Origin of the sequence: Exiguobacterium sp. PHA03, from assembly GCF_041945985.1 — a bacterium.
Classification (GTDB): domain Bacteria; phylum Bacillota; class Bacilli; order Exiguobacteriales; family Exiguobacteriaceae; genus Exiguobacterium_A.
Genome location: NZ_JAUTYQ010000002.1, coordinates 1 through 230,686 on the forward strand (window position 1 = coordinate 1; position 230,686 = coordinate 230,686).

General features: G+C 47.2%; 230 protein-coding genes, 7 tRNA genes and 2 riboswitches (1 of these 239 cut by a window edge). Of the genes, 158 read left to right on the top strand and 79 right to left on the bottom strand.

Annotated features, from left to right (window positions below):
• The first annotated feature begins 11 nt into the window (after positions 1–11).
• From Q7C19_RS11115 to Q7C19_RS11195, 17 genes are all read left to right on the top strand, one after another.
• A tRNA-Asn gene (locus Q7C19_RS11115) sits at positions 12–86 on the top strand.
• A gap of 2 nt (positions 87–88) precedes the next feature.
• Positions 89–163, top strand: a tRNA-Glu gene (locus Q7C19_RS11120).
• 13 nt (positions 164–176) lie between these two features.
• Positions 177–249: transfer RNA gene (locus Q7C19_RS11125), tRNA-Thr, on the top strand.
• Positions 250–287: 38 nt separating this feature from the next.
• Positions 288–371, top strand: a tRNA-Tyr gene (locus Q7C19_RS11130).
• 4 nt (positions 372–375) lie between these two features.
• A tRNA-Lys gene (locus Q7C19_RS11135) sits at positions 376–448 on the top strand.
• A 6-nt stretch (positions 449–454) separates the two neighbouring features.
• Positions 455–526: transfer RNA gene (locus Q7C19_RS11140), tRNA-Gly, on the top strand.
• 9 nt (positions 527–535) lie between these two features.
• A tRNA-Ala gene (locus Q7C19_RS11145) sits at positions 536–611 on the top strand.
• A gap of 211 nt (positions 612–822) precedes the next feature.
• Positions 823–1,731: an arginase gene (gene rocF, locus Q7C19_RS11150; RefSeq protein ID WP_029343103.1), complete on the top strand. Its 909-nt coding sequence runs from the start codon at positions 823–825 to the stop codon at positions 1,729–1,731.
• A gap of 124 nt (positions 1,732–1,855) precedes the next feature.
• Positions 1,856–2,419: an RNA polymerase sigma factor SigW gene (gene sigW / locus Q7C19_RS11155; protein WP_056064595.1), complete on the top strand. Its 564-nt coding sequence runs from the start codon at positions 1,856–1,858 to the stop codon at positions 2,417–2,419.
• A 16-nt stretch (positions 2,420–2,435) separates the two neighbouring features.
• Complete coding sequence (locus tag Q7C19_RS11160; protein WP_308102266.1) at positions 2,436–3,056, top strand: anti-sigma factor; 621 nt, start codon at positions 2,436–2,438, stop codon at positions 3,054–3,056.
• A gap of 79 nt (positions 3,057–3,135) precedes the next feature.
• Positions 3,136–3,996, top strand: a complete 861-nt coding sequence (gene cdaA / locus Q7C19_RS11165) for a diadenylate cyclase CdaA (protein WP_056064589.1) — start codon at positions 3,136–3,138, stop codon at positions 3,994–3,996.
• Positions 3,996–5,282, top strand: coding sequence for a CdaR family protein (locus Q7C19_RS11170; protein ID WP_056064586.1), 1,287 nt, complete (start codon positions 3,996–3,998; stop codon positions 5,280–5,282). Before cdaA ends, Q7C19_RS11170 begins: the two co-directional genes overlap by 1 nt.
• 29 nt (positions 5,283–5,311) lie before the next feature.
• The gene (glmM, locus tag Q7C19_RS11175; RefSeq protein WP_029343107.1) at positions 5,312–6,667 is read left to right on the top strand and encodes a phosphoglucosamine mutase; all 1,356 of its coding nucleotides are present in this window, start codon (positions 5,312–5,314) and stop codon (positions 6,665–6,667) included.
• 411 nt (positions 6,668–7,078) lie between these two features.
• The gene (gene glmS / locus Q7C19_RS11180) at positions 7,079–8,875 is read left to right on the top strand and encodes a glutamine--fructose-6-phosphate transaminase (isomerizing) (protein WP_056064583.1); all 1,797 of its coding nucleotides are present in this window, start codon (positions 7,079–7,081) and stop codon (positions 8,873–8,875) included.
• Positions 8,876–8,950: 75 nt separating this feature from the next.
• Entirely contained in the window at positions 8,951–9,517 is a 567-nt protein-coding gene (locus Q7C19_RS11185) for a hypothetical protein (RefSeq protein ID WP_375092156.1), read from the top strand.
• 23 nt (positions 9,518–9,540) lie between these two features.
• Entirely contained in the window at positions 9,541–10,308 is a 768-nt protein-coding gene (locus tag Q7C19_RS11190) for an alpha/beta hydrolase (RefSeq protein ID WP_375092157.1), read from the top strand.
• 38 nt (positions 10,309–10,346) lie between these two features.
• Positions 10,347–10,946, top strand: a complete 600-nt coding sequence (locus Q7C19_RS11195) for a short chain dehydrogenase (RefSeq protein ID WP_375092158.1) — start codon at positions 10,347–10,349, stop codon at positions 10,944–10,946.
• A gap of 39 nt (positions 10,947–10,985) precedes the next feature.
• On the opposite strand, the gene Q7C19_RS11200 is transcribed toward Q7C19_RS11195, so the two are convergent.
• Entirely contained in the window at positions 10,986–11,159 is a 174-nt protein-coding gene (locus tag Q7C19_RS11200) for a hypothetical protein (protein WP_156357224.1), read from the bottom strand.
• A gap of 129 nt (positions 11,160–11,288) precedes the next feature.
• On the opposite strand from Q7C19_RS11200, the gene Q7C19_RS11205 reads away from it, so the two are divergent.
• From Q7C19_RS11205 to Q7C19_RS11220, 4 genes are all read left to right on the top strand, one after another.
• Positions 11,289–11,849, top strand: a complete 561-nt coding sequence (locus tag Q7C19_RS11205; protein WP_375092159.1) for an isochorismatase family protein — start codon at positions 11,289–11,291, stop codon at positions 11,847–11,849.
• A gap of 13 nt (positions 11,850–11,862) precedes the next feature.
• Positions 11,863–12,345, top strand: coding sequence for a GNAT family N-acetyltransferase (locus tag Q7C19_RS11210; RefSeq protein WP_375092160.1), 483 nt, complete (start codon positions 11,863–11,865; stop codon positions 12,343–12,345).
• Positions 12,342–13,235, top strand: coding sequence for a phosphotransferase family protein (locus Q7C19_RS11215; protein ID WP_375092161.1), 894 nt, complete (start codon positions 12,342–12,344; stop codon positions 13,233–13,235). The genes Q7C19_RS11210 and Q7C19_RS11215 overlap by 4 nt, the downstream gene beginning before the upstream one ends.
• Positions 13,236–13,299: 64 nt before the next feature.
• On the top strand, positions 13,300–14,292 hold the full coding sequence (locus Q7C19_RS11220) for an NAD(P)/FAD-dependent oxidoreductase (RefSeq protein WP_290748493.1): 993 nt from the start codon (positions 13,300–13,302) through the stop codon (positions 14,290–14,292).
• A 61-nt stretch (positions 14,293–14,353) separates the two neighbouring features.
• Here Q7C19_RS11220 and Q7C19_RS11225 read toward each other — a convergent pair whose 3' ends face one another.
• Entirely contained in the window at positions 14,354–14,686 is a 333-nt protein-coding gene (locus Q7C19_RS11225; RefSeq protein ID WP_375092162.1) for a winged helix-turn-helix transcriptional regulator, read from the bottom strand.
• Positions 14,687–14,808: 122 nt separating this feature from the next.
• Here Q7C19_RS11225 and Q7C19_RS11230 point away from each other — a divergent pair, with 122 nt between their 5' ends.
• The 10 genes from Q7C19_RS11230 (at position 14,809) to Q7C19_RS11275 (ending at position 22,039) form a co-directional block, all read left to right on the top strand.
• The gene (locus Q7C19_RS11230) at positions 14,809–15,663 is read left to right on the top strand and encodes an SDR family oxidoreductase (protein ID WP_035411591.1); all 855 of its coding nucleotides are present in this window, start codon (positions 14,809–14,811) and stop codon (positions 15,661–15,663) included.
• Between the two features lie 74 nt (positions 15,664–15,737).
• A complete protein-coding gene (locus Q7C19_RS11235; protein ID WP_290748483.1) occupies positions 15,738–16,592 on the top strand; it encodes a PPK2 family polyphosphate kinase in 855 nt (284 codons plus the stop codon).
• 194 nt (positions 16,593–16,786) lie between these two features.
• On the top strand, positions 16,787–17,212 hold the full coding sequence (locus tag Q7C19_RS11240) for a DMT family transporter (RefSeq protein ID WP_035411585.1): 426 nt from the start codon (positions 16,787–16,789) through the stop codon (positions 17,210–17,212).
• 12 nt (positions 17,213–17,224) lie between these two features.
• On the top strand, positions 17,225–17,887 hold the full coding sequence (locus Q7C19_RS11245) for a Crp/Fnr family transcriptional regulator (protein WP_056064548.1): 663 nt from the start codon (positions 17,225–17,227) through the stop codon (positions 17,885–17,887).
• A 12-nt stretch (positions 17,888–17,899) separates the two neighbouring features.
• On the top strand, positions 17,900–18,370 hold the full coding sequence (locus tag Q7C19_RS11250) for a DMT family transporter (protein WP_290748479.1): 471 nt from the start codon (positions 17,900–17,902) through the stop codon (positions 18,368–18,370).
• A 2-nt stretch (positions 18,371–18,372) separates the two neighbouring features.
• Positions 18,373–19,074 carry a YjjG family noncanonical pyrimidine nucleotidase gene (locus Q7C19_RS11255; RefSeq protein ID WP_290748476.1) on the top strand — a complete coding sequence of 234 codons (702 nt, stop codon included), beginning with the start codon at positions 18,373–18,375 and terminating at the stop codon, positions 19,072–19,074.
• A 107-nt stretch (positions 19,075–19,181) separates the two neighbouring features.
• A complete protein-coding gene (locus Q7C19_RS11260; RefSeq protein WP_375092163.1) occupies positions 19,182–19,619 on the top strand; it encodes a GNAT family N-acetyltransferase in 438 nt (145 codons plus the stop codon).
• Between the two features lie 87 nt (positions 19,620–19,706).
• Positions 19,707–20,189 carry a GNAT family N-acetyltransferase gene (locus Q7C19_RS11265; RefSeq protein ID WP_375092164.1) on the top strand — a complete coding sequence of 161 codons (483 nt, stop codon included), beginning with the start codon at positions 19,707–19,709 and terminating at the stop codon, positions 20,187–20,189.
• 97 nt (positions 20,190–20,286) lie between these two features.
• A complete protein-coding gene (locus tag Q7C19_RS11270; RefSeq protein ID WP_375092165.1) occupies positions 20,287–21,354 on the top strand; it encodes a YcjF family protein in 1,068 nt (355 codons plus the stop codon).
• 40 nt (positions 21,355–21,394) lie between these two features.
• Positions 21,395–22,039 carry a peroxiredoxin-like family protein gene (locus Q7C19_RS11275; protein WP_375092166.1) on the top strand — a complete coding sequence of 215 codons (645 nt, stop codon included), beginning with the start codon at positions 21,395–21,397 and terminating at the stop codon, positions 22,037–22,039.
• Between the two features lie 75 nt (positions 22,040–22,114).
• Here Q7C19_RS11275 and Q7C19_RS11280 read toward each other — a convergent pair whose 3' ends face one another.
• Positions 22,115–23,233: a glycosyltransferase family 4 protein gene (locus Q7C19_RS11280; RefSeq protein ID WP_308102256.1), complete on the bottom strand. Its 1,119-nt coding sequence runs from the start codon at positions 23,231–23,233 to the stop codon at positions 22,115–22,117.
• Between the two features lie 193 nt (positions 23,234–23,426).
• Between Q7C19_RS11280 and ypfJ the strand changes: the two genes are divergently transcribed.
• Together ypfJ and Q7C19_RS11290 are read left to right on the top strand one after the other, a co-directional pair.
• Positions 23,427–24,269 carry a KPN_02809 family neutral zinc metallopeptidase gene (gene ypfJ, locus Q7C19_RS11285; RefSeq protein WP_056064528.1) on the top strand — a complete coding sequence of 281 codons (843 nt, stop codon included), beginning with the start codon at positions 23,427–23,429 and terminating at the stop codon, positions 24,267–24,269.
• 74 nt (positions 24,270–24,343) lie between these two features.
• Positions 24,344–24,520, top strand: a complete 177-nt coding sequence (locus tag Q7C19_RS11290) for a hypothetical protein (RefSeq protein ID WP_375092167.1) — start codon at positions 24,344–24,346, stop codon at positions 24,518–24,520.
• Between the two features lie 272 nt (positions 24,521–24,792).
• Here the strand turns inward: Q7C19_RS11290 and Q7C19_RS11295 are convergent, their stop codons facing one another.
• Entirely contained in the window at positions 24,793–25,161 is a 369-nt protein-coding gene (locus tag Q7C19_RS11295; protein WP_035411560.1) for a nuclear transport factor 2 family protein, read from the bottom strand.
• Positions 25,162–25,183: 22 nt separating this feature from the next.
• On the bottom strand, positions 25,184–25,666 hold the full coding sequence (locus Q7C19_RS11300; RefSeq protein WP_375092168.1) for an Rrf2 family transcriptional regulator: 483 nt from the start codon (positions 25,664–25,666) through the stop codon (positions 25,184–25,186).
• Positions 25,667–25,874: 208 nt separating this feature from the next.
• On the opposite strand from Q7C19_RS11300, the gene cydD reads away from it, so the two are divergent.
• The 3 genes from cydD (at position 25,875) to Q7C19_RS11315 (ending at position 30,074) form a co-directional block, all read left to right on the top strand.
• Positions 25,875–27,605: a thiol reductant ABC exporter subunit CydD gene (cydD, locus tag Q7C19_RS11305; protein WP_290748453.1), complete on the top strand. Its 1,731-nt coding sequence runs from the start codon at positions 25,875–25,877 to the stop codon at positions 27,603–27,605.
• Positions 27,602–29,311, top strand: a complete 1,710-nt coding sequence (cydC, locus tag Q7C19_RS11310; RefSeq protein WP_290748450.1) for a thiol reductant ABC exporter subunit CydC — start codon at positions 27,602–27,604, stop codon at positions 29,309–29,311. Before cydD ends, cydC begins: the two co-directional genes overlap by 4 nt.
• A gap of 124 nt (positions 29,312–29,435) precedes the next feature.
• Positions 29,436–30,074, top strand: a complete 639-nt coding sequence (locus tag Q7C19_RS11315) for a cyclase (protein WP_375092169.1) — start codon at positions 29,436–29,438, stop codon at positions 30,072–30,074.
• A gap of 38 nt (positions 30,075–30,112) precedes the next feature.
• Here the strand turns inward: Q7C19_RS11315 and kynB are convergent, their stop codons facing one another.
• The 4 genes from kynB to kynU are packed head-to-tail and all read right to left on the bottom strand — an operon-like array spanning position 30,113 to position 34,280.
• Positions 30,113–30,736, bottom strand: a complete 624-nt coding sequence (gene kynB, locus Q7C19_RS11320) for an arylformamidase (RefSeq protein WP_375092170.1) — start codon at positions 30,734–30,736, stop codon at positions 30,113–30,115.
• A gap of 13 nt (positions 30,737–30,749) precedes the next feature.
• Complete coding sequence (gene kynA, locus Q7C19_RS11325; RefSeq protein ID WP_056064509.1) at positions 30,750–31,589, bottom strand: tryptophan 2,3-dioxygenase; 840 nt, start codon at positions 31,587–31,589, stop codon at positions 30,750–30,752.
• Between the two features lie 23 nt (positions 31,590–31,612).
• Positions 31,613–32,992 carry an amino acid permease gene (locus Q7C19_RS11330; protein ID WP_035411537.1) on the bottom strand — a complete coding sequence of 460 codons (1,380 nt, stop codon included), beginning with the start codon at positions 32,990–32,992 and terminating at the stop codon, positions 31,613–31,615.
• A 10-nt stretch (positions 32,993–33,002) separates the two neighbouring features.
• Entirely contained in the window at positions 33,003–34,280 is a 1,278-nt protein-coding gene (kynU, locus tag Q7C19_RS11335) for a kynureninase (protein WP_375092171.1), read from the bottom strand.
• Between the two features lie 108 nt (positions 34,281–34,388).
• Between kynU and Q7C19_RS11340 the strand changes: the two genes are divergently transcribed.
• The 3 genes from Q7C19_RS11340 to Q7C19_RS11350 all read left to right on the top strand — a co-directional run bounded on the left by Q7C19_RS11340 (position 34,389) and on the right by Q7C19_RS11350 (position 35,887).
• The gene (locus Q7C19_RS11340; RefSeq protein ID WP_290748437.1) at positions 34,389–35,018 is read left to right on the top strand and encodes a TetR/AcrR family transcriptional regulator; all 630 of its coding nucleotides are present in this window, start codon (positions 34,389–34,391) and stop codon (positions 35,016–35,018) included.
• A gap of 49 nt (positions 35,019–35,067) precedes the next feature.
• Positions 35,068–35,520: a DUF4385 domain-containing protein gene (locus Q7C19_RS11345; protein ID WP_075642788.1), complete on the top strand. Its 453-nt coding sequence runs from the start codon at positions 35,068–35,070 to the stop codon at positions 35,518–35,520.
• 67 nt (positions 35,521–35,587) lie between these two features.
• Positions 35,588–35,887, top strand: a complete 300-nt coding sequence (locus Q7C19_RS11350; protein ID WP_035411525.1) for a hypothetical protein — start codon at positions 35,588–35,590, stop codon at positions 35,885–35,887.
• A gap of 79 nt (positions 35,888–35,966) precedes the next feature.
• Here Q7C19_RS11350 and Q7C19_RS11355 read toward each other — a convergent pair whose 3' ends face one another.
• From Q7C19_RS11355 to Q7C19_RS11365, 3 genes are all read right to left on the bottom strand, one after another.
• Complete coding sequence (locus tag Q7C19_RS11355; protein ID WP_290748430.1) at positions 35,967–37,163, bottom strand: MFS transporter; 1,197 nt, start codon at positions 37,161–37,163, stop codon at positions 35,967–35,969.
• 149 nt (positions 37,164–37,312) lie between these two features.
• On the bottom strand, positions 37,313–38,353 hold the full coding sequence (locus tag Q7C19_RS11360; protein ID WP_375092172.1) for an acyltransferase family protein: 1,041 nt from the start codon (positions 38,351–38,353) through the stop codon (positions 37,313–37,315).
• A 17-nt stretch (positions 38,354–38,370) separates the two neighbouring features.
• The gene (locus Q7C19_RS11365) at positions 38,371–40,116 is read right to left on the bottom strand and encodes a CDP-glycerol glycerophosphotransferase family protein (protein WP_375092173.1); all 1,746 of its coding nucleotides are present in this window, start codon (positions 40,114–40,116) and stop codon (positions 38,371–38,373) included.
• 316 nt (positions 40,117–40,432) lie between these two features.
• Between Q7C19_RS11365 and Q7C19_RS11370 the strand changes: the two genes are divergently transcribed.
• Genes Q7C19_RS11370 through Q7C19_RS11380 form a run of 3 tightly spaced genes read left to right on the top strand, consistent with a single transcriptional unit; the run spans position 40,433 to position 43,402 of the window.
• Complete coding sequence (locus Q7C19_RS11370; protein WP_050677332.1) at positions 40,433–41,146, top strand: IspD/TarI family cytidylyltransferase; 714 nt, start codon at positions 40,433–40,435, stop codon at positions 41,144–41,146.
• A complete protein-coding gene (locus tag Q7C19_RS11375; protein ID WP_290748420.1) occupies positions 41,143–42,168 on the top strand; it encodes a ribitol-5-phosphate dehydrogenase in 1,026 nt (341 codons plus the stop codon). Before Q7C19_RS11370 ends, Q7C19_RS11375 begins: the two co-directional genes overlap by 4 nt.
• A 31-nt stretch (positions 42,169–42,199) precedes the next feature.
• Positions 42,200–43,402, top strand: coding sequence for a CDP-glycerol--glycerophosphate glycerophosphotransferase (locus Q7C19_RS11380; protein ID WP_035411510.1), 1,203 nt, complete (start codon positions 42,200–42,202; stop codon positions 43,400–43,402).
• A 119-nt stretch (positions 43,403–43,521) separates the two neighbouring features.
• Here Q7C19_RS11380 and Q7C19_RS11385 read toward each other — a convergent pair whose 3' ends face one another.
• The 4 genes from Q7C19_RS11385 to Q7C19_RS11400 form a co-directional block, all read right to left on the bottom strand.
• Complete coding sequence (locus Q7C19_RS11385) at positions 43,522–44,079, bottom strand: nitroreductase family protein (RefSeq protein ID WP_035411506.1); 558 nt, start codon at positions 44,077–44,079, stop codon at positions 43,522–43,524.
• 123 nt (positions 44,080–44,202) lie between these two features.
• Positions 44,203–44,754 carry a hypothetical protein gene (locus Q7C19_RS11390; protein WP_035411503.1) on the bottom strand — a complete coding sequence of 184 codons (552 nt, stop codon included), beginning with the start codon at positions 44,752–44,754 and terminating at the stop codon, positions 44,203–44,205.
• Positions 44,755–44,884: 130 nt separating this feature from the next.
• The gene (locus tag Q7C19_RS11395; RefSeq protein ID WP_290748413.1) at positions 44,885–46,576 is read right to left on the bottom strand and encodes a DHA2 family efflux MFS transporter permease subunit; all 1,692 of its coding nucleotides are present in this window, start codon (positions 46,574–46,576) and stop codon (positions 44,885–44,887) included.
• Between the two features lie 12 nt (positions 46,577–46,588).
• Complete coding sequence (locus Q7C19_RS11400; RefSeq protein WP_056064483.1) at positions 46,589–47,245, bottom strand: HlyD family secretion protein; 657 nt, start codon at positions 47,243–47,245, stop codon at positions 46,589–46,591.
• A 192-nt stretch (positions 47,246–47,437) separates the two neighbouring features.
• Here Q7C19_RS11400 and Q7C19_RS11405 point away from each other — a divergent pair, with 192 nt between their 5' ends.
• Positions 47,438–48,043 (top strand): TetR/AcrR family transcriptional regulator, encoded by a 606-nt coding sequence (locus Q7C19_RS11405; protein ID WP_290748409.1) that lies wholly within the window; start codon positions 47,438–47,440, stop codon positions 48,041–48,043.
• A gap of 41 nt (positions 48,044–48,084) precedes the next feature.
• Here the strand turns inward: Q7C19_RS11405 and Q7C19_RS11410 are convergent, their stop codons facing one another.
• Positions 48,085–49,176: a diguanylate cyclase gene (locus tag Q7C19_RS11410; RefSeq protein ID WP_290748406.1), complete on the bottom strand. Its 1,092-nt coding sequence runs from the start codon at positions 49,174–49,176 to the stop codon at positions 48,085–48,087.
• A gap of 137 nt (positions 49,177–49,313) precedes the next feature.
• Positions 49,314–49,769 (bottom strand): MarR family winged helix-turn-helix transcriptional regulator, encoded by a 456-nt coding sequence (locus Q7C19_RS11415; RefSeq protein ID WP_290748404.1) that lies wholly within the window; start codon positions 49,767–49,769, stop codon positions 49,314–49,316.
• Between the two features lie 165 nt (positions 49,770–49,934).
• Positions 49,935–50,123: riboswitch (Lysine riboswitch) on the top strand.
• 131 nt (positions 50,124–50,254) lie between these two features.
• On the opposite strand from Q7C19_RS11415, the gene Q7C19_RS11420 reads away from it, so the two are divergent.
• The 6 genes from Q7C19_RS11420 (at position 50,255) to bcaP (Q7C19_RS11445) (ending at position 58,323) form a co-directional block, all read left to right on the top strand.
• Positions 50,255–51,736 carry an amino acid permease gene (locus Q7C19_RS11420; protein ID WP_375092174.1) on the top strand — a complete coding sequence of 494 codons (1,482 nt, stop codon included), beginning with the start codon at positions 50,255–50,257 and terminating at the stop codon, positions 51,734–51,736.
• 540 nt (positions 51,737–52,276) lie between these two features.
• Entirely contained in the window at positions 52,277–54,037 is a 1,761-nt protein-coding gene (locus Q7C19_RS11425; RefSeq protein ID WP_375092175.1) for a solute:sodium symporter family transporter, read from the top strand.
• A gap of 60 nt (positions 54,038–54,097) precedes the next feature.
• Complete coding sequence (locus Q7C19_RS11430) at positions 54,098–54,280, top strand: hypothetical protein (RefSeq protein ID WP_035411695.1); 183 nt, start codon at positions 54,098–54,100, stop codon at positions 54,278–54,280.
• A gap of 69 nt (positions 54,281–54,349) precedes the next feature.
• Entirely contained in the window at positions 54,350–55,297 is a 948-nt protein-coding gene (gene msrA, locus Q7C19_RS11435) for a peptide-methionine (S)-S-oxide reductase MsrA (protein ID WP_035411485.1), read from the top strand.
• Positions 55,298–55,365: 68 nt separating this feature from the next.
• The gene (locus Q7C19_RS11440; protein ID WP_290774563.1) at positions 55,366–56,661 is read left to right on the top strand and encodes a DUF2252 domain-containing protein; all 1,296 of its coding nucleotides are present in this window, start codon (positions 55,366–55,368) and stop codon (positions 56,659–56,661) included.
• Between the two features lie 225 nt (positions 56,662–56,886).
• A complete protein-coding gene (bcaP, locus tag Q7C19_RS11445; RefSeq protein WP_035411480.1) occupies positions 56,887–58,323 on the top strand; it encodes a branched-chain amino acid transporter BcaP in 1,437 nt (478 codons plus the stop codon).
• Positions 58,324–58,370: 47 nt separating this feature from the next.
• Here the strand turns inward: bcaP (Q7C19_RS11445) and Q7C19_RS11450 are convergent, their stop codons facing one another.
• Entirely contained in the window at positions 58,371–60,032 is a 1,662-nt protein-coding gene (locus Q7C19_RS11450) for a glycerol-3-phosphate dehydrogenase/oxidase (RefSeq protein ID WP_375092176.1), read from the bottom strand.
• Positions 60,033–60,065: 33 nt separating this feature from the next.
• The gene (locus Q7C19_RS11455) at positions 60,066–61,034 is read right to left on the bottom strand and encodes a Gfo/Idh/MocA family oxidoreductase (protein WP_035411475.1); all 969 of its coding nucleotides are present in this window, start codon (positions 61,032–61,034) and stop codon (positions 60,066–60,068) included.
• A gap of 57 nt (positions 61,035–61,091) precedes the next feature.
• Between Q7C19_RS11455 and Q7C19_RS11460 the strand changes: the two genes are divergently transcribed.
• The 3 genes from Q7C19_RS11460 (at position 61,092) to Q7C19_RS11470 (ending at position 62,855) form a co-directional block, all read left to right on the top strand.
• Positions 61,092–61,358: a DUF5327 family protein gene (locus tag Q7C19_RS11460; protein ID WP_035411472.1), complete on the top strand. Its 267-nt coding sequence runs from the start codon at positions 61,092–61,094 to the stop codon at positions 61,356–61,358.
• Between the two features lie 60 nt (positions 61,359–61,418).
• A complete protein-coding gene (locus Q7C19_RS11465; protein ID WP_035411468.1) occupies positions 61,419–62,069 on the top strand; it encodes an SDR family NAD(P)-dependent oxidoreductase in 651 nt (216 codons plus the stop codon).
• 75 nt (positions 62,070–62,144) lie between these two features.
• The gene (locus Q7C19_RS11470) at positions 62,145–62,855 is read left to right on the top strand and encodes a thermonuclease family protein (protein WP_035411464.1); all 711 of its coding nucleotides are present in this window, start codon (positions 62,145–62,147) and stop codon (positions 62,853–62,855) included.
• A gap of 41 nt (positions 62,856–62,896) precedes the next feature.
• Here the strand turns inward: Q7C19_RS11470 and Q7C19_RS11475 are convergent, their stop codons facing one another.
• The 4 genes from Q7C19_RS11475 to Q7C19_RS11490 all read right to left on the bottom strand — a co-directional run bounded on the left by Q7C19_RS11475 (position 62,897) and on the right by Q7C19_RS11490 (position 67,329).
• On the bottom strand, positions 62,897–63,871 hold the full coding sequence (locus Q7C19_RS11475; RefSeq protein WP_375092177.1) for a cation diffusion facilitator family transporter: 975 nt from the start codon (positions 63,869–63,871) through the stop codon (positions 62,897–62,899).
• 32 nt (positions 63,872–63,903) lie between these two features.
• Positions 63,904–64,689, bottom strand: coding sequence for a glucose 1-dehydrogenase (locus tag Q7C19_RS11480; protein WP_035411459.1), 786 nt, complete (start codon positions 64,687–64,689; stop codon positions 63,904–63,906).
• A gap of 18 nt (positions 64,690–64,707) precedes the next feature.
• On the bottom strand, positions 64,708–65,559 hold the full coding sequence (locus Q7C19_RS11485) for a GRP family sugar transporter (RefSeq protein WP_197026242.1): 852 nt from the start codon (positions 65,557–65,559) through the stop codon (positions 64,708–64,710).
• A 141-nt stretch (positions 65,560–65,700) separates the two neighbouring features.
• The gene (locus tag Q7C19_RS11490; protein ID WP_035411453.1) at positions 65,701–67,329 is read right to left on the bottom strand and encodes an ABC1 kinase family protein; all 1,629 of its coding nucleotides are present in this window, start codon (positions 67,327–67,329) and stop codon (positions 65,701–65,703) included.
• A gap of 165 nt (positions 67,330–67,494) precedes the next feature.
• Between Q7C19_RS11490 and Q7C19_RS11495 the strand changes: the two genes are divergently transcribed.
• Together Q7C19_RS11495 and Q7C19_RS11500 are read left to right on the top strand one after the other, a co-directional pair.
• The gene (locus tag Q7C19_RS11495; protein WP_023466752.1) at positions 67,495–68,100 is read left to right on the top strand and encodes a trimeric intracellular cation channel family protein; all 606 of its coding nucleotides are present in this window, start codon (positions 67,495–67,497) and stop codon (positions 68,098–68,100) included.
• Positions 68,101–68,102: 2 nt separating this feature from the next.
• Positions 68,103–68,471 (top strand): DUF423 domain-containing protein, encoded by a 369-nt coding sequence (locus Q7C19_RS11500; RefSeq protein ID WP_375092178.1) that lies wholly within the window; start codon positions 68,103–68,105, stop codon positions 68,469–68,471.
• 96 nt (positions 68,472–68,567) lie between these two features.
• Here the strand turns inward: Q7C19_RS11500 and Q7C19_RS11505 are convergent, their stop codons facing one another.
• Positions 68,568–68,717 (bottom strand): hypothetical protein, encoded by a 150-nt coding sequence (locus Q7C19_RS11505; RefSeq protein ID WP_023466754.1) that lies wholly within the window; start codon positions 68,715–68,717, stop codon positions 68,568–68,570.
• Positions 68,718–68,809: 92 nt separating this feature from the next.
• A complete protein-coding gene (gene hemQ / locus Q7C19_RS11510) occupies positions 68,810–69,586 on the bottom strand; it encodes a hydrogen peroxide-dependent heme synthase (protein ID WP_035411450.1) in 777 nt (258 codons plus the stop codon).
• Between the two features lie 345 nt (positions 69,587–69,931).
• On the opposite strand from hemQ, the gene pta reads away from it, so the two are divergent.
• From pta to Q7C19_RS11570, 12 genes are all read left to right on the top strand, one after another.
• Positions 69,932–70,918, top strand: a complete 987-nt coding sequence (pta, locus tag Q7C19_RS11515) for a phosphate acetyltransferase (RefSeq protein ID WP_056064431.1) — start codon at positions 69,932–69,934, stop codon at positions 70,916–70,918.
• A gap of 70 nt (positions 70,919–70,988) precedes the next feature.
• Positions 70,989–71,088, top strand: a riboswitch (purine riboswitch).
• A gap of 76 nt (positions 71,089–71,164) precedes the next feature.
• Positions 71,165–71,749 carry a xanthine phosphoribosyltransferase gene (locus Q7C19_RS11520; protein ID WP_035411444.1) on the top strand — a complete coding sequence of 195 codons (585 nt, stop codon included), beginning with the start codon at positions 71,165–71,167 and terminating at the stop codon, positions 71,747–71,749.
• The gene (locus Q7C19_RS11525; protein WP_375092179.1) at positions 71,746–73,047 is read left to right on the top strand and encodes a nucleobase:cation symporter-2 family protein; all 1,302 of its coding nucleotides are present in this window, start codon (positions 71,746–71,748) and stop codon (positions 73,045–73,047) included. Before Q7C19_RS11520 ends, Q7C19_RS11525 begins: the two co-directional genes overlap by 4 nt.
• 220 nt (positions 73,048–73,267) lie before the next feature.
• Entirely contained in the window at positions 73,268–74,644 is a 1,377-nt protein-coding gene (locus tag Q7C19_RS11530; RefSeq protein ID WP_290756162.1) for an amino acid permease, read from the top strand.
• A gap of 120 nt (positions 74,645–74,764) precedes the next feature.
• Entirely contained in the window at positions 74,765–75,064 is a 300-nt protein-coding gene (locus Q7C19_RS11535; protein ID WP_035411426.1) for a rhodanese-like domain-containing protein, read from the top strand.
• A gap of 154 nt (positions 75,065–75,218) precedes the next feature.
• Positions 75,219–77,198: a methyl-accepting chemotaxis protein gene (locus Q7C19_RS11540; protein WP_375092180.1), complete on the top strand. Its 1,980-nt coding sequence runs from the start codon at positions 75,219–75,221 to the stop codon at positions 77,196–77,198.
• 169 nt (positions 77,199–77,367) lie between these two features.
• Positions 77,368–78,555, top strand: a complete 1,188-nt coding sequence (locus Q7C19_RS11545) for a DUF2157 domain-containing protein (protein WP_375092181.1) — start codon at positions 77,368–77,370, stop codon at positions 78,553–78,555.
• Positions 78,552–78,995, top strand: a complete 444-nt coding sequence (locus tag Q7C19_RS11550) for a GDYXXLXY domain-containing protein (protein WP_035411417.1) — start codon at positions 78,552–78,554, stop codon at positions 78,993–78,995. Before Q7C19_RS11545 ends, Q7C19_RS11550 begins: the two co-directional genes overlap by 4 nt.
• Positions 78,996–79,368: 373 nt before the next feature.
• Positions 79,369–80,226: an SAM hydrolase/SAM-dependent halogenase family protein gene (locus tag Q7C19_RS11555; protein ID WP_375092182.1), complete on the top strand. Its 858-nt coding sequence runs from the start codon at positions 79,369–79,371 to the stop codon at positions 80,224–80,226.
• Positions 80,223–80,774, top strand: coding sequence for an ECF-type riboflavin transporter substrate-binding protein (locus Q7C19_RS11560; RefSeq protein ID WP_056064409.1), 552 nt, complete (start codon positions 80,223–80,225; stop codon positions 80,772–80,774). The genes Q7C19_RS11555 and Q7C19_RS11560 overlap by 4 nt, the downstream gene beginning before the upstream one ends.
• A 70-nt stretch (positions 80,775–80,844) precedes the next feature.
• Complete coding sequence (locus Q7C19_RS11565) at positions 80,845–82,548, top strand: energy-coupling factor transporter ATPase (protein ID WP_035411408.1); 1,704 nt, start codon at positions 80,845–80,847, stop codon at positions 82,546–82,548.
• Positions 82,539–83,363 (top strand): energy-coupling factor transporter transmembrane component T family protein, encoded by an 825-nt coding sequence (locus Q7C19_RS11570; protein ID WP_056064403.1) that lies wholly within the window; start codon positions 82,539–82,541, stop codon positions 83,361–83,363. The genes Q7C19_RS11565 and Q7C19_RS11570 overlap by 10 nt, the downstream gene beginning before the upstream one ends.
• Positions 83,364–83,424: 61 nt before the next feature.
• On the opposite strand, the gene Q7C19_RS11575 is transcribed toward Q7C19_RS11570, so the two are convergent.
• The 4 genes from Q7C19_RS11575 to folE2 all read right to left on the bottom strand — a co-directional run bounded on the left by Q7C19_RS11575 (position 83,425) and on the right by folE2 (position 88,816).
• Positions 83,425–85,218 (bottom strand): carbon starvation CstA family protein, encoded by a 1,794-nt coding sequence (locus Q7C19_RS11575; protein ID WP_035411402.1) that lies wholly within the window; start codon positions 85,216–85,218, stop codon positions 83,425–83,427.
• Between the two features lie 140 nt (positions 85,219–85,358).
• Entirely contained in the window at positions 85,359–86,054 is a 696-nt protein-coding gene (locus tag Q7C19_RS11580) for a LytR/AlgR family response regulator transcription factor (protein ID WP_035411399.1), read from the bottom strand.
• A complete protein-coding gene (locus tag Q7C19_RS11585) occupies positions 86,035–87,801 on the bottom strand; it encodes a LytS/YhcK type 5TM receptor domain-containing protein (RefSeq protein WP_375092183.1) in 1,767 nt (588 codons plus the stop codon). The genes Q7C19_RS11580 and Q7C19_RS11585 overlap by 20 nt, the downstream gene beginning before the upstream one ends.
• A 109-nt stretch (positions 87,802–87,910) precedes the next feature.
• A complete protein-coding gene (gene folE2, locus Q7C19_RS11590; protein ID WP_035411393.1) occupies positions 87,911–88,816 on the bottom strand; it encodes a GTP cyclohydrolase FolE2 in 906 nt (301 codons plus the stop codon).
• A gap of 325 nt (positions 88,817–89,141) precedes the next feature.
• Between folE2 and Q7C19_RS11595 the strand changes: the two genes are divergently transcribed.
• The 8 genes from Q7C19_RS11595 to Q7C19_RS11630 all read left to right on the top strand — a co-directional run bounded on the left by Q7C19_RS11595 (position 89,142) and on the right by Q7C19_RS11630 (position 95,984).
• Positions 89,142–89,999: a TerC family protein gene (locus tag Q7C19_RS11595; RefSeq protein ID WP_035411391.1), complete on the top strand. Its 858-nt coding sequence runs from the start codon at positions 89,142–89,144 to the stop codon at positions 89,997–89,999.
• Between the two features lie 164 nt (positions 90,000–90,163).
• Positions 90,164–90,928 (top strand): TerC family protein, encoded by a 765-nt coding sequence (locus Q7C19_RS11600; protein ID WP_029343196.1) that lies wholly within the window; start codon positions 90,164–90,166, stop codon positions 90,926–90,928.
• 51 nt (positions 90,929–90,979) lie between these two features.
• A complete protein-coding gene (locus tag Q7C19_RS11605) occupies positions 90,980–92,113 on the top strand; it encodes a YfbR-like 5'-deoxynucleotidase (protein ID WP_290748306.1) in 1,134 nt (377 codons plus the stop codon).
• Complete coding sequence (locus tag Q7C19_RS11610) at positions 92,110–93,312, top strand: multidrug effflux MFS transporter (protein ID WP_375092184.1); 1,203 nt, start codon at positions 92,110–92,112, stop codon at positions 93,310–93,312. Before Q7C19_RS11605 ends, Q7C19_RS11610 begins: the two co-directional genes overlap by 4 nt.
• A 151-nt stretch (positions 93,313–93,463) precedes the next feature.
• Positions 93,464–93,691, top strand: a complete 228-nt coding sequence (locus Q7C19_RS11615) for a hypothetical protein (protein WP_035411379.1) — start codon at positions 93,464–93,466, stop codon at positions 93,689–93,691.
• A complete protein-coding gene (locus Q7C19_RS11620) occupies positions 93,681–94,202 on the top strand; it encodes an NfeD family membrane protein (protein ID WP_035411376.1) in 522 nt (173 codons plus the stop codon). Before Q7C19_RS11615 ends, Q7C19_RS11620 begins: the two co-directional genes overlap by 11 nt.
• Positions 94,199–95,719, top strand: coding sequence for a flotillin lipid rafts scaffold protein FloT (locus Q7C19_RS11625; protein ID WP_029343201.1), 1,521 nt, complete (start codon positions 94,199–94,201; stop codon positions 95,717–95,719). Before Q7C19_RS11620 ends, Q7C19_RS11625 begins: the two co-directional genes overlap by 4 nt.
• A 49-nt stretch (positions 95,720–95,768) precedes the next feature.
• On the top strand, positions 95,769–95,984 hold the full coding sequence (locus Q7C19_RS11630; RefSeq protein ID WP_313489404.1) for a hypothetical protein: 216 nt from the start codon (positions 95,769–95,771) through the stop codon (positions 95,982–95,984).
• A gap of 274 nt (positions 95,985–96,258) precedes the next feature.
• Here Q7C19_RS11630 and Q7C19_RS11635 read toward each other — a convergent pair whose 3' ends face one another.
• Positions 96,259–97,107 carry a DegV family protein gene (locus tag Q7C19_RS11635; RefSeq protein ID WP_035411370.1) on the bottom strand — a complete coding sequence of 283 codons (849 nt, stop codon included), beginning with the start codon at positions 97,105–97,107 and terminating at the stop codon, positions 96,259–96,261.
• Between the two features lie 16 nt (positions 97,108–97,123).
• Positions 97,124–97,945 carry an octanoyl-[GcvH]:protein N-octanoyltransferase gene (gene lipL, locus Q7C19_RS11640; protein WP_290748296.1) on the bottom strand — a complete coding sequence of 274 codons (822 nt, stop codon included), beginning with the start codon at positions 97,943–97,945 and terminating at the stop codon, positions 97,124–97,126.
• A 145-nt stretch (positions 97,946–98,090) separates the two neighbouring features.
• Here lipL and Q7C19_RS11645 point away from each other — a divergent pair, with 145 nt between their 5' ends.
• The 3 genes from Q7C19_RS11645 (at position 98,091) to Q7C19_RS11655 (ending at position 101,553) form a co-directional block, all read left to right on the top strand.
• The gene (locus tag Q7C19_RS11645; RefSeq protein ID WP_375092185.1) at positions 98,091–99,398 is read left to right on the top strand and encodes an HD domain-containing protein; all 1,308 of its coding nucleotides are present in this window, start codon (positions 98,091–98,093) and stop codon (positions 99,396–99,398) included.
• Positions 99,395–100,252: a phosphotransferase family protein gene (locus Q7C19_RS11650; protein ID WP_081780423.1), complete on the top strand. Its 858-nt coding sequence runs from the start codon at positions 99,395–99,397 to the stop codon at positions 100,250–100,252. The genes Q7C19_RS11645 and Q7C19_RS11650 overlap by 4 nt, the downstream gene beginning before the upstream one ends.
• Positions 100,253–100,374: 122 nt before the next feature.
• Complete coding sequence (locus Q7C19_RS11655; protein WP_035411361.1) at positions 100,375–101,553, top strand: NupC/NupG family nucleoside CNT transporter; 1,179 nt, start codon at positions 100,375–100,377, stop codon at positions 101,551–101,553.
• 55 nt (positions 101,554–101,608) lie between these two features.
• Here the strand turns inward: Q7C19_RS11655 and Q7C19_RS11660 are convergent, their stop codons facing one another.
• Both Q7C19_RS11660 and Q7C19_RS11665 read right to left on the bottom strand, forming a co-directional pair.
• A complete protein-coding gene (locus Q7C19_RS11660; RefSeq protein ID WP_375092186.1) occupies positions 101,609–102,253 on the bottom strand; it encodes an NAD(P)-dependent oxidoreductase in 645 nt (214 codons plus the stop codon).
• Positions 102,254–102,325: 72 nt separating this feature from the next.
• On the bottom strand, positions 102,326–102,511 hold the full coding sequence (locus Q7C19_RS11665) for a 2-hydroxymuconate tautomerase (protein WP_023466792.1): 186 nt from the start codon (positions 102,509–102,511) through the stop codon (positions 102,326–102,328).
• A gap of 169 nt (positions 102,512–102,680) precedes the next feature.
• Here Q7C19_RS11665 and Q7C19_RS11670 point away from each other — a divergent pair, with 169 nt between their 5' ends.
• Both Q7C19_RS11670 and Q7C19_RS11675 read left to right on the top strand, forming a co-directional pair.
• The gene (locus tag Q7C19_RS11670; RefSeq protein ID WP_035411354.1) at positions 102,681–103,205 is read left to right on the top strand and encodes a hypothetical protein; all 525 of its coding nucleotides are present in this window, start codon (positions 102,681–102,683) and stop codon (positions 103,203–103,205) included.
• 65 nt (positions 103,206–103,270) lie between these two features.
• Positions 103,271–103,765 carry a YwhD family protein gene (locus tag Q7C19_RS11675; RefSeq protein WP_023466794.1) on the top strand — a complete coding sequence of 165 codons (495 nt, stop codon included), beginning with the start codon at positions 103,271–103,273 and terminating at the stop codon, positions 103,763–103,765.
• A gap of 35 nt (positions 103,766–103,800) precedes the next feature.
• Here Q7C19_RS11675 and Q7C19_RS11680 read toward each other — a convergent pair whose 3' ends face one another.
• The gene (locus Q7C19_RS11680; protein WP_290748279.1) at positions 103,801–104,646 is read right to left on the bottom strand and encodes a metallophosphoesterase; all 846 of its coding nucleotides are present in this window, start codon (positions 104,644–104,646) and stop codon (positions 103,801–103,803) included.
• A gap of 90 nt (positions 104,647–104,736) precedes the next feature.
• The gene (locus tag Q7C19_RS11685; protein ID WP_290748276.1) at positions 104,737–106,293 is read right to left on the bottom strand and encodes a BCCT family transporter; all 1,557 of its coding nucleotides are present in this window, start codon (positions 106,291–106,293) and stop codon (positions 104,737–104,739) included.
• 378 nt (positions 106,294–106,671) lie between these two features.
• Here Q7C19_RS11685 and Q7C19_RS11690 point away from each other — a divergent pair, with 378 nt between their 5' ends.
• The 5 genes from Q7C19_RS11690 (at position 106,672) to Q7C19_RS11710 (ending at position 111,208) form a co-directional block, all read left to right on the top strand.
• The gene (locus Q7C19_RS11690) at positions 106,672–107,343 is read left to right on the top strand and encodes an NAD(P)H-dependent oxidoreductase (protein ID WP_290748274.1); all 672 of its coding nucleotides are present in this window, start codon (positions 106,672–106,674) and stop codon (positions 107,341–107,343) included.
• Positions 107,344–107,487: 144 nt separating this feature from the next.
• Entirely contained in the window at positions 107,488–108,330 is an 843-nt protein-coding gene (speE, locus tag Q7C19_RS11695; protein WP_023466799.1) for a polyamine aminopropyltransferase, read from the top strand.
• Positions 108,331–108,444: 114 nt separating this feature from the next.
• The gene (gene speB, locus Q7C19_RS11700; protein ID WP_290773770.1) at positions 108,445–109,317 is read left to right on the top strand and encodes an agmatinase; all 873 of its coding nucleotides are present in this window, start codon (positions 108,445–108,447) and stop codon (positions 109,315–109,317) included.
• A 525-nt stretch (positions 109,318–109,842) separates the two neighbouring features.
• Positions 109,843–110,631, top strand: a complete 789-nt coding sequence (locus Q7C19_RS11705) for a DUF4397 domain-containing protein (RefSeq protein ID WP_035411338.1) — start codon at positions 109,843–109,845, stop codon at positions 110,629–110,631.
• Positions 110,603–111,208: a class F sortase gene (locus Q7C19_RS11710; protein ID WP_056064053.1), complete on the top strand. Its 606-nt coding sequence runs from the start codon at positions 110,603–110,605 to the stop codon at positions 111,206–111,208. Before Q7C19_RS11705 ends, Q7C19_RS11710 begins: the two co-directional genes overlap by 29 nt.
• Positions 111,209–111,261: 53 nt before the next feature.
• Here the strand turns inward: Q7C19_RS11710 and Q7C19_RS11715 are convergent, their stop codons facing one another.
• The 9 genes from Q7C19_RS11715 to Q7C19_RS11755 all read right to left on the bottom strand — a co-directional run bounded on the left by Q7C19_RS11715 (position 111,262) and on the right by Q7C19_RS11755 (position 120,996).
• Complete coding sequence (locus Q7C19_RS11715; protein WP_056064050.1) at positions 111,262–112,563, bottom strand: globin-coupled sensor protein; 1,302 nt, start codon at positions 112,561–112,563, stop codon at positions 111,262–111,264.
• A gap of 170 nt (positions 112,564–112,733) precedes the next feature.
• Positions 112,734–112,958: a hypothetical protein gene (locus Q7C19_RS11720; protein WP_035411332.1), complete on the bottom strand. Its 225-nt coding sequence runs from the start codon at positions 112,956–112,958 to the stop codon at positions 112,734–112,736.
• 86 nt (positions 112,959–113,044) lie between these two features.
• A complete protein-coding gene (locus Q7C19_RS11725; protein WP_023466808.1) occupies positions 113,045–113,251 on the bottom strand; it encodes a heavy-metal-associated domain-containing protein in 207 nt (68 codons plus the stop codon).
• Positions 113,248–115,377 (bottom strand): heavy metal translocating P-type ATPase, encoded by a 2,130-nt coding sequence (locus tag Q7C19_RS11730; protein WP_375092187.1) that lies wholly within the window; start codon positions 115,375–115,377, stop codon positions 113,248–113,250. The genes Q7C19_RS11725 and Q7C19_RS11730 overlap by 4 nt, the downstream gene beginning before the upstream one ends.
• 13 nt (positions 115,378–115,390) lie before the next feature.
• Positions 115,391–115,687, bottom strand: a complete 297-nt coding sequence (locus Q7C19_RS11735) for a metal-sensitive transcriptional regulator (protein WP_375092188.1) — start codon at positions 115,685–115,687, stop codon at positions 115,391–115,393.
• A 119-nt stretch (positions 115,688–115,806) separates the two neighbouring features.
• Positions 115,807–117,342, bottom strand: coding sequence for a DHA2 family efflux MFS transporter permease subunit (locus tag Q7C19_RS11740; protein WP_308102224.1), 1,536 nt, complete (start codon positions 117,340–117,342; stop codon positions 115,807–115,809).
• A 259-nt stretch (positions 117,343–117,601) separates the two neighbouring features.
• Positions 117,602–117,928: a bacillithiol system redox-active protein YtxJ gene (gene ytxJ, locus Q7C19_RS11745; RefSeq protein ID WP_035411320.1), complete on the bottom strand. Its 327-nt coding sequence runs from the start codon at positions 117,926–117,928 to the stop codon at positions 117,602–117,604.
• A gap of 6 nt (positions 117,929–117,934) precedes the next feature.
• Positions 117,935–119,563, bottom strand: coding sequence for an acetolactate synthase large subunit (locus tag Q7C19_RS11750; protein WP_375092189.1), 1,629 nt, complete (start codon positions 119,561–119,563; stop codon positions 117,935–117,937).
• Positions 119,560–120,996, bottom strand: a complete 1,437-nt coding sequence (locus Q7C19_RS11755; RefSeq protein ID WP_375092190.1) for an NAD-dependent succinate-semialdehyde dehydrogenase — start codon at positions 120,994–120,996, stop codon at positions 119,560–119,562. Before Q7C19_RS11755 ends, Q7C19_RS11750 begins: the two co-directional genes overlap by 4 nt.
• 349 nt (positions 120,997–121,345) lie before the next feature.
• On the opposite strand from Q7C19_RS11755, the gene Q7C19_RS11760 reads away from it, so the two are divergent.
• From Q7C19_RS11760 to Q7C19_RS11805, 10 genes are all read left to right on the top strand, one after another.
• Entirely contained in the window at positions 121,346–123,046 is a 1,701-nt protein-coding gene (locus tag Q7C19_RS11760) for a glycoside hydrolase family 13 protein (RefSeq protein WP_056064035.1), read from the top strand.
• A 108-nt stretch (positions 123,047–123,154) separates the two neighbouring features.
• Positions 123,155–123,577, top strand: a complete 423-nt coding sequence (locus Q7C19_RS11765) for a YwiB family protein (RefSeq protein ID WP_231496909.1) — start codon at positions 123,155–123,157, stop codon at positions 123,575–123,577.
• Entirely contained in the window at positions 123,567–123,986 is a 420-nt protein-coding gene (locus Q7C19_RS11770) for a hypothetical protein (protein ID WP_050677289.1), read from the top strand. The genes Q7C19_RS11765 and Q7C19_RS11770 overlap by 11 nt, the downstream gene beginning before the upstream one ends.
• 55 nt (positions 123,987–124,041) lie before the next feature.
• A complete protein-coding gene (locus tag Q7C19_RS11775; protein ID WP_313489430.1) occupies positions 124,042–124,479 on the top strand; it encodes an NUDIX hydrolase in 438 nt (145 codons plus the stop codon).
• Between the two features lie 268 nt (positions 124,480–124,747).
• On the top strand, positions 124,748–126,883 hold the full coding sequence (locus Q7C19_RS11780) for a (Fe-S)-binding protein (protein ID WP_375092191.1): 2,136 nt from the start codon (positions 124,748–124,750) through the stop codon (positions 126,881–126,883).
• A gap of 154 nt (positions 126,884–127,037) precedes the next feature.
• Positions 127,038–127,406, top strand: coding sequence for a MerR family transcriptional regulator (locus tag Q7C19_RS11785; protein WP_035411297.1), 369 nt, complete (start codon positions 127,038–127,040; stop codon positions 127,404–127,406).
• Between the two features lie 36 nt (positions 127,407–127,442).
• Positions 127,443–128,765 (top strand): hemolysin family protein, encoded by a 1,323-nt coding sequence (locus Q7C19_RS11790; protein ID WP_056064026.1) that lies wholly within the window; start codon positions 127,443–127,445, stop codon positions 128,763–128,765.
• A 178-nt stretch (positions 128,766–128,943) separates the two neighbouring features.
• On the top strand, positions 128,944–130,620 hold the full coding sequence (locus Q7C19_RS11795) for a LytS/YhcK type 5TM receptor domain-containing protein (RefSeq protein WP_375092192.1): 1,677 nt from the start codon (positions 128,944–128,946) through the stop codon (positions 130,618–130,620).
• An 89-nt stretch (positions 130,621–130,709) separates the two neighbouring features.
• Positions 130,710–131,741, top strand: a complete 1,032-nt coding sequence (locus Q7C19_RS11800) for an aldose epimerase family protein (protein ID WP_035411287.1) — start codon at positions 130,710–130,712, stop codon at positions 131,739–131,741.
• A gap of 70 nt (positions 131,742–131,811) precedes the next feature.
• Positions 131,812–132,666, top strand: coding sequence for a DegV family protein (locus tag Q7C19_RS11805; RefSeq protein WP_035411284.1), 855 nt, complete (start codon positions 131,812–131,814; stop codon positions 132,664–132,666).
• A 48-nt stretch (positions 132,667–132,714) separates the two neighbouring features.
• Here the strand turns inward: Q7C19_RS11805 and crcB (Q7C19_RS11810) are convergent, their stop codons facing one another.
• Both crcB (Q7C19_RS11810) and crcB (Q7C19_RS11815) read right to left on the bottom strand, forming a co-directional pair.
• Entirely contained in the window at positions 132,715–133,065 is a 351-nt protein-coding gene (gene crcB / locus Q7C19_RS11810) for a fluoride efflux transporter CrcB (RefSeq protein WP_035411282.1), read from the bottom strand.
• Positions 133,066–133,464 (bottom strand): fluoride efflux transporter CrcB, encoded by a 399-nt coding sequence (gene crcB, locus Q7C19_RS11815; protein ID WP_035411280.1) that lies wholly within the window; start codon positions 133,462–133,464, stop codon positions 133,066–133,068.
• Positions 133,465–133,618: 154 nt separating this feature from the next.
• On the opposite strand from crcB (Q7C19_RS11815), the gene Q7C19_RS11820 reads away from it, so the two are divergent.
• The 3 genes from Q7C19_RS11820 to Q7C19_RS11830 all read left to right on the top strand — a co-directional run bounded on the left by Q7C19_RS11820 (position 133,619) and on the right by Q7C19_RS11830 (position 136,888).
• Positions 133,619–135,088: a methyl-accepting chemotaxis protein gene (locus Q7C19_RS11820; protein WP_375092193.1), complete on the top strand. Its 1,470-nt coding sequence runs from the start codon at positions 133,619–133,621 to the stop codon at positions 135,086–135,088.
• 112 nt (positions 135,089–135,200) lie between these two features.
• Complete coding sequence (locus Q7C19_RS11825; RefSeq protein ID WP_375092194.1) at positions 135,201–136,136, top strand: NADP-dependent oxidoreductase; 936 nt, start codon at positions 135,201–135,203, stop codon at positions 136,134–136,136.
• Between the two features lie 167 nt (positions 136,137–136,303).
• A complete protein-coding gene (locus tag Q7C19_RS11830) occupies positions 136,304–136,888 on the top strand; it encodes a DUF4352 domain-containing protein (protein WP_375092195.1) in 585 nt (194 codons plus the stop codon).
• 51 nt (positions 136,889–136,939) lie between these two features.
• Here the strand turns inward: Q7C19_RS11830 and Q7C19_RS11835 are convergent, their stop codons facing one another.
• Positions 136,940–137,722 (bottom strand): nucleotidyltransferase domain-containing protein, encoded by a 783-nt coding sequence (locus tag Q7C19_RS11835; RefSeq protein ID WP_375092196.1) that lies wholly within the window; start codon positions 137,720–137,722, stop codon positions 136,940–136,942.
• Positions 137,723–137,826: 104 nt separating this feature from the next.
• Positions 137,827–138,177, bottom strand: a complete 351-nt coding sequence (locus Q7C19_RS11840; protein ID WP_035411270.1) for a winged helix-turn-helix transcriptional regulator — start codon at positions 138,175–138,177, stop codon at positions 137,827–137,829.
• Between the two features lie 121 nt (positions 138,178–138,298).
• Here Q7C19_RS11840 and Q7C19_RS11845 point away from each other — a divergent pair, with 121 nt between their 5' ends.
• Positions 138,299–139,147 carry a VOC family protein gene (locus Q7C19_RS11845; protein ID WP_035411267.1) on the top strand — a complete coding sequence of 283 codons (849 nt, stop codon included), beginning with the start codon at positions 138,299–138,301 and terminating at the stop codon, positions 139,145–139,147.
• Between the two features lie 48 nt (positions 139,148–139,195).
• On the opposite strand, the gene Q7C19_RS11850 is transcribed toward Q7C19_RS11845, so the two are convergent.
• The gene (locus Q7C19_RS11850) at positions 139,196–139,981 is read right to left on the bottom strand and encodes an NUDIX domain-containing protein (RefSeq protein WP_290785987.1); all 786 of its coding nucleotides are present in this window, start codon (positions 139,979–139,981) and stop codon (positions 139,196–139,198) included.
• A 272-nt stretch (positions 139,982–140,253) separates the two neighbouring features.
• On the opposite strand from Q7C19_RS11850, the gene Q7C19_RS11855 reads away from it, so the two are divergent.
• From Q7C19_RS11855 to Q7C19_RS11865, 3 genes are all read left to right on the top strand, one after another.
• Entirely contained in the window at positions 140,254–140,835 is a 582-nt protein-coding gene (locus Q7C19_RS11855) for a DedA family protein (protein WP_375092271.1), read from the top strand.
• Between the two features lie 273 nt (positions 140,836–141,108).
• Positions 141,109–142,476, top strand: coding sequence for a PepSY-associated TM helix domain-containing protein (locus Q7C19_RS11860; RefSeq protein ID WP_056064001.1), 1,368 nt, complete (start codon positions 141,109–141,111; stop codon positions 142,474–142,476).
• Positions 142,469–142,954 (top strand): FixH family protein, encoded by a 486-nt coding sequence (locus tag Q7C19_RS11865; protein ID WP_375092197.1) that lies wholly within the window; start codon positions 142,469–142,471, stop codon positions 142,952–142,954. Before Q7C19_RS11860 ends, Q7C19_RS11865 begins: the two co-directional genes overlap by 8 nt.
• Positions 142,955–143,011: 57 nt before the next feature.
• Here Q7C19_RS11865 and Q7C19_RS11870 read toward each other — a convergent pair whose 3' ends face one another.
• Positions 143,012–144,016: a hypothetical protein gene (locus Q7C19_RS11870; RefSeq protein WP_375092198.1), complete on the bottom strand. Its 1,005-nt coding sequence runs from the start codon at positions 144,014–144,016 to the stop codon at positions 143,012–143,014.
• A 247-nt stretch (positions 144,017–144,263) separates the two neighbouring features.
• Between Q7C19_RS11870 and Q7C19_RS11875 the strand changes: the two genes are divergently transcribed.
• The 3 genes from Q7C19_RS11875 (at position 144,264) to Q7C19_RS11885 (ending at position 147,208) form a co-directional block, all read left to right on the top strand.
• Complete coding sequence (locus Q7C19_RS11875) at positions 144,264–145,634, top strand: copper amine oxidase (RefSeq protein WP_375092199.1); 1,371 nt, start codon at positions 144,264–144,266, stop codon at positions 145,632–145,634.
• 63 nt (positions 145,635–145,697) lie between these two features.
• Positions 145,698–146,225, top strand: coding sequence for a copper resistance CopC family protein (locus Q7C19_RS11880; RefSeq protein ID WP_375092200.1), 528 nt, complete (start codon positions 145,698–145,700; stop codon positions 146,223–146,225).
• 47 nt (positions 146,226–146,272) lie between these two features.
• Positions 146,273–147,208 (top strand): copper resistance D family protein, encoded by a 936-nt coding sequence (locus Q7C19_RS11885; RefSeq protein ID WP_375092201.1) that lies wholly within the window; start codon positions 146,273–146,275, stop codon positions 147,206–147,208.
• Between the two features lie 51 nt (positions 147,209–147,259).
• On the opposite strand, the gene Q7C19_RS11890 is transcribed toward Q7C19_RS11885, so the two are convergent.
• The 3 genes from Q7C19_RS11890 to Q7C19_RS11900 all read right to left on the bottom strand — a co-directional run bounded on the left by Q7C19_RS11890 (position 147,260) and on the right by Q7C19_RS11900 (position 149,487).
• Entirely contained in the window at positions 147,260–149,053 is a 1,794-nt protein-coding gene (locus Q7C19_RS11890) for an acyltransferase family protein (protein ID WP_375092202.1), read from the bottom strand.
• Positions 149,054–149,190: 137 nt separating this feature from the next.
• Complete coding sequence (locus tag Q7C19_RS11895) at positions 149,191–149,352, bottom strand: ATP-binding protein (RefSeq protein ID WP_375092272.1); 162 nt, start codon at positions 149,350–149,352, stop codon at positions 149,191–149,193.
• A complete protein-coding gene (locus Q7C19_RS11900) occupies positions 149,353–149,487 on the bottom strand; it encodes a hypothetical protein (RefSeq protein WP_255344371.1) in 135 nt (44 codons plus the stop codon).
• Between the two features lie 165 nt (positions 149,488–149,652).
• Between Q7C19_RS11900 and Q7C19_RS11905 the strand changes: the two genes are divergently transcribed.
• The 3 genes from Q7C19_RS11905 to Q7C19_RS11915 are packed head-to-tail and all read left to right on the top strand — an operon-like array spanning position 149,653 to position 152,081.
• On the top strand, positions 149,653–150,696 hold the full coding sequence (locus Q7C19_RS11905) for a bifunctional transcriptional activator/DNA repair enzyme AdaA (RefSeq protein ID WP_375092203.1): 1,044 nt from the start codon (positions 149,653–149,655) through the stop codon (positions 150,694–150,696).
• Entirely contained in the window at positions 150,693–151,739 is a 1,047-nt protein-coding gene (locus Q7C19_RS11910) for a DNA alkylation repair protein (RefSeq protein WP_375092204.1), read from the top strand. The genes Q7C19_RS11905 and Q7C19_RS11910 overlap by 4 nt, the downstream gene beginning before the upstream one ends.
• A complete protein-coding gene (locus Q7C19_RS11915) occupies positions 151,740–152,081 on the top strand; it encodes a GNAT family N-acetyltransferase (RefSeq protein ID WP_308102198.1) in 342 nt (113 codons plus the stop codon).
• 37 nt (positions 152,082–152,118) lie between these two features.
• Here the strand turns inward: Q7C19_RS11915 and Q7C19_RS11920 are convergent, their stop codons facing one another.
• Positions 152,119–152,697, bottom strand: a complete 579-nt coding sequence (locus tag Q7C19_RS11920) for an AAA family ATPase (protein ID WP_308102197.1) — start codon at positions 152,695–152,697, stop codon at positions 152,119–152,121.
• Positions 152,698–152,829: 132 nt separating this feature from the next.
• On the opposite strand from Q7C19_RS11920, the gene Q7C19_RS11925 reads away from it, so the two are divergent.
• Entirely contained in the window at positions 152,830–153,357 is a 528-nt protein-coding gene (locus Q7C19_RS11925; protein WP_052019130.1) for an NUMOD4 domain-containing protein, read from the top strand.
• Between the two features lie 47 nt (positions 153,358–153,404).
• Here the strand turns inward: Q7C19_RS11925 and Q7C19_RS11930 are convergent, their stop codons facing one another.
• From Q7C19_RS11930 to Q7C19_RS11955, 6 genes are all read right to left on the bottom strand, one after another.
• Positions 153,405–155,054, bottom strand: a complete 1,650-nt coding sequence (locus Q7C19_RS11930; RefSeq protein ID WP_375092205.1) for a methyl-accepting chemotaxis protein — start codon at positions 155,052–155,054, stop codon at positions 153,405–153,407.
• 87 nt (positions 155,055–155,141) lie between these two features.
• Positions 155,142–155,318 (bottom strand): hypothetical protein, encoded by a 177-nt coding sequence (locus tag Q7C19_RS11935; RefSeq protein WP_023466867.1) that lies wholly within the window; start codon positions 155,316–155,318, stop codon positions 155,142–155,144.
• Between the two features lie 143 nt (positions 155,319–155,461).
• Positions 155,462–155,866, bottom strand: coding sequence for an NUDIX hydrolase (locus tag Q7C19_RS11940; RefSeq protein WP_056063969.1), 405 nt, complete (start codon positions 155,864–155,866; stop codon positions 155,462–155,464).
• Positions 155,863–156,513 carry a Type 1 glutamine amidotransferase-like domain-containing protein gene (locus Q7C19_RS11945; protein WP_375092206.1) on the bottom strand — a complete coding sequence of 217 codons (651 nt, stop codon included), beginning with the start codon at positions 156,511–156,513 and terminating at the stop codon, positions 155,863–155,865. The genes Q7C19_RS11940 and Q7C19_RS11945 overlap by 4 nt, the downstream gene beginning before the upstream one ends.
• A 48-nt stretch (positions 156,514–156,561) precedes the next feature.
• Positions 156,562–157,560, bottom strand: a complete 999-nt coding sequence (locus Q7C19_RS11950; RefSeq protein WP_375092207.1) for an ABC transporter permease — start codon at positions 157,558–157,560, stop codon at positions 156,562–156,564.
• Positions 157,553–158,233, bottom strand: coding sequence for an ABC transporter ATP-binding protein (locus Q7C19_RS11955; RefSeq protein ID WP_375092208.1), 681 nt, complete (start codon positions 158,231–158,233; stop codon positions 157,553–157,555). The genes Q7C19_RS11950 and Q7C19_RS11955 overlap by 8 nt, the downstream gene beginning before the upstream one ends.
• A gap of 149 nt (positions 158,234–158,382) precedes the next feature.
• On the opposite strand from Q7C19_RS11955, the gene Q7C19_RS11960 reads away from it, so the two are divergent.
• The gene (locus Q7C19_RS11960; protein WP_375092209.1) at positions 158,383–158,820 is read left to right on the top strand and encodes a hypothetical protein; all 438 of its coding nucleotides are present in this window, start codon (positions 158,383–158,385) and stop codon (positions 158,818–158,820) included.
• On the top strand, positions 158,817–159,173 hold the full coding sequence (locus Q7C19_RS11965) for a hypothetical protein (RefSeq protein WP_375092210.1): 357 nt from the start codon (positions 158,817–158,819) through the stop codon (positions 159,171–159,173). The genes Q7C19_RS11960 and Q7C19_RS11965 overlap by 4 nt, the downstream gene beginning before the upstream one ends.
• A 48-nt stretch (positions 159,174–159,221) precedes the next feature.
• Here Q7C19_RS11965 and Q7C19_RS11970 read toward each other — a convergent pair whose 3' ends face one another.
• Positions 159,222–159,611, bottom strand: coding sequence for a RidA family protein (locus Q7C19_RS11970; RefSeq protein ID WP_375092211.1), 390 nt, complete (start codon positions 159,609–159,611; stop codon positions 159,222–159,224).
• An 89-nt stretch (positions 159,612–159,700) separates the two neighbouring features.
• Between Q7C19_RS11970 and Q7C19_RS11975 the strand changes: the two genes are divergently transcribed.
• Genes Q7C19_RS11975 through Q7C19_RS11985 form a run of 3 tightly spaced genes read left to right on the top strand, consistent with a single transcriptional unit; the run spans position 159,701 to position 162,885 of the window.
• Complete coding sequence (locus Q7C19_RS11975) at positions 159,701–160,024, top strand: pyrophosphohydrolase domain-containing protein (RefSeq protein WP_375092212.1); 324 nt, start codon at positions 159,701–159,703, stop codon at positions 160,022–160,024.
• Positions 160,021–162,333: a DEAD/DEAH box helicase family protein gene (locus Q7C19_RS11980; protein ID WP_375092213.1), complete on the top strand. Its 2,313-nt coding sequence runs from the start codon at positions 160,021–160,023 to the stop codon at positions 162,331–162,333. The genes Q7C19_RS11975 and Q7C19_RS11980 overlap by 4 nt, the downstream gene beginning before the upstream one ends.
• Before the next feature lie 54 nt (positions 162,334–162,387).
• Positions 162,388–162,885 (top strand): type II toxin-antitoxin system HicB family antitoxin, encoded by a 498-nt coding sequence (locus Q7C19_RS11985; RefSeq protein ID WP_375092214.1) that lies wholly within the window; start codon positions 162,388–162,390, stop codon positions 162,883–162,885.
• 194 nt (positions 162,886–163,079) lie between these two features.
• Here the strand turns inward: Q7C19_RS11985 and Q7C19_RS11990 are convergent, their stop codons facing one another.
• Positions 163,080–164,912, bottom strand: a complete 1,833-nt coding sequence (locus Q7C19_RS11990; protein WP_375092215.1) for a DUF262 domain-containing protein — start codon at positions 164,910–164,912, stop codon at positions 163,080–163,082.
• Position 164,913: 1 nt separating this feature from the next.
• Entirely contained in the window at positions 164,914–166,224 is a 1,311-nt protein-coding gene (locus tag Q7C19_RS11995; RefSeq protein WP_375092216.1) for a DUF262 domain-containing protein, read from the bottom strand.
• Positions 166,225–166,352: 128 nt separating this feature from the next.
• Between Q7C19_RS11995 and Q7C19_RS12000 the strand changes: the two genes are divergently transcribed.
• Entirely contained in the window at positions 166,353–166,577 is a 225-nt protein-coding gene (locus tag Q7C19_RS12000) for a hypothetical protein (protein ID WP_375092217.1), read from the top strand.
• Between the two features lie 70 nt (positions 166,578–166,647).
• On the opposite strand, the gene Q7C19_RS12005 is transcribed toward Q7C19_RS12000, so the two are convergent.
• Together Q7C19_RS12005 and Q7C19_RS12010 are read right to left on the bottom strand one after the other, a co-directional pair.
• Entirely contained in the window at positions 166,648–167,283 is a 636-nt protein-coding gene (locus Q7C19_RS12005) for a DUF3885 domain-containing protein (protein ID WP_375092218.1), read from the bottom strand.
• 88 nt (positions 167,284–167,371) lie between these two features.
• Positions 167,372–167,794, bottom strand: a complete 423-nt coding sequence (locus Q7C19_RS12010; RefSeq protein WP_375092219.1) for a VOC family protein — start codon at positions 167,792–167,794, stop codon at positions 167,372–167,374.
• Positions 167,795–168,001: 207 nt separating this feature from the next.
• Between Q7C19_RS12010 and Q7C19_RS12015 the strand changes: the two genes are divergently transcribed.
• The 10 genes from Q7C19_RS12015 to Q7C19_RS12060 all read left to right on the top strand — a co-directional run bounded on the left by Q7C19_RS12015 (position 168,002) and on the right by Q7C19_RS12060 (position 176,620).
• Positions 168,002–169,015 carry a LacI family DNA-binding transcriptional regulator gene (locus Q7C19_RS12015; RefSeq protein ID WP_375092220.1) on the top strand — a complete coding sequence of 338 codons (1,014 nt, stop codon included), beginning with the start codon at positions 168,002–168,004 and terminating at the stop codon, positions 169,013–169,015.
• 189 nt (positions 169,016–169,204) lie between these two features.
• On the top strand, positions 169,205–170,512 hold the full coding sequence (locus Q7C19_RS12020; RefSeq protein ID WP_375092221.1) for an ABC transporter substrate-binding protein: 1,308 nt from the start codon (positions 169,205–169,207) through the stop codon (positions 170,510–170,512).
• A gap of 58 nt (positions 170,513–170,570) precedes the next feature.
• Positions 170,571–171,467 carry a carbohydrate ABC transporter permease gene (locus Q7C19_RS12025; protein WP_035411191.1) on the top strand — a complete coding sequence of 299 codons (897 nt, stop codon included), beginning with the start codon at positions 170,571–170,573 and terminating at the stop codon, positions 171,465–171,467.
• A gap of 3 nt (positions 171,468–171,470) precedes the next feature.
• Positions 171,471–172,394 carry a carbohydrate ABC transporter permease gene (locus tag Q7C19_RS12030; protein WP_290774496.1) on the top strand — a complete coding sequence of 308 codons (924 nt, stop codon included), beginning with the start codon at positions 171,471–171,473 and terminating at the stop codon, positions 172,392–172,394.
• A gap of 22 nt (positions 172,395–172,416) precedes the next feature.
• Complete coding sequence (locus Q7C19_RS12035) at positions 172,417–173,763, top strand: GH1 family beta-glucosidase (protein ID WP_035411188.1); 1,347 nt, start codon at positions 172,417–172,419, stop codon at positions 173,761–173,763.
• Positions 173,764–173,930: 167 nt separating this feature from the next.
• The gene (locus tag Q7C19_RS12040) at positions 173,931–174,404 is read left to right on the top strand and encodes a hypothetical protein (protein WP_375092222.1); all 474 of its coding nucleotides are present in this window, start codon (positions 173,931–173,933) and stop codon (positions 174,402–174,404) included.
• A gap of 114 nt (positions 174,405–174,518) precedes the next feature.
• Positions 174,519–175,037 (top strand): RNA polymerase sigma factor SigV, encoded by a 519-nt coding sequence (locus Q7C19_RS12045; protein ID WP_375092223.1) that lies wholly within the window; start codon positions 174,519–174,521, stop codon positions 175,035–175,037.
• Positions 175,021–175,875, top strand: a complete 855-nt coding sequence (rsiV, locus tag Q7C19_RS12050) for an anti-sigma-V factor RsiV (RefSeq protein ID WP_375092224.1) — start codon at positions 175,021–175,023, stop codon at positions 175,873–175,875. The genes Q7C19_RS12045 and rsiV overlap by 17 nt, the downstream gene beginning before the upstream one ends.
• A gap of 114 nt (positions 175,876–175,989) precedes the next feature.
• A complete protein-coding gene (locus Q7C19_RS12055) occupies positions 175,990–176,286 on the top strand; it encodes an excalibur calcium-binding domain-containing protein (RefSeq protein WP_294744539.1) in 297 nt (98 codons plus the stop codon).
• Complete coding sequence (locus tag Q7C19_RS12060) at positions 176,276–176,620, top strand: hypothetical protein (RefSeq protein ID WP_375092225.1); 345 nt, start codon at positions 176,276–176,278, stop codon at positions 176,618–176,620. The genes Q7C19_RS12055 and Q7C19_RS12060 overlap by 11 nt, the downstream gene beginning before the upstream one ends.
• Before the next feature lie 77 nt (positions 176,621–176,697).
• On the opposite strand, the gene Q7C19_RS12065 is transcribed toward Q7C19_RS12060, so the two are convergent.
• Complete coding sequence (locus Q7C19_RS12065) at positions 176,698–177,021, bottom strand: thioredoxin family protein (protein ID WP_023466923.1); 324 nt, start codon at positions 177,019–177,021, stop codon at positions 176,698–176,700.
• 299 nt (positions 177,022–177,320) lie between these two features.
• Between Q7C19_RS12065 and Q7C19_RS12070 the strand changes: the two genes are divergently transcribed.
• On the top strand, positions 177,321–178,190 hold the full coding sequence (locus Q7C19_RS12070) for a cation diffusion facilitator family transporter (RefSeq protein ID WP_053452503.1): 870 nt from the start codon (positions 177,321–177,323) through the stop codon (positions 178,188–178,190).
• A gap of 45 nt (positions 178,191–178,235) precedes the next feature.
• Here Q7C19_RS12070 and Q7C19_RS12075 read toward each other — a convergent pair whose 3' ends face one another.
• Entirely contained in the window at positions 178,236–178,577 is a 342-nt protein-coding gene (locus Q7C19_RS12075) for an ASCH domain-containing protein (RefSeq protein ID WP_375092226.1), read from the bottom strand.
• A gap of 155 nt (positions 178,578–178,732) precedes the next feature.
• On the opposite strand from Q7C19_RS12075, the gene Q7C19_RS12080 reads away from it, so the two are divergent.
• From Q7C19_RS12080 to Q7C19_RS12105, 6 genes are all read left to right on the top strand, one after another.
• Positions 178,733–179,218, top strand: a complete 486-nt coding sequence (locus tag Q7C19_RS12080) for a MarR family winged helix-turn-helix transcriptional regulator (protein ID WP_329469956.1) — start codon at positions 178,733–178,735, stop codon at positions 179,216–179,218.
• Positions 179,211–180,935 carry an ABC transporter ATP-binding protein gene (locus Q7C19_RS12085; RefSeq protein ID WP_375092227.1) on the top strand — a complete coding sequence of 575 codons (1,725 nt, stop codon included), beginning with the start codon at positions 179,211–179,213 and terminating at the stop codon, positions 180,933–180,935. Before Q7C19_RS12080 ends, Q7C19_RS12085 begins: the two co-directional genes overlap by 8 nt.
• On the top strand, positions 180,932–182,788 hold the full coding sequence (locus Q7C19_RS12090; RefSeq protein WP_375092228.1) for an ABC transporter ATP-binding protein: 1,857 nt from the start codon (positions 180,932–180,934) through the stop codon (positions 182,786–182,788). The genes Q7C19_RS12085 and Q7C19_RS12090 overlap by 4 nt, the downstream gene beginning before the upstream one ends.
• Before the next feature lie 216 nt (positions 182,789–183,004).
• The gene (locus Q7C19_RS12095; RefSeq protein ID WP_056063872.1) at positions 183,005–184,828 is read left to right on the top strand and encodes a mechanosensitive ion channel; all 1,824 of its coding nucleotides are present in this window, start codon (positions 183,005–183,007) and stop codon (positions 184,826–184,828) included.
• A 217-nt stretch (positions 184,829–185,045) separates the two neighbouring features.
• Positions 185,046–186,431 carry a branched-chain amino acid transporter BcaP gene (gene bcaP / locus Q7C19_RS12100; protein WP_375092229.1) on the top strand — a complete coding sequence of 462 codons (1,386 nt, stop codon included), beginning with the start codon at positions 185,046–185,048 and terminating at the stop codon, positions 186,429–186,431.
• Between the two features lie 90 nt (positions 186,432–186,521).
• Complete coding sequence (locus Q7C19_RS12105) at positions 186,522–187,301, top strand: GNAT family N-acetyltransferase (RefSeq protein ID WP_313489691.1); 780 nt, start codon at positions 186,522–186,524, stop codon at positions 187,299–187,301.
• An 18-nt stretch (positions 187,302–187,319) separates the two neighbouring features.
• Here Q7C19_RS12105 and Q7C19_RS12110 read toward each other — a convergent pair whose 3' ends face one another.
• Positions 187,320–187,766, bottom strand: a complete 447-nt coding sequence (locus Q7C19_RS12110; RefSeq protein ID WP_035411156.1) for an NUDIX hydrolase — start codon at positions 187,764–187,766, stop codon at positions 187,320–187,322.
• Complete coding sequence (locus Q7C19_RS12115) at positions 187,763–188,857, bottom strand: nitric oxide synthase oxygenase (RefSeq protein WP_375092230.1); 1,095 nt, start codon at positions 188,855–188,857, stop codon at positions 187,763–187,765. The genes Q7C19_RS12110 and Q7C19_RS12115 overlap by 4 nt, the downstream gene beginning before the upstream one ends.
• Before the next feature lie 187 nt (positions 188,858–189,044).
• Here Q7C19_RS12115 and Q7C19_RS12120 point away from each other — a divergent pair, with 187 nt between their 5' ends.
• The 5 genes from Q7C19_RS12120 to Q7C19_RS12140 all read left to right on the top strand — a co-directional run bounded on the left by Q7C19_RS12120 (position 189,045) and on the right by Q7C19_RS12140 (position 198,708).
• Entirely contained in the window at positions 189,045–189,902 is an 858-nt protein-coding gene (locus Q7C19_RS12120; RefSeq protein ID WP_035411153.1) for a YihY/virulence factor BrkB family protein, read from the top strand.
• Positions 189,903–190,109: 207 nt separating this feature from the next.
• On the top strand, positions 190,110–191,210 hold the full coding sequence (gene msrB / locus Q7C19_RS12125; RefSeq protein ID WP_375092231.1) for a peptide-methionine (R)-S-oxide reductase MsrB: 1,101 nt from the start codon (positions 190,110–190,112) through the stop codon (positions 191,208–191,210).
• 144 nt (positions 191,211–191,354) lie between these two features.
• Positions 191,355–194,255, top strand: a complete 2,901-nt coding sequence (locus Q7C19_RS12130; RefSeq protein WP_375092232.1) for a S8 family peptidase — start codon at positions 191,355–191,357, stop codon at positions 194,253–194,255.
• Positions 194,256–194,400: 145 nt separating this feature from the next.
• On the top strand, positions 194,401–196,971 hold the full coding sequence (locus tag Q7C19_RS12135; protein WP_290748058.1) for a HAMP domain-containing sensor histidine kinase: 2,571 nt from the start codon (positions 194,401–194,403) through the stop codon (positions 196,969–196,971).
• A gap of 198 nt (positions 196,972–197,169) precedes the next feature.
• The gene (locus Q7C19_RS12140) at positions 197,170–198,708 is read left to right on the top strand and encodes a diguanylate cyclase domain-containing protein (protein WP_375092233.1); all 1,539 of its coding nucleotides are present in this window, start codon (positions 197,170–197,172) and stop codon (positions 198,706–198,708) included.
• Between the two features lie 76 nt (positions 198,709–198,784).
• Here the strand turns inward: Q7C19_RS12140 and Q7C19_RS12145 are convergent, their stop codons facing one another.
• Positions 198,785–199,423: a FusB/FusC family EF-G-binding protein gene (locus Q7C19_RS12145; RefSeq protein ID WP_035411141.1), complete on the bottom strand. Its 639-nt coding sequence runs from the start codon at positions 199,421–199,423 to the stop codon at positions 198,785–198,787.
• A gap of 123 nt (positions 199,424–199,546) precedes the next feature.
• On the opposite strand from Q7C19_RS12145, the gene Q7C19_RS12150 reads away from it, so the two are divergent.
• From Q7C19_RS12150 to Q7C19_RS12160, 3 genes are all read left to right on the top strand, one after another.
• The gene (locus tag Q7C19_RS12150; RefSeq protein WP_035411138.1) at positions 199,547–200,281 is read left to right on the top strand and encodes a hypothetical protein; all 735 of its coding nucleotides are present in this window, start codon (positions 199,547–199,549) and stop codon (positions 200,279–200,281) included.
• Between the two features lie 64 nt (positions 200,282–200,345).
• Positions 200,346–200,795: a general stress protein gene (locus Q7C19_RS12155; RefSeq protein ID WP_035411135.1), complete on the top strand. Its 450-nt coding sequence runs from the start codon at positions 200,346–200,348 to the stop codon at positions 200,793–200,795.
• Positions 200,796–200,823: 28 nt separating this feature from the next.
• Positions 200,824–201,273 (top strand): universal stress protein, encoded by a 450-nt coding sequence (locus Q7C19_RS12160; protein WP_056063846.1) that lies wholly within the window; start codon positions 200,824–200,826, stop codon positions 201,271–201,273.
• Positions 201,274–201,313: 40 nt separating this feature from the next.
• Here the strand turns inward: Q7C19_RS12160 and Q7C19_RS12165 are convergent, their stop codons facing one another.
• Entirely contained in the window at positions 201,314–201,505 is a 192-nt protein-coding gene (locus Q7C19_RS12165; protein WP_035411129.1) for a hypothetical protein, read from the bottom strand.
• Positions 201,506–201,639: 134 nt separating this feature from the next.
• Between Q7C19_RS12165 and Q7C19_RS12170 the strand changes: the two genes are divergently transcribed.
• The 15 genes from Q7C19_RS12170 (at position 201,640) to Q7C19_RS12240 (ending at position 220,737) form a co-directional block, all read left to right on the top strand.
• Complete coding sequence (locus Q7C19_RS12170; RefSeq protein ID WP_035411126.1) at positions 201,640–202,083, top strand: MarR family winged helix-turn-helix transcriptional regulator; 444 nt, start codon at positions 201,640–201,642, stop codon at positions 202,081–202,083.
• 31 nt (positions 202,084–202,114) lie between these two features.
• Positions 202,115–204,781: an MMPL family transporter gene (locus Q7C19_RS12175; protein WP_375092234.1), complete on the top strand. Its 2,667-nt coding sequence runs from the start codon at positions 202,115–202,117 to the stop codon at positions 204,779–204,781.
• A gap of 84 nt (positions 204,782–204,865) precedes the next feature.
• Positions 204,866–205,714, top strand: coding sequence for an MBL fold metallo-hydrolase (locus tag Q7C19_RS12180; protein WP_375092235.1), 849 nt, complete (start codon positions 204,866–204,868; stop codon positions 205,712–205,714).
• Between the two features lie 313 nt (positions 205,715–206,027).
• The gene (locus Q7C19_RS12185) at positions 206,028–206,732 is read left to right on the top strand and encodes a hypothetical protein (protein WP_375092236.1); all 705 of its coding nucleotides are present in this window, start codon (positions 206,028–206,030) and stop codon (positions 206,730–206,732) included.
• Between the two features lie 111 nt (positions 206,733–206,843).
• Positions 206,844–208,004, top strand: coding sequence for an ROK family transcriptional regulator (locus Q7C19_RS12190; RefSeq protein WP_056063838.1), 1,161 nt, complete (start codon positions 206,844–206,846; stop codon positions 208,002–208,004).
• A 222-nt stretch (positions 208,005–208,226) separates the two neighbouring features.
• Entirely contained in the window at positions 208,227–208,709 is a 483-nt protein-coding gene (locus Q7C19_RS12195) for a hypothetical protein (RefSeq protein ID WP_035411111.1), read from the top strand.
• A gap of 29 nt (positions 208,710–208,738) precedes the next feature.
• A complete protein-coding gene (locus Q7C19_RS12200) occupies positions 208,739–210,049 on the top strand; it encodes an ABC transporter substrate-binding protein (RefSeq protein ID WP_056063835.1) in 1,311 nt (436 codons plus the stop codon).
• Between the two features lie 72 nt (positions 210,050–210,121).
• Entirely contained in the window at positions 210,122–211,084 is a 963-nt protein-coding gene (locus Q7C19_RS12205) for a carbohydrate ABC transporter permease (protein WP_035411105.1), read from the top strand.
• Between the two features lie 13 nt (positions 211,085–211,097).
• Positions 211,098–211,883: a carbohydrate ABC transporter permease gene (locus tag Q7C19_RS12210; protein WP_035411101.1), complete on the top strand. Its 786-nt coding sequence runs from the start codon at positions 211,098–211,100 to the stop codon at positions 211,881–211,883.
• A 25-nt stretch (positions 211,884–211,908) separates the two neighbouring features.
• On the top strand, positions 211,909–213,903 hold the full coding sequence (locus Q7C19_RS12215) for a beta-galactosidase (protein ID WP_375092237.1): 1,995 nt from the start codon (positions 211,909–211,911) through the stop codon (positions 213,901–213,903).
• Between the two features lie 14 nt (positions 213,904–213,917).
• Positions 213,918–216,041: an alpha-galactosidase gene (locus tag Q7C19_RS12220; protein ID WP_375092238.1), complete on the top strand. Its 2,124-nt coding sequence runs from the start codon at positions 213,918–213,920 to the stop codon at positions 216,039–216,041.
• A complete protein-coding gene (locus tag Q7C19_RS12225; protein ID WP_290786126.1) occupies positions 216,038–217,210 on the top strand; it encodes a galactokinase in 1,173 nt (390 codons plus the stop codon). Before Q7C19_RS12220 ends, Q7C19_RS12225 begins: the two co-directional genes overlap by 4 nt.
• Positions 217,211–218,209: a UDP-glucose 4-epimerase GalE gene (gene galE / locus Q7C19_RS12230; protein ID WP_375092239.1), complete on the top strand. Its 999-nt coding sequence runs from the start codon at positions 217,211–217,213 to the stop codon at positions 218,207–218,209.
• Positions 218,210–218,239: 30 nt separating this feature from the next.
• Entirely contained in the window at positions 218,240–219,736 is a 1,497-nt protein-coding gene (locus Q7C19_RS12235; protein ID WP_375092240.1) for a UDP-glucose--hexose-1-phosphate uridylyltransferase, read from the top strand.
• Entirely contained in the window at positions 219,733–220,737 is a 1,005-nt protein-coding gene (locus Q7C19_RS12240; RefSeq protein WP_375092241.1) for an aldose epimerase family protein, read from the top strand. The genes Q7C19_RS12235 and Q7C19_RS12240 overlap by 4 nt, the downstream gene beginning before the upstream one ends.
• Before the next feature lie 80 nt (positions 220,738–220,817).
• Here Q7C19_RS12240 and Q7C19_RS12245 read toward each other — a convergent pair whose 3' ends face one another.
• The 7 genes from Q7C19_RS12245 to Q7C19_RS12275 form a co-directional block, all read right to left on the bottom strand.
• Positions 220,818–221,318 carry a methylated-DNA--[protein]-cysteine S-methyltransferase gene (locus tag Q7C19_RS12245; protein WP_375092242.1) on the bottom strand — a complete coding sequence of 167 codons (501 nt, stop codon included), beginning with the start codon at positions 221,316–221,318 and terminating at the stop codon, positions 220,818–220,820.
• A gap of 78 nt (positions 221,319–221,396) precedes the next feature.
• Positions 221,397–222,794 carry a dihydrolipoyl dehydrogenase family protein gene (locus tag Q7C19_RS12250; protein WP_375092243.1) on the bottom strand — a complete coding sequence of 466 codons (1,398 nt, stop codon included), beginning with the start codon at positions 222,792–222,794 and terminating at the stop codon, positions 221,397–221,399.
• Between the two features lies 1 nt (position 222,795).
• Positions 222,796–224,016 carry a dihydrolipoamide acetyltransferase family protein gene (locus Q7C19_RS12255; protein ID WP_375092244.1) on the bottom strand — a complete coding sequence of 407 codons (1,221 nt, stop codon included), beginning with the start codon at positions 224,014–224,016 and terminating at the stop codon, positions 222,796–222,798.
• 13 nt (positions 224,017–224,029) lie between these two features.
• Positions 224,030–225,028: an alpha-ketoacid dehydrogenase subunit beta gene (locus Q7C19_RS12260; RefSeq protein WP_375092245.1), complete on the bottom strand. Its 999-nt coding sequence runs from the start codon at positions 225,026–225,028 to the stop codon at positions 224,030–224,032.
• 1 nt (position 225,029) lies between these two features.
• Entirely contained in the window at positions 225,030–226,079 is a 1,050-nt protein-coding gene (gene pdhA, locus Q7C19_RS12265) for a pyruvate dehydrogenase (acetyl-transferring) E1 component subunit alpha (RefSeq protein ID WP_375092246.1), read from the bottom strand.
• Positions 226,080–226,092: 13 nt separating this feature from the next.
• Positions 226,093–227,235 (bottom strand): Glu/Leu/Phe/Val family dehydrogenase, encoded by a 1,143-nt coding sequence (locus Q7C19_RS12270; protein WP_290786148.1) that lies wholly within the window; start codon positions 227,233–227,235, stop codon positions 226,093–226,095.
• 37 nt (positions 227,236–227,272) lie between these two features.
• Positions 227,273–227,674, bottom strand: a complete 402-nt coding sequence (locus tag Q7C19_RS12275) for a thioesterase family protein (RefSeq protein ID WP_375092247.1) — start codon at positions 227,672–227,674, stop codon at positions 227,273–227,275.
• Between the two features lie 331 nt (positions 227,675–228,005).
• Between Q7C19_RS12275 and Q7C19_RS12280 the strand changes: the two genes are divergently transcribed.
• The 4 genes in view from Q7C19_RS12280 to paaC are tightly spaced (at most 18 nt apart) and all read left to right on the top strand, a layout consistent with a single transcriptional unit that may run on beyond the window.
• On the top strand, positions 228,006–229,283 hold the full coding sequence (locus Q7C19_RS12280) for a phenylacetate--CoA ligase family protein (protein WP_375092248.1): 1,278 nt from the start codon (positions 228,006–228,008) through the stop codon (positions 229,281–229,283).
• Between the two features lie 18 nt (positions 229,284–229,301).
• Entirely contained in the window at positions 229,302–230,273 is a 972-nt protein-coding gene (paaA, locus tag Q7C19_RS12285; RefSeq protein ID WP_035411059.1) for a 1,2-phenylacetyl-CoA epoxidase subunit PaaA, read from the top strand.
• Between the two features lie 14 nt (positions 230,274–230,287).
• Positions 230,288–230,632, top strand: a complete 345-nt coding sequence (gene paaB / locus Q7C19_RS12290) for a 1,2-phenylacetyl-CoA epoxidase subunit PaaB (protein WP_023466991.1) — start codon at positions 230,288–230,290, stop codon at positions 230,630–230,632.
• Positions 230,629–230,686 carry the beginning of a 1,2-phenylacetyl-CoA epoxidase subunit PaaC gene (gene paaC / locus Q7C19_RS12295; protein ID WP_375092249.1) on the top strand. 728 nt of this gene lie beyond the right edge of the window, so 58 of the gene's 786 nt are visible here — the first part of the coding sequence; its start codon is at positions 230,629–230,631; its stop codon lies off the right edge, out of view. Before paaB ends, paaC begins: the two co-directional genes overlap by 4 nt.

The following is a 230,686-nucleotide window of genomic DNA, read 5'->3' on the forward strand; positions in this document are numbered from 1 at the left end:
AATTCATTTATTCCGCAATAGCTCAGTGGTAGAGCAACCGGCTGTTAACCGGTAGGTCGTAGGTTCAAATCCTACTTGCGGAGCCAATGGCCCGTTGGTCAAGCGGTTAAGACACCGCCCTTTCACGGCGGTAACACGGGTTCGAATCCCGTACGGGTCACCATTATACTTTTTGTGCCGGTGTAGCTCAGCTGGTAGAGCAACTGACTTGTAATCAGTAGGTCGCGGGTTCGACTCCTGTTGCCGGCACTGTTTTTTCTCAATCGTATAAGTTTCCTAGACAAACTGGGGGGGTAGCGAAGTGGCTAAACGCGGCGGACTGTAAATCCGCTCCCTCGGGTTCGGCGGTTCGAATCCGCCCCCCCCCACCATGTCGAGCCATTAGCTCAGTTGGTAGAGCATCTGACTTTTAATCAGAGGGTCGCAGGTTCGAATCCTGCATGGCTCATTTCTTGCGGAAGTAGTTCAGTGGTAGAATACGACCTTGCCAAGGTCGGGGTCGCGGGTTCGAATCCCGTCTTCCGCTTTTTCTTTCGGGGCCTTAGCTCAGCTGGGAGAGCGCCTGCCTTGCACGCAGGAGGTCAGCGGTTCGATCCCGCTAGGCTCCACCAATTTTATTTAAAGATCTTAAGCGAGTTTCGTTCGTCTTAAGTTTTTTTTATATGAAATGCCAAGCATAACCAGAGTACGTACGCAAGAACACCGTGATTCCCTTCACGGTGTTTTTTTGTATATTCATGCGTTTTTTTGTTGAGTTGAACCACCTATTTGTTACCGCTTACAATACATGTAGAAGTGACTATGACATAGGGGGAATATCGAATGAATATCGCGTATATCAGCGTACCGTACCGTTATGGACAAGGAAAGCCGGGCACTGAACACGGACCTGCTGCTGTCGAAAAAGCCGGTTTGTTAGCGACACTTGAAGCACGGGGACAAGAAGCAGTACGCTACGGGGAAGCGGCTGTTTTATCCGAGGATGCGGTCCGAGAAGAAGATCCGAAGCTAAAGCGTCTTGAAGGCGTCGTCCACACGACGAATGACTTGCATCTGATTGTTCGCGATGCGTTATCAGAGCAACGCTTTCCGTTGTTAGTTGGTGGTGATCACAGCATGGCGATCGGAACGATTGCGGGGTTACGTCAGACTGTACCACGTCTTGGCGTCATCTGGTTCGATGCACACGGTGACTTGAATACACCGGAAACATCACCGTCTGGCAACATCCACGGTATGCCGCTCGCTGTAGCCCTTGGGGAAGGACATCAGCGTTTAACGGAAGTAGGAGGAACAGATGTTAAGCTGCAACCGGAACATCTCGTCTTCATCGGATTACGTGACGTTGATCCAGGCGAACAAGAACTGATTGATCGTCTTGGTATTCGTGTCTACGATATGGAAGCGATCCGAACTCGGGGGATGGACGCGATCATGGAAGAAGCGATTGCCTATTTGAAGGAAACAACGGATGCATTCTATCTTAGTTTCGATATGGACGGTCTTGATCCATCGCTTGTCGTCGGTACAGGAACACGTGTTGCTGATGGCATTTTCTTAGACGATGCGAAGACGGTGCTCAAGCATTGCGCAACGGCAGAAGACTTCATTGCAGCTGAATTTGTTGAAGTGAATCCTTTGCTTGAAGAAGGAAACGGAACCGCGGAACTTGCGAATGAACTGATCGGAGATTTACTTTTGGCAATGGAAACACATCGCTTAGTAAAATAATGGATAGAACTTGAACTCTTTTCATCGGGGTTCAAGTTTTTTTGTTACAATTTAAAAGGAGATGAAACATTTATCGGTCGACTTCGTATAAGAGATTGACCGCATAGAGCGGGGGGTATTCAAAGTGGAAGAAACGACACTACGCTTAATTGAGCGAGTGAAACAGGGAGACCGTGATGCTTTTGCGGCACTTGTTGATCTATATAAGGAAGGTGCCTTTCTTGTGGCTTTCCGGGTCTTGCGCGATCGAATGGAAGCGGAGGATGCGACACAAGAAGCCTTCATCCGTGTATTTACGAAGATCGATTCGTATAATGCACAATGGAAGTTCCGGACTTGGTTATACCGAATCGTTACGAACGTATCGATTGACCGATTACGGAAAAAGAAACCTGACTATTCTCTTGATGCTGAGATGTCAGGTACTGAAGGACTGACATTGTATTCACAACTCGAAAGCAAGGACACCTTGCCGGAGGACCAAGTGGTCGATAACGAGCAACGAAGTGAAGTCGGGGATGCGATTGCAGCTTTACCAGAAAAATACCGCGTCCCACTCGTCCTGAAATATATAGAGGATCTTTCACTAAAGGAAATCAGTGAAATGATCGAATTACCTGTCGCTACTGTCAAAACTAGAATTCATCGTGGACGGGAAGCGCTGAAGAAGCATTTTGCCAAACGATGAGAAGGAGGAACTCACCATGTCACGAGAGCATGTACATGAACGGATTCAGGATTATTTAGATCAAAACCAACCACCTGAGGAATTCGAGCGATTGGAAGCAGAGTTACGGGAAGCGGACGCGATGGACGAGTTCGAAGAGTATCGACTCCTTGATGCTCGACTGCGTCAACTTCCAGCGCCCAAATTATCGGCAGATTTTACATCCCGCGTGCTGGCACAATTGCCCGACCAGGTGGATACGCCGAGCGCTGCTTTACTGCACCAACCGCAACCGTCCCGTTTTGGAGGGAAGATGAAGCAATACCCATTGCTCGCGGCGGCGGCTGTTTTCTTACTTTTGTCGATCGGTAGCCTTGGTGGTTATATGGCACAGGAAGAACATGACTTATCTTATACAAATGCACCAGGCATCGTCGCTCAAAATGGTGAGGTCGTCGTGCCAAAAGGCGTCACGGTCGATCAAGATCTCTATGTCGAAGGCGGGAACGTCCGAATCGAAGGGAAAGTTAATGGCGACGTCATGACCGTTGATGGGAAAGCTTACACGGCGAGTGCCGGTAGCGTGACCGGAGAAATCAAGGAAATTGATCAATTATTCGAACGCGTTTGGTACGGAATCAAACGTCTATTTCAATAATCAGATGGGACGAGTCGAACTCGTCCCTTTGTGCTATAATGGAAACTGTTTAAATCAGATGAGTTAGGGGGCACGGTTGGTGAATTACTTCAGCTGGCAACCACTTCAATTTCAATTGTTGAAACTGGGAGAAAACGTACATTGGTACGATTATATTAATGATGTGATTGATATCGCGGTTGTGACGTTCGTTATTTACCGTCTCATGATCATCGTCAAAGGAACAAAAGCGGTCCAGCTCATTAAAGGGATTTCGGTCATTTTGATCAGTTGGTTCCTGAGTGGCTTTTTTGGACTCAAAACACTTCAATTCTTACTCAATCAAATTATCACCTATGGGTTACTGGGGATCATCATCATCTTCCAACCCGAACTCCGGCGTGGACTGGAACACTTAGGACGAACGAGTAAATTCTTCTCACGTAGTGCGATCAGTGATGAAGATGAACAAGTTCGAATCGTCGATGCGCTCGTATCGTCTGCCCAGTACATGTCAAAACGCCGTATTGGAGCACTCGTGACGATTGAACGTGAGACAGGACTGAGTGAATACGTAGAGACGGGCATTCCGCTTGGTTCACAAATCACGAGTCAGTTGCTGATCAACTTATTCATTCCGAATACACCATTACATGATGGCGCCGTCATCGTCCAGCAAGGCAAGTTAGCAGCTGCCGCTTGTTACTTACCGTTGTCAGAAAGTGCACATATCTCAAAAGAGCTTGGAACACGTCACCGCGCTGCAATCGGTGTCAGTGAAGTAACGGATAGTGTTACGCTCGTCGTCTCGGAAGAAACGGGTGGTGTCTCACTCGCCATCAATGGACGTCTGTACCGGGAACTCGATGAAGAATCCTTACGGACGAAGTTGCTTGAGACGATCGTTAAGGTCGAACAGACGAATACTTCCTTCTTGAACTGGATGGGGGCGAAAAAATAATGTTCGAAAAATGGTTCAATGAACGATGGTTTTTACGCATTGTTGCGGTCGTCTTAGCCGTCATGTTGTATTTGATGGTGGCAGGTTCGAATACGACAGGAAAGAGTGACGCCGCTAGTCTGTTGCCGATCGCAGGTCAAGGTTCGACGAAATTTGACGTGCCGGTCACGGTCCAGTATGATGAATCGCAGTGGGTCGCCTATAATATTCCAAATACGATGGAGGTAACCGTTAAAGGTCCATCGAGTAGCTTGACGATGCTTCGGCTTGTTCAGGATTTTGGGTTATCGATTGATTTAAAAGGACTTGACCCTGGCTATCATCGTGTCCGTGTCACAGCAACTGGCTTCGGAAAAGATGTCGAGGTGACGCCAAAGCAGGAGACGATTGAAGTCTTCCTAGATAAGAAGATTACAAAGGAAGTACCGGTACAAGTCGCCTTACTCAATAAAAACAAAATCGCTGAAGGATATGTCGCTGGGGAAGCGCAACCGAATCAACAAACCGTTGAAGTTACGGGAGGCGCAGAGAAGTTACAGGCGATTTCAGCGATCCAAGTACCGATCGATGTAACTGGTCGGGCAGAGACGTTTAAAGAGACGTTCAATGCCAAAGCGACCGATGCGAACGGGAATACGATCAATGCATCTTACCAACCGGAACAACTAGAAATCACAGTACCGATCTATAAGGAAAGTAAGACGGTACCGATCAATGTGCAGACAAAAGATGACGTCAAAAAAGGATATACCGTCGTCAAGATCGTTCCCGTTACGACGGAAGCTCGTCTATATGGAACAAAAGAAGAGTTAGAGCGTATCGGTTCCGTTGATACGGAAGCGGTCTCGCTCAAAGGATTGACGAAGACGACAGAAAAAACCGTCAAACTTGTTGAACCGGAAAATGCGACAGCGATGGATCCGACACAGGTCACCGTCAATATCGTTGTCGAAAAGGAAAATGCGAAGTCGACGACGGAAACCGTCGAGGATCGGGCAGAGAAAACGATTCCCGGTGTGACGGTCACGTTAAATGGGTTTGATGAATCGAAGTATACGATTGATTACAACCAAACGATTGATGTCGTTGTCCGTGGGAAAGAATCTGATTTAGCATCGATCGATGCGACGGATATCAAAGCGGTCATCGATGTGACGGGACTAAAAGAAGGAACGCACGGATTGCCGATTTCGTATCAGACGTCAAAAGCCTTTGATGTCCTGCGTCCGGATAATATGGATGTCACGCTAAAAGCTGTTCCGCGGACATCCGTTCCGACCAATTAAAACAAATTAGTGAAATGAGGAAATAACACATGGGTAAGTATTTTGGAACTGACGGCGTACGCGGCGTCGCAAACGTAGAATTGACACCGGAACTAGCATATCGCCTCGGTCGAACAGGTGGTTACGTGTTGACGAAACACGAAAGCACACGACCAAAAGTCTTGATTGGACGCGATACACGTGTTTCTGGTCAAATGCTTGAGAACGCACTCATCGCTGGTCTTTTATCAATCGGTGCAGAAGTCATGCGTCTTGGTGTCATCTCGACACCGGGTGTCGCGTATCTGACAAAAACGATGGATGCCACAGCGGGAGTCATGATTTCTGCATCGCACAATCCAGTTGAAGATAACGGAATCAAGTTCTTCGGTTCAGATGGCTTCAAGCTCGATGACGCAACTGAGCTTGAAATCGAAGCATTGCTCGATGAAGCAGAAGATACATTACCACGTCCAGCTGGAAAAGAACTCGGTTTCGTTCACGATTACTACGAAGGTGCACAAAAATATCTTCATATGCTTCGCCAGACATCGGATGAAGATTTCTCAGGCATCCATGTCGCGATCGACGGCGCACACGGTGCGACGTCAAGCCTCGCGCCACGTCTATTCGGTGACTTGGAAGCAGAAGTATCGACGATCGGTACAACTCCGAACGGACTCAACATCAATGATGGTGTCGGTTCGACACACCCAGAACATCTCGCTGCCTTCGTTAAGGAAAAAGGCGCAGATGTTGGTTTATCGTTTGATGGAGACGGCGACCGCTTGATTGCAGTCGATGAGAACGGTGATATCGTCGATGGCGATAAAATCATGTTCATTTGCGGAAAATACTTGAATGAACTTGGTCGTCTGAAAGACAACACGATCGTTGCGACGGTCATGAGTAACCTCGGCTTCCATAAAACTGTTGAAGAAAACGGGATGACGGCACTTCAGACAGCAGTCGGTGACCGTTATGTCGTCGAAGAAATGCGTAAGAACGACTACACACTCGGTGGTGAACAGTCGGGGCATATCATCTTCATGGATTACTCAACGACAGGGGACGGCATGTTGTCAGGCGTCCAGTTGTTGCAAATCATGAAAGCGACAGGGAAAAAGTTATCGGAACTCGCAGCTGAGATGCCGATCTTCCCACAACGTCTCGTTAACATCCGTGTCTCAGACAAAAATGGTGCAATGAGCGGTCCTGCCGTGCAAGCGATCATTGCAGAAGTCGAAGCAGAGATGGCAGGCAACGGACGTATTCTCGTTCGTGCGTCAGGAACAGAACCACTCGTTCGTGTCATGGCAGAAGCCCCGACACAAGAAGCGTGTGATGCATACGTCGAGCGGATCGCGAACGTCGTTCGTGAGAACTACGCGTTACAAGAAAACTAAGCAGCCCGAAGCAGAGCGATTGCTCTGCTTCTTTTTTACAATTATTTTAGAAAAACAAATTGATATTTTTACAAAAAATAGGGATTATGCGTATTGAATAGAAAAATATCGGGAATAGTTACAAATACGTTACCTTTCTTGCTTTTTCAGATTAAAGTTCGTATGATGGTGAAGTCGGACAGAAACGGGGTCGGACAGAAACAAGAAGCGCCAGGGCTTTCTCCGTAGGACGAAAGCTGACGAGGTGGAGGTTTATCGAATGATTCGGCGGATGCCTCCCGGTACCAGATCCATACCGTAAATCGTTCTGAAATCGTCCAAGTGATTGGGCGGACAAACAGACCGATCGGGATCCTCTCAACAAGAGCCGTTTCCTCTTCAGGGAAATACTTGTAAATGGAGAGATGTAACATGTGCGGAATCGTAGGTATGATTGGACAGGTCAACACGAAAGAAATTTTATTAAAAGGTCTCGAGAAGCTCGAGTACCGCGGCTATGACTCGGCAGGTCTTGCGTTCGTCAACGACGGCGTCCAAGTCCACAAAGAAGTAGGCCGGATTGCTGCGCTACGCGAAGTCGTTCCTGCAGATGCAGACGGCACAGTCGGAATCGGACACACACGCTGGGCGACACACGGTGTCCCAAGCGTACCAAACGCGCACCCGCACCAAAGTGCGTCAACACGTTTCACACTCGTGCACAACGGTGTCATCGAGAACGATGAGCAGTTGAAAGCAGAATTGAATGTCGATCTCCTCAGCGACACGGATACAGAAGTCATCGTTCAGATGATCGAAAAGAACTTCAACGAGACAGGTGATGTCGCGGAAGCATTCCGTCAAACACTCCGCGTCTTGCACGGTTCGTATGCCCTCGCATTGATCGATGCTGAAAATCCAGACGTTTTGTACATTGCGAAAAACAAATCACCACTTCTCGTTGGTCTCGGTGACGGGACGTTCAACGTCGTCGCATCAGACGCAATGGCAATGTTACAAGTAACGGATCAATTCGTTGAGCTGCATGACGGTGAGATGATCATCTTGACGCGTGATAGCGTTACGATTCAAGATCTCGACGGTAACGTTCAAGAGCGTGAAGCATATACGGCTGAAATCGATGCATCAGATATCGAAAAAGGAACGTATGCGCACTACATGCTCAAAGAGATGGATGAGCAACCAGCTGTCATCCGCAACATCGTTCAACAATATCAAAATGAAGCAGGCGACATCACACTCGACCAATCGGTCCGTGATCTCGTACTCGGTCGTGACCGTGTCTACATCATCGGTTGCGGAACAAGCTATCATGCTGGTTTGATTGGGAAACAGTTGATTGAACAAATCGCAGGCATCCCGACAGAAGTGCACATCTCTTCTGAGTTCGGATACAACATGCCATTATTGACAGAGAAACCACTCTTCCTCTTCCTTTCACAATCAGGTGAAACAGCGGATAGCCGTGCGGTTCTCGTTGAAGCGAAGAAACTTGGTCACCCGGCACTGACGATCACGAACGTTCCAGGATCAACATTGTCACGTGAGGCGAACGCAACATTATTGCTCCACGCGGGTCCAGAAATCGCCGTTGCTTCAACAAAAGCGTATACAGCTCAAATCGCTGTCCTCGCTGTTCTTGCGTTTGACCTCGCTCAAGCGAAAGGGGTTGCTGTCAACTTCGATCTCATGAAGGAACTCGGTAAAATCTCAAGTGCGATGGAATCGGTCATGTCTCAAAAAGATCGTTTCCAAGAAATCGCGACAGAGTACTTGTCTGAATCACGTAACGCGTTCTTCATCGGTCGCGGACAAGATGCATACGTCGGGATGGAAGGTGCATTGAAACTCAAAGAGATCTCGTATATTCAAGCAGAAGGATATGCGGGTGGCGAGCTCAAGCACGGTCCGATCGCTTTGATCGAAGATAACACACCGGTCATCGCACTCGTGACACAACCACACGTTCACCTCAACAACCGTGGGAACGTCAAGGAAGTCGTCGCGCGTGGTGCAAACGCGTGTGTCATCGCAGCAGAAGGTCTTGAATTGCCGACGGATGCCTTCGTCATCCCAGCAGTCGAGCCACTCTTGTCACCGCTCTTGTCTGTCTTGCCACTTCAATTGATTTCATACTACGCGGCACTCGGTCGCGACTGTGACGTCGATAAGCCACGTAACTTGGCGAAGTCGGTAACGGTTGAATAAGAAAATAAATCGACTCCAAACGATTGGCGCGAAAGTGTCTGCCGTTTGGGGTTTTTTATATAGGAGGACAACAAGATGAATCGCTGGATCGCCGCATTTCCTAAACGATATGAACAGGACGTCCGAATCGTCCAAGCGTGTCTACCGTTTGCTTGGACGCGTTTATCACCCGGGGCGATCGAAGTAAATACAGAGCACGACCAGATACAGATTCCGACTCGCTTATATGTACCAGAGATCGACTCGGAGCGGATTAAACAACTGACGTCGACTCAACAAACGATGTTATTTTGCCTTTACACCCGTCACCATGATGGTCACATCCGTGAACGTTATCTCCGTCAGTTACTCAAAACAAATCAACAAGATGAATGGATACCCATCTATATTCTTGAACTTGCTAGTGAATACGTCCGTGAAATCGTCGACATCATCGTACCCGTGATCGAGCAATGGGATCCGGAAGTGAAGCGGCGATTTGTTGAGGATGATCCGGCATACATGAAGCGAATCGAAGACAGGATGATCAGTTACTGGAATGCTTATTATCGGTCAAGTGGCGAACGACGATCCGAAGCGGACTACCCAGGCTTTCGGATTATAGAATCTTTACGGGAGGATGCTTCGGTAGATGAAGTGTGAAGAGATAAAAAGGAGATGCGCGCATGATCACAAAATCAAAGGATCTGTACTTAGAAGGACCCGGACCTGCTGTTTTGCTGTTACATAGCTTTACCGGGAGTGCGAACGAGATGCGAGGGCTCGCTCGTTTTTTACATGCAGCCGGGTATACCTGTTACGCGCCAAATTATGCCGGGCACGGCGAATCGCCGGAGCGTTTGTTTGCGACGACGATCGAAGACGTCTGGCAGTCCGCGCAAGACGGATGCGCCTTTTTACATGAGCAAGGGCACAAAGACTTCTTTTTGATTAGGCAATCACTCGGTGGAGTGATGGCACTTCGACTGGCAGAACAGTCAGGATGTGCCGGACTCATCTTACTCTCGACGCCAGTTCTTGAGCGGACGATTGCGGGACTCGAACATAGAGTCCGCCGTTATACGGAACGGTATTTTCAATTTGACGATCGTTCGCAAGAGTGGATTGCAGACTTTGTCGACTGTCATTTTCCACGCCCGGAAAAAGACTTACGGGCACTGCAACAGTTCATTCTCGACACAGGAGTCGTCTTGCCGAAGATCACACAGCCCATCGCTCTATTCCTTGGCGCCTTAGATGATGCGGTCTATCATGCCAGTCTCGAGCGAATCGAAACGACGGTGCCGAGCCGAGATCAGAAAAAGGTTCTTCTTCCGAACAGTAAACATTTACTGACGCTCGATCGGGACAAACAGCGTTTGTTCGAAGAGATCCTCGTCTTCTTGAAGACCCATCCGGTAGATTCCTTGAAACCATCATCTGCTGTGCAGTAGGCTAGATAGGTAAGCGATACGTGAAAGGGGAAGGGATCATGCGAATTTTAGTAGTAGGAGCAAGCGGAACGATTGGACAGGCAGTCGTCGAACGGCTGAGTGAGCGGCATGACATCATTCGTGCCGGACGAAGCGGAGCGGATGTGCAAGTCGACATCACATCAGAGGAAAGCATTCGGGCGATGTATGAAACAGTCGGTTCTGTTGATGCTGTTATCAGTGCCACAGGTGGCGCTCATTTTGGTCCATTGACGGACTTAACACCGGAGCTTAATCAAATCGGAATCGACAGTAAACTAAAAGGTCAGGTTAATCTGGTCCTACTTGGTTTACAGTCAGTACGAGACGGAGGAAGCTTTACGCTGACGACTGGCATCATGATGGACGATCCGATTCGCCAAGGCGCATCTGCTGCGCTTGCGAACGGTGGAGTCAAAGCGTTCGTTCATGCAGCAGCGATCGAGATGCCACGAGGTATTCGGATCAACAGTGTCAGCCCGAACGTACTGATCGAGTCGCTTGAAAAGTACGGACCCTTCTTCCGTGGTTTTGAAGCCGTTCCGGCGTTACGTGTCGCGACGGCGTTTGAGAAAAGTGTCGAAGGGGCACAGACGGGGCAAAATTACGAAGTCTATTAACTAAAAAAAGCAGATAGCGAAAAATCGCTATCTGCTTTTTTAGAATCCGGATATGACATAACGTTCGATTCCAAATAGTAATAGAGTGATCCCGAGACAAATGAGTAAGTTGCGTACGAACCAGCGACCTGTCATCGTCCGGTTCATGATCAGTTTCTCCAGTGTCAGATTGACGAGAAGCACACATAAGAAGATGACGCCAAACCAAATCATCCAGACACATCCTTTCTTTCTTCTTAACGAATCCAATAGCTAAAAAGTTTCGTGTCTGTCAGGAGCAGGAAATCATTCAGATGAGCGGGAAGGAAACAAGCAGTCGATTTTACAAGGAGGAACATGACGATGAAACAAGCGGTCCTAGTGATTGATTTTCAACAGGAACTCGTCGACGGAAACACCGAAGAACGTCCGGTATACTTAAAAGAACAAGTCGCGCATGTCATCGAAGCAGTCGTACTTGAAGCAGACGAACGGAACATCCCGGTCGTCTTTATTCGGGATCTAGATGTCGCTGGCGGAACAGGACCCGGTTTTGCAGTCCATGATTCGATTCCCGTTCCAGCGTCCAGTGTCACGTTCGATAAAGCGGCGACGAATGCGTTCCATGGTACTCCCTTGCTTGATCATCTACGCCAAGCATCGATTGAACATCTGATTGTCTTAGGCTGTAAGACGGAGCACTGCATCGATACCGCGGTGCGCAGCGCGACGGTGCATGGCTTTGATGTCACACTCGTCGCAGATAGGCATACAACAAACGGCTCCGATGTACTGACGCCGGAGCAAATGATCGCCCACCACAATCAAATCTTGCACGGTCATTATAACGTTGAGCACTTTGCGATCGTTCGTCCGTCAACGGACGACGTCTTCACCCCAACCCACAATGACTACCGGACATGAAGAGGAGAATAAGATGATTGAATTACGAAAAATGACAGCGTCTGACTACGATCGATACGCAATGCTCGTTCAAGACGAACGTGTCATGCGTTACATCACGGAACAGGCATTAACAGATACGGAAACGAAACAACGCTTTGAGCGAATCCTTGAACAACAGCAGCACGACCGACTCGGATCGTATCTGATTTATACCGAAGAGACATGGATTGGAATCGGGCACATGACCCGGAGTCAAACGCAACCGTTCGAAGCAGAGCTCGGTTACATGCTACTACCCGATCAGTGGGGACGCGGATACGGCACAGCCATTGCAGAGCGTCTCTTACAGTTAGCGACAGAAGAAGAGCTACAGGTCGTCACGGCGACGATTGATCCAGCACATGAAGCGTCGCGCCGTATTTTGATCGGATTAGGTTTTGAATCGACCTATGTTGGACCGATTGACGGTCTACCAGGTGAAACGCTACAGAAAATAGTGGGAACGACGGAATGACGCGAGACGAATGGCTTGAACATTTTCAACTCGACGTCGCAGCATGCGCGACTGTCGACGAATCGTATAGTTCTGAAGTCGATCGTCTCGTCCTAACGGATGGTCAGGTCGTCTTCTTGAAGCGCCCGTATACGGCTGAAAAGTGGTACCGGGAACGTGGCTGGATTCATGCACTAGAAGAATTTGTACCCGTGCCGCACATCTTAGCTGAAGCAGCTCCCGGGCAGACGACCGGGGCGTTCGTACTTGCTGCCTTAGCGGGACAGGCACCGATCTCGATGAATAAAAAATTGGCGTACGAAATTGGTCGAACGCTCGCAATGCTGCATACGTGTACAGGAGAAGATTACGGCGAGTATACGGAAGATGGATTTTATGCCTATCCGGTTCAGGACTGGCGACGCTTCCGGAATGAAAAACTCGATGGATTCATGCCGTTCATCACGACCGAACTCGATCCCAGTTTTTTAGAGAACATCCAAACAGAGTTAGTCAGACGAGAACAGTCGTTACCGGAGCCTTCACGTCCCGTTGCCACACATTGTGACTTCCGCCTAGCAAATTTACTGACGGTAGGTGATCAAGTCACAGGGGTGATCGATTTCGAGACGACCCGCTACGGGGCCGTCGAGATGGACTTCACGAAGATCGTCCGTAATCTCAATACGTTCGGTTCCATTTACGTCACGGCATTTCAAGAAGGATACGCGACATTACACCCAGACGTGCCGATTGAGACGTATCTCGCATACTATCGTTTGTGGGAAGCACTCACGGCCGTCGGCTGGTGCATCAAACGTGGACAAGAAGAGCACCAGATGTTCTTTGAGGAGAACATCATGCTCATCGAGCAGGAATTACAGATGACGAGCATATCGGACGGATATTGATTCACCCATGTCTTGGAAGAAACCTCTATACTTAGAGAAATGAGGAATATGAGGGGGAAGCGAGATGACAGGGAAACGAATCGGAATCATCGGTGGTGGACTCGCCGGAATCTTTGCGGCACGTCAATTGCAGGCAGCAGGACATGCTGTTGAAATCATCGAAAAAAGCCAGAGCGTCGGGGGGCGAATGGCGACTCGTCGGATTGATGAAGGAACAGCGGATCATGGTGCCGTCTTCTTCACGGTTCGGACGGAAGAGTTAGGACGCGAAGTCGACGACTGGCTTGAGAAAGGGTGGGTTCGTAAATGGTTCGGAACGGATTTTCCACGCTATGTCGCGACGGACGGCATGAATCAACTCGTACAAGCGATTGGTCGAGGGATTCCCGTCCAGTTGAATGAACAGGTCACGCATATTACGGCAATGGAGGACGAACTCGTCACACAAGCGACGGATCATCAAGGTGCGTATGATGCGTTACTTGTGACGGCGCCTGTACCGCAAGCATATGAACTGTTGCAGGCTTCTGATCTGGCGCTCGGAGAGGACGATCATGAGCAGTTACGCCAAGTGACGTTCGAGCCGACATTCGTGGGTCTGTTTGAAATCAAAGAGCGACTGACGATCGGGGAAGTCGGCCTACAAGACGAACAACTCGTCGATGGGATGTTAAAACTCGTCAATAATGCCGAGAAACAGATTTCGAAGACGACACTCCTGAGCGTCTATATGACAGCTCGCTTCAGTGAAGACTGGTACGAGCGCCCAGAAGAAGAGACACTCGCGGAAGTCGAGCGTCTGTTACAACAGCAACTCGGACCAGTGACGATTATCTCCCGCCAGCTCAAGCGTTGGCGTTACGCTCAGGCACGCGCAGTTTACCGGACACCGCATTTGAAACTGTCGTCACATCCACTTTGGCTTGCTGGTGATGCGTTCCTTGAAGCCGATGATGCATCAGGGCGGACGCGCGTCGAGAGTGCTGTCATCTCCGGATTACGCGTCGCAGAGGCGATTGATACCCACTTACGTCAGACGGTGACAGCGACGGAATGAACGACAACATGCACTTCTTTTCTGAATCGAGAAGAAGCGCATGTTTTTTTGTTACTCACGATTATTCCCCCTGGAAGTGTTGCTCACTCCAAGCTGCCATTTGGTCAAGAATCGGTAAAAAACTATGTCCGGCATCCGTTAGAGAATATTCAACACGAGGGGGAACTTCGCCAAAGACGTGCCGTTGAATCAAACCATCTGCTTCGAGCTCACGTAGCTGACGTGTCAAAGTTCCCTTAGAGATACCTGTTAATTGTTGCAGTTCATGAAAACGATGTGTCCCGTGTGTCAGGTGCCACAGCAAGATGATCTTCCATTTGCCAGCGACCATCTGTTGGACCCGAGTGACTGGACAGGCAGTGCGTTGATTGGTCGTTGTATCGAATACAGCCACATTCATCCTCTCCCATTGGTTCGTTTTGAGGGACCTAGTTTCAGATAAGTGCCTACTTTTTTTAGTGTATCACCTAGCGTATCATGAAGAACAACATCAAACTTCAAAGGAGTGGTTTCATCATGAAATGGTTAATTACAGGAGCAACCGGAAAATTAGGCGCGCGGATCGTGCAACACCTCAGTGAACAAGTCGGCAACGAACATGTAGCAGTTAGTGTCCGCGACGTCGAAAAAGCAACAGAGCTTGCAGCACAAGGAATCGATGTCCGATACGGAGACTTTGATCAGCCCGAAACACTCGGACAAGCGTTTCAAGGAATCGATCGATTGTTGATCATTTCGACGGACGGTGAAGAGGCGACTCGGATCCGGCAACACCAAGCCGCTGTCACGGCAGCAAAAGAGGCAGGCGTCAAGCTGATCGGCTATACGAGCATCGCCAATGCGGCACACAGTACAAACGGACTTGCTCGAACGCATCGTGTCACAGAGGAAGCGATTCAAGCGACAGGTATCCCGTATGTCTTTTTCCGTAACAACTGGTATCTCGAAAATGAACTCGGAACGATTGACGCCGTCGCGCAAGGCGCAGACTGGTTAACGGCAGCAGGCGAAGGGAAAGTCGGATGGGCGTTACAAGATGAGTATGCGCTAGCAATTGCGACGGGACTGACGCTTGAGCATCCAAACCCCATCTATGAACTATCGGGTCCGTTGCATACACAAGCAGAACTCGCGACTGCAGTCGGAACAGTGCTTAACCGATCGGTCGCTTTAGATGAAGTGGATGAAGCGACATATGGTGAGCGGATGCAAGCAGCTGGCTTACCTGACTTCTTGATTCCAATGCTGACTGGTATCCAGGCAGATATCGCAGCCGGGACTCTGGCAGTAGAAAGTACTGATTTTGAAGCATTACTTGGTCGTCCCGTGACGACGCTGGAAGAGGGAGTCCGTCTCCTTTTGAAAAGATAAGTTCATCTGAACGTTTTCAGGATGAATGAGTAGGGTAAATCCCCTTTAGAAGCAATTAAAGGAGGAGCCCTACCATGAAACTGTCATCCTATCGTGTTAAGGAAGGCGAGCAAGTCTCGTTTTCGAATTACCCGACATCAGAAGAACATAAAATTTCGGAAGCAGAATTGCGAGAGAAACGGATTCCAAAAAGTGTTGAGACGTTACAAGAGTTACATTGGCGTTTGCATGCTGAAGAGAAAAATGGCGTCCTCGTCATCCTGCAAGCAATTGATGCAGCGGGGAAGGACGAGGCGATCAGCTATATCTTTTCTAACTTGAACGCACAAGGACTCCGAACGATTTCCGTCAAAAAACCGTCGGATACGGAGCAAAAACATGACTACCTATGGCGGATCCACGAAGGACTACCAGAAAAAGGGGAAGTCGGCATCTTAAATCGCTCCTATTATGAGGAAGTCATTGCCCCACGAATCCATGATTTGCTCGAGGAGGAAGAAAAGCCGGATGAGGGTGACGTGTGGCAGATGCGCTATCGTCAAATTAATGACTTTGAACGCTATCTCGTCGAGAATGGCTTCCGAGTCGTCAAGTTCTTGTTTCATGTCTCAAAAGAGGAGCAACGGCAACGGCTGTTGACTCGTCTGAAAGATCCAACGAAAAACTTCGAATTCTCGTTTAATGACATTGAGGAACGCAAGCACTGGGACGAATACCATGAGATTTTTGCTGAGCTCGTCTCAGCGACATCGACATCACATGCACCATGGTATATCTTACCGGCAGATGACGAATGGTATTCCCGTTATATCGTCACCGAAGTCATGAATGACGTCCTGAAGGAAATTGATCCGCAATATCCAAAGCTATCAGAAGAGGATCAGGAACAGCTGGATGAAGCGATTAAACGACTGGAAGAAGAAGCATAAACTATTTAAATACACCAAATGCGATTGTTCTCAGCAAGAGAACAATCGCTTTTTTAATACACTTAGAGTTGTATGAAATTCTATTTACTCATCATGATTTCTGAACTTCTGAACATCTCGGGACAAATGTCCTGTTCAAATCAGAAGGACTCTCGTTAAATGAGAGTATCATGGAAGAAGAGAGGAGTATGCATATGCGTGGTATCTTATTTGCGATTGCTGGTGGCTTTTTCTTAACGCTTCAAAGTGTCGCCAATGCCCGGATCAGTCAAACGATCGGGACGTGGCAAGCAGCGACGATCACTCAGATGACCGGGTTCATCGTTGCGATCCTCTTAGCGGTCGTCTTACGGGATCGTAGTTTTTCAGCGATGCGCCGTGTCAAACCGCTTTATCTAGCAGGAGGTGCCTTTGCGGCGATCATATTATTCAGCAACATGACGGCGGTCCACCGGATGGGTGTGACCTTGACGATTTCGCTCTTTTTATTAGCGCAATTAGCGCTGGCACTCTGGATTGACGGAAGAGGCTGGTTCGGCGTCATGAAACGCCGACTGCGGGGGCCGCAGATCATCGGCATCTTGATGATGGTTGCAGGCATCTTCATCTTAAAGAGCTAAGGAGGAGAAGAAGTGACGGACATTGTGAGCTATTTGGAACGGTATCAGTTAACGCATGTCTTTGATGTATCGCTACGCAAGGCGATGCACATCCAGACGTTCGCACCGGGTGAGGCTTTATGCCGACAAGGCGATGTTGCGCATGAACTGTACCTGCTCGTCGAAGGGAAATTGAAGATTACGCATATGTCGGCAACGGGGAAACGTCTCGTGTTGTCCTTCAAGCATCCGTTTGATCTCGTCGGCGATATTGAGTTCGTCCGAAAGATTGATTTGATGAACACGGTCGAGGCAGTGACACCAGTAACCGTCTTACGCATCGCCTATGCGGATTTGGAAGAGGCACGTGTACATCATTCTGCTTTTCTATTATTTTTACTCGAGACGATCACGAAAAAGTTTGAATTAAAATCGCATACGCTCAGCTTCAATCTGCTGTATCCGGTAGAAGTTCGGCTAGCCAGTTATTTGCTGTCGATGACACCTGATACGGATGCTTTTGCGAGTAAGGAACTGGTCGATGCGGCAGATTTGATCGGGACGAGCTACCGTCATGTCAACCGTGTCTTACGTCAGTTCGTCGACGATGGGTTGATTCGCAGAACGCAGCATACGATTGAGATCATTGATCGAGACGGATTGATGGAGCGCGTTGGAGAAAGCATTTACGAATGAAAGAGGTGCGACATGGTTACGGGAATCATCCTTGCTCTTTGTGGGGGCATGCTCGTTTGTATTCAAAATACGTTTAACGCAAAAGTCAAAGAACATGTCGGTGCTTGGGCGACGACGACGCTAGTCCTTGGACTCGGGTTCCTCGCTTCACTGACGATTGGTTTGATCGTCGAAGGGTCACAATTGTTTGCACTCGAACAGGCGCAAACTTGGTTTTGGTTCAGTGGGATCATCGGTGTCGGTGTCGTCCTCTGTGTGACGCAAGGAGTTCAACAACTCGGACCAAGTCGAGCGATTTCGATCGTCATGGTGTCGCAAATCTTATTTGCCTTGCTGTGGGACACGCTCGGCTGGTTTGGTTTACAGACCGTTCCGTTTACGTGGACGAAAGCACTTGGTGTCCTATTGATTGGTGGCGGCGTTCTGTTATTTCAACTGGGCGGGAAAACAACGACTGCACAACGCTTACGAAAAGGAGCTTGAATATGTTTTACACGACAGTATTATTCGATATTGACCATACACTACTTGATTTTGAATCGACGGAACGGATTGCCTTTCGCCATCTGCTCGAGCAACAAGATCTAACGTGGACGATTGAGCGAGAAGCGCGCTACAAGGAAATCAATCACGCGCTCTGGAGAGCACTCGAACGGGGTGAAGTGACACGTGAGGAAGTCATTCACTCGCGATTCGTGACGTTCTTTGCGGAAGAAGGACGAGAAGTCAACGGACGAGAAGTTGACGAAACGTATCGCGGATACCTCGCGCAAGGGACGGAATTGATTCCGGGTGCGACTGCCCTGTTAGAGCAACTAGAAGGGAACGTCGAGATGTACGTCGTCACGAACGGTATTTCGAAGACGCAACGCGCACGGCTCGAGGGGGCTGGATTAACGGACTTCTTTGAAGCGATTTTCGTTTCAGAAGAGACGGGTTTTCAAAAGCCGATGGCAGGATTTTTCGATCATGTGTTTGCGCGGATTCCACAATTCGACCCGGCGCGAACGATCATTATCGGAGATTCCTTGTCAGCTGATATTGCAGGTGGCAATCAAGCTGGTATCGCAACATGTTGGTTTAATCCAGAAGGAAAGCCGGCAACGGATATCAAGCCCACGTTTACGATTACCTCTTTAGCCGAACTACCTGCAGTGCTTGAAAACGCAGCAGTCCTTCAACAATGAATCAAATCAGTCGATAGGAAAGAGAAGGAAAGGGGGCGATCACCGTGCAACGATGTGATCAACAGACGCTGGAGGCAACTCCCGTCTAATTAAAAGGGGAAATGAACATGATTCAACTCGTACCGGTAACAGCAGAAAATTGGGAAGCTTGTTGTGAGCTGACGCTGACAGCAGAACAGCAGGACTTCATGGAAGCGAATGTCTATTCGATCGCGCAAGCGAAGTTCGAACCAAGCCTTGTCCTTCGGGCGATTATGATGGACGATACGGTTGTTGGTTTTGTGATGTACAACACGGAACTAGAAGAACTCGACGGTTACTGGATATACCGCATCATGGTTGATCAGGCGCAGCAAGGGAACGGTATCGGGCGATTAGCGATGCAAGCCCTGATTGAAGAGATGCGAATGTTACCTGCAGCGAAACGAATCGTCGTCGGCTATCGACCGGATAATCAGGCGGCGCACAGTCTGTATGCGAGTCTCGGCTTCATCGACCACGGGGACCGATTCGGTCGGGAAATGGCAGTACGATTAGAAGTATAAAACTTGATGAACCGTCGATTAAACAGGAGTCTCCTGACATGCTGTCGAACTAGAATCAGCATGTGAGCAACAAAGGAGTCTGATGAGATGAAAGTACGTCAAATGACAGCGGACGATTACGAAGAAGTCGTCCGGATTTACGAACAAGGGATAAAGACGGAGAACGCGACGTTTCGCACGGAAGCATTATCGTACGAAGAATGGACGGGACATCACCATGAACACAGTCGTCTCGTTGCGATCGAAGGCGAGCAACTGCTCGGATGGGTCGCATTAAGTCCATTTTCTTCGATTCCAGCATACGCTGGTGTCGCTGAAATCAGTCTTTATATCGCGGAAGAAGCACGCGGTAAAGGTGTCGGCACACGCTTGATGGAAGACGTCATTAAAGCAAGTGAAGCAGCCGGCATCTGGACCCTGCAATCGCAAGTCTTTCCGGAAAATCAAGCGAGTCTCCGCCTTCATGAACGTTTTAATTTTCGGGAAGTCGGTCGCCGGGAGCGAATTGGTCGGCTCGGAGGCAGATGGCGCGACACGGTATTGCTCGAGCGACGAAGCACATACCTTTAAAAGCAGGCAAGTGGACGCAATGTTCCCTTGCCTTCTTTGTGTTGAAAGCAAGGGATAACGGGAAAAGACAGACAGCAAAAGAAGGGGAGGGATCACGATGGATGATTTTTTTGGTGAAGGACTTGAGACCAATCAACAAAAGCGGAAACGCAAACTAGAGGAAATTTTTGATCAGTCGTTTGAATCGGAGCGCCGAGATTTTAATCAATCGTTGGAGCAGGACGTGACAGTTGCTTTGATCGGAGACGTCAATGCGGGAAAATCCTCGACCTTGAACGCAATTCTTGGTCGTGAAGTGGCAACGGTCGGAGCACGCCCAGGTGAAACGGTCCGCATCGATCAAGTAAGGCAACATCCGGAAGATAAAGTCATCTTCGTCGATACACCGGGACTAAATGATGCCAATACACAGAACTCGGAAGCGACATGGACGTATTATCAAAGTGCCGATGTCATCCTTTATTTTTTAAATGCGGCAGGTACTGTCTTGTCTGAGACAGAGACGAAGAATTTCCAGAAAATCTATCAACATAACCAAAATGTCTTGATCGTTGTCACGAAGATGGATGCGACGGATGATGTCGACACGATCGTTCGCCATATTGCAGAAAAACTACCAGGACCAAAAATCATTCCCGTATCAGCACGAGAAGGAACGAATATTGATCGGCTCCGCCGGGAGGTCCTCGATATCTTAAAAAAGTTCGACAAGGATAATGTGTTCGTTCGCCAGATGGATTCGACCGTTCGCGGGAAGATCGCCAACAATTGGATCGTGGGTGCCGGAACAGCTGCTGGTGCGATCGGTGCTGTCCCGTTTCCAGGAGCTGATATCATTCCGTTGACTTCAATTCAAATCGGTTTGATGCTCAAGTTATCAAATCTGTATGAACGACAGTTATCCAAGGAGAGTGCAAAAGAATTGCTTGTCGTGACGATCGTCGGAAACTCCGGAAAAACGGCTTTTCGGCAAATAGCGAAACTGGTTCCGGGATATGGTGCCGTCATTGCCGCAGGAGTCGCTTCGACCGCCACCCTTGCACTCGGATACGGAACGAAATATGTCTATGAGAATAAGCTCGAATTAACACCGGAACAACTAATGGGGTTCGTCAAACGATTCCGAAAGAAGGCGGAGGAGTCGTCAGAAGAGACAAACGAGTAATCTCCTTGCTATTCCATACAGCAATGAAGGGGGAGAACGTATGACACGCTTACTTGAAGAAATCAAACAGTATCAATCGGAATTTCGACAAAAGGCACCTGCTGAGAAACAACGCCTGATGGCGGAAGCGACAGCAGAACTAACTGCTTCTGGAGTCGCACAAGGTCTAGATGTCGGTGACACAATCCCACACTTTACGTTACCAGATGTATCCGGCAAACCTGTGGCGATCGAGACATTACTCGAGCAAGGTCCTGTCATCTTGACGTTCTACCGGGGTGGCTGGTGTCCGTACTGCAATCTCGAGCTTCGCGCTTACGAACGGGAGATCGAACGGATTCGCGCACTTGGTGCAACCGTTGTTGCAATCAGTCCGGAGACGCCTGATTTTGCTGAACAAACAGCGGATAAGAATGGCTTGAGTTTCCCTGTCTTAAGTGACGTTGATTTACATGTATCCCGTCAGTTCGACCTCGTGTTTGACTTACCGGATTATCTAATTGAGATTTACAAGGCATCAGGACTCGATGTTGCGAAGCATAACGGAAATGATGACTGGCAACTTCCTAAACCGGCAACGTTCATCATTGAGACAAGTGGTGTGATTCGTTTCGTAGAAGTGCCATCGGATTATACGAAACGCGTTGATCCAGAGCAGATCATTCCAAAACTTGATCAGAATTAAAAGCATGAAGATTAATTCAAACGGTCTAGCTTCTCTCTACTTGTTGGGAGAAGTCAGACCGTTTGAAGTTTCCCTTTATTTTGTATCAAGAAGTACTCGTCTCAGCCATTCTTGAAATTTGAGATCAGTCTGTTGCCAATCCATTGCCCGTGCAAAATGATGAGCGGAGATGCGAATGGCTTCGTACTCCTCTGGATCTCGGAAGCAAGCTCGCATTTCGGCAGCGAGTGCACCAGGTGTTTTGTTTTTAGCCATGTAGCCTGTCATACCGTACTGAACGGCGTCTCGGACACCAGGAGCATCGTATACGATGGATGGTGTTCCGACCGCCGCCGCTTCAATAATAGAAAAACCTACGCCTTCCCGTATGGAAGGGAAAAGGAGAGCGGTGGCACGACTCATCATGCGGCGCGTTTCTGTTTCAGTGACTGAATCGTAATATGTGATAGCATCCTTCACTTCTTTAGGAAGGGGAAGTGTAAGGTATTGCAAAAGATGAGAGCTGTTACGAATACCAATCAGCCAGAGGCGTGTCTCAGGAAACTCACGTTGGACCATGAGGAATGCCCCAATCGTATCTTGAAGTTCTTTTTCGTTCAGACGGTTGATATATAGAAAGGTTGGAACATGTTCTTTTAACTCCCATTCCTGTTCAGACCACGGGGAAAAGGAAAGTCCTGGCGGCAACATCGTGATATGACTGTTAGTAAAACCAGCACTTTGTAGTTCATCTACAACAGAGGGGCTGACAGTCAAGGCATGACTATCTTTATACCAGCTTAACCGTCGAGTCTCTGTCCATTCGCCAAGCTTTGAAAAAGGAAAAACAAGTGTCGTCGACCAACGCTCACGAATCAATTGATAAAGAAATAAAGTTCGTTTATGACGTGGAACATAAAGTGGTGTGAAGAAATGAAACCCATTCAAATGATCCAGAACTAAATCAATCGTTTTAGCATAAGACCAGTAATAATAAAGTGCATATGGAATAAGAGAAGCTGTCGTACCATAACGGAGGTAAGTGATACCATCTCGATACTCCGTCGGTGATCCGCCCTTGAATGAGACAGACAAATGGGTAACTCGGTAGGTAGTACTGACACGCCGCAACATTTCATGAATAAAAGTTTCAGCTTCTCCGGCTTGTGGATGTCGAGCATCACGCCAAGATAAAAAAAGTAGATGAGGTTTCATGTCGTACCTCCTTTGCGTAGAAAAAATTTGATCCGAAAGATCGGTTCTGCTACTAATCTTCTCTACAGTAGAAGGATATTCCTAGAAAATGCATCAAATCAATAGACTTCTGTTTCATCCATGATGTCCTGAAGCGTTACGTATAAAAGCTTTTGGGTAAAGAACAATAACGAAACGGGTAGGAGGAAAGCGCATGAAATGGAAGGGAAGAGAACGGAGTTCGAACGTCGAGGACCGGCGGGGAATGGGTGGGAAAGGAATCGCCGGTATCGGCGGTGGTGTCGGGATCATCCTGCTGATCGTCATCACTTTGATGGGCGGTAATCCAACTGAACTACTCGGAGACTTAACCGGTGGGGATCAGCAAAATACGACGTATGAGGAAACAGCGCAGGAAAAAGAAGCAGCGGACTTCGTCTCCGTCGTCTTGGCCGATACGGAACGAGTCTGGACGAAAGAATTTAAAGAAGATGGTAAGACCTATAAAAAACCGACACTCGTCTTATATACGGATCAAGTTAGTTCGGCTTGCGGACAAGCAGGGAAGTCCGTCGGTCCCTTTTACTGTCCCGGTGATCAGAAATTATACATTGATTTAAGCTTTTATGATGAACTGCAGACGAAATACGGAGCACCGGGCGATTTTGCGATGGCGTATGTCATTGCGCATGAAGTAGGGCATCATGTCCAGACGTTACTTGGAAAATCGGATGAGATCATGCCACTTCGAAAGCAAATGAGTGAGGAGAAGTTCAATAAATACCTCGTTCGATTCGAGCTACAGGCAGATTATTATGCCGGCGTATGGGCGCATCACGCGCAAGGAGAAAACTTGCTCGAAGAAGGCGATCTTGAAGAAGCGTTGACAGCAGCCAATGCTGTTGGGGACGATACGTTACAAGAGAAAGGACAAGGATATGTCGTACCGGAAAGTTTCACTCACGGCACATCGGCGCAACGAGAGCGTTGGTTCCAAAAAGGCTTTGATAACGGCACGATCGAAGGTGGAGACACATTCAAAGCGAAGAATCTATAAAACGAAGTAAAGACATACCTTTTGAAACATTTTCCAGTCGTTTCCGTAAAGAAGAGATAAGGATTCAAAGGGGAGTGTCGAAGTTGAAGCACATCAGTCTATTTTTGTTGCTGTATACGGCTGTCGTCGTATTGACGTACATCGTGTCACGATTTGCGCCAAACTTGTTGGTCTACATGGTCTATATTGCGATTGCGTCGTTACTCGTCATCACGGGCTATTTATTGAAACGGCTTGTACTGAAACGTTAAATACCAAAAAGGGGCTGACTCACATGTCGTCCTCTACAAAGATAAGGGTGGCAGAATGATGATCTGCCACCCTTATTTCGTAAAAAAAAGAATGACACGTCACACGTCACTCCTACAGGAAAAAGCGCATTATGCGCTGCCAGAGACAAATAAGACCCGCTTTCCTGCTTGAATGAAGCAGGAAAACTGGCTTGTGTCTCGCCTGAGGAAAGGACGTGAAAAGACGCGTCATTCTTTTTTGAGTCAGCCTCTTTCGCTATTTAAAAGCAATCTTATGAACGGAACATCGTCGGATCATCTGGAACGTTCTCCAGGTAAGTGATCCGTCCGTTTTCATTAAGACGTGCGATATCTTTTCCGTCTTGCGTGAAGACGCTACCGTCTGCCCGTTTTCCGCAAACTGCCCAGCGTGTTTCATACGTTCCTGGTGTTGTTTCTTCCCAGCCGGCGTACATGTGCTTAATATCCTGATTCGCCGTGAACACATGACGGACGAATTGTTTCCAGGCGTCGATGCCGTGCTTTGGTTGTCCGTTCAGAACGAACGTGATGTCTGTCGTAAACAAGGAAACGAGATCCTCGAACGCTTGTGCGTCCGTGCGTGACGCGTCGAATAAGTCGAAATAACGATTCAATACCATAGTAAAAACCTCTTTCTGTTCATTAAAGTGTCATCATCCGGTCTGTGATTAACGCATGCAACCGTTCTAAATGTTCCGGTGGACAGGAGGTATCGATTGCTTGACGGATCGAGCCGATTGATTCGCACTTCAACGTCGATTGCCAAGCATCTTCTGCCTCTGTCATCAGATTCGAGAGCAGACCGATCTCCTGTTCCTGAATCCCCATCAAATCTTCAAAGACACCACTTGACGCGTACAATGTCTGTTTGCCCTCAATGGCTTGATAGACATCGAAGATTTGAATTTCTTCTGCCGGACGTCGCAAGCGAAAGCCCCCTTTGACACCAGGTACGGAATACAACAGATCCGCCTGAACGAGTTTTCGTAAGAGCTTTTGGAAATAGGTCGGTGAAGCACCGAGTTGCTGACTAATGAACTCACCGGACAAAACGGCGCGCTCCGGCAGGAAGGTTAAGAGCAACATCGCATAAACGGATTGCTCGACTCCTGTTTTCATTTGCATAGAAAGACTCCTTTCGTTAAACGTGGATAATGTATATCCATAATAGTTCGATGATGAAAAATTGTCGAATGATATGCTCTCACAAAACCGTCACACCTTTTCGACAGCATCTGCATGGCATCCCCGTTCCGGATTCGGTATACTAAATGTACGATATGTGAAAATATTCACTAAAAGTCGTTCACACTTTGTGAAAGGACGTTTGTATATGAATCCATTAAAAGGAATCGTCCAGATTCCACGTAGTATTCTCATTCAATTCATCATTGCGGCTTTCTTAATGGGGGTCGCGGTCGTCGGTCAGTCATACGGCATCGTGTTGACGGTCGATCGCATTTTCCTAAAAGAACAACCGTTTGAAGCTGTCATTCCGTTACTACTCACCGTTCTCGGTATGTTGTTGCTCCGAGTCGCCGTGACGTATTGGAACGGTCGTCTTGGTACGACGTTATCGGCACACATGAAGCAGGCGCTTCGGGAAGCACTCGTTGCGAAATATACGAGTCGCTCAGTCGAGATGATGCTACAAGGGCAAGCGGGACAGAAGGTCAGTGTCTTGCTCGATGCAGTAGACGAGATGGACAGCTACTATAGTCAATATTTGCCGAAAGTCGTCCAGACGACGATCGTTCCCTTGATGGTCTTGATTGCGGCATTCAGCTATGACTGGATCACGGGTCTTGTCATGATGATCACGGCGCCGTTCATTCCGTTGTTTTACATCATCATCGGCATCATGACGCAAAAGCGGGCCGATGCTCAACTCGAGAAGATGACGGCATTCTCAGGAACGTTCCTCGATACGTTACAAGGACTGACGACGTTGAAGTTATTCGGTCGCGCGAAACGACAGCGTGACGTCATCGAAAAAAGCAGTCTCGATTTCCGAGATGCGACATTAACGGTCTTGAAGCTCGCCTTCTTGTCGTCATTGATGCTTGAGTTCATCTCGATGCTCAGCATGGGAATGATTGCACTTGAAGTTAGTCTGCGTTTGATTCTGTTTCAAAGCATCACCTTTATCCCAGCGTTCTTGATGCTCGTGTTGGCACCAGAATACTATCTTGCCTTAAAAGAGATGGGGGCTGCTTTCCACACGGGACGCGGTAGTGTGGCAGCAGCGAAACAGATCGCAGCCGAATTGACGGCAGACGATCGTCCTGTTGCATTCGGTCAATCGGAACTCACGATGAATCGTCCACCACAAATCGTCTTGGATGAAGTCGGCTTTACGTACCAAGAAGGACGTTTTGCCTTGCAAGATATCGGGCTTACGATTGAGCCGTATCAAAAGGTAGCGTTAATCGGTCGCAGTGGGGCCGGTAAATCGACCGTCTTGCAGTTGATTGCCGGACTCGCGGATCCACAAGAAGGACGGATTCTACTCGACGGAACCGAGCGCGGTCAGGTGGAGGAAACAAGCTGGTTTCGTCAGTTGAGCTACATTTCTCAACATCCGTATCTGTATGCCGGAACACTGGCAGAAAACATCGCGATTGGTGAGCTTCGTCAAGCGACGCCGGAAGAGACTTTCGAAGCGGCGCAGGCGGCAGGGCTCGAGGAGTTGATTGCGACGTTGCCTGAAGGGATCGACACGGTGATCGGAGAAGGTGGACGCGGTCTATCGGGTGGCGAAAAACAGCGTGTTGCGTTAGCACGAGCGTTCTTGAAACGCCCGAACGTCGTCGTCTTTGATGAACCGACGACTGGACTTGATGTCAAAACGGAGCGACTGCTCCAACAAGCGATTGAGCAACTCGGACAATCGGCAACGGTCATCACTGTCGCGCACCGTTTGCATACGATTGAACGATCGGATCAAATCGTCGTTCTCGACGGCGGACGAATCGTCGATCGTGGCACCCATGATGAATTGCTTGGTCGCGATTCGGAATATGCGCGGATGCGTAGCGTCCAGAGAGGGGAGGAAACACGATGAAGGAATTATTAGGAGTCTTTCGGTTGATGGTGCATCAAAAACGCGATATCGCCTGGTCGATCTTCTTCGGTGTCCTCGCCGGTGTGACAGCGGTCGGTTTATTCGCAGCAAGTGGTTACCTGATTTCAAAGGCAGCCTTGTTGCCACCGATCCAGACACTCGCCGTCTTGATCGCCCTGCAAAAAGTGTCGAGTCTGACGCGCGCCGTCAGTCGGTATGCGGAACGTTACTATTCGCACCGGGCGACGTTTACGATTCTTAGTGACATCCGAACGTCATTTTACCGTCGTCTCGAGCCGCTTGCGCCAGGGATTTTTGGTAAGTACCGCAGTGGTGACTTACTTGCGCGGATCGTCGGGGATGTCGAGAGTCTACAAAATACGTTCTTACGTGTCCTCTATCCACCGATCGTGTTACTGCTCGTTTTCTTCTGTACGATTTTTTTCGTCAGTTTCTTCTCATGGACGATTGCCGGGATTCTGTTGCTTGGTTTAATTCTGACCGGTTTCTTGATTCCGGGATGGTTCGCGTATCGTGAACAACGCTTCGCCCGTTCAGTCCGTGTTCGACGTGGTGACTTGTCGACAGAAGTGACAGAGTTATTCCAAGGCTATCGTGATTTGAAGATTTACCAACAGCTCGATCAAAAGGAACAGGACTTGAATGCCGTCGCGAAACGGTATGTCGAGGAAGAGAAACGTAATGGTTTACACGCTGTCTCGAACCTGGCCTTAAATACGATGGTGACGTTGATCATCTCTTGGCTTGTCCTCGGTGTGGGTGCCTATCTCGTCGCAAGCGGACAACTCGAGGGAGTTTTCCTCGCTTTACTCGTCATGACATCGCTGACCGTCTTTGAAAATGCGGCACCGATGGCGATCTTACCCGGCTTTTTTGAAGATAGCCGCCATGCTGCGAAACGACTCGATGAAGTCGTGACTGAGCAAGAGGAGCCGACGTACGCTCCGTTCGTCCTCGATCAGGCACCATCCTTTGAAACGAATGCGCTGACGTTTACGTTTCCTGATGCACCCCGTCCAGTCTTACGTGACGTCACTGTCTCGATTCCGGCTGGTAAGAAGACGGCGATCGTCGGAGCGAGTGGTTCCGGGAAATCAACGTTACTTCAATTGATGTTACGGATGTATCCGACGGACGGATTAACGATTGCTGGACAGGACAGTCAGACGGTTGATCCGGAAGGACTCTGGCAGCACGCGAATGTCGTCCTGCAACAAAATCACTACTTTTATGGAACACTTCGTGATAATCTACTTCTCGCAAACGAAGCAACGACGGACGAAGCGATGCGACAAGCACTCGATGATGTCGGATTAACGACATTCGAGTTGAGTGATCGTGTGTTTGAAAAAGGAGAGAACTTATCCGGAGGAGAAAAACAGCGGCTAGCGATTGCCCGCGTGCTCTTGCGAGAAGCATCGCTTTACTTGCTTGACGAACCGACGTCATCCGTTGATGCTTTGACGGAACAGATGATTCTCAAGCGACTGTTTGCGCGAGCAACGGATGCGACACTTGTCCTCGTCAGCCACCGCTTAGCAGGTCTTGAAGCGATGGATCAAATCATCGTCATGGATCAGGGTCACGTCATCGAAGTCGGAACGTATGCCGAATTGATGACACGACAAGGGGCGTTTTATGAGTTAAAACAAGTCGAGCAGTCGGTGTTTGCTCCGATTGGATAAAAAGTATGAAAGGCAATGAATCAAGTAAGGTTCATTGCCTTTTTTATTTAGCTTGGAAGAACTGAAAAGACATGACAGTCCACCTCTGAAATGGTAAAGTCTAGAAAAAACGTGGAGGGGTTTCATGGATATCAAACAATCATCCATCGTCGTCGATCAGACGACCGTTTCATATGATCATTTTCAAATGGGATCCAAACAGGTCTGCTTCTTGATTTCGGGAGCATCGTACGTATACGACCATCCATACTTTTACTACAGTCGAATGGCATTACTCGCGCGAGGCATCGATGTCATCTGCATTCACTATGTGACAGAAGATCTATTTTCAATGTCAGACGCTGAATCAAATGCCTGCATGACGCGCCGGGTTGACGCTGTCGTCTCGGAAGTGCTGGCAAAGCATCCATACGAAAACGTTCAGTTTATCGCAAAATCGTTAGGCACGATTCCGCTTGCTGCGTTACTTGCTAAGCCGAGTCTACAGACAGCACGCTTCGTTTTCTTAACACCCGTCCTAAATGAAGTGGTTGAACAAATCGCCACATCGACGCAAGTTGGACTGATCGTCATTGGCACGGCCGATAAGTTTTATGATGAGGCAGCACTTGAAACGTGTCGGACATCACAATTAATGATCGATGTTATCGAAGGAGCGAATCATTCACTCGATCAAGGATTTGAGGTCGATTCGTCACTTGCAGTTCTCAGACATGTCATTCGTCAGATCGAAGCCAGTCTATTCGAACCGCTACATCAGTAAAAAATCCGTCCAGCAGAGAGGCTGCTGGACGGATTTTTTTAGTATGGACGAAGTAAGGCGCGAACGGGACTACCATCGCCGTCGACGAGCGGGAGCGGGACGGCATTCAAGTGGTAATCACCAGGCGTGATCGCATCGAGGACGAGTCCTTCGAGGATATGGATTCCATGCTGTGCCAGTGCGTGATGGGCTGCCATTTCCTTGCTATCAATCGCATCGACGCTTGGTAAGTCAAGACCAATCAGCAAAATCCCGAGTTCTCCGAGACGTTCAGCAAGACTTGGTGTCAACACAGGAATCGTCTCTGGGAAAGTCGATTTGTCGATCCAACCATCCGTTTTGATGATCAAGCGCTGGACGTCATTTAGCTCAAAGCCATCTAAATCAGCGGCTGTGATTTCTGTACGCCCTGGTAAGTAAATGACACGCGCATGTCCGATATAGAGGTCTGGATCCAGGTCGATGATTTTTTGTCCAGCATCATCAAAATGAAACGGCGCGTCGACATGGGTACCGGTATGCAAACTCATCGTAACTTTGCCGACGTTAACGGAACCGGTGTCTGCCTTATTCCATGTCAATGTGGCTTCAAACGGTGTATCCCCCGGCCACGTCGTGACGTGACGATCAAGTGGTTGTGAAACATCAATCCATCGTGTCATCGTTTCATCCTCCTCATAATGTCGTGCGGACCGACCACAGTTCCGGGAAGAACCGGTGGTCGAGCACACGCCGTAGATAACTGACACCAGACGAACCGCCCGTTCCTGGTTTTTGTCCGATGATCCGTTCGACGGTACTCATATGGTTAAAGCGCCACATCTGTTGCTGGCTTCCGATATCCAGTAGTTTTTCACCGAGTTCATACAGATCCCAGTATTGCTCGACATCTCGATAGACGCTTGCCCAAGCGGCCTCGACACTTGCATTCGGCGTCCAGTCTTCCGTGACATCACGCTCAAGGACGGACGCGTCGATCGGTAGTCCATGACGCGCCATCGCGCGAATCGTTTCATCGTAGATGCTTGGTGTCTTCAAGTCTTCGAGCATCATCGGATAGAGTGTTTCATCATGTGCATAGACTTTTAGCATCTGCTCATTCTTGAAACCGAGCGCGAATTCGATTTGACGGTTTTGATACGACTGAAAACCGGACGAATGACCGAGCGCGTCACGGAATTCCAGATATTCGGCAGGGGTCAAGGTCGACAAGACATTCCACGACTGGATCAACTGGTGCTGAATCTTTGAAATCCGTGCGAGCATCTTAAACGATGATTCGAGATCATCGTTTGCAACGGCTTGCGTCGCTGCACGCATCTCATGCAGGATCAGCTTCATCCATAGCTCGCTCGTTTGATGAATGATGATGAACAGCATCTCGTCATGATGCCCCGATAAGCGATGTTGACTCGTAAGCAATGGATCCAGTTGCAAATAATCCCCATAGGACATATCTTTCTTAAAATCCGTTTGAATCGATGCTTCAATAGACGTAGGATCTGTCTTTGTCATTCCCATTCATCCCCTTTATCGAGTTAATTCAGTTTTCGTTTTTCAGCGGTCTTCAGTTGTTCTGGATGCGCCCGTTTCCAGAAGAAATAGGCGATAGATAAGAACACTAACCACGGTATACCAAACTTCAAGACGATTTGGAAATCTGTGAACCATGTCGTCAGGACGAGTGCGAATAACAACAATGCACCGAGGGCCGTCAGATACGGATAGCCCATCATCCGAACCGGTAACGTCCGTCCACCTTCACGTTCCCAGGCTTTACGGAAGTAGAGGTGGGAGATGAAAATCATGAACCATGTGAAGATCGCCCCGAACATCGAAATCCCCATCATGAACGGATAAGAGACGCTCGACTGACTGCTGATGATCGCAGCGAGAAAAATGCCGAGTGTTGATAAGGCGAGTGCGAAGAGCGGTACACCTTTTCGATTTAAACGACCAAATACTTTTGGCGCATATGTTGCCTTGGATAATGAATACATCATCCGTGTCGAAGCATACAGCTGACTGTTCATCGCGGAGAGCGCTGCCGTCAGGATGATGAAGTTCATGATACCGCCTGCATATGGAATCGATAGCATCTCCATTACTTTGACGAACGGACTTTGATCGACGCCGCCTGCTTGTTGCCACGGGACAATCATCAACATTAAAGCAATCGTGACGACATAAAACGTCGAGAGACGGAAAACCGTCGCTTTTAATGCTTTCGGTACGGCAACGTCCGGGTCCTTTGCTTCACCGGCAGTGACAGCAATCAATTCCGTTCCGAGGAAACTGAACAGGGAGATGAAGATCGCAATCCAGAGACCCGAGAAGCCGAATGGCATGAAGCCACCATCATTCGTGAAGTTTTGTGGACCAATCTCAGGGCTCGGACTACCGATGACCAAGTAAGCACCAAGCAGGATGAACAGTAAGATGGCACTAATCTTAATGACCGAGAACCAGTACTCAAAGGTTGCGAACGTATTGACTGTCGTAGCATTGATGTAAATCAACGCGGCAGCGAATACGAGAATCCAGACGACCCCAGGAACGTCCGGGAACCAGTATTTCATATAGATGGCGATCGCACTAACTTCAACGCCGATTGCGAGAACGTTTGCGATCCAGTACGAATAGCGGACGAGAAAACCCGCGTACGGACTAATGTATCGTTCAGCAATCGTACCGAACGAGCCAGATGTCGGATGGGCGACCGTCATTTCAGCCAGACAGCCCATTAAAAGTAGGACGATGAAGGCGCCGACTGCGTAACTGATCAAAACGCTCGGTCCAGCAAGACCGATTGCAAGCCCACTTCCGAGGAAGAGACCGGTACCGATCGCGCAGCCCATTGCAATCATCGTGAGTTGGCGTGTCTTGAGTTCACGCCGTAGTTCAGTAGGTTGTTCCATGGTGTACTCCTTAAGCAACGACTTCGCGTTCATTCGCGAAACGTTCGTATTCTTTATCTTCCATGATTCGTTTAAGTGTCGCGACGACGTCATAGACATCGGTAAACGTGTTGTAGAGCGCGACGGGTGCTAGACGGACGATGTTCGGTGCCCGGAAATCGGGGATGATCCGATTTTCCTTGAGTGCTTTACAGATCCGCGCCGCTTCCGGGTGCTCGAGGCTGAGATGCGCCCCACGGCGTTTATCGTCAATTGGATTTCCGATGACGAAACCGTACGGTATGAGTTCCTGCTCGACAAGGTCCATCATGTACTGCGTCAGGGCGAGTGACTTCGTTCGGACGGCTTCAATACCGACTTCGTCAAACATCTCTAACGCACCGATTTGTGGGGCGAGACTTAAGACGTGTGGTGTTCCAATCTGGAAGGCACCTGCGTGCTCGGCCGGTGTCATCGTGTGATCCATGTCAAACTGCTTGTCCTTGCGCGAACCGAACCAGCCCGTCAGCCCAGGCAACGTTCCGAAATGACGTTCGTGGACGAATAATCCACCGACTGTTCCAGGACCGCCGTTCAAGTGCTTGTAATTACACCAGTAAGCAAAGTCGACGCCCCAGTCATGGAAAGCGTGCGGAACGGCTCCGACGGAGTGACAGCCATCAAAACCAATCAAGATACCGCGGTCGTGTGCCGCTTTCGTTAAACGCTCCATATCAAGAATCTGTCCGCTTCGGTACAGCACGGCAGGCAAGACAATCAAAGCGATATCGTCTGTCATCGCGGCAATGATATCGTCCTCCTCTAAAAAGCGACTATCATGACTTGGTACTTGGACGAGATGTGTCTCCGGATCCAGTCCGCGTAAACGAAGCTGACTTTGTAAAGCATAGATGTCCGACGGGAACGTCAGCGCATCCGCTAAAATCTTATCTCGTCCTTCTGTTGGTTGGAAGAATGTCGCGACGAGTTGATGTAGATTGACGGTCGTCGAACCGGTGACCATGACTTCTTCCGCTTGTGCGCCGACAAGCGGAGCGTTGAGGGCAGCGAGACGTTCTGATAATTCGAACCAAGGATGACGTCCTTTCATCCAGCCGTCGATTCCGAGTTCTTTCCAGTCTGATAGCGACTCGAGCAACGTCTTCTCGGCACGCTTCGATAATAAACCGAGCGAGTTTCCGTCCATATAGATACTACCCGGTTGCAGATAAAACTCATCACGATAGGCGGCGAGTGCATCTTGCTCGTCCCGAGCAACGGCATCCGTCCGTTTTGCTTGTAATGTCATACGTCATCCTCCTCAAATGAATACTCAATCAATTTTGACAAAAGCGTAGCAAACAAATTGACATTGTGTCAATATTATCGAATAGAGAAAACAAAAGGAGTGAAGGACATGTCATCTTCTCAACCAGAAAAAATCGATAAACGACATCTGCGCACAGTGCGGACACGCGAAAAACTGTTGAGTGCGGCACGTGACGTCTTCTTAGAACAAGGGTTTCAAACGTCAACGATTTCACAAGTGATCAAACAAGCTGGCGTCGGCTACGGAACAGCCTACGTGCATTTTGAAGGGAAAGATGAGTTGCTCGTCGTCCTGATGGAAGATGTCATGAGTCGCTTCCATGCGATTGCGGAACGAACATTTGAACCGACGACGTCGCTAGAGGCAAAGGAACGTATCGTGACGCAAGCTACGGATTTCTTACGTCTCGCGGAAGAAGAACGAGCGATGCTACGGATCGTTGAGCAAGCAATCGGCGTCTCTTACATCGTCCGTGCGAAATGGAAAGCGATTCGAGAACGCTTCATCGATCGGATCAGTCAGGACATTCAATATGCGCAGGAGACAGGACTCGCGCGACAAGATGTCGATCCGAAGCTCGTCGCCCGTGGCTGGTTCTTCGCGAACGAGATGTATTTATTCGAAGTCGTCCGTGAAGAAGCAACAGCGACGATTGAAGAGATCGCACACGTCTTAGCGACGATTTATACGCAAGGACTCTACCGGATCGAGGATTGATGAACGGACAGGAAGGGAACGTTTCAAAGTAGAAGGGAGCGTGACCGGGATGCCATTTGATTACGATCTCGATTTCAAGACGACGGATTTTCGCAAGGAGCCGGAAAAATACCGGGTTGGACGCGGGGAGCAAGGGGTCTTGCTCGTCGAACCCTATAAAAGTGAGATTTTGCCACATTGGCGTTTTAAGACGCCGGACATCGCGAAGGAATCCTCTGAGAAAATTTATGAGATGTATTTAGCTTATAAAGAAGACGGGGACTTCGTCGGCATGGATATGGCGCGGAAGTTCATTCAGATGGGGCATACGCGTGCGCGACGTTACGCGAACTACAAGGGTGGGCGCAAATATAAAGATAAAGAGACCAAAGAATTACACACACGCGAAATCGACGAAGAAAAAGCAAAATCCGCGGCCATCTTCCAAGAAAAATGGGATTTGATTCGGGCGGACGAAGAATACCTTGAACTCAAACGTGCGCATCAAAAGCAGTACGGATAAGTCATTTCAAAATAAAGGGAATCCATTCAAACCATGCGATACTGAAAAGAAAACGGGAGGCATGAGGATGAACCGTTGGTGGATTCCGCTGTATCCGATCGGTCTATTTTTACTGGTCGATCACTTTTTCTATGATATTTCATTGATATGGCTTATCATGCTTGGTATTGTGAGCATCCTTTTAAGTATCCGTCCGAAGCGACCATCCTTTTCGTCATATCGTCCATTAATGATTGGGACGTTTTTGATCGGCTGTGGTCTGATGCCATGGTTGACGCTGGATTTTACAGGAGTCGTCTTCGTCTTCTTGTTAACAGAAATCGCTGCAAAACTGCTCGTGTCAGTAACGGAGGAACAATTCGTATGACGAACGAATAGGGATAAAGGAAATAGCCTCGATTACTCTGTCCAATAGGATAGAGCGATCGAGGCTATTTTTGATTCGTTTAAGAACTCTGTTCGACCTTGGCAATTAATCGTGCTTGACGTTTTTGCCAGATGAATGATCCGATGAACGTCACGACGAGGAAGATCAGACCAAGTGCGAATGGATAGAAAATGTTGACGTCATACAGTACACCGGCAAGCGTCGGTCCGAGCACGTTCCCGATGCTCATATAGGCATTGTTCATTCCCATAGCAAAGCCTTGCTCATTACCAGCGAGCTTTGAAATCATCGTATTCAAGACGGGGCGTAAAATCGATGTCGCAAGGAAGATGACGAGGGTAATCGCAAAGAATCCACCGTAACTTGATGTCAATAATGACAACAGGAAGCCGAGTGCTGCGATGAACAGGAACAGGTTCAGGACCTTTCCTTCGCCTAAATTACGGGATAACTTATCGACGATGAAGATTTGAGCAATGACGCTGATGATTCCAGTTGACGTCACCATGATCGCGATGTCCTTCGGTGAAGCACCGAATTGATCATCAACGAACAGACCGAGTACCGATTCGTATGCCATGAGACCAAAGCTCATGACGAGTGTAATGACGAGCGGTACGAAGTACGGTTTTTTAAACGATGTCCCCAGTTTCTTAAGCATCGACCCTTCATCTGGTGCCATCGCTGTTGCATCGTGTTGTTCGCTTTCTTGAAGTAACAGGACGCTGAATAAGACAGCTGCACCCGAGACGATCGCTGAGATGAGCAACGGCAATTTTAAGTCATACTCGGCAAGGAATCCACCGATTCCTGGACCGATGACGATCCCGAGTGACATCGCAGCTGAAACATAGCTGTTTCCTTTTGCACGTTGATCCATCGTCGTGATGTCCGCAACGTAAGCAAAAATCGCTGGAATCAGGAGTGCGGCACCGGCACCACCGATTGCGCGCGAGATGTAGAGAACCGTGACAGAGTTTGAGAAATAGAAGACAAACATCGAGAGCGTCAAGCCGATCAATCCATAGATGATCATCTTACGACGACCATATTGATCTGCCCATTTACCAGCAATCGGTGACATGACGAGCTGTGCTCCGGCAAAGATGGCAATCATTAATCCAGCCGCCGTTCCACCTTGTCCAATCGACGCTAAGTAAGCGGGTAGAATCGGAATGATGATCCCGAAGCTCCCGACCGCAATAAACATATTGATCATGAGAACCGTTAATTTTTTTCGTTGATCCGCGTGCAAGGGGACCCCTTCTTTCGACCCGCTTTTTGTAAGCGGTTATTTGTTTCACCTTCATTATCTTAGATTCAAGCTAAAGCGTCTGTCAACGTAGACGAGTCGATGATTTGAAAAAGACTCTATCCTTCAAGAAGGATAGAGCCAATTCAAACTTATTGCTCTTTTTTGAATAACCATTTGACGTTCGGTGACAGCAACGGTCGGAAAATCGTCACGATGGGTCGACTCGACAGCAACCAGACGAATCCGGTAGCGAGTAAGAAAGAAAGTCCAATCAATAACAGTGGTGACTCTGTAATGGCTGGTGGAACCGAATCTCGGAACAAACGAACGATGAACGAGTGGATCAAATAGATCGCGAGCGTCTGAATTCCGATCTGGTCGAACCGTTCACCGAACGACCGATGCGGTACGAGCAGGAGAACGGAGAAGATCATGATAGTGCTGATGGCGTAAAGAAACAGTTGGATTGCCACTCCCTTGAGAAGCGGGACTTCGAATTCACCATACGTATCGCGGTAAAAGAGCCAGACCGTGTCAAACCCATTTTTTGTCCAGAGAATCATGAAGACGGCAATCAAGAGTGAGATGATCAGTCCGGTCAACCGCCCGATCGGTGCTGTCATCTGTTTTCGCCAGCCGGTATCAGTTAACCAGCCACGCTCCTTGACGAGATACCCCATCAAGAAGAACGGATAAAAGCTGACGACTTTTTGTAATGATAGGAAGTTCGTGATCGAATCTGGATTGGCGTTGATCAATAAGGCGAATAAGACACTGACGATCAGCGGAAAACGCATCGCTAGAAAAGCCGGTGTGACGGTCTGCCAAATGATAATGCCGAGCAAATACCAAAGTGTCCAGTTCGGAACGAGTGGATGAAGTAATCCATCGAGCATTTCCCGTAAGGAGTCATCCTGCGTGTAAGATAAATAAATTTCGTGAATCGACTGCCAGAGAAAATAGAGAACGACGAACGCGATGATTCGTTGTGGTCGCGCTTGTTTGAAGAAATAGCCACTCATGAAGATGAAGGCTGGCATATGCAACAGGTAAATGACGTTATATGCCATCTTGACGACATCATTTCCTGGTAAGTCACGGAACGTCTCGATCAAGTGACCAAAGACAACCGTGAAAATGAGTAGCACTTTATAGTTTCCAAGCCAATGATCGTACATAGGAGCGGTCACTGGTTTGATAGCAGTGGTCATTTTTTTTCACCAAGCAGAATTTGATCGACGAACCGGGCACTCGATTTCCCGTCCTGATGCTCGAAGAAGTACTCCGCGAATGCTTTGACGTTGTGCATTTCGAAGTCTTGATTTTTAATTCGCTCAATCAACTCTTCTGATGTCTTGACGATCGGACCAGGTACGAATTCCTCGAAATCATAGTAAAAATCGCGTTTCGAGATATAGTCTTCAAGATCGTACGCGAAGAACAACATAGGTCGATTCAATAGAGAGAACTCGAAACACGTCGATGAGTAATCCGTGATTAAAATGTCTGAGACGAACAGCAATTCATTGATTTCACGATGATCCGTCAAATCAAGGAAGAAGTCGGCATAGACTTCAGGAATCTCCATCCGACGACGGATGAACGGGTGGAGTTTTAGGACAAAGACATACTCCTCATGAAGTGCTTCATACAACGCATCGAGATCCAGCTGATCAAAATCATAATAGGCACTCTTCGCACCATTTCCTCGGAATGTCGGAGCAAACATGATGACTTTCTTTTGTTTGAAGATTGGATATTCCTCATAAATACGTGCTTTCGCTTCCTCGATGAACGGTTGATCGAAGAACATATCCGTCCGAGGAATACCGGTCGCGATAACTTGGTCTTCCCGTAAACCAAAACCTTCTGCGTAATGACGGGCGACATTATGAGAGCTAACGATCGCTTTCGTGTAGTTCCGGTGACTGAGCGAGTTCGCACTTGGACCACCTGGTTTTCCGAGGCGACTGTAACCGAACGTCTTGAAGGCGCCAACGGCATGCCAGACTTGAACGAGGTCACTACCTTTACGAATATTCAACGGATAGATCATCGGATAGAAATCATCGACAAGAATCGTCTTTGCTGTCGCTAAGTGATACGGCAGCGCAAACTTATCACGCCAATCACGGCGAGACTGGAGATTCGGTTTGAAGAACGTCTTCACGTCGAGATTGAGATTGCGCCGCTCGACTTCATCCAAGATATAGGCGAAGTTACCACTAATATCGCTTCGTGAGTCGGAAGCGAGGATGACTTTATTCTCTTGGATCGGTTGGGTCCATTTCGTGACGTTATAAATCGCCTTGAACGTAAAACGGCGGAACTTGAACGCCCGCTTTTTCATGTTTTTCTTCCATTTCTTATACCGATCGATGACTTGAACTAAACGTTTCGATTCGCCTTTTTTCAGGGAATGGAAACCTAAAGAGTTGCTGTATTGTGAATACTGCACGACAAGTTCGTATTCAAGTAAGATCAACGCGTTACTATGTTTCGTATCAACGCGGTAAGCGATAGGAATGAGTGAACGTGTATCACCAAAAGGCGCTTCATGTAAGATCGTCTTTCCTTGCACGATGGCGAAAAAAGCATCAAAATAACCCATCGGCAACGGACGACCCGTTGTTGTAATGTGGTTCAAATTTAATTCGCCTGTAAAGGACTCTTCCGTCCAGTCTCCTTCAAATGGAAATCGGCAGATGAACGTCCGTTTATTTCGTTTGTTCCGAAAAACGATGGCACGTTCGAGTGGTACCGATACTTCAACAGGTTCAGACTGAATATAGTCGTCGACCGGTTCCTCGGAATCAGTTTGATGCAATATAGAATTTTCAAATAATGTTTGTTCGGCGTGCAAAAAATCAGTCAATCCGCTTAAACGTGCTTCGAAACGAAACGTCGTTCCGGCTAATTCCAAGTAGGTGACCTCGGCATGTAAAGTAGGCATAAGTGTCTCTTCTGTCAAAACCATCTCTCCTCGCTCGAATAATTACATTACATTTACACAATAACGATAAAATTTTAAAATGCAGTTGAACATAGTATAGTGAAACTAGAAATCACCACTCATTATATCGTGAGACATTAAAATTAATAGGGATTTCTTTATTTTTTTGTGTTTTTGTAAAATAACAGTTTAATACAGACTGGATCATTACAGATACCCTGAACGATAGGGAGAGAAAACCGACATACGATTATTTCATAAGGGAGGGAAGCAGGTCGTCTCGTGCGGAATAGGTAACGAGACACTGCGTCAGAAGATGATTTATGCAGCCATTTTAGCTGGAGGAAAAGGAACACGAATGGGGAATGTCGATCGCCCGAAACAATTCTTATCGATCGGAGAACGTCCGATCATCGTCCATACAGTAGAAAAATTTTTGTTACATGAAGATTTTGACCGCATCATCATCGTCACACCGACTGCTTGGATTAACTATACACGCGATATTTTGGAAAAATACATCGGAAAAGATGACCGTCTTGTCATTACACCGGGTGGACAAGATCGAAATGAATCAATCATGGCAGCGGTGAACTGGATTGAAGAGAAAAACGGTCTATCTGAAGAAGACATCATCGTCACACACGACGCCGTCCGTCCGTTCCTGACGCACCGCATCATCAAGGAAAACATTGAAGCGGCGCAAGAATTCGGTTCATGTGATACGGTCATTTCTGCAATTGATACGATCGTCGCGTCAACGAACGGCAAAACGATCACGGATATTCCAGTACGGGATCAAATGTACCAAGGACAAACGCCACAAAGCTTCCAAATCACGAAGTTAAAATCGCATTATGAGTCGCTTTCAACGGAAGAACGGGCGATTTTGACGGATGCGTGTAAGATTCTTCTTCTGAAAGGAGAAGATGTGGCGCTCGTCACAGGAGAACTGTTCAACATTAAAGTGACGACACCATATGACCTACGGATCGCAAATGCTATCTTGAAGGAGCGGATTCATCAATGATTAATCAAGTCTATCAACTCGTCGCCCCGCGTCAGATCGAAGTGACGTATGATGAGCGGTCTTTGAATACCGATCGTGTCGTCGTACGTCCAACATATTTATCGATTTGTCACGCCGATCAACGCTATTTCACAGGTAGTCGTAGTGCGGAAGTATTGGCGAAAAAATTACCGATGGCGATGATTCATGAGGGAATCGGAAAAGTCGTCCATGATCCAAGCGGTACATTCAAGAAGGGAACACTCGTCGCGATGGTACCGAATACACCGACGGAAGATGATGATATCATCGGTGAAAACTATCTGCGCACGAGTCGTTTTCGTTCGAGTGGATATGACGGCTATATGCAAGACTATGTGTTCTTGAAAGCGGATCGCCTTGTTGAGGTACCGGTCGATCTTGATCCTGAGGTCGCGGCATTCACTGAACTTGTCAGTGTATCGGTCCATGCCTTGACTCGCTTTGAAAAGATTGCGCACCCGCGCCGTGAGACGTTCGGTGTCTGGGGAGATGGAAATCTTGGTTTCATCACGGCACTTTTGTTGCGTAAATTATATCCGGAAGCAAAACTATTCGTCTTCGGTAAAACCCAGTCGAAGCTCGACTACTTCTCGTTTGCGGACGAGACATATCACATCGACCAGATTCCAGCTGATGTCTCCTTCAACCACGGTTTTGAATGCGTCGGTGGAATCGGTAGCCAATATGCGATCAATCAGATGATCGATTACATTATTCCAGAAGGCACGATGGCTTTGCTCGGTGTGTCAGAAGATGCCGTCGCGATCAACACGCGGATGATTCTTGAAAAAGGACTGCGTGTCTACGGATCAAGTCGAAGTACACCGGCTGATTTCGCACGGACGATGGAATTGTATCAAACTCATCCGGACATTCCAGCCTATCTATCGAATCTGGTTTCGGGCGTATTCCAAATCCGACAAATCGAAGATATTCATAAAGCGTTTGAAAACGATTTAACGAATCGCTTCGGAAAGACGGTCATGGAATGGTGCATGTGATGATATGCGCTGAAAAAGAGGAGAATCGTCTATGAAACAAAAAATTCGGTTATTGCAACGACGGACGGTCCACTATTTGCTTGCTATGACATATTGGTTGACGAAGCGACTGCCGATCCAATCAAAGAAAGTCGTTTTTGCGACCTATCGTTCCGATCGTCTCGTCGATAACTTTCGTGCCGTCTACGATGAACTAGAGCGACGCGATTTAGGATATGAATACGTTTTTTTGTTGAAACGATTTCCTCAATCGTTGGTGGGACAAATTCAATACGTCTTCCACATGATGCGAGCGACGTATGAATTAGCGACTGCCCGTTATTTCATCATCGATGATTATTATTATCCTGTATATGTCTCGTCCTTACGGAAAGGAACAGAAGTCATTCAGCTGTGGCATGCTTGTGGAGCCTTTAAAAAGTTCGGCTATAGTGTGCTTGATAAATCCTATTCGCCGGATGATGATTATTTGAAGATGGTCCAGATTCACCGGAACTATAGCAAGGTCTATGTTTCCGGTGAAGCATGTATCGCACCATATGCGGATGCTTTCGGAATGACGCAGGAACGGATCTACCCATTAGGGGTTCCACGGACGGATCAACTACTGAACACAGCACGCCAAGCCCGTGTGCGAGAAAAGTTGTATGACCGATATCCAGAATGGCGCAAGAAACGAATCATCTTACTCGCGCCGACGTTCCGAGGAAATGGACAAACAACGGCACATTACGATCAAGAGCTCGATTTTGAGAAGTTTCGTCGTGAGCTTGGACCGGATACAGTCCTCTTGCTTCGCATGCATCCGTTTGTTCTTAATCCACCAATCGTACCGGACGCGTATTCGGATCAAATCATTAACATGACAGACTATCCGGATATCAATGATCTGATGCAGATTGCGGATATTCTGATCACGGATTATTCATCTGTCATCTTCGAGTTTGCCTTGTTGCAGAAGCCAATGATTTTCCTTGTTAACGATTTGCAGTCGTACAAAGCAGAACGCGATTTCTATTTCCCGTATGAATCCTTCGTACCGGGACCGATTGTCTCGACGTTCGAAGACGTCATCGCTTGGATTAAACGCGGGCAATTCGATACGCAGAAGATCGAGACGTTCGCGAATCAGTTCTTTACGTATCAGGACGGGGAAGCAACCAAACGAATTGTCGATCATTTGTTATATGACACGATTCCGGAAGCACCTGTCTATACGAAAACGCCGGTATGAACACAAAAAAACGTTCCGATTGCGTCTCCATTTGGGGAGAGAGACGTCATCGGAACGTTTTTATTTTGAATTGGGGCTTGATTGGCGCGAGCAGGGGTAGCTCGCAGAATGCGCACCTCTTAAAAGTGCGTCAACTTGTCCTTCAGGGACGTTCTCGGTTTGACAGGTGGAACGAGGGCTGGCCAGCCGATTTGAATGACGCCGAGAACCCGTTCATTTTCTGAAGCGTGAACGATTGAAGCATATTCTGGTGTAAACCAATGTTTTCCGCTCTTCCAGCAGCAACCAAGGCCGCGCTCTGTCGCCACCAACTGTAGATTTTGAATCATGGCAGCTGTTGCGAGTGTATCCTCTAGCTGTTGATCCGGTGTCCCTTGTACCTGACAAAGTACTGTTAAGTAAACCGGGACTTCCCGTAATTTTTGTTCAGCCTGTTGACGTTGTTCAGATGTTTTCGTCTCGAATTGACCACGCGCTGTCAGTAACTCCATCAAAGCATCGACGTACCGAGTTTGTCCCTCTTCGATTGCGAGAACAAAACGCCAAGGTTCTCGTAATTTATGATTCGGGGCATACATCGCCGTTTCGAGTAATGCCTCTACTAATTCGACTGGAACTGGTTGTTCCGTATAAGACCGGATGGACCGGCGTGTTTCAATCACTTGTTGGACATGCATCCGTTTCATCTCCTCACTGAGTACTTTTTCACTATAGATGATAACGATTATCATTGTCAATGTTATTTGTCAGAAAACAAAAAGACGATTCCTAAGAAGAAATCATCTTTCGTTGAATTTGTATTAAGAGGCTTTTCGTTCCTCTTCTTGAGCAACAGTCGTTAGTTTCTTTTTCATGAGACGAATCCGGTACAACGCAAATAAATAATGGGCGAAATAAATCGTAAATCCCAGGAAAAGCGTTAATGCTACATGAATCTGAACGCCAGGAACAGCATGAAGCTGAATGAAGAGCAAGACAGCCATTGCCATCGTATAGAGCACCATTTCCACCGATTGTGGCATGACGCGTTGACGTTTTAGGAAAAAGGAACGCATGAGTGGTAGGACGACGAGACTGACGAGACGATCGACCAGACCGATGACGAGCACACTGATCACCATCGCTAAACCATTTTCAAAAGTGATTAATCGTGGAAAAACAAGATATGTGACGAGTAATAGTGGTCCAACTAACAAAAAGATTGAAATCGAGGCACGTGCAAAGACGAAGAGCCCGTTGACACTTGTTAAAAAGGCGCGAAAAATCTTTTGCGACCAAGGCGATGGTCGACCGACTTGCCAAGCAAAACAACAAGCAAAGATAAACGCATAAAATTGCAGAAAGGCAACCATAAAGCATCTCCTTTAGATATGAAACTCATTGTCCCTAGTGTATCGATTTTAAGAGAGAAGTGCAAAGAAGAACTTTTCACGAAGTATAGCAAAAGACCAGCTGATATGACATCAACTGGTCCTTCATGAATCAATCCAGATTTGGTTCTTTTTTTCCGTGCAAGAAGAAGGACAGAATCAATGCGAGCGCAGATAAAACGGTCGCAATCCAGAACGCGTCAGTGATCCCTTGGATCGTTGCTTGTTTTGTCAGCATCGTAAACCAACTCGTTGAAGCAGCTTGTGAGCTACCCAGCTGTTGTCCAAGATCGTTTAAATGTTGCGAAAGCGTCGGGTCGAGCGTCGTGAACTGATTCGCATCGTCTGCCAAGTGAGCCGTCGTTTGACGGGTCATGACGGTGACGAGAATTGCCGTTCCGATGGAGCCGGCGACTTGACGAAGTGTGTTTTGGGTTGCGTTTCCGTGCGGGATCATCTTCATCGGTAAAGCGTTCATACCGGCAGTCATGATCGGCATCATGATGAATGCCATACCGAATGACCGAAGCATGTAGATGCCCATGATGGAATAATACGACGTATCCATGTTTAATTGCGTCAATTCCCATGTCCCGTACGTCATCAACGTCAAACCGAAGATAGCGAGCGGTCGAATACCGAAGCGGTCAAATAAACGACCGGCAATCGGTCCGGTGATTCCCATGATTAGTGATCCGGGCAAAAGGAGAAGACCTGAATCGACCGGTGAAAAACCACGAATGCTTTGAAGGTAAATCGGTAAAAGCAACATCCCACCGAACAACGCCATCGTGACGATGACATTGATGAAGAGGGTAAATGAAAATTCCGGAACCTTCAAGACGCGAATGTTTAACATCGGATCTTCCATCGACAGCTCACGCATTGCAAAAGCAGCGATTCCGATTAAACCGATGACGATCGAGCTGATGACGATCGGACTATCCCAGCCGTCATTCCCGGCTTCACTAAATCCATAAAGGAGACTGCCAAACCCAATCGTACTGAATAAGACACCAAGTGCATCAAAAGAAGGTTTCGAGAGTGGCTGTGTCAGTCGGAACCAAGCCGTACCAAGTAGCAATGTCACTAATCCAAAGAACGACATCGCATAAAACATGACGTGCCAATCATAGTTTTGGATGACATATCCCGTGATCGTTGGTCCGACTGCTGGAGCGAGAATCATCGCGATTCCGAGCATTCCCATGGCAGCGCCACGCTTATGCGGTGGGAACAATGTCATGAAGACATTTGATCCTAGTGGCATTAAGATACCAGCACCTGCCGCCTGAACGACACGCCCGATCATCATGACCGGGAAGTTCATCGCCATCGAACAGATGATTGATCCAAAGAAAAAGAGTGTCATCGAAGCGAGGAACAACTGGCGGAACGTATAACTGCGCATTAAAAAAGCACTGATCGGAATCAAGATCCCGTTGACGAGCATGAAACCTGTCGTCAACCACTGGGCAGTGGACGTCGACACGTTGAAGTCATTGATTAGAACCGGTAACGCGACATTAATCAACGTTTGGTTCAAAATAGCAATGAACATACCAATCAGTAAGACCGTCAGTACTTTCGGAATACTGACGTTTTCAGTCGATACTTGTTTTGAAGGTGCTGCGACTGGTGGTGTCACGGTCATCGTCGGTTCCGTCTCGAGGGACTCCTCAAGTGTCGGTCCGTCAGTGGCCAGTGCGATGTCGGATTGACGATTCCGGCGGGCGATCCAGTTGACGCCGATGATGATCAGAATCGTGAACGCACTATATCCGAACAAGAAGGTAGTAGACATGAACGTCCCTCCTTAATCCTTATGAATGCGGACGGTCACATTCATACCAGGTCGAATGTCGAGTGATTTTTCTTGCGAGAGTGATACTTTAACTGGAATGACTTGTGCGACTTTCGTGTAGTTCGCATTTCCGTTTGAAGAAGGCATCATCGAGAACGTCGAAGCTGTCGTCATTCCGATCTGTTCCACTTCACCAGAAAGTGTCGTGTCAGGATAGCTGTCGACATACACGTCAACGGTTTGTCCGACTTTGATTTCATCGATTTCTGTTTCTTCGATGTTCGCTGTGACCCAAAGGTCGTTTAAGTCAAAACCATAGGCAAGTGGTGTACCGGCTGCGACGAAGCCGTTCTTTGTCGCCATCGACTGAACGATCGTTGCCTTCGCAGGCATCGAAACAGAAAGATCTGTTGGTTTTTGTCCAGCTTGCGCAGTCATGATGTGACCAAGTGTTGCACCGCTGTCGAGCGATTCGCCTGTTTTAGCAGACCAGTCCGTTAATTTACCAGCGCTTGGGCTAGCAATCGTTATCATTTTGCCATCGATTTTCGCATTGTCTGTTTTGACATAGCTTGTTGCTTGATCGTAATAGTAGTATCCGACGACCCCACCACCGATCAAAACGATGAGTGTAACGATATTAATGATTAATAATTTTTTCATACTCATGGGTGTGTTAGCATCCTTTCTTGTGTACAATCGATTCAAAAAAAGTACTCCTCTGGGGGGAGGAGTAATTAATATAGTTAATTATATGGATAGTTAGATAACAAACAACCAACAATTTCCGACAAAATGTTGGAAAAATAAATGATAACGGATTCATTTTTAAAAAGATGATGGAAAAGGAGTGAAATGCACATGAAAGAGAGCCGTGATCCACGACCAAAACGGTCACGTGACCGTATTACGATGGAATTGTTTCGTTTACTGAAGACAAATAGCTTTTCGAGCATCACCGTCAAGATGCTGACGGATGGGGCGGGTGTGAACCGCTCGACCTTTTATGCGCACTACACAGATAAATATGATTTGCTTGACCAAATCGTTGAGGAACAGATGATGGCGCTCGAACAAGCGATTCGGATTACAGGTACAGGCACTGTATTTCCGACAGTCGAACAGGTCAGTCGTTATTTTGCTCGTTTGTTCATTCACATTGAAGAAAACGAATTGTTTTACCAGACGATGCTCGTTCAAGGTCCTATCAAAACGTTCATCTCACGTTTTCTTGATACGTTGAAAGAAAATTATCGCCTCGTCTTTCGATCTCAAGTCGCAGAAGATGCGACTTTCGTCGATCGGGACTTGTTACTGAACTATGTCATTGGTGGACAGTTAGGATTATTGATTTCCTGGTTGCGAAACGGTCGACCATATTCATCCGCATATATGGCGGAGCAATTGAGCCGGATGATCGTCTTTGGAACGGTTGAAAGCATCGGTTTTCCGAAAGAAACGGAATAAGGTCATAGAAAAAGACACTCCCGCTAGGAAGTGTCTCGTATTCAAGCTTGTCGGAAGGCAAGTTCCTTCGTATAAATCGTACTTCGGTTTCGTCCGCTTTCTTTTGAGTAATACAACGCTTTATCTGCTTGTTGTAATGCTTCAAGAGACGTATGGGAACCACTAGAATGTGCAATCCCAAGCGAAATCGTGATTTGCAGATCAGGTACGTCTGCCGTCGGGAACAGGTTGCGTGCGACCGTCATCCGAGCCAACTCTGCGATTTTTTGAGCTTCTTTAGCTGTAGTGCTTGGTAAAATGATCAAAAACTCTTCACCACCGTACCGTCCGACGAGGTCATCCGGTCGTGTTAAGGAAGCGAGTGTCATGCCGAGTTGACGTAGGACATCATCCCCGGCGTCATGACCATATGTATCATTGACGTGCTTGAAGAAGTCGATATCAATCAAGACAAGTGAATACCCTTGATCCGTTGAACCGACAAGTGACAGTGAATCATCGAGACGGCGCCGATTGGCAAGTCCAGTCAAAGCATCCGTCATCGCTAGTTTTTGTTGATACTGAATGTTTTCGAAGTGACGGCGTAATTCCGTCAGCAGTCGAAAAGCAACAAAGCCAGCCAATAGATTAAAGAAGATATAAGCGATTGAAATTTTAAAGAATGTCGACCAGCTGTTTGTCAGGATATAGATGGCAGGTAACGAATAGAGAACACCAATTGACACCAATAATTGAAAATGGCGTGTCGAGACATGAACGAATCGACGTACGATTCCGATCGTCGTAATGATTAAGACGATAATCAGTGTGGACAGATAAAAACCCTCCATTTGATCGACGGGTGTCAAAAAGTAACGTGTCCCGATGATCATTATACCGGCGACGATGGCGCTCGGGAAACCACCGAATAGCATAGCGATCGCGACTGGGATGATTCGTAAATCCACACGGGCGACATCAATCTGAATGCCATTGAATATCAACAAAACTGCAATCAGACCACAGACACTTCCCAATATGAGGCGTGTACTCCAGCTGGAATTCAGCGAAATACGTGGTCGATTCCGAAATGGCAAGAATAAGAGAGTAATCGTCGTGAACAGTAGACAAAAGTTAATGATGAATTGATTCATGATGGACAACAAATCCTCCCAACTCCCCCAGCTAACAGATTTCCATATATATACTCCAGTATACTCATCTAGGTAACGGTTAGACAGAGGTAAATGTTTAGATAAAACATAAAAAACGGTAGAAAATCTACCGTTTTTTATGAAGACGAAGTGAGCGTATCCTCATCCATCGTCAGTAAAATCTTATCGAAGACGCGAATCATCGTTTCCAGTTCTTCTTCTGTTAAAGTTCCGAAGCGATCTTGTAAATAGTTTCTTCGGACGACCTCGAGTTCCCGAAAAGCACGCTCTCCGTCATCCGTCAAAGCGAGGACAATCGAGCGACGATCTTCCGTCGAACGCGTCCGTGTGACATATCCTTGTTTATAGAGCTTATCCGTTAAAGCAGTGACTTGACTCGTCGCCAGCTCAAATTGTTCCGCAAGAAGTGTCGGACGCTGGGGACCGTTTTCTGAAAGACTCCGTAAGATGAAAAATTCGCTTCGGGTTGCTGTTCCTTCAAATAGTCGATTAAGTTCACGTCGCAGGGTACGAAGAATGACACGCATTTGTTCCTCGAGTCGGTAAGTCAGCAAATCACGTTCCTGTGGCATGCAAGCAGCATCCTTTCTCTCAGTGGACTTCTATCATTTAGTGTACTAAACATATCGGATTTTTACCATCTACTACCCCAGATTCAAAAAAGGCAATTGACAATTTCGTGGCGGTTTGTGTAATATGGCGTAGTAATAACTAATTTAATTCAGTTCTCACTCAACCAGTGGGATGGAGGTTGCAGTTCTTAAGAGTACGGTTACGGATGTCGTCAAGCGACAAATGAAGTGACCTGAAAGGAAGAATTGCCGAAATCAATCATCGCTTTGAAGATGATCGATTGGGATTAGATCGAATAGGTCTAATACTGTCACAAGTCGGGTATCACTTACTTGTGGAGAGCTATCTTTCACGACGGTAGAATGAGGCGCATTCATTTTATTATGTTGCGTTCTCATCTTCCATCTGGAAGATGAGGGCGCTTTTTGTTTTTTCATTCAAAAAGTGTCCTCTCAAAAAATCTAAACAGAGAGAAGCGAACGAAATGAACAAACTAGATGTGAAACAAACAACAGATTCGACAGCCGAAGGATTAAAACGTGGATTACAAGCCCGTCATATGTCGATGATCGCCATCGGTGGGGCAATCGGAACAGGACTTTTCATCGCGTCCGGTGCTTCCGTTGCAGCAGCAGGACCAGGTGGTGCACTCCTATCGTATGCAATCGTTGGTCTGATGGTCTACTTCTTAATGACAAGTCTTGGCGAAATGGCGGCGTATATGCCTGTCGCCGGATCCTTCTCGACATACGGGACAAAATTCGTCGATCCCTCATTCGGCTTTGCCCTCGGCTGGAACTACTGGTACAACTGGGCAGTCACGATCGCAGTTGAGCTCGTTGCAGCACAAATCGTTATGACGTATTGGTTCCCGGACGTTCCTGGATTTTACTTCAGTGCCTTATTCCTTTTACTCATGATCGGCTTGAACTACTTCTCCGTTAAAGGTTTTGGGGAAGCGGAGTATTGGTTCGCCATGATTAAAGTCGTCACTGTCATCGTCTTCTTAGTCGTCGGTGTTGCGATGATTTTCGGTGTCTTTACATCGGAGCCACCAGTTGGCTTTAAAAACTTTGCCCTCGGGGATGCGCCGTTCGTCGGTGGTATTCCTGCCGTCATCGGAATCATCCTCGTTGCTGGATTCAGTTTCCAAGGAACAGAACTAGTCGGAATTGCCGCAGGTGAATCGGAAAATCCGAAAAAAAACGTTCCAAAAGCAGTCAAACAAGTCTTCTGGCGCATTTTACTCTTCTACATCCTTGCGATTTTCGTCATCGGGATGCTCATTCCGTATACGAGCCCGAACTTGGTTTCCAATGACATCACGGACATTGCCGTTAGTCCGTTTACGCTCGTCTTTGAAAAAGCAGGTCTTGCGTTCTCGGCAGCACTCATGAACGCCGTCATCTTGACATCTGTTCTATCTGCCGGTAACTCAGGTATGTATGCTTCCACACGGATGCTGTATACACTTGCTCGTCAAGGAGATGCACCAAAGTTCTTTGCAAAAGTGTCGAAAAATGGGGTACCGCGTAACGCCTTGCTTGCAACAGGAGCAATCGGTGCGCTCTGTTTCTTAACATCGATGTTTGGTGGACAAGTCTACCTGTGGTTACTCAATGCTTCAGGTATGACAGGATTCATCGCATGGCTCGGAATTGCGATCAGTCACTATCGTTTCCGTAAAGGATTCCTTGCACAAGGTCATTCGTTGAAAGATTTACCTTACGTTGCACCAGCGTTCCCGTTCGGTCCGCTGTTTGCATTCGGTCTTTGTTTCCTTGTCATCGTTGGTCAAAACTATGCCGCATTCCTCGCGGATCAAATTGATTGGGTCGGAATTGCCGCAACGTATGTTGGTATTCCATTATTCCTTGCCTTCTGGTTAGGACATAAATTCAAAAACCGGACGTCAATCGTTCGTTATGACGAGATGGACTTCCCGGAACATCCACGTCAATCATAATGTGTGAACCACCTTCTAATGAAGGTGATTGAGATTGAAGACAAAGTGCAATTTTTCTCTGATGAGTCTGATGAGAAAGATTGCGCTTTTTTGTTCGTTTCGAATCGTTTTCCTGGGACAAGCATCGCGTCGCTTCGCTGCAGGGTCGCTCTTGCTTGTTTTTTCCTAGGAAGCGATGTCGAGTGAACAAAACGCTTCTTTGATTCTCCTTCCGGGTATAAAGAAGAATGACACGTTACACGCCACTCCTACAGGAAAAAGCACAATTTTGCGCTGTCAGAGACAAACAAGACCAGTTTTCCTGCTTGAATGAAGCGGGAAAACTGGCTTGTGTCTCGCCTGAGGAAAGGGCGAGAAGACGAGTCATTTTTGAGTCAGTCCATTTTCTGCAATCGGAACCACCTTCTATAAATGAAGGTGGTTTTTTGTTCCTAAAAAAGAAAACGTTTTCTAAAATATAGTTTTGAAAAAGTATAAAAAAGGAATCAATGAATACATATTTGAGAATAGGAATTTTGAAAAAGAGAGGGAGGGAGATACATGACTACATCTGAATTATTTTTTACATTAGGTTCTGCAGCATTTTTCATGTTGCTCGTTGCTTACATATCGTACCGGTTGACGCGCGGGAAAACACAAGGTGTTGATGAGTACTTCTTAGCAGGTCGAGGGCTAAGTGGCGTGTTCATTGCCGGCTCGTTACTGCTGACCAATTTATCAGCAGAGCAGTTGATTGGGCTCAATGGGCAATCCTTTATGGGGAACATGTCAAGTATGGCATGGGAAGTCACAGCGGGCTTTGCTGCGATCATCATGGCCATCTATCTACTTCCGAAGTTTCTTGGACTTGGTATCTCGACGTTACCGGAATACTTAAGTCACCGTTATGATGAGACGGTTCGTCGGATGACAGTTTTACTCTTTTTACTCGGATATATGTGTGTCACGATCCCTTCAATGCTGTACTCAGGTGGGATTGCTGTCTTGCAGTTGTTCGATGTCCCTGAGTTGTTCGGCCTCAGCTATACGCAGTCCCTCTGGTTAGTCGTTTGGGTCGTCGGGATCATCGGAGCGATTTATGCGATTTTTGGAGGACTACGTGCGGTGGCTGTCTCCGATACGTTGAATGGGATCGGACTCGTCTTCGTTGGATTCTTAGTTCCAGTACTTGGCTTTATTGCGCTTGGTGACGGGAATCTCCTTCAAGGGGTGAAGACGATTGCAACTGTGCAACCGGAGAAGCTGAACGCAATCGGAAGCTCAACCGATGCCGTTCCGTTCTTCTCGATATTTACGGGAATCTTATTCGCAAATTTATTCTATTGGTCACTAAATCAATATGTCATTCAGCGTGTGCTCGGCGCAAAGGATTTAAAAGAAGGTCAAAAAGGAGTCTTAATGACAGGATTTTTGAAGTTGTTAGTTCCAGTCTTCATGCTGATTCCTGGAATCATTGCTTATCACTTGTATGGAAATACACTGACGAGCGGTGATTTATCATATCCTCGACTGATTACAGAATTGCTGCCAGTCTCGATGATGGGATTTTTCTTAGCTGTCTTACTCGGAGCCGTCTTCAGTTCGTTTAACTCGCTTTTAAACAGTATTGCAACACTTTTCGTACTGGATGTCTATCAGCCAGTGTTTGCGAAAGAGGCAAGTGATGAACATCTGATTCGCGTTAGTAAATGGTTTGGAACGATCGTTGCCTTGATTTCTTTCATCATTGCGCCGTTCTTAATGTATGCACCGGACGGCTTATGGAGTTTAATCCGACAATTCACAGGATTTTTCAACATTCCGATTCTTGTTATCGTATTAATGGGGATTTTCATGAAACGAATCCCGGCGATTGCAGCGAAAATCGTCATCATCTTTCACGTGTTCGCATATTACTTATTCGTCTTCGGTTTCAAACAACTGTTCGGTTGGGATCATGGCATTAGCTATATTCATGGGTACGGTATTCTACTCGTGATTGAAGTATTGTTCATGGTATTCATGGGGTATCGTTATCCAGCAGTCCAGTCAAAAAAGGTCAATCGACTACACTCTGTCGAGCTCATTCCATGGAAATTCGCGATTCCAGTCTCAATCCTATTATGTACATCTATCGTTTGGACGTACGTTTTGTTCTCAAAGATCGGACTAGCTTCGACAGTAGGCATCGTATCAACTTGGTTTTGGCCGGTTACGTTGGGGCTTGCTATTGCAACGATCATATTATGGCGTGTGTCGCTAAATGCTTGGGAAGCGAAGTACCGGACCTATCTCGAAGAAGAGTATCGTCAAGCTGAATAATCCTCTCGCAGAAGGTATGACATATCGGGTAAGATGAAAGAAAAACAGGAGGCGATCTTCGTGAATTACTGGTACCACTTTAAGCGTGCCTTCTTACCGATCGCATTATTGCTTGTGACGCTTGCCTTGTACCAAATGATTTATCGTTTGAATAACATCTGGTACTCGCTTGGAGGACTTCTTCTTGTCTTCGCGGCAATTTACTTCGTCATGCGTCGCCTAAAAACGAATCCAGAGGATTGAATGAGCAGGAAAGTCGAGTCCATTCTCTGAACGCGGTAAAATAGAGACATACAGAGGAGGGGAAGATAGATGGCAAAAGCAATATTTGCAGGTGGTTGTTTCTGGTGCATGGTCAAGCCATTCCATAAATATGATGGGGTAGAGCAGGTCATTTCAGGATATACCGGTGGTCATACAGAGAACCCGACTTATAAAGAGGTCTGTTCGGAAACGACAGGTCACTTGGAGGCGGTTGAAGTCACGTACGATCCGTCCGTCATTACGTATGAAGAATTACTCGATATCTTCTGGCGTCAAATCGACCCGACAGATGGCGGTGGTCAATTCAATGACCGTGGTGAATCATATCAGCCGGCTATTTTTTATGTCGATGAAGCGCAGCGTGAAGCAGCTGAACGTTCGAAAGCAGAGCTTGACGCATCAGGACGTTTCTCGCGTCCGGTCGCGGTAGAAATTCGTCCGGAAAAGCCGTTTTGGCCAGCAGAAGAATATCACCAAGATTATTATAAAAAGAACCCATTCCGCTACCAGATGTATAGCGTCGGCTCCGGTCGTGCGAAATTCATTAAGGAAGCGTGGAAGGATCATGGTAAGGAAAAAGAATTGAAAGAGCGTCTGACACCGATTCAGTATAAAGTCACACAAGAAAACGGGACAGAACCCGCTTTTCGTAACGAATACTGGGATGAAGAACGTCCAGGTCTTTATGTCGATATCGTCGATGGTACACCACTCTTCACATCAAAAGATAAATTCCAGTCAAACTGTGGTTGGCCGAGCTTCGCTAAACCGATCTCAGAAGACAAGATGGAAGTCGAACTCGACACGAGTCATGGGATGACGCGGACGGAAGTACGTTCTGCGAATGCAGATAGTCATCTTGGTCACATTTTCGATGATGGTCCGACAGAGCTTGGTGGTCTACGCTATTGTATCAACTCAGCAGCGTTACGATTTATTCCGGTAGAAGAGCTTGATTCGGCAGGATACGGGGAATATAAAAAACATTTCGAGTAACATGTAGGGAGCAGTCAAACGATTTCGTTTTGACTGCTCTTTTTTTCAAATGGAAAGGAGAGGATCAGATGTTTCAGTCCGTGTATGAAGAGATTCGACAGATGACGATTGCAAAGGTACTTGATTTCTATGATCATGAAATCCGTCAGCTCGATGAGAAAGCACGTCAGGAAAAGTACGACAAGATGAGTTTGAGTCCATTTCGTTTTTTTCGGGGGAGTTCGCATCTTTTTTATTACGATGTGACCCGGATTCCGCTTGGTTTTGACACACCTCGTGATAAGCCAACTTGGATCCAAGGTGATCTTCACTTTGAGAACTTCGGTGTCCATGGCAATGCAAAAGGAGAAATCATCTACGACGTCAACGACTTTGATGAAGGATACTTAGGATCGTATTTATACGATTTGATTCGCATGGCAGTCTCTGTGCGATTATTCGCTGAAGAGGCAGGATATGATTCAGTCCCTGCAATTCGTAATTATGTTCTTGAATACTTACATGATTTAAAAAAGTATGCACTTGGAAAAGATCCAAGTGATGTTTGTTTTACACGGGATAATACAAAAGGACCAATCAAGAAGTTAATCAAAAAAGCAGAAAAAAAACGTGAAGAATTAATGGGGGAGCGAACGGAACTGGTAGATGGCGTGAGACGATTTTGTACACTCCCGGATATGGAAGTAGTAGATGATGCGACACGAGCAGCAATTGAGTCTGCCTGGCCTTCCTACATCGAGACAATCGACACCGAGGATCGCCGTGAGGAATCGTTCTATACGATCAAGGATATCGTTCGTAAGCTAGACAGCGGGACAGCATCCATTGGTCTCGAGCGCTATTACATCTTGATTGAGGGCGAAGGGGGAGAAGAAGATTTGATTCTTGAGATGAAACAAGCGCAAACGTCTGTCCCTTCGTTATTCCTGCCCGTTTATCGTCCAGAAGCAGAAACCGTTCATCAAGGGAGACGGGTCATCACGTCGCAAAAGGCGATGCAGGCACATGAAGATCCATATCTTGGTTATCTGACGATTGAAAAAAAGGAATATTATGTACGCGAGCGCTCACCGTACAAGAAAAAACTAAAGGCGAAGCATATAAAAAGTCAGGAAGATCTTGAGAACGTGTTATGTATTCAAGGTCAAATTACCGCGAAAATCCATGCGCGGGCAGATCAAGATGCGGGAATTCAAGAAAAAATATTAACCCATCATGCGGATGTTGAAATCATTCGAGCTATCGGTGTTTCCGATACCGCTTTTTTGGAGCAGATCGAGCGTTGGTCAGAAGCTTATGTCATGCGAACAAAGCTGGATTACCAAGTGTTTTTAGAATGGACGAAGACGTGGAAAACGACTTAAAACCTGGACTGAAAAAGGAGAAAAATATCGGTATGTAACAGATGTTACATGCCGATATTTTTGAAGTGATTTTTACTCTTTAACAGATGAAAGCGTCACGCAAAAAACAAATAGGTATAATGACCTATATCAATTTATCTGAAAACTTCGTAAATTTTTGATTAAGTTCTTACGAACGACTCGCTTCGTAAGACAAATCACAAAGGATATAGGGGGAAGTACATCATGAGTTTGACGCGGAAAAAAGATGTTTCCGCTATGATTGCTGCAAGTAAACGCAACAGTGGACTTGCTCGAAATCTTGGCGCGATGGATTTAACGTTTTTAGGAATTGGCGCCATCATCGGTACCGGAATCTTCGTTTTGACGGGAACAGGAGCGTTGACTGCAGGACCAGGACTTATCGTATCATTCATTCTATCTGCCATCGCCTGTGGTCTAGCTGCTCTTGCTTACGCTGAATTTGCATCAACGATTCCGGTCAGTGGATCCGTCTATACGTATACGTATGCAACGATGGGAGAGATCTTCGCTTGGATCATCGGTTGGAACTTGATTCTCGAATATGGACTCGCCTCCAGTGCCGTAGCAGCCGGTTGGTCAGGTTACTTCCAGTCTTTACTCGCAGGATTTAATATCCATGTGCCAACAGCTCTCTCAGCAGCTCCAGGAGCAGTAGAAGGAGCCAAGACATACTTCAACCTTCCAGCCTTCCTGATCCTCTTTGCCATTACGGCATTGTTGTCGATGGGAATCAAGGAAACGAAACGTGTCAACAACATCATGGTCGTCATCAAATTAGCAGTCGTCGTGTTGTTCATCGTCGTCGGTGTTGGCTACGTTGAACCATCAAACTGGACACCATTCACTCCATTTGGTTGGGGAGGCGTCTTCTCGGGTGCTGCGATCGTCTTCTTCGCGTACATCGGTTTTGATGCTGTTACATCAGCAGCGGAAGAAGTCCGTGATCCACAAAAGAACTTACCACGTGGTATCATCGGTTCACTTGCTGTCTGTACAATTCTTTACGTCATCGTCGCAGCCATCATGACAGGGATTGTCCCTTACAAACAATTCGCTGGTATCGATCACCCGGTCTCACTTGCGATTCAAATGGCAGGTCAAAACTGGGTCGCTGGTTTCATCGATCTCGGTGCGATTCTCGGGATCACAACGGTTATTCTCGTCATGACATACGGAATGGTGCGTCTCGCGTTTGCGATCTCGCGTGACGGGATGTTCCCTAAAGTATTCTCCGAAGTGCATCCGAAATACCAAACACCATTCAAGGCGACTTGGATGATCGGACTTGGTAGTTCACTCGTCGCTGGATTCGTTCCACTCGATGTCATCGCGAACCTCGTCAACATGGGTACACTCGCAGCATTCGTCTTAATCTCTGTCGCTGTCTTGATTCTTCGTAAAACACAGCCGGATCTCCCACGTGCATTCAAATGTCCGGGTATGCCATATGTGCCAATCGCAGCAATCGCTGCATGTCTCTTCTTGATGTTCAACTTGAAACTCGAGACATGGATTGCTTTCGGAATCTGGCTTGCAATCGGTTTAGTGCTTTACTTTACGTTTGCGCGTAAGCGTTCAAATCTACACCCAGGAAACATGCCGGCAGCGGAACTTGCTGCTTCAAAAGAAGAAGAGTAAACACATCAAAAGACCCAGTCGCCTTCAGGCGATCGGGTCTTCTTGTGTTAGGAAAGTGGAACAGGACCTTTGACGCGAACCGCATCAAATTCACGACGAATACTTTCATTGGCTTTCGCTTCATCTTCTGCCGACCAGCCGAGTTCGCTACGCATCAGGGCAAGAACACCGTCTGCGTATTGTTCAGCATGTGGGAAATCAAAGAAGACGGCTGAAGCACGACGGTTCAAGAAGTCACCGGGTTGCATGACGAGCTCTGCTTCTAGACCATACAGAAGGGCACCGAACCAGTGTAACGGTAATTGATAACGAGCGGCTTCGTCACCGCGTGTCCGAATCAATTCGAAGACACGTTCGACATTCGTACCGTAGCGCTGGATGAGCCATGTCGTCTCATTCGGTGACAACCCAAGTGCTTCGCCTTTTGGTTGTTGTTCCTTCATGTAACGCGCGAATCCTTTACTTCCTTGTGGATGACCACCACCAAGCAAGATATCGTGCGTACGGGAAGCAAGATAAATTCGATTTTCTTCTGTCTTGAATTGCTCAGCGACCATATCGATGATTCGTTCTGCCATCTTCCGGTACCCAGTCAACTTACCACCGGCGATTGACATCAGACCGGATTTCGAAACGAAGATTTCGTCTTTTCGGGACAGTTCACTTGGATCTTTTCCATCTTCATGAATGAGTGGACGTAGTCCAGACCACGTTGATTCGACATGCTCAGGTCGTAACTCGACGTTGAACATTTGATTCGTCGCCTCTAGGATGTAATCCTGATCCTCGACGGTGACACCAGGCTCAAGAATATCTCCTTTATAGTTCGTATCCGTTGTTCCGACATACGTTTTCCCTTCACGTGGAATCGCAAAGATCATCCGACCGTCTGGAACATCGAAGTAAACGGCTTGTTGCAACGGGAAATGTACTTGATCGATGACGAGATGAATCCCTTTTGTCAGGTGTAATGACTTTCCAGACTTCGAACCGTCTTTTTCGCGCAGTTCATCGACCCAAGGACCTGTCGCATTAATGATCTTCTTCGCCCGAATCGTATACGTTTTGCCACTTAAGACGTCGCGGACTTCGACACCAACGACTTTTCCATTGTGGTAGACAAGCGATTCCGCTTTCGTATAATTGACGGCACGCCCACCGTATCCGACCGCTGCCTTTAAGACTTCGACCGTCAGTCGAGCGTCATCCGTTTTATATTCGACATACCGACCACCGCCGACTAAATGCTCTGAGCGTAACAGTGGTTCGTAACGTAATGTTTCTTCTTTGCTAAGCATCGTCCGACGTTCATGGCGTTTGACACCAGCGAGTTGATCATAGACACGTAAGCCGATTGAGGTCGAGAAGCTACCGAATGTACCACCTTCGACAAGTGGAAGCATCATCCACTCCGGTGTCGTCACATGCGGTGCGTTCTCATACACGATGGCACGTTCTTTCCCGACTTCGGCGACGAGTTTAATCTCGAATTGCTTCAGATAACGCAATCCACCATGGACAAGTTTCGTCGATCGGCTCGATGTCCCTTCGGCGAAGTCCTGCATTTCAATCAAGCCTGTCCGCATGCCGCGACTTTGTGCGTCAAGCAGAATACCAGCTCCCGTGATACCGCCCCCGATGACGAGGACGTCTAGAAGTTCTTGTCCCATCTCTTCTAACCATGCTGTCCGTTCCGTACTTGAAAACATCTTGTCTTCCCCCTGTTCGTCTGAAATGGATAGTTAGTCTACTTCTATCCATGTACCCACTTTTGCACTCTTTTGAGCACGATCAATGATTTTCATGACGAGTTCAGCCTGTTTCGCAGAGACAGGTGGTGTGGTTCGCTTACGGATGGCTGGAGCGAGATCCGTATAATAATCCCCAAAATGACCGGAAACAAAAGGGAAGTCTTGCAGAGGTCCATTTGCTTCAGCCAATTGATAGGTCGTCCGTTTTGTATCGACTTCATCAACGAAGTAACTCGCCTGTGTTCCGTGCACCATCAGGGAGGGACCAACAGCTGGAACGATGGAACCGATATGCAAAATAGCGCGTCGCGTGCCAAAGGCTAAAATTAGATGTGTATAGTCATCAACGATCCCATCTTGTCGTTGAATCGTTTGATCACAAAAGACACGGTCTGGAATTTCATCGAAGGCGACGAGTGCTTGATCGATCAAGTGTGAACCAAGGTCGTACAATAGTCCGGCACCAGGAACGTCCTGTTCGCGCCAACGCTCCTGCACATCGGGACGGTAACGGTCATAATGCGCTTCGAACGTCTGGAGCGTACCGAGTCGTCCAGATTTCAATAAGGTCATCAGCGTCCGAAAGTCCTTCGTGTACCGCCGATTATGATAAACTGTCAGTAACCGACCGTATGTCCGTGCTAGTTCTGTCAACGTTTCGGCTTCTTCGAGCGTGACGGTGAACGGTTTCTCGACAAGTACATCACAGCCCGAGAGCAAGGCGAGACGCGCGAGTGGATAATGCAGATCATTTGCCGTCGCGATGACGACTAAATCGATTTGTTCCGCTTCAAGTAATGCTTCAAGTGTCGGATAGACAGGGAGCGTCGCGTCGTACGCAGCGACCGCTTCCGGGCGACTCGACTGAACAGCTACCAACTGATAATCAGGTGCGTGTAAATAAGGCGCATGCAAATGTTCACCGGCAAGACCAAAACCAACTAATGCGGTACGAATCATAGAAAACACATCCTTTTCAAGTTCATACCCTCAATCTACCATAAGGAGGAATACAAGATGATTACCGAGCAACACATCATCGAAAAGATGCGCCAAGCGATGCAACGTATTGACCAAACAACAGGAGCTGCGCAGAAAGAACAGATTGCAGCGATGAAGGTTTACTGTGAACTACTGCTCGAATCCGATTCGACGTCGAGTTCGACAATATCGCTTCCTACGTCAACGCCTCAGGCAACCCCAGCGGTCGATCCGATGTTAGCGCGTTTCATGGGTGTTTCGCAGGAAAAAGAAGAAAAAGGCACTTCATTGCTCGATTTTTGAATGAAATGACGCAATTCAGGGAATAACCATCACAGTTAAAATGAGAAAGGGAGATACGTCATGAAAACAGTCATCGTCATTGGAGCAGGACCAGGAAACGGATATGAAATCAGTAAACGATTCGGGCAAGAAGGGTTTCAAGTCGTTTGTGCGGCGCGGACACAAGAAACGCTTGCAGCCGTCATCACGGAACTAAAAGAAGAAGGTGTAGAGGCGGTGGGGGTAGAATGTGATGCTTCTCGAAAAGCCGATATCGCATCACTCATCGAATGGACAGAGGAGCAGTATGGACAAATCGATGTCTTAGTCTATAATGCTTCGATTTTACATCAAGCATCTGTCCTTGAAGTCTCGGCAGAACAGATTACGAAAGAGTTCGAGATCGATGTTCTCGGTGCACTGCATGCCGCACAACTCGTTGCTCCTTCGATGCAGGAACGAAAAGACGGCGCCATCCTGATTACAGGAGGTGGCGCTGCGATGCAAGCAATCAAATCGTTACCAGGGCTTTCGATTGGCAAGGCAGGCGTTCGTCAAGTGACGCACATGCTCCATGATACGTTGAAGGAAGACGGTGTCTACGTCGGAACTGTCACGATTGCCGGAGAAGTGAAGCGTGGAACGGCACTTGATCCGAAAAACGTAGCGGAAGCGTTCTATACACTCTATACAAACCGTAACGAAGTAGAGACAGTTCTATCAGCAGACTAACTTATGAACAAGGTGACGTATGCGGGTTCGGACATTGACCGAATCCGTATTTTCATGGAAAGGAGAGAAATAGAAATGAGACGATCTGTATTCATAAGTCTACTTTTTTTATTCGTCCTCATCGGTTGTGCACCAGAAGAAACCGATCTGCTTGGCATCAAGCAACCAGACGATGAAAAGATTACGAAAGCGACGGTGCAACGCGTCATCGATGGGGATACATTAAAAGTGAGGCTAGCAGACGGGAAAACGGAGGATGTTCGTTTGTTGCTCGTCGATACACCGGAAACTGTTAAACCGGATACGCCGGTTCAACCTTATGGAACGGAAGCTTCAGCGTTTACAAAAGAGACATTACCGAGCGGGACAGCTATTCGGTTAGAGCGTGATCATTCCCGGACTGACCGATACGGACGACTGCTCGCATATGTCTGGTACGGCGATAAAATGTTGAATCAAGAGTTACTCCGAAAAGGTCTTGCGCGTGTGGCGTTCGTCTATGAACCAGACACACGTTATGTCGATGTGTTTGAACAGATCGAACAGGAAGCCAAGCAGGCAAAGAAGAAAATCTGGAAGCACGATGGCTACGTCACGAATCGCGGATTCAATGTTCAAGCGATTACAGAAACGAAATCCTGCGATATCAAAGGTAATATCAATCGGTCAGGTAAAAAAATTTACCATGTCCCGGGTGGTCAGTCTTACAATGAAGTGAAGCCGGAGCAACGGTTCTGTACGGAGAAAGAAGCACAAGAAGCCGGATTCGTCCGAGCAACACGCTGATAAACCCAAAAAAAGCCATCGCTAGCGATGGCTTTTATCTATCATACAGGTGGTGGCGGTGGTTGATACTGCTGTACGTTATCATCTTCATCAAAGGAGATCGTGACATCGGTGATTCCTTTAAGGATGCGAATTTGCAATTCGAGTCGATCTTTAATGTCGTCCGCTTGCGCAATTGTCAAGTTGGGATCAACTTCAATCTCCGTTTCGACATGGAAGTGATCTCCTTCCTTGATGACTTCAAGTTTTTCGATGTCCCGAACCGCTTCATCACGTAACAAGATTTCACCGATTTTGGCTGTCAGTACTTCATCAACCTCACCGAGCGCACCGGCAGCATTTTGAATAAAGACGTTGTAGACGACATAAAACATCATGAGTCCAATCAAGATGGATGCAATGCCTTCTGCTTGATAAAACGATGTATAATGCGAAATCAGGACAGCTATAATGGCGATGACGCCACCAAGAGTTGCGACAAGATCTTCCATGAAGACAAGACGTGTCGCCGGTTTGGCTTGTCCAAGATGGGCGAAGCTTTGACCAACAAGTGCCAGTCCGCTCGATTTGAGTCCCGTCTCATGCGCGATTTCTTTCATCGCTTTATAGAACACTCCGACTTCCAGTAAGACACCAATGCCAAGTGCCGTCAGGATGATCCACAAACCACTCGTTTTTTCGCCAGGACCGTGTGTGATATGCAAGATGCCTTCCCGAATCGTCTCGTAAGCAAGCAATGCAACGACGATGATCGCAGCAAGTAAGACGAGATTCACAAGGCGACCAAAACCATTCGGAAACCGTTTCGTTGGTGATTTTTTACTGAGAGCAGAACCGATGTAGACGAAGAACTGGTTCGCTGCGTCACCGATCGTATGCATCATTTCAGCGAACATCGCTACATTCCCAGTTAAGATATAGGCGACGAACTTGATCGCGGCAATGATCGTATTGACGATGGCGGCAGCAAGGGCTGACTTATTTCCGCGACGGATCAATGAGAAAAAAGTGGTCATGAGCGGTTCTCTCCTTGTCTACTCAAAATAGGTTAACCGCGTCCTGCTTGGAAAGACGGATAAAGTGTCATGCCACCGTCGGCAAAGAGTGTGATTCCTGTGACATAACTTGCTTCGTCAGATGCAAGCCATGCGGCAACGGCAGAAATCTCTTCTGGTTTCCCGATGTTGCCCATTGGAATCATGCTCTCGACTTCTTTGCGTTGTTCTGGATCTTCGAATTTTTCAGCGTTAATCGGCGTATTGATCGCACCAGGTCCAATCGCATTAACCCGGATTCCTTTTGGTGCATACTCCATCGCAAGGGTTTGTGTCATCAATTTGACGCCACCTTTACTCGCAGCGTAGTGGACGAATGTCGGCCACGGAATGATTTCATGCACACTCGACATATTGATGATACTACCTTTGACATCATGTTCGACGAAGTACTTCAGTGCTTCTCGTGCCCCGAGGAAAGCTCCTGTTAAGTTGACGTCGATGACTTTTTGCCAATCTTCGAGCGACATCTCGTGGGACGCTGACGGCATCTCGATTCCCGCGTTATTGACGAAAACATCCAACTGACCAAAGTGAGCCACCGTCTCTTTCACAAGATTGATCATATCATCTTCCTTTGAGACATCCCCTTGGACGATAAAGGCTTCCCCACCTTTTTCTTGAATCGATTCAGCGATTTTTTTCGCTTCTTCCGGGTGGCTGCGATAGTTGATGACGACACGCATGCCTTCTTCTGCATAACGACGAACGATAGCTTCACCGATTCCCATTGATCCACCTGTTACGACGGCAACTTTTCCTTTTAAACTTTCATACATGATGCTTCACTCCTTCATTTATTGTTTCGTAAATCCAATCATGATTCCACCAGCAACGACTAAAATACAACCGATAATGACGAAGGTCATCTCTTTCTTCGTTTTCGTTTCTTTCAGCAAGAGGACGCCACCAATGGTTGAGATGACGACACCTGTTTGAGAAAGGGAGAAGCTTGTTGCGACTCCAACTTTTGCCGTAGCAAACAGTAAAGCGACGTTCCCGACAGCCCACATGAGTCCGCCGATGGTATTGCCAGCAGTTTTCTTCGTGAAGAGGTCTCCTTCTCGTAAAGAAAGAAGAATGGCGCTGACGACCATCCCGATCGCTTGCGGTAATACGGCTTCCCAGCCATTAATATCAAACCAGCGGGCGATGACGACGTAACCGACATACCCGACAGTCGAGATGAGAAGGAGCGTCAATCCTTTGCCGATATTCTCATCTTCTTTACTCTTATCTTCCTTATAAGACGTGAAAGCTGCTCCGGCAATGATCAATACAAGCGCACTGATTCCGAGAATCAAGGCAGTTGTCGTTGACCACTCTCCAAAAGCAAGAACACCGAACAACGATGTTCCGACGAGTTGCATCCCTGTTGAAATTGGCATCGTTTTTGAGACACCCATTTGACGAAATGCGGCAAATTGATTTTTTTGACCAAGTGCCCAAAAGGCACCAGAAAAGAATCCGGCAACCCAAGCGGTCGTCGACATCTCTGGGCTGACAAAAAAGAAGGTGACGATCGCGAAAAGTAACGCACCCAGAGTCGTACCGATGATTTGTTGCGCCGTTGAACCTCCGATTTTCGAAACGACAAGCGGCAACGATCCCCACATCAATGCGGGAACGATGGCAATTAGAATATCAATCAAGTGTTTCACCTCTCCTTACTATTATCTCTCTACTTGAAGCTGTACCCTGCAAGGCGATAGGAAAAACCTTATGGTGCGAAGATGAATTATTCTGGAATAAAAAACGTCCACCGAGGTGGACGTCTGCTCATGTGTTATTTAACGGAATGGTTCATCGGCGATCCGGACGATTTGTCGTCCGATCCGGCGACCGTTCCATAAAGCGATGACAGCGATCGTCAAGGAAATGCCCATGACGTCGTACTGCGTAAAATAATAGCCGAGATAACTAAAAGGCAGGCTGATAATCCCGACGAGCGAACTCGTCCACTGTCGGATTTTGAGTGACTCGATGTTCGCAACACGAGAGAACTTTTGTTGCTCCATGATCCGCCAACGTGTCGGTTCGCTTAAGGCATCGTTAACAAGACGCGGGAAGGCGAGCAATCGCGCGCCGTAAGAACCAGCAATCTGTAGGTAACGGTTTTGATTTTTCCCTTCGTCATCGAGCCAGCGTCGAACCATTGGTTTAGCGAGTTCCAGCAGGTTGATTTGCGGTGAAAGAATCTGAAGGATTCCAAGAATCGTTGATGCGGCACGTCCAAAGAAAGCAAACTCAGCAGGAAGCTGGATCGGTTCATTTCGGACGAGCAATTCGATATCGGATAAGACCTTCTCGATCAGTTTTGTATCCACGTTTTCCATATCACTTTCGAGATAGAACGTGACTGCTTTTTCAATTGCTTGTCGGATATTTTGCTTATTCGCATTTGGCAATAAGAATCGTAGATCTTCTAAACCATCGACGATTGCATCGTAATCCAATGTGACGAAGGACTGAAGAATCCGCTGAATCGCTCGCATATCATCGGGCGTCGTCGCTCCGATCATCCCAAAATCAAGCAAGACGATTTTGCCATCGGACTGGACGAGGACATTGCCTGGGTGCGGATCGGCGTGGAATTTCCCGCCGAACAATAATTGTTCTCCAGCGTTCAAAAATAAATTACGTGCTAGTTCTTCACGGTCAATCTGATGTTCGGCTAGATAATCCAGATCCGTGATGCGTGTTCCTTCAATCCATTCCATAACAAGCACCCGATTTGTACAATGTTCTTCATAATAGCTCGGGATATAAATGACAGGGTTTGTTTCATACATCTTTTTAAAGTAGAGACCGTTTTTTAATTCGGTACGGTAATTCAATTCATCACCGATTACGAAGACCATTTGGCGATATAAGCTTTGCAAATCAGTCGATTTGTTTAACGACGTCCGGCGCAACATGGCAATGACGATACGCATGGCACGGAAATCGGTTTTGATGATTTGTTCGATATTCGGTCGCTGTACTTTGATCGCGACTTTTTTACCGTTTGATTTTAAGGTTCCGCTGTACACCTCACCAATCGAGGCAGAAGCGACAGGACGGGAACTGATATCCGAGATGATTTCTTCGATCGGCATCCCCCAATCCTCTTCGATGATCTTTCGTGACTCTCCAAGTTTGCTAGAAGGCACTTTGTCGACGAGTTCGGTCAGTTCCATCAAAACGGATGGGGGGAACAAGTCAGCTCGAATCGATAAGAACTGACCGAGCTTGATCAATAATCCTTCTAACCGTAATGCTTTTTTCTTATAGTCACGCGCAATTCGGATCATGATGCGCTCAAACTCTTCATTGTTCGTACCTGGCCGGTTTTTCCGGGTGAATCGATAGATCGTAAAGATGTAACGTGCGAACATCGTCACGATGACGACGATGCGATAAAGCGCCCAACGTTTCATACGGTCACCTAGCTTCCTGTACAGTTTGTTTCAGTATAGGTTACTTTACCTAAAAACGTCACTCGCAAACGGTCGAAACGGTGACAGAAAATTAATGCTTTACGGAAACTAAAAAGAGAGTATAGTAAGTATTGGAATTTCTTTGTAGAAAGGTGAAATGTGCGCATGTCCTGGGACTTATTGAATATCATCGGCACGGTCGCTTTTGCGATGAGTGGTGCGATCGTCGCGATGGAAGAAAAATATGATTTATTCGGCGTTTGGTTACTTGCTTTGATCACAGCATTTGGTGGTGGTGCCATTCGTAATCTATTGATTGGTGTACCAGTATCTGCTCTCTGGTCGCAAGGTGGTCTCTTTTTAGTCGCGATTCTCGTTGCGTTGTTGATTTTCATGTTACCTCAGTTATTCTTGCCGCACTGGACACGTTGGGGGGTCCTCGCGGATGCGCTCGGATTGTCTGCGTTTGCGATTCAGGGTGCCCTGATGGCGACAGCAAAAGGACTGCCATTGTCAGCAACAATTTCAGCGGCTGTACTGACCGGTGTTGGTGGTGGTGTGATTCGCGATTTACTCGCTGGTCGGAAACCACTCGTCTTGCATAAAGAGATCTATGCGATGTGGGCTGTCATGGCAGCACTCGTGATTGATCGCTTCCAATTGACGAATCCTCTACATTTGTTCACATTGCTCGGACTCATCACCGTTTTACGTATGCTATCGTATTATTATGAATGGAATTTACCAGCACGACGGTTAGGGGGAGAATAAGTATGAAAGTATTCATTATGATTGGCGCGATCTCGATGATGCTATCGGTCGCACTAGGTGCATTCGGTGCACACGCCTTAAAAGATATGTTGACGGAGCGGATGCTTGCGAACTGGCAGACAGGCGTACTTTACCAGATGGTACACTCGCTCGGCATCCTAGCACTCGGAGGACTCTTATTAAAGGCATCGATCCCACAATGGTCATTAGCTGCATGGCTGATGCTCGCCGGAATCGTCTTCTTCTCAGGTAGTCTGTACGTCATGGCATTGACGAATGTAACGAAACTGGGTGCCATCACACCGATCGGTGGCGTTTTGTTCATCGTGGCGTGGATCTTTGTCGCAATTGGTGCCTATAAAGGATTATGAGAACGGACCGTGTTTCTTCAGTCATGGAGAAAGACGGTCTTTTTCATATGAAAAACGCCTACTCATGATAGAGTAGGCGTAGGTATCAAAACGGATTCACCGCTTTGTCGTTTGTGTTTTGTTTAGCTTCGATAATGCTTGCTCATAGCGATCCAGTACACGATCTGCAACCGGTTTCAGCTCTTTTGAAAGCACAGCGAATTGCAATTCACGCGATCGTGTCGATCGGTTCATAGCATTCCCCATGGTAATTCCTCCTTACGTCATTCAACTTACTGTTTTATAGCCGCAAGGAGTATATTCCCATGAGATATTTCAATCAAACGTCATTCAACACATTAAAGTGCAAAATGAGTATTTAATTGTTCACTTTCGAGACGGTTACCAATGAAGAACTCACCGAACTCGCCATATTTCGCGCTGACTTCATCAAAACGCATTTCGTAGACGATTTTCTTGAACTGAAGAATGTCATCTGAGAAGAGCGTAACGCCCCATTCCCAATCGTCAAATCCTGTTGATCCGCCGATGATTTGCTGAATCTTCCCAGCGTAACTCCGACCGATCATACCGTGACGATACATGAGCTCTTTTCGTTTCTCCATTGAGAGTGTATACCAGTTATCGCCATCGCGACGTGACTTGCTCATTGGATAGAAGCAGATGTGCTTCGCTTGTGGCAGGATCGGATAGAGGCGGTCACGCACATATGGATTCTCGTATGGGTTTCCTTCGCCTGAACCACGGTACGTACCAAGTTCGACGACAGAGACATAAGAATATGTTGGAACCAAATAATCATAGAGATCGAGTTTCTGCATCTTGACTTCGACGTCTTGGATTTGTTCCATCGTAGGACGAAGAACCATCAAGACGAGATCTGCTTTTTGACCAATGATCGTATAAAGTGCGTGGCTTCCGTCTTTAGCTTCTTCCACCCCAGAAAGCTCTGCGAGGAAGGCTTGGAACTCTTCAATCATGCGCGCGCGCTCTGTCGCGTCGACTTGTTTTAAGCGTGACCAATCGATCCGGCGAAAATCATGTAATGTATACCAGCCGTCGAGTGTTTCAGCGGCTTGTTGCGTAGCAGTCGGTTCAGATGTTTGGTGTTGCATGGGATGACCTCCTGAGTCTGAAATAAATTGTCTTTTTCCATATCCTATCTTATCACATTCTATATAAAAGGCTTTGTCTTAAAAATTTTTGTCCACGAGATCGTAACACATGAAAAGAGCAGGGAGTGGGTAAAAGGAGAAAGGGACAATATTTTACTTAAAAAAGTCTCTGTACTATTCTTTAAAAGGACTGTAATAGTCAGGGAATATGGCTTCAGTGCTTTTGTTAGATAACTTTTTTGCAAATTGTTTTAACAACGATTGAGAACTGTGTATAATAAACGGTGGAAAAGAAAATGGATCAAATCGACGTCGTCGTGTTTACCTAAAAAAGGAGAGAAACTCATGCAATTATTCGATATGTTAGAACAAAAGATTAAAGCGCACCAACCGAAAATCGTCTTCCCAGAAGGAATTGACGCGCGTGTTCTCGGCGCAGCTGTCCGTTTGAAGAAAGACGGTCTTGTCACACCGGTCGTCATCGGACCGCGTGCACAAATTGAAGAAACAGCAACAGCGAACGGCATCGATGTAACTGGACTTGATACAATCGATCCTGCTTCTTACGCTGGCATTGATGAGCTCGTCGCATCGTTCGTTGAGCGTCGTAAAGGGAAAGCAACAGAAGAACAAGCACGCGCTGTCATCTTAAAAGACGTGAACACGTTTGGTACAATGCTCGTTCACACTGGACAAGCAGAAGGTCTTGTCTCGGGTGCGATGCACGCGACAGGTGATACAGTTCGCCCGGCACTTCAAATCATCAAAATGCAAGAAGGCTATAAAAAAACATCTGGCGTCTTCATCATGGTTCGTGACGATGAGCAATACGTCTTCGCAGACTGCGCGATCAACATCGCACCGGATGCGAACGACCTAGCAGAGAACGCGATCGCATCTGCGAAAACAGCGAAAACATTCGGGATCGATCCTAAAGTCGCATTGCTCAGCTTCTCAACAAAAGGTTCAGCAAAATCACCAGAGACAGAGCGTGTCGTTGAAGCAACGCGTATCGCAAAAGAACGCGCACCAGAACTTGCGATCGATGGCGAACTTCAATTTGATGCTGCTTTCGTTCCAAGTGTCGCAAAATCAAAAGCACCAGAATCAGATGTCGCGGGTCAAGCGAACGTCTTCATCTTCCCAAGTCTTGAAGCTGGAAACATTGGCTACAAAATCGCACAACGTCTTGGTGGCTTCGAAGCAATCGGTCCGATCCTTCAAGGTTTGAACAAACCGGTCAACGATCTTTCACGCGGTTGTAACGAAGAAGATGTCTACAAACTCGCGATCATCACGGCGGCACAAGCGGTCGAAGAACGCCAAGCCTAAGCACAGTGTGAAAAAGTCTTTACTTTTTCGCTAAACCCCGTACAATGGTAAACATCACGAAAATCACGAAACGTAAACGTATAGCAACGCTCGTATAATAGTGGGAATTGGCCCACGAGTCTCTACCGGATCGCCGTAACGATCCGACTACGGGTGGTGAGTTACTGCTCTCTTTTTTGGCGTACAGTGGCTGCCCCCGGGTAGCGGCTGTACGTTTTTTCGTTTTTTAAAGAGGAGAATGCATGTATGAAACGTCTACACGACATGATTAATCAAGAGGGAATCGTCTTATCGGATCAAGTATTGAAAGTGGATGCTTTTTTAAATCATCAGGTTGATCCGACGTTGATGTGGGAAATCGCCTATGAGTTCATGGAACGCTTTCAAGATGCTGGTATCACGCGGATTTTGACAATCGAAGCGGGAGGTATTGCCCCGGCAATGATGACAGCACTTCGTCTTGGCGTGCCAATGGTCTATGCTCGTAAGACGAAATCGGTCACATTGAACGAAGGAACGATTTCAGCTGAAGTTTTCTCATTTACGAAACAACAGACGAATACAATCACGGTCGCAGAGAAATACCTGCAACCGGGTGAACGTGTTCTGATCATTGATGACTTCCTCGCAAACGGAGAAGCAGCATTTGGTCTCGCTCGTCTCGTTGAACAGGCAGGGGCAGAAGTCGCTGGATTTGGAATCGTCATTGAAAAGTCGTTCCAACCGGGACGTCAAAAACTGATCGAAGCTGGATTCCGTGTCGAGTCACTCGCGCGTGTTGAGTCATTGAAGGACGGAAAAGCGACATTCGTCGACTCGGTGACCGTATGAGACTATCAAACTTCAAAGCAGCCAGTCTCGGACTTCAGCATGTGCTTGCGATGTACACGGGAGCAGCTGTTGTTCCACTGATCGTCGGGAGTGCGATCGGATTGTCAGGAGAAGAACTTGCTTATTTAGTGGCGATTGATCTTTTCATGTGTGGTGTTGCGACCTTATTACAAGTACTCGTCACGAAATACACAGGTGTTGGTCTTCCAGTCGTACTTGGTTGTACCTTTACAGCAGTCGGTCCAATGATTGCGATTGGAAGTCTTCAAGGCATTACAGCGATTTACGGTGCTTTGATTGCCAGTGGGCTGATCATTCTCGTCATTTCAGGTTGGTTTAGTAAGATCGCGGTCCTGTTCCCACCGGTTGTCCTTGGTTCCGTCGTGACGATCATCGGGATTTCCTTGATTCCGGCTGCGATCAACGATATCGGAGGCGGACAGGGAGCGAAAGACTTTGGTGACTTACGTTACCTCGGACTCGCCGGATTAACGATCGTCTTGATTTTAATCTTGAATCGCTACGGTACGGTCTTCTCAAAAGCGGCAGCTGTCTTAATTGCTGTGATGATCAGTACACTCGTTGCATTTGGCATGGGAATGATCGACTTCAGTCCGGTGGCAGAAGCGTCATGGTTCCAAATGGTGACACCATTTTACTTCGGTGTACCGACATTCAATGCAACTGCCATCTTGACAATGACGCTCGTTGGTCTCGTCTCGATGGTTGAATCGACAGGTGTGTTCTTGACACTTGGTGAAATCACGGACCGTCGTATAACGGATAAGGATCTAGCGCGTGGTTACCGAGCAGAGGGTGTCGCGACGATCGTTGGTGGTATCTTCAATAGTTTCCCTTATACGACCTATAGCCAAAACGTTGGTCTAGTTCAGTTGACTGGCGTAAAGACACGCAAAGTCATTTTATTTGCGGGTGGATTTTTGATCTTGCTCGGTTTCTTACCAAAAGTAGCGACGTTTACGACATTGATTCCAAAACCTGTTCTTGGTGGAGCGATGTTGATCATGTTCGGAACGGTCGCGGCAAGCGGGATCCGTATCCTATCACGGGTCGATTTTTCGAAGAACGAGCACGTCATCACGGTGGCACTCGCGCTCGGAATTGGTCTAGGAATTAGCATGAATCCTGAAATCGTAGCAGGTCTCCCATCACAAATTCGCGTTTTGACGGATAGCCCGATCGTCGCTGGTTCACTAACAGCATTGCTATTGAACGGGATCTTCCGATTGACCGGGAAGTCCGAAACAGCAGATGTGCCACTTGCTAAAGTTGAATAACAATTGTAACTTTCCGAAAGGAGCTATCCTGTATACTACATAGTAGCAGGTAGTTCCTTTTTTATACTGCTAACGTAATCAGAATATTCCGAGTATGTGGATTTAGTGAAAAATATACATTGAAAACGTTTACAAAATCGACACATCTTCTTTATACTGACAACGTAGCGGTACGGGGAACTGCTAAGAAACAAACAGAGACTGGAAGGACGTCGTAAAAATGAAACAACAGACAGAGTTGAATCGGGGACTGGAAGAACGTCACATTACACTCATGTCGCTGGGGGCGGCAATCGGTGTTGGACTCTTCCTTGGATCAGCGAAAGCGATCCAATTGGCAGGTCCAGGGATCTTACTTGGTTATCTGATCGGTGGTATTATCATCTTCATCATCATGCGAGCACTTGGGGAGCTTGCGGTGCGGGAGCCGATCGCTGGTAGTTTTGCGGAGTATGCCCGGAAGTATGTCAGTCCATTAGCTGGCTTTTTAACAGGTTGGAATTATTGGTTGCTCTGGATTTTTACGTGTATGGCGGAAATCACAGCAGTCGGTATTTACATGAAAGTATGGTTCCCAGATTCCCAGGGGTGGGTATGGGCGCTAGCAGCACTTGTCTTGATGACAAGCATCAACTTCATTGCTGTTAAATTTTATGGTGAATTCGAATTTTGGTTTGCGTTGATTAAAATCGTCGCGATCGTCGCCATGATCATCTTAGGGACATTGACGATCGTCATTGGTCTTGGAAACGGCGGCACACCGGTTGGGATTTCGAACCTTTGGTCACATGGTGGATTCCTGCCGAACGGATTCGGTGGAGTACTCCTTGCCATGCAGATGGTCATGTTTGCCTTCTTAGGAATTGAAGTGATTGGGGTCACAGCAGGGGAAGCGAAGAACCCGAAAAAAACGATTCGAAAAGCTGTTAACAACGTCTTCCTTCGAATCTTAGTATTCTACATCGGGGCGCTCTTCGTCATTTTATCGATTTATCCATGGGATCAAGTCGGTGCGAACAACAGCAGTCCGTTCGTATTATTATTTGATTCACTTGGTATTCCGGCAGCAGCCGGCATCATTAACTTCGTTGTCTTAACGGCAGCACTCTCGTCATGTAACTCGGGTATCTTCTCGACAGCCCGGATGATGATGAACTTATCCGAGAACAGTGAAGCACCACGTCGTTTCTCGAAAATCTCGAAAAACGGTGTTCCGGCACTGGCGACGATTCTTTCAGGTGTCGCATTGCTCGTCGGTGTCGCTTTGAACTATTTCTTACCGGAAGATGTCTTTGCGATCGTTACGAGTATTGCGACGTTTGGCGCCGTCTGGACGTGGGCAATGATTCTAATCGCTCAGATGCGAGCACGGAAAGTACACGGTTCAGCAGAATTTGGTGTTCCGTTCTTCCCGATTGCGAACTATATCGCCCTCGCGGCGCTTGCCGGTGTCATCGTCTTGATGGCATTTGACGCAAGTACACGGATCGCTCTGGTCGTTGGACCACTGTGGTATGCGATTCTGATTGCTGTCTATTATGCACGGGGAATGCATAAGGAGACACGTCAGTCGACGCGTCAGGCATCAGGAGAATAAGGAAACGAGCGGATCCGGAAACGGATCCGCTTTTTTGACGCTTCGTATCAAACCGTTTCGTTTTGTTTTAATGATAGATTTGCTACACTTACGACAGAACCATACAGGAGGTCATACGAAATGAAAACGATTCATGTAGATGAGTTACAAGAACGATTAGAGGCAGGTGAGGCGTTGCATGTCGTCGACGTCCGTGAGCAGGATGAATACGATGCAGGACATATTCCGAACGTCCGCCTCCTTCCGATGTCTGAGATCGGCGAACGCTATACGGAATTGCAAGAAGGCGAAACCTACTACTTGATCTGTAAAGCGGGTGCGAGGAGCGAAAACGTCGGTCGTTTCCTCGAGCAATATGGATACGACATCGTCAACGTCGAAGGCGGTATGATGAACTGGAAGGGCGATCAAGAAGCATAAGGGTAAGCGTTACCAAGGAAGACGACTCGAACTGAGTCGTCTTTTTTCATGTGAACTAGTACACGTTTATCGATTTTTCTATGAATATTTTTCGTTATTCTTCCGATAGAGAAGGTAGAATAGCGAGTCCTTGCACTCGAGAATGGAGTGACACATGGAACAAAAGATCAAACGAACAATGAGCATCAAACAAAAATTAATCGTGACATCGATTCTACTTTTGATGATTCCTGCATTAGTAATCGGCTTTGTCGCATATGACCTCGCGAAACAAAAGATGACGGAACAGATTCTTCAATCTGCTCATAGTGGAGTCGACCGGATGAATGATGAGATCCAAAACATCATTGATCCGATGCGACGCGATGTCGCCTTTTTTGCAGACCGGATTGACGGAACGCTCTATCAAAAAGGAAAACAAAATGCTGCGTTAAAGGAAAAAATGACAGAATATCTCGACATGAATCCGCAGGCGGCGAACATCTATTTCGCGACGACGGACGGGGATATGAATATTTTCCCGGAACAGGTCATGCCAGATGATTATGATCCACGGGAACGCTCGTGGTATCAATCGGCAGAAGCAGCAGGTGGCAAGGTCGTCATCACGGATCCGTACGTCGATGCTGCCTCGAACAAGATGATGGTCACGCTCTCGCAGACGACTGGTAACGGAAAAGGTGTCGTGGCGATTGATGTCGATGTCGACCGGATCGCGGAAATCGCGAAAAAGATCAAAATCGGAAAAGAAGGATACGTAATGATTCTTGATTCTACGAAAAAAATCGTTACGCATCCGACATTAAAACCAGGTGAGAAAGCGACAGGCAAATGGGTGTCATCACTTTACGCTAACCCAGCAGGGCAGTTTGCCTATGAGTTTGAAAACAAAGGCAAACAGATGGACTTCATGACGAACGATCTGACGAAGTGGAAGGTTGCCGGAACACTATACGATCATGAAATCACGGATGCGACATCTAGTATTCTTTGGACGACGCTTGCTGTCATCGGCGGGATGTTGCTCGTCGCAGCCATCTTCATCTACTTCATTCTTCGCTCGATTCTTCGCCCACTCGGTCATTTAACACGTGGAGCAGAACGGATTCAATCTGGTGATTTGACGGAGCCCGTCATCGTTGAATCAAACGATGAAGTGGGGAAAGTGGCGCAAAGCTTTAACGTCATGGTTGACTCACTCCGTTCGATCATCATTAATCTCGATCAGTCGATTACACAAGTAGCTGGCTCTTCTCAGGAATTGATGGCGAACTCTGCCCAAACGACTTCCGCTTCTGAGCAAATCGCGGGATCGATTCAACAGGTCGCAGCAGGGGCGGATCAATCGAAACGCCAACTCGATGCGAATGCTGTTTCGCTCCAATCGATTACAGCAGGCATCATGCGAATCGCTGAGAGTTCAACCGATGTCTCGGAATTGTCACGTTCAACGGCAACAGAAGCCGAGAATGGAACAGTTGCTGTGCTGAAGAACGTTGAGCAGATGAAAGAAATCGATGCTTCTGTTCAGAACTTCGGTGGTGTCATCAGCTCACTCGCCTATCGTTCGAATGAAATCGGAAAAATCGTCGATGTCATCAACGGTATCGCTGAGCAAACGAACTTGTTAGCACTGAACGCAGCGATCGAAGCAGCACGCGCAGGCGAAAATGGAAAAGGATTCGCTGTCGTCGCGAGTGAAGTGCGTAAACTAGCAGAGCAATCACAGGATTCAACGAAACAGATTGCACAGCTGATTCAAAACATTAAACAGGAGACGGATCAGTCGGTCACGATGATGAAGGAAGTCTCAGGACAGACGAAAGCCGGTTTGTCGACGACAGAAGCATCAGCAGAGCGTTTCCAAAAGATTCTCGAACGAACGCAGGAAATGACGCCACGGATCGAAGACGTGACGGCGACTGTCGAAGAAATTGCAGCGAACGTCCAAGAAGTATCTGCGTCAGCGACGGAAATCGCACATATCGCGCAAGAGAATTCGTCCGCTTCGAAACAAGTCGCAGCGACGACGGAAGAACAGTTGAGTGCGATGGAAGAGATTTCGCAATCCGCCAAAGTATTATCCGATATGGCGGAAGAACTACAGGTACTCGTTGCCCGTTTCCGTGTTTAAATGATCAAATCAAAAAAAGGCAAGGAAGCCCGTCTTCCTTGCTTTTTTTGTCTGTCAACATTCTGTGACAAACGGAACAAACAGCTTGTAATCCCTGTGAATCCGGGCTTGAGACATTGTTAAATCGGGAATTTAATTAGTATCTAACACTTCGAAGGAGGTGGGTACGGTGAAGCAGTTTCGTAAAATAAGAGAGTGGCAAGATGCAGGTCTTTTGGATGAAGCAACTGTTGAACGAATTCTGAACTATGAAAATCAACGTTCAACAAAACAACGTCTGCCTTTGTTATTGATCATTGGAGGTACCTTCGTCGTATTAGCTGTATTCAGCTTTTTGGCTGCTAATTGGCAAGCGATGCCAGTCGGCTGGAAAATCGGACTCGTCGTAGGACTCATGTGGAGCTGTTACATCGTGGCAGATCTTTCGGAACGTCGTCATATTCTTCATCCGATTGTCTTTCGAATCGGTGGAATCCTAGCATTTGGTGCCTCAATTCTCGTCGTGGTTCAAAGTTTTCATTTGCCGATGGAAGGATCATTACTCGGTTGGTGTGTGTTTGTCGCCGCGTTAGTACATTATGTACTTTGGCGTCATGAGGCATACGGTGTCGTCGCCTTTCTTTCCGGATGGACGATCTTCACGAGTCTTGGGGGATTTGGTCAGGAGCAGGCGAGTTATCTTGACTGGACGTCCTTTAGTCTTATGATTATACTTTCGTTCAGCTGGTTTTACTTCAGTCAACAGCTGCCGTCGCTTTTATTTAGCTGGCTGTTTCTTTTTTTCAGCGGTCTATCCTTGTTTCTCCTCGTATCATATGACGGATTCCTGTGGCCGATTTGGACGCTATTTTTGCTTGTTCCAGTTCTCTGGCTTGTTCGTGAGGAATCCAATCGCCGTATCGTCGAGATGGTCTATCTGGTCGTCGCTGCTATCAGTTCGATCATCTATTTATCCGTTCGTGCGGAATCAAACGTCGTATTACCCTCCGTGACAGAAGCGGTACTGTTAGCTATCGTCTCCACCGGTCTAGGAATCTTTCTCTATCAAAAACGTCGTGGATTGTTGTTCATCGTACCGCTTGGATTCGTCGGAGTACTCTGGATTGATGAACAGGCAATTCTACTTGCCATTCTCTTTGAATTATCCGCGCTACTGTATCTGTTATATCAAGAACGCCGTCATGCAGTCGTCTGGCCAGCCTTTCTCTATTTCATTCTCGTTCAAATTGCGATATATGTCATATATGCATGGGATCGTTTAAACATGTCCTTATTTTTCCTCATTGGTGCGCTACTCATCTTCTTATTGTCCGGTGTCTTATGGTGGTTACGTCGTAAAGGAGGTGTGGCGTCATGAAGCGTTATCTGATACCAGTATTGCAGACATGCGCCGTCGGTCTGTTGATCGTCAGCTTTTTTGCGACCTCCTGGTTCGGGACATCGTACCGTTTTCGGGCAGAACCGTTTGATCCGTTTGATCCCGTTTACGGCGAATACGTGATGCTTCAGTACCCAGATTTAAAACCTGGTCCGAGGATTCAAAACGGACGTGTCTATGTCAGCTTCAAGACGGATGCTTCCGGTTATGCTCAAATCGATCGGATTTCGAATGAACGATTCTTCGGAAGTGTCGCCGGCGATTATTACGAGCAATATGTATCGATTCCGCAGTTGACGCAGTATTATGTCGAACAGGGAAGCGGAAAACAATACGAAAAAGCAAAAGCACTGGAAGTCCGAGCGGATGTGTCACCATGGGGAACGATCCGGACGACGAATTTAAAGATTTCTGAGTAAAAAACCTTGCGCCAGGAATAAAACGGTTGTACTATTAATTTAAATTTTCAGACAACTGAATCTGTATGTGTAGATGGGAAGAGTAAAGTGATTGGAAATCGATAGAGAGTCTCTGTTGCTGGAAATGAGACGATTTCGATACTTGAAGATGGTCCCGGAGCAGTCGGAAGAACGTGAACCGTGTTCATCAGTAGAACCGACCGGTAGGAAGGATACCGTTAGCATTCCATGGAGTCTCGTACTCCTAGAGGTGGCTGAGCGTGAGTTGAGTCATGAACGAAGGTGGTACCACGTGATCAGACATCACGTCCTGAGAAATAAGGGCGTGGTGTCTTTTTTTGTGGAGACGTTCCCGCAGGAGGAGGATGACGAGATGGCAGAAGCATTGGTATTGCAATCAGACTTTGGTGTGAGTGACGGGGCAGTCAGTGCGATGTATGGGGTGGTCCATAGCATCAATCCGGAGATTCGGATTTTTGATTTAACGCATGACATTCCGCCATTCCACATTTGGGAAGCGTCCTATCGGTTACTGCAGACGGTGCCGTACTGGACGGAGCAAACGGTGTTCGTTTCTGTCGTCGATCCGGGTGTCGGGTCGAGGCGAAAGAGTGTCGTCGCGCGAACACGGACCAATCAATACATCATTACACCGGATAATGGGACGTTGACGCATCTTTGGCAAGCCGGATACATTGCGGAAGTGAGACAACTCGATGATCGACGGCATCGTCTGCCTCGGATGGGTGAATCGTATACGTTTCACGGACGAGATATCTTTGCCTTCACGGGTGCGCGATTATCGAGTCACGTCATCACGTTCGAAGAGGTGGGACCGCTTTTACCTACTGAAGAACTCGTCTTACTCGACCGGACATTTGCTTCATCGTCGGACAACGGTGTTACCGGTATCGTCGAGATTCTCGATGTTCGCTTCGGAAACGTCTGGACGAACATCCCGGTCACGCTCGTCCGCCAGGTGGGTCTTGATATCGGCAACCACGTCAAGGTAAGGGTTTCGTACCGAGACAGGATCGTCTACGAACAAACACTGCTCTTCGGTCATTCGTTCGCCGATGTGCCGGTCGGTTCAGGAGTCGTCTACATCAATTCGCTGGATCAGATTGCTCTTGCCTTGAATCAAGGTTCGTTTGCACATGCATTTGAAGTTGGAATCGGAAATGATTGGAGTGTTAGCGTACAACACATTAAAGGAGGAGATCGAACATGAAAGGATTTACGACAAAACAAATCGTCGCAACTGGGATCGGAGCAGCTGTATTCATCATTTTAAGTCGATTCGCTGCGATTCCGACAGGCGTACCGAACACGTCAATCGAGACAGCCTATGCATTTCTCGCATTCATGGCGGTCTTGTTCGGACCGGTTACAGCCGGCTTGATCGGTCTGATCGGTCATGGCTTAAAAGATGCGATTTTATACGGTTCCCCGTGGTGGAGTTGGGTCATCGTCTCCGGGTTCGTCGGGTTTGGTATCGGATTGATTGCTAACCGAATTCGTTTAGAAGAAGGCGGATTGACGACTCGTAAAATCGTTTTATTCAACGCCACACAAGCCATCGTGCAAGCGATTGGTTGGATCATCATCGCACCTGTACTCGATATTTTAATTTACACGGAGCCGGCGAATAAAGTCTTCGTTCAAGGTGCGGTCGCTGCGACATCAAACATCTTGACAGTCGGTGTCATCGGAACGTTATTACTCGTCACGTATGCCAAAACAAGAAGTAAAGCAGGCAGCTTGAAACGCGAAGTTTGACCGAATGAGCTATGATCCTGTGCGAAGAAACGGCAGGGACATAGCTCATTTAGCTTGGGGGGAGAAAGACATGACAAACGTGATTGAATTTCAGGATTTTTCATTTACATATCGGAGTCAGTCGGAACCGACACTCCGGCAGATTCAGTTAACGATTCAAGCAGGCGAACGCATCTTAATTGTTGGACCTTCGGGTTCAGGAAAAAGTACGCTTGCTCAGTGCATCAATGGGTTGATTCCATTCTCGTACCCGGGAACGTGGAAAGGACAGGTTCTGATCAAAGGGCAGGATGCCCGGACGTTATCGTTATTTGATCGTTCGCTGCATATTGGCACGGTGTTACAGGATCCAGATGCGCAGTTCGTTGGTTTATCGGTTGGCGAAGACATTGCCTTTGCGCTCGAGAACAAACAGACAGGGCGACCGGAAATGCACGAGATTGTCGAACGCGTCGCACGAATGACGGACGTCGAGACGCTTTTGCAAGCGCGATTAAATGATTTATCAGGAGGTCAGCGACAACGGGCGGCATTGGCTGGAGTTCTCGTCGAAGATGCGGATATCTTATTGTTTGATGAACCACTCGCAAATCTCGATCCGGTAGCGGGTCAAGAAGCGATGATGTTAATGGATCGACTGCAACGCGATACGAACCGAACACTGATCGTCGTTGAACACCGAATCGAGGATGTACTGGTCATTCCATTTGATCGCATCATCGTCATGGTCGACGGAGAAATTATCGCCGATCATCATCCTGACGTCATCTTAAGTAACGGAAAACTGCAACAAGCAATATTGCGTGAACCCCTCTATGTCAGTGCCGCACGCTGGGCTGGCATGACCGTGGAGTCTGTAGATCAGCCGAGCCGCATCGATCCTTTTTTAGAGCAGTTCAACCAGAAAGACGTGTTAGAACGTTTAGAAGAAGCTCCTCAAAAAGAGGCTGCAATCTCTGATTCATTGCTTGAACTTGAGCAGTTGGCGTTTCATTATCATCAAGGAACGCCAGTGCTTGAAGATGTGACGGCGACTTTTCAAAAAGGAACACTGACAACGATCGTCGGTCAGAATGGTGCAGGAAAATCAACGCTTGCGAAAGTGTTGAGTGGTTATCAACGGACAACACGTGGTCGGATCCTACTTAACGGGACCGACATTACGCACCAACCGATCGCCGAGCGGGCAGGGTCAATCGGATTCGTCCTGCAAAATCCGAATCATATGATTTCGAAGCACCTCGTGCAGGAGGAAATTCGCTACGGGATGCAGACACTCGGATTGAGTGAAGCGGAAGAAAACGAGCGTCTCGAGCAGACGTTACGTCGCTGCGGATTATATCCGTTTCGCAATTGGCCGATCCAAGCACTAAGTTTTGGTCAGAAGAAACGGGTGACGATTGCTTCGATTCTCGTTCGACGACCGGATATCTTGATTCTCGATGAACCGACAGCTGGTCAAGATTACCGGCATTATTCGGATATGATGGGCTTTTTAGAAGGATTGAAACAAGAGGGGATGACGTTACTCATCATCACGCATGATATGCATCTCGTCTTAGAGTACAGCGATCAAGTCTGCCTGGTGCAAGCTGGACGCATCCGTTACGCCGGAACGTCATTTGGACTGCTAAATCAAGAACAGTTGCTGCATCATGCCCATTTAAAGCAAACATCGCTCTTTACGATAGCGAAACATCTCGACATCGATGCGGAACGATTCGTCGAGTCCGTGATTACGGCGGAGCGAAAGGAGCGGGAACAATGGCTGTAGAAATGCTTGGCTATATTGAAAAAGCGTCACCGATTCATCGATTGACGGGAACGACGAAACTAATCGGATTCTTGTTATTTACGACAGCAACGATGTTTACCTATGATACGCGTGTCTTACTTGTTCTTGGTTTAGTCAGCATCGTGTTATTCCGATTGTCACGTATTCAGTTTCGGGAAGTCCGATTCGTTTTGATCTTTACAGCAATATTTGTCCTGATTAATGCACTCGCCGTTTATCTATTCGAACCAGAGCAGGGCGTTGAAATCTACGGTTCGCGTCACGTTTTATTTGAAGGCGTTGGTCGCTTTACGATAACATCAGAACAATTGTTTTATCTGTTTAATCTCATCTTAAAATACAGTGTGATCGTTCCGATTGCTGTGTTGTTTCTCGTCACGACCCATCCGACAGAATTCGCGTCCTCGTTGAACCGGATTGGTGTACCGTATAAAATCGCCTTCGCTGTCTCATTAGCGCTCCGTTACATTCCAGACGTACAAGCGGACTTTCGGACGATTGCGAACGCTCAGGAAGCGCGGGGAATTGCCGTCTCGCATGGTTCGCTTTGGCAACGGGCGCGTAATAGCATCCAGATTTTACTTCCGTTGCTGTTTACGAGTCTCGAACGAATTGAAACCGTCAGCAATGCGATGGATCTCCGTGGATTTGGTGCGGGACGAAAGCGGACGTGGTACAACCAACAGACGATGACACGCATCGATTATGTCGCCATCAGTTGTGTAGTACTTTTGACAATTTTCTCGTTTGTCGTCACTTTCCATGACGGCAATCGATTTTATAATCCGTTCTAAGCATGAGATACGAAAAAGGCAGTGGATGCGTCCACTGCCTTTTATCATATAACTAATCCGCTTACGCAGAACGTTTTTGATTTTCCCAACGTGGTGAGTTCAATAGTTCAATCCATTTCTTCACGGCTGAGATCGTAATGACGATCGCGAGCAGTCCCATCGTTACGGATAAGACGGTATTCAAGACGCTAAATCCTGGAGAATCTGGATTTGCATAAACGTTTGCGACCATCCAGATATCAGCAAATGTTACTGTGATCAGGAGGTAGACGAGCGGGATGAACGTCGTCAGGGCATAGACTTTTTTATCGGCGATTTTCAAGATGATCGTCGTTCCGATGATCAAGCCGATTGAAGCCATCAGCTGATTTGATACCCCGAATAATGCCCAAATCGAACCGATGTCACCTGAGAACAGGAGATAGCCCCAGAAGAACGTACCGAGTGCTGAAGCAAAGATTGCACCTGGAATCCAGTCGACGCGTTTGAGTGGTTTATAGAATTCACCGAAGAAATCTTGAATCAAGTAACGGGCGACACGTGTTCCTGCGTCGATTGCAGTTAAAATGAAGACCGCTTCGAACAGAATGACGAATTGGAAGAAGAAACCGGCAATTTCTTTGAACCATGGGATGGCGCGGAAGATGAACGTCATACCGACGGCGAGTGAAACGGCACCACCCGTTCGACCTGCAAGGTCGAGTCCGATTTCACGAGATAAATCATCCAAGTAGACCGTGCTCATACCTAGAGTTGCGAATACTTCTGGTGTTGAGTTGATGGCAAAGTAATCACCGACTTCAAGAGATGTCGCAGCAATCAATGCCATGACGGCAACAAGACATTCAACAAGCATGGCACCAAAAGCAACCGGTTTGATGTCACTCCACCGATTGATCATCTTCGGTGTCGTACCAGAACCAACGAAAGCGTGGAAACCAGAGATTGCACCACAGGCAATCGTGATCGAGATGAATGGCCAGACTGGACCAGCGATGATTGGACCACCGCCATCAACGAACTTCGTGAATGCTGGGAATCGAATGTCCGGGTTGATGATGAAGACACCAACGATTAAGGCAAGGAAAACACCGATCTTCATGAAACTTGATAGATAGTCGCGTGGTGCGAGCAAGAGCCATACAGGCAGTGCCGCAGCGAAGAATGCATAAATCGGTAGAGCGATTGCGAGCTGACGAGAGGACAGGTCGAACCAGTCACCGATGAATGTTTCCGTCAACTGAGGACCAAAACCAATCGCAGCTAAGATGAGTAGAAAACCGACTGTTGAAGCAAGGGCTAGGTTACCACCTTTACGTAAGTAAATCCCAACGAGCATCGCGATCGGAATCGTCGAGAAGACAGCGAATGTGCCCCATGGATTATGTTCAAGCGCATGCAAGACGACCATCGATAGTCCCGCCATCGTAATCGTGATGATGAAGAGCATCGCAAGACCGGCACAAAAACCAGCGACGGGACCTAATTCTTTTTTAGCGACTTCGGACAACGATTGACCATCTTGACGCATCGAGGCAAACAGGACGACCATATCATGGACCGCTCCCCCGATGACGGCACCGATCAAGAGCCACAGTAAGCCGGGTAGGTAGCCGAACTGAGCAGCAAGGACAGGTCCTACGAGTGGACCAGCAGCAGCGATTGCCGCGAAATGGTGTCCGAATGAGACCCATTTGTTCGTTGGAACGTAATCTTTTCCGTCCGCTAATTTATGAGCAGGCGTTTCGCGATCATCTTTGATTTTTAAGACTTTCGCGGCCATGAATGTACCGTAGAGACGATACGCGATTAATAAGATACAGATGACAGCAATGACGATGGGAGTAGCGCTCATCTAAAATTCCTCCTCTTGAATGAACTATGATGGATTTAGTATACAAGTTGTGGAAGCGCTTTCTTTAATTTTTAGATGAGTTGTCGATTTTGTACGATGAAAGGTTGAAAAAGGACCTTGAATCACAAAAAAGGAAGCGCTCAAATACCGAGCGCTTCTTTCAATAGTTTGACATACGTCCGACTGACCGGCACATCGATTTGGTGAATCTTTAAGTTGTAAGCCCCGTTAAACCAAGGTTCGATCGCGTCAATCGCTGATAAGTTCACGAGATACGAGCGATGAACCCGTAAAAACCGATGATCTTGAAGCTTTCGTTCAAGTTCGAGTAAGGTCTCGTTTGAAGGATACGCTTCATGTTCCGTTACGATTTTCGTTTTCCCATTTTCAGCAACGATGTAATCAATATCTTGCGGAGATAAGAGTTTGAGTCGATCTCCCGTTTCGACAGCTAAACGTTCAAGTCGAGGTGCTTTTTTGGGAAGCGGTCGTGCGACTTTTTCGATGGCGCGCACGATCCGTGCCGGATCATACGGTTTCAAGATGTAGTCATAGGCATTAAGTTCAAAGGCTTCAAGCGCATGAGCATCATATGCCGTTACAAACAGAAGAGCCGGAGGACGTGGCATCGACTTCAAGCGTTTGGCGACTTCAAGACCGCTTCCATCTGTCAGCTCGATATCAAGAAAGACCAAGTCGGGTTGAAGGGAGCGGACGAGTCGTTCCGCTTCTTCGACACTACCAGTTTCTCCGACGACTTCAAGACCGGCTGCGGTCACGTGATAACGGAGCTCATCACGTGCGAGCGGTTCATCTTCAATCAATAAGGTGCGCATGCTGGTTCTCCTTTCTGACTTCAATGGGAAGGCGAATTGTAATCGTCGTTCCGTTTTGACCGTCACTCGTGATCGTAAACTGTCCTTTTTCACCGTACAGGCTTCGAATCCGTTCTGCCGTATTGAATAACGCGGTACCGGTACCAGAAGATGGAACTACTTCTCGACCGAGACGAGCAAGGCGAGAGGCTTCAATCCCGCGTCCGTTATCGACGACTTCGAGGTAAAGTTGATCTGCCTCACACCATGCCGTCACCCCGACATATCCCGTCTGCTCATTCAAAAAAGCATGAAGGAACGCATTCTCGATCAACGGTTGTAAGATAAACGGTGGAACGAGTAAAGACGTCGTCTCTTCCGCTAAATCGATATCGAGGAACGGTCGATTTGGAAAACGAGCAGCTTCAAGGGATGTATACGCCTCGATATGCTCGAGTTCCTTTTGGAGCGGAATTTTCGTCGAGCGTGCTCCTTGGAGGTTACTACGGAAAAACGTTGATAATTCGAGCAACAATGTCCGTGCCTGTTCGACATCCGTTCGGCACAGTGCATAAATCGTATTGATGGCATTGAACAGGAAGTGTGGATGAATTTGTGCTTCGAGTGCCCGGATCTCGGCATCCTTCAGTAAATCAGCTTGGCGCTGTGCGTTCCCGAGTGCCAGTTGTGTAGAAAACAGTTTTGCTAATCCTTCAATGAGTTCGACTTCCACGGCGTCGAGCAGTTCGGCATGTGGATAGTAGACTTTTAACGTCCCAATCGTCGTTTCCCCGACGATGAGCGGAGCGATGATGCCCGCTTGAAGTGGGCAATCCGTTACGGGACAGCCGATATCGAGTCGTTCCGTCACAAGACGAACTTGTCCATCCTGTAAAACATGTTCGGTTGGTTTTGTCGTCCAGTGACTACCTGCTTGATGGTGATCACTTCCGATACCGAGGTGAGCAAGGATAACGGATTGATCCGTCAAGGAGACGGCTTCGGCTCGTGTTTGTTGCAACAGAATTTCCGCGACAGCTTCTGCCGTATGGATATGTAGACCACGCGTCAGGTGCGGAAGCGTCAAATCGGCGATATGCAACGACCGTTCTGCTTCTCGTGCACGGACGGTTTCTTCTTCTCGCGCAGCAAGACGGATGATCGATAAAAATAACCAGACGCCAAGGACGTTGATGAGTGTCATCGGCAAGAAGATAAACTGGACGAGTTCAACAGCCGCGTCAAAGGGGCGGGCGAACAGTAAAATCAATGACATTTCAAATAGCATCAAAAAAGCGGTCAGACAAACAGGTAACAAGGCTTGGCTGCCGAGTCGGTCACGCCAGTAAGGGCGAAGTAATCCACTGACACCACCGGCAATGACGGTCGAAAGCGTACAAGCAAATGCTGTGAACCCGCCGAGGGAATACCGATGAATCCCGACGATCAGTCCAGTCATCAATCCACCAAGCGGACCAGCGAGTAACCCACTGATGACAACGATCATCGTTCGTGTATTCGCGATTGCCGATGTTCCGTCGACCTCTTCGAGCCAAGCATGGGGCAAGAATTCTGCTAAGTCGACTTTGACCCCTGTATAGTTACTTAAGATCCCATACGTCGCAAAAAACAGGACAAGGACACGGAATTGCCAACCTGCTTCCGGTTGACGCAACAAGCGTCGCGTTGGTCCCCACTGGGCGAGGATGAACGCTAAGATGATCATGATACCAAGTCGCTCGAGTAAAAAAGGAATCAGTTCCAACATATGTATTCCTCCATTCGAGTTAAGTGTAAACGCTCGCAAAACGAAGGGCAATGCCGATAAACAAAAAAGCCGTACTCCCTCTAGTGGAGAGGAAGTACAGCGAGCTTGCTTATTGTGCGTCTTTATCGAACGTGATGCGTGCGATTGCATCATGTTGGTGAATCGTTTCTTCGTTGCGACATTCGACGTAGAACGAAGCAATTGGATCCATTTCGTATAGGTCAGCAGCAATCAAGCGCACCATGTCTTCTACGAAACGTGGATTTTCGTATGCCATCTCTGTCACGCGTTTTTCATCCGGACGTTTGAGTACCGGGTGAAGTGGGGCAGAAGCATTTGATTCAGCCGCATCAAGCAATGATTGTTTCCAGTCAAAGTCTTCTGCTTCATCACGTAACGAAGCTTCCATCGTGACGTAGCCACGTTGGTTGTGGGCACTGTACTCGCTGATTTCTTTCGAACATGGGCAAAGTGTCGTGACGTTGATCGTCAAGCCGACAGATAATGTCGCTTCATTCGTTTCCGTGTTGACGCTGACCGTTTGCCATACTTCGGCATTCATCAACCCACTAAGTCCCGTTGCAGGTGCTTTACGTGTAAAGAACCATGGGTAACGGATCGTCAATTGACCTTCTGTTTGTTCCATACGGTCCGCTAAATCACGCGCGAATTGAATAAGTGATTCATTCGTAACTGTCCAACCTTCGTTGTGGTATTGATCAAGTTGTTCCGTTAAGCGACTCATGTTGATCCCTTTACGGTCTTGTACGAGTGACGTCGACAACTCGAACGTTGCGACTGTCGCTTGTGTTTTGTCCCCGTCTTGGATGACGACAGGATGTTTAACGTTTGAGATTCCAACAGCGTCAAGTGCGAACAGGAAGTTCTTCGGTGTATTTTGCAAGTCGACCATTTTATCTTTTTCAGTCGGTTTTGTTCCTTTGATTGGTGGTACCGAACCGAATAGCTTATGGCGCTCTTCTTTCGTTGGTAACGTAATCGGGTAGGTAGACATATTTATGGGCCCCTTTGTCCTTTTGTAGTGTTTCAATAGTAATAACATGACAGGAATGCTAGAGACGAGCAAGTCTGATGATTCCGCAAATGTGTTTCATCGTTTCATTACTAGAAGTGTTGTCTTGAATTTTATCACGAACGTTCGATAAACGAAACTCGCACGACTTAAAATCGACACATTCCATAGCCGGAGGAATAACATGCTTGCAATCGGGTATATTATCCTATAGTATATGTTCAGGTGAACGTGTAATTATTGTTTTTGTCATAGTCATACAATGTATTTTTGATTTTACAGATAGTCAGAGAAAGGGATGACAGAGATGGATTGGCAGTTATTACTTCAATATGCCTGGGTCGTACTTGTCTTGATCGCGCTTGAAGGATTACTTTCGGCAGATAATGCACTCGTACTCGCGGTCATGGTTAAGCACTTACCAGGAGAACAACAAAAGAAAGCACTTTTTTATGGATTAGCTGGAGCATTCGTTTTACGGTTCGCGGCACTGTTCGCGATTTCATTCCTCGTCGATATTTGGCAAATCCAAGCACTTGGAGCAGCGTACTTGCTCATCATGGGATTACGGCATATTTATAAGACCGCTAAGGCAAGGAAACTCGGTGAGAATCATGGCGCCGAAAATGAACTCGATGCAGAGCCGAAGTCGGAAGAGCCAGTTTCAAAAGGTGAATTCTGGCGGACAGTCGCGAAGATTGAATTCGCTGACTTAGCATTTGCTGTCGATTCGATTCTTGCTGCAGTTGCTTTAGCAGTCGCACTTCCGAACTGGGGATCGGGCGAAATCGGTGGTTTGAACACCGGTCACTTCATCGTCATCTTAACGGGTGGTTTAATGGGTGTTGTCCTCATGCGTTTCGCGGCCCGTGTCTTCGTGAAATTACTTGCAGAACGTCCAGGTCTTGAAACAGCAGCCTTTGCAATCGTTGCCTGGGTCGGTGTGAAGCTAGCTGTTCTTGCGCTCGAACATCCGAAATACCATGCATCAATCGAAGGAACAGTCTTCGAAGCCTTAAAACTTCCGGAAGGATTTGCTCACAGTACACCGTGGCAGGCATTCTTCTGGACGGTCATGGTCGGTCTTGCCCTTTGGGGTTGGTTCTCTTCACCAAAAACGAAAGCAAATCCAGATGCTGAAAAGAAAGTTGATCAAAACTTATAAGAAATGGAACGATCCGTCGATGACGGGTCGTTTTTTGGTGTTAGGTTTTCTTAAACAATGGGAATAAAACACAAGGTTAAGTACTTCAGTCGAGCTTTCATCTTTTTCTTTCCGATCGACCGGCATATAATGAATAGACTGAACAAAAAAGGGGATTCGTTAGTATGGATATTGGATTAATTACACAGTATGCGACCGTCGGGCTCGTACTGATTATTTTGCAAGGGTTATTATCTGCCGACAATGCGATGGTCATGGCTGTCCTAGTCCGACCGTTACCAGACGATCAGCGCAAAAAAGCACTTTTCTATGGTCTCGTCGGGGCACTCGTCTTACGTTTCGTCGCAATCTTCTTTGCCTCGTACCTAGCGACGATTTGGGAGCTTCAGGCACTCGGAGCGATATACCTCTTTTACGTGGCGTTTAAAGGAATCGTTGAGGCACGATCGAATAAACACCAAGTACCGGACACGATTGCTTCACAAAAAGCCTCACCGAATTTTTGGTGGACGGTTGTTAAAGTCGAATTCTCTGATTTAGCGTTCGCTGTCGACTCGACACTTGCCGCTGTCGCCATGGCAACGACACTGCCGATGATCGGAGGAACGATTGGTGGTCTGAATACAGGTCAATTCTGGGTCGTCTTCTTCAGTGGGATCATTGGTCTCGTCATTATGCGTTACTTTGCGAGTTGGTTCGTTGTCTTGCTCCAAAAGCGACCAGGTATCGAAGAAGCAGCGTTTTGGCTTGTCGCTTGGGTTGGCGTAAAACTCGTCGTCATGACACTTGCGCATCCGTCAATCGACGTCTTGCCGCATGAGTTTCCAGAGAGTACACTATGGCAAACGATCTTCTGGGTCGTACTTGCCCTGATTTTAATCATTGGTTGGTTCCGTAGCGGAAGTAGTTCAACCAAATCAGCAAAATAATACAATGGCGGGCAGGGTACTCTCTGTCCGTCTTTCGTTAGGAGAGATTTTATGCAAAACGGTAATTTCATTCGGATGCTGACGCGGATGCAAAACGTTCCACGGTGGGATGAATATGCACCACGTTTTCCGGATAACGCAGCCAGTCATAGCTTTCGTGTTGCCTTATTCAGTTTGATGGCAAGCTATTTAGAAGAAGCAGACGGACAAACACCAGTCGACCGCCTGACATTGCTCGGAAAAGCCTTATTCCATGACATGAACGAGGTCATCACCGGACCAATCAAACACCGGACGAAAAAAGAGCCAACGCTACATGCACACATTCAGGCAATGGAACAACAGGCGAGTGAACAGCTCGTCGCCTTACTCTCGAAGTCGCTTCAACCAGCCTTTACGACGTATCTTGTTCATGCAGAAGATGATTCACCGGAAGGACGAATCGTTGAAGCCATCGATACGTTTGATGCGATGTTATATGCACGCCGGGAAGCACGGATGACAGAGTCCGTCTTTTTCGAACAAAAAGCAGCGGAATTACAGGCTGTTCTGGAACGACACCCACTCGCTTCAATCCGTCGCTTGACACAGTCGGTCATGGAAGAGGACGAGATGTCTCATTTTATCGAAAACGTCTTGATGATGGATACGATTCGGCGCTGGAAAGGACGTTTTAATACGATTGATGATAACGACGCGACACATGCGTTTCGTGCAGCTTCGCTTGGTATCTTCAATGGATTGATTGAATCAGAAAAATACGGCGTCACGATCGACATTGAAGAAGTCGTCTCCCGTCTCTTGTGCCATGATCTCGTCGAAGGAACGACAGGAGATGTTCTTGGACCTGTCAAACATGCGACGCCGGTCACGGCAGCAGCCTTCGAAGCTTATGAACGGGCAGAAGGAGAGACGTTGATCAACAATTTACCAGAAGACATCCGAGCACCGTTCCGTCGATTCGTCGTTGAAGCAAAAGACGAGACGTACGAAGGGCAAATGGTCGATGTGATCGATAAACTCGATGCGTTGATCAAAATGAACATGGAACGAAAGTTAAATGGTGTCGAGTATGAGACCGGTTATCGGGCCCAACTCAAAAAGGTACAGATGACATATGAAAATCCATCGGTCGTCTTTTTCCTCGCTTATGTCTTGCATGATTTGGATTACGTGACGTCATGACAAAGACGACGATGACACCAGGCCGCTTGACGTTGATCTTGATCCTCGGTTCACTCGCTGCACTCGGACCGCTCTCGATCGACATGTATCTACCTGCTTTTCCGGATATGTCACGCTCGTTTGATGCGAGTGCGTCACTGATCCAATTGAGTTTGACGGCTTGTATGCTCGGAATGGCGCTCGGACAATTGATCGTTGGTCCGCTCAGTGATGTTCGTGGACGTAAGCGTCCGTTAATGATTGCTTTACTTGCGTATCTGCTCGCTTCTCTTGCGTGTGCGATGGCACCAACGATTGAAGTGTTGATTGCGCTGCGCTTCATCCAAGGGGCAGCCGGAGCGTCAGGAATTGTCATTTCCCGGGCAATCGTTCGTGATCTATTCGAAGGACCGGAATTAACGCGGTTCTTTGCTGCCTTGTCCCTCGTCAACGGAACGGCACCGATTCTCGCACCCGTCATCGGGGGACAGTTGCTTTGGTTCGGTGACTGGCATTTTGTCTTTTACTTGCTGGCGATTTTAAGTACGTTGATGTTGCTCGCTGTTGCACTGCGTTTGCCGGAAACACTTCCACTCGAAAGACGCGTTGAAGGGAATTTGACGACGACGTTGAAGACATTCGGACGTTTGTTGACGGACCGTGTCTTCATCGGCTATGCGTTTGCGCAAGCATTCGTCATGGGCGCGATGTTTGCCTACATCTCCGGTTCACCGTTCGTCTTACAAAATATTTATGGCGCTTCGCCGCAACAGTTCAGTTTTTTGTTCGGCTTAAACGGAATCGGAATCATTTTAGCGGCTCAAATCGCTGGACGTCTTGCTGGTCGAGTTGATTCAGAACGTCTGATGCGAATCAGCTTGACGGTTGTTGCGAGTGCAAGTATCTTTTTGTTCCTCGCTTTAACGTTAACGGACCAATTGATTTTCGTCATGATTCCACTTTTCTTCGTCGTCTCAAGCGTTGGTTTGATCTCAACGCTCGGTTTTACCTTAGCGATGCAAAACTACGGAGCAACGGCTGGAAGTGCCTCGGCACTTCTTGGTTTACTCCCGATGCTCGTCGGTTCGCTCGTGTCACCACTCGTCGGCATCATGGGGGAGCAATCGGCCGTTCCGATGGGGCTGATTATCATGACGCTTGATTGTTTGGCACTCGTCCTTTATTACGGACTAATCGTCCGACGTCCCGACCGCTCATAAATACTTGTTAGTCAAAAACGTTTGTCCTATTTATGGGACGAACGTTTTTTTATTTAATGAAAGGAAAAGAAATGGAATTCATTTTGAAACATTTTCTAGATGGTTTGCGTAGAAGAGGGAGAAAGCCAGTACTTCAGAAAGGAGCGGAGCGATGAAACAGGAGTTGCCGCGTGAACGAGAACCGTCGATTGAGGCAAGATTAGCACGTCATTTTGCCGCGCAAAAAAAATACTTACGTCGTCAAGAAGAGGCGATTGATCAGCGAGACAAAGAGTTGGCTCGTTTATTGTATGAAGAAAACCGGACTGCGTATCAGCGGGCTTATCACGAACTGTATGGTTCACATCCTTACATCGAGGTGAACGAAAATGGACGTTAGTACACTTTATTTATATGCGTTAGCGGCCGCTGCTTGTGGTGTGTTTGTGTCCATCCTATTCTCAGACGTCATTCCGGGTGTCGATCAAATTTTCCATCCTACGTTGATCTTATCTTTCGTCATCATCACGTCAGCGATCGGCTTCGGACTCGAACAACTGAGTCCGCTTGGTTCAATTTTGATTTTGATCATCAGCAGTGTCATCGCGTTGTTGGTGACGACGCTGATGCATATTTTTTTGTTCGTTCCGATGGCACAAGCCGAACAGTCGCTTGGATTTTCGGAACAGATGCTAGAAGGGCGTAGCGCAACCGTCATCGTGCCGATTCCGACTGAAGGATATGGTGAAATTTTACTTGATGACGTCTCAGGACGTGTATCGAAGTCAGCCGTCCTGTTTGAAGGTCCTGCCTTACCACAAGGAACAAAGGTACTTGTTATCGAGATTAAACAAGGCGTCGCGTCTGTCGTGACGTACCCCCAACAATGGAAAAAGGAGATGTTTACATGAATCCAGTATTAATCGTATCGATCGTTGCAGTCGCATTGATCGTTGCATTGATTGTCCTATTCATCACGAAGTACCGAACGGTTGGTCCGGAAGAAGCATTAATCGTATCCGGTAGTTATCTTGGAGGACGCAACGTTAATACCGATGAGTCCGGCAACCGGGTGAAGATTATTCGCGGCGGCGGAACATTCGTGTTACCTGTCTTCCAACAAGCAACACCACTTAGCTTGTTATCGAGTAAACTCGAAGTCACAACACCAGAAGTGTACACGGAGCAGGGTGTACCGGTCATGGCTGATGGAACGGCGATCATCAAGATCGGCAGTTCGATTTCTGAGATTGCAACAGCAGCAGAGCAGTTCCTCGGAAAATCAAAAGAAGAGCGTGAAGGGGAAGCGCGTGAAGTTCTTGAAGGGCATTTGCGTTCGATCCTCGGTTCGATGACAGTCGAAGAAATTTATAAGAACCGCGATAAGTTCTCGCAAGAAGTCCAGCGGGTCGCATCACAAGATCTGGCGAAGATGGGGCTCGTCATCGTTTCGTTTACGATCAAAGACGTCCGAGATAAAAATGGATACTTAGAATCACTCGGGAAACCACGGATTGCACAGGTGCGCCGGGATGCGGACATCGCAACGGCAGACGCGGAAAAAGAGACACGCATCAAACGAGCGGAAGCTTCAAAGGATGCGAAAAAAGCAGAACTCGAACGTGCAACGGAAATCGCTGAAGCGGAAAAAGAAAATCAGTTGAAGATGGCAGACTACCGCCGCGAACAAGATATCGCGAAGGCGAAAGCCGACCAAGCGTATGATCTTGAGAATGCACGTGCACAACAAGAAGTCACCGAGCAACAGATGCAAATCAAAATCATTGAGCGTCAAAAACAAATCGAGCTCGAAGAACGAGAAATCCTCCGTCGTGAGAAACAATACGATGCGGAAGTCAAAAAACGTGCCGATGCCGATCGTTACTCGATTGAGCAAGCTGCCCAAGCGGACCGTGCGAAGCAATATGCGGAAGCAGATGCAACGAAATACCGGATTGAAGCATCGGCAAAAGCGGATGCAGAACGAATTCGTCTGGATGGTCTTGCGAAAGCGGACGCTGAGCGAGCACAAGGGGAAACAGAAGCAGACATCATTCGTTTGAAAGGTCTTGCCGAAGCGGAAGCGAAAGAAAAAATCGCGCAGGCGTTCGAACAATTCGGACAAGCAGCAATCCTTGACATGGTCATTCGGATGATGCCAGAGTACGCGAAAGAGATTGCAGCACCACTCGGTAACATCGATAAGATCACGGTCGTCGATACAGGTAGTGGTGAAGGTGGCGGTGCGAACCGTGTCACAGGGTACGCAACGGATTTGATGGCGTCACTGCAAGAGACGTTAAAAGCGTCGTCAGGATTAGATGTCAAAGAGTTGATCGAGAACTTCTCTGGTAAAGGAACAGCAAAGCCGTTAACGGTCAACTTGAATTCTCATGATGCGGTGGCAGCGTCGAAAACAGAAGACTGATATCATTACTATGTACCAGTAGAAGTAGTTTCTGAAAGGATATCTCATCATGGATGGTTTAGCGTTACTGCAAGAGCGTTGGATGTTGTTGCTCCCGTTCGTTGTCGTCTTCTTGATCAACGTCGGGTTATTGACAGCCCTTCTAAAGAAGCGACGTGATTTACCGAAGATGCTGGTCTTCGGAATGGGTGGGATGGCGATCGTGTTCATCGTCTCCTCGCTTGGATTAAGCATGGCACTGCTGTTCTTCGGATACAATTCATAAAAAACGGAGCTGACTCAAAAGTCAGTCTCTACAAAGATAGAGGTGGCAGAATGATGATCTGCCACCCCTATCTCGTAATAAAAAGAATGACGCGTCACACGCAACTCCTACAGGAATAAGCGCATTTATGCGCTGTCAGAGACAAATAAGACCCGCTTTCCTGCTTGAATGAAGCAGGAAAACTGGCTTGTGTCTCGCCTGAGGAAAGGGCGTGAACAGACGAGTCGTTCTTTTTTTGAGTCAGCCTCGTTTAATGAAGTAAGAATGAATGCCGTTAACGTGGAAGGTCATACCCAATGACGACGAGTCCCGGTCCAGTATGTGAACCGATGGCTGCGCCGGCGATCGTCAAGATGACTTCGCTTGGTGAGAATTGTGCTTCAATCAATTGTTTTAACTGTTCTGCCCGTTCGATCGAATCCCCGTGACCAATCATGATTCGGTGTCCGTCAATCGCAGGACGTGCTTCTTCCATCCACTCGACGATTCGATTCATGACTTTTTTCTGTCCGCGGATTTTTTCTTTTGGAATCAACTTCCCGTCTTCGACGGTCAACAGTGGCAAGATCGATAGAAGACCACCAATGAAGGCGCTAGCTCGCGAAACGCGTCCACCGCGCATCAAATATTCGAGTGATTCGACTGTAAACAGATGACGAATCGTATTCACCTTGGCTTCAGCGTAAACCACTGTTTCTTCAAACGAATGCGTTTGTGCATACTCTGCAACGTCGAGAACGAATAGTCCTTGTCCCGTTGAAGCGGTTTTCGTATCGAGCACGAGATAGGGGACGTTCGGATATTTTTCGGCGAGTTCATCTGCGAGCATCTTCGCGGTTTGGTATGTTCCAGATAACTCACTTGAAAAAGCGAGATAGAGGAAGGGATCACCTTGTTCGAAGTGACGCGTGAACACCTCGACCATCCGGCTGACTTCTACTTGGAATGTCTTTGGTGCTGCGCCATCGCGCATCTTATCATACAGTTGTTTTGGAGATATCGATTCTCCGTCGAAGAACGTGTCTTCGTCGATCAATACGCCGAACGGCATGATCGTAAAATCATAAGCATCTAACATGTCTTTTGGTGCATCAGCACCACTGTCTGTGATCAATCGGATCATCACGTTCTCTCCTTTCTTAACCTAGGGCTTTTTCATTTCGATCAAGCATTCGACTCAAGTTGACACCGAACCGCTCGTTCTCGAGTTCCGTCAAAGTCGCTGGTGTTAAATCAGCGCCGAGCGCAAGTAATGCCTCATAGGCACGACGTAAACATTCCTCAATCGTCAATGAGGTACCGAGTAATTCTTCAAGCGAAGCCATCGTTTCCGGGACAATGGTTGGATAGACGAATTTCGTCGCCTCGCCTTGAAGCGCTGCCGCGTAAAAGTCGCGGACTAAAGCGGCGCGCTGACTCCCGCTTCCGTTAACACAGAGGTAGATTTGAACGGCAACGCCACCGCGGACACGGCGCTGCGAGATACCGGCGAACTTTTTACCGGCGATCGACAGGTCGTAAGAACCGGGACAATACGATCCAACGACTTCACCGGCGACGATCGCGTCTGTTTCTTGCGCGAACATGCCACGGACGAGCGCAAGCATCGCTTCGTAACCACTGTCGATATCGATCCCACCGCGTTCCGGTAAGACTAGCGAAATATTCAAGACACCAGCGTCAAGGACGACGGCAAGACCGCCTGAGTTACGGACGACGGGCGAGAAACCATGTTCGTGCAAAACAGCTACGCCGTCTGCGAGGTGAGGAAGGCGGGCATCCTGGATGCCGAGGACGACAGTTTCGTGGTGAATCCAAGAGCGGAGTGCAGCTCCTTCTGTTGCAACGGAAGCGCATAATGTGTCGTCCATCGCAAACGATTGTGTCGCATGAAAAGCAGTTCCGAGTGACGTTTGATCAAAAATACGATAATGTTCTTGTTTTAAGAGTTCGATTCCCATAGGCTCGTTCCTTTATTGTAGATTTGCGACATCATTATAGCACAGGGTGTATAAAGTTTCTGTGCGAAGCGCCGCAGGAGACAGGAATCCTTGGAGACAAAACCGAACAACAACGACATAGACACGATTTAAAGGAGAGAAACATATGTATCAATCATTAGGTCAATTAAAGGAAACGAAGGTCTTTAAAGATCCTGTTCATCGGTATATCTATGTCAGTGATCAGTTGATTTGGCAATTGATCGGTACACGTGAGTTTCAACGACTACGTCGAATCAAACAACTGGGAACATCCTTTTTGACGTTTCATGGGGCGGAACACACGCGATTCCATCATTCACTCGGCGTCTATGAGATCACGCGCCAACTGATCGACGTCTTCAATGGTCGCGCCGATTGGGATGATCAGTACCGAGAGTTGACGCTGGCTGCGGCACTATTACACGATGTCGGTCATGGTCCGTTTTCGCACGCATTCGAGAATGTTTTTGGTGTCAATCATGAAACATGGACAGAGCGAATCATCCTCGGGAATACGGAAATCAAGAAAGTTCTCGACCAAGTGGGAGAGGGATTCGCGGAAGAAGTGGCGTCGATCATCAATAAAACGCACCCGAATCAACTGCTCGTCACGATGATCAGCTCTCAACTCGACGTTGATCGAATGGATTATTTATTACGCGATGCGCACTTTGCTGGCGTCAGCTACGGAAAATTTGATCTTGAGCGGATGCTTCGGGTATTGCGTCCGGCGCCGAATCAAATGGTCGTCAAGCAGTCCGGGATGCATTCGATTGAAGACTACATCATGCGTCGGTATCAGATGTATTGGCAAGTCTACCTGCATCCGGTGACACGATCGAGTGATTACCTATTAAAAGCCATTCTCGAACGAGCACAGGAGCTATACCTTTCCGGTTATCCGTTTGCGATTGCACCGATTCATTTAATGCCGCTGTTTGATCAGAAGATGGAGTTGCGTGATTTCCTTGGACTCGATGAGACGATCGTCTACTTCTATTTTCAGCAGTGGGCGAACGAACAGGATCCGATCCTTTCTGATCTATCAGAAAGATTCGTTGACCGGAAGTTGTTCAAGTATGTCGATTACCCGGCTGAAAAACGTGAACTCGTCCATGAAAAATTATGCGAGCTGTTTGAAGCGATCGGCTTGAATCCGACGTATTATCTGCTAGAAGATAAACTCAGTCGTCTTCCTTACGATTTATATGGGGATAATGGTGAGATCAGCAAACAACCGATCATGCTACAGATGAAGGGTGGGCAGATGAAAGAGATTTCGCAAGTTTCACCGCTCGTTCAAGCCATCGCGACGTCACGCCAGACGGATGAGAAGCTGTTCTTCCCGCAAGAAATTTTGCACGACTTGCGCGAACATGCGAATGAGAAGATGCAAATCGACCAGTTATTGATTGGTAATGTGACATCATGATATCGTCCGTTGTCCTTACGAAAATCTTGCAACAGCTTGGACAGGAGGGAGGAGAGGTCGAAGTCTTAAAAGGCGCGACATCCTCCCTTGTTTTTCGGGTCGGTGAGGGAATTCTTCGCGTCCATACGAATCAGGATTGGCTACATGAGGAGCCTGATCTTGTCTTGCACGAGGTGTTTGCGTTACGAGCAGCAGGTGACTTAGCACCAGATGTGTTGGACTATCAAACAGATGTTAGGGACGAAATACCGCCTTGGTTATATATGACGCGTTCACCGGGAGAGATCCGGCTTGATCAGGTGGATGAGCAATATGTCGAACGACTAGCACAGATGCTTGTGGCAATCCATACACTGCCCGTACCAGAATCTCTTTATGTCTATCAGCCGTATGCGACGGAACGTTACGTTCCGACGTGGACGCAGCATCCGGAGAGATGGCGTCAGCTACTGGCGGTCGAACCGATCGAAAGTCAAACAATCCGATTTATTCATCGGGATTTCCATCCGGTCAATGTGTTATACGAAATGGATGGAACGTGTCATACGATTGATTGGATTAATGCGTGTTTAGGTCCCATTGAAGTCGACCTTGCGCATTGTCGTTTGAATCTTGCCTTGCTCGAATCCGTCGAGATGGCGGATCATTTTTTAAAAAGTTACCTTAAACAGACGAACCGTTTGTACGATCACGCGTGGGATATTCGGGCTGTTTTTGATTTTGGACCTGAAACAATTGACGTCTATTCGGGGTGGAAAGCATATGGAAGGCAAAACCTCAGTCAGGACAATGTTCGGGAACGCTTGGAAAAGTTTGTCTTGAAAGTCTATGAAAATAACGAAAGCGGTTACTAAATGAACTTTTTCTCTTGTAGTTCTTCGAAATATTGATTATTCTATTACTTGGAAAGAGATTAAACGTCAGACATCGTACGAATGTACAACTGATAAACAACTAATAGATAGAGGGGTACTTCATGAAATATCTTATCGCACTACTCGGACTGGCTATCGTTTTCGGCTTGGCACTCCTTGTCAGCAGCAATCGTAAAGGCATCAAATTGAAACCGCTTGCGGTCATGCTAGTTCTTCAGCTCGTACTTGGGTTCATTTTACTCAATACATCGTTCGGATATATCGTCATTCGTGGCGTCGCGAAAGTCTTTGAAAAACTGCTGAGTTATGCGGCAATCGGGATTGATTTCGTCTTTGGTGGACTAGCGAACGAAGGTGCACAACCGTTCTTCATTAACGTCTTGCTACCAATCGTTTTCATCTCTGCCTTGATCGGAATTTTGCAATTCACAAAGATTTTACCGATCTTGATGCGCGGGATTGGTTTCGTCTTGTCGAAAATCAACGGGATGGGGCGTCTCGAGTCTTACAACGCGGTTGCTTCAGCTGCGATCGGACAATCAGAAGTATTCATCACAGTAAAAAAACAAATTGGTCAATTACCAGCAAACCGTCTTTACACATTGTGTGCATCAGCAATGTCGACGGTTTCGATGTCAATCGTCGGTGCGTACATGACGATGGTAGAACCAAAATATGTCGTTACAGCAATCGTCTTGAACTTGTTCGGTGGTTTCATGATCGTCTCAATCATCAACCCATACACGGTTGACCCGGAAGAAGATATTCTTGAAATCGTCGAAGAGAAGCAAACGTTCTTCGAAATGCTCGGCGAATACATCATGGATGGATTCAAAGTCGCAATCATCGTTGGTGCGATGTTGATCGGTTATAATGCTTTGATCGGAATGGTCAACGATATCTTCCTGATGGTTCTCGATATCTCGTTCCAAGAAATTCTCGGATACATCTTTGCACCATTCGCATTCATCATGGGTGTTCCATGGGCGGAAGCCGTCAGTGCCGGTAGTGTCATGGCCACGAAATTGATCACGAATGAATTTGTCGCGATGTTAAGCCTTCCTGAGTACACGAAAGAGTTCTCGGAACGTACACTCGGAATCGTTTCTGTCTTCTTGATCTCGTTCGCGAACTTCTCGTCGATCGGAATCATCGCTGGTGCGGTTAAAGGATTGAATGATCGCCAAGGAAGCGTTGCAGCTAGTTTTGGTTTGAAATTACTGTATGGTGCAACTCTCGTCAGCGTCTTGACGTCAATCGTCGTCAGCGTCTTGCTGTAATCGTTACACATGTAAAAGAGCAATGGATCAGCAGATCCATTGCTCTTTTTGTCTATTATTTCGTTTCACCGTGCGAAGCAATTCCGACACGGACGCGATGGTGGGTTCCGTCACGGTAGACTTCGTAAGCGAACTGCGCAACGTTCTCCCGGGAAACCGGTCCTGTCGATGCAGTGAAGCGTGTCGTCTCAATCAACAAGTCGTCAGCATCAAGTGCTTTATCTTCTGTCAATTGTGTTGGGCAGATGACGGTGAAGTCGACGTCTGCATCTTTTAAAGTTAAATAAGCTTTCAGGTGATCCTCTGCTGCGATTGTCGAGCGGCGACGGGATTCACTCGATTGGAAACGATACTTTCCAGGTTCTTCTGACGCATCGAGAATGCCTGCTGTACCAATGAAGACGATCCGTTCGATGTCTGCTTCCTTCATCTTGGTGACGAGATGTGGAATTGCTGTCGAGAGAACCTGCTGTTGATCGGTACCGAGACAACTAAAGACAGCGGTACTTTCTGCGAGTGCTTGTTCAAGATCGTCCGGGTTTGTCGCGTCTCCCGTCAGGATATGAAGGCGATCGTGAACTGGTAAGTCCGATGACGCGGAACGCACGAGTGCTTGGACATCGTAGCCATCTTTTAATAAACGATCGATTAGAGGGCGACCCGTTCGACCGGTCGCACCAAGTACAGTAACAGTAGTCATAAGAATTCCTCCTTGGAGATCAAGTAGATGGGAAAAAGAGACGTGCGGTAACGACCGGACGTCTCTTGTTGATTATTTATCTGCAAACATGACGCCAGCTTGACCATAATCTGTTTTTTCCATCTCTTCGATGAAGACCGTGATGTTTTCTTTTGGAGCATTTGTCGTTTCCGATACCGCTTCCGTGACTTTTTCAATCAAGGCGCGTTTTTGTTCGACTGTACGACCCGATAACATTTTAACCGTGACATATGGCATGACTTCATTTCCCCCTCTAGCATGATGACGATACGCCATCAGTATAGCGCATTCGATAGGGGATTCGTCAATTCGAACATCGTTTTCGAAAAAGAAGGGTATAAGGTAGGAGCTATTCTTGTCGGAAGCGAAGAAGGTCATACACATACGGCAGAAAAGGAGAGACATAATGGACGCGATCATACGAAAAAAAATTCATACGCTACTGATTTTTGATCGGACGTTACCAGAAGATACAGCTTATCCATTGTCTGGCCCTAAAGGACTCGAGGTTGCAGATATCGTCTTTGAACAGAACATCCCGTTCGGTCGACTCGTAACGGATAAAGAACTCGCTCAACTGCTGAATCAAAAAGAAGCAAAGCGATACGGGATGCTGACATTGCTTGAGGACGATGTACGTTTCAAACCGTTATTTCAAAATCGAAAACCGACAGCCGACATGGAAGAAGAGGTTGAGGCAAAGGTGCGAGAACTGGCGCATCAGTTACGTGCGATTCGGTCGCGGTGTTCTTCGCTGGAACGTCTCTTTTTATTCGGTCGTGCAGCGCAAACCCTGTTTGATCGTGCTTTGCTTCATCTCGAAGAGGTCAATCCCCCAGCCCACGAGGAGATTGCATCCATGACGTGTTATCGTCTCCCGACGATTCGCCGAGCGACAGAGGATCAATTACAGCTACTCCGTTACGAGTGACTGGTTGCAGACACCTCGGAATGCGGTATGATAGAAGCAACAGGAATAAAAGGGGACAAAACACGATGGAAAAAAAGATTAACTTCAATATCATTTCAGATAACTCTACAGACGGTCACGGAGGATTCGGTGTCGGAACACTCAGTTTAAATAGTATGTCACCAGTCATCATTTCTCCGGAAGACGGCGAAGCTTACATTGATATGGGTGCGATGCACGCAAAAGCAGCAATCGAGAAACGCGTCAAGTTCACGACGGATAAAGCCGATACGCCAAACGGTAAACTGTACTGGATCGTCTGGGTGACGGTTGGTCGTAAACCTGAAGGCTTCTATTACGGTGGTGTGGCTGCGTGCGATCTGCTAGTCGATGCAGAAGCACGTCGCGGATTCAAGATTCTCGCTGATCACGTCAATAAGATGGATAAATCTCTCAAAGGACGGATCGTCGTCGATCACATGGATGAGCGTTCAAAGGAATTGTTACGTGATTTCTTGCAGACTCATAAACCTGAGATGTGGGAAAATGCTGACGCTGCTTTACATGAAGCGTTGGTCTAAATAAAAGAACGTGTGCCGCGGCACACGTTCTTTTTTCATGGTCGTTTCAGCGTCAAGACGACGAGTTCTGGATGATTGAACAGACGAAACGGAAACAGGCTGTTCCCAAGACCACGACTGACGATCAGTTCAGTCTGCTGTTCCTGATAGCGGCCTGCCGTCACGGTTGGAAAGAATCCTTGACCAGGCGCATACAGACCTTCCGTAAACGGTAAGCGGATCTGTCCGCCGTGGGCGTGACCGGATAAGACGAGATCAACGGAACGCTCTGCATACAAGGATTTATATTCCGGACGATGCGCAAGCAGGAGCTGGAACGCATCAGGCGATACGTCTTGCAGTGCTTGATCGAGACTTTGACGAATCCCATCCGGTTCTGATAGTCCTTCGCGCCAACGTGTCGTCGTCGGATCATCGATACCGAGTAACGAAATCGATTGTCCTTTATACTCGATGATACGCGTTTCATTCCGAAGAACGGTGACACCGAGCTGCTCAAGCTTCGGTAAAATCGTTAAATTTCGTCGGACTTCATGATTCCCGGTGACGAAGTAGACAGGGTATCGATCGACGAGCGCTTTCATGAGTGTAAGGGCAGCTTCTTCTCCGTTTCGCCTCGAGTCAATCAAATCGCCAGTCATGACGACGAGATCTGGTGATTTACGACTAATTTTTTTCAATAGTCGTTTTTGATCCGATCCGAACGTTTTGCCATGTAGGTCGGCGATTTGAACGACGCGATAGCCATCAAATGATTTTGGCAAGCGACCCGACGTGACTGTGATCTCTGAGACGTCGATGACGTTATTTTCACGATATAAAAACCAACTACCTAGCGCTAGAATCCCAAGGGATACGAGCCAACGTGTACGTTTTCGCATGAGTCACCTCATTTCTTTCTGTTCAGCATAATTCAGAATAACAAAAAAGACCTCCTTCCGTATGCGACGGAAGGAGGAGTTCAAAACAATTTAAGCATCTTGCTTTAAATCCGTGACTTCTTTTTGGGCATCAGGTTCATCTGATAACTCCTTAAATAGAGCGATAATCATCATACCGACGACGAAGATGAACGGAAAGGCGGCAAGAACTGAAGCAGCCTGCAAGGCGCTCAATCCTCCGGCATAAAGTAAGACAGCGGCAATCGAAGACTGGAGAACACCCCAAGCGAGCTTAATGCGTAAGCTTGGCATGAGACTACCACCAGACGAAAGCATCCCGAGAACATATGTCGCGGAGTCAGCCGAAGTAATGAAGAACGTCGTGATCAAGAAGACAGCGACGATACTGAGGAATGTGCCTAATCCACCGAATGTCTCAAACAGAGCGAACATGCCGGTTTCGACTCCTTTATCGTTAATCGTCGTGATCAAATTGACGTTTTGGAACAGTTCATTCCAAATTGCTGATCCGCCAAAAACAGAGAACCAAAGCAATCCGAAAATCGTTGGGACGAGCATGATTCCGATGACGAACTCACGAATCGTTCGTCCCTTCGAGACACGAGCAATAAACGTACCGACGAATGGTGACCATGAAATCCACCACGCCCAGTAGAAGATCGTCCAATCGTTGATCCAGCCGCGTTCATCTGGATTAAAAGCAGATGCGCGGAAGCTCATGACTGGTAAATTTTGCAGATAAGCTCCTGTCGTTTGGACGAAGAGGTCCATGATGAAACTAAACGGTCCGAGGAAAAGGACGGCGACCATCAATAGAACAGCAAGAACAATGTTGGCGTTACTGAGACGAACGATTCCTTTATCAAGACCAGATGCGGCACTCATCATATAAAGGACCGAGACGATCACGATAATGATCATTTGTGTAGCAAATGAGTTCGGAATACTACTTGTCAAGAAGTTCAGTCCACCTGAGATTTGTTGCGCACCGAGACCAAGTGACGTCGCGACACCGAACGCCGTTGCGACGATGGCGAGTACTTCGACGGTACCTTTACCGGCTGAAGCGAACTGAGGCTTCATCAATGAAGCGACCGTGTCGCCAATCGTAGCAGGACGTCCTTTTCGGAATGTCGAGTACGCGATGGCAAGTCCGACGATCGCATACAAGGCCCACGGATGTAATCCCCAGTGGAAGAACGAATAGCGCATCGCGAGTCGTGCCGCTTCCGTCGGATCATCCGTTGCGACCGGCGGTGTATGGAAATGCGTCAAAGGCTCTGAGACACCCCAGAAGACAAGACCAATTCCCATACCAGCGCTGAAGAGCATGGCAAACCAAGAAATGAGACCATATTCAGGTCGGTCCGAATCCTTACCGAGTCGGATGGAACCGAAGCGGGAAAAGATTAAAAAGATAGCAATGATTAAAAAAGCACTCATGCCGAGAAGATAAAGCCAGCCAAATCCGCCAGAGACAAAGGATTGTGCTTTAGCTGTGACATTTCCGAGACTAGCTGCACCGATTAGGGATTCCGGTAAGATTCCCCATATGGTAAAGAGCACACAGAAAATGACGGATACCATAAAGACTTTTGTAATCTTACTTTTTCGATTATTTTCCATCGTGTTCCACACCTTCTTTCGAATTTTACATGGTTGTTCTGTATCAAATGATGACAACGACATTATCATTACCCCGTGCATCCGATAACAAAACCTAATCACGCAGGGTACTACCGTAACAAACACTTTGGTGAAAAAGCAAATCGTTTGGGAAATGAAACCATAGAAACTAGGGAATTACCAGAGAGGAAAGGTGTAAAATGGCGGATAATCAAATGTTTAAAATGATTTTTAAATAGTGAAAGGAAAGACGTTAATATTCTTATTTCCCGTTTTACTTAAAAACTAACGTAATGACTAATCTGAGCAAATCAGAGGCGGTCGGAAATCAGATTTGATATAACAAAAGCAGTCATCATTTTGAAGGAGGCATTTCCCATGGAAAAACAACAACAAAAACAAGCGATTCTCGAAGCATTTCAATCTCGTCATGCCACAAAAGCATTTAATGGTCAAATGATCCCAGAAGACGATTTCCGGTTCATTTTAGAAACGGCGCGTCTGTCACCGAGCTCGTTCGGATATGAGCCATGGAACATGCTCGTTATTCAAAATCCAGAAATCCGAGAAGCCTTAAAAGAAATTTCTTGGGGCGCACAAGGACAATTACCGACAGCGAGTCACTTCGTCTTGTTTCTTGCCCGTACCGGAGAACAAATGCAGGCAGATGGTCCGCATGTCACGCAGATGATGGATTTCCTTGGTCTATCCGAAGAAGCGAAAGCCGGACGGACGAAGCGTTACGGTCTGTTTTTAGAAGAGGATTTTGCGATCGGTGATAACCCGAAAGCGATGGAAGACTGGGCAGCTAAACAAGCCTATATCGCACTTGGGAACATGATGTCGACGGCAGCACAAATCGATGTCGATTCATGCCCAATCGAAGGATTCGACCAGCAAGCTGTCGAGCAATTACTCGTCGATCGTGGACTGCTCGATCGTTCTGTTTTCACGGTGCCGGTCATGGTCGCATTCGGTTACCGGGCAGAAGAACCAAAACGTGAGAAGCAACGTCGTCCGCTTGAGGAAATCGTGACGTTCGTCGAGTAAAGACGGAAGACAAAAATTTTCAAATTATATAGAAGTTTCTTTCGAAATTCGGTATACTCGCATTTGTATGATTAAGAAGCGCCGTAAACGCCACTCGCATACGAACAACTTTTGTCTTGATGAAAGAAAGGGGTTCTATCGCAAATGGAACAAAAATTAAAGTTATGGTTCACGGAACACCAAACGGAAGATTACGGTATCACATTCCGTGTCAACCACGTTTATGAGAGCGAACAAACGGAGTTTCAACGCCTAGAGATGGTTGAAACGGACGAGTTCGGTACGATGTTGTTACTTGACGGAATGGTCATGACGACAGATAAGGACGAGTTCGTTTACCACGAGATGGTCGCGCACGTCCCATTGTTCACACACCCGAATCCAAAATCGGTTCTGGTCGTTGGTGGAGGAGACGGCGGAGTCATCCGTGAAGTCTTGAAACACCCGTCCGTCGAAAAAGCTGTTTTGGTTGAAATCGACGGAAAAGTCATCGAGTATTCGAAAAAATACCTCCCGAACATTGCAGGTGGATTGGACGATGCACGCGTCGAAGTCATCGTTGGGGATGGATTCATGCATATCGCAGAAGCAGAAAACGAGTATGATGTCATCATGGTCGACTCGACAGAACCAGTTGGTCCAGCGGTCAACTTGTTTACGAAAGGCTTCTACTCTGGTATTTCAAAAGCATTGAAAGAAGACGGCATTTTCGTCGCACAATCGGATAACCCATGGTTCACACCAGATTTGATCCGTGATGTTCAACGCGACGTCAAAGAAATCTTCCCGATCACGAAGCTCTACATCGCTAACGTTCCGACATACCCAAGTGGTCTTTGGACATTCACGATCGGATCAAAGAAACACGATCCGCTTGCTGTCGCACCAGAGCGGTTCCACGAGATCGATACGAAGTATTACACGCCTGAGCTTCACACGGCAGCTTTCGCGCTTCCGAAGTTCGTTAAAGATTTGACGAACGGCTGAGTTCAGTCACTATAGCACACATGAACAGAGCGGTTTCGATCTTCGAAATCGCTCTGTTGTCAGGTAAAGAGGCGTTTGCAGCAGCAAACGACCAATGAACAGGGGGAATGGATCATGCGTTTTGATGAAGCATATTCAGGAAAAGTCTTTATCGCGAGTCAACCGACTCACGAGGATGCAAAAGGAATTTTATACGGCATGCCGATGGACTGGACGGTCAGTTTCCGTCCCGGTTCACGATTCGGTCCGGCACGTATCCGTGAAGTCTCACTTGGTTTAGAAGAATATAGCCCGTACTTAGATGGCGACATCGCCGACGCGAAGTTGTTTGACGCGGGAGATATTCCGTTACCATTCGGGAATGCGCAAAAATCACTTGATATGATTGAAGAATACGTCGATTCATTACTGGCAGCAGGCAAGTTCCCGCTCGGTATGGGTGGCGAACATTTAGTCACGTGGCCAGTCGTCAAAGCGTTCGATAAACACTATGATGATTTTGTTGTGCTTCACTTTGATGCGCATACGGACTTGCGTGACGAGTACGAAGGTGAGCCATTGTCGCACTCGACGCCACTCAAGAAAATCGCGAACTTGATCGGACCGGAGAACTGCTATTCGTTCGGAATCCGTTCGGGGATGAAAGAAGAGTTCGAATGGGCGAAGACGTCAGGCTACAACCTTTTCAAATACGAGATCGTCGAGCCGCTTCGTCAAGTTCTTCCAACACTTGCCGGGAAAAAGGTCTACGTCACGATCGACATCGATGTCCTTGATCCGTCAGCAGCACCAGGAACAGGGACACAAGAAATCGGTGGGGTGACGACGAAGGAACTACTCGAAGTCGTTCACATGATTGCACGAGCAGACGTCGACGTCATCGGAGCTGATTTGGTAGAAGTATGCCCAGCGTATGATCAATCGGATATGACAGCGATCGCAGCAGCAAAAGTGTTGCGCGAGATGATGATTGGATTCATTAAATAAATAGACAAAGGAGACCAGACGTGATGTCGGTCTCTTTTGTTTTGTTTAGAAGAAGAACTGACCGACTCCGAATGCACCGAATCCGATGATCAGACTGACAGATGTCTATTGGACGACGCGTAGAACGGACGTCGCAATCTGGTGTTTAAGCAGGTGTGTGATGTTTGCCAGGATGCTCCCCCAGGTGGCAGAACCAAGAAAAATACCGATTAGAAACAAAACGGCATCCTGTCCGCTCGTCATCGGATTCAAGAACGTCAGAAGTAAAACGGACAGGTAGGCACTTAACCGTGACGAGGCTGTATCATAACTAACCTTCTTTTCAATTGATTTGTTATGTATTTTATTTCGAAAACAAAAAGAAGGTCAGTGTGTTTTCAAAACAAGTTCATAGCACACTAAAATCTTTACACATATACGGAAGTATCTTAAGTTTAAGATGTCACCACGACGGAAATATTCTGAAGTGTAAGAACATTGGTTTGAGAGCGATGTACATTTGACAATCAGAAAGGTGGAAAAAAGATGAAGAAACTCTTATCGTTTGTGACTGCTACGTTACTGTTTGCACTATTCGTGCTTCCGGTAGGCGCAGCAGATGACGCAATGGTTCGTGTCATTCATGCTTCACCAGATGCTCCGGCAGTCGATATCGCGGTCGATGGCAAAAAAGCCGTATCAGGAGCAAAATTCAAAGATGTCACAGATTACCTCACACTACCAGCTGGCGAACATAAAGTAGAAGTATTCGCTGCAGGAACAACAAAAGATCCTGTGCTCTCTCAAACACTCAATGTGGAAGCTGGTAAATTCTATTCTGTCGCAGCAATCGGTAAACTTGCTGATATTAAACTTGCTGTCATGGAAGACAACGGCAAAGGCGAAGACGGCAAATCAATGGTCCGTGTCGCACACTTTGCACCAGATGCACCTGCTGTTGATGTCGCACCAAAAGGTGGAGACCCACTCTTTAGCAACCTTGAATTCTCAAAAGTCTCTGACTACGGTACACTCGATGCAGGTACGTATGACCTTGAAGTCCGCCCTGCAGGCGCAACGGATGTCGTCAAAGCACTTGATGGCGTCAAACTCGACAGTGGCAAAAACTATACAGCTCTCGCAATCGGTTTACTAGAAGGCGAGCCAGCGTTTGATGTTCTCTTAATTCCAGATGGCGGTGAAATGGCATCAATGCCAGATACAGGACTTGGTGGTTCTGCTGATACGACTTCTGCTACACCATGGGCAGTCGCAGCAGCAGCTGCCTTGTTAGTAGGAACAGCGTATGTCGTCCGTCGTAAACAAAACGCTTAAGAGTAGTCTGCTTCTCTTACTCGTATTAGCCGGATGCCAATCGGGATCACCTCCAGGTACTACAAAGCCGGAAAAACCAAAACAAACTGAAACGACGTCTTCTTCGTCCACTTCATCCGAAATGGTGGACGAAGAAGCATTCATTCCAACGCGTATTATGATTCCGACGCTCGATGTGAAAGCAAACATCGAAGTCGTCGGGAAGGATAAGCAAGGACGGATGGATGTGCCCAAAAAAACGGATCAAGTCGCGTGGTATAAATACGGTGCGAAAGCCGGTCAAACCGGAAATGTCGTATTAGCAGGACATCTAGACGATGAAAAGGGACCTGCTGTCTTTTATGATTTAGCCAAGATGAAAAAAGGGCAACGGATTGAAGTGACAGGGAAAACAGGACAACAGGTGTCATACGTGGTGACGAACGTCATGTCCTATCCTGTCGATGAAGCACCAGTCGGATCAATCTTTGGTGCGACCGTCATGAACAAACTGACGCTCATTTCATGCATTGGTACGTTTACAAACTCAAAAGGGTACGATCAACGTCTTGTCGTCACGGCAGAACAAGACAATTAAAAATGAAACAGGTCTCTCACTTCGGCTATGACCGAAAAAGAGAGACCTGTTTTTTAGTGTGTTTCTGAAGCTGCGACAAGATCCGTCGTCAGTGTCGTCAAGCCTTGCGTCGTTTTACTGAGACCTTGGATCGTCTCGACGATTTGTCCAAGGTTTTCTTTATTACGACCAAACAACGTCAGTGAGTTTTCCATTTCACTCTTAACGGTTTGGATTCCTTGTTTGACTTGTTGTAATTCTTGCTGAGATGCAGTGTTGGCGCGTGTGATGTCTTCCATCTGAGAAACCAGTTGTGTAATGTTGCCATTGTTCTTTTGAATCAGACCATTGATGCTGCTACTTAATGACTTGGCATTTTCAGCAAGGTTCCGGACTTCCGTCGCTACGACAGCGAATCCTTTACCGTGTTCACCGGCGCGGGCTGCTTCAATCGAAGCATTTAACGCGAGTAAGTTCGTTTGATTGGCGATCGCTTCGATGCTTTGTGTCATCTGGACGATCTCATCCGACGTCGTTTTCAATTCGTGGATGCTTTCAAGCGAAGTACCAACTTGTTGTGTTGATTGAGCGAATTGTTGCTCCATCTGTTGCATCTGTCGTTCGTTAGCAATCGTCATTTGGACGAGTTGCTGGCTCGTCTGCTCCGTCTGATCTGTTTCTGCCAACACTTGTGAAGCACGTCGGCTCGTTTCGATGATGGCATGATCCGTATGTTCGACGGAGCTTGCGACTTCTTGACTGACACGAACGACGTCTGTCAGCAGTTGACGGCGCGACTCGTTCGCTGCCGTTACTTCATGAAGACGAGAATCGACGTACTGACTCGTTACGATTTGAGCATCTAAGTTCATCGCGTGAGTCAATGCAAGCACGGCTGTTGTCAGTTGCGCTGGGTCATGCTGATAATGTTCGACGATTTTAGGAATCAACAACGTCTGAAACGCAGCATATGAAGCGATGAACCAAGTGACGGGAACGAAGTTGTGTTTATGCGTCTGTCCCATCCGTGTCCGCATCGCAAGGAAGGATTCATCCATGTTTCCTGTCAGAAGACTCGTGAAGTAGTCTGCAAAGACTTTTTTCAATCGTTCGCGTGTCGATGATTGTTTCGCGATCGTTGCCATCTCTGGATTCAATAATAGATGGTCAAGCACTTGCTCGAGGACCTCATCTAAGATGCCTTGAACGACAGGTGCCATCGATTTAAGTGTCTGTAGCTGTTCTTCTGTATACCCCATGTATACGAGACGAGATGTAAGATCAGGATCTGCCGTCTTCGTGATGAGATGAGAATCAGGAAAGCCGATTGTAGCTTGATAAACCGAAGTAGTCTTACTTTTAAAAGGATTGCGCACGTAGTTGCCTCCAATACTCAAGATGTGAATAAAATGATGTCTGTTTCTTATCGGTTCATCTTGACGAAGCGATACTGGTTTTCGAAAAAAAGACGAGAATATTGAAAAACATTGACCGGAAACAAAAAAACTCATGGCAAGTGCCATGAGGAGAATGAAAAAAGACAGGATTAGACCGGTTGATCTTCCTGGAATGCTTTTTTGGCGTCCACGATCGAGCGCATTCGTTGAACGCAGGTTTGAACGAATTGAATATCGATGGAGGTGAAACGGGTGACAGGTCCACGAGCTGACTCGGCACTGAATGTGAAGGTTCCGAGATTCCAAAGTTCGATTTTGAATCGTTTTCCTTTGTTGTCGTCGAAGTGTTCTACGAATTCGATTTGCGGTACCATACGAACCCCTCCTTACTCCGTATATTCCCGCTTTTCAAAAAACAAAAAAGCCAAACTGCGTGTTAGAAGCAGTTTGGCATGGATGTTTAAGCAGTCGGCACATCATAGCCGATCTCTTCGATTGCATCGACGAGGCGCTCACGAGGAACGTCTTCATGCTGTACCGTCACTTGGTTTTGTTCCAGTGAGACAGTAGCATGTTGTACACCTTCGACTTCAGATAAAGCTGATTCGACACTCGCTTTACAGTGATTGCATGTCATACCGATAACAGATAACGTTGTTTCTTTCATGATGAAGTTCCTCCTTCAGATAGTGGGGTACGTTTTAATCGTAACGCATTCGTCACGACAGAGACAGAACTGAATGCCATGGCGGCGCCCGCAAGCCATGGAGCAAGCAGACCAAGAAAAGCAACAGGGATGCCAATCGTATTGTAGCCGAGTGCGAAAACGAGATTTTGACGAATGTTTTTCATTGTCTGCTCACTTAGTTCGATCGCAAGTAAAACTTGTTTTAAATCGTGTCCAAGCAACGTCACGTCGGCTGCTTCGAGGGCGACATCTGTGCCGCTGCCGAGCGCGATGCCGACGTCCGCCGTTACAAGAGCGGGAGCATCATTGATACCGTCTCCGACCATCGCGACACGTTTCGTTTGTTGAAGTGACTGAATGACATCTGCCTTTTCAACAGGTAAGACGTCAGCAAAGACGAACGCTCGATCAAGTCCGAGTTCTTCTGCTAGATGATCAGCAACTTCACGACGATCACCGGTCAAGAGATACACGTCCTTAGTCTCTCGCAACCGCTGGATTGTTTCTTTCGCTGAATCTTTTAACGCGTCACGGATGGCATATCCGGCAGCGACTTCTCCATCGACGGCGACATACACGAGTGTCGCTCCGAGTGACGTCCAGTCAGGAAGGGCGATGTTTCGTTCCTGAATCATTCGCGCTGAACCAACGATCAAATCATGTCCCATGATTTGTCCTGTGATCCCACGTCCTGATTCGACATGGAACTGTTCGATATCAAAAACGACATCCCGCTCTGCTGTGATGGCACGGGCAAGAGGATGTTCGGATTGACGTTCGAGCGCGGCAGCGAAATCGAGCGCTGTCTCCGTGCCAAACGTCTCGACGACGACAGGGCGACCGACTGTCAGTGTTCCAGTCTTATCAAAGACGACAGCATCGACATGTTGGAGGTTCTCCAGTTGAGCCCCCCCTTTAAAGAGAATCCCTCGTTCCGCTCCTTTTCCGGTTCCGACCATGATTGAAGTTGGTGTTGCGAGTCCGAGTGCACACGGACAGGCGATAACGAGAACCGCGATGGCAGGACGAATCGCTTCTGCAAAGGAACCGGTGAACATCCACCAAGCGGCTAATGTCAGAAGCGCGATGGCGACGACGATCGGTACGAACACACCAGAAATCCGATCGGCTTGGCGCTGAATCGGCGCTTTTTCGGTCTGCGCTTGCTCGACGACGCGAATGATTTGTGCGAGAACCGTTGCTTGCCCGATCTTTGTCGCCTCGATTTGTAAGGAACCGTTCGTATTCAGCGTACCACCAATGACGGATGCGCCAACAGTCTTATGAACAGGAACGGATTCACCGGTCAACATCGACTCATCGAGATACGCATCACCTGCGCGAACAATACCGTCTGTCGGAATTTTATTTCCGGGTTTTACGAGCAACACCATCCCGGCTTGGATCGCCTCAATTGAAACGATCCGTTCCTGCCCATCTTCCAAAACGATGGCTTCTTTCGCTTGTAAGGAAAGCAGACTTTTAATCGCTCCTGTCGTCTGTTGTTTCGCACGGTCTTCGAGAACCTTCCCAAGCAAGACGAGTGTAATCAGAATCGCACTTGTCTCAAAGTAGAGGTGTGGCATATCAGAGACGAACAGCATTTCAGCAACGGAATAGAAGTAGGCTGCCGATGTCCCGAGCGCGACAAGGACATCCATGTTAGCACTCCCGCTCCGTAAGCTTTTATAAGCCCCGCTATAAAAGGGCGCACCGATGATGAATTGAACCGGTGTCGCTAAAGCAAATTGTAGCCACGGGTTCATCAAGAATGGAAGATGGAATGGACTATTCGGAATATGTGTCAGCATGCTCGCGAGCAAAGGGAGCGAAAGAACGGCTGCGATGACGAAGCGATACAGCATCCGACGATTCGATTTTGTTGCGTGTGGTGCTTGTTTGACCGTGGCCTCGTAGCCGATTTTGCGAATTTTTTCGATAATCGCTTGATCATTATAGGCATCAGAAATCGAGACACGAGCCGTCTCGAGTGGTAAGTTGACCGTTGCTTCGACGCCGTCCATCCGGTTCAGGACTTTTTCAATCCGAGCGGAACAGGCGGCACATGTCATCCCTTCAATATCAAACTCAATCGTTTTTGACATCAGAAAACCCTCCTTACTTTTTCAGACGGGCAATGACTGCCATCAACTCATCGACGTAAGCGTCCGTACTGTCTTGACGAGTCGCGACCTCATGCATGCACATCTTGACGTGGCGTTCGATGATTTGTAGTTCGACCTGTCGAAGTGCTGCTTGAATCGATGCGGTTTGCGTCAAAATGTCGATACAATACCGGTCTTCAGAAATCATGTTGGCAATCCCGCGGACTTGTCCTTCGATACGCTTTAATCGTTTCATTAAAGCGTCTTGTTCTTCATGTGTTCGTGGGACGACAGGGTGATCGCGTGCCATAGTCGTGCCTCCTTTAGTAATCTTGTTGTTATCTTTACTCTAACATATAGGTATGGGGGGTACCAGTATATAGCTCAAACAATAAAAAAAGCAGTCGCGAGCGGCGACTGCTTTTGCACTTATTGATTGGAGACTTGCGGTTTGACGATCGTTTCGTTCAATGAGCGTTGATCGCTAATGATGTCTTCAGCTTGTGTCGCCCGTTTAATGAAGAAGGCGAGGACGAATGCTAGACCAGCAATGAACGTCGAGATGAAGAACGCATAGTTGATTCCGTCAAGCGTCGCTTGCATCGTAATCTGCTGTTTTAAAGCAGCAGCTGCTTCAGCTGTCGGTTGACTTGTCATGTTCTTCGCCGCTTCGGCCGCGAGCTCTGTGCCACGAGTCTTCGCATGCGTTGACATGATCGTAACAAGCAACGCCGTTCCGATTGCACCAGATACTTGTTGCAACGTATTGTTCATCGCTGTGCCGTGTGGATAATAGCGTGTTGGTAACTGATTCAAACCGTTTGTTGAGACCGGCATCATGACCATTGACATCCCGAACATCCGTAACGAATATAGGATGATCAGATGGGTATACGTCGTATCCATCTCAAGTTGACTGAAGTAATAACTCGTGACGACTGTGATGAACAAACCAGTCAATGCAAGAGGACGACCACCAATCTTATCAAACAGCTTCCCGTTGATCGGTGACATGACGGCCATCAAGATGGCACCCGGTAACAGCATGAGACCCGCATCAAGTGGTGAAATACCGCGAATCGTCTGGACATAGATCGGAAGCAATAACATGCCCGAGAACATCGCCATCGTGACGACCATCGAGATCGCAGAAGACAAGGCGAACATCGGGTAACGATAAATCTTGAAGTTGAGCATCGGACGTTCCATATGCAGCTGACGATAAATGAATGTCACGAGTGCGATGACCCCGACGATCAGTGCTCCATAGACGTGGAAACTATCCCAACCTTTAGAGCCGGCAGAACTGAATCCGTACAATAAGCCACCGAAACCAAGTGACGAAAGTGCAACGGAAGTCAGATCGATCCGAGCGGCAGACCGTTCCTTGACGTCACGAAGCAAGAAGAAACCAGCGACGAGAACGATTAAGGCGATTGGTGTGATGAAGTGGAACAGCATCCGCCAATCATAGTGCTCGATGATCCAACCGGATAACGTTGGTCCGATCGCTGGAGCCCCCATCATAATCAATCCGAAGAAGCCCATCGCAGTCCCGCGTTTTTCAATCGGGAAACTGACGAGCATGACGTTCATCAGTAGCGGCATCATGATGGCAGAACCCGACGCTTGAATCATCCGTCCTGCGAGTAGCACAGGGAAGACGTCTGCGAATCCGGCAAGAATCGTTCCGGTCGAGAAGAGGGTCATCGCGAGTAAGAACAAGCGACGAACCGAATACTTTTGAATCAAGAAAGCAGATGTCGGAATCAAGACACCATTGACGAGCATGAAACCAGTCGACAGCCATTGAGCAGTAGCTGGTTCGATCGCTAGATCCTTCATGATTGAAGGAAGGGCGATGTTGAGCAAGGTATTATTTAAGAAAGCGATGAATGCCCCGATCATCAAAACGGCGAGGATGCCGTAAGGAGCTCGAGCTGTGTGAGTTGCACTTTGTTGCATGAATATCCTCCTAACTAAACTAACGGTACAGATTTCTATACGGTCGTTCTATCTGTAGTTTATCTTAATCCGATTTAGTTCGAATTACAAATAATAATAGCTAAGAAAGATAATTTTATTTTTTATGTAGTTTTGAAAGCGTTTTTCTAAATGAGGAAAATGATTCTTAGGAAATAAAAAAGCGCAATCCTTCTCGTTAGAGGAAAATTGCGCTTTGTCTTCAGTTTGAAACAGCCAGAAGCTTGTTTCATAGTTAGCGTTACTGAACGTTCGTTTCGAGTGCATCCTTTGTAATGTCGTAGTGAGATGCTGTCCAGACAGATTTGCCGTCCTGAATGAAAAGAACTTGTGGCGACTCATGTCGGACATTATAGTGTTCAGCGATGTGATTCGATAAGGTCCGAGCTTCTTGGACGAAGAGATATGCTGTCGGAACAGATGTTTCATCCGCGAACTTCGTATACTCTGAGAATCCTGCGGCACTGATCGGACACGTCGTACTGTGTTTGCAAATCACGAACGCGCTATGCTCGGACGCAAATTGATCAAAATCAGAAATAGACTGCAGTTTACGTGGTTGTGTCATAATATATCACCCTCCATACGTCCGGAGACGTTCACTTAACTTTAGATTTTCCCGGTAATCGACCGGACAGTCAATCAATACGGGTCCATCGCTCGCGAAAGCTTGATCAAGACAATGGGCAAGCGAACCGTGTTCACCGACGCGAAGTCCAAGCGCACCGAAAGCATGAGCCAGTTGAACGAGATCCGGATTATCAAAGGTGATGTACGATGATTTTCCATATGCTTGTTGTTGTTTCCATTCGATGAGACCATATGTCCCGTCTCGCCAAATTAATACGACGAGTGGCAGCTTCAAACGAACGGCGGTCTCGAGGTCCTGACCGTTCATAAGAAAAGCTCCGTCTCCAGCGGCGCAGACGATACGTCGGTCGGGGTAGAGAAGTTTGGCTGCGAGTGCACTCGATAAACCATAGCCCATTGAAGCAAACCCATTCGAAATGAACAATTGATCTGGATGTGTCGTTTGATAATGGCGAGCGAGCCAGACTTTATGTGCTCCGACATCCGAGAAAACCATTCCGGCTTCACCAACCGTCCGTTCGAGCTCACGAACGATGCTTTGAGGATGTAAAGGGAGCGCGAGGGAATATGTTTCTTGAATCTCTTGACGCAACTTATCGCGATTCCGTTGCCAACCGTTCCAGGAACGCTTTGGAAGCAGTGGTGTCAAAACGGTCAATACATCTGAAAGATTGCCGACTAGATTTGCAACGACTGGATAGTAGGCATCGATTTCGTGAAGGTTCGTATCCAGATGAACGACCGGCGTCTTTTTCGGATTCCATTTTTCCGGGGGCAGTTCCGTGATGTCATAACCAATCGTAATGATTAAATCACTCGCATCAAGAATTCGTTGGTTGTAATCAACATCCGGCAAACCGATCGTATGCGCGGCAAGCGGATGTTGTGAGGAGATGGAGCCTTTTCCCATCATTGTCTCGACGACCGGAGCATCCAGCTGTTCGACGAATGCCCGAAACGCCTCAAGTGCGTGTTGACGGTGAATCCCGAAACCGGCAATGATGACAGGACGTTGCGATCGCTCGATCAATTGTAAAACGTCCGGATCATCAATCGTCAACGGATGAAGATATGTCGGAGCACTGTCGTTTTTGACAGGAGTCACAGGTTGATCTCGTTCTTGTTTTGCGACGTCTTCTGGGAAAGAGATATGCGTCGCTCCCGGCTTTTCGCTCTGTGCCGTCGCAAAGGCACGACGGACGATTTCCGGAATCACTTCTGGTGTCAGAACGGACGTACTTGACTTTGTGACCGGACGATATAGATCAACGAGATCAAACATTTGATGCGACGCTTTATGTTGCCGTGATAGTGCTCCTTGTCCTGTGATGGCAACGACAGGAGAATGGTCCATCGTTGCACTCGCAATTCCCGTCATCATGTTAGTCGCACCAGGACCAAGCGTCGATAAGCAGACACCCGGTCGTCCACTCAGGCGACCGAACATCGCTGCCATGAACGCAGCGTTCGTTTCGTGACGCGTCGTGATGAACGTGATCGACGAACGACTAAGTGATTCGAGCAATGTGATGTTCTCTTCACCGGGAACACCGAAGATATGCGTGACTCCCTCTGCCTCTAAACATTGGACGAACCAATCCGCCGCGTTCATGCTAGTCCACCGATTGAGATGTATTTTGTCTCGAGATACGCTTCGAGTCCTTCACTACCGCCTTCGCGTCCAAGACCGGATTGTTTCATTCCACCAAATGGTGCTTGTGCAGCAGAAGGAACCCCATCATTCCAGCCGACGATTCCATAATCAAGCCCTTCGATTGCACGAATGGCACGCGCGTAATCCTTCGTAAAGACGTATGAAGCGAGACCGAATGGTGTCTGGTTGGCGTAACGAACCGCTTCTTCATCAGAACTGACACGCTGGACGGGAGCGACAGGTCCGAACGTCTCCTCGTTCATGATCAACATGCCGGGTTTTACGTCAGCGAGCACGGTTGCTTCATAATAATAGACATCGTTCTCCTCGTCCGTTGTTCCTGTTCCACCCGTGACGACACGAGCACCGGCTGAAGTAGCGTCATCGACATGTTTTTTAACTTTATCGTAACCCGCTTTATTAATCATTGGACCGATCTTTGTTTCGGCATCCAGACCGTTCCCGGTTTTCAATTTTGCCGTCTCCTGACCGAGTTTTTCAACGAACGCGTCATAAATCGAATCAGATACATAGATCCGGTTTCCGCAGACACACGTCTGTCCGCCGTTTCGAAATTTCGACTTGATCGTCTCCGCAACAGCTAAATCGAGATCGCAATCATCAAAGACGAGAATCGGTGCATGTCCGCCGAGTTCAAGCGACATCGCTTTGATCGTCTCTGCTCCTTGAGCCATCAATGTCCGTCCGACTTCGGTCGAACCAGTGAAGGTGATCTTATCGACATGCGGATGTGTCGCGAGTGATTCACCGAGTGCTTTCCCGCTACCTGTAACGGCATTGACGACGCCTTCTGGAATCCCGACTTCCTGACAAAGTTCAAGTAAACGAAGTGCTGTTAATGGAGTCGCGGTGGGTGGTTTGATGACGAACGTACATCCGGAAACGAGAGCCGGAGCCAATTTTCGGGTAATCATGGCTGCTGGGAAATTCCATGGTGTGATCGCGGCGACGACACCAACCGGTTGTTTGATGACTTGAAGTCTTTTAGAAGCATCGTGTGTCGGTATGACACGTCCGTATGCCCGTTTTCCTTCCTCTGCGAACCATTTGACGAAGTTTGCCGCATACTGGACTTCACCTTCTGATTCAGCCAGCGGTTTCCCCATCTCAAGCGTCATTAACCGGGCGAGTTCATCTTTTTTCTCGATCATTTTGGCATAGAGTTTTTCCAAGAGTTCAGCGCGTTCATATACTGTCCGCTTCGACCATTCTGGAAAAGCCTTCCGTGCTGCTTCGACAGCATCATTGACGTCTGATTTTGTTCCGTTTGGTACGCTACCGACGACTTCTCCGGTTGCTGGATTCGTGACATCTGTCCGTTCTCGTCCGTGATCCAGCCATTGTCCACCAATAAAGAATTGTCCCTTCATCTTGAAAATCCCCCTTTTTTACGTGCATTGGTTAGGGTATACCCGAACGAATAAAAAAAGATTCATTTTGGAAAGGAAAGGTTATGCAAAAAGGTAGAAATTGACCGATAAACAGTGTAGGATGATTCAGTAAATGTAATGTAAATTCAACTGAAATATTCGATGTAAACGAAGAGTGATCCCCATTGATGTGAAATGGTGAAATCATCCTCGAGACATTGACTTTAAAAGTGGATTTGATAAGATAAAAGTAAAGGGTTTGCGCAATCGGTTGCGCAAAACAAAATGAAGGACGAACAAATATACCTAACTCCTACTAATGACTCACCTACGAGAGGATTTCTAACACATGACACAAATGATACCGCGCCCTGAGACGGCCCAACAAACAATTACACGAGCTTGGTGGAAAGAAGCAGTAGCATACCAAATCTATCCACGCAGCTTTTATGACGCAAATAACGATGGAATCGGCGATATTCCGGGTATCATCGCAAAACTGGATTACTTGAAGGATCTTGGCGTCGACGTTTTGTGGATTTGTCCGATGTTCAAGTCACCGAACGATGATAACGGATATGATATCAGTGACTATGAAGACATTATGGATGAGTTCGGAACAATGGCAGACTTCGATCTCTTAATGGAAGAAGCGCATAAACGAGACATCAAAGTGTTACTTGATCTCGTCGTCAACCACACATCTGATGAACATCCATGGTTCCTTGAATCGCGTTCGTCAAAAGACAACGAGAAACGCGATTGGTACATCTGGAAAGATGCGATCAATGGAGGAGAACCGAACAACTGGGAAAGTATCTTCGGTGGATCAGCATGGGAATATGACGAGAAGACTGAGCAATACTTCCTGCACGTCTTCTCCCGTCGTCAGCCAGACTTGAACTGGCAAAACCGCGATATGCGTCAAGCGGTCTATACAATGATCAACTGGTGGCTTGATAAAGGCATCGATGGTTTCCGAATCGATGCGATCAGTCACATCAACAAGGATCAGTCGTTCGGCGATCTCCCGAACCCACTTGGTATGCCGTATGTGCCGTCGTTTGACATGCATATGAACGTCGAAGGCATCCATGCGTATCTTGAAGAGCTAAAGGATGAGACATTCTCGAAATACGACATCATGACTGTTGGGGAAGCAAACGGCGTCTCGCCGGAAGAAGCAGACCTTTGGGTCGGAGAAGAGAACGGCAAGATGAACATGGTCTTCCAGTTCGAGCACATGGATCTCTGGCGCGCAGATGCGGAAAAAGGCGTCGACGTCGTCAAACTGAAACAAGTGCTGACGAAGTGGCAAAAAGGACTTGAAGCGACCGGTTGGAATGCGTTGTACCTCGAAAACCACGATAAGGTTCGTTCGGTCTCCCTTTGGGGTGACGAGGAACAGTACTGGAAAGAGAGCGCGAAGTCGCTTGCGATGATGTATTTCTTCATGCAAGGCACACCGTTCATCTATCAAGGTCAGGAAATCGGGATGACGAACGTTCAGTTCCCGGATATTTCGGATTATGATGACGTCGCGACGAAAAACATGTATGAGATGCAACTCGCTTCCGGGAAGACACATGAGGAAATCATGGAAGTCATCTGGAACTCGTCCCGCGATAACTCACGTACACCGATGCAATGGACGAACGAGCAAAATGGTGGCTTCTCGAATCAATCCCCATGGTTCGGCGTTAACCCGAACTACGCGGACATCAATGTCGCGTCACAAGAACAAGACGAAGACTCGATTTTGAACTTCTATAAACGAATGATTCAAATCCGTAAGATGGAAGAGACATTGATTTATGGTGCGTATGATCTCATCTTACCGGAAGATACGAAAGTCTATGCCTATACACGGACGCTTGGTGACGAACAGTTCTTGATCGTTACGAACTTAAAAGGCGAAACAGCAGAAATCGATACGGATATCATCTTGCATTCGGATAATATGTTGCTTGGCAACTATCCGACGATGCACCACGAAGGAACAGAACTGGAACTTCGTCCATTCGAAGCTCGTCTGTACCGTGTGCGCTAATATGTTTTGAACGGATTCGAAGTACATCGAATCCGTTTTTTTGTTGCGCGTAAGCAGAAGATGCATCAGACGAAAAAATCGTGTACGCTAAACGATGAGGTGATAGAAGTGAAACCAGTAAAGTACTCGGTGTCATTACGACAGGTGACGACGATTGAAGATGGTCCGATGCGTGAATCGGTCGAACTTGAGGCGGACGGCACGTTGTTCGAAACAAAGGATGGTTTTGCCGTGAAATTCGTTCAACCGGATGAACAACCGATTGATACGACGATCAAATGGTCAAAAGACCAGATCGCCTTGAATCGCAAAGGTCCTGTTGCGATGCATCATGTCTTCATTTTAAAAGAGACGACTAAAAGCCAGTATGGCAGTCAGTTCGGTCAAATGTTGATGGAGACAGACACAGAGACGATTGAGATGAAACCGCAGCAGATGAAGTTTCGCTATACATTAAAAATGAATGGACAAGCAGTCGGTACGTATACGATTGATTTAACTTGGAAACGGAGTGAGACGAATGGCATTTGAACAAACAGTACGTCAAATGGAACAGATGTTGGAAGAGGAATGGTTCGAGTGGCTCGAGAACGATGAGCCGCGCTACAACGAATGGCGTGATCAACTCGAAGGACTTGCAGAGCAGGTCATCACGGAATACAATCCGAAGGTCGATCCGGAGTCAATCGATACGCTACTTTTAATCAATGAAGAATTACCTGTCTTATACGGTGAAGATACCGTCATGCTGTATACAGCGCTTTTGAAAGCACGTCAGGAAGACGATCAAGTATATGAGCGTTACTTGACGATCCTGGGTGCGTTTGCGGACGAACAGCATCCAGCGATCCGTGAAGTCGAAAAGTTAGTCGCGAAAAAGGATTATAAAAATGCCTTCGCACGTGCAGTCCGTCTGCCACAGTCGCTCGGTCTAGAATAAACAATCAGTGGACCATCTTGTTTTAAACAAGGTGGTCTTTTTAGGAGGAAGCGTTATGTATCCACTCTATCGAATCATCGTCGCGATCATCCGGAAGGGCGATCAACTGCTCATTGTCAACAATCAATCGGATCAGGACAATCGGTGGAGCTTACCCGGTGGACAGATTGAAGCTGGGGAGACACTCGAGCAAGCACTTCGTCGTGAGGTTGCTGAAGAGACTGGCTTGGCAGTCACATCATCGTCGTTTGCCTTCTTGACGGAGAACTTCATGCCAACTTATCAAGCGCACAGTCTCGTCACTTATTTTGATTGCGAGGTGAGCGGAGTACTCGATCCGAATGATCCTGATGAAGAAATTAGCGAGACGAAGTGGATCAATCAAAGGGAGCTAACGGAATACATCACAAGTGAGGATGTCCGTCTTCCGTTATATACATACTTAACAGAACAACACAAAGGTTATTATATGTTTGAAGAGATGAAGTGGTAAGCAAAAAGAACGGATCATCCTTATGAAGGAATGTATCCGTTCTTTTGCTTAGAATGTCCTATTAGACGAAGGAAATCTTGCTAAGCGTGTCTATCGAACAATCGCACGTGACAATTTACTTTTAATAGATTCAACTCATTTTTTAAATCATATTGAGCCAATCAATCGAAAGAGAATTTATTTAAAAATTTATGAATGAATAGTCATTCATTATATGCTATACTCATTTCAACACAACTGCTTTAGGGGGAAAGGGGTTTGTTCGAACATGAATACGTTTTTAATCATCAACTGGATTGCCTTCCTACTCGTCATCGGTTATGCAGGCTATCTGTTCACATCACTCGTCAAAAGTCGTTATGCCGCCATTAAACGGGGGAAAAAGGCGGAATGGACGCTGACGAATAAAGAACGACTAGACGCAGTTTTAGTTAACGTTTTTGGTCAAAAGAAACTATTAAAAGATAAGAAAAGTGGCGCCATCCACGTCATGATGTTCTATGGATTCTTACTCGTTCAATTCGGAGCGATTGATTTTATCTGGAAAGGACTTGCCGTCGGTCAGCGTTTTCCGCATGTCCCGCTCGGTCCACTTTATCCATTTTTTACATTCTTTCAAGAAATCGTTATGCTCGTCATCTTGATTGCCGTCGTCTGGGGTTTTTATCGCCGGTATGTCGAGAAGCTCGTCCGTCTGAAGCGAAATTTCTTAGCAGGTCTTGCCTTGATCTTCATCGGTGGCTTGATGGTTGCCGTCCTCTTCGGAAATGGATTCTTCCTTGTCTATGAGAACCACTCGACGCTCGGTGAACCCGTCGCTTCAAGCATTGCGTTCTTATTCGGCTGGGTACCGGAATCGGTCGCTTTCGGATTATTCGTCTTCTTCTGGTGGGCACATCTTTTGTTCTTACTTAGCTTCATGGTCTACATCCCACAAGGTAAGCATGCGCACTTGATTGCCGGTACAGCAAACGTCTGGCTCGGGCGGACATCGAAAGTTGGTCGTTTGGCACCGATTGATCTATCCGTCATGGAAGAAGCAGAAGACGACGAAGCGGAATTCAGCTTCGGGGTCAATCGGATTGAAGATTTCAATCAAAAGCAACTCGTTGATCTATATGCCTGCGTCGAGTGCGGTCGCTGTACGAACATGTGCCCAGCAAGCGGAACTGGGAAGATGTTGTCACCGATGGATTTGATCGTTAAATTACGGGACCATCTTAATATGAAAACGGCAGCCATCACACAACGTTCACCATGGGCACCTGCTTTTGCGTTCGAAGGATCGCAAGGAAATCAAATTGCCGCGCTCGCAGCAGCCGGACAGATGGATATCGTCCCGGATTCATTGATTGGGAACGTCATTACGGAAGAAGAAATTTGGGCGTGTACGACGTGCCGAAACTGTGAGGATCAGTGTCCGGTCATGAACGAACATGTTGATAAAATCATCGACCTCCGTCGCCATCTCGTCATGATGGAAGGCAAGATGGATCCGGAAATGCAACGGACGATGGCAAACATCGAACGTCAAGGTAATCCGTGGGGGATGAACCGGAAAGAGCGCGAAAACTGGCGGAAAAACCGTGATGAACTCGTCGTTCCGACAGCAAAAGAAAAGAAGAAAGCAGGCGAAGAGTTCGAGTACCTGTTCTGGGTCGGTGCGATGGGATCGTACGATAACCGGAGTCAAAAAATCGCGATGGCGTTTGCCCGGATTCTGAACGAGGCAAATATCTCGTTTGCGATTCTCGGTAATGACGAGAAGAACTCGGGCGATACACCACGTCGAATCGGTAACGAAGTCTTGTTCCAAGAACTCGCGGAAGCAAACATCAAATCATTTGAGAAGTATGGCGTCAAAAAGATCGTCACGATTGATCCGCATGCCTACAATACATTCAAAAATGAGTATCCAGACTTCGGACTCAGTCTGGATGTCGAAGTCTATCACCATACCGAATTGCTCGCTCGTCTGATTGATGAGAAACGCATCACACCGTTACATGAAGTCAAAGAGCGGGTCGTCTATCACGATTCCTGTTACCTCGGTCGATACAATGATATTTACGACGCACCGCGTTATATTCTCGAGAAGATTCCAGGCATCACACTCGTCGAGACAGAACGTAACCGTGAAAAAGGCATGTGTTGTGGTGCTGGTGGCGGCATGATGTGGCAAGAAGAAAAAGTTGGTGCACGTGTCAACGTCGCGCGGACGGAACAATTGTTGACCGTCCAACCATCCGTCATCGGGTCAGCATGTCCGTACTGTTTGACGATGCTTAGTGACGGTACGAAGGCGAAGGAAGTGGATGAAGCGGTCGCCACGTATGATGTCGTCGAATTATTAGAACGGTCGATCGTTGGTATAGCGGTCGAAGAGCCAATTGCCACAGTTTAAAATTAGAAGTGTATAAACGATTATTCTCGTATCAACGGGAGTAATCGTTTTTTTATTAAAAGCATGACGTTTTACTGTACGGTTTTGACATGATAAAATAAAAGGACTAACTATGGCAAGGAGGTGAGAATCTTTTGGGAAGGCGTTACTTCGAATCGGTCAGGTCGCGGAGACCACCGGCTTATCAAAACGAACGATTGATTACTACACATCACTCGGTCTCTTAACATCAGAGCGTACTGCATCGGGCTACCGTTTGTATGACGAATCGGTCATTCATCAAATCGAAAAGATTGAATATTTGAAGTCTCAACGGCTTTCCCTGCAAGAGATTCTTGCTTCTTTTACGGAACGAGAACAAAAAACAGGAGAGACGATTTATCAGGAAGTACAACAGTTACAGACGACGGTTGAAGGACTCGAGCAACGTTTGTTGCAGTCGACGGAAGTCGAAAAACAAGCGATTCGCTTAGAACTGTCCCGGCGTCTGACATTGATTGCTTCTCTGATTGCACAGCTTTAATACAAAACAATGGAGGTGACCCCTGTTTAGGGGATTTTGGATACTATATTATTCATCAATTTATTTTTAGTGGTGTTGTTGATCGTGTTGACGGCGTTCTTCGTCGGATCGGAATTCGCTGTCGTCAAAGTGCGGATGTCGCGTTTGGATCAGATGATCCAGGAAGGCAATAAAAGTGCGGTCCTTGCGAAAAAAATCGCCGGTGATCTTGATTATTACTTGTCTGCCTGTCAGCTCGGTATTACCGTCACGGCACTCGGTCTTGGGGCACTTGGAGAACCGACAGTCGAAAAGATCTTGCATCCGGTCTTCGATGACTTCGGGATCTCTGCTGCTGTTTCAACACTCTTGTCGTTTGGTATCGCATTTGTATCCGTAACGTTCTTACACGTCGTCATCGGCGAACTTGCTCCGAAGACACTCGCGATTCAGTATGCAGAACGCATGACATTGTTATTTGCTCGTCCGCTGTATGTGTTCGGGAAGATCATGTATCCGTTCATCTGGTTACTCAACGGTTCAGCACGCCTGTTCCTCGGTCTGTTCGGTGTCAAACCAGCAGGACATGAACAAGCCCACTCAGAAGATGAATTGAAAATCATCATGGCGCAAAGTTTCCAAAGTGGTGAAATCAATCAGACGGAACTTGCTCTCATGCAGAACGTCTTCGCCTTTGACGAGCATATTGTCAAAGACTTAATGGTTCCACGAATGCGGATGGAGACGATCTCGGAACGTTTGACGAAGAATGAACTGATGGAAATCTTCATGGATAATCCGTATACGCGTTATCCGGTCACAGAAGAGAACGATAAAGACCGGATTCTTGGATACGTCAACGTCAAGGAAGTCTTGACGGATTTTGCGAACGGGAACGAACATCCGGTGACACATTACGTCAAGGAACTACCGGTCGTTTCTGAAGTAACATCACTTCAAGACACATTGCGGAAGATGAAACGGACCCGGACACACCTCGTACTCGTCGTCGATGAATATGGTGGAACAGCAGGACTCGTCTCGATGGAAGACTTACTCGAAGAAATCGTCGGCGAAATCCGTGATGAATTCGATGCAGATGAAGTCGAAGAAATCGAACAAATCAAATCTGACGAATTTTTACTGGACGGTACTGTATTACTCGTGGATTTAGAAGAACGTTTCAACATTCGATTTACGAACGTCGAGGACGTGGATACGATTGGCGGCTGGATTCAGATGCACAACATTGATCTTCAACCCGGTGAGCACATCGATACACCAGACTTTTCGGTTGAAGTAATGGAGATGGAGAACTATCAAATCAATCGCGTCAAGATTTGGTTGCATCCAGCTGAACAAGTAGAAGCAGAAGGATAAGATGGTCGGTTCCTCATCGAGGAGCCGATTTTTTTATATCACATCAGTCAAAAAATTAAGAACTTGCGGATTGTGTGAACTTTCAGCGGTCATGATAGGAGAATGATGGAGTGAGCGGGAATGTAATCTACAACTACCGTATTGTCGATTCGCGTCCTATGAAACGAGGAGGTATTCCGTGCTTGATCAGATTCCATTCTTACTGAGTCGTTTAGGTATGTTAGCACTGTTAGCCTTTCTATTGTCCCAGTGGCGCATTTCTCGATACATATTCAAGATGGACCGCGGGATGAATGTACCACTTCTTTTAGCATTCGTATCATCTGGTATTTTAATGAACTATGCGGGAATCGTGCTTTCGAATGATACAACGATCGATCCGTTACTCGGGTTATCCGTCAAAAAGGATGCTTTATTACTTGATACACGTTTAGCAGTCATCGTGACGAGCGGTCTGATCGGTGGACCAATTGTCGGTGGGATCACAGGATGTCTAGTCGGGTTGCACCGCTATTTACTCGGTTCTCTAGGGGCAGAAGCAGGTTGGATCATTGCGATGGTAGCTGGGCTCGTGAGTGGATGGTACCGGAAACGTTGGCGTTTACGGGATGACTATGCCTTGATTCCACCAGTCGGCATCGTCTTAGCCGCATTGTTCTTTGAAAGTGGAATCACGTTGTTGCTGGCTCCAGACACGACGCAGGCACTTGATTTAATCAGTCATGCGGTATTTCCGCTATTGTTCGCGAACACATGTGGTGTCGTCCTGTTTATCATGATTTTACGAACGCAACTTCGACTCGAAGGTGATCTCTTCGTCCGACAAACGGAGCGTTCTGATCGGTTATTACAAGCGTTGCAACCCTTACGAAAGCAGGGATTGACGTCAGAAGTCGCCCGACAAATCGGAGTGACATTATTAAAGGAGACGAAAATGCAACGTGTCGTCTTGCTCGGAGCGACGGAAGTCGTCATTGATATGACGGAACAGCAACCTGCAGTCTGTGGTGAGCAACCAAGACGTGAGGAACAACAATGGATTGAGGCAGAAGAACCCGTCCGACAAGAAGATGAACTGACGGGACAGATTCTAAGCTTTCATCCAATACGCATCAACGGTCAAAAGGCGGGTGTCATCTGTTATTTCTCGAAAGATCTATTTGATGATACGGTCGAGCGAATGACGGAACAACTTGTCCGTTTATTAGCACGAGAGTTGCACATGCACCGAGAAGAGCAGTTGCTCCGATTAAGCGGTAGAAAGATGAAACCTATGTTACACGTCAGTTATCTCAAAGGCATCATCGAAGAAATTCAGCGGACAGCCGATCCCGGAACTCCTGTAAAACATCAATTGAATGCGTTGCTTCAACTTTTGACGACAGCGACGCGGCACGATGAACATCCACTGCGTGAGGAACTAGCGACGCTAAAAGCTTATCTATCGCTCGAAGGTACACGCCGCCGTCCGAATCAATTGACATCCGCTGATATCACGGTCGATCTCGACATCGAGACTTCCGTTGAGGAATACTTCGTTTTCCCGTTCCTCGTGACACAGCTTGTCGATAATGCACTACGTCACGCGTTCGTAAAGGCAGGACGGCATCACCGGATTGATGTCCGCGCCTTTAAGTCGACGACGGGTTGGGTCATCGAAGTCGCAGACAATGGGCAAGGAATGCCGTTTGCTGTGATGCAACAACTGGATCAAAAAGAATCAGGTGATTCGAATCTGTTCTTGATTCGACGCGCACTGGAGGTGACATATGGTCCGGCTGCGTCACTACGCGTCTATTCCATTATCCATCAAGGAACACGAATCGAAGTCCGGCTACCTTTTCCATCGCCTTGACGACAGTGGCACTTTGCTACTGTTGTTTTTTTGTGTTGCTTCAAGGGTAAATAGGAAAACAGCAAAACGTATTGTACAGGAGGAAGCAGATGATGATTACGACAACAGAAGTGGGTCAACTAGGAGATCAGTACTTGTTACGGTTCACGTTAGAGAATGTTCATGGACATAGTGTCGATATCTTGAACCGAGGCGCAAAAATTCTTGCGATACGGGTTCCAGATCAGCAAGGGATGATTGAAAACGTCGTACTCGCATTTGATGACCTGTCAGAATACCAGGATGATCCACACCATTTAGGCGCAACGATCGGACGTGTCGGAGGACGAATCGCGAACGGAGCGTTCGCGCTCGAAGGAATGACGTATGTACTTGAACAAAATGAAGGCGAGCATCATCTTCACGGGGGAAGCGAGAATTGGGCGAACCGGATGTTCACGCACGAAATCAACGATGACCGACTCGTCCTACGATTAGATAGTCCGAATGGAGAGAACGGCTACCCAGGTCACTTATCGTTTGAGTTGACCTTCGAATGGACAGACGAGAACGTCCTGCATGTTCATTATGAAGCGGAGACGACGGCCTCGACACCGTTCAGTCCGACGAATCATACGTACTTCAATTTGACGGGTGAGGCGAAGACGACAATCGAACAGCACGTCCTGCGAATGGACGCCCCTTTTTATATTCCGTTGACGAAAGATGCCGTACCGACCGGTGACATTCTCCCGGTAACAGACACCGTTTTTGATTTTCTCGATGCCCGTTTTCTACATGAAGTCACACACGCACCAGACGAACAACTTCGTCAAGCGGGTAGCGGGGTGGATCATCCCTTCCTGCTTAGAGAAGGTGGGGAGATCGTTCTTGACGAACCAATCAGCGGGCGGCGGTTACGGGTCGTAACCGACCAACCGGGGGTCGTCGTCTACACGGCCAATCACTTGTCAGGCGAGTTCACGATTTGTGGAAGACGGGCAACGCCGTACCTGGGCATCTGTTTTGAGACACAAGGGCTACCGGATGCGATCAATCAACCAGATTTCCCTTCCGTTGTCTTGCGTGCCGGTGAGCACTATCATAAGCGTACATCGTTTCATTTTCAGATGATGTCATGAGGTATCTTGCGATTTCCACTCCTGTATATGGTAGGATAGAGCGAGAAGAATCTAACGGAGGCTAAGGAAAATGACTAAAATTGCATGGGTGACCGATAGTATGGCCTATTTCACGAAAGAAGAGGCGGAAGCGATCGGCGTCAATGTCGTGCCGATTCAAATTTTACTTGGTGATACGGCGTATCAAGAGAATGCCATTACGGTCGAGCGTCTGTTTCGTGCCCTGGATGCGGACAAAAAGCTGATTGCAAAAACTTCACAACCGATCTTTGGTGAGTTCGTCGGGACATACGAACGGCTAAAAGAAGAAGGATATGACTGCGCGATTGCAGTACATTGTACGAATGGCTTATCAAGTACCGTTCAAAGCTCAGCATCAGCAGCGGAAGCGGCAAGTTTCCCAGTTCATATCATCGATTCCCATACTGCGTTCGAAAACCAACAGGAATTCATTCGTTACGGAATGGAACTTGAGGCACAGGGGAAATCGGTCGAAGAAATCGTTGCGGCGTTACAAGCGTTGACGAAGAAGACCCATTTTTATATGATCGTCGGTAACATGGAGACGATGCGTCGCGGTGGACGTGTCTCGTCAGGAGACCTGTTCCTTGCGAACTTACTCAGCATCAAACCGATCATCACGACGGATGAAGCGGGAAAAGTCGTACCATTCAAAAAAGCGCGTTCTCTTAAGAAAGCCTACATCGAGATGGTCAAACAAATCGATGAGTCGATGCGTCAACACACGTTCTATAAGAACCGGATATATGTTGCGACGACGATGGCACCCGAAATGGCAGCAGAACTGCGCCAACAGGTCGCAGCGAAATTCCCGGATCTGACAATTCTTGAAGGCACGTTCGGACCGGCAATTGGGACACATGCCGGAGCAGAGACGGTCGGTCTGTTCTGGATGAATGATTAAAATTACATGTAAGAGGCGATGGATTTTTCCATCGCCTCTTTTTTTTAATCAAGCGGTCAAGGTGATACCGAAAAAGGCAGCGAGGATTCCGAATCCATAACTGCATATCAAGTAGAAGGCGAGTACTTTACGGTTTCCATCTTGTAAGAGCTGTAACGTTTCAATCTTGAACGTCGAGAACGTCGTAAACGATCCGAGAAAGCCAGTACCAAGCAGTAACGTCCAGGTCGTATCGAGATGCGATCCGATGACGAGTCCGAGTAAAAACGAGCCAAATACATTAATCAGGAATGTTGCTAGTGGAAATTCATGTTTCCAGAACGTCTTCATCCATTGACTGACAGCAAAACGACTGATGGCTCCACAAAAAGCACCGATGGCAAGGGCGAGTAATTCCATTCACTCACGTCCTTTCGTCACGTGACGCAGTCGTCGTGTTCCGAGCGCGTAACCGACATAAGACAGGAATAGACCGCCGAATAGACTGACGAGTACGTAGAGGAACGCATCCGCTAAATGACGTTCGTTAAATAAGGTCACAGTCTCGACGCTGAATGTCGAAAATGTCGTGAATGAGCCGATGAAGCCCGTTCCAATAGCTGTAATCGCATATTGATGCAAGAGTTTCGTTCGAAATAGGAAGTGTGTCGCATAGCCGAGCAGAAAGCTACCGATCAAGTTGATCGCAAGCGTCGGCCACGGAAACGGACCGGTCGTAAAGTCGCCAATCAGCAGTCCAAGTCCATAACGTGCAGAGGCACCGAGAACACCTGCGAGACCTACGAGTACATAGAGCATAGGAATCCTCTTTTCTGAAAAAAGTCTACGTTAAACGTACTCCCGCTCTCAAGAAAGCGTCAAGAAAAAAAGTCATCCGAGGGACTTAACGATTGAATTCTTTCTGCCGATGAACAATTGTATGACTTTACTATGATGAAGGAGTTTGAACAAGATGGTATCTGCCCTCGAGCAACAAAGTACAAAGATTTTATCCCGTCTGATTGCAACGTTGATTACAATTGCGCATCCGTTGATTTTCGTATTTGCCCAAATGAATTACGTTCCCATCAGTGTGTTCTATCAGTTTTTAGTCGGTGGTCTGATCTTGACGGTCGCGTTGCTGGTCGGCAACCGCCTCCTCGGACATCGTCCGAGTGGGAAATATGTTCAAGTGACATTAACGTATCTCGTCCTCGCCTTGGTTTTGACGACATTACCGTCCCTAAGTATCTGGACGATTGCTTATCTTTATTTGACGATTTCGATCGTCTATTTGATTCCGCGTCTCGTCGTTCTGGCTGGGATCTTCGGACTACTTGAAATGGCGTTATTCACAGCCAACGGTACGATTGTTTTTACGAACACATTTGACTTGATCGTCGCATATGTCATCTACTTGATGATCTTCTCAGCGGCTGTCTTCGTTGCCGTCTTCGGACGGAACGTCATGCTGGCAGTCCGCCAAGAACAGGAACGGTCGGAAGCTTACGCGGCAACATCGCAAGTCGCCCTTGAGCAAACGGCAGCAACGGCAACGGAAGTGACGACGTTCACAGAAGAGATGAGTGAGACGGTCGACGCGGCGAAGGATTCCTTCAGTCAGGTCGATCTAGCGATGCAACAGCTGGCAAGTGAAGCGGCAGGCAGCGTCCAAGCGATTCGTGAAATCCGTCAACTGAACGAACAACAAGTTAACCGGATGCAAGAGGTAACGGTATCAGTCGACCGTGCGCTCGAGCGGAGTTCGTCATCGCGGACAACAGCTGAACAAAGCAGGCAGACGATCGGTCTTGCCGGACAATCGCTGCAACAATTGACGACAAGCATGGATGAATCGGTCACGTCATTCGGACAGCTCGCTGGGCGTTTCCAGGAAATCGTCGCGATCACGTCGAGCATCAATGCGATTGCGGCTCAGACAAACTTGCTCAGTCTCAATGCTTCCATTGAAGCAGCTCGCGCGGGTGAGTTCGGAAAAGGCTTCACGGTCGTTGCGCAAGAAATTCGCAACCTGTCAGCACAGACGGCAGAAGCGTCAAAAGAAATCAATGCGATTATCGAACGTGTTGATCAGGACGTCACACAAACCGGCAACTCGATTCATGCCAGTACGACCTTGTTACGTGAGCAGGAAGAACGGATGGCAGAGAGTCAGTTGGCGCTGCAAACGATTGAAACGGATGCGACCGAAGTCGTCGGTTCGATCCAGTCGGCGCAGATCCAATTCGCGACGATGACGAGCAGTCTTACTACTATCACGACAGCAACTGGTCAACTTGATACGTTCATGAACGGCTTGCTCGCGCAAAGTGAATCGTTATCCGGTCTGACACGTCACCAAGTCGGACAGGTCATGGAACTGCAACAGGCGATTCATGCTTTGAACGAGACGGCATCCACCTTGCAGCAAACGAATCGTTAACGAAACAGCTCCTCATCGATTGGTGGGGAGCTGTTGTCGATCTTCAGACTGTTTGTCGGTGGAACGGACGGGGAAGAAGATAGGGAACGATTATCGAAGGAGGAGTCAACGGATGAAAGCAGCTTACATTGAACAGTATGGTGGATCGGAACAATTCAAGGTCGGAGAACTGGAGAAACCAGTCATCGGACCGGATGATGTGTTAATCGAAGTCTATGCCGCAAGTGTGAACCCGGTCGACTGGAAGTTACGAGAAGGATACTTGCGTCAGATGTTGAGCTACGAAATGCCGCTCGTCATCGGTTGGGATGTTGCTGGCGTGATTCAGGAAGTTGGAGAAAACGTCTCCGATCTTCAAGTCGGGGACGCCGTCTTCAGTCGTCCGGAAATCGCCCGTCAAGGGACGTATGCGGAGTACGTCGCAGTCGATGCGCATCTTGTCGTGAAAAAACCAGAATCGCTCAGTTTTGCTGAAGCAGCATCTCTTCCACTCGTCTCGCATACAGCATGGCAGGTCATGTTCGAAGTGATGGATGCGAAGCCGGGTGACCGGATCTTCATTGGTGCCGGATCAGGGGGCGTCGGAACGGTTGCGATTCAACTTGCGAAAGCGAACGGTTTGTACGTCATTACGTCGACGAGTACAAAAAACGTCGATTGGGTAAAAGCACTTGGAGCCGACGAAGTCATCGACTACAAACAGGAAAATCCGGCGGATCGTATTCGCGACGTCGATTTTGTCTTTGACACGATGGGCGGCGACAAGCAAGGGGAACTGTATCAGATGCTGAAGCCGAACGGCATGCTCGTCTCGATTTCAACACCACCCGATGAGGAGCAAGCGAAGCAACATAATGCGCGTTCTGCGTATGTCTTCATGCAACCGACCGGTGAGCGTTTGCAACATATCGCTAAAGCCGTCGAACGTGGCGAGCTACAACCCGTCGTCGACCGGATCTTTGATCTCGACCAAATCAAGGAAGCGCATGATTATGGCGAAGAGGGACATGCAAAAGGCAAAATCGTCATCCGGGTCAAAGGAGAATAAGAAGAGGAGGGCGCTGAAATCAGCGTTCTCTTTTATTTTTGTCAATCTTTTTATCAAACCATAAACAAAAAATAACCTGGTTAAAAAAGTGTAAAGGATAAGGGGTTGCTTCTTCCTATACTAGGGCTATCAGACGTGAGTCAGCCACATTAAAAGGAGGAAGTAACATGAAAAAAGGATTGAAGTGGGCAGGAATCATCGTAATCGGAGCAGTCATCCTTGGAAATCTAGGAGATGATGAAGAACAAGCAGCACCAGAGAAAAAAGTAGAGGTCGAACAAGAAGCAGTCAAATCAGAAGCAAAACCAGTGAAAGCAAAAGCAGCGGCGAAGCCGGTCAAGAAAACCTATGGCATCAAGGATCAGGTAAAGGTCGGGAAATTGACGTATGTCGTCAATGACGTCAAGATGGTCGATACATTGTCGAACGTCCTCGGCGAAAAGAAAACGTCAGGACAATTCTTAGTCATCGGTCTGACGATTCTAAATGGAGACAAGGAAGAACGGTTCGTTGATAGCAACATGTTTAAAGTCAATGTCGGCGATACCGAGTATTCAGCCGATACGGAACTCGATCTCTATGCGAATGAAGACGGCATGGGCTTCTTCCTAGAGACGATCAACCCGAATATCGAAAAAACCGGCAACATCGTCTTTGAATTACCGAAACAGGTCAAAAATCCGAAGTTTGAAGTCTCATCCGGTTTTGGCTGGGCAGGTGGACAATCAAAAGAGATTCAATTGACACGATGATAGGTGAGCAGACAAAGGAGTAGCAGGCAAATGCCTGCTACTCCTTTGTTGTTATCGTTTTACCTGTTGCATCGATAGTTCATGCGTTAATCGATTGAGTAAGTCGAGTGTTTCGGGATGCGTGACGAGCGTCCGATCGAGTGTCTTCCGTTCAGTCTCTAGACATGCCAGATAACGTTGAGCCGCTTCAGCATGCGTTGCGGGTGTCAAGACTTCATAGATTGCTTCAAGAGAAAGGCGTGGACCGTCAGGCAATGTCGTCGGAATCGTCTTTAATCCGAGCTGCGCCCGATCTGGAGTATGGTGATGAAGCAAGACTTTCGCGAACTTGATCAAGGCGCTCCGGAGCATCTCGACTGCCCATAAGTCGTTTCCCCGTGCCGCTGCTTTTTTGTATTGGAATAAAAACCAGACGGCATCAATCGCTTCATCGGTCGCTTCTTGTGCGGAAAGCGTCAAGTCGCAAGTATCCGTAAAGTCCGTCAATTGCTGTTTTGGATCGTACAGGACACGCAATTGATCCTTATGGTTTAGCGAATCAAGCGTCACCGTGAATAAATCGATATGTAACAAATCATCATAGACGACGATCATCTGTGGTGCGATGATGTCGATCTCATCTTTCCAGATGATGGGGCGATAAACAGAGAGGTGGGACAGTCGACGTGATAAAAATTTCGTTTGGCGTTCTTCCGAGACGAGACAGTACAGATCGATGTCTGAATGAACGTCTTCTTCTCCTCGTCCGAAGGATCCTTTCAAGAAGATGGCTTCGACTGCAGGATCTTGTTTGAGCCGAGCAACGAGTTGCTCGATTGCATGGAGTTGATGCATGAGGACTCATTCCTTTCCGAAAACAGAAGTCTATTAGGTTAGTATACGGGGGAATAGACAGTTTATTCCATACAAAAATGAGAAATCACATCGAAATGGATTTCTCATTGGGAGGCAGAAGCTACTTTTTCTTTATTTTCAAGATGAATGACGTGCTGTTCGCCCCATGCATTGATGGCGTCAAGAACCGGGATAAGTGTCCGACCGTAATCCGTCAGCGAATACTCAACGCGTGGCGGGACTTCTTGGTAAATCTCGCGATGCACGATATCGTTTAGTTCGAGCTCGCGCAATTGAGCTGTCAGCATCTTTTGCGTAATGTTCGGCAATTGTCGTTTCAATTCACTGAAGCGGAGCGTTCCGTGTGTGATCAAGACGAGTAAAATCGACGGTTTCCATTTTCCGGTCAAGATTTCGAGTGCGGTCTCGACTCGACAGCTTGGTGTCTCTTCCATCGGTCTTCCTCCTTCATGGTATCGTTTAGGATACTATACCACTTATTCGTGCCTACTTCCGCTTCCATCACTTCCGCGTAATAATAGAGGTACAAGCTATTTCATTGAAGGAGGAAACAACATGTCGATTCACCCACAGATTACACTCGGTCCCGTTCGTTTACGCGTCACCGATCTTGACCGTTCCGTTTCATTTTATACAGCATCCCTCGGATTACGTATACTGACACAAACGGATCAGCTAACGGTTCTTGGCGCACAAGGTACACCACTCGTTGAGCTCGAAGTTCATCCGAATGCCCGCCGTTTCCCACCGAACTCGGTTGCCGGGTTATACCATTTTGCGATTTTGCTACCGAACCGAAAAGAACTCGGTTTCGTCATCCGCAATTTGATCGAACAAGGGATTGAGATTGGTCAAGGTGACCATCTTGTCAGTGAAGCCTTTTATCTATCGGATCCGGATGGGAACGGGATCGAGATTTATGCCGATCGTCCACGTGAGACATGGACGTATGAAGCAAATGGAGATGTTAAGATGACGACCGATCCTGTCGATTGGCAAAGTATGCTCGTCGAAGCTGGAGAAGAAGACTGGTATGGTATGCCGGCCGAGACCGTCATGGGACATGTCCATTTCCACGTCAAGACACTGGAAGCAGCGCGGACATTTTATGTCGATACGCTTGGCTTTGAGGTTGCGGCTGACGCTTCACGAATGCGTGCGTTGTTTGTCGCTGCTGGCGGTTACCATCATCACATCGGTCTGAACGTCTGGTCGGGAGTTGACGCACCGACGAATCCGGAAGATGCGGTCGGACTTGTCTACTGGACGCTGCGTTATCCGGATCAAGCGACGCTCCGAGCAGCAATCGAGACGTTGAAGTCTTCTGCGTATACCGTTACGGATCAAGCAGATGCTGTCTATGTCACCGATGATGCTGGAATCACTGCTCGATTGACAACATAACTGAAAAAATCCCTTTGCAGAGAAAAATCTGCAAGGGGATTTTTTGTTTTATCGTGAAGATGACGTTGCATTACCGTCATACCGGCTGATCAGCTCATACGGTCTGACTTTATATAAGGCATGCGGGAAGTAGTGCGGATCCATGGCATCGAGCGTCCGCAACTGGAAATGATCCCGTTTGATGTATTCACTCAGCGAGTCACGTGTCAGTGGGAAGAAGCCGATATCTGTTGTTTCGCCTTCTTGCGTCGTAAGTTCACCACCGACCGCTTTCCCGCGGAAGCAGACACAAAGGACGTGACTCGAGACGTTTTGATAGATACCGGTAATTCCATCGATTGTGACATCAATCCCGGTTTCTTCTTTGACTTCTCGTTTGATCGCGTCAAGAATCGACTCATGATTTTCGACTTGTCCACCCGGCATCTCATACGTATCACCCCGGTGGAGGTTGCGAACGAGCAGGACTTCACCGGCATCGTTTGTGATGTACGCGGTCACACTGACGATGGCACGAGGAGGAGCGTACGTACCGGTCGCCGTCATGAAGTCTTCATACGACTTGATATAGAGATTTTTGCCGAGTCGGGCACGTTTTTTCATCGCTTCACGGCGTAAGGCACTGTTTCGGACATCACGATCGACTTGTTCGTAATGTTCACGGTCGCGGTATTCCCAGATAGCGATAACTTCATCTTCTGCTTCCGTCACCCAGCGACCAACGAGACGGGCACCATGACTGACTTGAAGCGGATACAGGTAAGTATGAAAAAACTCAGTGAATTCTTCTAGGCGTTCGGGACGAATCGTATAGGTCTTCCGGCGATGCAACATGGAAATTCCTCCTATCAGATGAGCGTTCGGATGTACGTTATACCCCTTCTCGAACGGATGGAGGAAACCCTTTTTCTCGATGTGGGAAAAGGATGTTTTATTAAACGATTGCGTATACATGTCATCCGGTCTAAGTGACTTTAATTCATCGATGATGATCTCTTTTGATCAGAAAAGTATAACTAAAGAAGAACTTAAGAAATGGATAGGGCTCAACTTCAGAAAAATCGGGGATACTGAATATAGAGAGAAACAGAAAGTAGGGATACGTGATGGATATCATGGCACTCGTCCGCCTGGCTGGCGGAATCATGTTCACCCCATTGTCGGACGATGTCTTGATGATGAGTTTTGCAGCACTTCGATTACGAGAGGGGATGTACCCGGTCGTCATCTGGCTGACCGCTTGGCCGGTCTTCTTCATCGCCTTTACGTGGTTTTATCTACTTGCTCGGTTCTTCCGTGAGATTCCGCTCGTCAAACGCTGGATGAAATCACGTTTCTTAGAACGAGCAGAAGCAATCATAGAACGACGCGGGTTATGGGCAATCGGACTATCGTTCTTCTTACCCGGCGTCAGACATCCGATTCATTATGTCGCCGGACTTCTCGGTTATCCGTTACCGCGTTATTTAGTGATGACGTTCTTAGCAGCAGGCGTCTATACAGGACTGTGGACATTCATCATCATTCGAATCGGAGAAGCTGTGACGTGGTCGGAACTGTGGAACTGGCTACAGGTGAATCCTGGTGTCATTGGATCAATCATCGTGATCCTCATTGGAGCAGCGGTCATCGGAATCGTCCATCATCATCGTCAAAAGCAAGCATTAGAAGAAGAGTCCTCGATGTAAATCACATATAAAACGGCGAATCCGATAATGGATTCGCTTTTTAGGTTAAAGTTTGGTTTTATGAATAAGGATAGTTTTTTGAAATAAGAAGTAATCTACAAAAAAAGTGAAATCATTGTCAAAAAATGACGCACATCACTTCTTAAAAGCTACCTGATTTACACACTGGATTGGCAATTTATCGTCACAAGCAGTGCGTGGAAATGGATTGTAACCGCTTATACTAAAAGGTGTTCACAGAGTGGACATATTTTCTGTCGAAGGAGGATACATATGAATCTCATGCAGACGGAAGAGACGGTCAAAAAAGCACCGACTTCTTCTGCTTACCGGACGATTTGGCGGTGGCACTTTTATGCTGGTATCATTTTTGCACCGTTCCTCGTCATGCTTGCCGTGACAGGATCGATCTATCTATTTAAGCCGCAAATCGAAAACGTCCTGTATCAATCGTATTATGAAGTTACACCAAAAGCGGATCGCATCACGGCGACAGAACAAATCAATCGCGTCAAAGCGAAGTATCCGGACGCGCTCGTTACGTCATACCGACCGGGTGAATCGGACGATCGATCCAGTGAAGTGAACATCTCGTCACCTAAGATGTCGGCGACAGTCTTCGTCAATCCGTACTCCGGGAAAATCATCGGAACATTATCGGATGATGACCGGATCATGAACAAAATCGAAGAGATCCACGGAGAGCTGATGGCAGGAACGACAGGCGACCGGATTGTCGAACTTGTTGCGTGTTGGGCGATTGTTTTGATCGTGACAGGATTATTCTTGTGGTTCCCGCGTAAGCAAAAGGGGCTGTCAGGTGTTTTGTTCCCACGTCTTCGTCAAGGCAAGAAGTTATTTCGTCGTGACCTCCACGCGGTTCCGGCATTCTGGATCACAGCAGGAATGTTATTCCTCATCCTGACAGGTCTTCCGTGGTCTGGCTTCTGGGGGACGAACTTCCAGTCACTCGTCACGAACCAAGGTCTTGGTTATCCACCGTCCATCTGGGGTGGGGAGGCACCGACGTCAACACTTCAAACGAAGGATATCGCGGAAGTCCCGTGGGCTGCCGAAACACTTGATGTCCCGCAATCGAAAGTCGAAGGTGCTGTTCCGGCTTCGATCGATGACATCGTTGCAATCGGCAAACAACAAGGGATGGATCCAAGCTTTAAAATCAGCATCCCGAGTGATCCGAGTGGAGTCTACACCCTGTCCGCGTATCCCGCAAAGGCACAGGATGAAGCAACGATCCATCTCGATCAATATTCCGGTGCCGTGCTCGCTGATTATCGCTATGACAATTATGGCGTCGTCGGGAAGATCGTCGCGACCGGAATCACGCTTCACAAAGGAACGGAATTCGGCTGGTTCAACCAATTGATCAGCCTATTGATTTGTCTTGGGATCATTCTCGTAGCAGTCAGTGGTTTCTATCTGTGGTTGAAGCGAAAACCAAGTAAGGGGATGGGGGCACCAAAAGGTCCGAAAGCATTCATGTTGAAAGGATTCCTCGCTGTGCTTGTTGTGCTGGGAATTGTCTTCCCACTTGTCGGACTCTCGTTGCTCGTCGTCTGGTTACTCGATTTCCTCGTCATTCGTCGTATTCCGAGTGTAAGGAGGTTCTTCAATGCGTAAATCGATGCAAACATTCGTGCTTGGTGGACTGCTCGTCACGACGACGAGTCTTGCCGGCTGCGCCGTTGATTCTGATGCGGCGGAGCAGTACACAGTCGTTCATCCGTTATCGATCAAAATGAATATCCCGAAAGACGTACAACCGGACGCAAAGAAAAAGCAAACGTTCGAAGCGACGGTTTGGCGTGAAGCGAAACCGGCTCAAAAAGTCGACTATGTCCACTTCGAAATCTGGAAAGCAGACGGAACAGTCCGCTATAGTATGGAACCGGCAGAAGAGACGAAGCCGGGTGTCTACACGATTGCGAAGACATTACCGAAATCCGGCTTGTATTATGTCAAAGCGCATGCGAGCAGTGAAGGTGCGATGATCATGCCGACACGGCAATTCATCGTCGGAAAACTGTCGGCGCAGGATTTAAAAATCTTACAAGGTGGAGCAAAACCCGCTGGTGGAAGTAGCGGTCACCATCATTAATAGGAGTATGAAAAAAGAGAGAGCGGAATTTTCCGTTCTCTCTTTGTGTATTGAGGATCAATCATCATCACCGTGACCACCATGATCATCGCCATGATCATCGGAATCGTCATCGCCTTCATCCCCAGAATCATCCGATGCACCATCGTCATCCGCGTGTTCATCTTCCGATTCAAGCTCTTGTCCATTGTAGAACTTGACTTGGACTTGTAATGTTTTAATGTTTGGCAATTGAAGTGCCTGAGCTACTAACGTTAATAATTCCTCTTCCGTCATCGATGGCGTGACGAGAAGGCGGTCTTTTAACGTCGCAACATCAGTGATGCCAATCTCATCTTTAAAACGGAGTTCTTTCCGTTGGTGTTCATTACTGTAGCGCCACTCGAACTTTTTTTTGTTCGTATCCGTTACTTGGATCATGATCCGTTTGAGTTCTTGATTATTTTGAACGCCGTCTTGATCCGTGTCTTCCTGATCATCCCGTGTCCCATCATGATCGCTGTCTGCTTTTGTCGGATCAGAACCGAGCTCGAATTCGTCGTCATTCAAAAGTGTATCTTGATCGCGGTCCTCTTCGTTATCTTTGATGCCATCGCGATCTGAATCTTTTGTCATTGGTTGCGTACCGACGATGAACTCTTCGCGTGTCGTTAATCGATCCTGATCTTGGTCTTCTTTATCATCGTAAATACCATCTTGATCAGAATCCTTTTTCAATGGATTCAGATGCGCTGTGTATTCTTGTTGATTCGTAAGGGAGTCGCGGTCCGAATCCTCTTTCCCATCCTTGATTCCATCACGATCGGAATCCGATTTGGTTGGGTTGAGACGAAGTTGATATTCCTGTGCATTCGTCAAACCGTCGCGATCGTGATCTTTTGTTGCGACGTGTTTGCCATATCCTAAATGATATTGTTTTTGCCAAGCGTCCGGAATACCATTTTTGTCTTGATCGACTTGCACGACAGGTTTCTTTTTCGATTTACTTTTTGCTTCGACAGGTTCAACTGCTTGCGAGACGACAAGCGAAGCAAGTAATGCGCTAATGACGATCCGTTTCATGAGTCCACTCCTGTTCTGAATAATAAATAAAAGATGTGGTGATAAGAAGATTTTAATGAAATCGTTAGAAAATAAGTTGTTTATTTCTTGAAATGAGTAAATAAAAACTAAAAAATAATTAGAGTAATGAACAGAGGTATTTCGACCAAAAAAATATTTTAAATAAAAAATGTAAAAAGATAAAACCATTTATGAACTCCTTACGTTATCTGTGTGAAGTCCAAAAAATCAAAGGGGTGTTCATAAGATGAAGATGAAAAAGTCGTATCTCGCTGTTCCGCTAAGTGCCGCATTGTTGATTCCAGCAGCAGGTGTCAGTGCACATGGTCATGAGGACCATAGTAAGATGTCTCACAGTTCAGGGAAAGTCTCACTTGACGTCTCGTCCCCAGCATCGGATTTGCGAGCGACACTCGATCAAATTCTATCTGAACACGCATATCTCGCAGTTGTCGCGATGCAAAAAGGAATTGATGGTAAAAAAGATTTTGAACAAGCAGCAGGCGCATTGAATCAAAATACGGATGATTTAGCGGCAGCTGTCGGTTCTGTCTACGGTGACGATGCAGGAAAAGCGTTTAAAGATATCTGGTCGAGCCACATCGGTTACTTCGTCGATTACGTCAAAGCGACCGGAGCAAAAGATGAAGACGCCAAACAAAAAGCATTGAAAGACCTCGATGAGTATCGTGTTGAGCAGGCTGCGTTCCTCGATAAAGCAACAGGTGGACGTCTGAAAGCAGCAGATCTCGAAGCAGGACTTAAAGTCCATATCACGCAATTGTTAACATCGTTTAATAGTTACGTTGCTGGTGATTATGACGCTGCCTACAGCAATCTACGTGAAGCAATCGAGCATATGTATATGGTCGGAGAAGGATTATCTGGTGCGATCGTTGATCAGTATCCGGACAAATTCAAAAATACGAAAGTCGATACACCAGCAGCCGATCTTCGTGCCGGGCTCAACCGGAACTTCTCAGAGCACGCAGCGCTTGCGGTGCTCGCGATGCAAAAAGGAATTGACGGTGCAAAGGACTTTGACGCGGCAGCCGGTGCCTTGAGTCAAAATACAGATGATTTGTCGGCTTCAATCGGTTCCGTTTACGGCAGTGAAGCAGCACAACAATTCAAGAAAATCTGGTCGAGCCATATCGGCTACTTCGTCGACTACGTCAAAGCAACAGGTGCAAAAGACGATCAAGCACGCGACATGGCTGTAAAAGAACTCGATGAGTACCGTGTCGAACAAGCAGCATTCCTCGATGCTGCAACGGAAGGACGCTTAAAAGCAAAAGATTTGGAAGAAGGACTAAAGGTCCACATCGACCAACTCTTACTCGCCTTCAATAGCTACAATGAAAAAGATTACGACAAAGCGTACCCCGCGATTCGCGAAGCGTACGCGCATATGTACGGCGTAGGGGAAGGAACAGCGACAGCAATCGTCGATCAGTTCCCAGATAAATTCAAAGGTGCACCATCTGGTATGCCGAACACAGGTCTCGGTGGTATGCAAGCAGCATCATCGGCGACAGGTATCGTGTGGTCATTGCTTGGTATTGCCGCAGCATCGATCCTTGGATTGTTCGCACTCCGTCGTCGCCCGCAACAATAAAGGACGACCCGCTGGAAACAGCGGGTTTTCTTATACACATCAAGCAGAAAGGAGGTAAACGACATGCGTATCATCCGATTTGCACTTCTATTTCTGATTTGTCTATTGCCTGTCTCGGTCGAAGCACACACGAGTCTTAAAAGTTCCAATCCGACAGAGGGAGCGGCGTTATCAGAATCCGTCGATCGAATCCGCTTGACGTTTAGTGAGGCTGTCGAAAAGACGAGTACCTTACGTGTAGTGGACGCGAACGGTGTCGAACAATCGCTTGCGAAACCGCTCATCATCGGGAATGAACTCAGTGCCGTCGTCTCGAAACCATTGAAAAAAGGACAGTACACGATTAAATGGGCATCGATTTCAGATGATGGTCATCCGGTCAAAGGGACGATTCGTTTTACAGTACTGGGTACGGAAAAAACTGAGGCGAAGACAGTTGAAAAGGCGGAGCCGATGGAAACAAAGGCAGCGGTCGTCCCAGAAGCTGAGCCTGTTTCAAAAGGACTCGTTCCGACGCTACTTCCTTGGATTGTTGGTGGACTATTAGTCAGCATCGTCTTACTTCTCTTATTCCGTCGTCGTTCGATATGAGTGCGTTTCTAGGAGAACTACTTGTCTACATGGGTGGAGCGCTTTGGATGGGCTATTTGGTATTATGCTTCATCCCAAGGAAACACAAACCGCCATTAATGGATGGTACGTCATGGGCGGTGGCGGGGCTCGGAATGCTCGTTCTTGGAACGAGCATCCCGGTCTTTGGTGCCGTTCGTTTTCTACTTTCGACGCAAACGATGACAGAGGCTCTACGAACGGGGTTACTTTTGCATATCGGTCAAATGTTTCTTGTCGTTTACTTCGCTGCTTTACTCCTATTGATTGTATTCGCATGGCAAAAGCAACGGTCCATCCTGCTCGCACTCTTGACGATCCCGTTATGGATTGGTATCGCAGGAACGAGTCATGCCGCAGCGAAATACGGGGCGCTTGGGTGGACGCTTCAGTTTAGTCACTTCTTATGTGTGACGGCTTGGATCGGTGTCGTGTTTTGGGTAGCCATCGGTGCCCGCTCGACCGCTCATTGGTCTGCCTTTTTAAGTTGGTTTAGTCCATTTGCCCGGATTGCCTTTACGGGTGTCATCCTGTCGGGTCTGCTACTGATGCAACTGGCGATTCCGCTTGAACGTTATCCGAATCTATGGGGCGTGCCATACGGTCAAGCCATGTTGCTGAAGCATCTTTTGTTGTTGCCGCTTTTGTTCTACGCCTTTTGTAATGGCACACTTGTCCGGCGTCGGTTACGTTTCGACTCGACATACGATCCGCGTCCGTTACTCCGGATGGAGAGTATTATTTTAATACTTCTGTTCATGGCAAGTGCATCACTCAGTCGTTTGGAACAACCGACGTTAGGTCAATTACCGGTCAGTGGTCCAGCAGGGGACGGGTGGGTCTTGATGATTGGGATCGCCACCTTACCACTGCTCTTACTCGGATTCAGACGACATGCATTGGGTGTCTTGCTGAGCCTTCTTAGTGTCAGTCTGATCTACCTTGGACTACTTGCGACAGGGTGAACACGAAAAAACAAGGTAGCGGAACTATCCGCTACCTTGTTTGTCGTGGTTTTATTTTGTCGAAACGGCGCAATTCGTGGCCTTCGCAAGAATCTTCGAATAGGCCCGGGCGCCCTTAATATTCAAATGAACACCATCTGCTTCAAAATAGGATGGGTGTTTGACAGCAATAGCATGCCAGTCGATCAGTTCGACCCGTTTTCGTTTTGATGCCTCTCGTAACATCTGATTGACTTCTGCTTCCCACGGGCGTGGCACCCGTGCTGTCACGAGATAGATGTGATCGGCATTTGCAAATTGGTCGAGTAAGCTATTCAACTGATCTTTGCGGAAGCTGCCGTTCGTTCCAAGATGGAGGATGACTTGGCGTCCATGTTGATTGTACGACGCATACTTCTCACTTAGCGGAATCGCTTCTCGTAGCTGTCGACCGAGTTTCGCATCAATCGTCAGTTGTTTGAGTGTACTGCCGAGATAATCTTCGACACCGAGCAGGACGGAGTCACCGATCGCAAGCGTCGGTCGACAAATTTTTCGTTGATCAGGTTTTGCTTTCGGTGTCGTCGGTTTGAGGACCGGTTTCGGTTTTTCTTTTGGCGCCGCTATCTTATGGAAGGCGGGTTCTGGCTTCGGTGTATCGGAAACAGCAAGAATCGATAAGTTACCAATGAAGCTGACGATAAGGATCGTCAACACGGCAACACTCGCCCACTGTACCGTTGAGAACTGACGTAACTGTTGCGGATGTAGCGATAAACGCTTCAAGTAACCAGACAGTCCGAGTTGACGAATCGGACGCTCGATGAAGCGATACGACGCTTCTGTTAACGCAACAAGAATAACTATGATCAATATAGTCCGTAGTACCGAGAATGTTCCAATTTGCTCGACCGGTGTCAGCAACGTGATGACGGGAAAATGCCATAGATATAAGCCGTACGACCGTTTGCCGATCGCAATAAGTGATGGACGCGCAAACCAACGACTCCAAATCGACGCCGGATGGGCGATCGTAGCAATCAATAGGGCGGCAAGGAGCGAAACGATGAAAAAGCCACCGCGGTATAAAAAGCTTCCGAACTCACTCGTGACAACCATCAGTAAAAGTAAGAGTGGCAACGTGACAGCACCTGTTTGATTCAACAATCGAACACCACGTTTTGGGATATCAATCTTAAAGCGGGTCGGTTGCCACGCGAACGCGAGCAAACTCCCGATCAATAAGGCGAATAATCGTGTATCGGTACCGTAATAGACACGACTCGGATCCTCACCCGGTGTGAATTGAATCGCCATCGCGAGCACGGATGCGCCGATCGCGACACCAATCAATTGAAGGAACAGGCGACGATTTTTCATGCCGAACCAAAGTAGGATCGGGAATAGCAGGTAGAACTGTTCTTCGATCGCGAGCGACCAAAGGTTTTGGATCGGTGACGGTTTCCCGAACGACTCGAAATACGAGACGTCATGGAAGATATACCACCAGTTCGTTCCGTAAATAAGCGCAAAGGCACTATCTTGACGAACTGTATGCAATAGCTCGCGTTCAAAGACGGTTACATATCCGAGAACGAGTAACAGCATGACGAATAGAGCTGGGAACAAACGACGGAAACGATGAATCCAAAACCGTTTCAAATCGAGGCGCCCGGTCGTTTGCCACTCGCGTAACAAAAGACCAGTAATCAGGTAACCGGATAGGACGAAAAAGAGATCAACACCGAGGAAACCACCAGAGAAGAATGAAACAGATAAGTGGTAGAGAATGACAGACAGGACAGCGAAAGCGCGTAAGCCGTCAAGCCCTGGCATATATGTAATCGAACGAGACGAGGATTTCATAAGACACGAACAACTCCTTTAAAACGACAACTAATTTCTAACAGTCTTTAGTGTATCGAATTCCAATTTCAAAGAAGTGTCTAAGAAGTAACAACCTAGCCCAAAAAATGCACCCGACGAGAGCATCGGATGCTGACTTACGAATGACGCGGAAAACGACACGTGACGGAAAAGCGGTTGTCTGCTGAAGTGAGCTGGACACTTCCGTGATAGCGCGCCATGATTTGTTGAACAATCGACAGACCAATACCGGAACCGCCGGAAGAACGCGATGCGTCAGACGTTCCGAACGGCGTCAGTCACGCGTTTAGTTCCTCTAGCGTATAGATCGTTTCAATCGCATTCGAGCAAATCAGTTGGATGCCTTGTGCTCCTTCTTTGATTGAAATCCGAAGATCACCGATTCCGTGAAGTGTTTCTTTTAAAAAAATCAAACATGAAACCCTATTTTCCGTTGAGTATAGCATGTAGTATGCACGTCGTCCCTTTCGAAAACAGGAGGAGAATTCTTAAGTGAATCTTAAACAGATCAATGCCTGATTTTCGGCGACATCGTAACCGGACAAGCCGTTATACTAAAGGCAAAGGAGGAGAAAGCGATGGAACATCACACGTATTACGAAGCACTCGTTCGACGAGACGTGACGTACGAAGGAACGTTTTTCGTCGGGGTCAAGACGACCGGTATTTTTTGCCGCCCGACATGTCCGGCACGAAAACCGAAAGCGGAGAACTGCGAGTTTTTCGAGACGGCGCAAGAGGCATTGCTTGCCTCTTATCGACCGTGTCGGCGGTGTCATCCGCTCGCTTATCCAGGCGATCACGGTACGGTTCAACGTTTGATCGAAGCAGTCGAGGCAGAACCAGATAAACGGTTCAAAGAAGCTGATTTCCGAGCACTTGGTTTGGACGAATCAACAGCACGACGCCAGTTCAAGAAACGGTTCGGGATGACGTTCGTTGCCTATGCTCGGGCACGGCGGATGGGGTTAGCGATGAAAGAGATTCGGACTGGGAAGCCGGTCATCGAAGGGCAGTTAGCAGGAGGCTATGAATCAAGCAGTGGTTTTCGTGAAGCGTCAGCACGGATGCTCGGGGAAGCACCGTCTCGTTTTGACGGACAGGTCTTGCGCGCGAAATGGCTCGATACACCGCTCGGTTCGATGCTTGCGATTGCGGATGAACAACACTTACATCTCCTTGAATTCGTCGATCGACGGGGACTTGAGCGAGAAATCGAACAATTGCGTCAAAAAGCGCGTGCTGTCATCGTGCCTGGGGAGTCACTCGTCTTTAAACAGATTGAAGGGGAGCTCCGTCGTTACTTCAAAGGAGAACCGGTCTTGTTTCAGACGCCATTGATGCGATACGGAACGCCCTTTCAACGCCGCGTCTGGGAAGAACTTGAACGAATTCCGAGTGGCAAGACGATCTCGTATCAAGAACTGGCCATCCGAATTGGTCAACCAACCGCCGTCCGCGCTGTCGCACGGGCAAACGGAGCAAATCAACTAGCAATCATCATTCCATGTCATCGGGTCATTCGAACGAATGGGGATTTAGGTGGATACGCCGGGGGACTTGCACGCAAGGAAACATTGCTCAAACTGGAGCGTACACGGAAGGGACTAGATATAGGATGAGTTTGATTAAAGATGTGTTTTCACCGAGTTGGCTCGATGAATTAGAAGAAGCGGTCGATGTACCAGACTTTCGCAGACGAGTCGAACGCAAGGACTGGGACGAGCTTGCGTTTAAACAACGCGTCCGTCGTGTTGCGGAGACACTAGAATCCGTCCTACCACCGTTTCCGGACTCGGTGCCGGAGCTAGAGCGGTTCGCACCGCAGTTTACCGGACTACCGGGAATTGTTTTTCCCGAGTATGTCGAGCGGACAGCAACACTCACTGACTGGACACTTGCGTTAGCAACACTCGCTAAATTGACACCGTATTCGACGTCTGAGTTCGCTGTCCGGCGTTTTCTACTCGCTGATCAAGAGCGTTATCTCGAGCAAGCACTCATGTGGGCAACATCAGACGATGAACATGTTCGGCGCTTAGCGTCGGAAGGGACACGACCGCGTCTGCCATGGGGACAAGCGATTCCGAGTCTGATTGCTGATCCGCGACCGGCATTACCAATTCTTGACGCCTTACTACAGGATCCGTCACTCTACGTCCGAAAAAGTGTCGCCAATCACTTGAACGATATTTCAAAGACACATCCGGAATATCTGATTGAGCGGATCGAACGTCACTTAGGAACAGATCCGAACACGGACTGGATTTTGCGCCACGCCTCCCGGACGTTACTCAAACGCGGAAATCCAGAAGTCTTACAATTGTTCGGTCACGTTACGCAAGGTGAGGTCGAGATTACAAATTTAGTCGTCTCGCCGGTTACGATTGGCGGAGAGCTCGACTTCTCGTTCACCGTGACGAGTTCTGTTCCACAACGTTTACGCTTGGAGTACGCGATCGATTACGTCAAACAACGCAGAACGAGTCGGAAGGTGTTTCAACTGCGGGAGCGGGAAGTTAAAGGTGTCTTACAAGTCGAAAGACGCCAATCGTTTCGGAACATGACGACGCGTGTCCATTATCCTGGTACACACACATTGACGATTTTGATTAACGGAGAGGCTTACGCGACAGTAACGTTTGAGGTCGAGGAGGAGAGCTGAATGCAAGGACGGCATCCGGATTTTAAAACGTCACGATTATTTGTCGAAGCAACGGATGAAGAATCGGGTTGTAAGTGGACGCTACATGCGTTACGTGAGAAAACGATCGTCGGAACGATTATCTTCACTTGGAATGCATCCACCGGAACCTTACGTTACACGACGACTGATGAGGACGATCAGCACGGGTACATCACGGAAGCACTGGCATCGATTTTGTCTTATCTCGCACGGACGTTATTACTGAAGCGTGTCTATAGTGAAGCGGGCAGTGAAACGGTCTGGCGTCGGAATGGATTTCAGTTGCAGGCGAATCGATATGCACGCGAACTTCATCATTAAAGCCCCGTCTGCTGAGCAGAACGGGGCTTATTTGTGATTAGACCGTTGTTTTCGACCAGTTGAAATGTTCGCAAATCGCTTCAGCGCTTTCACGCGCACTTAACTGTTCCGTATCAAGGAAGAGATAATTGACGTCCGGTAGTTCGCCTGGCAGCGAGCGTGTCCGGTATCCGTCCGCCGTCTCGCGTAAGTCTTGTTCAGAAGCGGCGAGGTCACGCTTCGTTACTTTGTGCGTCAATCGGTTTTCGGTCGTGTTCCGGTGCAGACGGGTTGCGACCGGCGCATCCAATTCAACGATATAGACGTCAGCACCTGCTTGTTCGAACAACTCAACCGTTTCTTCGATGAACTCGAGACCACCACCTTCGACGCCGAATAGACAGACGAATGTAAACAAGACACCTTCAAGCGAACTGTTCGCCATTTCCTTGAACATCTCGCGCCGAATCGTATCTTTTAAGCGGTGATGGGCGGGTTCAGAGAAATCAAAATAAGGCAATAACAAGTCGATCGTCTGGTGGTTATGGAAGACTTTCATCTCCGTCAACCGTTCGATTTCCTGACCAATCGTCATCTTTCCGACTGCTTGGGGACCAAGTAACAAGACAAATTTCATGGACGAACCTCATTTCCTTTTTCTGCTAAGAATAGCACATTCCGATGAGTGACATCACTAGAACGTTTGTTCGTGATTTGGTATAATTCAGGTATGAAGTCCCGTCGTGTCCTTGTCTGAAGGAGGACAACTATGCAAGAGCAATGGAAGGCCGTCATCGGCTATGTAGGTATATATGAAGTCTCGTCACTTGGTCGCGTAAGGTCGCTTGATCGGACAATCGTGACGTGTCGCGGCGTCCGACAACGCCGAAAAGGTGTCTTGCTCCGACCGCGGCTCAATCGGGAAGGATATCGGAAAGTCACGCTCTATCAACGGGGGCGAGGAGAACGAGTGCAGGTCGGTCTACTCGTTGCGCAAGCTTTTCTGACGGTTGACGTCACGGAAGCGCGACTCGTCCGACGCAACGGTAAACGAGCTGACGATCAGTTATCGAACTTGGACGTGTTGCCTTCATTTGATCAGCAGTATACCGAACTACTTGGTGAGTTTGATCTCTTATTAGAACAACATGTGACGTTGTCATCGTTTCAGATTCGAGCGATTCGCGCCCAATATGAAAAAGGGAAGACGATTCGTCAACTGGCGGAGCAGTATCAGGTGACTGAGAACCGGATTCGCAATATCATCGATAAAAAGGAAGCACGTTATATCGGCTGAGAACAGAGGAAAAGAGCGCTTGCCAGGAATGGCAGGCGCTCTTTTTGTTAAGACGACGATTCGCTCGAGCGAACGGTCTGTTGCAACGAACTGATCCGTGACTCGAGTACCGCGCTATGTGTCTTCAATTCCGTTTGCTGAATGACGTGGTGTTGCATTTGATCCCCGAGTACTTGGCTATAGGACGAGAGCTCTGACATCAACTTTTGGACAGATTGTAGATGCTGTTGCATATTCGACTGGACTTCTGCGACGATTTGACGTTGGTGTTCAACGGTCCCCAGTGTCGTTTCGATCGTCGTCGCTTCAGTCAGCATCTGTTGCAAGTGCTCTGTTGCCGTCTCGAGCTGTTGTGACGTCGAGAGAAACCGTTCCGTCATCTGCGAGAGCGCTTGTTCGACTTGAGTGAGCCCTGCCGTCCACGTCTGATTGACCTGACGGATGTGGTCCGTACTCGTCCGGATATCGATGGCTAGTCTTTCGACTTCCTTGGCCACGACCGTGAAGCCACGACCGGCTTCGCCAGCACGAGTTGCCTCGATCAGCGCATTCAGCGATAGGCGGCGCGTCTCTTCAGCGACACGCTGGATGTGGGAAATTGAGGTCTCCATCTGCTGCTGTAGATGTGAGGTCTGTTGCAAGATTTGCTCTGTCGTCGCGGATTGTTCCTTCAGCAAGTGGCTTTCTTGTTGTAATGTCCCAAGTGTCGTGTGATTCGTCTGAACAGTCTGTTGAAACCGAGTTGCGGCACGTTGGCTGTTCAGAAGTGTCGTTTGCATTTCGCTTAACGCATCGTGTCCTTGGGCAGTCAAACGTGTGGAGGCGATGATCGTCTGATTCATCTGCGTCGATTGCGCAAGTAAGGAACCGGCGACTTCATCGACGGCATGCACCGACTGATCCATCGCGGATAAATGCGAGGAAAAGTGGGGCTGGACGGATTCAAGTTCCTGACTGGCTTGTTGCATCTCGGTCGTCAAATCCCCAATCTGTTGCATCAATTGATTGTATTGAAACGTGAGCTGTTGTAACTCAAAGGTCGTCGTCTTAAGCGTTAACGGACGATACGATCGCTTCGCATGGGCTTCTTCAATCTGTAGAGCGAGTTTCGATAACGGTGCCAGTTGGCGTTGAATTTGCCAGCGGATCAAGAGGCTGATGCTGACAAGTGTGATCACACTCACCCAGACGAGTGTCCAAGCTAAATCTCGAGCAGGGGCGATTAATTTATCACGGTCGGTCGTCAGTAAGATGACGTCATCGAGTTCCGGAATCGTCATCGCGACAAGGAACTGGTCTTGATTTGAAAAGGCATGTGTACGAGCTGTTTTTAAATGCTGTAGTAGTTGTTTTCGTTTTGCTGGTTCGAGTGTCAACGGTCGGAACGCCTCACTCGTGTTCAGGCTTTGAAAGCGAACCGTGTAGTCGTCACGTGATAAGTCGGTTCGCTGTTGCTGTTGCAATCGTTTAATGGCACGCGTACGGTCTGTTGCGTCATTCGGATATGCGAGAAACGTTGCCCGGACGTTCGCATCAAACATCGTTAATTCGCGCATCAGCCGTTCCTCAGTCGCTGCGACGGATTGTTGGTACGACGCGTAAACGCTTAGACCACTGATCACGGTCAGTCCGATGGCGACGATCGGAATCAACCATCCATTTAATTGTTGTGCCAGTAATCGTTTTTTCTTTGGCATAAAATATCTCCTCCCGTATTCCTATCGGGAGGAGATGGCTCAACATGTATGAAGGCGTTGTACGACTTGTGTAAAGGTCTTGTGAATCTAGTTCACGTAAATCGGAAGGACAGTCGCAAGATGTGTCATAAGTGCTTGTGTCTCTTCTTTTGGTTCAGACGTGACATAAATGATCAACGCAGCAGCAACGATGACAAAGATGGCAATGACAAGAATGATGAAGAACGGCATCTTACTTTTTCGTTTTTCGGCTTGACGGTCCATGAAAGATTCCCCCTTAATAATGTATACGATAGATATATTTAAGGGATTCCCTGTTCATTACTTTAAAAACACGACAACTGTCCGGTAATGAAAAAAATACTGTCTTGTCTGACGAGAGCATTGGACAGGGCAGTATATTACGTTCAACTAAGGAGAGACCAGACATCATATCGCTCAAAATCAGCCAAAATATTTGGAGCAATCAACTGACGGATCATTTCTTCGTCCGCCCAGAGATAAGCGTCGTGTTCTGCGGATAACTGAACGCTCGTCTGGTTCGTCGAGCAGACGTACATCAACAAAATGATTTGCCGATCGGGATGCGTTAGGAAGCTCGAGGCATAGAGTAGACGTTCTGGCGTAACCGTCAACTGTGTCTCTTCTTTTATCTCGCGAACAAGGCTGTCGAGCGGCAGTTCACCGAAGTCGATCTTTCCACCTGGACATTCCCATGTTCCGCCGCCGAAGTCAGCGACAGCCCGGCGGACGATTAGGAGACGTTGCTCGTGAATGATGATGCCTTTGACGGCAGGGACAATCGCCGTCATCTGACGGGACTCCGCGATAATACCACGGGATCGGTTCCTTCTGTTTCGATCAAGTACTGATCGCACAGATAGATCCCGCTTGCGTCGGCAAGTCCGAAGGCACGGCTCGTGCCTTCTTCCGTAAAGGATTGCACGAGGTGGGCGGCTTCGCCCCACGTCTCGTAATGCACACAGACGGCCGCGTCTTTCAGCAGGGCAAGACCAGGCAAGCGAAGACGTCGATTGTCGCGTTGGTCGATCTCCGGAATCACACAACGTTCGGGTGAAACGAGGGCGCCGGCAGAAAAGCCAGCGACCGGAACACCGTTTACGAAACGCGACTGGATGATGTCACCAATCGGTGTCGCGACCAAATATTGCTGATACAATTCGGTCTCGCCACCGGAGATGATGATCCCTTGACATTGCTGTAGTTGCGCGAACTGTTCATCCGTTGGCGCGTCAGACAGTGGTAGATGGACGAAGGACGAAATACCCTCTTCCTGCAACGCTTCCGTATAAATCGAGGCGTAGGTCACCCAGTCCTTACCAGTACGTGGGACATACAGAATCGCGACCGGACCACCATTCGTTAATGCAGCAAACCGTTTTTGCAAATTCGGTGTAAATGGAGGACCGCCTCCAAATAAAAATAAATGAGTATGCATGAAGTCATCCCTCCAACCATGTATTAGAAAAAGTATAGCAGAAATCAATCAATTGGAAATATGCTGGTAGAATGATTGTCTGCGGAACCACGTGTGATGTTGTTTCCGTTCTTGAAAGAGAACGAATAGTACGAAGGTGATGACGAGACCGCGTCCAATCCATGGTAAGACGAGAAGACCGTAGTTCATCGCAGCGAACAGCTGGAGCAAGAAGCGGCGCTTACTCGGATCCCGCAGATACGTGAGCAGTGGGAGTTGCTGATGCGTTTGCTTGAATAGTCGCAGATGAAGGAGCGGTCGCTTTCGATGAGATGGTTTTGGTAAGGACCCGTTCAATTCAAGGACGGTCGCGGATAAACTCGACTGTCGTTTCATTGACAACAGGATATCCTCCGTTAATCCGTCCTCACGCTGTGACCAGTGCCGGACATGAAGAGATCCGAACAGTAACACACCCAGTGCGACAACGAAGAGGACTGGATGCGGTTGAAGCCAAAGCAGGAGCAACAGGGAGATGCGTCCTGCTGCCAGGAAGAGATGACCGCTCCATTTCCGCAAGAACAGTTGCCCAGATAACCGGTATGTCCAGAAGCTAAAGAACGGTTGGAGTAAAGAAAGCGCGAGACTAGTCAGCAGTACGGTGATACTAGATTGGTCAAACCGGATGTGATGTAGCGGGAAACAAAGTAGATGTAAGCCGGCCGTTAATAAGAAAATCCGCACGAAGTGATACCGAACAGAATACCGCTTCATTCGGACGATCGCTCCAGGAACTGGTTTGAAGAAAAGACGATCCGCCGGTTCGAACCAAGCGTAAAAGGCAGGCAGAAACCCGTACAGCATCCAACCAAGTAAGATCCAAGCGACCGGAACCGTTTGAACCCAGTCCGCTTGACCACTTAAGATCTGAATCGTCTCATAAATGATAAACAGCCCGACCGGAATGACAAGATACAGCAAGATCGTCCAGTCGAAGATTTCTCGCAAGAAGCGACGTTGTTCAGCATGCCGTCGACGGATCCGTTGCTTCAGAAAGGTTTCAATCATGCTCGAGCACCATCGCTTCCATGATGTCGAACAAGCGGGCGCCTGGCTGACCGGAGGCTTCACCGATTTGAGCGAGTGTTCCTTGATGTTTGATACGTCCTTGATCAATCCAGACGAAGTCATTACACAGACGTTCCGCGGAATCAAGGACATGGGTGACGAGCAGAATCGCCACGCCACGCGTTCGTTCTGCTTCGAGTAAATGCAACAACCGAATCGTTGCGACCGCATCGAGACCAACGAACGGTTCATCGATGATCAGGCAGTCCGCGCGTTGCATCAAAGCACAGACGAGCATCACCTTTTGTTTCATTCCTTTAGAGAAAGAGGATACATAGTCACCCGTGACAGCATGCAGTTCAAATGTCTTTAAGAGTCGTTCCGTATAGGCGTGATCTGTCTCGTGAAGTGAGGCGACCAGCTCAAGGTGCTCGGCGAGCGTCAAATATTCGTAATAGGTCGGCTGTTCCGGAATATAGGCGAGTGAGACTGGTAAATCGATTTCTCCTTCAACCCACGGTAGCGTACCGAACATCGCTTGAATCGTCGTACTTTTTCCTGCACCGTTCGTACCGATCAAACCGGTGATGGATCCAGGCTGTAAAGCAAACGCGATCTCTTGTAAGACGGGCTGACCGACGTCATAACCAGCTTGGTGAATGGATACATGCATATGAACCATCTCCTTTCACTACATCTACTGATAGAAGAAGAAAAATGTTTCACAGTCACAGAAATCAGCAGAACCGTAGTAAAAAATGTAACAGGTTAAAAATAGCAAATGGGCTATAATGGAAATATCAATTTTAGAGGATGAGCGTGATGCAAGCAGTCAAACGAATTTATTTCCGAGAGTCCGGCATGGGAAGAGGACAGACGTTTTGGTGGGACCGTGCAAGTCGGACGGTTCGTGCGGAAGATGAGGAAGAAGTATTAGCCCCATGGATTCCACATGGATTAATTTTACCTGACGAAATGAATCCGTTACTTGTAAAACTGACGGAAGAGGATATCTATCTAATCGACATGTGGTCAGATTTGTTCGATGCCGAGAAATGGCGGGAGTACTCGAATCCTGAAAGCCTTACGATTATGGACGGAACGAATTGGGAAATGCATGTGACGACAGAACACGGCACAGAAAAAGTGTCACACTCAAACGTGTTTCCACCTGGATGGTGGATGATTCGGGAACTGCTATACGGTTATTATGATGCCGGGAGTAACCGAAAAGACGAAGAAGGGGAGGATGAACGATGAAACGAGCCCTATTGTATCTGATGCCGTTTGCGTGGCTTGGACCTTACCTCGACTGGAAAGAGGGTTCAATACTAGGATATGTCTTATTTTTGTTTGGACTTGGTGCTTTATCGTATTCCCTTGCGCGGAGGGGGAAACCGAAATACATCGTCATCGGTAACATAGTTTCATTTGCGATTTCGTACGGGATTGCACTCAGTGTAGGAGAAGGATATGGCGAAGGATACTTCAATCCATTGACAGTCAATCAACTGGTTCTTGGAGTGAGTGTCTTGAATCTGGTCGTGCAAATACCGATTATGATGAATGCGATTCAAAACAAAGTGATGAAAAAGGAGTTAGGTGAAGAGTAGTCACTCTAAGTAGAAAAAACGCTACGCAACGAGTGCGTAGCGATCAGATTACACGAGTCCTAAGATCTCGACTTCGACCAATGCACCTTTTGGTAGTTCCCTCACAGCGATACAAGACCGAGCCGGGAAGTGATTGTGCGGTGCGAAGTAATCGGAGTAAATCGTATTAAAAGCAGCGAAGTGTTCCATGCTCGTTAAGTAGCATGTCGTCTTGACGACGCGGTCTGGTGTCAGTCCTGCCTCTTTCAGGATGGCATCGACGTTACGCATGACTTGTTCCGTCTGTTCCGTGATTCCGCCTGGTACAAGTTCACCTGTTGTCGGATCAATCGGGATTTGACCGGAAGCATAGAGTGTACCGTTTGCGATAAAGCCTTGTGAATAAGGGCCGATCGCAGCAGGGGCGTTCGTTGTGTCGATCTGTTTGAATGTAGACATGAAAAGAACCTCCTCTTATAAAATACATATGTACGACACCGAGTGATTCGACTCGGATATCCCTCAACCCTTCAAAGGAGTGAATTGATATGCCACTTTATCATAAATTAGTTCGAGACGCGATTCCAAACATCATCGACCAAAACGGAAAAAAAGCGACGTTCCGAACGCTGAACGAAAATGAATTCCTAGTGGAAGCGAAAAAGAAATTACATGAAGAACTCGCTGAATATGAGGAAGCAACGACGGACGCAGACGCTGTCGAGGAGTTAGCTGATTTACTGGAGCTGATCCAAGCGTTAGCGAAGACACATGGCGTGACTGTTGAGGAACTGGAAGCCGTCCGACAGAAGAAACAGCAACAGCGCGGCGGCTTCGAAGAACGCCTCTACCTGATCGAGGTCGAGGATTGATCCCGGAAGCGAAGCTGACGACGCATCACTTATATGACTCACTCGTCGATGCCATTGATCAGGCAGAGGAAGTCTATATCGTCGCAGCGTTTGCTCAGAAGTCAGGCGTCGCTTTACTCGTCCCGGCGTTTCGTCGTGCTTTGCAACGAGGAGCCGAGATTCGGCTGTTGATTGGCGACTATCTACATATCACCGATCCAGAAGCATTGGCGCAGTTGCTTGCGCTTGATGGGTTGTCAGTTCGCTTTTATCGGTCAGGAGGACGCTCGTTCCATCCGAAAGCATATCTGTTTCGAAACGCAGAGACTGGCTTATCAATCGTCGGTTCGTCGAACATCTCGAACAGTGCGCTTCGGTCCGGTATCGAATGGAACGTTCATCTACCACAAGCTGTCGCTCCACAGATTCTTGATGATGCGATTGATGCCTTCATGGACCTTTATCTCAGCGAATCGGCAGAAGAACTGAATCCGGTTGTCTTAGATGCTTATCGTCAAGAGTACGCGGCACGGCAATATGTCGCGGAACCAGAAGTCGAGTATGACGAAGGAACAGTTGTCGTCGCGCCAGAAATCCTGCCGCACCGAGTGCAGGAAGAAGCACTCCGCGCGTTACGGGAAACGATGGAAGAAGGGCGGACACGGGCGTTGGCGGTGCTTGCGACTGGACTAGGGAAGACCTACCTCAGTGCGTTCTTTACGAGAGACTTTACACGAGTCCTGTTCCTGGCACATCAAAAAGAATTATTACTGCAAGCAGAGCGTTCGTTTCAAAAAGTCAATCCGGCGTGGCAGACCGGCTTTTACATCGGTAGTGATCGGACCGTCACGGAGACGACAGAGATCGTCTTCGCTTCCGTCCAGACGTTGGCGCAAAAGCGTCACTTGGACCGTTTTGCAACGGATCAGTTTGATCTCATTATTGTTGACGAGTTCCATCACGCGGCAGCAACGAGTTACCGAAAAATCATTGATCATTTCACGCCTCGTTTCTTACTTGGTCTGACGGCGACACCAGACCGGATGGACGGTGCGGATGTCTATGCGATCTGTCACCATAACGTTGCTTTCCAGATGCATTTCACAGCGGCGATTGCTGAAGGCTTTTTAACACCGTTTCACTATTACGGTATTCATGACACGATTGACTATTCCCAGATTCGACGAATCGGTAGGACCTATGATGCGTCGCAGCTCGAGCATCGACAACTTGATCGTGAGGTCGCAGATAATATCTATCATTCATGGGAGAAACATCGGCAAACGAAGACGATTGGCTTTTGTTCGTCGATCAAGCAAGCGGAATATCTGGCGCAAGTATTCCGGGATAAAGGAACGACGGCGTTTGCACTGACAGGGCAGACGACGAATCGCGCGCAATATATGCAAGCATTCGAGCAGGGCGAGATTGACGTCCTTTTTACCGTCGATTTGTTTAACGAAGGTGTTGATATTCCGAAAGTCGATACACTCCTGTTCTGTCGTCCAACTGAGTCTGTCGCCATCTATACGCAACAAATCGGACGCGGCTTACGCTTGGCACAGCACAAATCGCACTGCGTCATCATTGACTTGATTGGGAACTATCGCAACGTCGAAACGAAGCTGAAGCTGCTCGGAACGATGAAAGAGTCGTTCAAGCGAGGGGAAACAGAACCGATTACGCCACCACCCGGCTGTGTAATTGAGTTCGATACGCGGGCACTGGAATTGATTCATCGACTCCGGCAACCGAGTCAGCGGAAGTTACGATTGATTGAGCAATACGAGCAAATCAAATACGAACTCGGACACCGGCCATCGTATGTTGAGATTGGAGAATATGCAGCAGTTTCGCAAGGCTATAAACAAGAATGGGGTTCTTACGTTGGTTTCTTGAAGGAGCATCAGGAGTTATCAGACGAAGAAATCGAAGCGTACGACGCAAATCGTGAATTGATTGAGCAGGTCGAAAAGACAATCATGAATCGGAGTTATAAGATGGTCGTCTTGCTAGCGATGCTTGAGCGGGGAGAAGAGCGCTGGATGGAGCCGATTACGGCCGAAGAAGTAGCACCATTCTTTTATGAGTACTTGCATGCGGAGAAGTATCGGGAATTGAAGGATGCGCAAACGGCAGAGTTAAAAGGACCATTTGATGCAGCAAAAGTAGAACGGTTATTGAGGAAAATGCCGTTTCCGAAGATGGGGAAGCCATTTACATTTGATGGAGACGTGTTATCAATCGCAAGTCAAACATCAGGACGGGAACTATTTAACGTCATAAAAGACATAATTCATTTCCGATTGCACATGTATTTTTCGAATTAATGGATTAGACACGCTATGAGCTGAATATAACAAGAAGCAAGGGAGAGAACATAAATGGCGATATATAAGTATTATGCAGTACTGACAAAAATAGAAGAAGATGAAGGGTTTAGTGATGAAGGTAATGATGGATACGATGTTTCTTTTCCAGATTTAAATAATGTATTTACGTATGGAGAGACGTATGAACATGCACTTTTCATGGCGAAAGATGTTTTAGAATTAATGTTAGAGAGTATGTTGACGCATGGAGAAACGTTTAATAATCCATCTACATTACAGCAGTTAAATCTTAATGATTCAAAAGAAGCTCATATCGAATTGATTGAAGTGGATGTAGAACCGCGACCCGATTCAAAATTAGCGACACCAGACTCTTATTTATTGAAGTATGTGGATGCGAGAAATAAAGACGTTGAGATTGGCTTAGATAGTAAATTTTTGATGGAGTCTATTACTCGCGTACTGGATGCAGGAGGAACAATCATTTCTCTAGGTGATTATGATATGGATGAAGATGAGGTGTTTTATACAGGGCGGGTCGTAAAATGACACTAATATAAGATGAATAAAGATATGATTACTCGCTTCATAAATTAAATAAAAAATTCATCTAGAAAAAATAGTGAATTAATAATCTGTAATGAAGGTAGAAGAACGCTATTTTTAACGGAAATTCTATTATTGTGTAAGGAAATATAAAAAAGACTTTCCGTATTTTTTATCGGAAAGTTTTTTTATTTCTTTTAAGGTGTTACCTGCAATATTGAAGATGATACACTAGCATATTTCGCTAAATCTTTATTCAAAATAGTCGTCATCTCTATTTGATGCTCATTTGCTTTTTCTGTCGTCCACTTCTCTTCACTAGATATCGTTATGGTCTGCATAATCGCTAATTTTAGACTCTGTTTAATTAGATTTGGATAAGAGTCGATTTTACTGAGCGGAGATAAATTCGAGAATTTCGAGTTTCCGGAAATCGTTATTAAAGCTAGGTTACCTAAGTTATGCAAATCACGGTTATCCCATTTCATTCCGTCAATTGGATGTTGTGGGTAGAAGTGCTCGATAGAATTTCTGAACTGGAACTGCCAGTCATCATTTAATGGAGATACGAGTTGTTTGTTCTTATATGAGTAGCCATCACGGAAGATTAAATAATCTAGATAAGAAAAAACGATTCGTTCTATTTCAAACCCTGATTTCGTTTCATAATTAGATTCGCTGACTTTCTTACAGCAGTACTGCTCGAGTAATTTAATGAGATTCGTTGATTCATCATTTAGTAATTCAGAAAGGACTAGTGATATCCAGTGCATAGTTTTTGGAGAAGTGTAGGTGATACGCAAACAAGATTGAAGTGTTCTTAATTTTTGATTCTGCTTTTCACGTTTCAGTGTTCCAACATACGCTGGTTTATCACTTTTTCTTTTTGTATCCCGGTACTTTTCTAACCGTTGCAAAGACCACTTACCTGTTTCTTTATAATCTTTGGCAAATTCACGTTTTACAATGTACTTGTCATACAAGACACGACATTTCAACAAAGTGAACAAAAAGTACTTGGCGTTGTCAGGACTTGTCCAAGACCATTCTAAAGTTTGGAGAAAGTGTTTGTCGTCCAGACTAGGGTTTGAGTTAATATCCTTTAAGACAGCATTCACCTGTAGTAAGAAATTAGGGAAAGAGATGGTTGATTCAAACCGCTCATTTTCATCTTCAAGTTCTTTGCTCTTCGTGTCCGGTGTTTTGCTGCTATCGAGAATAGAAAGTAACGGTTTTTTAGATTGTGAAGTGCTCTTTTTGTTATCGATTTGATCAACGATCGTATTAAAACTCTCAATTTTAGATTGAAGACTACTCCAATTATGGGTGAAGAGAAGCTTTCTGTGATTTGGATCAAAATTCATTTGTACGTAAGAATTCATATTTGAACAAGTGTCCCAAATCATTGCACCAACGTGTTTATCTTGATCGGTTTTAAGCACTTCGAGTAATTTTGCTTTTGCGATTTCGTGAAGTTCTAATTGCTCACCACGCGTATTCATAATCTCGAAGTAATGATTTAAATCAATATTTTTTGGAACTTGGACTCGAATCAAAAAGACGGATTCTAGTTTTTTAGCAAATTTTTCTTTATTGATCGGATTCGTTTCGAAGTAATTTTGAATGATATGATAACCGTTTAAAATTTCAGCGGAAGCTAATTCTTCTGGTAATGTGTTTGCATTATCAGCACTAAGATGAGCGAGTGTACGATTTGATGTATCACGCGCTTCGAAGCGAAGGGCCTCTTTTGAAAAAGAAAACTTTAGATAGCGTTCAAGTAAATACAAAGTCGTTAAACGTTGTTGACCATCAATGACTTCATAGACGTTGTTGTCGGTCTGATTAACGATTAGATTTCCGAGGAAATATGTCTGGTCTTCATCATCAAGAATGGCACTATCAATATCCTCGATCAACTGGAGGATTTGAAGTTCGTTCCAGGCATAATTCCGTTGATAAATCGGAACCGAATAATTAGTATTTACGAATACATTTGCTACTGGTATGACTTTCAGATTATCGCTCATGTTAGCACCATCCATTCAAGGAAGAAAGTTTGTCATACACTGTTTGGTATTTCTTTTTGTTTTTTAAATCGACGGCTGGTTGCTCTATTACATATAAATCTAATTCTGTCGGTGTATTCATTTCACTGATGATCGTAAAAATACCGAGTCCCGCGTTGAGACGTTCATGCTTACCTATTGCGTACTTGTTAGTCGTTTCCTGATAGACAGCATTCATGACTAATCGGAGAGAGTAACTCCAAGTATAAAAGTAATCGAGTACCGATTTATTCAAGCTTTCAATCCCAAAACGATCAGCAAAAAATAGCAAGGAGCATTCAAACAATTGCATGATGTAAGTATCACCGGTTCCTTTACGTGGTATTTGATTTTCGTCTTCTGCATAAGACTGTTTAATGAGTTTCTGAATTTGTTCTAATAGCTGTCCATAATGAAGGATGTAGTCAAAAAAACGCTTTCCGGCAACTAACGGTTGTGTCAGTTGGAACTGATTCAAAGAATTTGAAGCGAGCAGTTCGTGATGACCATTTTTATTAAATTGTTCTATAAACAAGTTACTAGCTTTATGGTATAACGCATAATTGTAGACATGCGTGGCGTCGATTCCCTTGAAAGCGTCAATTTTACTCGTGGAATAACCGAGACCATGTTTTCCTTTATACCATTGAGTTAACGGATACAAGTAGTTTTTAAATAGGTTACTTAAATCCTCTTGGTTGACAGCTTCCCAACGACTAATGACATTCACCTTTTGTGACTCATCTTCGGCTGTCATTTCACGAAGATGATAAGATTTGAGGAGATCATGAGGGGCTAACGCTTTTCCTCGTGAATTTTGAGAATCAAAAAATTGAAAAGCTTCTTGTTCCTTATCTGTGACGATTTGAACGGTGGTGCATTTTTCTAAAAGATAATTTTTAAAGCGAGTTTGTTCATCAGGGTTCAACTCATTCGTTTTTCTAGAGAGAATGCTGTGATTCGTCAGTATTGCATTTGTAGATAGCTCAGAATACTCTTCTTGCAATAATGATTGATCTGTATCACCTAGACAATAAAGTAATATCGAAAGGGTAGTGAGTCGTTGTTGACCGTCAACGATATTATATGTATTGCTTTGATCTTTTTGAAGAATGACAGACCCAAGACGATATTCCTCTAAATCATTTTGAAATGCTTTGTAAGTATCGATGAACAAAAGATTCGTTGAGCGTGCACTCCATTTATAAGGTCGTTGATATGAAGGAATACGGAGAGGAATATTGAACAAATCACGTAATGGAAGTATTTCTAGCTCGTTTGTTAGTAAAGCCATTAAGAGTCTCCTTTATTTTTTCTTTTAATTATACCTATTTTTTACATATATACTGCTTTTTTTATTTTATGTACGATAAAGATGAAGTATCAAAAAGTGAAGCGAAAATGATTTGAGGAGTGTATAGTATGAAAGCTAAACTTTATCTAATGGAAGGGCTACCGGGTTCAGGCAAAACAACATTTGGTGTGAATCGCTCGTTATCAGGAGTAGAAGGGACGATTGCGATTTTACAGGCGCGACAAGCACTGGAGCGTCAGTTGTTAAAAACGCTTCCCTTTAGAGTAGAGGTATTTGGAAATGAAGAGTTTTCAGTAAAAGCAAGACAAGCTTGGGTGAAGCAGTTGATTTAGTCAACTGTGCGTTCCACTTATTTAAGCGAGAGCTAATAAAGAGGCGATTCTAAGTCAAAGAATCGCCTCTTTATAGTGAGAATGTCTGATCAATAGTGTTTTTATCATGGTTCAATATCCAATGCTTATAATCATCGTAGAGATCACGGATAGCGTCAGGTGTTTCGCCGATCAGGTCACAGCCTCGGTCATCATAGATGTGAAACAGACTCTTTCGTCTCGGATTAAAGAAAAAGGTACGATGGATAAAAGAAGGGCGATCCGTGACATCGTGACTGCAAATATCACGGATTAAAGCTGGATAATGAATCTCTTGCCGCGTACAGGTCAAAGACAATGTGTATGTAGCATAGGGATGCTCTTCCACATATTGCGGTGTACGATCGCACCGCAGGCGATAGCGTAAAGAAGGGGACTTCAAGTACTTCACAAATCCACTATGCACAACCGGTTTCCAACCGCTTGTTCTTTTGTAGGGACTGACCTGCACGATCCATGTGATAAGATCAGATGGATCATGAATGGCTTCGAATAAGGTTAGGGCTTTTCGATAGGCGGACTCTAGATAATTCGGATCATCTAGACCAACGTTTTTGAGCAATGTTGAATCGCCTAGCTCAAAGCGGATTCCGTTCGCATTGTGATAAAATAAGTTCGGATATAAGACGAGCTGGGGAAAGATCGTATACAGCTCTTGGTGATTCAATAGGAACCCCTCCCTTCCATGTATGATGTGCTACACTTGTTTTTTGAATGAACAATGATCCGGCTTCTAAAAGCCGGATCATTATTCATTAGCCCATACTCGTTTCATGATTAACCTGCCATTGTACGCCAAACGCATCTTCGACAATACCGTATGCTTCACTCCAAAACGTCTTTTGAATCGGCATGATGATCTTGCCGCCTTCAGCGAGCCGCGCGAACGTTTCGTGCAATAGCTCCACATCGGCTAAGTGAAGGGCTAGCGTAATGTTTTGTCCGAACGTCACAGGGGTTTGTGGCATCGCGTCTGAGAACATGAGACGTGTGCCATGGACGATAAGCTGCGCATGTAAAATCAGTGTCTGGTGCTCCGGTGGATACGGTTGACCATCCGGTCCAGGACCTGGTCCGAACTCCATGATTTCCGGCATTTCTTCCTGAAACACCTCCGTGTAGAACGTCAATGCTTCACGGGTATTTCCATTAAAGACAAGATACGGATTAATCGGCATGGGAAAGCTCCTTTCAAAAGGAAGAATGTGTTTCTTTTAGTATACCAAACATTTGTTCGCATAAAAAGAGTGGGTTGCTGATTTATTTAGTATAAATGATAACGATTTCAATTTATCTGATTTTTATAAAAAATAGGTTGCAAGTTCCAGAAAGACTTCGTATACTAAATTTATCGAAAGCGCTTTCGGTGAAATGGAGTGAGTAGTATGGGAACAATTTATGATTTAGCGAAGATGACCGGATTTTCGATCACGACGGTCTCGAAAGCCTTAAATAATTATTCAGATGTCAGTGAAAAGACGAAAGCGAAGATCGTCCAGGCAGCAGCTGAGATGGGATACTTGCCGAATGCACATGCTCAATCGCTCTCGACGAAACGTTCGTGGACGATTGGTGTCATGTTTTCAGAAGCACATGGTGTCGGCATGATGCATCCGTTCTTTAATGCGATCATTGAAAGCTTCCGGAAAGCAACAGAGCAACAAGGTTATGATCTGATTTTTGCATCACGAAATTTACGTAATCGGGACATGAGTTACTTGGAGCACTTTCGGCACCGAGCGGTTGATGGCATTGTCGTCATCTGTTCGGACCAGTTGGATCTGCACGTTCAAGAATTGATTCAAAGTACGATTCCGATCGTTGTCGTTGATATGTACAGTCCGGATTGTAGCGTCGTCTATTCCGACAATATTACGGGTGGGCGACTAGCCGTCGAGCATCTATATGAATTAGGTCATCGCCGGATTGCGCATATCGCTGGTGACACGACGACGGATGCTGGTGCAGCAAGGATCGAAGGTTATAAACAAGCAATGACTCAGTTCGGTTTGCCGATTCCGGACGGCTATATTGCAAACGGTGGGTTGTTTTCCGGAGAAGAAGGAAAACGGGCGATGCAAGAGTTGCTGGCGCTACCGAGTCGACCGACTGCTGTCTTTGCGGCAGGTGACCAAATGGCAATCGGCGCTATTGAAGCGATTCATGAAGCTGGCTTACAGATTCCAACAGATATCTCACTCGTAGGCTACGATGATATCGAGATGGCGAAGTATATCACACCGAAGCTGACGACTGTCCGGCAAGATACGGAAACAATTGGTCAGCAAGCGGCTTCAGTCTTGATCGAACAGATTGTCGATAAACAGCGGATGACGACACAAGACGTCATTCCCGTCGAGTTGATCGTTCGTCATTCGACAGGTCCTGCACCTGAGTGACGTGCGACGATTTCGGAATCGCTCTCGCTGGTTGTCAGGGAGAAAACGCGAGAGCGATTCCGAAATTATTTTTACGGCAGTTCCGAAAGGGCTTTCGATTATTGTCTTGTCATTTTCGAAAGCGCTTTCGAATTAAACGATTAAATTGAAACCGCTTACTTAAAAACTATTAAAAAAGGATGGGATGAAATGAAAAAGGCGTTCATTAGTGCAGTCACGATTGGTGCCATGACAGCAACTGTCTTAGCGGGATGTACGGGAAGTGGCGAAGACACTACAAGTGGTGGCAAAGAGGTCTTAAAGATTTGGTCATTTACGGATGAATTAAAAAAGCCAATCAAAAAATTTGAAGAAAAGAATGGCGTCAAAGTCGAATTGACGATCGTGCCAATGGCCGACTATCCGACGAAGTTGAAACCAGCTCTTGAAAGTGGCGTCGGAGCACCGGATATCTTCACTGGTGAAATCGCCTTCTTGAAACAATGGGTCGACGCTGGCTACTGGGCCAATTTATCCGAAAAGCCGTTTAATGCAGATGACGCCGCAAAAGACTACATTCCGTATGTATTTGACATGGGGAAAGATAAAGAAGGAAACGTGCGTGCGCTCTCTTGGCAAACGACACCAGGAGGCATTTACTACAAACGAAGCATTGCGAAAAAAGTACTCGGAACAGACGACCCGAAAAAAATCGGCGGCATGATGAATTCAATGGATGGGGTGTTTGAAGTCGCCGATAAAATGAAGCAAAAAGGCTATAAAATGTTCCCAGATGAAGGATCGATTCGCTGGTTCGTGCAAGGCAATGATCCACAACCATGGGTCAACGACAAGCAGGAGCTCGTCTTGACCGATGCGCGAAAAGAATATATGGACTACGCAAAAGAACTCCGTACGAAACAATATACGGCCCTTGCACCGGAATGGTCACCATCGTGGTACGCCGGCATGGATAAACCAGTCAAAGTCAAAGAGAATGGCAAAGAAATTCAGACAGAGGTCTTCTCGTATGTGTTACCGACTTGGGGACTGCATAGCGTCTTGAAGGAAAACGTGAAAAAATCCGCAGGAGACTGGGCTGTCACGAGCGGACCGAGTCCTTACTTCTGGGGCGGAACATGGTTAGGCGTCTACAAAGATTCGAAAAAACAAAAACTCGCGTATGATTTCGTCAAAATGATGACGCAGGACGAAGAATTCTTGACAGATTGGGCAAAGGAAACGGGTGACGTCTTAGCATTCAAGCCAGTCACGGATAAAATCAAGACTAACTTTAAAGAAGATTTCTTGGATGGACAGAACAACTACGAATTTTTCTTAAAGCAAGCAGACCGAATCAAACCAGGCATCGTTACGAAGTATGATCAACAACTTGACACGCTCTATGGAGCTGCCGTGACAGAGTATGTTCGCGGAAAAAAATCAAAGGACGAAGCTCTTACGGAATTCTATAAAAAAGTCAAAAACGCGTACCCTGATGTAAAAGTACCCGAATAACGAGCAGGTGGGGCGCATCCTGCCTCACCTTTTCTCATGGAAGAAAGGAGCTTAACCTGTGAAAAAAATCGATCGCACTGGGTATCTCTTCATCGCACCGTTTTGGATCGTCTTCCTGATCTTCAGTATTTATCCGGTCGCCCTGACATTCTATTATAGCTTTACGAACTACACGGGAGCTGAAGGGGAACAAGTCGTTGGTCTTGCGAACTATACTCGGCTACTGAGTGACAGTTACTTCATCGAAGCGTTCTTTAACACGATCAAGATTTGGGCTGTCAACTTTACCTTACAAATTGGCGGGGCATTGTTGCTTGCATTGCTGTTCTCCGACCTCCAATTGAAATTGAAGGGGCTCGCGTTCTTCCGAGCGACCTTTTATCTGCCGAACTTGATTACGATCAGCTCCGTGGCGTTACTGTTTGGAATCTTGCTCGACTGGCAACATGGCTCGCTCAACATGATGTTGATGAAGATCGGTATCATTTCAGAGCCAATCAACTGGTTGACACAACCTGTTACGGCACAAGTATCTGTCTCGCTCATCCTGACATGGATGTGGCTCGGTCACTCGTTCATCGTCGTCATGGCAGGCGTGTCTGGCATCTCGAAAGATTATTTTGAAGCGGCCTTGATTGACGGAGCGACCCGATGGCAAATTTTTTCTCGAATCACTTTGCCGCTGCTCAAGCCAATCTTATTGTATATCATGATCACCTCACTGATCGGTGGTTTGCAATTGTTCGACCTGCCGATGCTGATCACAGATGGAATCGGGGCGCCGGACGGGGCACTGAATACGATGGTGCTGTATCTCTATAACCAGGCATTCAAATACAACAACTATGGCTATGCTGCAGCTGTCGCTTATGGGTTGTTTGCCATCACGCTTGTTTTTTCAATCATCGTCTTCAAAGGGATGTTCCGAAAAGAACGTTCACCGAAAGGAGCCTGACCGATGGAACGAAATGCAGAAGCACGCCGGCTCGTGCCACAAACGGAAGAACAACCAGAACGCTCGGAGCATCCGCTTCGATTGACGCCGCCTCCAAAACGGAAAAAACCATGGCTTGGAAAAACGATCATTTACCTCGCATTGATTGCCTTGACGATTGCCTGCATCATTCCATTCTTGATGATGATCGTCAACGCAACCCGGTCAAATGAAGAAGTCCTGTCCGGCTTTTCTTTGATCCCGGGCAACTCGCTTTCTGACAACTACGCGGCGTTGAGTTCGTACGTCAATATCTGGTCCGGCTTTAAAAACAGCTTGATCATTGCTGTACTCGTGACCGTCTTGTCGGGATACTTTTCCGCCCTGACCGCATTCGGTTTTGCATTCTATCAATTTAAAGGAAAAAATGTCTTGTTCGTGTTCATGCTGATCATGATGATGATTCCAGGACAGCTCGGATTGATCGGTTTTTATGAGCTCAGCAAAAACTTAGGATTGCTCGATAGCTTCATTCCGCTCATCGTACCGGCTATTGCTAGCCCGTTCACCGTGTTCTTCATCCGGCAGTACGTCCAGACGGTCCTCCATCCAAGTTTGATTGAAGCAGCGCGTATCGATGGAGCAAGCGAATGGCGGATTTTCCATACGATCGCCTTACCGATGATGATGCCCGCGATCGCGACGATGTCGATCTTCACCTTCATCGGTTCTTGGAATAACTACATCATGCCGCTCGTCTTACTCTTCTCGCCAGAAAAGTATACGCTCCCGGTCTTGATGGGATTCTTGAAAGGTTCACAAGTCGCAGAGAACTTAGGGTCACTGTATCTCGGCATCGCGATTTCCGTCGTGCCGATCATGATCGCTTTCTTGTTCCTCTCGAAGTATATCGTTAGCAGTATCTCGGCTGGTGCCGTCAAAGAATAATTCATCAAAGGGGATGACATACATGAAATTTGCACCAAACTTTGTATTCGGAACAGCCACATCGTCGTATCAAATCGAGGGCGCTTACAACGAAGACGGACGGACGCCTTCCATCTGGGATGCGTTTTGCGCAGAAGATGGCAAGGTCTTCAACTGGCAAAACGGTAACGTCGCTTGTGATCATTACCATCGTTATGAAGAGGACATCGCCCATATTAAGAAGCTTGGCGTCGATACGTATCGCTTCTCGATTGCCTGGCCACGGATTTTTCCGCAAAAAGGAATTTATAATCCTGAAGGCATGGCGTTTTATAAGCAGCTTGCAACACGCTTGCGCGAAGAGGGCATTAAGCCGGCTGTCACACTGTATCATTGGGATTTGCCACTCTGGGCGTACGAAGAAGGCGGCTGGGTCAACCGAGAATCGGTCGACTGGTTCCTTGATTTTGCACGGGCATGTTTTACGGAGCTTGACGAAGTCGTCGACTCTTGGATTACGCATAATGAGCCGTGGTGTGCTGGGTTCCTCAGCTATCACATCGGGGAACATGCACCCGGTCATACTGATCTAAACGAAGCCGTTCATGCGGTGCATCATTTGCTCTTATCTCACGGAAAAGCAGTCGAAATGCTGAAGGAAGAGATGAAATCGACGACACCGATCGGCATTACACTCAATCTGGCGCCTAAATATGCAAAGACAGATTCGGTCAATGATCGGTTAGCGATGAATAATGCAGACGGCTATGCGAATCGTTGGTTCCTTGATCCGGTCTTTAAGGGACATTATCCGGTCGATATGATGAATCTTTTCTCAAAATATGTCCATTCGTTTGCTTTCATCCAGGAAGGGGACATGGAAACGATTGCTGTACCGTGTGACTTCCTCGGGATTAATTTCTATAGCCGTAACCTCGTCGAATTCAGCGCAGCAAATGATTTTCTACAAAAAGCTGCGTATTCGGACTACGACAGAACCGCGATGGGCTGGGACATTGCACCGAACGCATTCAAGGACTTAATTCGCCGATTGCGAGCGGAATATACAGATTTACCAATCTATATTACAGAAAACGGAGCCGCATTTGACGATGAGCTGATCGAAGGACGGGTCGCCGACCAAAACCGAATCGATTATGTTGCGCAACACTTGCAAGCAATCTCGGATTTGAACGAAGAAGGCATGAATATTGATGGCTACTACTTATGGTCGCTTCTTGACAACTTCGAGTGGAGCTTCGGTTACGAAAAACGCTTCGGAATCCTTTATGTCGATTTCGAAACACAGGAACGAATTTGGAAAGACAGTGCTCATTGGTATGCGAACGTGATCAAGCGACATAAAGCTACGCTTCCCCAAAGCGTATAAGGAAAAAGGCAAGGACGACTCATCGTCCTTGCCTTTTTCCCCGGATTAGATAAAAAAATCAATAGAGATCGGGTGAAAAAATGTGTAAAAGAAAAAGGATTAAAACCCATCATATGGAATTTAAAGGATAGAAGTGATATCTATTCGTTTTCAGGGGAGGAAACGTCATGCGTCAGAGGGACTTACCGTATCGGTTCATCTTTATTTTAGCTTTACTTGTCATGATCGGAATTAACGGATGGTCCGCCATGCTCCATCCGGACGGAACGATTAACGGATGGCAAAGCATTGCCTCCGTCGCCTGGCTTATTGGTTTAGTCGGGTCTCTATTCTATATCAAAGAAGATAAAGCGCTTCGACTTATGGTCTGGTATATCCGGATTGGTCTCGTTGCGGCGTTATTCATTTATGGTGTTTCGTTACTTGAAGGCGCGTTTTCTGAGACGATTTGGTTTGATGAGCTTGCGAGTGTTCAGTTCATATTCTATTTCCTGTTCGTCGTCCCGTTGTTTGGATTAAATGCCTGGACGGATGTTCTGTTTGGTGAGTTTTCGTTATGCATGAGTGTTCTGTACGGTATCGCCTTGATCACGCTTCACGTAAAAGTCTGGAATGATGCATCACGGCATTTAGATTATTGATTCAAAAAGGTGACCTTGCGTCGCCTTTTTTTGTTGTTTCGTCAACTTTTTTCTCGACTCGCCCGTCTTAATGATGTATACACAGAACGATATCGAAAAAAGGAGCCGCGGCCTATGACCTCTCGCCAAATCAGAAAACGGGAAAAAATATTCGTCCGTTTTTTGAAGCAATATAAACCGAATCTCTACTGGGTAGCCTACAGTTATATGAAAAATGAACAGGATAGTCTGGATGTCATTCAGGACAGCATCCAAAAAGCGTTACAATCACTCGACCGACTCGAGGATGATGAACGGATGAAAGCCTGGTTCTATCAGATTTTGACACGAACAGCGATCGATGCAATTCGGAAGCGGCAACATAGTATCAGTTACGACACGGAGCGACTGATCGAACTTGTCGCGACGAAAGAAGATACATACCCGGATTCCGATTTACGACAGGCGCTCGAGGAGCTCCCGATCATGTACCGGGAAGTCGTTATCTTACACTACTTCGAGGATTTGATCTTAAAAGACGTCGCGACGATTTTAGAGCTGAATCTAAGTACGACCAAGTCTCGCCTCTATAAAGGGTTGACCTTACTGAAAATGAAATTGAATGGAGATGATCTAGATGTCAAACAAACTTGATGATCTGAAACAGGCTTACCAACAACCACCGGTCCCAAAAGAACTCGATGAAATGATTGCCCGAGTCGAGCGTCGAACTCGTCCTTCGCGGACGAAGCAATCCGTGTTGATTACAGCGGCCGCCATCACGTTATTCATTGGCGGATTAAATAGTAATGCGTCGTTTGCAGACGCGATGGCGAAGGTGCCGGTCTTCGGTCAACTGACTGAGATCGTGACGATCGACTGGAAAGAGACGAAGACACAACAGTCGGCTGATATTAAAGCACCCCAAGTGACGTTACCGGACAAAGCGCTCGAGCAACAACTAAACGAAAAGTATATCGCGGAAGGACAAGCGTTATATGAAAAGTTCAAACAAGATACGCACGGACAAGAGGGAGTATTTGCGATCGATAGCCGATACGACATCAAGACGGATACGGACGACCTGTTGTCGATTGGTCGAATCGTCACCGAGACACGGGCAAGTGCATCGGAAAGCGTCCAGTACGATACGATTGATAAGAAGCAACAGCTTGTCCTGACGTTACCATCCTTGTTCAAGAATGACAGATATATCACGACGATCAGTGATTATCTAAAGGAAGAAATGCGTCGGCAAATGAAGGCAGATGAAGGGAAAGTCTACTTTGTCGAAGGAACACCAGATGTACCGGAGAGCGAACAGTTCAAGCGCATTTCCGCGAAGCAAAATTTCTATATTACAACAGACCACAAATTAGTCCTGTCGTTTGATGAATACAGCATCGCTCCAGGATATATGGGCATCGTTGAATTTAAGATCCCGACTTCAATCTTAAAAGACGACCTCGTCAGCTCATCCTATATTCGTTGATTGTCAGATTTTAAAAATCATTGACGTAAAAATGAAAAAAGGAAACAATTTCTAAAAATGACCTCTTATAATCAAAAGACAAATCGTTGTTTTTTGAAAAAAGGAGGGATCCCTATGAAAAAATGGAGTCGGCTCGTACTAGCGGGTGTCGTCAGTCTTGCCTTGATCCATGTTCCGGCAGCCAGTGAAGCTGCGACGAAAGCAAAAGCCTTTTCCAGTTGTGCAGAAATGCAAAAGACGTATAAAGGCGGTGTCGCGAAAAAAGCGGGTCTAAAGAATCGGACCGGGTATGACAAGAATGGAAAACCGATCTACAAAGCAACAAAGTACAAGGCATACGTCAGTCTTGCGACGTATAACTTAAACACGAAAAGAGACCGGGATAAAGACGGCATCGCGTGTGAACGTTAAAAAAGTAAAAGTAGTCTTTCTCGAGCGAGAGAAAGACTACTTTTTTGTAGATGTTCGTTGTTCCTTTCAATTATGTAATCCTTGGAAAATCATGATGTATGGTAGTGTTATAGCGATGAAAGACGACAAAGACGTATTGAGTAGGAAGACTACGATGCGAAAACGAGATTATCTGATTTTCTTTATTCTTTTTTTCATTCTGAATCTCATTAATTTCTTAGGAACTCTAGGTATGCAGGATATTTTATCGATTGTGGTCGTCGCTCTGATCGAAGCAGCGATAGCTGGAACGATTACGAATCTGTTCACTCGCATCTTTTTTAAGAAAAGCTGAGAAGGATTGAAGTAGCACTCCAAATCAGATCGGTACATAAAAAATAACCTGACGCTGCGGCGTCAGGTTATTTTTGCTTAGTTGAAGTTTTGCTTTAGGAATGCTGTAACTTCTTCTGGTGTTTTCGCATTTGCACTATGCAAATGTGCCAGTTTTTCATTGTTTTTGAAGACGAGTAAGCTTGGGATCCCCATGACATCGTGGTTCGATGCGATTTCAGGGAACTCATCCTTGTCGATCGTATGGATTGGTAAGTGGTCGAATTGTGACTCGACGTCCGGCATGAAGTAATCCATCCGTTTACAGTCGGGGCACCAGTCTGCTTCGAACTTGATGATGACCGGTGCATCACTTGAAATCAATTCCTTGAATGTTTCTTCACTCTTAATGAATTCTGCCATTGTGAGAACTCCTCCTCTTGGTGTTGTATCTTTAGTCTACCGATTCCCTTCAGAACTTGCACGAATTATGTTCGTCAAAGAGTCTGACAAGTCAAAAAAGTTGGTTTCTCTTTAAGATAAAGCTACCGATTTTTTTCAAAAGAGCCACATGAACCAATTAAATTCAGTTTGGTATAGGGAAACATTATTGCGTATTTATTAATTACCTAGTTCAAAACAAAATGATTTCTCTAGACCCACTCGATTTCCGACTGGTACGATGAGGTTTGCTAATCGCAGAGAAAGTGGGGGCGACGAGAATGGAACAACAAAAATACGATAATCTAAAACGCGGCGAACGCGGTGCAATGATCAGTATCGCAGCCTATATCTTGTTATCATCTTTAAAATTAATCATTGGGTATACAGCAGATTCTGCCGCACTCCGGGCGGACGGTTTGAACAACGCGACCGACATTATTGCGTCGATCGCCGTCTTGATCGGCTTACGGATTTCACAACGTCCGGCAGATGACGATCACAAATACGGACACTGGAAAAGTGAGACGATTGCCTCGCTCGTAGCTTCCTTCATCATGATGGCAGTCGGTCTTCAAGTCTTGATCGATACGATCTCGACGTTATTCGAAGGCAAGCAGGAATCGCCTGATGTTCTTGCAGCGTACGTCGGAATTGGTTCAGCTCTCGTGATGTACTTCGTCTATCGTTACAATAAGAAGTTATCCGAGGAGATTGAAAGCAAAGCCGTCATGGCGGCAGCGAAAGATAATCTATCCGATGCTTGGGTCAGTGTCGGGACGACAATCGGGATCGTCGGATCACAGTTCGGCATGCCCTGGCTCGATGTCGTGACAGCAATCATCGTCGGCTTCTTGATCTGTAAGACAGCGTGGGATATCTTTACGGAAGCGTCACATGAACTGACGGATGGCTTCGATGAGAAGAAGCTTAAAATGTATGAAGATGTCATTTTCGATCTCGAAGGTGTCAAAGGCATCAAATCAATCAAAGGACGTAATTACGGCAACAATGAAGTCGTCGATGTCGTCATTCTCGTTAACTCCACCTTGAACATCCATCAAGCGCATGATATTGCGACACGTGTTGAGGATACGCTGACGGAAGAATACGGAGTTTATGATATCCATGTTCACGTCGAACCTGAATGAATTCAAAAACGTCTTTTCTACGCTGACTGTAGAAAAGACGTTTTTTTATGGCAATAACTCGATGTGAAGAGCCAGTGCTCCGTACTGTTGCTCGGCTTCCGCTGAATAAATCGTATAAGTGGATGTTACGAGTTCATCGATCGACCAACCGACGCAGTCGATGGATTCCTGTGATACGTGTTCATACAGTGCTTGAAAATCTTGAAATGTCTCCCGTTTCGTCACCTGGACGAGTAGCGTCTCGTTCGTCTCCGTATGCGTGAACTGAATCTGATCACCGACTTGTACTTGTTGGCGTTTCAGATCATTGAGTCGAATTTCGACCGTTTTCAGCCGTTGTTCAATCGAACGAAACGGTACTTCATATAATCCCATCTCATGTCTCATCTATCTCCACTCCTTCTCTACAAAAGCATAGCAAAACTATGTGATTTTTCACATCGCCTTTTCGTTGACAACCAGGAATAATCAGCGTATTTTAATTCATATAAGTAATTGTTCCTTTTGGAACGATTTGAAATGGAACAAGGAGGCGAAACAGGATGGAGCAAACGGAAACGGTTCGTTCAACGGCGATGATGCAGTCGTTTTGGAATGTACAACGACATCTCGTTCGAGCAGCACACCAGACGGCGCAGGAAAACGGACTCAGTTTACCTCAATTTCATAGCTTGATGACGATTGCGCCACGTGGACCGATTTCGCAAAAAGCACTCGCGACACATACGCATTTACCAAAGAGCACACTGAGTCAGTCGATTGAGGGCCTCGTTCAGTCCGGTTGGGTCATTCGGGAGACGAATCCTGAAAATCGACGAGAAGTCGTCCTATCGCTTAGTGATCAGGGACAACAATTCGTGACGGAGATTCAAGAACAAGAGAAGGGGATGCAACGTCAACTCGAACAGGTCCTAAAGACGATTGATCAAGAGGTATTCGAACAGATGCTTGCGACGCATGCTCAGATTGCAGAAGGCATCGGACGTATCTTACAGCCAGAAATGAAAGGAGGATGCTCGGATGATTAAGTTACTCAAACGGTTGACGGTCTATAAATGGGCAGTACTCGCGGTGCTCGTCTTGGTTTTCGCACAATCAATGTCTGATCTCTATTTGCCGACACTGATGGCAGACATCATTGATAAAGGGGTCGTCACCGGCGATACCGCCTACATTTGGAAAATTGGTGCCGTCATGCTCGGGATTACCGGTATCGGAGCGTTAGCTGCAGTTGCCGCCAGTTATTATTCATCGAAGGCGTCGATGGGGCTCGGACGGGATATCCGTCGCCAAGTCTTTAACCATGTTGAACGATTTTCCCTGCAAGAGTTCGACCAAGTCGGAACGGCGTCATTGATTACGCGGACGACGAACGACATCACACAAGTTCAACAAGTCGTCATCATGATGTTACGGATGGTCGTCAGTGCACCAATCATGTTTATCGGTGGATTGATCATGGCCGTTTCAAAAGACGCCAAACTATCGCTCGTCATCGTCGCTGCGATGCCGGTTCTTGTGCTTTCAATCCTATTGATTTTGTGGAAAGGGGTTCCGTTGTTTGGAAAGGTCCAAAAGCGACTCGACCGACTGAACCTTGTCTTGCGGGAGAACTTGACGGGGATCCGTGTCATCCGCGCTTTTAACCGGGAACGCGATGAGCAAGTCCGGTTAACGAAAGCAAACGCCGATTTGACAGAAGTCTCGATCAAGGTCAATAAAATTATGGCGTTTTTGATGCCGGTGATGATGCTCGTCATGAACTTGACGGTCGTCGGTGTCATTTGGTTCGGGGGCATCCGGATCGATAATGGTGGTATGCAGATTGGGGACTTGATGGCGTTCATCCAGTACGTCATGCAAATCATGTTCGCTCTCGTCATGGCTTCAGTCATGTTCGTCATGATTCCGCGGGCAGCCGTCTCGGCGAAACGGATCAATGAAGTCCTCGAGATGACACCAACGATGACAGATGAGGGAACACAAACCGCTGACCGTGAAAAAGGAACGCTCGTCTTTGATCGTGTCACGTTCCGTTACCCAGGAGCTGAGACACCCGTTTTATCCGATATTAGTTTTACGGCACGACCAGGTGAAGTGACGGCTGTGATCGGTGGGACCGGTTCCGGTAAATCAACGCTCGTCAATTTGATTCCCCGTTTTTATGACGTGACGGAAGGGAGCATTCGCGTCAATGGCGTTGATAGCCAGGACGTACCGCAAGAGGAACTGCGGTCGAAAATCGGCTTCGTTCCCCAAAAGGCATTACTGTTCACGGGTACGATCGCCGAAAACATTCGCTTTGGAAAAGAGGACGCGACAGATGAAGAAGTCGCGCATGCAGCGCAAATCGCACAAGCGACCGATTTCATCGAACGGATGCCGGACGGCTACGACGCGCGGATCGAACAAGGTGGGTCAAACGTCTCTGGTGGACAAAAACAACGGTTGTCGATTGCTCGAGCACTTGTTCGTCGACCAGATCTATACGTCTTTGATGACAGTTTTTCAGCGCTCGACTTTAAAACTGATGCCGCACTTCGAAAAGCGTTACGAGAAGAAACGCGCGAAGCAACCGTCTTGATCGTCGCTCAGCGTGTCAGCACGGTCATTGATGCCGATCAAATCATCGTCCTTGATGAAGGGAAAGTCGCTGGAATCGGGACACACGATGAATTGTTTGCTGACAATGCCGTCTATCAGGAAATCGTGAAGTCACAACTATCAGAGGAGGAAATCGCATGAGTGAGAAAAAACGACCTGCCGGCGGTCCTCCGCCTGGTGGTCCCGGTGGCGGAAATATGATGATGCTCGGAGAAAAACCAAAGGATTTCAAAGCAACGTTCCGTCGTCTGCTTCGATATCTGCGTCCGCGTCGGACGGCACTCATTGGTGTTTTCCTTGCAGCCATTCTCAGTACGGTCTTCATGATTGCCGGTCCGAAAATCATGGGAACGGCAATCACAGAATTGTTTGAAGGGGCATATGCGAAGTTCCAAGGTGTGCCGGGAGCAGCGATCGATTTCACGAAAATCGGACAGATCCTGCTCTGGCTCGCCGGACTGTATGTCGTCAGTAGTCTATTCAATTACTTGCAACAGTATTTAATGTCGGGTATCGCTCAAAAAACAGTCTACGATTTACGTGAGGACGTCAATCATAAACTCGAACGCTTGCCATTAAAATACTATGATGGTCGTCCGAACGGGGAGACACTAAGCCGTGTGACGAACGACATCGATACGATTGGTAGTACGTTACAACAAAGTGTGACTTCATTCATCACCTCGATCGTGACAATCGTCGGGATTCTGATCATGATGCTGACGATTAGTCCATTGTTAACACTGATTTCACTTGTCTCGTTGCCGGTCTCGATTTTTGCGATTCGTCCGATTTTGAAACGATCCCAAAAATACTTTGCCGATCAACAACGGACACTTGGTCAGTTGAACGGACACGTCGAAGAGATGTATACCGGACACTCTGTCGTCAAGGCGTTCGGACATGAACGCAAAGCGGTCGAGCAGTTCGATGCCGTCAACGAAGAGTTGTATGAAGCAGGACGTAAAGCACAGTTCATCTCCGGGATCATCATGCCGATGATGATGTTCATCGGGAATATCAGTTACGTCCTGATCAGTATCGTCGGTGGGATTCTCGTCACGCAACGGGCCATCTCGATCGGGGATATTCAAGCGTTCATCACCTATACACGTCAGTTCACGCAACCAATCACACAGACAGCGAACATCGCGAACATCGTCCAATCGACGGTCGCAGCAGCGGAACGTGTCTTTGAATTACTCGACGAAGCAGAAGAGATTAAAGAAGTGACGACGCATCGTCTTGCGCAGGCTGAAGGAGCCGTTGCATTCGAACACGTTGATTTTGGTTACGGAAATGATCTCTTGATCGAGGATATGAACATTGATGTCGCACCGGGACAAACCGTCGCGATCGTTGGACCGACGGGTGCCGGTAAAACGACGATGATCAATCTATTGATGCGCTTTTATGAATTAAACGGCGGGACGATTCGGATTGACGGCATCGATACCCGTGAGATGTCACGCGAAGACTTACGGACGACGTTCGGTATGGTCTTACAAGATACGTGGCTCTTCAACGGTACGATTCGAGACAATCTTGCTTACGGTAAAAGTGGAGCAACCGAAGAAGAGATTATCGCGGCAGCGAAGACCGCACATGCTGATCATTTCATCCGGACATTGCCGGACGGGTATGATACTGTCTTGAATGAGGAAGCTTCGAACATCTCGCAAGGTCAGAAACAGTTGTTGACGATTGCTCGAGCCGTTCTTGCCGATCCTCCGATCATGATCCTTGATGAAGCGACTTCTAGTGTGGATACACGGACGGAGGTCTTCATCCAGCAAGCGATGCGACGGTTGATGGAAGGGCGGACGAGTTTCGTCATTGCTCACCGTCTGTCGACGATCAAAGACGCTGATTTGATTCTCGTCATGAATCAAGGGCGTGTCATCGAACAAGGTACTCATGAGGAATTACTCGAGGCAGGTGGATTTTATGCGGATCTGTACAACAGCCAATTCTCTGAAAAAGAAGTCGTATAATATAAGGCAGTGTCGTCATGTAGACGATGCTGCTTTTTTTAGAAATGATTATTACAAATGTGTATTTTCACATACCGCAGTTATCCAATTTCTTGTAGGAAAAACAAGAACCGCCACATTCTGGTACAGGTAAGGGTTTAACAAATCCTTTAGCTGGGGAAATTAAAGAAGTGTCAGAAACATATAATTTTATCTTAGGTGAAGGAGTGTGAAAGGATGAATAACATTTGGAACGGAACGTCGTTGAACTTGAACGGCATTCTCGGATCACTCGGCAACTTGCTTGGAGCGATCATCGTCTTTTTAATTGGATGGCTCATTGCTAAGCTGATTGCGAACGGGATTCAAAAAGCGTTAGAGAAATCTGGAGTCGTCAACAAGTTATCGCCTCAAAAAGAAGGGGCGCCACCAAAGAAGAAAAAGTGGACACCTGAAAAAATTATCGGGACTGTCGTCTTTTGGGTTCTCATGGTCTTCGTCCTAATCTTGGTCTTCAATATCCTTAATCTGAACATCATTGCGGGACCACTTGCGGATACGATGAGTACATTGCTCGCGGCAATCCCAAATATCCTGAAAGCAGCCCTTATTCTCCTCTTGGCATATGTCATTGCGGTCGTTCTCCGCATGATCATCGTCAAAGCAGGTACGAAGCTGATGGCGAACGACAAAGTACGTTCGAACAAGATGCTTCAAGGTCAGACAGATCTTTCAACTTATCCAAAAATCGCAGGGGAGATCGTCTTCTACCTCGTCTTGCTTCTGTTCCTACCAGGTGTACTTGGTGCGTTGAACATTGAGAGTGTCTCACAACCGTTTAGCCAATTGTTATCGTCATTCCTTGGATTCATTCCACGCTTGATTGCTGCGGCAGCCATCTTCTTCGTTGGCTTCCTCGTAGCGAAAATCGTCCGCGATATCGTGACGAATTTCCTTCATGCTGTTGGAACGGATAAATTTGCATCTCGCTTCAATCTTGGGTCAAATGATCAAAAAGATTCGAAATCACTGTCGTCGATTCTTGGAACAGTCGTTTTCATCTTGATTCTGATTCCAATCACGATTTCAGCACTTGATCAATTAAATATTAAAGGAATTACAGGACCAGCGATCAACATGTTGAACGATGTCCTCGGTATGATTCCGAATATCATTGTCGGTGTCGTTCTGATTCTTGTCGGTCTTTATGTCGGACGTTTCATCAAGAAATTCGTGACGGATCTCCTGTCACGTCTTGGATTCAACAATCTAACACGTCACTTGAAAATCGGGACGTGGGATGCGAACCAAGCGTCTACATCACCAGCTTCCATCGTTGGTGCACTCGTTGAGATCGTCATCGTCGTTCTCTTCGTCGTCGAAGCCTTCAACTTGATTGGTCTTGATTTCATGGTCGACCTCGGTCGTGCCGTCCTTGCTTTCTTGCCAAGCGTCTTGACAGCGATCATCATTCTCGCGATCGGTATCATCGTCAGCAACCTTGTCAAACGTACGATGGACAGCCTGTTCGGTAACTCTGAACTGAAAGTCCTCTCAATCGTTGCGAAGTATGCGATTCTTGCACTTGCTGTCTTCATGGCACTTGATCAATTGGGTGTTGCGGATACAATCGTCAACTCAGCCTTCATCTTGATCCTTGGAGCACTTGCGCTTGCTTTCGGTCTTGCCTTTGGTCTCGGTGGACGTGATAATGCATCGCGTTACCTCGATCGTTTGCAAAAGAAAGCAGAGAACACGGAAGTCGACACATCGAATCTTCCAAGTAAGTCTGCATCGACTTCTTCTTCACCAAGCTTGAAAGATGCAGCAAAAGGTGCTGCGTCACAAGCAGCGGATGATGTCACACCAGATCGTGCACCACGTTCAGCGCGTTCATCTTCAACAGATGAAACGACACATGGTACACCAAAAGGTGCGTTGCCAGAAAATGATTTAGCACAACAAGATGATTATCCGATTGACCCAAATGATCATAAAGGGCCAAACCTCGATCATCCTAACAATCGTCCAAACCTCGATCACCCTAATGATCGTCCGTAATGAGAGTACGCCCTTTCCTCTAACTTTAGGGGAAAGGGCGTTTTTGCGTTGATGCATCAAAGCGTTGTCGTATTTTCACAAAAGTGGTTTGACCACTTTGTGAAAAAATACAGAAAAAAAGACTTATCGAACCTGACATCGTTTGTTATGATTAGAAAGTCAATTACCTCAATGATTTGAATATTCAGAAAAAAGAGAAAAGTTCGGAGGATGAAACATGAGTTTGCTTCGCAAGAAAGATGTCAGTGTAATGATGGATATGAAACAACATTCCAAACTGGCACGTCATTTATCAGGGTTTGACCTTATTTTACTTGGAATCGGTGCCATCATCGGAACCGGAATTTTCGTTCTAACAGGAACGGGTGCTCTTTATGCTGGACCAGCTTTACCGATCTCATTCATTATTTCTGCAGTCGTCTGTGCACTCGCAGCCCTTTGTTATGCTGAATTCTCGTCGATGATTCCTGTTTCAGGTAGTGTATATACGTATACATACGCAACGATCGGGGAACTTGTCGCCTGGATCATCGGGTGGTGTTTGATCTTAGAATATGGACTCGCTTCAAGTGCCGTTGCAACTGGCTGGTCAGGGTATTTCCAGTCGCTCTTAGCAGGTTTCGGCGTCCATTTACCGACGGCTTTAACAGCTGCACCAGGAGCTGTACCGGGAAGCGAGACATTCTTTAACTTACCGGCATTCTTGATTTTAATGGTCATCACGCTCTTGCTTTCGCTTGGCATTAAAGAAACAAAACGCGTCAACAATGTCATGGTACTCGTCAAAGTTGCCGTCGTTGTTCTTTTCATCGTCGTCGGGATTTGGTATGTCGAACCAGGCAACTATAAACCATTTGCTCCGTTTGGTATGAGTGGGATCTTACAAGCGTCGGCGATTGCCTTCTTTGCGTACCTTGGGTTCGATGCGGTCACATCAGCGGCAGAAGAAGTCAAAAACCCAGGACGTAACTTACCAATCGGAATCTTGGGATCGCTTGCGATCGTTACCATTCTATACGTCGTCGTTTCGGCTATCATGGTCGGAATCGTTCCATTCAAACAGTTCGAGGGTGTCGATAGTCCCGTATCGCTTGCGTTAAAAGTCGCAGGTCAAGACTGGGTTGCTGGATTTGTTGACTTGGGTGCCATCGTTGGTATGACGACGGTCATCCTCGTCATGACATTTGGTCTTATTCGTCTCTTGTTCGCGATGAGCCGTGACGGACTTTTACCGAAAGTCTTCTCGGATGTTAATGAAAAATCACACACACCGGTCAAAGCGACATGGATTCTCGGAACAATCGCCGGTTTGATTGCTGGATTCGTGCCACTCGGTACACTTGCTGAATTGATCAACATCGGAACACTAGCAGCATTCGCGCTCATCTCAATCGCAGTCATCATTCTGCGCCGGACGCGTCCTGATTTGAAGCGTGCCTTTAAAGTTCCGTTCGTACCAGTCTTACCGATTCTATCAGTCCTCGCTTGTATCATGTTGATGGTCAACTTACAGAAATTCACATGGATTGCCTTCTTCGTTTGGACAGCAATCGGACTGCTTGTTTACTTTGGTTACGGACGTAGCCGTTCTAAAATTCAATAAGTAGGGCACCCTTGGCGACAAGGGTGTTTTTGTCTGCAGGAAATCGCAAGAAAGATAGCGAAACTGCTCAGTGGAAAAGGAGGTTTTTCGATGATTCATATTCAACGCGCGCCTGACTTAAAAACAGCATATCAAACGATGCAGGATGGATTTCAAGATTACCTGATTCCGCTGCACTTATCAGAAGCAGAGTTTCAGAAGCGAATTCTCGAGCGAGACGGAAACCAGTTGGAACATTCGTTTATTGCCTACCATGGAGAAAAACCGGTTGGTCTTTGGCTGAACGGTTGGAAGGAAATCGATGGTCAACGCATCATGCGATGTGGAGGGCTGGGCATTTCACCGCAGTATCGACGACTTGGTATTGCAAAAGCCTTGTACCAAGCGCAACTGAGCCACGCTAAGGAAATCGGAATGGATGAACTGATGCTTGAAGTCATTCAAGGGAACGATCCGGCGATTCGATTGTATCAATCGCTTCACTACAAGATTGTTGGAGAAATTGGATATTTTCATTTAACCGATGAACATCAAAAATCCGCTTTGCCAGCGATCGAAGAAACAGAGTTCTTAAAACAGTATCGTGGACAAGGAGAATACATCTGGCAACAAGATCCTCATGTCATGCAACGCTTGCAGGCGAATTATTATCAACTCGAGGAAAGTGTCGTCGCTGTAGCGGAGGCTGCTTTATTGTCGGTCGTCGGTCCAACAGAACATAAAGCAAGGCATGCGACAGAAGTCGTCCGCCATTTACCGGGAACGACCTATCATTATCAATCGACAGATGTACAAGTGTGGGAAGCATTACGTTCTGAAGGATGGATACAACGGGATTTGAAGCAATACATCATGCGTCAGTCACTATAAGAAAAACGCCGCTATCCTTCAGCGGCGTTTTTTGTAGTCTTCAATCATTCGAGCGTGAGAACCGACCAAGTGATCGGGTAAGTCGTCTAGCGAAACGAACTGAAGCTTGATGCTTTCGTCACTTTGCTTTAAAGTTCCGATCGGATGTTCACCGATATAGGCGAGAGTGACGCTTTGAAAGACGTCTCCGTTCGCTAAGGTCGTCACGTATTGCGGACCGGAGTAGACATCGAGTAACGTCAATCGTTCGACTTCCAGTCCAGTCTCTTCGAGGAGTTCCCGACGAGCGGTCTCTTCCGGTGATTCCGCCCATTCCATTAATCCACCTGGCAAACCGAAGCGAGCTTGTGCTTCGTTCCGTTGTTCCAGCAGAATGTGTTCATGTTGCACGACGAGGACAACGGAACCGACGAGAATGACCGGATCGTGACCGATTTTTCGACGTAACTGTTCGACATAATTCATTTCAATACTCCTTGGTGAAACGGACAACCCGTCACAGGCGCTGTCTGTGTTGATTTTGGAAAGAAGTTCGGTCGTTTGATTTCTGGGTCGTAATCTTTATGGAACATATGCGTCGTTGCACCACTCATCGGTGGCACGAGCCAGGACCATTCCCCGGTGACATCGCGACCGCATGCCGCTTCATTTTTTTCGAAACGAGCGAACTGTTTCGCAGCGGTATGGTGATCGACGATCGTAACACCAGCGCGTTCAAAAGATTCGAGTACGGCGACGTTCAGTTCGACGAGCGCTCGGTCTTTCCAGAGTGAACGTTCACGCGATGTGTTCAGACCGAGTTGCGTCGCGACGAGCGGCAACAGATCGTAACGATCCGTATCGGCGAGGTTACGAGCGCCGATTTCTGTTCCCATATACCAACCGTTGAACGGGGCACACGGATAAACAATACCGCCAATCTCAAGCTGCATATCAGCAATCATCGGTACGGCATACCAGCGGACTTCGCGACCATCAAACAGGTCATAGTCAGGATGTGTGATGCTGACTTCGAGCACGAGCTCGTCTGGAATCGGATGCAGACTACGTTGTCCATCGAGTTCAATCAAGAGAGGAAGGATGTCAAACGGTGTTTTTGCCCCTGTCCAGCCAAGTGCTTCACATTGTCGTGTCAGTTGGACAGAAGCCGGATCGCCGATGATTCCTGTTGCAGTCTCATAACCAGCGTAGCGAATCAGTTGGTGATTATGCAGCCGCACACGTGTCGGATGAAAAATCGTGATCGTCGAGCGAATTCGTCCTTCATTCGTCGCGAACTGGATATGCTCAAATAACGCGTCGCGGACCGCTTCGACGGTCAACGCATTCCGCGCGTCAAAGACATGAAGTTGCTCCCAAAAGAGGCGTCCCACACATCGGTTACTGTTGCGCCAAGCGAGCTTAGCACCGAACGCGAGCTCGGAAGCCGTCTGTTCATATGTTCCTGTCATTTGAATCGAACGGATGACTTCTTGCTGACGTCCGGACATTTCGGGGTATTGCTCTATATAAGAAGTAAAGAAGCGTTCTGCTTCGGATTGAATGAATGGGTCCACGAATCGAAATCCTTTCTGAAAAACAAGCACGATACAATCTCTGTTCCTAGTGTACCCCGCGAAGAAACGAAGCGCCAAACTTGAATGATGTATAAGGTTGTTATAAGTTCAAAAGACTCCCAAAAGTTTAAAGAAGTTATGAAATGGGGGATAGTGTAGAGAATGAGTTGAAAGTGAGGAAATTTGTATGTCTTTAATCAAACCTGTATTTGCCCGTTTTTTTGGTGAAGCCTTTTTTGATAAATCGGCTCAGCTCGCCTATTATCTGATGTTGTCCTTATTCCCATTCTTATTATTTGTGGTTGGGATCGTCTCGTTCTTACCGTTTACGTCGGAAAACGTGCTGGATTTGATTCGACCATTTGCTCCAGCAGAAACGTACGACTTGATTCAGCGGAACGTCGTCGGAATCTTTGATCAAGGCGGCTTTAAGCTTGCCTCGATCAGTTTCATCGCCGCTTTTTGGCTTGCTTCGATGTCGGTCCAGTCACTTGTCCGCTCGCTAAATGATGCGCTCGAAGTGACACGGAAAGCACCGTTTTGGCGCGGGCTGTTGCAAGACTTCGCCTTTACAATCGGGATGATGATCATCTTACCGATTTCATTGATTGTTCCGATTTCAGAGAAACTAACACGACGTTTCATCAATCATTTTTCAATCGTTGCTGATTTCGTAACGAACTACTCATGGATTTGGTTCTTATTCCGCTGGGGACTCGGGACATTGTTCTTACTTGTCTTTTTCATTTTATTATATCGGATCTTACCGAGTGTCCATTTGACGGTTCGTCAGGTACTTCCCGGGGCAATTTTCGCGACGATTGCTTGGCAAGTCGTTTCGGAATTCTTCTCTTACTACGCTGAATTTGGGAGTTACGACCGTCTTTACGGTCAGCTTGCCGGAATCATCGTTTTGATGACATGGTTCTATTTATCGGCTGTTGTTTTGATGTTAGGGGGACTGATGAATGCGGAACGCATGCGTCAGAAAAAAGAAGCAAAAATCATGAAGCCGCAAAAAATCAAAGAAGAAAGCGTGCGTTAATCATTTTGAACACACAAAAGCAGCTGACGATGTGTCAGCTGCTTTTTATTAAAAACATATATCTTAGTAGGATCATAGGAAGAGATAAATGAATGTGCTTCATTTAAGCACATGCTACGACAAGCCAGCATCAGCGCGTTACTGTTAAATAAAATAACATCCAATAAACGTCACGCGACGTAAGCTAAATAAAGGAGGCGAAGGGAGATGAAGAAACGAATGTGGACAGTTTTATCCGTCATTGGTCTCATCGTCGTCATGGTCGGGGGATACTTCGTGTTCCAGCAACAGCAGGCAAAATCAAGTGGTAGTAAGAAATTGAGTTATCAACCGGAAGAGACGGCAATCTTAGCTGGAGGATGCTTCTGGTGTATGGAGCCACCGTTTGAGGAGTTAAAAGGAGTTAAATCGGTCATTTCCGGTTACACGGGCGGTGATGTTAAAAATCCGACATACAATCAAGTATCGGCGGAGACGACAGGGCATCGGGAAGCGGTGTTAATCACGTTTGATCCAAACGTCATCTCATATAAACAATTACTCGATGTCTACTGGCGTCAGATTGACCCGACAGATGCAAACGGTCAGTTCGTTGACCAAGGGGAATCGTACACGACAGCGATTTTCTACACGAATGAAAAACAAAAAGAAATTGCAACGCAATCGAAACAGGATGTAGAGAAACAACAGGTTTTTGATGAAAAAATCGTCACACCATTGATTGCAGCAGGTCCTTTTTACGAAGCGGAGGCATACCATCAGGATTATTATTTAACGAATGAGAAAAAATATAAGTTTTATCGGGCAGCTTCTGGACGCGATGACTTTATCAATCGCTACTGGAACGATCAACCAAAACTTAACCTTCCAACGTATCCAAAATTATCGGAAGCGAAAATTAAAAAGAAACTAACCGCAATCCAGTACGAGGTGACACAAGAAGATGGGACAGAGCCGGCATTTGATAATCCGTATCATGACTTAAAGGCAGACGGGATTTACGTCGATCTGATTTCTGGTGAACCACTGTTTTCATCAAACGATAAATATGACTCGAAGACAGGATGGCCAAGCTTTACGAAACCACTTGAGCCGGGGAATATCATTGAGAAAAGTGATTTCTCAATCGGCATGAAACGGATGGAAGTTCGGAGCCGACATGGGAATGCACATCTCGGACACGTCTTCTCGGATGGTCCGAAACCGACCGGACTTCGGTATTGTATGAACTCGGCTGCTTTACGTTTCATTCCGAAAGAGGAATTGAAACAAGAAGGATACAGCGAATATGTAGCAGATTTTAAATAATCATTAAAAGGCATTCAATGCGTGTGAGCATTGAGTGCCTTTCCTTTCAAAATTGTAAGATACATCCATAAAATAAATATCCATTTTATCCATATACTGTTTATAATCAAGGTAAAGTACGTCCATTTTGAAGGAGGAACATCTGTGAAGAAACTGATGATTTGGGTCATGCTGAGCTGTCTGATTTTGACGCTTGGAGTAGGACCTACGACAGCAAAGGCGGAGACTGCCCTTGCTAAAGCAACGCTTTTGAAAGCAGGTCAAGAGACGACGCTTGAAACAGGAACGGAAGAAAAAAATACATATTGGTACCGCGTCAATCATGAAGCGGGTGTAGAAAAAACTGCCTCTCACTTCGAGTTATCAATCGATACGGATCAACCTGTTCAAGTAACAGCTTATCCAAGCGAAGCGATGGCTACAGAAGACGATACGTTTGATCGTTACCGGACAGAAGCAGAGCCAAATGAAAAAACACCGACAAAACTAGCTGTTCCATACGCATGGGATGGACCGTATTATGTCAAAGTAGAATATTACCCGAACATCGAAGAAGGGAAGACGACAAAAGCAGCGCACGCTAAACTAACGTATAACAACGTCAAATTGCCGGTTGAGTATGAACCGATCAATGATATCAGCTGTATGGCAGAAGAAGCGCTCAAGCAAACAAAAGAAGAAAAGCCGATGCTTGCGCTCATGCACTCAATCCAAAAGCAAGTATTGAGCCAATCGGATGCAGGCCGTGCTTTGACATCGCTTTACTACAAAGCGTCGCCTTATGTCGTCAAAACACTTTTATTTAACAAAGATAAGCGTCAACAAGCATACGAAGATTTAAAAACATTGAAACCAGCGATGGAAGCACTCGTGCGTGGAACTTCATACACGTTGACGAAAGCTGATCAACAAGCTGTCGATCGTCTTTACAAATTATCACGTGAAGCGTCACCTACTGTGATTGCTGAAGAGATTGATGGATATGCAAATAAAATGGATATCTCGAAATTAAGTGGTAGTTCGTTAAGCGAAACATTCCAGTCGATGGGTATGAGTATCCAATCAAAAGAAGCAACACGTTACATCGTCAAACTAAAACCAGGTAAGATGAACCGTTCGATGAAGATTGCGGGTGTTCAAGCAAATGATGTAGAACGTTTATCCCTTGGCAATGCAGGAGACTTCGTCATCGTGACGGAAGATCCAACTGTTAAAGGTCAATCAGCGGCAGCATTAAAACAATCACTCAATCGTTCTTCAGCCGTTGAGTACGTTGAGAAAGTTCAGACGTACCGTGCGACAAGTGATATCAACTTCGACTACCAGTGGGCCGTCAATAAAAAGACTGCTTTTGAGCAATTTGATAACGTTGGGATCGGCTTTGAAGCATTCCAACAACGTTTTGGAACGAAAAAATTAGCTCCTGTTAAGATTGCAGTCATCGATACAGGTGTTGATTATCGTTTGAAGGACTTACAAGGCAAAGTTGATATCGCAAATGAAAAGAACTACGTTTCCGTCAACGGTGACGGGAATGCAATTGATGACAACGGTCACGGGACACACGTGGCAGGCGTCATCGCAGCAACGATGAACAACGATTATGGTATCCAGGGAATCCATCAATCGGCACAAATCCTGCCGGTTAAAGTCTTGAATGCGAACGGTGAAGGGGAAACAGACGCCATCGCACTCGGGATTAAATATGCAGTTGATCATGATGCAAAAGTCATCAATATGAGTCTTGGTGGCGGTGAGAGCCGGACGATGGCTTATATGATGAAATATGCAGCAGATCATGGTGTTACGGTCGTAGCTGCTTCAGGAAATGACTACGACATGATGGTCGGTTACCCAGCGAACTCGGAATACGCGATTTCTGTCGGAGCGACGAACCCTCTCGGAATGGTCGCGGATTATTCGAACTATGGTGTTGGACTTGATGTCGTAGCGCCAGGATCAAAAGTGGCTAGTTTGATTCCAGACGGTAACACGGTGTACATGGATGGAACAAGTATGGCTTCGCCACATGTTGCCGCAGTAGCGGGTATCTTGAAATCACTAAATTCGAAACTGACACCAGCGCAAATCGAACAAATCTTGCGTAAGAGTGCAGAACCGCTTGCGTTTGAAAATCCGAATGACTGGTATGAATTTGAAGATGAGGACGAAGATGGTGAGAAAATTGAGCCTGAGTTCCCAGCTTACGTCAGTCCAGTCGCTGGCTACGGGAAAGTTAGTATTCCACGTGCGATCTCCCAGTTGAACTTGAACGGGAACGTCAATGATGTCTACGATAACCAACTAGTTGTTTCTGGAACAGTCAAGACAGGGACGAAAGTTGAAGTGTGGGCAGCTGTCGTAACAAAAGATAAGAATGGCAAAGAAACAACAACGAATAAAAAGTTAGCTGCAACAACAGCACAAGCAGGAAAATACAGCGTCAAGATTCCGCGTCAAAACCAAAAAACAGTTCTGACGGTTCGCTATGCGAATGGATTAGACGTCACATCGGAACGGACAGAAGTCCTTCCTGGAAAAGCACCAAAAGCACCAAAAGTGAAACCGGTTCTTGCCGGTGCGACAAAAATGACAGGTACAGCTCTTGCGGGTGGTACGATTACAGTCAAAGATGCGAAACAAAAGAAAATTGCAACAGCGAAAGTCGATGCAAAAGGTAAGTTCAGCGCGAAATTGCCAAAGCAAGTTGGTGGTTCAAGCTTGATCGTTACGGTGACGGATATTGCAAAACGAACAAGTAAACCGACGATCGTAAAAGTCTTACCAGCACCAAAGGCACCAAAAGTGAAATCGGTCTATGCCGGTCAAACGAAAGTAACCGGAACAGCTGAAAAGAAATTGAGTGTCTACGTAAAAGATGCGAAGAAAAAAGTCATCGGAAAAGGAACGGTTTCTTCAAAAGGAAACTATTCCGTCAAAATTCCGAAGCAAAAAGCAAAAGTGAAACTGTCGGTTTACGTTAAGAATACACGCGGACAAGTGAGTCCTGTAACGTCTGTGACAGTGAAAAAAGCGAAAAAATAAGAGTATGAAAAGACCTTTTTTCGGGTACATTCCGAGAAAAGGTCTTTTTTTGTACATCTTAGCTGTTGCTTCGAAAGCGTTTCTATTATATTAAAAGAAACAAATGAAAAAGCATCATTCAATGAATGATGAGGAGGATACATTCATGATGAATTGGATTCGGCGACGAATCGGTCGGCAGTTGCTGACGGTTTTTTATGCGGTACTGATCGTAGTATCGATTACTTCGTTCTTTGTCTATGACTACATGGAAGGGCGAATTGAAACGTCTAAACAAAATTTAGAAACGATCAGTGAACAAAATCGCCGAGCCAACGATTTATGGGACAATTGGCAAACGGTTCAGTTCGGTTTACGAGGGTTTGTCATCTTTGGAGACCAGGATCGGTTTGACGAGGTTCAAGCACTTCGAACAGATATTAAAAGTGAGACCGATTGGTTCATGCGAAACGCAAAAACGGATGAAGAAGAAGAATTCGCGGCACAAATGACGAATTTATATGAACTTTACTATGACGCTTTATTTCCGCTGACCCAGTCTTACGTCAATGAAAAAAAGGCGAATCGAATCAACGAGGATTTTTTACAAGGTGACAGTCTATTTTCCTTACCAATCGCGAAACGTCTCGTAGAACAAGGACGATTAAAGCCAACCGCAGACGGTTCAATCGATATTACACCAGATATTGATAAAGCATCTGCAGCGCTTGACGAATACCGGACGAATTTAAGTCAACAGCAAGAAACCGCTGTCGGGGAATTGCGGAGTGAAGTTGCAAAATCACAATGGATTTGGATCTCAAGTATCGTTGTGCTCGTCGCATTCATTCTCTTATTCGTTCACCCGTTCCTTCGCCGGATGACGCGGCAGTTGTTACGATTAGTAGACGATAATCAAAAACTTGCTCGCAAGGAACCAATTGAAATCGATAAGACGACAGAAAAACGTCCAGACGAAATCGGATTATTACGTGCTTCCTTTAATCGGATGGTCGTGACGACGAATGCTCATACGGATGCGATGCAAGGTAAAAATGAAGAATTGCAAGCGCAAAGTGAGGAATTGCTCGCGCAACAAGAAGAACTGCAGGCGCAACAAGAGGAACTCGAAGAAGCGTATCAAACGACGAAAAAGAATGAGGAAAAGTTGCGATTACGTAGTGAACTAACAGAGGCACTTGCCGTTCGCGAAACTGTCGAATCGTATCCAGCAATCGTTCAAAAGATGATCGATATCACTTCTTCAGAGTACGGTGCTCTATTGCTTTATGAAGAAGGGCAGTTTATGGGTGCAACCACAAACGGCATGACGATGGACTATTTAAAAGATCTCCTGAAAGATGAGATGTCCGTCATCAATCGATCTGTTCGCAAGATGGAATTCGTTCAATCGGAGAAGCGCGTTACACGTGAAAAAGAGCATCCGTATTCCTTTAGTACGTATGAGGTGACGATTCCGGTTCAAGATCCAGAAACGCATGAATTGATTGCTGCCATCTATCTCGTTCGCTACAAATCTGCATATAAAGGACAACAGCTGACGGATATTCGCGAGTTTGCGCAGCAAATGACGCTTTCACTTCTACGGACGCGTTCTTATGAAGGGATGCGTCAGGAAAAAGAAAAGACAGAGCAAGTGTTGGACTCAATTCGAGAAGCGATCATTTATCTCGAGGATGGAAATGGAGAGTTATACGTCAACCGTCCATTGTTTGACTTGATTCCAGAACTTCAAACGGAATTCACAGTAGATCGGACGTTACCTTCGAGTGAGTACGTCATTGATGTGATGCGTCAGTTGGTGGATGATGTTGAAGCCTTTAATACGTATCTGGATTTAATTCGTTCCGGTAAGATTTCACCGGACAAAGTCCGATTTGATGTTCGAAACAATACGGCGCATCTAGAAGTTTACGCGGAACGCATTGATGTCGTCGGGGGATGGAAGGGAATCATTCTCGTCTTACGGGATATTACCCGGGAAACAGAAGCCGATCGTCTAAAAACAGAACTTGTCTCGACTGTGTCACATGAATTGCGAACGCCGCTCTCATCGATTTACGGTTTTACAGAGTTGATGCTAAATCGAAAGATCGATGACTCAAAACAGCAGAAGTATCTAGCGACGATCCATAATGAGACAGAACGATTATCGAACCTCGTCACGGACTTCTTAGACGTTCAACGGATGCAGTCGGGTGGACAGTTGTACCAAATGGCACATCTTGATTTGCTCAGCCTAACTGAACAAGTGATGTCCCTGTATGACGCTTCAAGTGAACGACACGATCTTCATTTGCAATTGCTCAGTCCGGACCGTCCGTTCATCTTAGGAGATGAGGACCGAATCAAACAGCTGATGAGCAACTTGATCAATAATGCAATCAAGTATTCTCCGGATGGTGGACGTGTGGATGTCTGGATTGATACGAAAGACGATCAAGCCATCATTGAAGTGAAGGATGAAGGAATTGGGATTCCACGCCACGCATTTACTCATTTATTTGATAAATTCTATCGTGTCGATAATTCCGATACACGTCGAATCGGTGGAACGGGACTCGGCTTATCAATTTGTAAGGAAATCGTCAAAGAACATGAAGGCGTCATCCACGTCGAATCTGAAGTCGGAAAAGGCAGTCGCTTCATCATCGTCTTACCGCTCAGTTTAAGTGAATCGATCGATTCGACAGAAGAGAATCGACGTTCTAGTTAAAGAAAACATGATGTATTTCTGTTAAACCGTGTTCAAACCGCTTAGGTGTGAACACGGTTTTTGCTTACGTTTAAAAAGAGTAATCTTGTCAAAAATATTTTTAATAAAATAAAAAAAGAGTGAATAAACAGCAATCGTGAACCGATATACCTATAGGACAAACGAACTATGGTTAAAAAAGGAAAGGGGGGATTCGTTATGTATCAGAAATGGTTGGGAGTCGTCATCGGTTGGTTACTCTTTCATATCGGCTGGGTGACGTGCGTTGGAACGGATACATTTATCGGACAAGTCGTCAACAGTCTGTTCACGATCGGTGGTGTGATGATCTCCCTCTATTTGATTTGGCAGGCACAACGACGTCAGACAAGACGCCCTTTTACCTATCGTTTATTTCTTCTTTTATTGTTCGCTAACGCCATGCTTGGATTAGGCGAATGTGGACAGCTTCTATATTTTCTACAAGGACGAACGCGAACGGAACCGTTTGACTGGATCGACTTGATCTTCAGTCTTCAAATCTTGATTTATTTGATCGCTTTTGGCTATTTTCTTCGCAATCGACGACGCGAGGTCAACTTGCGTGTTTTTTTATTCGATGAGTTCATCATTCTAGTCGTTGCAGGGTCGCTCTCATGGCACTATTTAGTGACACCGTATTTAGAAGCGAATACGCTGCTGACGATCGAAACGATTTTATGGCTCCGTTATCCGATCGGCGATTTATTATTACTCGGTGGAATGATTGTCTTGTTTTTTGGTTTGATGAAGCGTGGCAATGGTGGCTCGTTGTTATTAATTTTACTCGCTTTTCATTTTCAGTTACTTGCCGACCTTCTATACGTCGTGCTAGAACGATTTGATTACCCCATCCCTTCGAGTTGGCTCGATCCGTTATGGTTAGCGACTGTCATGATCGTCGGATTAGCAGCTTATCGTTTTGATGCTGAGGAATCATTCGTCAGCTTTGATGTCGCTCGGAAATGGATCGATGTCTTGCGTTTGATTACGCCATACGTATTCTTGTTAATTCTATTCGTGACGATGGCACGGCAAACAATCAGTTGGAATGGTTTGACGATTGGTCTGATGATTGCGATTCCGTTATTAATTTCCCGTCAAATTCGGATCGTCGTTGATAATCAACGACTGCGTGAAAACCTTGAGGCGAAGGTAGAGGAACGAACGGAAGCACTAGCATCTGCCATGGAAGAGATGCGGCACATGGCGTATCACGATGCTTTAACAGGGTTACCGAATCGGTATCTGTTTGCACGATTGTTTCAAGATGCCTTGTACCGAGCGGAAGTGAGTGAAGGGCAAGTCGGATTATTCTTTATCGATATCGATCACTTCAAAGAGATTAATGATACGTACGGACATCGTGTCGGAGATCAGCTCATCATCGACGTCACGGCACGCTTACAAAAGAAACTACCGCCTAATACGGTCATTTCGAGACAGGGTGGGGATGAATTCATCGTCTTATTATTTGACGTTGAACAAGAATCAGAAGTCGTGCAGTGTGGAGAACACCTGGTTTCCTTGTTTCGACAGCCGTTTCATCATGGCATCATTCCACTTCCTGTGACGGCAAGTATTGGGGGCGCGATTTATCCTACACATGCAGCCTCTCGATCGGACTTGATCGAGCAGGCAGATCTTGCAATGTATGAAGCAAAACGTCGGGGGAAAAATCAATTTTGTATGCATGATTCGACGGTAACGAAGGTATAAATAAAATCATGTACTAAAACACGCTCGTATACTGATCCAAACGGACCAGTCATACGAACGTGTTTTTTGATGTATATCATTTCTTTTGCGAACGGGCTAAGAACGTTTCAATAACGTCCGGCTTGGTCACTGCTTGATTACAAGCATCACTATCGATACACATATAATGACCAATCGTTTGATGCTGTTCAGTCGAACGGCGTGTCGTGACAGTTACGAGTGTAATATCACTATACGTATGACAAATCGCACAAATCCCTTTTTGAATCGATGGTAGATAGGTACCTTCTACGCCAATCCATTCACCATTCAAGGGATAGACGAAATATTTTTTCCGATTTCCGGTATCGTTCCAGCTTAAAAACGTCGTGTGTGTCCACTCAAAGGAGTGAAGTGGCGGAACGTGTAGCTTTTTCGTTTTTTTAAAGAGCTGTCGGATTCGTGATTCAGAGATGGTCGGAAATGGTTGGACGAACGGCTCCACACGTGTCAAATACATGAGAAGATCCTGTTCGGATTCAGCGTCACGAATGTTCGTCAACAAGATTTCCTGTTCCGGTGTAAGTACTGGCAATAGATCAAATATCTTTTCAGCGGCACTGTACCGAACAGCATCACGAACATCGGGGTCATGAACGGCTGCGAATTGATGTTGCAGCAGCTCGACTTGATTCCGAATGAAATTGTATTGATGGGGTAGTAAAAATGCGTCCATTCTCGTTCCTCCTTTTCCTTTCATCGTACCGGAATTTGGCAACAGAACAAAGCGACATTTTAGTTTTTCGGACTCCTACAGCGGGAATTAAATAACAGACTGAACGAGGAGGTGAAAAGGGACGTGCAGTATTTAACATTTTTACGCTTGATGAATGTAGGAGCATTCCTCTTTGCAATGCTAGCACGCGTCGTTTGGCAACAGCCGATGACCATTCTTAAGTTACCTCTTGTTCCTGCACCATTCTTTGACGCCATTGCCGGTGTTGTGTTTACGACATTATTGATTTGGTGTATTCGACCGGTACGTGCCTTCCCTGCGGATCGAGAACTGATTGAAGATATCGGAGGGTGGCTTGCATTATCACTCGTGACGCTTGGAATCAGTAGTATGAGTGGCCCCCCTTGGGAACTCGTCTCGACGACGATTTCTTTCATCAGCCTTTGCTTAGTCTATATGAAAATTCAACACCATCCCCGGCGTTCGCCGTGGATGCGCTCTCCAGTTTCAGTGTTGCTTGCCTGGATCAGTACGATGCTATTGATTTTACCATTTCGGATCTTATCGGATTTTCAGTTCACTTCTCTATTCAGTCTTTCCGAACGCCAATGGAGCACGAGTGCGCTCGCACTAGCTGTTATCGGTGGACTCCTGTTCATCGCAATCCATTCAGATTGGGTATTTGGTCTCGCACTCATCTGGTATTTAGCTGGGCTATTGTTTAACGAACGTCTCATTCTCTTGCAACAGATTGTAGCGGGAATTGGCATAATGTGTGTTTTACTCCTATGTTATTACGTCTTTCAGAAACGTCAACGTCTTTTTCGACAGCATTCACCTAAGTCTTCTTCGTCCTAGTTATGTTTTAGGTGAATTTGGGGTATATCCCATATAGCTGTTATAAAAGGGGGAGGCGTGCATCATGGGGAAAAAACAATGGATTGGTGTCTATCAGAATGAAACGGATTTAATTCGTAAGATCGAGGATTTACATTTTGCAGGTTATCTAGAAGAGGATCTATATATCGTGTTGCAAGACAAGACCGATATGGCGATGTTACGTGGGCAATCGGCGGCGCAACTCGTCTCTGGAAAACGGACGCTGTTTGAGCGGTTTACAGGCAAACCAGCTTCGGCTGAGGAAATTCAAACTGCTTTTACGGAACTCGGATTGCCGGAGGCAGATATTCGGCAACACGTCTTACGTGTCCAGCAAGGCGATTATGTCCTGTTGGCAGACGAAGCAGGGGCTTCTCGTCCTGCGCCGGAACCAAAAAGTATTCTGGAAACAGAGCCAGAGGGAATCGAAGCGGAACGAAAACTTGATCACGAAAACCGTGCCCTTGAAAATGAAAATGATCGGATGTTGTAAGAGAGTCGTGTGGAAAGGATGAATCTTGATGGAGAGCCAATATCATACGATTTTGGTAGCAGTCGACGGATCAGAGACAGCAGATTTAGCATTTGAGAAGGCAGTGAAATTTGCCAAACTTGATCATGCTAAACTCGTCATCGCCCATGTCATCGATATTCAGACGTTTGCTAACGTACGTGCCAATAAACGTTTCATTGATCAAAACGTTACCGAATATGCACAAGAATTGCTCGATCGTTACGAAAAGCGGGCACGAGAAGCAGGTGTCGAGACAGTTGAGCTGATCATCGAAAATGGCTCTCCGAAAACACTGATTCCAAAGGTCATCGCACCACGCGTTGGTGCGGGTCTGATCGTCTGCGGAGCAGTCGGGATGAATGCGATGGAACGAATCATGATTGGGAGTGTTTCTGAAAACATTTCCCGTTATGCAAAATGCGATATCTATATCGTCCGTCCGAAAACCTTGAAGTGACATAAAACAGCACACATCGGCTGATGTGTGCTGTTTTATGTCACGTTAGAAAGTAATAGAAAATGCCTAATAAAATCAGAATGATCGGGAGAAAAATGAAATACATCCAAGACATATTTTTTGCCGAAGTCTTGTGATCGTACTGCTCTTCTGCTGGTTGCTTAGCAATCCGCAACGTAAAGATGAGTCCGACGAGACAAATGACTAATGCGATCCAAAATAAAGTCAACATAAGCATGCTCCTCTCTTCTTTTATCATACAGAAAATGGTCATGTTCTGCAGTGGTGAGTTGTGACAGTTTAAAGTTGACAACGTACTAGTTGAGGGGCTAAACTAACTTTATAAGTTTAGGGGGTAAACTAAAAATGAAAGATAATTTACGTGAAGCAGTCCTCCTGTTCGAAGAAGTCATGATCCATGGAACTGAACGTGTGCTGAAGTCAGTCGAAGCGCCTGTTTGGCAAATGTATTCACCGGAACAACTCCATGTGTTGAAGCTCGTTGGAAAATACGGACCAATCTCATCGGGGCGTCTCGCGGCAGTACAGGGCGTACATAAAAGCGCCATTTCCAATCGGCTGAAAAAGTTGACGGAAAAAGGACTTGTCATCGTCGAACGCCGAGAAGATGATCACCGAACGAAGTACATCTCGTTGACCGAAGCAGGACGATTGGTTGCGACAGAGGCGGAGCAAGAAATCTATACGTATCTCGAAAGTTTGATTGAAGGAAAGGTCGAGGAAGAAGAAATCATCCAGTTCATCGAAACCTTTAAGAAAATCAAAGAGATTCTGCAGTTGAACGTCTAAAGACAGAATAGAAGGAAGAGGAGAATCAGACATGCGACAAATCGTCAAATGGCGCTGGGCAATTCTTGCATTATTGCTCATCGTCACAGTAGGTTTACTATTTACGGCACCAAACTTGGCAAAACAAGCAGAGGACGCAGGGGCGATTCAGCTTGCGAATAACGCTGACTCACAGCGGGCAGCAGATATTTTAGAAAAAGCGGGAGCAAGTGAAGAAACGATCTCTCTTGTTATTCCGCTCAAAGACAAAGTCAGCGATGCTGATCGAAAGTCGATTGGGAAAATCGTTAAAGATTTAGAAGCACTCGATCGTCCGGTCACGGATGTGCTGAATCCGTTTGAAAACAAAGAGACGGAAGGACAGCTCGTCTCAAAAGATCAAAAGACAGTCCTTGTTCCAATCACGGTCGACGGTTCGCAAGAAGAAATCGTCAAACTGGCAAAACAAATTCGGACAGATCTCTTGCCAAAGGATCAAACGATTTATCTAACGGGTGAAGCGTTAATCAACGATGACGTCAATACAAGCTCACAAGAAGGGTTGAAGCGGACGGAACTGATTACCGTCGGGTTGATTTTCGGACTACTTCTGCTCGTCTTCCGTTCCATCGTCACACCGTTCGTACCACTTGTGGCAGTGGGCTTTACGTACCTGATCAGCCAATCACTCGTCGCCTTTTTCGTCGACTGGTTCGGATTCCCGGTATCGAACTATACGCAAATCTTCCTCGTTGCCATCCTGTTTGGGATTGGGACGGATTACTGTATCTTGCTACTGAGCCGGTATAAGGAAGAATTGACGGCAGGACACGATGTCGAGACAGCGATCGTCAACACGTATAAGACAGCAGGGCGTACGTTACTAATCAGTGGTCTTGCTGTTCTTGTCGGTTTCTCAGCGATTGGGTTTGCGGACTTCCCAATCTTCAAATCATCGGTCGCTGTTGCGGTTGGGATTGCCGTCCTCTTACTCGTCTTATTTACACTTGTCCCCTTCTTCATGGCGACACTCAAAGAAAAATTATTCTGGCCGTCAAAGAAGGCAGCGAGTCACCAAGATAGCAAACTGTGGTCACATTATGGTGGGTTATCGATCCGTCGTCCTTTACTTGCGATGATCATCGTTGCGATCGTCACGGTCCCGACACTCTTTACGTACAATGATGACCTCTCGTTTAATACCGTCGATGAGATTGGTGCGAAGTATGATACGGTCAAAGGACTGAATGCGATCTCGGATGGATTTGGAGCAGGTGAGTCGCTCCCGGTCAATGTCATTCTTAAGAGCGACAAAGATTTGATTACAGAAAAGACAGTTCCTTATGCGGAACAGTTGAGTCGTGAGCTCGTGAAAATCGACGGGGTCAAATCGGTTCGTTCGATTTCTCGTCCGACAGGCGAAATCATTAATGACTTCTACGTCGATCGTCAATTAAAACAAGTTGCTTCCGGCATGAAGAAAGCAACCGCCGGTCTTACGGACGTTCAGTCTGGTCTGACAACAGTTGAAGACAATCTCAACGGTATTACAGGACAACTACCGGCAGGAGACACGGCTTCAGTAGGAGCAAGTCAGTTGCAACAAGCAGCAGACGGACTTGGACAGATCAACCAACAGTTGACGCTCGTCGGTCAAGGTCTGCAATCGACTCAAAATATCCCGCAAACCATTGGGACATTAAATGCCTTGTCTGGTCAATTGAGCCAAGTTCAATCTGGCATCAGTCAAGCAGCAAGTGGAATAGCCTCACAAGGAGCACAAGCCGGTCAACTTGGAAGTGGGCTGACACAACTTGCGGATGGTGTTGGTCAAGCAAACACAGGGCTTGCGAAAATTAGTAATGGCCTAGATGACATCTCGAATTTGTTAACCGAGATGGGACAAGCGACATCGATCCGTGGGACAGGTGTGTTCGTACCAAAAAATACGTTATCGGACAAGGCCTTTAAACCAGCAATTGACCGTTACGCGATTGATCAGCAAACCGGATTGAAGTTTGAAGTCATCCTCGAAGATGATCCGTATTCACCAGAAGCGATTCAAACCGTCGCTGCAATCAAAAAGACGACAGCGAATACGATTAAAGGGACACCGTTTGAAGACAGCACTGTCGCATATGGCGGGATTTCAAGCGTCAACAGTGACTTGAATGATACGTCGAAAGCCGATTTCAAACGAACAGTGACCGTCATGTTGATCAGTCTCTTTGTGATTTTAGCGATCATGTTCCGTTCGTTGATCATGCCATTGTTCATGATTGGTTCGTTATTGCTGACGTATTATACGTCGATGTCGATCGCTGAGCTGATCTTCGTCAACGGTCTCGGATATGACGGCATCAGTTGGGCTGTTCCGTTCTTCGGATTCGTCATGTTGATTGCCCTTGGTATCGATTATTCGATCTTCCTACTCGATCGTTTCCGCGAAGAGACGATCAAGGGACTCGATACGAAGGAAGCGATGTTCCTGTCGATGAAAAAGATGGGATCTGTCATCATCACGGCAGCGATCATTCTTGCAGGAACCTTCGGAGCGATGATGCCGTCTGGTGTCTTGAGTCTCGTTCAAATCGCGACGATCGTCATCACAGGTCTACTTTTGTATGGATTAATCGTCTTACCACTCTTGATTCCAGCGATTACAGTTTCGTTTGGTAAAGGGGTCTGGTGGCCGTTTCGATCAAATGTCAAAAAATAAGAACTAATCAAACCGGATTCGTCTTCTAGATGAATCCGGTTTTTTCATGACGTATACTAAGAGCAGAGTATAAGGAGGTAGAACATGCAATACTTCAAACAACTGACTTCACGGATTTGGTATCAGACACCGGTCAGCGAGACGGATCGCCCGATTCTCGCCGTCGTGCGTGGGGAGAAGCATCAATTGATGATTGACGCGGGAAACTCGTCAGCCCATGCCGCTTTGTTTTTAGAAGAAATGAAAAAACACAATCTTGGATCACCTGACTTATTGGCCCTGACCCACTGGCACTGGGATCATATTTTTGGGATGAAACATCTCCGTCTGCCATCGATGGCAACACAGCAAACAATCACCCGCATGAAAGAGATGCAACCATACGCTTGGACGGATGCAGCGTTACAAGAACGAATGGATCAAGGAATCGAGATTCCGTTTTGTGCGGATGCGATCAAGCTCGAGTTTGGTACGACACGCGATATTGAAGTCGTCTTACCGACGATTGGCTTTACTGGACAATTGGAAATTGACTTAGGTGGCGTGCAGTGCCAACTGATTGAAGTCGAAAATGATCATTCTCCTGGTAGCCTACTCGTCTACATTCCGGAAGAACGCGTCGTGTTCTTAGGAGACGCGATGTATGCGGATATCTTTTCATCGAAGTGGAATTATACGGTCGAACGGACGAAGCGCTTATTAGCGGCAATCGATCGTTTAGAAGCCGATTATTATGTCTGGTCGCATGGAGAAGCGATGCCGAAGTCTGAATTTGAAGAAGAGGTCAACATTTTGCGTCGAGCCATTCGTGTAACGGAAGCGACCGGAGGACGACTGAAGGATATGCGGACTTTATATGCAGAAGAGACAGGACGATCGTTGACGGAAGACGAAACCGAAACATTGATCTACTTTGCAAATGGAGTGAAATGACAGATCGTAACAAGGGATAAAACGGAGGACGTCGAAATAAAAAAGTACTACGAGCTTGTTAAAGGGAGCGGTACTATATGACAAAGCCAAAATTCGAACGGGATGAAACCATCGATCGCGTTTTTTTTGGAAAAGCGGGCATCTTTTCATTTTTGGTTATCGTGGGAGGCATTCTATATCTACTATATGATCTGTACGTACAATGATCGGAACGCATGCGTTCCGATTTTTTGAATTCAGGGGAGTGCACGAAAACCAGATATTGGGTAATAACTTGCGTGAGACTGTTAGTGAAAGTGAGAGGAGATGTCGGATGAAACGAATTCAAATTGCGGATTTTGATCGACGCATGCCATCGATTGAATTGGTCGAAAAGGATGATCACTATGAAGCGATGCTTGTACCGAGTTATGACCATACGTATCCTTCGACACAAATCCGGACGATCCGCTTAGCGGATATCTCCGTCAGTCTGTTTGTCACCCCGGAAGAAACACTACTTGTTTCTGCGCTTTTTCATAAACCGGTTCAAGTGACGGATATCGTTTCCTGGATGCAGTTGTATACGATTAGTTTTGCCCAGTCGGATGAGACTGGTTATTTCGTCGAACAAGCGGATGAAATTTTAGAAGTCGTCTTGTATAAGAAACATCCGATCGTCATCGCGACACGTGGTCAAGATCGATTGTATTACGATACGACGGGAGCAATCGAGGTCCGGCGGGCGACGAATGAATCGGTCGGCGAGCGTCCCTTGCTTTATTTGAACGGGGAAGCCTGGTATGGTGTCCCGCGCTTGTCGTTCAATCGAATGAAGGATGAGCTGCACGTCAATGGAACGTTTTTATATGCGGACTATATGGACGCACACCATGGAAAAATCGGTTTCTTTCGCGAGAATGATCCCTCTCTACCAATCGTTTTGCTCGTCGGTCAGGCAATCGTTGAGATCGAACTGACCGAGAATCCGGATGGTTCACGCGTCCTGATTTTAGAACAACCATATGACGAAGCATGAAAGTGCACAAAAACCGTTCAGCAGATGAACGGTTTTTTAAGTGAGACCGTGAAATCCCTTACAAAATATGCGAAGATAGTAAAGAGACAGACCAAAGGGGTTGATGGGGACATGGCGAAAGAAACACCGCGTAATTCTAAATGGATGCGTTCCTATAATCGGGCACTCGTCTTGCGACTGATTCGGATGCATCAACCGATTTCGCGGGTTGAGTTAGCACAACGGACGAACTTAACGAAGCCGACGGTATCGAACATCGTCAGTGAATTGATTGCAGAACAACTCGTGACGGAGCGAGAGCTTGGGATATCAAATGGGGGACGAAAACCGATCATGCTCGAACTCGTCGCAACAGAGCAATACGTCATCGGCATCGATGCGACAAGTCATCAATTCATCGGAGTCGTCGCGGATTTAAGTGGTAATACGATTCATGAGTCCGAAGCCGTGGGACGTTTTGAGACGAATGAAGAATTGATTGAAGCGATTGGTCGATTATGCGAGACCTTGATTGCACAGACACAAGGACGGGGAACGATTCACGGTATCGGGATCTCCGTCCACGGGATGGTCAATCCGGAGACAGGTGTCATCTTGTTTGCACCACGTTTCCACCTGCATGACGTCGAGTTGAAGGTACAACTTGAAGCACGCTTTGACTATCCTGTCTTCATCGAAAACGATGTTCGAGCACTCGCTTCGTTTGAGCTATTATTCGGTGAAGGTGTTGGGGTCGAACAATTCTTTTATCTCTATGCCGGGGAAGGCATCGGGGGTGCTTATGTGCTCGATGGACAGCTTGTCGACGGACAACATCATATTACGGGAGAGGTCGGACATATGCGTCTTGATCTCGATGGACCGATTTGTTCGTGTGGGAACAGAGGATGCCTAGAAGCATTAGCAGGCGAAAAAGCATTGTTACGGGATTATGCTGTCGTGGATCCGCAAGTCATGACGATTGCTGATTTGCGCAAACGGTTAAACGAACGCGATGAACAAGCAGTTCGTACATATGAACGGGCGGGGGAATATATCGGAATCGGTGTCTTGAATACGATTCATCTCCTGAATCCACGCCGGATTTTACTTGGGGGACCGATGTTTGAGCTCGCACCCACGATCGTTGATCAAATCAAGGAACGGGTCGAGCACACGGCGTTGACCGCTGCTTCACGTGAAACCGATGTCAAGATGGTTCCCTGGGGTGAAAAACAAGGAGCACTCAGTGCGGCTGCCCTTGCGACAAATAGTTTATTTCAAACGATTTAATGAACCGATTCCGTGTCTTGCAAACTAGCAAGACACGGAATCGGTTTTGTTATTCAACAAATAATTTATTGAAACCGTTTACAAGTTAAAAACCAATGTGCTATAGTCGATATAAAGTTAGATAATAAATTTAATTTACTAAGTTCATGGTCAACTAAGTGGAGGTGGATGCAGGTTAGCAGGGGCTAATCAAGCTGAAGCAGGAAAGGGAGGCATCGCGCAATGGAACCACACGATCCATGGGTTTCGTACCGTGAAGCTTTCGGGCGTTACGGAGCAATCCGCGGTTTTTATTTTCATCGGTCAACGCAACAGATGACAGAACAGGGTCCAGGCGATGTCCCGACAGACGAGCAGGATATCGTGCTCGTCCGACCACGACGTGATGGTGTGTTTCAATTCCGGATGTCATCGGTACAAGGGGTCCTGACGATCCGTTCATCCGAGCTACACATTCGAAAAAATGAGAGCGGATACATTGAATTACGCGCACTCATGCAACACATGCGCTCTGCCGGTTGTTTGACGCTGGGTGGAGAGTTATATCTCTTCGTCCGACCGGACGTCGATACGCTGGCATACCGTCTTCGATTGATCGCCCGTGTATTGATTCAGCTACAGGGAATGCCGATTCAGACGAAGGTGATCGAAGAATGGTGCCGACAAGCACTAATCGAAGGGGAACACGCTAGACGATACGCTTGACTACTTACACATAAAAGGGGAGCTCTTACATGAAATTCAAAAAAACGAAACTCGTTGCTGCAGCATCAGTCCTAACATTATCCGCATTCCTCGCCGCTTGTGGTGGCGAAGACGAGCAACAAACGAAAACAAAAGACGGTAAGACGATCGTCACATGGTGGGGCTGGGCACCGCAACCAGAAGCGGGGAAAACTGTCGTTGATGCTTTCAATAAATCACAAGATAAATACGTCGTTCAATTCAAACGATACAGTGAAGACTACGAAAAACAATTACAGGTCGCGATGCTGTCAGGTAAAGGTCCAGACATCATCGGTCTGAAAGAACCGATGATTCAGCAGTACAAGGATCGCGTCGTACCGGTCGATTCGTACATGGATAAAGCAGCAGGTAAAGGCTGGAAAGATAAGTTCGTCGAGCTTGGAATCGAACAAACAACGATTGACGGCAAACAATATGCAGTTCCAATTGGTTTCACAGGTCAAGCGTACTTGATGTACAACAAGACGATGCTTGATAAATACGGTGTGACACCACCGAAGAACTACAAAGAAACAGTCAGCGCAGTCAAGAAGATTAAAGACTCAGGCGATAAAGTCATTCCACTCATGCTCGGAGCAAAAGATGCATGGATTGACATCGATGTCTACAACGTCCTCAGCCACCAGGTCGCACCAGGTTACATTCAAAAAGTCCTCTCGGGTCAAGCAAAATGGACAGACGACGAAATGGTTAAAACAGCACAAGTCTGGCAAGATCTCTTCAAAGATAAAGTTTTCCAAGAAGGAGCGCTTGGTCTAGCGACATACAATGACGGGATGAACCAATTCTTTGATAAAAAAGCAGCGATGTGGGTCATCGGTTCATGGGAAGCACACTCGATGACAACAGCTGAGAAAAAAGACAAATGGAAAATCAAAGATGAACTCGGATTCGTTCCACTCCCGAACTTAGTAGGTGGAACAGAGCAACCGGTCATCGCATCGATCGATATGGCACTTGGTGTCAATAAAGAGTCGAAACAACAAGAAGGTGCAGCAGAGTTCATCGCCTTCATGAGTCAAGGAAAAGGACAAGAAGTCTACATGGGTGAGTTTGAAATGGCACCTGGTATCAAGGATGTCAAAGTCGATTCAGACGCTGCCTTCACATCTGAAGGCGAAAAAGAATCGTACAAGATGTTAAACGACACATTAGCAAAAGCGGTTGCTAGCCGTGGTATCCGAGATACGAAATTAAACGATATCCTCGGTAAGGAACTTCAAAACATCGCGACAGGACAAGATCCGAAAGAATCATTACAACGCGTTCAAGACGCAGCGGATCAATCAGCGAAATAAGACTCGACAGTGAAGTGGTACGCCTGCGTGCCACTTCCTGATTTTTGGACTTGAGGAAAGTGGGGAATCGATATGCAGACAGAGCGACAGGAATTGCCGATTAAACCAAAAGCAGAACCGCTCCAGCCGGTGGCGACACGCCCGCCCGCACCGAAGAAGAAAAAGAACATGAAGCGAAACATGGTCGGATGGGCTTTCGTTGCTCCGATCGTCTTGTTCGTCGTCAGCTTCATCTATTATGGGATTTTCTATAATGCCTATAACTCGTTCTTCTCGTGGGACGGGATTTCGTTTGACAAAGTATTCGTCGGACTCGACAACTATGCTGAGATGTTCCAAGATCCGGACTTCTATCTCTCGCTGAAGAACACATTCATCTTCACGATTTTGACCGTTTCGATTCAAGCTGGTATCGGTCTCGTCTTGGCGTACTTCCTGCATACACCGGGACCATTGCGGACGGCGATGAAGTCGGTCTTCTTCTTTCCGGTCGTCTTGAGTCCTGTCGTACTCGGTGCGGCATTCTCACAAATTTATGATTTCCAGTTTGGTTACATCAATGAGTTCCTCCGTGCGATTGGTCTCGGTAGCCTCGAGCAGAACTGGCTTGGTGATCCGGACATCGCGCTTTATTCCGTCATTGCGATCAACATCTTCCAGTGGACGGGTTCTTCGATGGTCATGTACTACATGGCAATGTTGACGATTGAGAAGGAAATCTTCGAAGCAGCAAAAATCGATGGAGCTGGATTCTTCCGGACACTGTGGAGCATCGTCTTCCCGAACTTGAAAGGAACGACGTTCACTCTGTCGATTCTCGGAGTTATCGGTGGTCTGAAGACGTTTGACTTAGTCTGGATCACGACAGCTGGTGGACCAGGATCGTCGACAGAGTTCATTTCGACATACCTATTCCGAAAATCGATGTTGCAACAGGAAGTTGGTTTCTCGAGTGCTGTTGCTATCATCCTACTGACGATCGCCTTGCTGATCACGTACTTCCAATTGCGTGTACAAAAGAAAATGGATAACTAAGGAGGAACGACCCATGGATGTAGAATCTAAAAAAAGCCGCTGGATGATTAACCTCGTATTGGCGCTTGCGTCAATCGTCTGGTTATTCCCAATTTTCGTCATGTTCAAAGAGAGTCTTCGCGTCAATGGATTCGATAACTATATTGCGACATTGCAAAACCCGAACTTCCCGACATTCGTCTTCAACAGTTTCTTTGTCGCTTTCTTCATGATCATCATCTCGATCACGATTTTGGCGTTCGCAGCGTTCGCTTTCTCGAAGCTTGAGTTTGCTGGAAAACGTCTTTTGTTCAACATGGTCCTTGCTGGACTCATGTTACCTGTTGCATCGATGATCGTACCCTTGTTCTTCACGCTTCGTTCATTTGACGGGCTGAACAACCACTGGGGACTGATCGGAGCGGAAGTTGCCTTCTTCTTACCATTCGGTCTGATGCTTATCAAAGGATACTTTGATGAATTGCCAAACGAATTGATGGAAGCAGCGTATATCGATGGTGCGACGATTCTTGAAGTCTTCTTCAAAGTCATGCTACCGCTCGCAAAACCAGCGCTCGCAACAGCTTTAATCTATGCGTTCCTTAACTCATGGAACGAGTACTTGATGGTTCTTACGTTCATGACTGACCCTGCTTATCAGACAGTCACGATGGCACCAAGTTTCTTCAAGGATGCGCTTGGCGGGGACCCAGGGAAAATCTACGCTTCACTTGTTTTGATCAGTTTACCGACGATGATCTTCTATATCTTCTTCCAACGTTTCTTCCAAAAAGGGATGACGGCGGGTGCAGTAAAATAATTGTTTTTGCGTAAGGGGGAGCACAATGTATTTAGGAGTCGATTATTATCCAGAACAAACACCACGAGCACTATGGGAGGAAGACTTCCGACTGATGAAGGAACTTGGTGTCAACGTCGTTCGTCTCGCAGAATTCGCTTGGTCGATGATGGAGCCGGAAGAAGGCGTCTATGACTTTAGTTTTTGGGATGACGTCATCGAACGTTTGAGTGCGGAAGGATTCGATATCGTACTCGGGACACCAACCGCGACACCACCTGCGTGGTTGTGTACGAAGTATCCAGAAATCTTACCGGTCGATGAGAACGGTGTGACGATCAGCTTTGGTGCTCGTCGCCATTATACGGTCCACAGCGAAACGTACCAACGACTATCCGTCAAGATCACGGAAGAGATGGCGAAACGATACGGTCAACATCCTCGTGTTATCGGGTGGCAAACGGATAATGAATATGGGCATGAGAAATCGGATCGTTCTTACGGTGATGTCGACCGCGCTGCTTTTCAGCGCTGGTTAGAGAACCGTTACGGAACGCTTGATGCTTTGAACGAAGCATGGGGAACCGTCTTCTGGAGTCAGACGTACACGGCGTGGGATCAAATCCCGGTACCGCGTAAAGTCTATCAGGAACATAACCCATCCCTGCTCGTCGATTTCGATCGTTTTTGTGCCGACGGCTATACGTACTACAACAAATTACAAGTCGATGTCTTACGTCGCTACATCCCAGAGAACGTCTTCATCACGCACAACCTCGTCTACAGTGACATGGCGGTCAATCAACAGCAAATGGCGCAAGATCTCGATTACGTCGCGTTCGATAACTACCCGGTCTGGGGTGGACTACCGGAGCCGAACCGGTTCGAGAAGATGGCAAGCGATCATGATCTTTGCCGCTCTTCGAAGCAAGGAAAAGGCTTCTGGGTCATGGAACAGTTGAGTGGCGCACAAGGCTGGAGTAAAATCGGTTACTTGCCACGACCCGGGCATATTCGTCTCTGGACGTATCAAGCAGTCGCGCGAGGAGCAGAAGCGATCGTCTACTTCCGATTCCGGGCTGCTCATTTTGGAACAGAGGAGTTCTGTCACGGCATCATCGATCATGATGGAAAACCGAAACGGAAATTCGAAGAAGTCAAACAGATCATGACGGAACTGAATACGTATGGCGATGAGATTAACGCGAGCCGTTACGACGCGAAGGTTGGTGTCTATTTCGATCAAGAAAACGTCTGGGCGTGGACGCATCAGCCGCACAGTGATGCGTTTGATTTTAGGACGGAGTTCGTCCGCTTCTATGGCGGAGCGGTTCGTCAACAAGTCGCAACCGACATCGTCTTCCCAGGTGATGATTTATCTCGTTATAAACTGATCATCGTTCCACTCTATTTCTTGACGAATCCTACGTTCGATGACGCCTTGATTGCGTACATGGAACAAGGCGGTCACGTCATCTTCACGTACCGGACAGGTGTCAAAGATGCACAAAATCATGTCGTACCGACGACGTTACCGGGTAAATTCGCACCGTATGCGGGTATTGAAATCGACGAATATGAGTCACTTCAATCCGTTCAGCAACATCAGGTGGCAGGTATCGGCGAGATGTCAGGACAATCCTCAACAGCGCGCCTCTGGTGTGACTTGATCACACCAACGACAGCAGAGACGCTCGCTGTCTATGAAGATACGTTCTACGAGGGTGTAGCGGCTGTGACGCGCAATGCCTATAAAGGAATGATTACCTACATCGGCTCATCGATTGATGATGCGATGATTGATACAATTTACCGTCAAGCGTTCACTGAGGCCGGCATCGAGATGATCGAGGCGCCGGATCAAGTTGAAATCGTGCGTCGTCACGGCGAAACACGTGATTTCCTCTTCTTGATGAACCATGACACGAAAGAAACGCGGGACGTCACTTTAGACGGAACATACAAAGCATTGACAAAAGATGGGACATATCGTGGAACGGTCCAGCTCGCACCACTTGAGACACTGATTCTGACGACGTAAGGAGGAAGAGAACCATGGCAATCTTTGAAGTAACAGGACGTCGTTTCGTCATCGAAGGGAAACGGGTCGCTCACGTCGTCACGATCGGTGCGAACGGTAAGCTGATCCACACGTATTTCGGTGCCAAGTTACCATATCGAGATGATTATGAAGCGTTACCGAGTCCGATCGTCGCACACAGTTCGTTTGAATCACCAGATGGCGTCGCGACGTACGATTTCGTACCATTCGGCGAGATGTTGTATACGGAGCCGACATTGAAGTCGGAAAGAGAGGACGGGCAACGGATTCACCAGTTCCAGTTTGAACGCTCCGAGCAGACAGAAACGAAATTGACGCTCTGGCTGTTTGATCCCTTGCAGGAGATGCGTGTCGGAGTGCAATATGAACTGTTTGAAGATTACGATATCATCGGTCGTTCGATTGTCGTCGAAAATACAGGACGATTACCTGTTCGTTTAACAGCAGCCCAGTCCTTCGCAATGGGACGTTGGCATCAACCGAATTTAAAACTGCATCACTTCGCTGGGATGTGGACAGGTGAGTTCAAGAAACAAATCACACCGGTGACACCAGGACGCCAGACGATTGAAAGTCGGCGCGGGGTGACGAGTCATCAAGCGAATCCTTGGTTTGCACTCGAACAGGATGCAACAGAAGATGGCGGTGAAGTCGTTTACGGACATTTTGCCTATTCGGGTAACTGGGCGATTCACGTCGAACAAGATGCGTTTGGTTTCGTTCAGCTATCGGGTGGCATGAATCCGTTTGATTTCAGTTGGAAACTATCACATCAACAACAGTTGACGACACCGACGTTCTACATCGGGTATGCGGACGGTTTCGCAGATATGAGCGCCCATGCGCATGCGTTCCAACGTGATGTCATCATGCCGCGTGCGACTGATCGTCCAGTTCTCTATAATTCATGGGAAGCGACCTATTTCGATGTGACGGAATCTGGTCAACGTGAACTCGTCGATCTTGCAGCAGGAATCGGCTGTGAACTGTTTGTCGTCGATGACGGTTGGTTCGGTGAACGCCATTCCGATCAAGCGGGACTCGGGGACTGGCACGTCAATCGGGAAAAGTTTCCGAATGGTCTAGAGCCTTTGATCTCATATGTAAAACAACAAGGGTTACAGTTCGGGTTATGGGTCGAACCGGAGATGGTCAACCCGGATTCTGATCTATACCGGGCGCATCCGGATTGGATTTATCATGCACGGGATGCGGTTCGGACGACGTCACGGAATCAATACGTCTTAAATCTAGGATTACCAGAAGTTGAGCAATTCATTCTCGAGATGATGGATGACTTGCTGACGCGTCATGCGATCGACTACATCAAATGGGACATGAACCGTGCCTTCTCGGAACCGGGTGTTCCAAAAGACCAGACGGATCGCCAACAGGAATTATGGAAACGTCACGTCGATGCATTGTACCGGATCTTTGATGAATTGCGTCGCTTGCATCCGGCGGTCGACTTCGAAGCCTGTGCCGGTGGTGGCGGACGAATTGATCTCGGGATCCTCGCACGGACGGAGCAAGTCTGGACAAGTGATAACACGGATCCACTCGATCGCTTACAAATTCAGCATGACTTCTCTTACGCTTATAACGCGAAGATGATGAGCTGCTGGGTAACGGACGGACCGAACTGGTTAAATGGACGCAACGTACCACTTGCGACACGCTTCGTCTCCTCGATGCAAGGAACGCTCGGGATCGGTGGTAACTTAAGCGAGTGGTCGACGGATGAGTTAGCGGAAGCAAAAGGCTGGATCGAGACCTATCAAGCGATTCGTCCGACAATCCAACGCGGCATCCAGTACCGTCTTTCATCCTTCACACAACAGACACCAAGCGTCATGCAGTATACATCGGAAGAAGAAACAGTCTTGCTCGCGATCGCGCCACTTCGGCAATACGGAATACATCAGTATCACTTTAAGCTAAAAGGACTCGACCCAACAATGCGCTACCAAGTCGAGGACCGGACGTTAAGCGGTGCCTACTTGATGCAACAAGGCTTGACGTTCTCATACACGACGGATTATGAAGCCCGCTGTCTGCGGATTCAGCCGGTCCATCGTGCGCTCTCACTACTCGAATCAAAGGAGACGATCGTATGACAGACCAGACGTTAGAAGCACAATTTGAACAGCGGTTTGGCTCACCGTCGACGCATCGCTTTTTTGCCCCGGGTCGGATCAATTTAATCGGTGAGCATACGGATTACAATGGCGGTCACGTCTTTCCATGTGCGTTGACGTTCGGTACGCATGCGATCGCACGAAAACGAGACGATCAACGTTTCCGCTTCTACTCGCTGAATTTTGAGCAGGACGGCATCATCGAAGTCGCACTCGAAGAACTGGCGTATGACGCGAAGCACGGTTGGGCGAACTATGCGAAGGGTATGATTACAGTCTTACAGGAAGCAGGGTACCGAATCGATTCAGGATGTGACATCCTGATTCAAGGTGACATCCCGAACGGAGCCGGTCTTTCGTCATCCGCTTCACTTGAACTCGTCATCGGAGTCTTGCTCGATCGATTGTATGGATTAGACATTCCACGTCTTGATCTCGTCCGCTTTGGTCAACAGGTCGAAAACCGTTATATCGGCGTCAATAGTGGTATCATGGATCAATTTGCGATCGGTATGGGGAAAGCGGGAGCGGGATTGTTGCTCGATTGTGAAACGCTCGACTATACGTATGCTCCACTCGATTTGACGGGATATACGATCATCATCATGAATACGAACAAACGCCGTGAACTGGCAGATTCGAAATATAATGAACGCCGGGCGGAATGTGAGGCAGCACTCGCTTATCTCAATCAGTTCACATCACGGGAAACGCTTGGACAATGGACGACGTCAGAATTCACGAAAGTCGCATGGGAAGACGAAATCTTGATGCGTCGTGCCCGACACGCGATTTCAGAAAATGAACGAACACTTCAAGCACTAGCGGCACTCGAAGCGGGAGAACTGAAGACGTTCGGTCAGTTGATGAATGCTTCACACGTCTCGTTACGGGAAGATTATGAAGTGACAGGGATTGAACTCGATACACTCGTCGAAGCCGCTTGGGAGCAACCGGGTGTGCTCGGCGCACGGATGACAGGTGCTGGTTTTGGTGGCTGTGCGATTGCGATTGTTGAAGACGAGGCAGTCGACGCGTTCAAACAAGCTGTCGGCGAACAATATGAAGCACGGATCGGTTACCCAGCGACGTTCTATACAGCGACGGTCGGTGACGGAGCACGTGAAATCGAACGGGAGGTCATCTAAATGGCAACTTTAGTCGTAGGTGGAGCTGGTTATATCGGCTCCCATGCTGTCTATCAATTGATTGATGCCGGAAAGGATGTCGTCGTCATCGACCATCTGCAGTCCGGTCACCGTGAAGCGGTTCATCCGCGGGCACGTCTATATGAAGGAGACATATGCGATCGTGCTTTTCTCGATCGCGTCTTTACGGAAGAGACGATTGAGCAGGTCATCCATTTCGCTGCTTTTTCACTCGTTGGCGAGTCGATGACAGAACCATTACGCTACTTTGATAACAACGTTTACGGGACACAAGTGTTGCTCGAAGCGATGATTGCCCATGACATTAAACAGATCGTCTTTTCTTCGACGGCAGCCACATACGGTGAACAGGAGCAGATGCCGATTCTCGAAACAGCAGAAACGCGTCCGACGAATGCCTATGGTGAGACGAAGTTGATGATGGAGAAGATGATGCGATGGTCTGAACAAGCATATGGCTTACGTTATGTCGCATTACGTTACTTCAACGTTGCCGGTGCGCGCGTAACAGGAGAAATCGGGGAAGATCATACGCCGGAAACCCATCTAATCCCGCTCGTCCTCGAAGTTGCCAACCGACAACGGTCAGAAATTTCGATCTATGGCGATGATTATCCAACGCCTGACGGTACCTGTATTCGTGATTACATCCATGTCGAGGACTTGATCGACGCCCATATGCGAGCACTTGATTATTTGGCTGATGGAAACGAGAGTACGATCTTTAACCTCGGTTCAAGCCAAGGGTTTTCCGTTCGGGAAATCATTGAAGCAGCCCGTCGCGTGACGGGACATCCGATTCCAGAACGGATCATTGAACGTCGTACAGGGGATCCGAGTATCTTAATCGCCGGATCTGCCAAAGCAAAAGAAGTTCTCGGCTGGACACCACAACGCACCGACATCGACACGATCATCCGTGATGCTTGGAATTGGCATGCGCACAATCCAGAAGGGTACCGGACGAGCGTTCGTTAATAGAGAGACAGAATGAGGAGAGTGACGGCGATGAATGAACTCATCCAACAGTTAGTAGCGCAAGCGATCCAGAAACGCTTGATTGAACCGGAAGATGCGATCTACGCCCGGAACCGGATTCTAGCGCGAATCGGTCAAGCCGATTTTGAAGAACAGGCAGACGTACCATCTCGCCCAATTCCCGATATTTTGGACGACATGATTGAAGTGTTGATCGTAAGTGGGCAGTTGCCGGCGCGTCTTGAAGACAAAGAGCAGTTCGCAGCAGATGTGATGGACATTTTCGTTGCCCGTCCATCTGACGTGACGGCGGCATTCCGCCGTCTGTACGCTGAATCACCGGTAGCGGCAACAGATTACTTCTATCAACTGAGCCAAGCGAGTAACTACATCCAAACGAAGCGGATCGCTAAAAATAAACGCTATCAAGCGGATACGGCTTACGGGACGATCGATGTCACGATCAACTTATCGAAGCCGGAAAAAGATCCGCGTGAAATCGCAGCAGCTCGGACAGAGGCACCAACGGCGTCGAACTATCCAACCTGTCTGTTGTGCGTCGAAAATGTCGGCTACGCGGGTCGTGCGAATCATCCGGCCCGTGCGAATCACCGGGTTGTTCCGCTGACACTGATGGAAGAATCGTGGGCACTGCAATACTCACCATACGTCTACTACAATGAACATAGCATCATCCTGTCGCAGGAACATCGTGACATGGTCATCAATCGGGATGCTTTTGCACGTCTGATTGCCTTCGTTGAGCAGTTCCCGCATTACTTTGCTGGTTCGAATGCGGACCTGCCGATCGTCGGTGGATCGATCCTGACGCATGATCATTATCAGGGCGGACGCTATACGTTTGCGATGGACCGAGCAAAAACTTTAACATCCTTTACGTTCCCGGATCAGCCGACAGTCACTGGGGAGACATTACACTGGCCACTGAGTGTGTTGCGTCTAAAGAGTGAAGATGCGTCGGCATTACTCAATGCTGCGACGACCGTCTATGAGACATGGTTGACGTACACGGATGAGAGTCAAGAGATTCGTTCACATACTGGTGAGACGCGACACAATACCGTGACGCCGATCGCCCGTCAACGTGATGGACAATTCGAGCTCGATCTCGTCTTACGGAACAACCGGACGTCAGCAGAACATCCGGACGGTATTTTTCATACGCATGCCGATATTCACCACATCAAGCGAGAAAATATCGGTTTGATCGAAGTGATGGGACTGGCAGTCTTACCGGCACGCCTGCTTCAAGAGTTGCAACAGGTCGAACAGTTCATCACAGGTGAAGTCGACGAAGTAGCTGTCGCTCATGCTGACTGGGCACAGGAACTAAAACAAGCGTATGTCGGACAACATGTCACGACATACGTCGAGCAAGCAGTTGCTGCAAAATTCGTACGTGGTCTTGAGGACTGTGGTGTCTTTAAACAGACAGAGGAAGGTCAGGCGGCGTTCGGACGATTCGTTCAACTCGTGACGCGCCAACCAGTGGAGGAACAACGATGACACGACTACTTGAGAAAGAGTTGATTCGACATACATTACGTCAGGAAGGCATCGAAGTGACACTCTGGAACTATGGCGGCATTATCCAGGACATCCGGACGATTGATCGGGATGGTCATTTGGAAAGCGTCGTCTTAGGTCTAGAGACGGTGAAAGACTATCAACAACACTCGCCGTACTTCGGGGCAATCGTCGGACGCGTCGCTGGTCGAATCGGACAGGCACGTTTCGAAGTAGCGGGAGACGTTTATCAGCTCGTCGCAAACGACGGGGCGAATCATCTGCATGGTGGAATTCACGGATTTGATCAAGCGTGGTTTGATGTCATCGAAGCGACGGATACATTATTCCATTTGCGCTTAAAAAGTCCAAACGGAGAAGAAGGTTATCCGGGAACAGTCACACTCGATGTGTTTTATCGACTAAAAGATACGACATTGACACTTGAGATGTCGGCGGTGACGGATCAGACGACACCACTCAATCTGACGAATCATACGTACTTCAACCTATCTGGAAATGCGAAGCGAGATGTGTTAGATCATGTCTTGACGTTACCAAGCGACTGTTACTTACCGGTCCAGCCAGACGGCTTGCCGACAGGCGAACAACGGGATGTATCCGGAACCCCATTCGATTTCCGGAACGGTCAGTCGATTCGTAAGGGAATTACGCTTGAGCATCCTGAGACGATCGCTGTCGGAAATGGCTACGATCATCCCTTCGTGTTGCGGGATAACACACTTCGACTTGCAGATCCGGTATCCGGTCGTTTCGTCGACGTCACGACGAATCAGCCGGCGGTCGTGCTCTATACGGGAACGCAACTACTGACCGATTATACGGTTCACGGTGTTCCTGCTCGACCATCACTTGGTTTATGCCTTGAAACACAAGTCCATCCGAATGCAGTCCATGAATCTGATTTTCCATCAATCTTGTTGTCACCAGGTGAGACCTATCACTGGAAAACAGCTTATCATTTTAGTGTAGTATCTTGAAATAAGCCCCGCTTCCCGTGTCCAATTGGACAGGGAAGCGGGGCTTATTTGTGGTAGAACAGGGAAGGAAAAGTCTCAATTCACAGACGTTGCTCGAGCGCGAGTAGCGTCCGCTTCATATTCAGTCCACCATGATAGCCGAGCAAATCGCCTTTTTTGCCGATAATCCGGTGACACGGGATCGCAAGCAGTAATCGATTTTTGCCGATTGCCGTGCCAATCGCGCGAGTCGCGTTCGGTCGGAAAAGACGTTCCGCGATATCGGAGTAGGTGGCGGTTTGACCGTACGGTACCGCACGTAGAGCATTCCAGACTTCAAGTTGAAACGGGGTACCGACTGGTGCGATTGGAAAGGACAGTGTCGTCGACTGCTGATTCAAGTAGGCCAGCAGTTGCTCCGTATATGGAGCAAGCGCGGTATCAGAAGCAATTCGTTCCGCCCGAGGCAAGTGTTTCCGCGACCAGTCGTCGAATAAATCCTCCGGTTCATCCCAAGCGCCGACATAACAGAGACCATCCGCTGTAGCGGCGACCGGAAACGTATGCGTATTCCAGTGCAAACGAGTGAAGTACAGTTCCATGACCATGTTTTCCTTTCTACACGAAATGAAGTGACGCATCCCCAAGAAGTGATTTTTGCGCAGAGACACCTCTTTTGATTACGCGCGCGAACCGATCTGTTGCCGCGGTGGAAGGTGGATCGATTGACTGAATAAGGCTTCCATCGATTCCGTCAATGCTTCGCTTCGACTAGGGTGTGCCATGACAGGGAAGAGGAGATCTTCTCGTTTCGCTGTCAGTTCCATTGCTTGGGTGAATTGACCGACGAGACGATGAGCATCGTCACCGATCATATGAATACCAAGGATCAGTGATGTCTGTTCGTCAGTGATGACCTTGACGAACCCACTGCCCCCTTCAATCGTCGTCGCTCCGTTTGCATTTAGTGGGAACTGTCCACTCTGAACAGTATGTCCGACTTCACGGGCTTCCTGTTCCGTCATCCCGACCGAAGCAATCGGAGGAAACGTTCGCAGAACGGTCGGATAATACGGTGTCGTCGGATCGACGTCTTGACCGGACAGGTGAGCTGCGGTCCGCTTCGCTTCGTGAATCGCACGAGTGGCGAACTGTGGACCCGGGGTCACATCACCGATCGCGTAAATATGCGGTTGATCGGTTTGTCCGTATGCGTCGACGGGGATCGTCCCGTCTTCTGCAAGCGTCACGCCGATCCGTTCGAGACCGAGCGTCAAACTGTTCGGAATCCGGGCGAGGGATTGGAACAGATAGGCGCCATGATAGGTGACTTCTTCACCGTTTTTCATGACCGTGACGGTCGCGTCTACTGAAGCATCGATCTGTGTCACGACATCCGACACGAGACGGATTTTTTGTTTTTTGAATGTCCGCTTCAGTTCCTTTTCAACGCTTGGTTCAAGCGACAATTGATCGGCAAACAAAGTCACCTCTGTACCGAGAGCATGGAAACAGGCTGCGGCTTCAAGTGCTAATGTGTCGGAGCCAATGATCAATAAGCTGGTTGGTAACTGCTCGAGTTGATAAAGCTGTTCGGCATTCAGTCGGCACGATTCCTCGTGCTGGATGCTGTGACTACCGGTCGCGATGATGACATCTTGGAATCGATACGTATCGAACTGATGTCCCGACTCAACACCGATCCGGTCCTCTGACAGGAAGGAAGCTGCACCAGAAATATGCTCGATTTGATTCGCCTGACAGAGGGCGACGACACCTTGACGTAATTGCTGCACGACACGATTGCGGTAAGCATTCAGTTTACTGAAGTCATGGACAGTAGGGGTGGTGAATCCAAGGTCTTCAAGATGAGGCAAGCGTAACATTTCTTCTGCCGCATGCGCATAAACCTTGGACGGGATACAGCCTCGGTTCAAACAAAGTCCACCGAGTTCAGCTTGTTCAATCAGTGTCACCTTACGACCGCCTTGCGCAGCACGGATCGCTGCCGTGTAACCTGCGGGACCCCCACCGATGATCAGGAGATCCCGTTCTTGTGTAAGTTCGCCAACAACCATGTTAGATCAACTCCAAAAGTAGGGTAGTCGGATGTTCAATCAGTGAAACGAATCGATTTGTAAAGGCAACGGCCGTTGCCCCGTCTGCGACGCGATGATCGAACGACATCGACAAATTCATCATCGAGCGGACGACGATTTGATCGTCTTCATCGACACAGGCTCGTTTTTTCGTCTTGTGGAAAGCAATCAATGCCGTTTCCGGATAGTTGATGATTGGTGTAGCCCCCGTACTGCCCAGTGGACCAACATTGCTCATCGTAAAGGTACTTGGCTTTAAGTCCGCTGCACGTAAGGCACCGTTTTGAGCACGTTGTTGCAACGAAATCAGTTGATCATGCAATTCCGTCAGTGAGAGCCGATCGGCATGACGGATGACTGGCACCATTAACCCGTCTGGTGTCTCGGTTGCCATGCCAAAGTGGAAATCCTGCTCTAATCGAATACATTCATTCGCTTCATCGAGTTTGGCATGGAAGACGGGATAGTCTTTTAAGGCAACGATCAAGGCTTTGATGAAGAAAGCATTGATGTTGATATTTCGTCCAGCGGTTTTCCATTCTGCGCGTAGTGCGAGCAAGCGCGTCATGTCAACTTCTTCAAAGTGGGTGACGTGCGGAATCGTGTACAGCGACTGGGTCATCTTTTTCGCGATTTGCTTACGAATGCCGCGGAACGGAATCGTTTCCGGTGGCGTTTGTTGTTGCGTGACCTCCTCCTCGACGACGGATGGAACCGTCTCCTGTGGAGCAACTGCAGCATTGACGAAGCGAAGGACATCGTCCTCTGAAACTCGACCTGATGGATCCGAAGCCGTCACAGCTTCGATATCAATCCCGTGGTCACGAGCAAGTTTTCGTGTATACGGTGTCGCTAGGACACGTTTTGATGGAGATGCTTGAGCAGGTGGGGCCGCGACAGCGACAGGCGCTGGTTCAGATACGCGCGACACTTCAGGTTTTACCGCGACCGGCACTTCAGAAGCGTTACTTGCTTCGATGTGCAACAACGTCGTACCGACATGCACCGTCTGACCGACCGGAATGATGATCTCCTTGACGATTCCGGAGACAGGAGCCGGTAGTTCAGCGACCATCTTATCGGTCGCAACCTCAACGACCGGTTGATCGGTCGTGACGTGGTCTCCGACTTGAACGAGATAATGCGCGATTTCACCTTCCGTCATACCTTCCCCGACATCATGTAACTTGACTTCGATCATGGGACTCAGCTCCTTAAAACTCGACCGTACGCTGAATCGTCGCAAGGACTCGTTCCGGCGTCGGAATGTAATGGTCTTCGAGGGCGAACAGTGGAACCGGAACATCAAAACCTGTCACACGGGCAATTGGTGCCCGTAAATAAAGAAACGCCGTATCGTTGATCAACGTGACGAGATCATTCCCGAGACCACCCATCGCTGCGGCTTCATGCACGATGACGGCACGACCGGTCTTTTGAACGGAAGCAGCGATTGTGTCCCGGTCAAGCGGATAGAGCGTCCGTAAGTCGAGGACTTCGCAAGAGATACCGCGTTCCTGTGCAGTCATCGCTGCCTTGTGAGCCACTTGGACCATTGCCCCCCAAGCGATCAACGTCACGTCCGTCCCTTCACTGACGCAGCGCGCTTTTCCGATCTCGACGGTATAGGACTCGCTCGGTACGACTTCCTTGAATGAACGGTAACTACGCATCGACTCGAGGAACAACACGGGATCTGGATCTTCAATCGCAGCAATCAATAACCCTTTTGCGTCGTACGGTGTCGCCGGACAGACGACCTTGAGACCGGGCATTGATGTAAAGAGCGCCTCCGTACTATCGGAATGGATTTCCGGTGCCCGGATGCCGGCACCATAAGGCGCACGAATGACCATCGGCACACTATAGCGTCCCATCGTTCGCATCCGGATACGAGAGACATGGGTCATGATTTGTTCATAGGCAGGGTAGATGAAGCCGAGAAATTGAATCTCGACGATCGGTTTAAAGCCATTGATGGCAAGACCGATCGATGTACCGACGATGCCGGCTTCACTGAGCGGTGTATCAACGATCCGGTCTTCACCGAACTCTTCTTGTAAGCCGTCCGTCGCTCGGAAGACGCCACCGTTTTTTCCGACATCTTCTCCAAGAACGAGTGTCGTCTCATCCTCCGACAATTTTGTCCGCAGGGCATCCGTGACAGCTTGAACGAGTGTCATTTCTGTTTGACGATTGATTGGTGTTGCCATCTCATTTCCCCCTTGCTAGCAAATACGCTTCTTTTTGTTGCTGGACATCAACCGGTAAAGTTGCGTACGTATGATCGAACAAGTCATTGATGTCTGGCGCCTTGAATTGCTCCATCGCAACTACTGCCGCTTCGACTTCTGTTTGATGCCGTTCCTGCAGCTGTTGCATCCATGTTTCGTCAAAATAGCCTTGGTGTTTTAAGAAGTGTTCGAGTCGATCGAGCGGATCAACTCGGTCGCGCGAGCGTGCTTGATCCCGGTATTTTGTTGGATCATCTGCTGTCGTATGGGCACCAAACCGCCACGTGACGGCTTCGATCAATGTTGGTCCACCACCAGAACGGGCACGTTCAACAGCTGCTTGCATCGTAAAATAGACGGCAAAAGCATCGTTTCCATCAATCCGAACACTTGGCATCCCGTAGGCAATCGCTTTTTGCGCGATCGTCTCAGAATGCATCTGTTTTTCGATCGGAACAGAGATCGCGAACTGATTGTTTTGGTTAAACAGGATGACTGGTGCTTGGAAGACGCTTGCAAAGTTCATTCCTTCATGGAAATCCCCTTCAGACGTCGCTCCGTCACCAAAGTAGGCGACCGCGACGTTCGTCGTGCCTTTTCGTTTTTCCGCCCATGCGGCACCGACGGCATGCGGAATTTGCGTTGCAATCGGCACAGCAGGAGGAAAGATGTGTTTCTCAGACGGGACGCAACCTTCAACACGACCGTTCCAGTAGAGGAGTGTCCGCACCATGTCGGCACCGAACGTCAACGTTGCGCCGTGATCCCGATACGTCGGGAACAACCAGTCTTGATCGGACAACGCGAGTGCACTACCGACTTGCGCTGCCTCTTGTCCTTCGAACGGTGCATAAGTGCCGAGGCGCCCTTGGCGTTGTAAGTTGATCGCTTTCCGGTCGAACGTCCGGATCCGGTGCATCTGTTCATATAGGGTGAGGGCAAGCTCTTTTGTCAGATCGTGTTCTTTTGAGGCGTCGGTGATACGACCTTCTTCATCGATAATGCGTTGAATCGGAAAATGTTGCTCCATGTCAGTCCCTCCTTCAGTGGTTACGGATATCCCATTTTGGTTTTGTCGTGTTCGTGAAGATGTTGTTGTGTTTCGCCCGAATCTGCATCCGTTTTTCACACATCCGGTTCGCCGCTTCGACCGTCGTGATGTTCTCTGCTTGCGACTCTTTGAAGACTTCGAGAACTGCGTCATAGATGTGACGCGTTTTTAGGAGAACCCGTTCGTGATTTGCTCCATACAGTTCGTCTGCCACTTGGATCAGCCCACCACCATTGACGATATAGTCTGGGGCATATAAGATGCCACGATCCATCAAGACGTGAGCAAGTTGTTCTTCCGCGAGTTGGTTGTTCGCCGAACCACAGATGGCTTTGCACGGTAAGAGCGCGATGTTTTGAGCGTGAATGACACCACCGTATGCACACGGGACAAAAATATCAGCATCCGTCAGATGAATTTCATGAGGCGAGACGACGCGAACCGTGCCAGGCGTCATTTCAGCTTGGGTTACGATTGCTGCTAGTGCCGCTTCATTGACGTCAGAGACATAAATCGTCGCCCCGGCGAGCAACAGTTGTTCGGCGACCTTAAAGCCGACTTTTCCGAGTCCTTGGATCGCGTAGGTTGCCCGACTTAATTCATCTGAACCGAATAACGTCTCGATCGTCGCCCGTAATCCATAGACGACACCTTCAGCCGTTGGAATCGATGAATCACCACTACCACCAAATGCTTCCGGAATGCCGACGATCCGTGATGTTTCTCGGCTAGCATGAACGAAATCATCCATCGTCGTGCCCATGTCCGTTCCCGTGTAGAACCGACCACCGAGCGAATCGACGAAGCGACCGAAGGCACGGAAAAGCTCTGGTGATTTATCCGTCGCTGGATTACCGATGATGACGGCTTTACCACCACCAAAATCAACATCAGCGGCAGCGCATTTATACGTCATACCGCGCGACAAACGCAGCACATCGTCAAGTGCTTCATCAACAGAAGCATAAGGCGCCATGCGGCATCCACCGAGAGCAGGACCGAGCGTCGTATCATGAATGGCGATGATGGCTTGTAACCCCGAGACAGGGTCGTTGCAAAAGACGACTTGTTCGTGACCAGCGATTTTTTCCATGATCGAGAGCGTTGGATTCGTAGATGGGTTTAACATGTTCATAGTAGAGTCCTCCTCTATCAAATATAAGTAAGCGCTTTCATTTTGTCGGAACATTATTTTGTAATTTTTCTTGAATCCGCCTTTTTTCTAAAATGAATTGTGTGACTTCCCCTGTACCGATGATCGTTTGTCCGTCTCGGACTTCAATGCTCGCGTCAACGCGACGTGAGGTCATCGACGTTACTGTCGCGGTTATGATCAATCGTGCTCCTTCCGCTGCCATACCAAGATGCTTCAGTGAAACTGCACCCCCAACACCTTCTTCACCAGCTTCTAGGTAAGGCAAGATTAGTTGACGTGCTGCCCATTCCATGTGATAAACCATCGAAACGGTGGAGTATGCTGGATGAACGAGCTGACCTTCGAATCGTGCAAACATATCTTCCGAGACGACCGCTTGAATCTCTGCTGTATCCCCGACAGCTAACCCTAGTTTCATCGTGATCCCCTTTCACAACACCGCATCTTTATTCAACCAAGTGGTCTTACCAAAAATAGTATAACACTTGTCACACGATATTTTATCAACCCGTTACAAAATGAGCAAATCATTTCAAAAATATTTTCCAAAAAAAGACTGTCTATCATGAAATCTCTTGTTTAATGTTGATTAATTTATCGATAAGATGCGTTGAAGTGATAGAGGGAGAATCGTTTGGGAGCATTTAACAAAACAAGATTGACAACATTGTGAACGTATCGTACGTTAAACATATAACTAAAAACAAACGACCGTTTTATTATTGTATACATGATGAGGAGGTGCAGATATGTACGATCAACATCACGAAACGATGGATGCTGAAACGCGGGAGCAGTTGCAGATGGAGCGATTGCGCCAAACGATGGAACACGTCACGCGCGTCCCGTTCTATCAAGAACGTCTGCAGACCTTACAGATGACGGCGAACGATTTTCAAACGATCGAGGATCTACGAAAGTTTCCCTTCACACGTAAACAAGATTTACGCGATCATTATCCGTTCGGACTATTTGCCGTCGAACGAGAACAGGTCACCCGGATTCATGCCTCGTCTGGAACGAGCGGTAAACCGACCGTCGTCGGATATACGCAAGAAGATTTAGATGACTGGGCCGGTGCCGTGGCACGCAGTTTAGTCTTAGCCGGTGGATCACCAGCTGATTTGCTGCACAATGCGTATGGTTACGGATTGTTCACAGGTGGTCTCGGGCTTCATGCAGGAGCAGAAAAACTAGGCATGACGATCTTACCGATTTCCGGTGGCAACACGGATCGCCAAATCACATTGATCGAGGATTTCCGACCGGACGGAATCTGTGGTACGCCTTCGTATATTTTACGCTTGGCAGAACGCATGATTGAACGTGGTATCGATCCACGGAAAACAAGTATGCGTTATGGCATCTTTGGGGCCGAGCCCTGGTCTGAGGAGATGCGGCAGACACTCGAACAGACCTTTGATCTGCAGGCACTCGATATCTATGGACTCAGCGAAATCATGGGACCGGGTGTCGCAATGGAGTGTCAAGAGCAAGCAGGTCTGCATATCATGGATGACTTATTCATTACGGAAGTCGTCGATCCCGTTACGGGGGAACCGTTACCAGATGGCATGGTCGGGGAACTCGTTTTTACAAGCTTGAAAAAGAAAGCGCTCCCAATCATTCGATACCGGACAGGCGACTTAGCTTCAATCACGCGTAAAGTGTGCGCTTGTGGTCGGACGACGACACGAATGTCACGTGTCAAAGGGCGGACGGACGACATGCTGATTATCCGAGGGGTCAACGTCTTTCCGTCAGAAATCGAGCGGGTCTTGCTCCAACAACCGGACGTGACGCCACATTATCAAATCCATCTCGTACGTAAAGCCGGACTCGATGCTGTTGAGCTACATATCGAATTCGAAAATATCTCAGAACGACAAATGCGTTCGATATGTGACGCCATCAAGTCGGAATGTCTCATTTCCATTGATCTCGTCTGTCACCCGCATCAAGGGTTACCACGATCGGAAGGTAAAGCCGTCCGGGTCGTTGATCGACGCTCGACATCACTCGTCTGATTCAAAGGAGGAACTAGCATGTATGATGCAACACAACTGTTCGAACCCGTCCAACTGACGGAAGACGAAAAATTAGCACGCTTCAAAGAACGAATCGAGCAAGGTGAAAAGATCGAAGCCGATGACTGGATGCCTGCTTTTTACCGAGACACACTGATTAAACTGATTTCGATGCACGGTATCAGTGAAATCATGGGTGCACTTCCGGAAAAAGAATGGGTTCCAAAAGCACCATCGCTTCGACGAAAACTTGGCATCATGGCGAAGGTCCAGGATGAGATGGGACACGGGCAATTGTTGCTTCGTGTCGTTGAGGATTTGATGAAGCCGTATGGCAAGACACGTGGGGATTTGATGGATGATTTATTTACGGGACGATTGAAATTTCACAACGTCTTCCACATGCCGACACGGTCATGGGCCGATGCCGGAATGATTGGTTGGCTTGTCGATGGGGCGGCAATTATCACGCAGACGAACATGCTCGGCGCTTCGTACGGACCGTACGCGCGTGCCTTGCAACGGATCTGTGCAGAGGAAGTCTTCCACGCACAACATGGGGAGTCAATCATCATGGCACTCGCAGAAGGAACACCGGAACAGCGGGCAATGATTCAAGAATCACTGGATGAGTGGTGGGAATCCTTGTTGATGTTCTTTGGACCAGCCTCGAAAGAGACGACCGGAACATCGAAGCAGGACGTGACGATTGCTTATAAGATTCGGACGAAAACGAATGAAGAGCTCCGGCAAAACTTCTTTACAAAGTACGTGCCGCGGATTCGTTCGCTCGGACTCGTCATTCCAGACCCGACGTTACGTTTTGATGAAGAGACAGGGCAATGGGAATACGCACAGCCGGACTGGACGAAATTCAAGACGATCATCCAAGGTGGAGGACCGCGTTCGAAAGAGCGACTAGATCTGCGCCGGACATCTTATGAGAATAATGCTTGGGTACGGGATGCACTCGCTGAAACGAAGGCATGAGAGGGGAAGGTACGATGAACGAGACGTTCTATCACGAATTCGAAGTCTTTAGCAAACGGACGCCGAACGCGGCGTTCACGCATCAATTCAGTTTACTTGCTCCAAATAAAGAGATGGCGTTACTGATGGCACAAGAAAACTTCATGCGCCGGGAACCAGTCGTCGATATCTGGGTCGTCAAACGTGAAGATATCCGTGGTTTGTCACCCGATGAAAAGCAGATGCTCCAACGCCTTGATAATAAGGACTACCGGACGACTAAAGGATATGGCTACTTGAAGAAAAAATGGCGGCATTACGAGCAACAGATGCTCGATGAAAAAGAAATCATGTCGTGGCAAGGAGGCGATTCGAAATGACGGAACAAGAACGGACGGCACTCGCCTCCTTACTGTATCAACTCGCAGATGATG

Coding starts and splice junctions, on each gene's coding strand:
- Q7C19_RS11425 (WP_375092175.1), top strand. CDS start 52,277: ATGACTACATCTGAATTATTTTTTACATTAGGTTCTGCAGCATTTTTC.
- Q7C19_RS11655 (WP_035411361.1), top strand. CDS start 100,375: ATGAAATATCTTATCGCACTACTCGGACTGGCTATCGTTTTCGGCTTG.
- Q7C19_RS11235 (WP_290748483.1), top strand. CDS start 15,738: ATGAAACTGTCATCCTATCGTGTTAAGGAAGGCGAGCAAGTCTCGTTT.
- Q7C19_RS11220 (WP_290748493.1), top strand. CDS start 13,300: ATGACAGGGAAACGAATCGGAATCATCGGTGGTGGACTCGCCGGAATC.
- Q7C19_RS11940 (WP_056063969.1), bottom strand. CDS start 155,866: ATGACGGCGATTGTCCCTGCCGTCAAAGGCATCATCATTCACGAGCAA.
- rocF (WP_029343103.1), top strand. CDS start 823: ATGAATATCGCGTATATCAGCGTACCGTACCGTTATGGACAAGGAAAG.
- Q7C19_RS11460 (WP_035411472.1), top strand. CDS start 61,092: ATGATTACCGAGCAACACATCATCGAAAAGATGCGCCAAGCGATGCAA.
- Q7C19_RS12195 (WP_035411111.1), top strand. CDS start 208,227: ATGGAACCACACGATCCATGGGTTTCGTACCGTGAAGCTTTCGGGCGT.
- Q7C19_RS12240 (WP_375092241.1), top strand. CDS start 219,733: ATGACACGACTACTTGAGAAAGAGTTGATTCGACATACATTACGTCAG.
- bcaP (WP_375092229.1), top strand. CDS start 185,046: ATGAGTTTGCTTCGCAAGAAAGATGTCAGTGTAATGATGGATATGAAA.
- Q7C19_RS11410 (WP_290748406.1), bottom strand. CDS start 49,176: ATGAATCAATTCATCATTAACTTTTGTCTACTGTTCACGACGATTACT.
- cydC (WP_290748450.1), top strand. CDS start 27,602: ATGAAGGAATTATTAGGAGTCTTTCGGTTGATGGTGCATCAAAAACGC.
- Q7C19_RS12105 (WP_313489691.1), top strand. CDS start 186,522: ATGATTCATATTCAACGCGCGCCTGACTTAAAAACAGCATATCAAACG.
- hemQ (WP_035411450.1), bottom strand. CDS start 69,586: ATGCAACACCAAACATCTGAACCGACTGCTACGCAACAAGCCGCTGAA.
- Q7C19_RS11265 (WP_375092164.1), top strand. CDS start 19,707: ATGAAAGTACGTCAAATGACAGCGGACGATTACGAAGAAGTCGTCCGG.
- pta (WP_056064431.1), top strand. CDS start 69,932: ATGCAATTATTCGATATGTTAGAACAAAAGATTAAAGCGCACCAACCG.
- Q7C19_RS11685 (WP_290748276.1), bottom strand. CDS start 106,293: ATGGAAAATAATCGAAAAAGTAAGATTACAAAAGTCTTTATGGTATCC.
- Q7C19_RS11505 (WP_023466754.1), bottom strand. CDS start 68,717: ATGGGGAATGCTATGAACCGATCGACACGATCGCGTGAATTGCAATTC.
- cydD (WP_290748453.1), top strand. CDS start 25,875: ATGAATCCATTAAAAGGAATCGTCCAGATTCCACGTAGTATTCTCATT.
- Q7C19_RS11615 (WP_035411379.1), top strand. CDS start 93,464: ATGAAACAGGAGTTGCCGCGTGAACGAGAACCGTCGATTGAGGCAAGA.
- Q7C19_RS11610 (WP_375092184.1), top strand. CDS start 92,110: ATGACAAAGACGACGATGACACCAGGCCGCTTGACGTTGATCTTGATC.
- Q7C19_RS11905 (WP_375092203.1), top strand. CDS start 149,653: ATGGAACATCACACGTATTACGAAGCACTCGTTCGACGAGACGTGACG.
- kynA (WP_056064509.1), bottom strand. CDS start 31,589: ATGACAAAGACAGATCCTACGTCTATTGAAGCATCGATTCAAACGGAT.
- Q7C19_RS12085 (WP_375092227.1), top strand. CDS start 179,211: ATGATTAAGTTACTCAAACGGTTGACGGTCTATAAATGGGCAGTACTC.
- Q7C19_RS11560 (WP_056064409.1), top strand. CDS start 80,223: ATGAAAGGATTTACGACAAAACAAATCGTCGCAACTGGGATCGGAGCA.
- Q7C19_RS11190 (WP_375092157.1), top strand. CDS start 9,541: ATGATCACAAAATCAAAGGATCTGTACTTAGAAGGACCCGGACCTGCT.
- speB (WP_290773770.1), top strand. CDS start 108,445: ATGCGTTTTGATGAAGCATATTCAGGAAAAGTCTTTATCGCGAGTCAA.
- Q7C19_RS11930 (WP_375092205.1), bottom strand. CDS start 155,054: ATGCCAAAGAAAAAACGATTACTGGCACAACAATTAAATGGATGGTTG.
- Q7C19_RS12185 (WP_375092236.1), top strand. CDS start 206,028: ATGAAACGAATTCAAATTGCGGATTTTGATCGACGCATGCCATCGATT.
- glmS (WP_056064583.1), top strand. CDS start 7,079: ATGTGCGGAATCGTAGGTATGATTGGACAGGTCAACACGAAAGAAATT.
- Q7C19_RS11735 (WP_375092188.1), bottom strand. CDS start 115,687: ATGGCACGCGATCACCCTGTCGTCCCACGAACACATGAAGAACAAGAC.
- glmM (WP_029343107.1), top strand. CDS start 5,312: ATGGGTAAGTATTTTGGAACTGACGGCGTACGCGGCGTCGCAAACGTA.
- Q7C19_RS12075 (WP_375092226.1), bottom strand. CDS start 178,577: ATGAGACATGAGATGGGATTATATGAAGTACCGTTTCGTTCGATTGAA.
- Q7C19_RS11855 (WP_375092271.1), top strand. CDS start 140,254: ATGGATATCATGGCACTCGTCCGCCTGGCTGGCGGAATCATGTTCACC.
- Q7C19_RS11860 (WP_056064001.1), top strand. CDS start 141,109: ATGAATCTCATGCAGACGGAAGAGACGGTCAAAAAAGCACCGACTTCT.
- msrA (WP_035411485.1), top strand. CDS start 54,350: ATGGCAAAAGCAATATTTGCAGGTGGTTGTTTCTGGTGCATGGTCAAG.
- Q7C19_RS11465 (WP_035411468.1), top strand. CDS start 61,419: ATGAAAACAGTCATCGTCATTGGAGCAGGACCAGGAAACGGATATGAA.
- Q7C19_RS12175 (WP_375092234.1), top strand. CDS start 202,115: ATGCGACAAATCGTCAAATGGCGCTGGGCAATTCTTGCATTATTGCTC.
- Q7C19_RS11760 (WP_056064035.1), top strand. CDS start 121,346: ATGACACAAATGATACCGCGCCCTGAGACGGCCCAACAAACAATTACA.
- Q7C19_RS11350 (WP_035411525.1), top strand. CDS start 35,588: ATGAACCGTTGGTGGATTCCGCTGTATCCGATCGGTCTATTTTTACTG.
- Q7C19_RS11880 (WP_375092200.1), top strand. CDS start 145,698: ATGCGTATCATCCGATTTGCACTTCTATTTCTGATTTGTCTATTGCCT.
- bcaP (WP_035411480.1), top strand. CDS start 56,887: ATGAGTTTGACGCGGAAAAAAGATGTTTCCGCTATGATTGCTGCAAGT.
- Q7C19_RS11925 (WP_052019130.1), top strand. CDS start 152,830: ATGCAAGAGCAATGGAAGGCCGTCATCGGCTATGTAGGTATATATGAA.
- galE (WP_375092239.1), top strand. CDS start 217,211: ATGGCAACTTTAGTCGTAGGTGGAGCTGGTTATATCGGCTCCCATGCT.
- Q7C19_RS11230 (WP_035411591.1), top strand. CDS start 14,809: ATGAAATGGTTAATTACAGGAGCAACCGGAAAATTAGGCGCGCGGATC.
- Q7C19_RS11740 (WP_308102224.1), bottom strand. CDS start 117,342: ATGCAACAAAGTGCAACTCACACAGCTCGAGCTCCTTACGGCATCCTC.
- Q7C19_RS12035 (WP_035411188.1), top strand. CDS start 172,417: ATGAAATTTGCACCAAACTTTGTATTCGGAACAGCCACATCGTCGTAT.
- Q7C19_RS11385 (WP_035411506.1), bottom strand. CDS start 44,079: ATGCATGTCCAACAAGTGATTGAAACACGCCGGTCCATCCGGTCTTAT.
- Q7C19_RS11680 (WP_290748279.1), bottom strand. CDS start 104,646: ATGCGAAAACGTACACGTTGGCTCGTATCCCTTGGGATTCTAGCGCTA.
- Q7C19_RS11390 (WP_035411503.1), bottom strand. CDS start 44,754: ATGGTTGCCTTTCTGCAATTTTATGCGTTTATCTTTGCTTGTTGTTTT.
- Q7C19_RS12170 (WP_035411126.1), top strand. CDS start 201,640: ATGAAAGATAATTTACGTGAAGCAGTCCTCCTGTTCGAAGAAGTCATG.
- Q7C19_RS11550 (WP_035411417.1), top strand. CDS start 78,552: ATGAAGCGTTATCTGATACCAGTATTGCAGACATGCGCCGTCGGTCTG.
- Q7C19_RS11605 (WP_290748306.1), top strand. CDS start 90,980: ATGCAAAACGGTAATTTCATTCGGATGCTGACGCGGATGCAAAACGTT.
- Q7C19_RS11170 (WP_056064586.1), top strand. CDS start 3,996: ATGTTCGAAAAATGGTTCAATGAACGATGGTTTTTACGCATTGTTGCG.
- Q7C19_RS11580 (WP_035411399.1), bottom strand. CDS start 86,054: ATGCGCACCTTATTGATTGAAGATGAACCGCTCGCACGTGATGAGCTC.
- Q7C19_RS11825 (WP_375092194.1), top strand. CDS start 135,201: ATGAAAGCAGCTTACATTGAACAGTATGGTGGATCGGAACAATTCAAG.
- speE (WP_023466799.1), top strand. CDS start 107,488: ATGGAACAAAAATTAAAGTTATGGTTCACGGAACACCAAACGGAAGAT.
- Q7C19_RS11890 (WP_375092202.1), bottom strand. CDS start 149,053: ATGAAATCCTCGTCTCGTTCGATTACATATATGCCAGGGCTTGACGGC.
- Q7C19_RS11270 (WP_375092165.1), top strand. CDS start 20,287: ATGGATGATTTTTTTGGTGAAGGACTTGAGACCAATCAACAAAAGCGG.
- Q7C19_RS12080 (WP_329469956.1), top strand. CDS start 178,733: ATGGAGCAAACGGAAACGGTTCGTTCAACGGCGATGATGCAGTCGTTT.
- Q7C19_RS11380 (WP_035411510.1), top strand. CDS start 42,200: ATGAAACAAAAAATTCGGTTATTGCAACGACGGACGGTCCACTATTTG.
- Q7C19_RS11365 (WP_375092173.1), bottom strand. CDS start 40,116: ATGCCTACTTTACATGCCGAGGTCACCTACTTGGAATTAGCCGGAACG.
- Q7C19_RS12235 (WP_375092240.1), top strand. CDS start 218,240: ATGAATGAACTCATCCAACAGTTAGTAGCGCAAGCGATCCAGAAACGC.
- Q7C19_RS12090 (WP_375092228.1), top strand. CDS start 180,932: ATGAGTGAGAAAAAACGACCTGCCGGCGGTCCTCCGCCTGGTGGTCCC.
- Q7C19_RS11565 (WP_035411408.1), top strand. CDS start 80,845: ATGACAAACGTGATTGAATTTCAGGATTTTTCATTTACATATCGGAGT.
- Q7C19_RS11295 (WP_035411560.1), bottom strand. CDS start 25,161: ATGGTATTGAATCGTTATTTCGACTTATTCGACGCGTCACGCACGGAC.
- Q7C19_RS11725 (WP_023466808.1), bottom strand. CDS start 113,251: ATGAAAGAAACAACGTTATCTGTTATCGGTATGACATGCAATCACTGT.
- Q7C19_RS12110 (WP_035411156.1), bottom strand. CDS start 187,766: ATGAATTATGTCGAACAGTTACGTCGAAAAATCGGTCACGATCCGGTC.
- Q7C19_RS11535 (WP_035411426.1), top strand. CDS start 74,765: ATGAAAACGATTCATGTAGATGAGTTACAAGAACGATTAGAGGCAGGT.
- Q7C19_RS12215 (WP_375092237.1), top strand. CDS start 211,909: ATGTATTTAGGAGTCGATTATTATCCAGAACAAACACCACGAGCACTA.
- Q7C19_RS11340 (WP_290748437.1), top strand. CDS start 34,389: ATGTCATCTTCTCAACCAGAAAAAATCGATAAACGACATCTGCGCACA.
- Q7C19_RS12000 (WP_375092217.1), top strand. CDS start 166,353: ATGAAAGCTAAACTTTATCTAATGGAAGGGCTACCGGGTTCAGGCAAA.
- pdhA (WP_375092246.1), bottom strand. CDS start 226,079: ATGGAGCAACATTTTCCGATTCAACGCATTATCGATGAAGAAGGTCGT.
- kynB (WP_375092170.1), bottom strand. CDS start 30,736: ATGACACGATGGATTGATGTTTCACAACCACTTGATCGTCACGTCACG.
- Q7C19_RS11570 (WP_056064403.1), top strand. CDS start 82,539: ATGGCTGTAGAAATGCTTGGCTATATTGAAAAAGCGTCACCGATTCAT.
- Q7C19_RS12200 (WP_056063835.1), top strand. CDS start 208,739: ATGAAATTCAAAAAAACGAAACTCGTTGCTGCAGCATCAGTCCTAACA.
- Q7C19_RS11955 (WP_375092208.1), bottom strand. CDS start 158,233: ATGCATGTATCCATTCACCAAGCTGGTTATGACGTCGGTCAGCCCGTC.
- Q7C19_RS11530 (WP_290756162.1), top strand. CDS start 73,268: ATGAAACAACAGACAGAGTTGAATCGGGGACTGGAAGAACGTCACATT.
- Q7C19_RS12020 (WP_375092221.1), top strand. CDS start 169,205: ATGAAAAAGGCGTTCATTAGTGCAGTCACGATTGGTGCCATGACAGCA.
- Q7C19_RS12225 (WP_290786126.1), top strand. CDS start 216,038: ATGACAGACCAGACGTTAGAAGCACAATTTGAACAGCGGTTTGGCTCA.
- Q7C19_RS11710 (WP_056064053.1), top strand. CDS start 110,603: ATGTCGTCCGTCGTAAACAAAACGCTTAAGAGTAGTCTGCTTCTCTTA.
- Q7C19_RS12055 (WP_294744539.1), top strand. CDS start 175,990: ATGAAAAAATGGAGTCGGCTCGTACTAGCGGGTGTCGTCAGTCTTGCC.
- Q7C19_RS11300 (WP_375092168.1), bottom strand. CDS start 25,666: ATGCAAATGAAAACAGGAGTCGAGCAATCCGTTTATGCGATGTTGCTC.
- Q7C19_RS11395 (WP_290748413.1), bottom strand. CDS start 46,576: ATGTCTACTACCTTCTTGTTCGGATATAGTGCGTTCACGATTCTGATC.
- Q7C19_RS11525 (WP_375092179.1), top strand. CDS start 71,746: ATGAGACTATCAAACTTCAAAGCAGCCAGTCTCGGACTTCAGCATGTG.
- Q7C19_RS11990 (WP_375092215.1), bottom strand. CDS start 164,912: ATGAGCGATAATCTGAAAGTCATACCAGTAGCAAATGTATTCGTAAAT.
- Q7C19_RS11455 (WP_035411475.1), bottom strand. CDS start 61,034: ATGATTCGTACCGCATTAGTTGGTTTTGGTCTTGCCGGTGAACATTTG.
- Q7C19_RS11275 (WP_375092166.1), top strand. CDS start 21,395: ATGACACGCTTACTTGAAGAAATCAAACAGTATCAATCGGAATTTCGA.
- Q7C19_RS12255 (WP_375092244.1), bottom strand. CDS start 224,016: ATGATCGAAGTCAAGTTACATGATGTCGGGGAAGGTATGACGGAAGGT.
- Q7C19_RS11240 (WP_035411585.1), top strand. CDS start 16,787: ATGCGTGGTATCTTATTTGCGATTGCTGGTGGCTTTTTCTTAACGCTT.
- Q7C19_RS12270 (WP_290786148.1), bottom strand. CDS start 227,235: ATGAACATGTTAAACCCATCTACGAATCCAACGCTCTCGATCATGGAA.
- Q7C19_RS11405 (WP_290748409.1), top strand. CDS start 47,438: ATGAAAGAGAGCCGTGATCCACGACCAAAACGGTCACGTGACCGTATT.
- Q7C19_RS11635 (WP_035411370.1), bottom strand. CDS start 97,107: ATGATCCGATTGATCACAGACAGTGGTGCTGATGCACCAAAAGACATG.
- Q7C19_RS11450 (WP_375092176.1), bottom strand. CDS start 60,032: ATGTTTTCAAGTACGGAACGGACAGCATGGTTAGAAGAGATGGGACAA.
- folE2 (WP_035411393.1), bottom strand. CDS start 88,816: ATGTCTACCTACCCGATTACGTTACCAACGAAAGAAGAGCGCCATAAG.
- Q7C19_RS11495 (WP_023466752.1), top strand. CDS start 67,495: ATGTCCTGGGACTTATTGAATATCATCGGCACGGTCGCTTTTGCGATG.
- Q7C19_RS11490 (WP_035411453.1), bottom strand. CDS start 67,329: ATGAAACGTTGGGCGCTTTATCGCATCGTCGTCATCGTGACGATGTTC.
- Q7C19_RS11995 (WP_375092216.1), bottom strand. CDS start 166,224: ATGGCTTTACTAACAAACGAGCTAGAAATACTTCCATTACGTGATTTG.
- Q7C19_RS11780 (WP_375092191.1), top strand. CDS start 124,748: ATGAATACGTTTTTAATCATCAACTGGATTGCCTTCCTACTCGTCATC.
- Q7C19_RS11840 (WP_035411270.1), bottom strand. CDS start 138,177: ATGGAAGAGACACCAAGCTGTCGAGTCGAGACCGCACTCGAAATCTTG.
- Q7C19_RS11195 (WP_375092158.1), top strand. CDS start 10,347: ATGCGAATTTTAGTAGTAGGAGCAAGCGGAACGATTGGACAGGCAGTC.
- Q7C19_RS11770 (WP_050677289.1), top strand. CDS start 123,567: ATGGCATTTGAACAAACAGTACGTCAAATGGAACAGATGTTGGAAGAG.
- Q7C19_RS11215 (WP_375092161.1), top strand. CDS start 12,342: ATGACGCGAGACGAATGGCTTGAACATTTTCAACTCGACGTCGCAGCA.
- Q7C19_RS12260 (WP_375092245.1), bottom strand. CDS start 225,028: ATGGCAACACCAATCAATCGTCAAACAGAAATGACACTCGTTCAAGCT.
- Q7C19_RS11200 (WP_156357224.1), bottom strand. CDS start 11,159: ATGATTTGGTTTGGCGTCATCTTCTTATGTGTGCTTCTCGTCAATCTG.
- Q7C19_RS11830 (WP_375092195.1), top strand. CDS start 136,304: ATGAAAAAAGGATTGAAGTGGGCAGGAATCATCGTAATCGGAGCAGTC.
- Q7C19_RS11375 (WP_290748420.1), top strand. CDS start 41,143: ATGATTAATCAAGTCTATCAACTCGTCGCCCCGCGTCAGATCGAAGTG.
- Q7C19_RS11705 (WP_035411338.1), top strand. CDS start 109,843: ATGAAGAAACTCTTATCGTTTGTGACTGCTACGTTACTGTTTGCACTA.
- Q7C19_RS11920 (WP_308102197.1), bottom strand. CDS start 152,697: ATGAAATTTGTCTTGTTACTTGGTCCCCAAGCAGTCGGAAAGATGACG.
- Q7C19_RS12070 (WP_053452503.1), top strand. CDS start 177,321: ATGGAACAACAAAAATACGATAATCTAAAACGCGGCGAACGCGGTGCA.
- Q7C19_RS11625 (WP_029343201.1), top strand. CDS start 94,199: ATGAATCCAGTATTAATCGTATCGATCGTTGCAGTCGCATTGATCGTT.
- lipL (WP_290748296.1), bottom strand. CDS start 97,945: ATGGGAATCGAACTCTTAAAACAAGAACATTATCGTATTTTTGATCAA.
- Q7C19_RS11210 (WP_375092160.1), top strand. CDS start 11,863: ATGATTGAATTACGAAAAATGACAGCGTCTGACTACGATCGATACGCA.
- Q7C19_RS11255 (WP_290748476.1), top strand. CDS start 18,373: ATGTTTTACACGACAGTATTATTCGATATTGACCATACACTACTTGAT.
- Q7C19_RS11975 (WP_375092212.1), top strand. CDS start 159,701: ATGCCACTTTATCATAAATTAGTTCGAGACGCGATTCCAAACATCATC.
- Q7C19_RS11345 (WP_075642788.1), top strand. CDS start 35,068: ATGCCATTTGATTACGATCTCGATTTCAAGACGACGGATTTTCGCAAG.
- Q7C19_RS12160 (WP_056063846.1), top strand. CDS start 200,824: ATGGAGAGCCAATATCATACGATTTTGGTAGCAGTCGACGGATCAGAG.
- Q7C19_RS12095 (WP_056063872.1), top strand. CDS start 183,005: ATGAATAACATTTGGAACGGAACGTCGTTGAACTTGAACGGCATTCTC.
- Q7C19_RS12190 (WP_056063838.1), top strand. CDS start 206,844: ATGGCGAAAGAAACACCGCGTAATTCTAAATGGATGCGTTCCTATAAT.
- Q7C19_RS11330 (WP_035411537.1), bottom strand. CDS start 32,992: ATGGAACAACCTACTGAACTACGGCGTGAACTCAAGACACGCCAACTC.
- Q7C19_RS11885 (WP_375092201.1), top strand. CDS start 146,273: ATGGGCTATTTGGTATTATGCTTCATCCCAAGGAAACACAAACCGCCA.
- crcB (WP_035411282.1), bottom strand. CDS start 133,065: ATGGAATTACTCGCCCTTGCCATCGGTGCTTTTTGTGGAGCCATCAGT.
- Q7C19_RS11910 (WP_375092204.1), top strand. CDS start 150,693: ATGAGTTTGATTAAAGATGTGTTTTCACCGAGTTGGCTCGATGAATTA.
- msrB (WP_375092231.1), top strand. CDS start 190,110: ATGAAGAAACGAATGTGGACAGTTTTATCCGTCATTGGTCTCATCGTC.
- Q7C19_RS11370 (WP_050677332.1), top strand. CDS start 40,433: ATGATTTATGCAGCCATTTTAGCTGGAGGAAAAGGAACACGAATGGGG.
- Q7C19_RS11585 (WP_375092183.1), bottom strand. CDS start 87,801: ATGTTGGAACTGATTCCTTTTTTACTCGAGCGACTTGGTATCATGATC.
- Q7C19_RS12030 (WP_290774496.1), top strand. CDS start 171,471: ATGGAACGAAATGCAGAAGCACGCCGGCTCGTGCCACAAACGGAAGAA.
- Q7C19_RS11315 (WP_375092169.1), top strand. CDS start 29,436: ATGGATATCAAACAATCATCCATCGTCGTCGATCAGACGACCGTTTCA.
- Q7C19_RS11985 (WP_375092214.1), top strand. CDS start 162,388: ATGGCGATATATAAGTATTATGCAGTACTGACAAAAATAGAAGAAGAT.
- Q7C19_RS11800 (WP_035411287.1), top strand. CDS start 130,710: ATGATGATTACGACAACAGAAGTGGGTCAACTAGGAGATCAGTACTTG.
- Q7C19_RS11520 (WP_035411444.1), top strand. CDS start 71,165: ATGAAACGTCTACACGACATGATTAATCAAGAGGGAATCGTCTTATCG.
- Q7C19_RS11835 (WP_375092196.1), bottom strand. CDS start 137,722: ATGCATCAACTCCATGCAATCGAGCAACTCGTTGCTCGGCTCAAACAA.
- Q7C19_RS12180 (WP_375092235.1), top strand. CDS start 204,866: ATGCAATACTTCAAACAACTGACTTCACGGATTTGGTATCAGACACCG.
- Q7C19_RS11755 (WP_375092190.1), bottom strand. CDS start 120,996: ATGAAGGGACAATTCTTTATTGGTGGACAATGGCTGGATCACGGACGA.
- Q7C19_RS11650 (WP_081780423.1), top strand. CDS start 99,395: ATGATATCGTCCGTTGTCCTTACGAAAATCTTGCAACAGCTTGGACAG.
- Q7C19_RS11595 (WP_035411391.1), top strand. CDS start 89,142: ATGGATTGGCAGTTATTACTTCAATATGCCTGGGTCGTACTTGTCTTG.
- Q7C19_RS11620 (WP_035411376.1), top strand. CDS start 93,681: ATGGACGTTAGTACACTTTATTTATATGCGTTAGCGGCCGCTGCTTGT.
- Q7C19_RS11865 (WP_375092197.1), top strand. CDS start 142,469: ATGCGTAAATCGATGCAAACATTCGTGCTTGGTGGACTGCTCGTCACG.
- Q7C19_RS11400 (WP_056064483.1), bottom strand. CDS start 47,245: ATGAGTATGAAAAAATTATTAATCATTAATATCGTTACACTCATCGTT.
- Q7C19_RS12010 (WP_375092219.1), bottom strand. CDS start 167,794: ATGCCGATTAATCCGTATCTTGTCTTTAATGGAAATACCCGTGAAGCA.
- Q7C19_RS11730 (WP_375092187.1), bottom strand. CDS start 115,377: ATGTCAAAAACGATTGAGTTTGATATTGAAGGGATGACATGTGCCGCC.
- Q7C19_RS11665 (WP_023466792.1), bottom strand. CDS start 102,511: ATGCCATATGTCACGGTTAAAATGTTATCGGGTCGTACAGTCGAACAA.
- Q7C19_RS11555 (WP_375092182.1), top strand. CDS start 79,369: ATGGCAGAAGCATTGGTATTGCAATCAGACTTTGGTGTGAGTGACGGG.
- Q7C19_RS11945 (WP_375092206.1), bottom strand. CDS start 156,513: ATGCATACTCATTTATTTTTATTTGGAGGCGGTCCTCCATTTACACCG.
- Q7C19_RS11660 (WP_375092186.1), bottom strand. CDS start 102,253: ATGACTACTGTTACTGTACTTGGTGCGACCGGTCGAACGGGTCGCCCT.
- Q7C19_RS11750 (WP_375092189.1), bottom strand. CDS start 119,563: ATGAACGCGGCGGATTGGTTCGTCCAATGTTTAGAGGCAGAGGGAGTC.
- Q7C19_RS11820 (WP_375092193.1), top strand. CDS start 133,619: ATGGTATCTGCCCTCGAGCAACAAAGTACAAAGATTTTATCCCGTCTG.
- Q7C19_RS11970 (WP_375092211.1), bottom strand. CDS start 159,611: ATGTCTACATTCAAACAGATCGACACAACGAACGCCCCTGCTGCGATC.
- Q7C19_RS11600 (WP_029343196.1), top strand. CDS start 90,164: ATGGATATTGGATTAATTACACAGTATGCGACCGTCGGGCTCGTACTG.
- kynU (WP_375092171.1), bottom strand. CDS start 34,280: ATGACATTACAAGCAAAACGGACGGATGCCGTTGCTCGGGACGAGCAA.
- Q7C19_RS11965 (WP_375092210.1), top strand. CDS start 158,817: ATGAAACGAGCCCTATTGTATCTGATGCCGTTTGCGTGGCTTGGACCT.
- Q7C19_RS12120 (WP_035411153.1), top strand. CDS start 189,045: ATGTCTTTAATCAAACCTGTATTTGCCCGTTTTTTTGGTGAAGCCTTT.
- Q7C19_RS12250 (WP_375092243.1), bottom strand. CDS start 222,794: ATGGTTGTTGGCGAACTTACACAAGAACGGGATCTCCTGATCATCGGT.
- Q7C19_RS12135 (WP_290748058.1), top strand. CDS start 194,401: ATGATGAATTGGATTCGGCGACGAATCGGTCGGCAGTTGCTGACGGTT.
- Q7C19_RS11950 (WP_375092207.1), bottom strand. CDS start 157,560: ATGATTGAAACCTTTCTGAAGCAACGGATCCGTCGACGGCATGCTGAA.
- Q7C19_RS11260 (WP_375092163.1), top strand. CDS start 19,182: ATGATTCAACTCGTACCGGTAACAGCAGAAAATTGGGAAGCTTGTTGT.
- Q7C19_RS12275 (WP_375092247.1), bottom strand. CDS start 227,674: ATGAAACTAGGGTTAGCTGTCGGGGATACAGCAGAGATTCAAGCGGTC.
- Q7C19_RS11935 (WP_023466867.1), bottom strand. CDS start 155,318: ATGGACCGTCAAGCCGAAAAACGAAAAAGTAAGATGCCGTTCTTCATC.
- Q7C19_RS11690 (WP_290748274.1), top strand. CDS start 106,672: ATGGAAAAACAACAACAAAAACAAGCGATTCTCGAAGCATTTCAATCT.
- Q7C19_RS11870 (WP_375092198.1), bottom strand. CDS start 144,016: ATGAAACGGATCGTCATTAGCGCATTACTTGCTTCGCTTGTCGTCTCG.
- Q7C19_RS11500 (WP_375092178.1), top strand. CDS start 68,103: ATGAAAGTATTCATTATGATTGGCGCGATCTCGATGATGCTATCGGTC.
- Q7C19_RS11850 (WP_290785987.1), bottom strand. CDS start 139,981: ATGTTGCATCGCCGGAAGACCTATACGATTCGTCCCGAACGCCTAGAA.
- Q7C19_RS11185 (WP_375092156.1), top strand. CDS start 8,951: ATGAATCGCTGGATCGCCGCATTTCCTAAACGATATGAACAGGACGTC.
- Q7C19_RS12165 (WP_035411129.1), bottom strand. CDS start 201,505: ATGTTGACTTTATTTTGGATCGCATTAGTCATTTGTCTCGTCGGACTC.
- Q7C19_RS11675 (WP_023466794.1), top strand. CDS start 103,271: ATGGAAAAAAAGATTAACTTCAATATCATTTCAGATAACTCTACAGAC.
- paaA (WP_035411059.1), top strand. CDS start 229,302: ATGTATGATGCAACACAACTGTTCGAACCCGTCCAACTGACGGAAGAC.
- Q7C19_RS12140 (WP_375092233.1), top strand. CDS start 197,170: ATGTATCAGAAATGGTTGGGAGTCGTCATCGGTTGGTTACTCTTTCAT.
- Q7C19_RS11670 (WP_035411354.1), top strand. CDS start 102,681: ATGGACGCGATCATACGAAAAAAAATTCATACGCTACTGATTTTTGAT.
- Q7C19_RS11475 (WP_375092177.1), bottom strand. CDS start 63,871: ATGACCACTTTTTTCTCATTGATCCGTCGCGGAAATAAGTCAGCCCTT.
- ypfJ (WP_056064528.1), top strand. CDS start 23,427: ATGAAATGGAAGGGAAGAGAACGGAGTTCGAACGTCGAGGACCGGCGG.
- Q7C19_RS11420 (WP_375092174.1), top strand. CDS start 50,255: ATGAACAAACTAGATGTGAAACAAACAACAGATTCGACAGCCGAAGGA.
- Q7C19_RS11280 (WP_308102256.1), bottom strand. CDS start 23,233: ATGAAACCTCATCTACTTTTTTTATCTTGGCGTGATGCTCGACATCCA.
- Q7C19_RS12045 (WP_375092223.1), top strand. CDS start 174,519: ATGACCTCTCGCCAAATCAGAAAACGGGAAAAAATATTCGTCCGTTTT.
- Q7C19_RS12065 (WP_023466923.1), bottom strand. CDS start 177,021: ATGGCAGAATTCATTAAGAGTGAAGAAACATTCAAGGAATTGATTTCA.
- Q7C19_RS11160 (WP_308102266.1), top strand. CDS start 2,436: ATGTCACGAGAGCATGTACATGAACGGATTCAGGATTATTTAGATCAA.
- Q7C19_RS12245 (WP_375092242.1), bottom strand. CDS start 221,318: ATGGAACTGTACTTCACTCGTTTGCACTGGAATACGCATACGTTTCCG.
- Q7C19_RS11645 (WP_375092185.1), top strand. CDS start 98,091: ATGTATCAATCATTAGGTCAATTAAAGGAAACGAAGGTCTTTAAAGAT.
- Q7C19_RS11415 (WP_290748404.1), bottom strand. CDS start 49,769: ATGCCACAGGAACGTGATTTGCTGACTTACCGACTCGAGGAACAAATG.
- Q7C19_RS11875 (WP_375092199.1), top strand. CDS start 144,264: ATGAAGATGAAAAAGTCGTATCTCGCTGTTCCGCTAAGTGCCGCATTG.
- Q7C19_RS11720 (WP_035411332.1), bottom strand. CDS start 112,958: ATGGTACCGCAAATCGAATTCGTAGAACACTTCGACGACAACAAAGGA.
- Q7C19_RS11205 (WP_375092159.1), top strand. CDS start 11,289: ATGAAACAAGCGGTCCTAGTGATTGATTTTCAACAGGAACTCGTCGAC.
- Q7C19_RS12210 (WP_035411101.1), top strand. CDS start 211,098: ATGGATGTAGAATCTAAAAAAAGCCGCTGGATGATTAACCTCGTATTG.
- Q7C19_RS12155 (WP_035411135.1), top strand. CDS start 200,346: ATGGGGAAAAAACAATGGATTGGTGTCTATCAGAATGAAACGGATTTA.
- Q7C19_RS12280 (WP_375092248.1), top strand. CDS start 228,006: ATGTACGATCAACATCACGAAACGATGGATGCTGAAACGCGGGAGCAG.
- Q7C19_RS11915 (WP_308102198.1), top strand. CDS start 151,740: ATGCAAGGACGGCATCCGGATTTTAAAACGTCACGATTATTTGTCGAA.
- Q7C19_RS11630 (WP_313489404.1), top strand. CDS start 95,769: ATGGATGGTTTAGCGTTACTGCAAGAGCGTTGGATGTTGTTGCTCCCG.
- Q7C19_RS11250 (WP_290748479.1), top strand. CDS start 17,900: ATGGTTACGGGAATCATCCTTGCTCTTTGTGGGGGCATGCTCGTTTGT.
- Q7C19_RS11480 (WP_035411459.1), bottom strand. CDS start 64,689: ATGTATGAAAGTTTAAAAGGAAAAGTTGCCGTCGTAACAGGTGGATCA.
- Q7C19_RS11775 (WP_313489430.1), top strand. CDS start 124,042: ATGTATCCACTCTATCGAATCATCGTCGCGATCATCCGGAAGGGCGAT.
- paaB (WP_023466991.1), top strand. CDS start 230,288: ATGAACGAGACGTTCTATCACGAATTCGAAGTCTTTAGCAAACGGACG.
- Q7C19_RS11440 (WP_290774563.1), top strand. CDS start 55,366: ATGTTTCAGTCCGTGTATGAAGAGATTCGACAGATGACGATTGCAAAG.
- Q7C19_RS11470 (WP_035411464.1), top strand. CDS start 62,145: ATGAGACGATCTGTATTCATAAGTCTACTTTTTTTATTCGTCCTCATC.
- Q7C19_RS12220 (WP_375092238.1), top strand. CDS start 213,918: ATGGCAATCTTTGAAGTAACAGGACGTCGTTTCGTCATCGAAGGGAAA.
- rsiV (WP_375092224.1), top strand. CDS start 175,021: ATGTCAAACAAACTTGATGATCTGAAACAGGCTTACCAACAACCACCG.
- ytxJ (WP_035411320.1), bottom strand. CDS start 117,928: ATGACACAACCACGTAAACTGCAGTCTATTTCTGATTTTGATCAATTT.
- Q7C19_RS12205 (WP_035411105.1), top strand. CDS start 210,122: ATGCAGACAGAGCGACAGGAATTGCCGATTAAACCAAAAGCAGAACCG.
- Q7C19_RS12040 (WP_375092222.1), top strand. CDS start 173,931: ATGCGTCAGAGGGACTTACCGTATCGGTTCATCTTTATTTTAGCTTTA.
- Q7C19_RS11575 (WP_035411402.1), bottom strand. CDS start 85,218: ATGAGCGCTACTCCCATCGTCATTGCTGTCATCTGTATCTTATTAATC.
- Q7C19_RS11845 (WP_035411267.1), top strand. CDS start 138,299: ATGTCGATTCACCCACAGATTACACTCGGTCCCGTTCGTTTACGCGTC.
- Q7C19_RS11540 (WP_375092180.1), top strand. CDS start 75,219: ATGGAACAAAAGATCAAACGAACAATGAGCATCAAACAAAAATTAATC.
- crcB (WP_035411280.1), bottom strand. CDS start 133,464: ATGCTCTATGTACTCGTAGGTCTCGCAGGTGTTCTCGGTGCCTCTGCA.
- Q7C19_RS12145 (WP_035411141.1), bottom strand. CDS start 199,423: ATGGACGCATTTTTACTACCCCATCAATACAATTTCATTCGGAATCAA.
- Q7C19_RS11960 (WP_375092209.1), top strand. CDS start 158,383: ATGCAAGCAGTCAAACGAATTTATTTCCGAGAGTCCGGCATGGGAAGA.
- Q7C19_RS12015 (WP_375092220.1), top strand. CDS start 168,002: ATGGGAACAATTTATGATTTAGCGAAGATGACCGGATTTTCGATCACG.
- Q7C19_RS11805 (WP_035411284.1), top strand. CDS start 131,812: ATGACTAAAATTGCATGGGTGACCGATAGTATGGCCTATTTCACGAAA.